The sequence below is a fragment of the Brevibacterium aurantiacum genome (assembly GCF_003932995.1).
Lineage (GTDB): Bacteria > Actinomycetota > Actinomycetes > Actinomycetales > Brevibacteriaceae > Brevibacterium > Brevibacterium aurantiacum.
The window spans coordinates 2,535,934-2,766,619 of the sequence record NZ_CP025333.1 but is presented as its reverse complement, the minus strand read 5'-3'; the positions used below and the strand labels follow the sequence as shown (position 1 = coordinate 2,766,619).

General features: G+C 62.2%; 204 protein-coding genes, 1 tRNA gene and 6 pseudogenes (2 of these 211 running past the window's edge). 163 read left to right on the top strand and 48 right to left on the bottom strand.

Annotated features, from left to right (window positions below):
* The 3 genes in view from CXR25_RS12745 to CXR25_RS12735 are tightly spaced (at most 56 nt apart) and all read left to right on the top strand, a layout consistent with a single transcriptional unit that may run on beyond the window.
* A protein-coding gene (locus CXR25_RS12745) for an NAD(P)H-dependent glycerol-3-phosphate dehydrogenase (protein WP_009882477.1) crosses the window boundary here: on the top strand, positions 1 to 352 show its end. The gene continues 662 nt to the left of window position 1, outside the view; 352 of the gene's 1,014 nt are visible here — the last part of the coding sequence; its start codon lies beyond the left edge, outside the window; it ends in the stop codon at positions 350 to 352.
* Between the two features lie 50 nt (positions 353 to 402).
* Positions 403 to 936, top strand: a complete 534-nt coding sequence (locus CXR25_RS12740) for a YbhB/YbcL family Raf kinase inhibitor-like protein (protein WP_009882479.1) — start codon at positions 403 to 405, stop codon at positions 934 to 936.
* 56 nt (positions 937 to 992) lie between these two features.
* Entirely contained in the window at positions 993 to 2,108 is a 1,116-nt protein-coding gene (locus CXR25_RS12735; RefSeq protein ID WP_069600470.1) for a D-alanine--D-alanine ligase family protein, read from the top strand.
* A 7-nt stretch (positions 2,109 to 2,115) separates the two neighbouring features.
* On the opposite strand, the gene CXR25_RS12730 is transcribed toward CXR25_RS12735, so the two are convergent.
* Positions 2,116 to 2,634, bottom strand: a complete 519-nt coding sequence (locus CXR25_RS12730) for a DUF3515 domain-containing protein (RefSeq protein WP_081448534.1) — start codon at positions 2,632 to 2,634, stop codon at positions 2,116 to 2,118.
* 32 nt (positions 2,635 to 2,666) lie between these two features.
* Between CXR25_RS12730 and CXR25_RS12725 the strand changes: the two genes are divergently transcribed.
* From CXR25_RS12725 to CXR25_RS12705, 5 genes are all read left to right on the top strand, one after another.
* On the top strand, positions 2,667 to 3,755 hold the full coding sequence (locus tag CXR25_RS12725; RefSeq protein WP_009882482.1) for a thiamine-phosphate kinase: 1,089 nt from the start codon (positions 2,667 to 2,669) through the stop codon (positions 3,753 to 3,755).
* A 1-nt stretch (position 3,756) separates the two neighbouring features.
* Positions 3,757 to 5,439 carry a DAK2 domain-containing protein gene (locus tag CXR25_RS12720; RefSeq protein ID WP_069600469.1) on the top strand — a complete coding sequence of 561 codons (1,683 nt, stop codon included), beginning with the start codon at positions 3,757 to 3,759 and terminating at the stop codon, positions 5,437 to 5,439.
* The gene (locus CXR25_RS12715) at positions 5,436 to 7,583 is read left to right on the top strand and encodes an ATP-dependent DNA helicase RecG (RefSeq protein ID WP_069600468.1); all 2,148 of its coding nucleotides are present in this window, start codon (positions 5,436 to 5,438) and stop codon (positions 7,581 to 7,583) included. The genes CXR25_RS12720 and CXR25_RS12715 overlap by 4 nt, the downstream gene beginning before the upstream one ends.
* Positions 7,584 to 7,671: 88 nt before the next feature.
* Positions 7,672 to 8,448 (top strand): RsmD family RNA methyltransferase, encoded by a 777-nt coding sequence (locus CXR25_RS12710; protein WP_114384588.1) that lies wholly within the window; start codon positions 7,672 to 7,674, stop codon positions 8,446 to 8,448.
* Positions 8,445 to 8,693, top strand: coding sequence for a hypothetical protein (locus tag CXR25_RS12705; RefSeq protein WP_125178238.1), 249 nt, complete (start codon positions 8,445 to 8,447; stop codon positions 8,691 to 8,693). Before CXR25_RS12710 ends, CXR25_RS12705 begins: the two co-directional genes overlap by 4 nt.
* A 147-nt stretch (positions 8,694 to 8,840) precedes the next feature.
* On the opposite strand, the gene ehuA is transcribed toward CXR25_RS12705, so the two are convergent.
* The 4 genes from ehuA to ehuB are packed head-to-tail and all read right to left on the bottom strand — an operon-like array spanning position 8,841 to position 11,980.
* Entirely contained in the window at positions 8,841 to 9,629 is a 789-nt protein-coding gene (gene ehuA / locus CXR25_RS12700; RefSeq protein ID WP_114384586.1) for an ectoine/hydroxyectoine ABC transporter ATP-binding protein EhuA, read from the bottom strand.
* Positions 9,616 to 10,275 carry an ectoine/hydroxyectoine ABC transporter permease subunit EhuD gene (gene ehuD / locus CXR25_RS12695; protein ID WP_114384585.1) on the bottom strand — a complete coding sequence of 220 codons (660 nt, stop codon included), beginning with the start codon at positions 10,273 to 10,275 and terminating at the stop codon, positions 9,616 to 9,618. Before ehuD ends, ehuA begins: the two co-directional genes overlap by 14 nt.
* Entirely contained in the window at positions 10,272 to 11,075 is an 804-nt protein-coding gene (ehuC, locus tag CXR25_RS12690; protein ID WP_114384584.1) for an ectoine/hydroxyectoine ABC transporter permease subunit EhuC, read from the bottom strand. Before ehuC ends, ehuD begins: the two co-directional genes overlap by 4 nt.
* A gap of 23 nt (positions 11,076 to 11,098) precedes the next feature.
* The gene (ehuB, locus tag CXR25_RS12685) at positions 11,099 to 11,980 is read right to left on the bottom strand and encodes an ectoine/hydroxyectoine ABC transporter substrate-binding protein EhuB (RefSeq protein ID WP_125240607.1); all 882 of its coding nucleotides are present in this window, start codon (positions 11,978 to 11,980) and stop codon (positions 11,099 to 11,101) included.
* Between the two features lie 115 nt (positions 11,981 to 12,095).
* Here ehuB and CXR25_RS12680 point away from each other — a divergent pair, with 115 nt between their 5' ends.
* The 7 genes from CXR25_RS12680 (at position 12,096) to mutM (ending at position 17,021) form a co-directional block, all read left to right on the top strand.
* Positions 12,096 to 12,857 carry a GntR family transcriptional regulator gene (locus CXR25_RS12680; RefSeq protein WP_125178236.1) on the top strand — a complete coding sequence of 254 codons (762 nt, stop codon included), beginning with the start codon at positions 12,096 to 12,098 and terminating at the stop codon, positions 12,855 to 12,857.
* Entirely contained in the window at positions 12,854 to 13,342 is a 489-nt protein-coding gene (gene coaD, locus CXR25_RS12675; protein WP_096177867.1) for a pantetheine-phosphate adenylyltransferase, read from the top strand. The genes CXR25_RS12680 and coaD overlap by 4 nt, the downstream gene beginning before the upstream one ends.
* A gap of 3 nt (positions 13,343 to 13,345) precedes the next feature.
* Positions 13,346 to 14,533: an MFS transporter gene (locus CXR25_RS12670; protein WP_009885117.1), complete on the top strand. Its 1,188-nt coding sequence runs from the start codon at positions 13,346 to 13,348 to the stop codon at positions 14,531 to 14,533.
* A gap of 121 nt (positions 14,534 to 14,654) precedes the next feature.
* Positions 14,655 to 15,173: a YceD family protein gene (locus CXR25_RS12665; RefSeq protein ID WP_009885116.1), complete on the top strand. Its 519-nt coding sequence runs from the start codon at positions 14,655 to 14,657 to the stop codon at positions 15,171 to 15,173.
* Positions 15,174 to 15,175: 2 nt separating this feature from the next.
* Positions 15,176 to 15,379 (top strand): 50S ribosomal protein L32, encoded by a 204-nt coding sequence (gene rpmF, locus CXR25_RS12660; protein WP_009885115.1) that lies wholly within the window; start codon positions 15,176 to 15,178, stop codon positions 15,377 to 15,379.
* Positions 15,380 to 15,382: 3 nt separating this feature from the next.
* Entirely contained in the window at positions 15,383 to 16,087 is a 705-nt protein-coding gene (rnc, locus tag CXR25_RS12655; protein WP_009885114.1) for a ribonuclease III, read from the top strand.
* Between the two features lie 10 nt (positions 16,088 to 16,097).
* Positions 16,098 to 17,021, top strand: a complete 924-nt coding sequence (gene mutM / locus CXR25_RS12650) for a bifunctional DNA-formamidopyrimidine glycosylase/DNA-(apurinic or apyrimidinic site) lyase (protein ID WP_009885113.1) — start codon at positions 16,098 to 16,100, stop codon at positions 17,019 to 17,021.
* Here the strand turns inward: mutM and CXR25_RS12645 are convergent.
* The 6 genes from CXR25_RS12645 to CXR25_RS12615 all read right to left on the bottom strand — a co-directional run bounded on the left by CXR25_RS12645 (position 17,012) and on the right by CXR25_RS12615 (position 20,519).
* Positions 17,012 to 17,557 (bottom strand): hypothetical protein, encoded by a 546-nt coding sequence (locus CXR25_RS12645; RefSeq protein WP_009885112.1) that lies wholly within the window; start codon positions 17,555 to 17,557, stop codon positions 17,012 to 17,014. The genes mutM and CXR25_RS12645 overlap by 10 nt on opposite strands.
* A gap of 97 nt (positions 17,558 to 17,654) precedes the next feature.
* A complete protein-coding gene (locus CXR25_RS12640) occupies positions 17,655 to 17,975 on the bottom strand; it encodes a hypothetical protein (protein ID WP_125178234.1) in 321 nt (106 codons plus the stop codon).
* 30 nt (positions 17,976 to 18,005) lie between these two features.
* Complete coding sequence (locus tag CXR25_RS12635) at positions 18,006 to 18,290, bottom strand: hypothetical protein (RefSeq protein ID WP_125178233.1); 285 nt, start codon at positions 18,288 to 18,290, stop codon at positions 18,006 to 18,008.
* A 102-nt stretch (positions 18,291 to 18,392) separates the two neighbouring features.
* Complete coding sequence (locus tag CXR25_RS12630) at positions 18,393 to 19,913, bottom strand: BCCT family transporter (protein WP_338027642.1); 1,521 nt, start codon at positions 19,911 to 19,913, stop codon at positions 18,393 to 18,395.
* 51 nt (positions 19,914 to 19,964) lie between these two features.
* Complete coding sequence (locus CXR25_RS19220; protein ID WP_009885109.1) at positions 19,965 to 20,183, bottom strand: choline/carnitine/betaine transporter; 219 nt, start codon at positions 20,181 to 20,183, stop codon at positions 19,965 to 19,967.
* 263 nt (positions 20,184 to 20,446) lie between these two features.
* Positions 20,447 to 20,519, bottom strand: a tRNA-Asn gene (locus tag CXR25_RS12615).
* Between the two features lie 86 nt (positions 20,520 to 20,605).
* On the opposite strand from CXR25_RS12615, the gene smc reads away from it, so the two are divergent.
* The 18 genes from smc to CXR25_RS12525 all read left to right on the top strand — a co-directional run bounded on the left by smc (position 20,606) and on the right by CXR25_RS12525 (position 39,222).
* Positions 20,606 to 24,205 (top strand): chromosome segregation protein SMC, encoded by a 3,600-nt coding sequence (smc, locus tag CXR25_RS12610; RefSeq protein ID WP_101556932.1) that lies wholly within the window; start codon positions 20,606 to 20,608, stop codon positions 24,203 to 24,205.
* Positions 24,206 to 24,404: 199 nt separating this feature from the next.
* On the top strand, positions 24,405 to 24,806 hold the full coding sequence (locus tag CXR25_RS12605) for a hypothetical protein (RefSeq protein ID WP_009885107.1): 402 nt from the start codon (positions 24,405 to 24,407) through the stop codon (positions 24,804 to 24,806).
* Positions 24,807 to 24,986: 180 nt separating this feature from the next.
* The gene (gene ftsY, locus CXR25_RS12600; RefSeq protein WP_009885106.1) at positions 24,987 to 26,129 is read left to right on the top strand and encodes a signal recognition particle-docking protein FtsY; all 1,143 of its coding nucleotides are present in this window, start codon (positions 24,987 to 24,989) and stop codon (positions 26,127 to 26,129) included.
* A 212-nt stretch (positions 26,130 to 26,341) separates the two neighbouring features.
* Positions 26,342 to 27,562 carry an ammonium transporter gene (locus tag CXR25_RS12595; RefSeq protein ID WP_009885105.1) on the top strand — a complete coding sequence of 407 codons (1,221 nt, stop codon included), beginning with the start codon at positions 26,342 to 26,344 and terminating at the stop codon, positions 27,560 to 27,562.
* 256 nt (positions 27,563 to 27,818) lie between these two features.
* On the top strand, positions 27,819 to 29,426 hold the full coding sequence (ffh, locus tag CXR25_RS12590; RefSeq protein WP_101583214.1) for a signal recognition particle protein: 1,608 nt from the start codon (positions 27,819 to 27,821) through the stop codon (positions 29,424 to 29,426).
* Between the two features lie 160 nt (positions 29,427 to 29,586).
* A complete protein-coding gene (gene rpsP / locus CXR25_RS12585; RefSeq protein WP_009885103.1) occupies positions 29,587 to 30,024 on the top strand; it encodes a 30S ribosomal protein S16 in 438 nt (145 codons plus the stop codon).
* A 1-nt stretch (position 30,025) separates the two neighbouring features.
* Complete coding sequence (locus CXR25_RS12580) at positions 30,026 to 30,256, top strand: RNA-binding protein (RefSeq protein WP_009885102.1); 231 nt, start codon at positions 30,026 to 30,028, stop codon at positions 30,254 to 30,256.
* Between the two features lie 234 nt (positions 30,257 to 30,490).
* A complete protein-coding gene (gene rimM, locus CXR25_RS12575; protein WP_069600462.1) occupies positions 30,491 to 30,991 on the top strand; it encodes a ribosome maturation factor RimM in 501 nt (166 codons plus the stop codon).
* An 8-nt stretch (positions 30,992 to 30,999) separates the two neighbouring features.
* On the top strand, positions 31,000 to 31,782 hold the full coding sequence (gene trmD, locus CXR25_RS12570; protein ID WP_009885098.1) for a tRNA (guanosine(37)-N1)-methyltransferase TrmD: 783 nt from the start codon (positions 31,000 to 31,002) through the stop codon (positions 31,780 to 31,782).
* A 175-nt stretch (positions 31,783 to 31,957) separates the two neighbouring features.
* The gene (gene rplS, locus CXR25_RS12565; RefSeq protein WP_009885097.1) at positions 31,958 to 32,299 is read left to right on the top strand and encodes a 50S ribosomal protein L19; all 342 of its coding nucleotides are present in this window, start codon (positions 31,958 to 31,960) and stop codon (positions 32,297 to 32,299) included.
* A 33-nt stretch (positions 32,300 to 32,332) separates the two neighbouring features.
* Positions 32,333 to 32,956 (top strand): signal peptidase I, encoded by a 624-nt coding sequence (lepB, locus tag CXR25_RS12560; RefSeq protein WP_009885096.1) that lies wholly within the window; start codon positions 32,333 to 32,335, stop codon positions 32,954 to 32,956.
* 177 nt (positions 32,957 to 33,133) lie between these two features.
* A complete protein-coding gene (gene lepB, locus CXR25_RS12555; RefSeq protein ID WP_009885095.1) occupies positions 33,134 to 33,838 on the top strand; it encodes a signal peptidase I in 705 nt (234 codons plus the stop codon).
* Complete coding sequence (locus CXR25_RS12550; protein ID WP_096161771.1) at positions 33,838 to 34,569, top strand: ribonuclease HII; 732 nt, start codon at positions 33,838 to 33,840, stop codon at positions 34,567 to 34,569. The genes lepB (CXR25_RS12555) and CXR25_RS12550 overlap by 1 nt, the downstream gene beginning before the upstream one ends.
* Positions 34,566 to 34,883 carry a DUF2469 domain-containing protein gene (locus CXR25_RS12545; protein WP_009885093.1) on the top strand — a complete coding sequence of 106 codons (318 nt, stop codon included), beginning with the start codon at positions 34,566 to 34,568 and terminating at the stop codon, positions 34,881 to 34,883. Before CXR25_RS12550 ends, CXR25_RS12545 begins: the two co-directional genes overlap by 4 nt.
* 170 nt (positions 34,884 to 35,053) lie before the next feature.
* Positions 35,054 to 35,452 (top strand): YraN family protein, encoded by a 399-nt coding sequence (locus tag CXR25_RS12540; protein WP_096161772.1) that lies wholly within the window; start codon positions 35,054 to 35,056, stop codon positions 35,450 to 35,452.
* Positions 35,449 to 36,999, top strand: coding sequence for a YifB family Mg chelatase-like AAA ATPase (locus CXR25_RS12535; RefSeq protein ID WP_096161773.1), 1,551 nt, complete (start codon positions 35,449 to 35,451; stop codon positions 36,997 to 36,999). The genes CXR25_RS12540 and CXR25_RS12535 overlap by 4 nt, the downstream gene beginning before the upstream one ends.
* Entirely contained in the window at positions 36,996 to 38,210 is a 1,215-nt protein-coding gene (gene dprA / locus CXR25_RS12530) for a DNA-processing protein DprA (protein ID WP_096161774.1), read from the top strand. Before CXR25_RS12535 ends, dprA begins: the two co-directional genes overlap by 4 nt.
* 52 nt (positions 38,211 to 38,262) lie before the next feature.
* Positions 38,263 to 39,222: a tyrosine recombinase XerC gene (locus CXR25_RS12525; protein WP_096167197.1), complete on the top strand. Its 960-nt coding sequence runs from the start codon at positions 38,263 to 38,265 to the stop codon at positions 39,220 to 39,222.
* Positions 39,223 to 39,255: 33 nt separating this feature from the next.
* Here CXR25_RS12525 and CXR25_RS12520 read toward each other — a convergent pair whose 3' ends face one another.
* Complete coding sequence (locus CXR25_RS12520) at positions 39,256 to 40,335, bottom strand: D-alanyl-D-alanine carboxypeptidase family protein (protein ID WP_096145848.1); 1,080 nt, start codon at positions 40,333 to 40,335, stop codon at positions 39,256 to 39,258.
* A 562-nt stretch (positions 40,336 to 40,897) separates the two neighbouring features.
* Between CXR25_RS12520 and rpsB the strand changes: the two genes are divergently transcribed.
* From rpsB to CXR25_RS12475, 9 genes are all read left to right on the top strand, one after another.
* Positions 40,898 to 41,878 (top strand): 30S ribosomal protein S2, encoded by a 981-nt coding sequence (gene rpsB, locus CXR25_RS12515; RefSeq protein WP_009885086.1) that lies wholly within the window; start codon positions 40,898 to 40,900, stop codon positions 41,876 to 41,878.
* 33 nt (positions 41,879 to 41,911) lie between these two features.
* On the top strand, positions 41,912 to 42,739 hold the full coding sequence (gene tsf, locus CXR25_RS12510; protein WP_009885085.1) for a translation elongation factor Ts: 828 nt from the start codon (positions 41,912 to 41,914) through the stop codon (positions 42,737 to 42,739).
* Positions 42,740 to 42,913: 174 nt separating this feature from the next.
* Positions 42,914 to 43,666: a UMP kinase gene (pyrH, locus tag CXR25_RS12505; protein WP_009885084.1), complete on the top strand. Its 753-nt coding sequence runs from the start codon at positions 42,914 to 42,916 to the stop codon at positions 43,664 to 43,666.
* A gap of 150 nt (positions 43,667 to 43,816) precedes the next feature.
* Positions 43,817 to 44,374, top strand: a complete 558-nt coding sequence (frr, locus tag CXR25_RS12500; RefSeq protein WP_009883025.1) for a ribosome recycling factor — start codon at positions 43,817 to 43,819, stop codon at positions 44,372 to 44,374.
* On the top strand, positions 44,374 to 45,396 hold the full coding sequence (locus CXR25_RS12495) for a phosphatidate cytidylyltransferase (protein WP_009883024.1): 1,023 nt from the start codon (positions 44,374 to 44,376) through the stop codon (positions 45,394 to 45,396). Before frr ends, CXR25_RS12495 begins: the two co-directional genes overlap by 1 nt.
* Before the next feature lie 143 nt (positions 45,397 to 45,539).
* On the top strand, positions 45,540 to 46,772 hold the full coding sequence (gene rlmN, locus CXR25_RS12490; protein WP_009883023.1) for a 23S rRNA (adenine(2503)-C(2))-methyltransferase RlmN: 1,233 nt from the start codon (positions 45,540 to 45,542) through the stop codon (positions 46,770 to 46,772).
* A gap of 82 nt (positions 46,773 to 46,854) precedes the next feature.
* Complete coding sequence (locus CXR25_RS12485) at positions 46,855 to 47,415, top strand: DivIVA domain-containing protein (protein ID WP_029416982.1); 561 nt, start codon at positions 46,855 to 46,857, stop codon at positions 47,413 to 47,415.
* Positions 47,408 to 48,136, top strand: a complete 729-nt coding sequence (locus tag CXR25_RS12480) for a hypothetical protein (RefSeq protein ID WP_069600454.1) — start codon at positions 47,408 to 47,410, stop codon at positions 48,134 to 48,136. Before CXR25_RS12485 ends, CXR25_RS12480 begins: the two co-directional genes overlap by 8 nt.
* Positions 48,137 to 48,164: 28 nt before the next feature.
* Entirely contained in the window at positions 48,165 to 48,968 is an 804-nt protein-coding gene (locus CXR25_RS12475) for a N5-glutamine methyltransferase family protein (RefSeq protein WP_114319852.1), read from the top strand.
* A gap of 201 nt (positions 48,969 to 49,169) precedes the next feature.
* On the opposite strand, the gene CXR25_RS12470 is transcribed toward CXR25_RS12475, so the two are convergent.
* Positions 49,170 to 50,369, bottom strand: a complete 1,200-nt coding sequence (locus CXR25_RS12470) for an acyl-CoA dehydrogenase family protein (protein WP_096162808.1) — start codon at positions 50,367 to 50,369, stop codon at positions 49,170 to 49,172.
* A 99-nt stretch (positions 50,370 to 50,468) separates the two neighbouring features.
* On the opposite strand from CXR25_RS12470, the pseudogene dxr reads away from it, so the two are divergent.
* A pseudogene (gene dxr, locus CXR25_RS12465) lies at positions 50,469 to 51,721 on the top strand (1-deoxy-D-xylulose-5-phosphate reductoisomerase).
* 1 nt (position 51,722) lies between these two features.
* Entirely contained in the window at positions 51,723 to 53,189 is a 1,467-nt protein-coding gene (locus CXR25_RS12460; protein ID WP_125240606.1) for a M50 family metallopeptidase, read from the top strand.
* Between the two features lie 66 nt (positions 53,190 to 53,255).
* Here the strand turns inward: CXR25_RS12460 and CXR25_RS12455 are convergent, their stop codons facing one another.
* The gene (locus CXR25_RS12455; protein ID WP_164513969.1) at positions 53,256 to 54,656 is read right to left on the bottom strand and encodes a serine hydrolase domain-containing protein; all 1,401 of its coding nucleotides are present in this window, start codon (positions 54,654 to 54,656) and stop codon (positions 53,256 to 53,258) included.
* 201 nt (positions 54,657 to 54,857) lie between these two features.
* On the opposite strand from CXR25_RS12455, the gene ispG reads away from it, so the two are divergent.
* Together ispG and CXR25_RS12445 are read left to right on the top strand one after the other, a co-directional pair.
* Complete coding sequence (ispG, locus tag CXR25_RS12450) at positions 54,858 to 56,006, top strand: flavodoxin-dependent (E)-4-hydroxy-3-methylbut-2-enyl-diphosphate synthase (protein WP_009883009.1); 1,149 nt, start codon at positions 54,858 to 54,860, stop codon at positions 56,004 to 56,006.
* Positions 56,007 to 56,066: 60 nt separating this feature from the next.
* Complete coding sequence (locus tag CXR25_RS12445) at positions 56,067 to 56,945, top strand: GNAT family N-acetyltransferase (RefSeq protein ID WP_069600449.1); 879 nt, start codon at positions 56,067 to 56,069, stop codon at positions 56,943 to 56,945.
* A gap of 225 nt (positions 56,946 to 57,170) precedes the next feature.
* Here CXR25_RS12445 and CXR25_RS12440 read toward each other — a convergent pair whose 3' ends face one another.
* Both CXR25_RS12440 and CXR25_RS12435 read right to left on the bottom strand, forming a co-directional pair.
* Complete coding sequence (locus CXR25_RS12440; RefSeq protein WP_069600448.1) at positions 57,171 to 57,587, bottom strand: RNA-binding S4 domain-containing protein; 417 nt, start codon at positions 57,585 to 57,587, stop codon at positions 57,171 to 57,173.
* An 18-nt stretch (positions 57,588 to 57,605) separates the two neighbouring features.
* Positions 57,606 to 58,358, bottom strand: coding sequence for an NUDIX hydrolase (locus CXR25_RS12435; protein WP_125240605.1), 753 nt, complete (start codon positions 58,356 to 58,358; stop codon positions 57,606 to 57,608).
* 255 nt (positions 58,359 to 58,613) lie between these two features.
* Between CXR25_RS12435 and CXR25_RS12430 the strand changes: the two genes are divergently transcribed.
* On the top strand, positions 58,614 to 60,461 hold the full coding sequence (locus CXR25_RS12430) for a proline--tRNA ligase (RefSeq protein ID WP_009883003.1): 1,848 nt from the start codon (positions 58,614 to 58,616) through the stop codon (positions 60,459 to 60,461).
* A 13-nt stretch (positions 60,462 to 60,474) separates the two neighbouring features.
* Positions 60,475 to 61,281: a TSUP family transporter gene (locus CXR25_RS12425; protein ID WP_009883002.1), complete on the top strand. Its 807-nt coding sequence runs from the start codon at positions 60,475 to 60,477 to the stop codon at positions 61,279 to 61,281.
* A gap of 49 nt (positions 61,282 to 61,330) precedes the next feature.
* Here the strand turns inward: CXR25_RS12425 and CXR25_RS12420 are convergent, their stop codons facing one another.
* Positions 61,331 to 62,350: an aminoglycoside phosphotransferase family protein gene (locus tag CXR25_RS12420; protein WP_125240604.1), complete on the bottom strand. Its 1,020-nt coding sequence runs from the start codon at positions 62,348 to 62,350 to the stop codon at positions 61,331 to 61,333.
* Entirely contained in the window at positions 62,347 to 63,324 is a 978-nt protein-coding gene (locus CXR25_RS12415) for a hypothetical protein (protein WP_125240603.1), read from the bottom strand. The genes CXR25_RS12420 and CXR25_RS12415 overlap by 4 nt, the downstream gene beginning before the upstream one ends.
* A 131-nt stretch (positions 63,325 to 63,455) precedes the next feature.
* Between CXR25_RS12415 and CXR25_RS12410 the strand changes: the two genes are divergently transcribed.
* The 20 genes from CXR25_RS12410 (at position 63,456) to CXR25_RS12315 (ending at position 84,123) form a co-directional block, all read left to right on the top strand.
* A complete protein-coding gene (locus CXR25_RS12410; protein WP_009882999.1) occupies positions 63,456 to 63,920 on the top strand; it encodes a ribosome maturation factor RimP in 465 nt (154 codons plus the stop codon).
* A gap of 83 nt (positions 63,921 to 64,003) precedes the next feature.
* A complete protein-coding gene (gene nusA, locus CXR25_RS12405; protein WP_125240602.1) occupies positions 64,004 to 64,966 on the top strand; it encodes a transcription termination factor NusA in 963 nt (320 codons plus the stop codon).
* A gap of 71 nt (positions 64,967 to 65,037) precedes the next feature.
* Positions 65,038 to 65,313 (top strand): YlxR family protein, encoded by a 276-nt coding sequence (locus tag CXR25_RS12400; RefSeq protein ID WP_009882997.1) that lies wholly within the window; start codon positions 65,038 to 65,040, stop codon positions 65,311 to 65,313.
* Between the two features lie 132 nt (positions 65,314 to 65,445).
* On the top strand, positions 65,446 to 68,457 hold the full coding sequence (gene infB / locus CXR25_RS12395; protein ID WP_125240601.1) for a translation initiation factor IF-2: 3,012 nt from the start codon (positions 65,446 to 65,448) through the stop codon (positions 68,455 to 68,457).
* Between the two features lie 303 nt (positions 68,458 to 68,760).
* Entirely contained in the window at positions 68,761 to 69,189 is a 429-nt protein-coding gene (rbfA, locus tag CXR25_RS12390) for a 30S ribosome-binding factor RbfA (protein WP_069600440.1), read from the top strand.
* A gap of 165 nt (positions 69,190 to 69,354) precedes the next feature.
* On the top strand, positions 69,355 to 70,272 hold the full coding sequence (locus CXR25_RS12385) for a VldE C-terminal domain-containing protein (RefSeq protein WP_069600439.1): 918 nt from the start codon (positions 69,355 to 69,357) through the stop codon (positions 70,270 to 70,272).
* A 13-nt stretch (positions 70,273 to 70,285) separates the two neighbouring features.
* Positions 70,286 to 71,203, top strand: coding sequence for a tRNA pseudouridine(55) synthase TruB (gene truB / locus CXR25_RS12380; protein ID WP_096167188.1), 918 nt, complete (start codon positions 70,286 to 70,288; stop codon positions 71,201 to 71,203).
* Between the two features lie 97 nt (positions 71,204 to 71,300).
* A complete protein-coding gene (locus CXR25_RS12375) occupies positions 71,301 to 71,951 on the top strand; it encodes a hypothetical protein (protein WP_096167186.1) in 651 nt (216 codons plus the stop codon).
* The gene (locus CXR25_RS12370) at positions 71,941 to 72,312 is read left to right on the top strand and encodes a hypothetical protein (RefSeq protein ID WP_096160595.1); all 372 of its coding nucleotides are present in this window, start codon (positions 71,941 to 71,943) and stop codon (positions 72,310 to 72,312) included. The genes CXR25_RS12375 and CXR25_RS12370 overlap by 11 nt, the downstream gene beginning before the upstream one ends.
* A gap of 73 nt (positions 72,313 to 72,385) precedes the next feature.
* Positions 72,386 to 73,324, top strand: a complete 939-nt coding sequence (locus CXR25_RS12365; RefSeq protein ID WP_069600435.1) for a bifunctional riboflavin kinase/FAD synthetase — start codon at positions 72,386 to 72,388, stop codon at positions 73,322 to 73,324.
* 93 nt (positions 73,325 to 73,417) lie between these two features.
* The gene (gene rpsO, locus CXR25_RS12360; RefSeq protein ID WP_009882989.1) at positions 73,418 to 73,687 is read left to right on the top strand and encodes a 30S ribosomal protein S15; all 270 of its coding nucleotides are present in this window, start codon (positions 73,418 to 73,420) and stop codon (positions 73,685 to 73,687) included.
* A 418-nt stretch (positions 73,688 to 74,105) separates the two neighbouring features.
* On the top strand, positions 74,106 to 76,325 hold the full coding sequence (locus CXR25_RS12355) for a polyribonucleotide nucleotidyltransferase (RefSeq protein WP_069600434.1): 2,220 nt from the start codon (positions 74,106 to 74,108) through the stop codon (positions 76,323 to 76,325).
* Between the two features lie 68 nt (positions 76,326 to 76,393).
* Positions 76,394 to 77,665 (top strand): M16 family metallopeptidase, encoded by a 1,272-nt coding sequence (locus CXR25_RS12350; protein ID WP_125240600.1) that lies wholly within the window; start codon positions 76,394 to 76,396, stop codon positions 77,663 to 77,665.
* An 82-nt stretch (positions 77,666 to 77,747) separates the two neighbouring features.
* Positions 77,748 to 78,365: a TetR/AcrR family transcriptional regulator gene (locus tag CXR25_RS12345; protein WP_096162794.1), complete on the top strand. Its 618-nt coding sequence runs from the start codon at positions 77,748 to 77,750 to the stop codon at positions 78,363 to 78,365.
* A gap of 107 nt (positions 78,366 to 78,472) precedes the next feature.
* Entirely contained in the window at positions 78,473 to 79,651 is a 1,179-nt protein-coding gene (locus CXR25_RS12340) for a glutamate dehydrogenase (protein ID WP_125240599.1), read from the top strand.
* Between the two features lie 70 nt (positions 79,652 to 79,721).
* On the top strand, positions 79,722 to 81,380 hold the full coding sequence (locus CXR25_RS12335; RefSeq protein WP_125240598.1) for a thiamine pyrophosphate-binding protein: 1,659 nt from the start codon (positions 79,722 to 79,724) through the stop codon (positions 81,378 to 81,380).
* Positions 81,381 to 81,537: 157 nt separating this feature from the next.
* Complete coding sequence (locus CXR25_RS12330) at positions 81,538 to 82,164, top strand: superoxide dismutase (protein WP_069600429.1); 627 nt, start codon at positions 81,538 to 81,540, stop codon at positions 82,162 to 82,164.
* Between the two features lie 124 nt (positions 82,165 to 82,288).
* Positions 82,289 to 82,834 (top strand): GNAT family N-acetyltransferase, encoded by a 546-nt coding sequence (locus CXR25_RS12325; RefSeq protein WP_096167174.1) that lies wholly within the window; start codon positions 82,289 to 82,291, stop codon positions 82,832 to 82,834.
* A gap of 81 nt (positions 82,835 to 82,915) precedes the next feature.
* Positions 82,916 to 83,665, top strand: a complete 750-nt coding sequence (gene dapB / locus CXR25_RS12320) for a 4-hydroxy-tetrahydrodipicolinate reductase (RefSeq protein WP_096157237.1) — start codon at positions 82,916 to 82,918, stop codon at positions 83,663 to 83,665.
* Positions 83,665 to 84,123, top strand: coding sequence for a tetratricopeptide repeat protein (locus CXR25_RS12315; protein WP_069600426.1), 459 nt, complete (start codon positions 83,665 to 83,667; stop codon positions 84,121 to 84,123). The genes dapB and CXR25_RS12315 overlap by 1 nt, the downstream gene beginning before the upstream one ends.
* Before the next feature lie 106 nt (positions 84,124 to 84,229).
* Here the strand turns inward: CXR25_RS12315 and CXR25_RS12310 are convergent, their stop codons facing one another.
* From CXR25_RS12310 to CXR25_RS12300, 3 genes are all read right to left on the bottom strand, one after another.
* Positions 84,230 to 84,646, bottom strand: a complete 417-nt coding sequence (locus tag CXR25_RS12310) for a VOC family protein (RefSeq protein WP_083248770.1) — start codon at positions 84,644 to 84,646, stop codon at positions 84,230 to 84,232.
* 10 nt (positions 84,647 to 84,656) lie between these two features.
* Positions 84,657 to 85,109, bottom strand: a complete 453-nt coding sequence (locus CXR25_RS12305; protein WP_069600425.1) for a bleomycin resistance protein — start codon at positions 85,107 to 85,109, stop codon at positions 84,657 to 84,659.
* Positions 85,110 to 85,197: 88 nt separating this feature from the next.
* Positions 85,198 to 86,505, bottom strand: coding sequence for a heparan-alpha-glucosaminide N-acetyltransferase domain-containing protein (locus tag CXR25_RS12300; RefSeq protein ID WP_125240597.1), 1,308 nt, complete (start codon positions 86,503 to 86,505; stop codon positions 85,198 to 85,200).
* Between the two features lie 48 nt (positions 86,506 to 86,553).
* Between CXR25_RS12300 and ypfJ the strand changes: the two genes are divergently transcribed.
* Together ypfJ and CXR25_RS12290 are read left to right on the top strand one after the other, a co-directional pair.
* On the top strand, positions 86,554 to 87,432 hold the full coding sequence (ypfJ, locus tag CXR25_RS12295; protein WP_096177836.1) for a KPN_02809 family neutral zinc metallopeptidase: 879 nt from the start codon (positions 86,554 to 86,556) through the stop codon (positions 87,430 to 87,432).
* A gap of 147 nt (positions 87,433 to 87,579) precedes the next feature.
* Positions 87,580 to 87,963, top strand: coding sequence for a cupin domain-containing protein (locus CXR25_RS12290; RefSeq protein ID WP_125240596.1), 384 nt, complete (start codon positions 87,580 to 87,582; stop codon positions 87,961 to 87,963).
* Between the two features lie 8 nt (positions 87,964 to 87,971).
* On the opposite strand, the gene CXR25_RS12285 is transcribed toward CXR25_RS12290, so the two are convergent.
* Positions 87,972 to 88,544: a hypothetical protein gene (locus CXR25_RS12285; RefSeq protein ID WP_125240595.1), complete on the bottom strand. Its 573-nt coding sequence runs from the start codon at positions 88,542 to 88,544 to the stop codon at positions 87,972 to 87,974.
* 207 nt (positions 88,545 to 88,751) lie between these two features.
* Here CXR25_RS12285 and CXR25_RS12280 point away from each other — a divergent pair, with 207 nt between their 5' ends.
* The 4 genes from CXR25_RS12280 (at position 88,752) to CXR25_RS12265 (ending at position 94,217) form a co-directional block, all read left to right on the top strand.
* The gene (locus tag CXR25_RS12280; RefSeq protein ID WP_125240594.1) at positions 88,752 to 90,719 is read left to right on the top strand and encodes an NADH:flavin oxidoreductase; all 1,968 of its coding nucleotides are present in this window, start codon (positions 88,752 to 88,754) and stop codon (positions 90,717 to 90,719) included.
* Between the two features lie 22 nt (positions 90,720 to 90,741).
* Positions 90,742 to 91,446: a TetR/AcrR family transcriptional regulator gene (locus CXR25_RS12275; protein ID WP_069600419.1), complete on the top strand. Its 705-nt coding sequence runs from the start codon at positions 90,742 to 90,744 to the stop codon at positions 91,444 to 91,446.
* 166 nt (positions 91,447 to 91,612) lie between these two features.
* Positions 91,613 to 92,536 (top strand): 4-hydroxy-tetrahydrodipicolinate synthase, encoded by a 924-nt coding sequence (gene dapA / locus CXR25_RS12270; protein ID WP_069600418.1) that lies wholly within the window; start codon positions 91,613 to 91,615, stop codon positions 92,534 to 92,536.
* Positions 92,537 to 92,570: 34 nt separating this feature from the next.
* Entirely contained in the window at positions 92,571 to 94,217 is a 1,647-nt protein-coding gene (locus CXR25_RS12265) for a ribonuclease J (RefSeq protein ID WP_009882967.1), read from the top strand.
* 100 nt (positions 94,218 to 94,317) lie between these two features.
* Here CXR25_RS12265 and CXR25_RS12260 read toward each other — a convergent pair whose 3' ends face one another.
* A complete protein-coding gene (locus CXR25_RS12260) occupies positions 94,318 to 96,267 on the bottom strand; it encodes an L-lactate permease (RefSeq protein WP_096162778.1) in 1,950 nt (649 codons plus the stop codon).
* Positions 96,268 to 96,465: 198 nt separating this feature from the next.
* Between CXR25_RS12260 and aceB the strand changes: the two genes are divergently transcribed.
* From aceB to CXR25_RS12240, 4 genes are all read left to right on the top strand, one after another.
* On the top strand, positions 96,466 to 98,070 hold the full coding sequence (gene aceB, locus CXR25_RS12255) for a malate synthase A (RefSeq protein WP_009882965.1): 1,605 nt from the start codon (positions 96,466 to 96,468) through the stop codon (positions 98,068 to 98,070).
* 136 nt (positions 98,071 to 98,206) lie between these two features.
* On the top strand, positions 98,207 to 99,667 hold the full coding sequence (locus CXR25_RS12250) for an FAD-linked oxidase C-terminal domain-containing protein (RefSeq protein ID WP_069601384.1): 1,461 nt from the start codon (positions 98,207 to 98,209) through the stop codon (positions 99,665 to 99,667).
* Positions 99,664 to 100,815, top strand: a complete 1,152-nt coding sequence (locus CXR25_RS12245) for an FAD-binding oxidoreductase (protein ID WP_125178218.1) — start codon at positions 99,664 to 99,666, stop codon at positions 100,813 to 100,815. Before CXR25_RS12250 ends, CXR25_RS12245 begins: the two co-directional genes overlap by 4 nt.
* Positions 100,815 to 102,287, top strand: coding sequence for a heterodisulfide reductase-related iron-sulfur binding cluster (locus tag CXR25_RS12240; protein ID WP_181871772.1), 1,473 nt, complete (start codon positions 100,815 to 100,817; stop codon positions 102,285 to 102,287). Before CXR25_RS12245 ends, CXR25_RS12240 begins: the two co-directional genes overlap by 1 nt.
* 17 nt (positions 102,288 to 102,304) lie before the next feature.
* On the opposite strand, the gene CXR25_RS12235 is transcribed toward CXR25_RS12240, so the two are convergent.
* Positions 102,305 to 102,766 (bottom strand): universal stress protein, encoded by a 462-nt coding sequence (locus tag CXR25_RS12235; protein ID WP_069600415.1) that lies wholly within the window; start codon positions 102,764 to 102,766, stop codon positions 102,305 to 102,307.
* Positions 102,767 to 102,779: 13 nt separating this feature from the next.
* Positions 102,780 to 104,270 (bottom strand): CitMHS family transporter, encoded by a 1,491-nt coding sequence (locus CXR25_RS12230; RefSeq protein WP_009882958.1) that lies wholly within the window; start codon positions 104,268 to 104,270, stop codon positions 102,780 to 102,782.
* Between the two features lie 142 nt (positions 104,271 to 104,412).
* Here CXR25_RS12230 and CXR25_RS12225 point away from each other — a divergent pair, with 142 nt between their 5' ends.
* The 3 genes from CXR25_RS12225 to CXR25_RS12215 all read left to right on the top strand — a co-directional run bounded on the left by CXR25_RS12225 (position 104,413) and on the right by CXR25_RS12215 (position 108,341).
* Positions 104,413 to 106,176, top strand: a complete 1,764-nt coding sequence (locus CXR25_RS12225) for a sensor histidine kinase (RefSeq protein WP_236850437.1) — start codon at positions 104,413 to 104,415, stop codon at positions 106,174 to 106,176.
* Positions 106,173 to 106,832 carry a response regulator gene (locus CXR25_RS12220; RefSeq protein ID WP_069600413.1) on the top strand — a complete coding sequence of 220 codons (660 nt, stop codon included), beginning with the start codon at positions 106,173 to 106,175 and terminating at the stop codon, positions 106,830 to 106,832. Before CXR25_RS12225 ends, CXR25_RS12220 begins: the two co-directional genes overlap by 4 nt.
* Before the next feature lie 789 nt (positions 106,833 to 107,621).
* Positions 107,622 to 108,341 carry a hypothetical protein gene (locus tag CXR25_RS12215; RefSeq protein WP_125178217.1) on the top strand — a complete coding sequence of 240 codons (720 nt, stop codon included), beginning with the start codon at positions 107,622 to 107,624 and terminating at the stop codon, positions 108,339 to 108,341.
* Between the two features lie 428 nt (positions 108,342 to 108,769).
* On the opposite strand, the pseudogene CXR25_RS12210 reads toward CXR25_RS12215, so the two are convergent.
* Positions 108,770 to 109,423: pseudogene (locus tag CXR25_RS12210) on the bottom strand (transposase); the annotation flags it as partial.
* A gap of 197 nt (positions 109,424 to 109,620) precedes the next feature.
* Between CXR25_RS12210 and CXR25_RS12205 the strand changes: the two are divergent.
* Complete coding sequence (locus tag CXR25_RS12205; protein ID WP_420836564.1) at positions 109,621 to 110,091, top strand: IS1634 family transposase; 471 nt, start codon at positions 109,621 to 109,623, stop codon at positions 110,089 to 110,091.
* Between the two features lie 105 nt (positions 110,092 to 110,196).
* Positions 110,197 to 110,499, top strand: coding sequence for a hypothetical protein (locus tag CXR25_RS12200; RefSeq protein WP_069600409.1), 303 nt, complete (start codon positions 110,197 to 110,199; stop codon positions 110,497 to 110,499).
* A 3-nt stretch (positions 110,500 to 110,502) separates the two neighbouring features.
* On the opposite strand, the gene CXR25_RS12195 is transcribed toward CXR25_RS12200, so the two are convergent.
* Positions 110,503 to 111,813, bottom strand: a complete 1,311-nt coding sequence (locus CXR25_RS12195; RefSeq protein ID WP_069600408.1) for an MFS transporter — start codon at positions 111,811 to 111,813, stop codon at positions 110,503 to 110,505.
* Between the two features lie 156 nt (positions 111,814 to 111,969).
* On the opposite strand from CXR25_RS12195, the gene CXR25_RS12190 reads away from it, so the two are divergent.
* The 12 genes from CXR25_RS12190 to dapF all read left to right on the top strand — a co-directional run bounded on the left by CXR25_RS12190 (position 111,970) and on the right by dapF (position 124,126).
* On the top strand, positions 111,970 to 112,521 hold the full coding sequence (locus CXR25_RS12190) for an ArsR/SmtB family transcription factor (RefSeq protein ID WP_069600407.1): 552 nt from the start codon (positions 111,970 to 111,972) through the stop codon (positions 112,519 to 112,521).
* A gap of 321 nt (positions 112,522 to 112,842) precedes the next feature.
* Positions 112,843 to 115,620, top strand: a complete 2,778-nt coding sequence (locus tag CXR25_RS12185) for a DNA translocase FtsK (RefSeq protein ID WP_069600406.1) — start codon at positions 112,843 to 112,845, stop codon at positions 115,618 to 115,620.
* 144 nt (positions 115,621 to 115,764) lie between these two features.
* Entirely contained in the window at positions 115,765 to 116,469 is a 705-nt protein-coding gene (pgsA, locus tag CXR25_RS12180) for a CDP-diacylglycerol--glycerol-3-phosphate 3-phosphatidyltransferase (RefSeq protein WP_069600405.1), read from the top strand.
* Positions 116,470 to 116,473: 4 nt separating this feature from the next.
* A complete protein-coding gene (locus tag CXR25_RS12175; protein WP_247642493.1) occupies positions 116,474 to 116,998 on the top strand; it encodes a CinA family protein in 525 nt (174 codons plus the stop codon).
* Positions 116,999 to 117,194: 196 nt separating this feature from the next.
* Positions 117,195 to 117,524: a helix-turn-helix domain-containing protein gene (locus CXR25_RS12170; protein WP_029417702.1), complete on the top strand. Its 330-nt coding sequence runs from the start codon at positions 117,195 to 117,197 to the stop codon at positions 117,522 to 117,524.
* Complete coding sequence (locus CXR25_RS12165; protein WP_009885078.1) at positions 117,524 to 117,751, top strand: DUF3046 domain-containing protein; 228 nt, start codon at positions 117,524 to 117,526, stop codon at positions 117,749 to 117,751. The genes CXR25_RS12170 and CXR25_RS12165 overlap by 1 nt, the downstream gene beginning before the upstream one ends.
* A gap of 306 nt (positions 117,752 to 118,057) precedes the next feature.
* Positions 118,058 to 119,170: a recombinase RecA gene (gene recA / locus CXR25_RS12160; protein ID WP_125240593.1), complete on the top strand. Its 1,113-nt coding sequence runs from the start codon at positions 118,058 to 118,060 to the stop codon at positions 119,168 to 119,170.
* Positions 119,151 to 119,921: a regulatory protein RecX gene (locus CXR25_RS12155; RefSeq protein WP_096145823.1), complete on the top strand. Its 771-nt coding sequence runs from the start codon at positions 119,151 to 119,153 to the stop codon at positions 119,919 to 119,921. The genes recA and CXR25_RS12155 overlap by 20 nt, the downstream gene beginning before the upstream one ends.
* A gap of 42 nt (positions 119,922 to 119,963) precedes the next feature.
* Positions 119,964 to 121,460, top strand: a complete 1,497-nt coding sequence (gene miaB / locus CXR25_RS12150) for a tRNA (N6-isopentenyl adenosine(37)-C2)-methylthiotransferase MiaB (RefSeq protein ID WP_069600401.1) — start codon at positions 119,964 to 119,966, stop codon at positions 121,458 to 121,460.
* Position 121,461: 1 nt separating this feature from the next.
* Entirely contained in the window at positions 121,462 to 122,151 is a 690-nt protein-coding gene (locus CXR25_RS12145; protein ID WP_069600400.1) for a hypothetical protein, read from the top strand.
* A gap of 12 nt (positions 122,152 to 122,163) precedes the next feature.
* Positions 122,164 to 123,090 carry a tRNA (adenosine(37)-N6)-dimethylallyltransferase MiaA gene (gene miaA, locus CXR25_RS12140; RefSeq protein ID WP_069600399.1) on the top strand — a complete coding sequence of 309 codons (927 nt, stop codon included), beginning with the start codon at positions 122,164 to 122,166 and terminating at the stop codon, positions 123,088 to 123,090.
* A 46-nt stretch (positions 123,091 to 123,136) separates the two neighbouring features.
* Positions 123,137 to 124,126, top strand: coding sequence for a diaminopimelate epimerase (dapF, locus tag CXR25_RS12135; protein WP_009885072.1), 990 nt, complete (start codon positions 123,137 to 123,139; stop codon positions 124,124 to 124,126).
* A gap of 49 nt (positions 124,127 to 124,175) precedes the next feature.
* Here dapF and CXR25_RS12130 read toward each other — a convergent pair whose 3' ends face one another.
* A complete protein-coding gene (locus CXR25_RS12130; protein WP_009885071.1) occupies positions 124,176 to 124,790 on the bottom strand; it encodes a class I SAM-dependent methyltransferase in 615 nt (204 codons plus the stop codon).
* 111 nt (positions 124,791 to 124,901) lie between these two features.
* Between CXR25_RS12130 and hflX the strand changes: the two genes are divergently transcribed.
* Both hflX and CXR25_RS12120 read left to right on the top strand, forming a co-directional pair.
* The gene (gene hflX / locus CXR25_RS12125) at positions 124,902 to 126,377 is read left to right on the top strand and encodes a GTPase HflX (protein ID WP_009885070.1); all 1,476 of its coding nucleotides are present in this window, start codon (positions 124,902 to 124,904) and stop codon (positions 126,375 to 126,377) included.
* A complete protein-coding gene (locus tag CXR25_RS12120; protein ID WP_096145819.1) occupies positions 126,374 to 128,341 on the top strand; it encodes an ATP-dependent DNA helicase in 1,968 nt (655 codons plus the stop codon). The genes hflX and CXR25_RS12120 overlap by 4 nt, the downstream gene beginning before the upstream one ends.
* 90 nt (positions 128,342 to 128,431) lie before the next feature.
* Here the strand turns inward: CXR25_RS12120 and lexA are convergent, their stop codons facing one another.
* Positions 128,432 to 129,187, bottom strand: coding sequence for a transcriptional repressor LexA (gene lexA, locus CXR25_RS12115; RefSeq protein WP_009885068.1), 756 nt, complete (start codon positions 129,185 to 129,187; stop codon positions 128,432 to 128,434).
* A gap of 234 nt (positions 129,188 to 129,421) precedes the next feature.
* Between lexA and CXR25_RS12110 the strand changes: the two genes are divergently transcribed.
* From CXR25_RS12110 to CXR25_RS12070, 9 genes are all read left to right on the top strand, one after another.
* Positions 129,422 to 129,754 (top strand): LysM peptidoglycan-binding domain-containing protein, encoded by a 333-nt coding sequence (locus tag CXR25_RS12110; RefSeq protein ID WP_009885067.1) that lies wholly within the window; start codon positions 129,422 to 129,424, stop codon positions 129,752 to 129,754.
* 9 nt (positions 129,755 to 129,763) lie between these two features.
* Positions 129,764 to 130,897, top strand: coding sequence for a histidinol-phosphate transaminase (locus CXR25_RS12105; protein WP_069600398.1), 1,134 nt, complete (start codon positions 129,764 to 129,766; stop codon positions 130,895 to 130,897).
* Positions 130,898 to 130,998: 101 nt separating this feature from the next.
* Positions 130,999 to 131,595 carry an imidazoleglycerol-phosphate dehydratase HisB gene (hisB, locus tag CXR25_RS12100; RefSeq protein WP_009885065.1) on the top strand — a complete coding sequence of 199 codons (597 nt, stop codon included), beginning with the start codon at positions 130,999 to 131,001 and terminating at the stop codon, positions 131,593 to 131,595.
* Positions 131,592 to 132,194: a hypothetical protein gene (locus tag CXR25_RS12095; protein WP_069600397.1), complete on the top strand. Its 603-nt coding sequence runs from the start codon at positions 131,592 to 131,594 to the stop codon at positions 132,192 to 132,194. Before hisB ends, CXR25_RS12095 begins: the two co-directional genes overlap by 4 nt.
* Positions 132,191 to 132,820 carry an imidazole glycerol phosphate synthase subunit HisH gene (gene hisH / locus CXR25_RS12090; protein WP_114384560.1) on the top strand — a complete coding sequence of 210 codons (630 nt, stop codon included), beginning with the start codon at positions 132,191 to 132,193 and terminating at the stop codon, positions 132,818 to 132,820. The genes CXR25_RS12095 and hisH overlap by 4 nt, the downstream gene beginning before the upstream one ends.
* A gap of 76 nt (positions 132,821 to 132,896) precedes the next feature.
* Entirely contained in the window at positions 132,897 to 133,634 is a 738-nt protein-coding gene (priA, locus tag CXR25_RS12085; RefSeq protein WP_009885062.1) for a bifunctional 1-(5-phosphoribosyl)-5-((5-phosphoribosylamino)methylideneamino)imidazole-4-carboxamide isomerase/phosphoribosylanthranilate isomerase PriA, read from the top strand.
* 4 nt (positions 133,635 to 133,638) lie between these two features.
* Complete coding sequence (locus tag CXR25_RS12080; RefSeq protein WP_114384559.1) at positions 133,639 to 134,403, top strand: SseB family protein; 765 nt, start codon at positions 133,639 to 133,641, stop codon at positions 134,401 to 134,403.
* A gap of 96 nt (positions 134,404 to 134,499) precedes the next feature.
* On the top strand, positions 134,500 to 135,846 hold the full coding sequence (locus CXR25_RS12075; RefSeq protein WP_009885060.1) for a M20 family metallopeptidase: 1,347 nt from the start codon (positions 134,500 to 134,502) through the stop codon (positions 135,844 to 135,846).
* Between the two features lie 47 nt (positions 135,847 to 135,893).
* Positions 135,894 to 137,531: an AbgT family transporter gene (locus CXR25_RS12070; protein WP_009885059.1), complete on the top strand. Its 1,638-nt coding sequence runs from the start codon at positions 135,894 to 135,896 to the stop codon at positions 137,529 to 137,531.
* A 64-nt stretch (positions 137,532 to 137,595) separates the two neighbouring features.
* Here CXR25_RS12070 and CXR25_RS12065 read toward each other — a convergent pair whose 3' ends face one another.
* A complete protein-coding gene (locus tag CXR25_RS12065) occupies positions 137,596 to 138,555 on the bottom strand; it encodes an NmrA family NAD(P)-binding protein (protein WP_164513817.1) in 960 nt (319 codons plus the stop codon).
* A 158-nt stretch (positions 138,556 to 138,713) separates the two neighbouring features.
* Between CXR25_RS12065 and CXR25_RS12060 the strand changes: the two genes are divergently transcribed.
* Entirely contained in the window at positions 138,714 to 139,367 is a 654-nt protein-coding gene (locus CXR25_RS12060; protein WP_009885057.1) for a TetR/AcrR family transcriptional regulator, read from the top strand.
* A gap of 49 nt (positions 139,368 to 139,416) precedes the next feature.
* On the opposite strand, the gene CXR25_RS12055 is transcribed toward CXR25_RS12060, so the two are convergent.
* Both CXR25_RS12055 and CXR25_RS12050 read right to left on the bottom strand, forming a co-directional pair.
* On the bottom strand, positions 139,417 to 142,815 hold the full coding sequence (locus tag CXR25_RS12055) for a DEAD/DEAH box helicase (RefSeq protein ID WP_164513967.1): 3,399 nt from the start codon (positions 142,813 to 142,815) through the stop codon (positions 139,417 to 139,419).
* Between the two features lie 148 nt (positions 142,816 to 142,963).
* On the bottom strand, positions 142,964 to 143,335 hold the full coding sequence (locus CXR25_RS12050) for a DUF1844 domain-containing protein (protein WP_009885055.1): 372 nt from the start codon (positions 143,333 to 143,335) through the stop codon (positions 142,964 to 142,966).
* 271 nt (positions 143,336 to 143,606) lie between these two features.
* On the opposite strand from CXR25_RS12050, the gene infC reads away from it, so the two are divergent.
* The 7 genes from infC to CXR25_RS12015 all read left to right on the top strand — a co-directional run bounded on the left by infC (position 143,607) and on the right by CXR25_RS12015 (position 148,554).
* Entirely contained in the window at positions 143,607 to 144,287 is a 681-nt protein-coding gene (gene infC, locus CXR25_RS12045) for a translation initiation factor IF-3 (RefSeq protein WP_081448649.1), read from the top strand.
* Between the two features lie 98 nt (positions 144,288 to 144,385).
* On the top strand, positions 144,386 to 144,592 hold the full coding sequence (gene rpmI / locus CXR25_RS12040; protein ID WP_009885053.1) for a 50S ribosomal protein L35: 207 nt from the start codon (positions 144,386 to 144,388) through the stop codon (positions 144,590 to 144,592).
* Between the two features lie 102 nt (positions 144,593 to 144,694).
* Complete coding sequence (gene rplT, locus CXR25_RS12035) at positions 144,695 to 145,084, top strand: 50S ribosomal protein L20 (protein WP_009885052.1); 390 nt, start codon at positions 144,695 to 144,697, stop codon at positions 145,082 to 145,084.
* A 123-nt stretch (positions 145,085 to 145,207) separates the two neighbouring features.
* Positions 145,208 to 146,098, top strand: a complete 891-nt coding sequence (locus CXR25_RS12030) for a TrmH family RNA methyltransferase (protein WP_125240591.1) — start codon at positions 145,208 to 145,210, stop codon at positions 146,096 to 146,098.
* Between the two features lie 395 nt (positions 146,099 to 146,493).
* The gene (locus CXR25_RS12025) at positions 146,494 to 147,276 is read left to right on the top strand and encodes a hypothetical protein (RefSeq protein ID WP_125240590.1); all 783 of its coding nucleotides are present in this window, start codon (positions 146,494 to 146,496) and stop codon (positions 147,274 to 147,276) included.
* A 214-nt stretch (positions 147,277 to 147,490) separates the two neighbouring features.
* Positions 147,491 to 148,150 (top strand): pentapeptide repeat-containing protein, encoded by a 660-nt coding sequence (locus CXR25_RS12020; RefSeq protein WP_069601382.1) that lies wholly within the window; start codon positions 147,491 to 147,493, stop codon positions 148,148 to 148,150.
* A gap of 56 nt (positions 148,151 to 148,206) precedes the next feature.
* Positions 148,207 to 148,554 carry an SdpI family protein gene (locus CXR25_RS12015; RefSeq protein ID WP_114319830.1) on the top strand — a complete coding sequence of 116 codons (348 nt, stop codon included), beginning with the start codon at positions 148,207 to 148,209 and terminating at the stop codon, positions 148,552 to 148,554.
* 33 nt (positions 148,555 to 148,587) lie between these two features.
* Here CXR25_RS12015 and CXR25_RS12010 read toward each other — a convergent pair whose 3' ends face one another.
* A complete protein-coding gene (locus CXR25_RS12010; RefSeq protein ID WP_125240589.1) occupies positions 148,588 to 150,243 on the bottom strand; it encodes an acetolactate synthase large subunit in 1,656 nt (551 codons plus the stop codon).
* 229 nt (positions 150,244 to 150,472) lie between these two features.
* Between CXR25_RS12010 and pheS the strand changes: the two genes are divergently transcribed.
* From pheS to CXR25_RS11980, 6 genes are all read left to right on the top strand, one after another.
* The gene (gene pheS / locus CXR25_RS12005; protein WP_125240588.1) at positions 150,473 to 151,516 is read left to right on the top strand and encodes a phenylalanine--tRNA ligase subunit alpha; all 1,044 of its coding nucleotides are present in this window, start codon (positions 150,473 to 150,475) and stop codon (positions 151,514 to 151,516) included.
* 1 nt (position 151,517) lies between these two features.
* Complete coding sequence (gene pheT / locus CXR25_RS12000) at positions 151,518 to 154,097, top strand: phenylalanine--tRNA ligase subunit beta (RefSeq protein ID WP_125240587.1); 2,580 nt, start codon at positions 151,518 to 151,520, stop codon at positions 154,095 to 154,097.
* Between the two features lie 178 nt (positions 154,098 to 154,275).
* The gene (locus CXR25_RS11995) at positions 154,276 to 155,157 is read left to right on the top strand and encodes an SDR family oxidoreductase (RefSeq protein ID WP_009884148.1); all 882 of its coding nucleotides are present in this window, start codon (positions 154,276 to 154,278) and stop codon (positions 155,155 to 155,157) included.
* 1 nt (position 155,158) lies between these two features.
* Positions 155,159 to 157,663 (top strand): aminodeoxychorismate synthase component I, encoded by a 2,505-nt coding sequence (gene pabB / locus CXR25_RS11990; RefSeq protein WP_164513889.1) that lies wholly within the window; start codon positions 155,159 to 155,161, stop codon positions 157,661 to 157,663.
* A complete protein-coding gene (locus CXR25_RS11985; RefSeq protein WP_125178210.1) occupies positions 157,660 to 158,514 on the top strand; it encodes an aminotransferase class IV in 855 nt (284 codons plus the stop codon). The genes pabB and CXR25_RS11985 overlap by 4 nt, the downstream gene beginning before the upstream one ends.
* Positions 158,515 to 158,575: 61 nt before the next feature.
* Positions 158,576 to 159,403 carry a hypothetical protein gene (locus CXR25_RS11980; RefSeq protein ID WP_125240586.1) on the top strand — a complete coding sequence of 276 codons (828 nt, stop codon included), beginning with the start codon at positions 158,576 to 158,578 and terminating at the stop codon, positions 159,401 to 159,403.
* On the opposite strand, the gene CXR25_RS11975 is transcribed toward CXR25_RS11980, so the two are convergent.
* Entirely contained in the window at positions 159,400 to 159,768 is a 369-nt protein-coding gene (locus CXR25_RS11975) for a hypothetical protein (protein WP_114320271.1), read from the bottom strand. The genes CXR25_RS11980 and CXR25_RS11975 overlap by 4 nt on opposite strands.
* Positions 159,769 to 159,850: 82 nt before the next feature.
* Between CXR25_RS11975 and CXR25_RS18660 the strand changes: the two genes are divergently transcribed.
* The 12 genes and pseudogenes from CXR25_RS18660 to CXR25_RS11925 all read left to right on the top strand — a co-directional run bounded on the left by CXR25_RS18660 (position 159,851) and on the right by CXR25_RS11925 (position 167,119).
* Positions 159,851 to 160,093 (top strand): hypothetical protein, encoded by a 243-nt coding sequence (locus tag CXR25_RS18660; protein WP_164513966.1) that lies wholly within the window; start codon positions 159,851 to 159,853, stop codon positions 160,091 to 160,093.
* Between the two features lie 66 nt (positions 160,094 to 160,159).
* A complete protein-coding gene (locus tag CXR25_RS19040; RefSeq protein WP_241212333.1) occupies positions 160,160 to 160,372 on the top strand; it encodes a Rossmann-fold NAD(P)-binding domain-containing protein in 213 nt (70 codons plus the stop codon).
* A gap of 106 nt (positions 160,373 to 160,478) precedes the next feature.
* Positions 160,479 to 160,544 (top strand): annotated as a pseudogene (locus CXR25_RS19035) (hypothetical protein); the annotation flags it as partial.
* A gap of 287 nt (positions 160,545 to 160,831) precedes the next feature.
* Positions 160,832 to 161,083, top strand: a complete 252-nt coding sequence (locus CXR25_RS19030) for a hypothetical protein (protein WP_240516326.1) — start codon at positions 160,832 to 160,834, stop codon at positions 161,081 to 161,083.
* Positions 161,050 to 161,313: a hypothetical protein gene (locus CXR25_RS11960; RefSeq protein WP_096157215.1), complete on the top strand. Its 264-nt coding sequence runs from the start codon at positions 161,050 to 161,052 to the stop codon at positions 161,311 to 161,313. Before CXR25_RS19030 ends, CXR25_RS11960 begins: the two co-directional genes overlap by 34 nt.
* A 366-nt stretch (positions 161,314 to 161,679) precedes the next feature.
* Complete coding sequence (locus CXR25_RS19395) at positions 161,680 to 161,820, top strand: plantazolicin family TOMM peptide (protein ID WP_081448609.1); 141 nt, start codon at positions 161,680 to 161,682, stop codon at positions 161,818 to 161,820.
* Between the two features lie 105 nt (positions 161,821 to 161,925).
* A complete protein-coding gene (locus CXR25_RS11950; protein ID WP_009884138.1) occupies positions 161,926 to 162,492 on the top strand; it encodes a hypothetical protein in 567 nt (188 codons plus the stop codon).
* An 83-nt stretch (positions 162,493 to 162,575) separates the two neighbouring features.
* Positions 162,576 to 163,190 carry a class I SAM-dependent methyltransferase gene (locus tag CXR25_RS11945; RefSeq protein WP_009884137.1) on the top strand — a complete coding sequence of 205 codons (615 nt, stop codon included), beginning with the start codon at positions 162,576 to 162,578 and terminating at the stop codon, positions 163,188 to 163,190.
* 80 nt (positions 163,191 to 163,270) lie between these two features.
* A complete protein-coding gene (locus tag CXR25_RS11940) occupies positions 163,271 to 163,903 on the top strand; it encodes a hypothetical protein (protein ID WP_206430632.1) in 633 nt (210 codons plus the stop codon).
* Positions 163,900 to 164,877, top strand: coding sequence for a TOMM precursor leader peptide-binding protein (locus tag CXR25_RS11935; protein WP_009884135.1), 978 nt, complete (start codon positions 163,900 to 163,902; stop codon positions 164,875 to 164,877). Before CXR25_RS11940 ends, CXR25_RS11935 begins: the two co-directional genes overlap by 4 nt.
* Position 164,878: 1 nt before the next feature.
* Entirely contained in the window at positions 164,879 to 166,273 is a 1,395-nt protein-coding gene (locus tag CXR25_RS11930) for a YcaO-like family protein (RefSeq protein ID WP_009884134.1), read from the top strand.
* Positions 166,274 to 166,285: 12 nt separating this feature from the next.
* Positions 166,286 to 167,119: a SagB/ThcOx family dehydrogenase gene (locus CXR25_RS11925; protein WP_009884133.1), complete on the top strand. Its 834-nt coding sequence runs from the start codon at positions 166,286 to 166,288 to the stop codon at positions 167,117 to 167,119.
* A gap of 1,148 nt (positions 167,120 to 168,267) precedes the next feature.
* Here the strand turns inward: CXR25_RS11925 and CXR25_RS11915 are convergent.
* A complete protein-coding gene (locus CXR25_RS11915; protein WP_009884130.1) occupies positions 168,268 to 168,960 on the bottom strand; it encodes an aspartate/glutamate racemase family protein in 693 nt (230 codons plus the stop codon).
* Between the two features lie 104 nt (positions 168,961 to 169,064).
* Between CXR25_RS11915 and CXR25_RS11910 the strand changes: the two genes are divergently transcribed.
* From CXR25_RS11910 to CXR25_RS19025, 9 genes and pseudogenes are all read left to right on the top strand, one after another.
* Entirely contained in the window at positions 169,065 to 170,051 is a 987-nt protein-coding gene (locus tag CXR25_RS11910) for a LysR family transcriptional regulator (RefSeq protein ID WP_009884129.1), read from the top strand.
* Positions 170,051 to 170,587: a TRAP transporter small permease gene (locus tag CXR25_RS11905; protein ID WP_009884128.1), complete on the top strand. Its 537-nt coding sequence runs from the start codon at positions 170,051 to 170,053 to the stop codon at positions 170,585 to 170,587. The genes CXR25_RS11910 and CXR25_RS11905 overlap by 1 nt, the downstream gene beginning before the upstream one ends.
* A gap of 9 nt (positions 170,588 to 170,596) precedes the next feature.
* Complete coding sequence (locus CXR25_RS11900; protein WP_125240585.1) at positions 170,597 to 172,192, top strand: TRAP transporter large permease; 1,596 nt, start codon at positions 170,597 to 170,599, stop codon at positions 172,190 to 172,192.
* A 139-nt stretch (positions 172,193 to 172,331) separates the two neighbouring features.
* Complete coding sequence (dctP, locus tag CXR25_RS11895) at positions 172,332 to 173,612, top strand: TRAP transporter substrate-binding protein DctP (protein WP_009884126.1); 1,281 nt, start codon at positions 172,332 to 172,334, stop codon at positions 173,610 to 173,612.
* A gap of 117 nt (positions 173,613 to 173,729) precedes the next feature.
* Positions 173,730 to 173,978, top strand: coding sequence for a hypothetical protein (locus CXR25_RS11890; protein ID WP_009884125.1), 249 nt, complete (start codon positions 173,730 to 173,732; stop codon positions 173,976 to 173,978).
* Between the two features lie 68 nt (positions 173,979 to 174,046).
* A pseudogene (locus tag CXR25_RS11885) lies at positions 174,047 to 174,286 on the top strand (ISL3 family transposase); the annotation flags it as partial.
* Between the two features lie 192 nt (positions 174,287 to 174,478).
* Complete coding sequence (locus CXR25_RS11880) at positions 174,479 to 175,642, top strand: PD-(D/E)XK nuclease family protein (RefSeq protein WP_035279153.1); 1,164 nt, start codon at positions 174,479 to 174,481, stop codon at positions 175,640 to 175,642.
* A 334-nt stretch (positions 175,643 to 175,976) separates the two neighbouring features.
* The gene (locus CXR25_RS11875) at positions 175,977 to 177,992 is read left to right on the top strand and encodes an ABC1 kinase family protein (RefSeq protein ID WP_125240583.1); all 2,016 of its coding nucleotides are present in this window, start codon (positions 175,977 to 175,979) and stop codon (positions 177,990 to 177,992) included.
* A gap of 64 nt (positions 177,993 to 178,056) precedes the next feature.
* Positions 178,057 to 178,539 (top strand): XRE family transcriptional regulator, encoded by a 483-nt coding sequence (locus CXR25_RS19025; RefSeq protein ID WP_307722868.1) that lies wholly within the window; start codon positions 178,057 to 178,059, stop codon positions 178,537 to 178,539.
* Positions 178,540 to 178,647: 108 nt separating this feature from the next.
* Here CXR25_RS19025 and CXR25_RS11865 read toward each other — a convergent pair whose 3' ends face one another.
* The 3 genes from CXR25_RS11865 to CXR25_RS11855 form a co-directional block, all read right to left on the bottom strand.
* Positions 178,648 to 179,385, bottom strand: coding sequence for an RES family NAD+ phosphorylase (locus CXR25_RS11865; protein ID WP_009884120.1), 738 nt, complete (start codon positions 179,383 to 179,385; stop codon positions 178,648 to 178,650).
* Entirely contained in the window at positions 179,382 to 180,026 is a 645-nt protein-coding gene (locus CXR25_RS11860) for a hypothetical protein (protein WP_009884119.1), read from the bottom strand. Before CXR25_RS11860 ends, CXR25_RS11865 begins: the two co-directional genes overlap by 4 nt.
* 100 nt (positions 180,027 to 180,126) lie before the next feature.
* Positions 180,127 to 181,365, bottom strand: a complete 1,239-nt coding sequence (locus CXR25_RS11855; protein WP_035279151.1) for an MFS transporter — start codon at positions 181,363 to 181,365, stop codon at positions 180,127 to 180,129.
* Between the two features lie 185 nt (positions 181,366 to 181,550).
* Between CXR25_RS11855 and CXR25_RS11850 the strand changes: the two genes are divergently transcribed.
* Both CXR25_RS11850 and CXR25_RS11845 read left to right on the top strand, forming a co-directional pair.
* Positions 181,551 to 184,676: a DEAD/DEAH box helicase gene (locus CXR25_RS11850; RefSeq protein ID WP_009884117.1), complete on the top strand. Its 3,126-nt coding sequence runs from the start codon at positions 181,551 to 181,553 to the stop codon at positions 184,674 to 184,676.
* The gene (locus tag CXR25_RS11845) at positions 184,669 to 185,466 is read left to right on the top strand and encodes an SWIM zinc finger family protein (RefSeq protein WP_009884116.1); all 798 of its coding nucleotides are present in this window, start codon (positions 184,669 to 184,671) and stop codon (positions 185,464 to 185,466) included. Before CXR25_RS11850 ends, CXR25_RS11845 begins: the two co-directional genes overlap by 8 nt.
* Positions 185,467 to 185,525: 59 nt before the next feature.
* Here CXR25_RS11845 and CXR25_RS11840 read toward each other — a convergent pair whose 3' ends face one another.
* Positions 185,526 to 185,744: a hypothetical protein gene (locus CXR25_RS11840; protein ID WP_009884115.1), complete on the bottom strand. Its 219-nt coding sequence runs from the start codon at positions 185,742 to 185,744 to the stop codon at positions 185,526 to 185,528.
* A gap of 83 nt (positions 185,745 to 185,827) precedes the next feature.
* Between CXR25_RS11840 and CXR25_RS11835 the strand changes: the two genes are divergently transcribed.
* The 5 genes from CXR25_RS11835 (at position 185,828) to CXR25_RS11815 (ending at position 192,315) form a co-directional block, all read left to right on the top strand.
* Positions 185,828 to 186,766 carry a patatin-like phospholipase family protein gene (locus CXR25_RS11835; RefSeq protein ID WP_009884114.1) on the top strand — a complete coding sequence of 313 codons (939 nt, stop codon included), beginning with the start codon at positions 185,828 to 185,830 and terminating at the stop codon, positions 186,764 to 186,766.
* A 109-nt stretch (positions 186,767 to 186,875) separates the two neighbouring features.
* Positions 186,876 to 188,939: a PQQ-binding-like beta-propeller repeat protein gene (locus CXR25_RS11830; RefSeq protein ID WP_125240582.1), complete on the top strand. Its 2,064-nt coding sequence runs from the start codon at positions 186,876 to 186,878 to the stop codon at positions 188,937 to 188,939.
* Between the two features lie 87 nt (positions 188,940 to 189,026).
* Entirely contained in the window at positions 189,027 to 189,386 is a 360-nt protein-coding gene (locus CXR25_RS11825) for a TA system antitoxin ParD family protein (protein ID WP_029417373.1), read from the top strand.
* Complete coding sequence (locus CXR25_RS11820) at positions 189,386 to 189,961, top strand: ATPase (RefSeq protein ID WP_009884111.1); 576 nt, start codon at positions 189,386 to 189,388, stop codon at positions 189,959 to 189,961. Before CXR25_RS11825 ends, CXR25_RS11820 begins: the two co-directional genes overlap by 1 nt.
* Positions 189,958 to 192,315 carry a 2OG-Fe(II) oxygenase gene (locus CXR25_RS11815; RefSeq protein ID WP_101584556.1) on the top strand — a complete coding sequence of 786 codons (2,358 nt, stop codon included), beginning with the start codon at positions 189,958 to 189,960 and terminating at the stop codon, positions 192,313 to 192,315. Before CXR25_RS11820 ends, CXR25_RS11815 begins: the two co-directional genes overlap by 4 nt.
* Positions 192,316 to 192,756: 441 nt before the next feature.
* Here CXR25_RS11815 and CXR25_RS11810 read toward each other — a convergent pair whose 3' ends face one another.
* On the bottom strand, positions 192,757 to 195,465 hold the full coding sequence (locus CXR25_RS11810; protein WP_096177815.1) for a sigma-70 family RNA polymerase sigma factor: 2,709 nt from the start codon (positions 195,463 to 195,465) through the stop codon (positions 192,757 to 192,759).
* A 275-nt stretch (positions 195,466 to 195,740) separates the two neighbouring features.
* Between CXR25_RS11810 and CXR25_RS11805 the strand changes: the two genes are divergently transcribed.
* Genes CXR25_RS11805 through CXR25_RS19390 form a run of 3 tightly spaced genes read left to right on the top strand, consistent with a single transcriptional unit; the run spans position 195,741 to position 196,554 of the window.
* The gene (locus tag CXR25_RS11805) at positions 195,741 to 196,223 is read left to right on the top strand and encodes an XRE family transcriptional regulator (RefSeq protein WP_096177814.1); all 483 of its coding nucleotides are present in this window, start codon (positions 195,741 to 195,743) and stop codon (positions 196,221 to 196,223) included.
* The gene (locus CXR25_RS18820) at positions 196,220 to 196,411 is read left to right on the top strand and encodes a HepT-like ribonuclease domain-containing protein (protein WP_205677262.1); all 192 of its coding nucleotides are present in this window, start codon (positions 196,220 to 196,222) and stop codon (positions 196,409 to 196,411) included. The genes CXR25_RS11805 and CXR25_RS18820 overlap by 4 nt, the downstream gene beginning before the upstream one ends.
* Positions 196,412 to 196,470: 59 nt before the next feature.
* A complete protein-coding gene (locus CXR25_RS19390; RefSeq protein ID WP_371860678.1) occupies positions 196,471 to 196,554 on the top strand; it encodes a hypothetical protein in 84 nt (27 codons plus the stop codon).
* 264 nt (positions 196,555 to 196,818) lie between these two features.
* Here CXR25_RS19390 and CXR25_RS11790 read toward each other — a convergent pair whose 3' ends face one another.
* From CXR25_RS11790 to CXR25_RS11775, 4 genes are all read right to left on the bottom strand, one after another.
* On the bottom strand, positions 196,819 to 200,031 hold the full coding sequence (locus CXR25_RS11790) for a helicase-related protein (RefSeq protein WP_125240581.1): 3,213 nt from the start codon (positions 200,029 to 200,031) through the stop codon (positions 196,819 to 196,821).
* Positions 200,028 to 201,866, bottom strand: coding sequence for a phospholipase D family protein (locus CXR25_RS11785; RefSeq protein WP_096177812.1), 1,839 nt, complete (start codon positions 201,864 to 201,866; stop codon positions 200,028 to 200,030). The genes CXR25_RS11790 and CXR25_RS11785 overlap by 4 nt, the downstream gene beginning before the upstream one ends.
* A complete protein-coding gene (locus tag CXR25_RS11780; protein WP_241212332.1) occupies positions 201,866 to 203,173 on the bottom strand; it encodes a DUF6361 family protein in 1,308 nt (435 codons plus the stop codon). The genes CXR25_RS11785 and CXR25_RS11780 overlap by 1 nt, the downstream gene beginning before the upstream one ends.
* Before the next feature lie 446 nt (positions 203,174 to 203,619).
* A complete protein-coding gene (locus CXR25_RS11775; RefSeq protein ID WP_096177810.1) occupies positions 203,620 to 204,303 on the bottom strand; it encodes a hypothetical protein in 684 nt (227 codons plus the stop codon).
* Between the two features lie 179 nt (positions 204,304 to 204,482).
* Here CXR25_RS11775 and CXR25_RS11770 point away from each other — a divergent pair, with 179 nt between their 5' ends.
* The gene (locus CXR25_RS11770; protein ID WP_125240580.1) at positions 204,483 to 207,368 is read left to right on the top strand and encodes a PD-(D/E)XK nuclease family protein; all 2,886 of its coding nucleotides are present in this window, start codon (positions 204,483 to 204,485) and stop codon (positions 207,366 to 207,368) included.
* Entirely contained in the window at positions 207,365 to 210,772 is a 3,408-nt protein-coding gene (locus CXR25_RS11765; protein WP_125240579.1) for a UvrD-helicase domain-containing protein, read from the top strand. The genes CXR25_RS11770 and CXR25_RS11765 overlap by 4 nt, the downstream gene beginning before the upstream one ends.
* 49 nt (positions 210,773 to 210,821) lie before the next feature.
* On the opposite strand, the pseudogene CXR25_RS11760 reads toward CXR25_RS11765, so the two are convergent.
* Positions 210,822 to 211,731: pseudogene (locus tag CXR25_RS11760) on the bottom strand (IS5 family transposase).
* Between the two features lie 620 nt (positions 211,732 to 212,351).
* On the opposite strand from CXR25_RS11760, the gene CXR25_RS11755 reads away from it, so the two are divergent.
* Positions 212,352 to 213,707, top strand: coding sequence for an MBL fold metallo-hydrolase (locus CXR25_RS11755; protein WP_114320092.1), 1,356 nt, complete (start codon positions 212,352 to 212,354; stop codon positions 213,705 to 213,707).
* Positions 213,708 to 214,463: 756 nt separating this feature from the next.
* Here CXR25_RS11755 and CXR25_RS11750 read toward each other — a convergent pair.
* Together CXR25_RS11750 and CXR25_RS11745 are read right to left on the bottom strand one after the other, a co-directional pair.
* Positions 214,464 to 215,693: an MFS transporter gene (locus CXR25_RS11750; protein ID WP_125240578.1), complete on the bottom strand. Its 1,230-nt coding sequence runs from the start codon at positions 215,691 to 215,693 to the stop codon at positions 214,464 to 214,466.
* A gap of 137 nt (positions 215,694 to 215,830) precedes the next feature.
* On the bottom strand, positions 215,831 to 216,607 hold the full coding sequence (locus tag CXR25_RS11745; protein WP_125240577.1) for an IclR family transcriptional regulator: 777 nt from the start codon (positions 216,605 to 216,607) through the stop codon (positions 215,831 to 215,833).
* 76 nt (positions 216,608 to 216,683) lie between these two features.
* Here CXR25_RS11745 and CXR25_RS11740 point away from each other — a divergent pair, with 76 nt between their 5' ends.
* From CXR25_RS11740 to CXR25_RS11720, 5 genes are read left to right on the top strand one after another with little or no spacing between them, the layout of a single operon-like run.
* Complete coding sequence (locus CXR25_RS11740; RefSeq protein WP_164513964.1) at positions 216,684 to 217,664, top strand: 2-dehydro-3-deoxygalactonokinase; 981 nt, start codon at positions 216,684 to 216,686, stop codon at positions 217,662 to 217,664.
* Positions 217,657 to 218,271 carry a 2-dehydro-3-deoxy-6-phosphogalactonate aldolase gene (locus CXR25_RS11735; protein ID WP_125240575.1) on the top strand — a complete coding sequence of 205 codons (615 nt, stop codon included), beginning with the start codon at positions 217,657 to 217,659 and terminating at the stop codon, positions 218,269 to 218,271. The genes CXR25_RS11740 and CXR25_RS11735 overlap by 8 nt, the downstream gene beginning before the upstream one ends.
* On the top strand, positions 218,253 to 219,467 hold the full coding sequence (gene dgoD / locus CXR25_RS11730; protein ID WP_276330385.1) for a galactonate dehydratase: 1,215 nt from the start codon (positions 218,253 to 218,255) through the stop codon (positions 219,465 to 219,467). The genes CXR25_RS11735 and dgoD overlap by 19 nt, the downstream gene beginning before the upstream one ends.
* 36 nt (positions 219,468 to 219,503) lie before the next feature.
* Complete coding sequence (locus CXR25_RS11725) at positions 219,504 to 220,838, top strand: MFS transporter (protein ID WP_125240573.1); 1,335 nt, start codon at positions 219,504 to 219,506, stop codon at positions 220,836 to 220,838.
* Positions 220,835 to 222,139 (top strand): MFS transporter, encoded by a 1,305-nt coding sequence (locus CXR25_RS11720; protein ID WP_125240572.1) that lies wholly within the window; start codon positions 220,835 to 220,837, stop codon positions 222,137 to 222,139. Before CXR25_RS11725 ends, CXR25_RS11720 begins: the two co-directional genes overlap by 4 nt.
* A 3-nt stretch (positions 222,140 to 222,142) precedes the next feature.
* Here the strand turns inward: CXR25_RS11720 and CXR25_RS19385 are convergent.
* Positions 222,143 to 222,835: pseudogene (locus CXR25_RS19385) on the bottom strand (DUF6994 family protein).
* 735 nt (positions 222,836 to 223,570) lie between these two features.
* Here CXR25_RS19385 and CXR25_RS11705 point away from each other — a divergent pair.
* The 4 genes in view from CXR25_RS11705 to pglX are tightly spaced (at most 12 nt apart) and all read left to right on the top strand, a layout consistent with a single transcriptional unit that may run on beyond the window.
* Entirely contained in the window at positions 223,571 to 224,191 is a 621-nt protein-coding gene (locus CXR25_RS11705) for a DUF1819 family protein (RefSeq protein ID WP_125240570.1), read from the top strand.
* Positions 224,188 to 224,787, top strand: coding sequence for a DUF1788 domain-containing protein (locus CXR25_RS11700; protein WP_125240569.1), 600 nt, complete (start codon positions 224,188 to 224,190; stop codon positions 224,785 to 224,787). The genes CXR25_RS11705 and CXR25_RS11700 overlap by 4 nt, the downstream gene beginning before the upstream one ends.
* Before the next feature lie 5 nt (positions 224,788 to 224,792).
* Positions 224,793 to 228,305, top strand: a complete 3,513-nt coding sequence (gene brxC, locus CXR25_RS11695; RefSeq protein WP_125240568.1) for a BREX system P-loop protein BrxC — start codon at positions 224,793 to 224,795, stop codon at positions 228,303 to 228,305.
* Between the two features lie 12 nt (positions 228,306 to 228,317).
* Positions 228,318 to 230,686, top strand: partial view of a BREX-1 system adenine-specific DNA-methyltransferase PglX gene (gene pglX, locus CXR25_RS11690; RefSeq protein ID WP_125240567.1) — the 5' portion only. It continues 1,159 nt past the right edge of the window; the window shows 2,369 of its 3,528 coding nt (coding positions 1–2,369); it begins with the start codon at positions 228,318 to 228,320; its stop codon lies beyond the right edge, outside the window.

The following is a 230,686-nucleotide window of genomic DNA, read 5'->3' as shown; positions in this document are numbered from 1 at the left end:
GGCCGAGACCTCACGTCTGGCCGCTGCCATGGGTGCGCAGCCACACACCCTGTCGGGCCTGGCCGGACTCGGCGACCTCGTCGCCACCTGTGCCTCCCCACTGTCGCGGAACCGAACATTCGGGCGCCACCTCGGTGAGGGGATGAGCCTGGAGGATGTCATCGCTCACACCTCGCAGACCGCAGAGGGAGTGAAATCGGCGCCCGCCATCCTCGCCCTGGGACGCAAGTACTCCGTCGATCTGCCGATCACGGAAGCCGTGTGCGCGGTCCTCGGAGGACGGCTGCGGGTTGACGAACTCGCCGGTTTGCTGTTGTCTCGGAAGCGTAAGCACGAGGGACCACCAGCCTGAGCACCTCGGGCTGTCCAGTACCGAATCATCTCGTACGACTAGGAGCAGACATGAGCGTCAACTCACCGTTCTACAACCTTTCCGATGTCCCCAGCTTCACCCTCACCAGCACGGATATCGAAGCCGGGGGCGAACTGACCGGACCACAGCTCTCGGGTGCGATGGGCGTCGACGGCGGTCAGGACGTCTCGCCGCAGCTGTCATGGTCGGGCTTCCCCGAAGAGACCAAGGCCTTCGCCGTGACCTGCTACGACCCGGACGCACCCACCGGCTCCGGTTTCTGGCACTGGGTCGTGACCGATCTCGACGCCTCGACGACCAGCCTGCCCGCCAACGCCGGCGACCCCTCGGCGGACCTGCTTCCGGCCGGAACGGTGACGCTGCGCAACGATGCGGGCGAACCTCGCTTCGTCGGTGCCGCACCACCCCAGGGCCACGGACCGCACCGCTACTTCTTCATCGTCACTGCTCTGGCGGAGCCTCTGGGTCTTGACGAATCTGCATCACCGGCCTTCGCCGGATTCAACATGTTCTTCAAGGGCATCGCCCGTGCATCCCTGGAATGCACGTTCGAGCTCAAGTGAGCTAGAGTTTTCCAGTCCGTACAAACGGTCACGCGCGCTAACGACCAAGGATTTCTATGCCTGAATCTGATCACCGGCCACTCGTCGCAGTCCTCTTCGGCGGACGATCGAGCGAACATGCCGTCAGCTGCGTCACTGCTGCCGGGGTCATCCGGGCCATCGACGACGACGCCTATCGTGTACTGCCGATCGGCATCACGAAGGCCGGCGTCTGGCGCATCGTCGAAGACTGGTCGACGATGGCCTTCGACCCGGACAATATGCCCGAGGTTGTCGACAACGGAACCGAGATCATTCCGCCGATCTCAGCTCAGGGTTCGCCCCTGCTGCAGCGGGACGCCGAGGGAAACTACAGCGAACTCGGATCGGTTGACGTCTACTTCCCGCTCCTGCACGGGCAGTACGGGGAGGATGGGACCCTGCAGGGACTGTTCGAACTCAGCGACACGGCCTTCGTCGGCTCCGGGGTCTTCGCCTCGGCGGCGAGCATGGACAAGCACTACACGAAATCCCTGATGGCCCATGCCGGGATTCCGACCTGTCCCTGGGAGCTCGTGACCGAAACCATGTGGGAGGCCGACCAGGCCGAGGCCCAGGACCGGATCACCGGTCTGGGGTTGCCTGTGTTCGTCAAGCCTGCCCGTGCCGGGTCCTCTATGGGTGTCAGCCGCGTCGAATCCGCCGAAGGGCTGGATCAGGCGCTGCGTTCGGCCTTCGAGCATGACTCGAAGGTCATCGTCGAGCCGCAGGTCGTCGGCCGGGAGATCGAATGCGCGGTGCTCGGCTCTGTCCACGACCGTGAGGTTCGGGTCTCGTTCCCCGGGGAGATCGAGGTTTCCGGCGAACACTCGTTCTATGACTTCGAAGCCAAATACCTCAACCTTGCCGATGCCCAGCTGACCTGCCCGGCTCGTGTCGATGAGACGACGACGGCGCGGATCCAGGAGCTCTCGGCCCAGGTGTTCCGTCTCTTCGACTGCACCGGGCTCTCCCGTGTCGACACCTTCGTCACGGATGCCGGTGAGGTCCTCATCAACGAGATCAACACCCTCCCGGGATTCACCCCCACCTCGGCGTACCCATTCATGTGGTCGAAGTCGGGGATCGAGTACCCGGCGCTCATCTCAGAGCTCATCACCATCGCCCTGGTTGATCACGCCCGCACCCACTGAGGGCTGCTCAGCCTTCGAGGTCTTGGGCTCCCACGCACTTGGCCTCGGGTTTGACGGCCGTCAGGGCCGGTGAGATGGCCGCGAGCACATTGTTGCCCGATTCGGCCTTGCGGTTGACGAGGACTTCGACGGCCGGGGTGCGTCCGTAGCTGGTGAACACCCAGGTGTCGTCTTCATCGGAGGCCTTCGAGATCCAGTCGACGCTGCTCACACTCACACACTGATCCGTGGTCGGTCCGGGTGGGGTGACTCCGCAGCGGATGACCGCGATGTTTGGATCTCCCCAGGCCTTCGTGCCCTGGGAAGAGGTTGTGCGTGATTTCTGGCCGGCGATCTCATCGGGCAGGCGCAGCATGATGTCGGCGCATTTGGGGTTCTGTGCGTCCTGCGCAGGCTCGACGACGACGGTTCGCTCGCATCCGGCCAGGCTCACACCGGCCAACACTGTGGCAACGGCTGCGAGGGCGAAAGTGCGCGTCTTCCGAGGCGACGTTCGAGGCGACGGGCGGAGGCGACGAGATCTCATACAACTACCGTATCTCCCGATAACCTGGAGTCATGACCCGACTGTCCGAACTTGGCGAATCACACGTGCTCGAACGTATCCTCTCTCACAATCGCAGCGGTTCGCAGGTGATCATCGGACCCGGGGACGATGCCGCCGTGACTGCGGTGGACGGCAACCTGGTGTCGACGGCCGACATGCTCGTGGAGAACGAGGATTTCACCCGCACCTGGCTCGATTGGTCTCGACTGGGCACCAAGGCCGCCGCACAGAACCTCTCCGACGTGTGCGTCATGGGCGCGAAACCGCACGGGCTGCTCGTGTCGCTGGCCGTGCCGAATTCGACGGAGATCGAGGACCTCGAGGCTCTCTTCGCCGGCATCGTCGCCGAGGCGGCCCGTGCCGGTGAAGCACTTGGCTGCGAGATCCCGATCATCGGCGGAGACCTCTCCTCCTCAGGTCTCATCGTCGTCGCGATCACTGCCTTGGGCACCGTCGGTGGTTCTGGTACTGGTACTGCTGCTTCGTCTGCAGGAACCCACGGATCAGGCGCAGCGATCACCCGTGCTGGGGCGCAGCCTGGGGACTCGATCTACCTGGCCGGGACCATCGGTCGCGCGGCCGCCGGACTGGATCTCCTCTTCGCCGGTGTCGACCCAAACGCAGACGTCGGCCAGGATGATCCTCAGCCGGGGACGAGCCTCACCGAACTCATCAACACTCAACTGGCCCCGCAGCCGGACTACGCGGCCGTCCTTGAGATGAGGGCAGCCTCGGCGATGATCGATGTCTCCGATGGTCTGAGCACGGACCTGGGACGGGTGGCGGCAGCCTCGGGAGTCCACGCCTGCATCGACCGAACTGCACTCCAGGAGCTCATCGACCCGCTGCTGCCAGCAGCTCGGCACCTGGTGGCCAGGAGCTCCGGCACTCAAGCGGCCGGAAGTACCGACAAGGCCGAGGAATTGGCGCTGCACTGGGTGCTCAACGGAGGAGAGGACCACGGCTTCGTCGCGTCGTCGGCGCAGTTCGACACGCCTCCGGTAGGCTGGCGGAGAATCGGAGAGATGAGAGACGGCAGCGGGGTCACTCTCGACGGCGCACCGGTGCCGACGAGCGGCTTCAGCCATTTCGGGAAGTGACATGAGCGGACCCAATCAAGCCATCGGCCTCAATGGGCGTCTGGCCGCCAGGTGGGCTCGGCGAGCCGTTGATCGACTGCGCAAGGAACGCGTCGAAATCGACGAACTCAACGTCTTCCCCGTCCCCGACGGTGACACCGGCACGAATATGTACCACACGCTGCGCGCCGCGTATCTGGCCGTCGAAGAGCTGACCGGGCCCGTCACGCTGCCCCAGGTCGTCGCTGCACTAGCCGAGGGCGCAGGACGCGGCGCCCGCGGAAACTCCGGACTCATCCTCGCTGTCGCACTCCAAGGCGTCGCCGATGCCCTGGACGGGGTGACAGTGGCGACGCCCGAGGCCATGGCTCAAGCCCTCGAACTCGCCTCCGCCAGGGCCCGGCAGTCCGTGGCCCGGCCCGTCGACGGGACCATGCTCACCGTGCTTGATGCCATGGCCACTGAGGCAGCTGAGAAGGCCGAAGACGGGGCGAACCTCATCGAACTCATCTCCGCTGTGCGGCTGCGCTCCCGATCGGCACTGCGCGAGACCACCGGGCAGCTGCCCGTGCTCCGCGAAGCCGAGGTCGTCGACGCCGGATCGACGGGGATCGTGGAACTCTTCGACCTCCTCTACGCCACTGTCACCGGCAGGACGCCGCAGGATTCGATGCTCGGCGAAGTCACCAGGTCTCCACGGATCGTCCATCAGGCCAGTGCCGATGAACTCGAGATCGTTGCCATCCTGGCTTCTTCCCCGGCATCGACCGATTCCGAAGAGACGACATCCACCCTCGCCGAGGCGCTCGATGAGTTGGGTGGAACCTCGATCGTCATCAACGGACCCAAGGTTCACGTCCACGTCGCCGACGAGGCCACTGCCGTGACCGTTCTCGACCACCTCGCCGGCTTCGGCATCGTCCGTCTGGACATGGAAGACCTGCGTCTGCACGAGGAAGAGGGTGAAACCCATCTGGTGGCCATCGTCTCCGGCACCGGACTCCTCATGCACTGCGCGCTCAACGGGGCAAGCGCCCTGTCACCCGATTCCGGTGATGTGCGGGCCATGACCAGGGACATCATTGCTGAGGAGGAACGTGAGGTCATCGTCGTCCCCAGTTCGACGACCGTCCTGAAAGCACTGGGACAGGTCTCCGGTGCGCAGGTGGTGCGCTCCCGCAATGTTGCCACTCTGCTCTCAGCACTCGCGGTCTATGATCCCTTCGCCCCGTCCGGGGAGATCTTTGCGGATATGACGGAGGCTGCTGCCGGCACCCGCGTGGGCACCATCGTCTCCGCCGAACAGCTTGCCCTCAACCCGCCCACTGGTGCTCTGCCGGTCATCGATGACGCCCCTGGTGCGAGTTCGAGCCCAGACTCTACGCCGGACTCTGGCACTGCGTCTGACTCTGCAACGGTGGGGGTGCGCAGGATTCCGCTCTCCCATCCCTCCCAGTTCTATCGGGTGTTCATCGACGGGAAGGTGAAGACTCAGAGCACGGAACTCACGACCCTGGTCGAGAAGCTCGCTGATCGTCTCCTGGGTGCCGGGGGAGAGCTCCTCACCGTCGTCCACGGTCCCGGCTGCGCCTCTGACGTCCTCTCGCACCTGCGGGACTGGATCCGGAAGTCGCATGCCCAGGTGCGGTTCCAGGACATCGATTCGAGGGACCGGGCCACGCTGCTCATCATGGGAGTCGAATGAGCGCCCGCCTTGAGGACTACTTCACCGCACGTGACCGCGGTGCGCTGAAGAAGCGGGGGATCACCTCGGTGGCGGATCTCTTCCGCTTCTTCCCACGCAGATTCCTCGTACCCGGCGAGAAGACGCCCCTGGGCGGGCTCCCGCTGGGCGAAACCGCGATCCTGCAGGCTGAGGTCATCTCGGTGGACACCAGGCGCATGCAGAAGCGTCGCGGCACCATCACCGATGTGATCGTCCACGATGGGCAGCAGTCGATGAAGATCGCCTTCTTCAACCAGCGCTGGCTGGACAGCCAGCTGGTGCCCGGACTCACCGTCGTCTTCGCCGGGAAGGTCGAGGAGTATCGCGGGCAGCTGACCCTGAACTCACCGACCTGGCTCAACCGTGACGAACACGATGAGAAATGGACGCCGGAGGACCTCAATTCCCCGTTCCCCGTGTACTCACGAGTCAAGGGCATCGCGCAGACGCGACTGTGGAAGGCCATCAAGGTCCTCCTCGATGTCGCCGGCCCGGACGAGTTTGAGGACCCGCTGCCGACTGCCATGCGAGAGAACCTCGACCTGCCGGACCTGCGCACCGCCCTCAATGACATGCATCGGCCCAGGTCAGCGGCGGCAACAGAGAAAGCCAAGCAGCGGTGGAAATGGGAAGAGGCGCTCGCCCTGCAGGCGGAGTTCGTCTCCCGCAAGGCCGACTACGAAAAGCTCGAGGCCACCCCGCTGCTCAACGTCGGAGCCAGAAGTGAGCGGTTCGACAACAGCCTTCCCTTCTACCTCACCGCCTCTCAGCTGCGGGTCGGTGAGGAGATCGAAGCGGACATGGGCCGGAAGACTGCGATGCATCGGCTGCTCCACGGCGACGTCGGCTCCGGCAAGACCGTCGTGGCGCTGCGGGCGATGCTCACGGCCGTCGATTCGGGAGCCCAGGCCGCGATGCTTGCCCCCACTGAGGTCCTTGCCACTCAGCATTTCCGCTCCATTGAGACCCTCCTCGGCGATCAGATGGCTTTGAGTCCTCTGCTTTCGAGTGATGATCAGGTGCGGGTGGCGCTGCTGACGGGGTCGATGCCGGCCCGGGAACGCAAACAGCTGGCACTCGACCTCGCCACCGGCCAGATCGACATCGTCGTGGGCACGCATGCCCTGATGTCGGATACGACGATGTTCGACACCTTGGGCCTCATCGTCGTCGATGAGCAGCATCGGTTCGGTGTCGAGCAGCGGGAGGCGCTGCGGGCGAAGGCAGGGCTCAAGGTTCCGCACACCCTCGTGATGTCCGCGACTCCGATTCCACGCACCGTGGCGATGACGGTCTTCGCCGACCTCGATGTCTCCACCCTCGATGAGATGCCTGCCGGTACCAAGGACATCACCACTCACGCTGTCTCCCTGGGCGACCATCCCAACTGGTTGGGCCGAGTCCTTCAGCTCATCGACGAGGCGGCCGAGAACGGGCGAGGTACCTTCGTGGTCTTCCCGCGCATCGAGCCCTCCGACATCGAAGACCCTGAGACGGGTGATGTGATCGGCGCCCGAAAGGGAATTGAGGACCTGAAGGACTTTCTGCAGAACTCCGATGAGCTCCGCTCACGTTCGACTGCGCTTCTTCACGGTCGGATGTCTCCGGCGGAGAAGGACCGGACGATGGCGGCATTCGTCTCCGGCGAGACCGACATCCTGGTCTCCACCACCGTCGTCGAGGTGGGCGTCGACGTCCCTCGGGCCACCATGATGGTCATCTTCGAGGCGGAGCGCTTCGGCGTCGCTCAGCTCCATCAGCTGCGCGGACGCGTCGGACGCGATGGCAGTGCGGCCATGTGCTTCCTGCTCACCGACGTGCCTGAAGTCGATGAGAGCTTCGAGCGACTCAGCGAGGTCGCGGGCACCCTCGACGGCTTTGCTCTTGCCGAATACGACCTCGGCACCAGGGGAGAAGGCGATGTGCTCGGGTCCTCACAGTGGGGAGGGTCGTCATTGAAGCACCTGTCCATTCTCCGGGATGCACCGATCGTCGAAGAGGCGAGAACCATCGCGGAGAAGATCATCTCCGTCGACCCCGACCTGAGTGCACTGCCTGCTCTGCGGGCCTTCATCAACAGGGTTCTGCCCGCAGAGTCGGCTCACTTCATCGAGGCGAGCTGATGTCGCGTTGCTGTGAGCTGATGTCGCGCTACTGTGAGAAGACAAGCCTTCGTGTGCTGTCGAACCACTCTCATGAGGAGGAGCCGCAATGAGAATCATCGCTGGTGCGTACAAAGGTTCCAAGCTCGTCGCACCGGGCGGGTCCAACACCCGCCCGACCTCGGATCGAGTCAAGGAATCACTCTTCTCCATGCTCGACGGCTACGGGGTGCTGCAGGCCGCGAACGTTCTCGATCTCTTCGCCGGGTCCGGTGGACTGGGCTTCGAAGCCATGTCGCGGGGTGCCGCCGAAGTCGATTTCGTCGATTCGGCCGGTGCCTCTGCCCGTGCGGTCGAGGCGAATGCCGCGAAGCTCGGAATCGATCACTCGACTCGGATCCATTCCTCGGATGTCGTGTCTTTCCTCAGCTCCCAGCGTGTCCCGAAGCAGCAGATGTCGGGGCAGCAGGCTTCGGGGCAGCAGGCTGTGGTGCAGCGAGGGCCCGAGGTGAAGCTGCAGCCTGAGGGCCACAGTGGGGGAGCGGAGCACGGTGACGGGCTCGATGAGGTTCTGGACGGCGAGGTGCTGGAGGCACGAAGCGACCTGGACGATGGTGATGGTCGCATCTTCGACCTGGTGTTCATGGATCCGCCGTATCCGCTGGGAGAGGACGCTGTGACTCAGATTCTGGGCAGGCTCTCCGGGCTCCTCGACATGGAATCCATCGTCGTAGTCGAGCGGGCATCACGTGCACCCGAACCGACGATGCCAGCGGCCCTTGAGATCTTTCGTTCGAAGACCTTCGGCGAGACCGCTTTGTACTTCGTCCAGCTCAAGGGCACGTCTGAAGAGTCGGACACAGCGGCAGTGGACGAGTCGGCGTGAGCGATCGCCGTCCCTGGTACCGCACACCCTGGGTGTTCGCCGCGTGCGGAGTGGCTCTGCTGCTCTTCTGGTTCGCACTCAAATGGCTGAGGAGTCTGTCGGATGCGGATGCTGCAGAACCAGTGGGCCGATCTGAAATCTTCCGGGCCGGGCCCACTGACATCCTGTTCTGGGTTGCCGTGGTGCTCATCGGTATTACCGTGATCATGAGAATCTGGCGGCTCGTGCGCCGCATCCGCCGCTGAAGCACGCGAGAAGAGCTGAGACCTGCTGGTTGAAGTCTCGCCGCAGGTGCTGCCACCGAACGAGTCCCGCCGCAGGTGCTGCCGCCGGATGAGAGACAGCGAGGCCCACCGGAGTGCGACTCCGGTGGGCCTCTGCTGAACGTGGGGCTACTGCACGCTTGAGAGGAACGTACGTGTCCGCTCATGCTGTGGGTTGTTAAAGAGCTGGTCTGGTGGACCCTCTTCAAGCACCTGACCGCCGTCGAACATCATCACTCGGTGTGAGACTTCGCGGGCGAACTGCATCTCGTGGGTGACCAGAAGCATCGTGATGTCGGTTGTCTCCGCGATATCGCGGAGGACGCCGAGCACGTCTCCGACAAGCTCGGGATCGAGTGCGGAGGTCACCTCGTCGAGGAGGAGGATCTCCGGGCTCATCGCCAATGCTCGAGCGATGGCCACGCGCTGCTGCTGTCCGCCGGAGAGGCGGGAGGGATGCTCATCGGCTTTCTCGCCGAGTCCGACCTTCTCCAACAGAGACTTCGCCTCTTTGACAGCTTCGGCCTTGCTCTGGCCGAGCACATGGACGGGAGCCTCGATGATGTTCTCGAGCACCGTCATATTGGGGAAGAGATTGAACTGCTGGAAGACCATGCCGATCCGCGTCGTCATGGCGCGCGTCGTCTTCGACGGCAGTTCGACGCGTTTCCCGTTCTTCTCAGTATGGGTAAGCGGCTTGCCGTCGACGAAGATGTAGCCGCCGGTCAGCTCCTCCAAGGTCATGACCAGACGCAGGATCGTCGTCTTGCCGGAGCCGCTGGGCCCGATGAGGGTCACACGCTCGCCGGGGGCGACGGAGAAGTTGAGGTCCTTGAGGACGGTGGTCGGGCCGAAGGACTTCTCCACGTCTTTGAACTCGATGGCCGGGCTTGATGTGGTGTTCTCAGTAGGTGGCAAGGCGCTTGTCCAATCGTTGGATGAGCAGGGATGTCGGGTAGCTGGCGGCCAGGAAGATGAACCCGGCCAGAGTGAAAGCTTCCGTGTAGGCGAACGTGGAACCGCCGAAGTCCTTCGCCGAGCTGACGAGTTCGACCACCGAGATCGCGAATAGGAACGGGGTGTCCTTGAACATCGCCACGGCATAGTTGCCCAATGACGGGATCGTGGCGCGCAGCGCCTGCGGGAGCACGACAGCGGTGAATGTGCGCACCGGCGGTAGGGACAATGCCGTGGCGGCCTCGTGCTGTCCCGGAGGCACCGAATCGATGCCCGCACGGTAGCTTTCTGACATGTACGTCGAATAGTGGATGCCGATGACGATGCAGCCGATGACAAGCGCCGGAATGCTCTTCAAGCCGGGGAGGTCCGAGAACGCAAAGTAGACGAACATCAGCTGCACGATCAGCGGCGTGTTGCGGACGAAGGCGACGAGCAGTCTGACCAGCCAGTTGATCCAGCGGGGCAGTGTGCGGATCGCCACGGCGATGAGGAGGCCCAGAATCGCGGCGATGATGGTGCCGACGACGGTGGCGATGAGGGTGTTGACGAATCCGCGGAGGAGGATCGGCAGCGCTTCGGCGGCGAATTCCCAGTTCCAGATCACAGGGGACCTCCGTATCCGACGTTCCCGGCGTTCGGGCCGGCTATGTTCGAGTTACCGGCGCTAGCGCCGGTGTCGCGCTTGGCTGCTGTACGAGCATCGCGACGAGCATCTCGTCGATCGCTTCGGGAGTTCGGGCGTCTGCGTCCGAGGCGTTTGGTGGCTTGGCGTTCGAGGAGGTTCATGCCTTCCTGGATCAGCCAGGCGATGACGAAGTAGATGAGGAGACCGACGGTGAAAGCGAAGATGGTGTCGCCCGTTGACTGACGCAGTTGTTGGATCTTGTCCGTAAGGTCGCTGAGCGTGATGAAGAAGACCACGGCCGTGCCTTTGAGCAGCTGGATGAGCAGCGTCGCCAGTGACGGAATCATCAGGGCCCAGGCCTGGGGGAAGATGACGCGGACCATTCGTCTGGTGGGGGAGAGGCTGAGTGCGATGGCACCCTCCCACTGGCCTTGGTTGACTGTTTTGATCGATGACCGGACAACCTCGGCGGAGTAGGCCCCATAGTTGAGGGCCAGGGCACCGATACCGCACATCATGGGATCAAGATCGACGCCAAGGAGTGGTAAGACGTAGAAGAGCCAGAAGATCTGGACGAGCAGTGAAGTGCCACGGAAGAACTCGACGATGATTCTGGCAGGGATGCGCACCCAGGCGTGGGGGGAGGTCATCGCGAGGCCGAGGATGAGCGCGATGATGATGGTGCCGATCGAGCCGGCGATGGTGAGGATGAGCGTTGTCTGAATTCCCTCCCACAGCTGTGGGAGGAAATTCAGCAACGTCGTGAAATTATCAGTCATGATCGGAAGTGCCTATGGCTCGATCAGGACTTGGCTGTGGGCAGCTCGCCCTTGCACAGCTGGTCGGTCGTGATCTCACCGTCAGGACGCTCTTCCTTCGTGAAGCCGAAGTCACCGACGACATCGAGGTACTTGCTCTCATCGGAGACGATTTCGTCGAGCTTTTCGTTCCACTTGTCGCGGAGCTCGGTGTCATCGGTGCGGAAGACCGTGGCACCGGCACCGATCTGCGGGACTCCCTTGATCTCCTGGACGAAGGATTCGCCGACCTCGACGTCTGCGTCCTCGTTGTTCTTCTCCATCCAGTTGAGCGAGATGGCGGTCAGTGCGAAGACGTCTGCGCGGCCTGTGGTCACGGCGTCCATGCCGTCCTGCGGAGTGCCGACTTTCTGCGATTTCATGCCGAGAGACTTGGCATAGTCTGACTCCACGGCACCAGTCATGGTCGCGAGCTTGAGGTCCTTCTTCTTCACGTCATCGATGGTCTTCAGGCCGTCCTGCTTGCCCTTCTTGGTCATCAGAGCAGTGGTGTACATGAACTCGGGATCGCCGAAAGAGGCTTGCTTGCACCGCTTGGGGAGGATGGACATTCCGGCGGAGATCGCCCCGAAGCGGTCGGCGTTCAGTCCAGGGATCAGCGAACCGAATTCGGTGTTGACGCCCTCGACGTCTTTGACACCGAGTTCCTTGAAGACTGCTTTTGCCATGGCGACCGACGCTCCTTGGAGCTCGCCGTCCTTTTCGAAGCTGTACGGAGCTTCACCGGCGAAGCCGACGGTGATCTTTCCGTCGTCGACGGCCTTCTGGAGGGTGCTCTTGTCGGAATCGCTGCCACTGCAAGCCCCCAGGGTGAGTGTCAGAGCGAGGATCGAGGTCGCGGCGGCTAGCCCCTTGATGGCTTTCATAGCTGTCCCTTTCTTAGTGCGTTGACACATCTTCTTGACATGCGTCTCAAGAACACTATTCAATACTTTTGTTGTCCGGATGTCACACTGTCAGACAACGTTATATGATCGTGATATGCCTTCACCCCCGACCTCGGAGCTCCCTGTCCTGCGCAAGGTCATCCGCTCCTCGACGATCGACCTCATCGCCGACCAGATCAGAAACGCCATCTACAGCGGCTCGTTGGCGCCGGGGCAGTCCATCAACGAAGTCCGCACGGCCGAGCTCCTCGTCGTCTCCCGACCATCACTGCGGGAGGCTCTGCAGCGCCTCGTCAGCGAAGGAGTGATGACGCATGCGCCCGGCCGCGGAGTCTGGGTCAAGCGGATGAGCACCGATGACATCGACGACGTCTATGCGGTCCGCGAGGCCATCGAAGCCCAGGCTGTGAAGATCGTGATCCGATCGGGCAAGCCGATCGCCCGCATCCACCAGGCGCTGGCCAGGCTGGAGGAGGCGATCACGGAGAACACGGCGCGCACCATCGGCGATGCCGACCTCGACTTCCACCACTCGATCATCGCTTGCTCCGGGTCCGTCAGACTCAGTGACCTGATGAAGGTCTCCATGGTCCACACTCGTCTGCTCTCGCTCTCCGATCCGCGCGGTTACGAGGTCAGGTGTGACCTCATCGAGACGCACCGGGAGCTCGCCGAGGCGATCGCAGCCGGTGACGAGCAGCTGTCGCTGGCGATCGTGGGCAGAGTCATGAGCTGCGCCGCATCCCGTCTGCACAATCCGCTGACGGAACCCGAGGCTGTCACCGTCAGGGCCGAGGACCTCGACGAGCCTGTCGACGACCAGTGGTCGCAGCTGAGAGATACGATGAAGCCATGAAGGTTGTCTGCCCCGGTTCCTATGACCCGATCACCATGGGTCATCTCGATGTCATCGCCCGCAGTGCCCGACTCTTCGACGAGGTGGTCGTGGCCGTCGTGCACAATCCGAAGAAGTCCGGACGCTTCGACCCGAAGGTTCGCGCCGATCTCATCCGCCGCTCACTCGACGAGGACGAGCGGACCCGAGGCGCGAAGAACGTCACCATCGACACCGTCGCCGGGGGCCTCCTCGTCGACTACTGCACCTCCATCGGCGCACCTGCCGTGGTCAAAGGGCTGCGCTCGGGCACGGACTTCGCCTACGAGCTGCCGATGGCGCTGATGAACAAGCATCTGAGCGAGCTCGAGACGATCTTCGTTCCGGGGAATCCCGAGTACGAACACGTCTCGTCCTCACTCATCAAGGAAGTCCACTCCGGCGGGGGAGACATCACGGGTCTGGTGCCGGATGCGGTGCTGTCGGCGCTGAACGCCAGCCGCTGAGGCATGCCGATTCCCTCTTCCTCCTCCAGGGCATGGTTCCTCGGCCTCATCTTCCACACCGTGATCGCGCACGCGACCTACAACGGTGTGCGCGTCCTCATCTCCTATCGAACTCTGGAGCTGGGCGGCAGCGGTGTCGTTCTCGGTCTCATGACCGCCTGCTACTCACTTGTCCCGCTGCTCACTGCGCTCTTCGTCGGCAGACTCGTCGATCGCGGCTATGCCACAGCTGTGCTGTGGACGGGGACGATCCTCTCGATCGTGCCCGTCGGTCTCGCCGCGCTGGCGCCCAACCTCGGCGTTCTGCTCATCGCCACGATGAGCCTGGGCCTGGGTCAGCTGCTGACGACCGTGGCCTCCCAAGCGCTGATCCCGCAGAGCTTCCCGGCCTCGGCCCTGACGTCGAAGTTCGGCTTTCTCACGCTCGGCGTCTCGATCGGTCAGACGATCGGTCTGCCTGTGGCCGGCATGATCGCGGATTCGACCGACGGGTCACCGCACATCGTCGGTGCCCTGTGGTTCATGACCGGGGTCTCCGCGCTGACACTGGTCGCAGCGGTCATCGTCATGCTCCGCGGGCGCACACCGCACGTCTCCCGCGCCGATGCGGCCAAGGACGCCCGCACGCCCTGGTCTCTGCTCTCGATCCGGGGAATGAAGCCCGCGATCCTCGCCTCGATGACCACGCTGGCGGCCGTGGACCTGATGACGGCCTATCTGCCGCTCATCGGTCAGCAGAACGGATTGTCGGTGACGACGGTGACCTGGCTGCTGACCCTGCGCACGCTCGCCTCGGTCATCTCGCGGCTCATCATCGGGGTGCTGACCCGCAGATGGCACAATCTCTCGCTCCTGTGGACCGCCTCGGCGCTGGCAGGGGTCTGCATCATCCTCATCCCCGTCTTCACTCAGCCTTGGGCGCTGGCGATCCTGCTGCTCATCTCCGGGTTCTGCTTCGGGCTCACGCAGCCGCTGACGATGACCTGGGTCTCGACCCTGTCGGACCCGGCCAACCGTGCCGCGGTCCTCTCTATCCGGCTCGCCGGCAACCGACTCAGCCAAGTCGCAATCCCCTCGGCGGCGTCCCTGCTCACCCTCATCGCGGGCTCGGGCATCGTCTTTACGATCTCCGGTGCGCTGCTCTTGGCCGCCGGTGGGGTGACGCTGCGCAATCACCGCGAGAAATGGTGACCAGGAACACCTGTGCAACTTCGCAGGCTCGATTGGTAATGACCGGCGATGATGACTAGAATGGTGAGTCGCGTGTGAACGCAGGAGTAAGCATCCTCAATCACGTAAAGGAGGAGTGAGCATGAAGAAGCAGTCTGAGTTCGTCTACGATCTCAGGTCGATGGGATTGCTCGGTCATCCTGGTGAATGGGAACGGGTGAACACCACCCTGTCTGCTCCGGCGGATCTCAAGATCGAAGTGATCGGGGTCGCAGAAGGTTCACCACTGGCACTCGAGCTGATGTTCGAAAGCGTGTCAGAGGGAATCTACGTGTCGGGCTCAGTCTCGGCCACGGCCCGCGGCGAAGATGTAAGGACTCTCGACGAAATCGAGTTGCCTATAGATGTCGACATCCAAGAGATGTACGTCTATGAGCAGGCCGAGGGCGACGAGGATTCCTATGTCATCGACCGCGATCAGCTCGACCTCGAGCCCGCGATTCGAGACGCTGTCGTAATGGCTCTTCCGTTCAGTCCGTCAAAGGACGAAAGCGAAGAGTTCAGCTTCACCGTGGGGGAAGACCTCGAGGTGGACGAGAGCGAAGCGGATTCGCCGTTCGCATCATTGAAGAGTTTGTTGGATGAGAAGAAAGAGAGCTAGACGTGGCTGTTCCAAAGCGTAAATTGTCGCGCAGCAACACCCGCCACCGTCGTTCGCAGTGGAAGGCACAGGCTCCTAGCCTGGTCAAGACTGTGGAGAACGGTCGCGTTGTGTACTCGCGCCCTCACCAGGCCAAAGTTGTCGAAGACGCAGCCGGCACCCCGCTGTTCCTTGAATACAAGGGACGCAAGGTCGCTGACGTCTGACCTGTGGACACTGACACCACAGCAGAACTGCAGAAGAGTCTCGGGATCGATATTGATCCCGAGACTTTTCGTCTCGCTTTAACTCACCGCTCCTTCGCTTTCGAAGCCGGCGGCATTCCCACGAACGAGCGCCTCGAATTCCTCGGCGACTCCGTCCTGGGCCTCGTGGCCACCGAGTCGCTGTACTACGACAACCCGGATCTGGCCGAAGGCTCACTGGCCAAGATGCGCTCCGCCGTGGTCAATACCCGAGCCTTGGCGTCGATCGCGCGCAGGCACGGCATCGGCCCCCACATACTTCTGGGCAAGGGCGAAGAGCTCACCGGCGGACGCGACAAGGACTCGATCCTCGCCGACACCGTCGAAGCCCTCATCGGCGCGACCTTTGTCGCCCGGGGACGTGAAGAGGCCTTCGCATTCGTCCACCGACTCATCGATTCGATGCTCTCCGACGCTGTGAATCTTGGTGCCGGAATGGACTACAAGACGACCCTGCAGGAAGCAGCGGCCGACCTTGACCTGGGTGCTGTGAGCTACGAGATCGTGTCCTCGGGACCCGACCACGCCATGGTCTTCACCGCCACCGCCCTTCTGGGTGCCAACGGCTGGGGCACCGGCGACGGATCCTCGAAGAAGAACGCCGAAGCGGCAGCAGCGGAAGTCGCCGTCAAGGCCATCCGCACCATCTACCCGGACTACACGCGCTGAGGCATTCCTGATGCCTGAGCTTCCCGAGGTCGAGAGCGTCCGTGTGGGCGTCCATGAATGGACTGCCGGCACCACCATCACCGGCGCCGAGGTGATCGACCCCCGAATCCTGGGAACGACATCCCAGCGTCGCATCGATGCTTCCGCCGTCGACGGGTTCATCGCCGCTGTCACCGGTCGCCGGATCATCGCTGCCGAACGTCGCGGCAAGTTCATGTGGCTGACATTGGGGGAGGACCTCGGGGCCGGCCCGGCCGCCGAGCCGGCTGCCCCCGAACTCAGCCTGCTCGTCCACCTCGGCATGAGCGGACAGCTGCGCGTCCACGATGCCGCTGACGAGATCCACCGACATACCCGGGCAATCCTTCGCCTTGAGCGGGGGAGTGAGAGCCTTCAGCTGCGCTTCATCGATCAGCGGATCTTCGGCCATCTCGGCGTACAGCCACTGGTGCATGCCTATGGTCGGCTCGTGCCCGCCTCGGCGAATCACATTGCAGCCGATCCTCTGGAACCGGCCTTCGAACCCGGACTCGCTCTCGAGCAGCTTGCTCGTAAGCGGACGGTGGTCAAATCAGCGCTGCTCGACCAGTCCCTGGTCAGCGGCATCGGCAACATCTATGCCGACGAAGCACTGTTCCGCGCCGGAATCCACCCCCTGGCGATTCCCGCTCGCACGCGCAAGTCCCGTCTGGCCGCCGTTCTCGACTCCGCGACACGAGTCATGAGCGATGCCCTGGCTGTGGGTGGGACGAGCTTCGACGCGCTCTACGTCAATGTCAACGGCGAATCCGGCTACTTCGACCGTGCCTTGCTCGTCTACGGACGCGGCGGCCAGGAATGTGTGCGCTGCGGGACCGAGATCGAGAAGATGACGATCGGTGGACGTGGCAGCCACTTCTGCCCGAACTGCCAGAAGCCGCCCCGCTACCGCTGAGGCGAGCCGGACTGCCCCTGAGACCAGCCGGGCTGCTGTCGCCCATGCTGCTGCCGGGAACCTCGTGACATCCGATTGAGGTGTGCGATGTGCCCATCGATCAGGGCCTGCTGCGCGCGCCCGTGGTCTTGGTGACTGAGATAGGTCGTCGGCCAGGAAGGAGATTTCCAGAGGGCTGTGACCTCGACGAAACTGCCGTCTCTGAGGTGCGCGACCGCGGCCAGACGTGGGGGTGAACCTGGCGGGGGTCGCACAATCCGGTGCACATCGTGCCAGGCGATGCTTCGAGCTCGACCGATGAATCCGCACCAGATGAAGCGATCGGGAGTGATCTCCAATCGTGCCCTAGACCCCATCCAGAAGTTGACTGCAGCACCGATGAACAGGAGGACAGGACCGAAGAGGAATATGATCATCCAGTCCTCCACGAATACGGAAAGAATGATCACCGTCGCGATGGCCAGAATCCCCATGCCGGTCAGCATCCACCCGACGACGAGTGACACCACGCCGTGGGTTCGGATGATCGTATTCATTCGTCGTCGCTTCCTTCCCGCTGATCCGTCAGGCGCACGGCGCTATCTTCTCACGTCAGCGGCGCGGCAGGATGGGCGCCTGAGCCCATACCGTCCCTCAGCGCTGGTACCCAGTCGAGAACGTGGACCAGACATGGTGGAAGAGTCGAACGACCTCGTCCTCACTGAGGCCCTGGACTCCGGGCAGGAGAAGGAACGGCTGGTCGAAGCTCAGGTACGGGCGGGGACCGACTCGCAGCTGCCAATCACCGGGCTGCATGCGTACCCGGGCCTGAGCGCGCTGCGTCAGCGGCATGACGGTGCATCGGCCCCCGATGTCGTTTTTGACCGGCACATAACGGCGTTCGGGGGCGCGAAGATCTCTCCAAGGTATGTGGCCGATGCCGCGCAGGGAGATTCCGACAGCATCAAGGCGCACGGGAAGTTTCTCGGAGGCGATGCGCTCACGCTAGAGCAGACCCACGCCGACGAGAATCACTCCGACAAACAGACCCAGCACGCCAAGCAACGCGCCGACGATGATGCTGAGAGACCAGAATCCGACATCGCGGACAATGGCACCGATGATAATCAGCACCACTCCAGCGCCGGCTGCTGCGAACGAGATTCCGATGGCAATGCTTCTCTTCCGTCGCCAACGAGACAGCGCTTCGGACGGTCGACCGGGCAACGTCACGCTGCCCTGGAATTCCAAGCGTTGCAGAATGCTGCTCAGCCCGGTCATCGAATCCATACACACAGAATATAGCGGTGGCCAGCCGGGAACGAGAACGAGGGCCGGGTTCCGCTCCGTTCGGAGCAGTACCCGGCCCTCGGACCGTTGGTGACCGGAAGGTCAGCTCTGGCTTGTGCCTGTATCGTCGTCGGAGTCGTTCTCGATGTCCTCGGCCGGCAGCTCAGAGGTCTCGAGTCCGAAGACCGAACCGTCGTACTCGTTGACGGCCGTGGCGACCGACTGCTCGAGGACGTGGTTGGCCAGCTGTCCCTGAATGATCAGCGGATCTCGGGAAAGGTCCTTCCAGACGGCCACACACAACAGCAGCATGACGATGACGAACGGCAATGCCGCCACGATCGTGATGTTCTTCAGACCCTCGAGAGCCTCGGCCGGGTCGGAACCTCCAGCCAGGAGCATCACCGCTGCCACAGCACCGGTAGCCACACCCCAGAAGAGGACGAGGCCCTTGCCGGGCTCTTCGCGGCCGTTGGCCGACAGCGTGCCCATGACGATCGACGCGGAGTCGGCACCCGTGACGAAGAAGATCGCGATGAGGATGACCGTGACGACCATCAAGATGATGGCAATGGCGTTGGGCAGCGGCAGAGCGCCGAGGAGATCGAACAGGATCGTATCCATGTTGATGTCCGGTTCCCCGTCGACGATCTTCGCCAAGGCCTTGACGGTGCCTTCGCCGCGCTCAGCACGTTCCTGGATGCCGATGGCGCCGCCACCGAAGATCGCGAACCAGATTGTCGAGACAACCGAAGGAACGATGAGAACGCCGAGGACGAACTGACGCACGGTGCGACCGCGGGAGATGCGGGCGATGAAGAGGCCGACGAAGGGTGACCATGAGACCCACCAGGCCCAGTAGAAGACGGTCCACGAGGACAGCCAGGTGTTGACGTCCTGGCCGTTGGCTGCGGTCCGCGACGCCATCTGCGGCAGATCCTGGATGAACGAACCGAGAGAGGAGGGAATGACGTTGAGGATGAACAGAGTCGGTCCGCCGATGAACACGATGAGGGCGATGATGATCGCCAGGACCATGTTGATGTTCGACAGCCACTGAATGCCCTTTGCGACACCGGATACGGCCGAAGCGACGAAGGCTGCGGTGAGGATCGCAATGATGATGACGAGGATCGGCGAGGAGACATCGGACATGATGCCAGCCGATTCGATGCCTCCGCCGATCTGGATCGCACCGAGACCCAGTGAACAGGCCGAGCCGAAGAGCGTGGCGAGGATCGCGAGGATGTTGATGACCTTGCCGCCGGCGCCGTTGACCGCACGTTCACCGAAGAGTGGGGTGAACATCGACGAGAACAGCTGGGAGCGTCCCAGACGGAAGGAGCCGTAGGCGACGCCGAGTCCGACGATCGCGTACATCGCCCAGGGGTAGAGGGTCCAGTGGAAGAGCGTGGTACCCATCGAGGTGCCCATGGCCTCCGCAGTCGAACCATCGACCGTGTTCGGCGGGGGAGACATGTAGAAGAAGAGAGGCTCGCCGACCGCGGAGAACACCAGACCGATGCCCATACCGGTCGCGAACATCATCGAGATCCACGATGAGGTCTTGAACTGCGGCTTCTCATCGTCTCGGCCCAGCGGAATCCGCCCGAACTTGGACAGGGCGACGATGATGACGAAGATCGTGAAGACGGTGGCGGCGATGACGAAGAGTCAGCCGAAGTTGTCCATCACGCCGGTCAGCAGAGTTCCTGCCACAGCACCGAGGCTGTCCGGAGAGAGGAAGCCCCAGACGACGAAGCCGACTGCGAGGACGCCTGCCGTGAAGAAGACCACTTTGTCGACGCCCTTGCGGATGAGCGGCTTCTGCTTCGTGGTCGGATTCTTCAGGTGCCGTATCAGCTCCTGAGTCTTTGTCGTTTCACTGCTCATAGGGATGCTTGCCGATCAGCGTGGCCGCAGTAAGTCCGCGGCCGGTCCCGGTCGGCGCTCCTTCCTGTTCATGGACGGCGTTGATTGTCACCGGGCCGATTGGGGCGCTGAGTCCAAATTAGTCCGATTTTTCAGTTTCCTATCGGTTCACACCAAAGATCATTTCAGCTGAGATGCGAGACGGGGTCAGACTTCGCCATGGTGCCGACGATTCTGCCCGGACATGGTCAAGGCCCCGTCGCGGACGACGGGGCCTCGATCAGCTCCCCCGGCTGGGCTCGAACCAGCGACCCTTCGATTAACAGTCGAATGCTCTGCCAACTGAGCTACGGAGGAAAGACGCCGATTTCGGCGCACGAGGAAATACTCTATCAAAAGATTCGAGAATTGTTGGAACTCCTTCGGGATATGCTGGGTGGACAATGCATCTCAAAAGCCTGACCCTGCGAGGATTCAAGTCCTTTGCCTCGGCGACGACTCTCCGATTCGAGCCGGGCATCACCTGTGTTGTCGGCCCCAACGGATCCGGCAAGTCCAATGTCGTCGACGCCCTGTCCTGGGTGATGGGCGAGCAGGGAGCGAAGAATCTGCGCGGCGGCAAGATGGACGACGTCATCTTCGCCGGCACCTCCAAACGCCAGGCATTGGGCCGCGCCGAGGTGACCCTGACCATCGACAACACCGACGGAGCCATCCCCGTCGACTACACCGAGGTCACGATCTCACGCACCCTCTTCCGCACAGGGGGAAGCGAATACGCCGTCAACGGGACACCGGCACGACTCCTTGATATCCAGGAGCTGCTCAACGACTCGGGCCTGGGCAAGGAGATGCACGTCATCGTCGGCCAGGGTCGTCTCGATGCGATCCTCCACGCGGATCCGATCGAGCGCCGCAGCTTCATCGAAGAGGCCGCCGGCGTCCTCAAGCACCGGCGGCGCAAGGACAAGGCTGTGCGCAAACTCACGGGTCTGCAGACGAACCTCGATCGCCTCTCTGACCTGCGAACCGAACTCAACCGCCAGCTGGGGCCATTGGGCCGGCAGGCGGAGGCCGCACAGAAGGCCGCCACGGTCCAAGCCACACTGCGCGACTCCACAGCACGACTGCTCGCCGATGACACGGTGCGCCTGCAGTCCTCTTTGGCCTCGACCGCCAGCGCCGGCGGCGAGGACGGAGGCGATCGCATCAGCGACCTCGAACATCGCCGCTCCCGCACCGAAGAGCGGCTGCAGGAGATCGAATCACGCCTGGGGACGCTCGATTCCGAACTCGAATACCTGCGCACCGCAGAGTCGCGCACCCAGACCCAGATCGTGCGGGCCAAAGGGATCGCCCAGCGCGCCGAGGACAAACGCGCACACCTGCTCTCCGAGGTCGCGAGCCTGGGCCGCCGCGAATCGAAATCACCGGAAGAGCTGAGATCCCAAGCCGAGCATCACCGGGAAGAGCTCGGCACCGCGGAGACTGCAGTGGAGGAATCCGCAGCAGCACTGGACCGCAGCCAGATGCGCAAGGAAGAACTCGCTCTGGCGCTGAAGAAGGCCGATGACGAGGTCAAAGCGGCACAACTGGCCATCACCGAGGCGATCAAGAACCGGTCGGCACTGCAGTCGAAGAGCTCCCAGGCGCGTGAGCGCATCAGCGACCTCACAGCCCGAATCGAAGCTAACCGGACGGAGATCGACACCGCATCGGCCCGCATCGCCGAACGCCGCGAGGAACTGGCCACAGCCGAAGCCGCCGTCGAAGGGGTCGAAGCCGGGGAATCCGAACTCGACACGGAATACGAGTCTGCCAACGAAGCTGCGACGTCGTTGGAGACTGAACTCGAGGGTCTGCGCGCACAGAAGGCGAAGACGGCCTCCGAGCTGGCCTCGGCGCAGGCCAGGGCCGAAGCCCTGTCACTGGGCACCGCGCTGGAAGCCGACCTCGAAGACATCCTCAACGCCGATCTGCCGGGTGTCGGTTCGGCGGTGACCGAACGACTGAGCGTGGCCACCGGGTTCGAGATGGCCGTGGCCGCTGCTCTGTCGAACACGGTCTCCGGTGTGCTCGTCGACTCCGGCCAGGTGGCGCTGACAGTGCTCGACCACCTCGGCGAGGACACGAACGTCCATCTCACGATTCCCGCCGGTGCGGGGTCACGCGGGGGAGCGGCGGGCAAGTCCAGCGCAGGCAAGGGGGCGAACCCGACAGCCGAGACGATGGCCAAGTCGCGGGCACTGCCCACGCTCACCGGCTCTGCCGACGGTAAGTCGACAGTGCGGTGGCTCACCGAGGTCGTCAGCAGCGATGTCCCCGAGCTCACCCAGCTCCTCAACGCTGCGCTGGAGACGGTCGTGTGCGTCGACGATGCCGGCAGTGCGCTGTCCGTCATCGACTCCCATCCCGAACTCACCGCCGTGACCATCCACGGGGAGATCGTGACCGCGACGCGGGTCAGTCGGGCACGCACCGCCTCGGGGACGCGGTTGGCCTCGCAGACCGCGCTCGAGGAGACCCAAGCCTCCATCTCCGAACTGCAGACAGCTCACAGCGGAGTCGAGACCGACATCGATCGGGTCGCCGCGAAGCTCACCGAAGCGAAGACAGTGGCCGCCGCGGCGCTTGAGAAGCTGCATTCCTCGGATGCGGCGATCATGGCCGCAGGCGAAGAAGTCTCACGAATCACGAGCGACATCACCACAGCCCAAACCCGCCTGCAACGGGCCAAGGACAACGAGGTGGAGCTTGCGACACGGTTGGAGACGGCCGAACGTGATGCCCGCACGGCCGAATCCGCCCTCGCCGGGGCAGGGGACGTCGAAGAGGTCGTCGACACCACGGACCGCGACGAACTGAGCCGACAGGTCTCCCAATCCTCCGAAGACGTCATCGAGACCCGCATCAGCCACAAGGCAGCCACGGACCGGGCACGATTCCTCTCCGACAGGGTCGACTCCCTGCTGCGACAGGCAGCAGCCGAAGAAAGCGCACGCGAACAGACGCAGCGGACGATCGCCCGCAAGAAGCGGTCCGCGGCCTCGGCGGTGCTCATCGTCGAGACCGCACAGAACGCGACGGCACTCGCGGAGACGACAGTGACCGAACTGGCCTCCCAGATCCAGGTCCTCGTCGAAGAGCGCGGGCAGATGCGGGAGGAGAAGGGCCACCTCGGCGAGGAATTGGGCACCACGCGCACCGAGCTGCAGCGGCTCAAAGATGCCGCGGCGGAAGCCGAACTCGCGAAGGAGCGGTTCCGACTCAAACTCGAGGAGATCGAGAACCGGGCAGGGGAGGAGACGGGACTGAGCCTGGAGCGGCTGGTCGAACTCTACGGTCCCCATACTCCGGTTCCTGCGTTCGGTGAGGACGAAGAGGAACGGCCCTATGTGCGGGCCGAGGTGGAGAAGAGACACAAGCAGGCGACTGCCGCACTCAAACGCATCGGTACGGTCAACCCGCTGGCGCTCGAGGAGTACGAGGCGCTCAAGGAACGGCACCAGTTCCTCGAGAAGCAGATCACCGACATCGAAACCTCGAGGAAGGACCTGATGAAGCTCGTCGACGAGGTCGACCGGCACGTCGAACGGGTCTTCGCCGAAGCCTATGCGGACACCGCGCGGGAGTTCGAGGACATCTTCTCCCGACTGTTCCCCGGCGGTGAGGGTTCACTGAGCCTGACCGACCCCGATGACATGCTCACGACCGGCGTCGATGTCCACGCCCGGCCGGCGGGCAAGAAGGTCAAACGGCTGTCGCTGCTCTCCGGCGGGGAGCGGTCACTGGTCGCTGTGGCCATGCTGGTGGCGATCTTCAAGGCCAGGCCCAGCCCGTTCTACGTCATGGACGAGGTCGAGGCGGCCCTTGACGATCTCAATCTGTCCCGCCTGCTCACCGTGTTCGAGGAGCTGCAGGATTCCTCCCAGCTCATCGTGATCACCCACCAGAAGCGCACGATGGAGATCGCCGACGCACTCTACGGGGTGACGATGCATGGGGACGGTGTGTCGAAGGTCATCTCGCAGCGGATCCCATGATCGGCGGACCTTCGTCAGACGCCGATTTGGCAGGGATGTCCAGGGGAGTCCCAGGAAATTCTCCAACAGGCTCACGGCCCCTGAGCACAAATGTCGTGTGTTTGGACGATAGACTTGAGCACAGGGAAGCATTATCGAAAAGCTTGAGGAGCGGGACGTCCATGGCCGAGTCGGCTGAATCACGAGGTGACTCGAGAGCATGAATGCAGTACTCGTCGTCATCGTCGGACTCGCCGTATCGTTCGCACTCGCCCTCATCGTCGTGCTCCTTGTCGCACTGCCGGGGCTGAGGGCCGAAGGTCGCCTGAAGTACTCCTCCGATGTGCAGCGGTTTCGACTGCCGGGACAATGGACCGGTTACGACGACGAGGTCCACGAATTCTTCGGACATGATGACGGCACCTCCCATCTCGCGACTCGGGAACAGGCCGCCGTCACCGCGATCCGGGACCATTCCTACGTGCTCAGGCCGCAGCCGCGCCGGCACGCAGCGCCGTCTCTGCTGACCGTGAGACCGCGCACCCGCCATTGGAAGATCCCGGAATCCGGGACCGGATGGAGAACCACAGCCGGTCTGCTCTTCGGCAGCCGAGGTTCCTGACCGGACAACACGACATCATCACACGCGCCCCGAGACAACGGGGCGCTGGGTGCGGGCCACCGGAACGCGACAACGGTCTCGGGCTGATGCGCGCAACGGAACCAGGACTGCACCCTTGACCGGCGGTCGCCACGTGAGAACGTGGGGCCTGCAAAGGTACTCAAAGGAGGACGTACGTCAATGGATCAGCCGATCGTATTGCTCATCGTCGCAGCCATCGTCTTCATGCTGGTCGTCGGGCTGGGCTTCACCCTGCGCGTCAACGCCAAGCGGAAGGGGCTGCGCGACCGGCGCAGCATCGACGCCGATGTCACCGGCGAACTCAAGATCGACGACATCTCCGAGGCGGTCGCCAAGGAGAAGGAGGCGACTCGCGGCTCCGAGGTTCCCACCGAACCAGCGAACCGACTCGTTCGCCTCCGCGAACGCCTGGCGAAGTCCAACTCCGGCCTGGGCCGCGGACTGCTCAGTCTGCTCTCGCGTGACAACCTCGACGAATCGACGTGGGAGGAAATCGAAGACACGCTCATCCTCGCCGACGTCGGAGTCGATCCGACCACCGAACTCGTCGACCGGCTGCGCGAACGCGTCAAGGTCCTCGGCACCCGCGAACCCGAAGAGGTCAGAGGGCTGCTGCGCGAGGAGCTCATCAAGCTGGTCGACCCCACCATGGACCGCGAGCTCGCGGTCTCAGGCACCGGCGACGACCCAGCAGTGATGCTCGTGGTCGGCGTCAACGGCGCCGGCAAGACCACAACCGTGGGCAAGATCGCCCGCGTGCTCGTCGCCGAAGACCAGACCGTGCTCCTGGGCGCAGCCGATACGTTCCGCGCCGCGGCTGCAGAGCAGCTGTCGACCTGGGGCGGACGCGTCGGAGTCGAAACCGTCCGCGGTGAGGAGGGCGCAGACCCCGCCTCCGTGGCCTACTCCGCCGTCGAACGCGGCAAGTCGGAGAACACCGACGTCGTGCTCATCGACACGGCCGGACGCCTGCAGAACAAGATCGGCCTGATGGACGAACTCGGCAAGGTCAAACGTGTCGCGACTCGTCCCCTGGGTGAGGGGCACGAAATCGACGAGGTGCTCCTCGTCCTCGATGCCACGACCGGTCAGAACGGAATGCAGCAGGCGAAGGTCTTCGCCGAGGCGGTCAACATCACCGGCATCGTGCTTACGAAGCTCGACGGCACGGCCAAGGGCGGAATCGTCGTGGCCGTTCAGCGTGAGCTCGGAGTTCCCGTCAAGCTCATCGGCCTCGGTGAGGGCGCCGATGATCTGGCACCATTCACCGCTGAGGGCTTCGTCGACGCACTCCTCGACTGACTCCGCTTCGTCGCAGAGACTCCGTCGTCGCGGTGACTCAATCGGCACTGCGCAGGCTCCATCATCTCCGCAGGCGAATGCGGCAATATCCCCCTGTGAGAGCGTCCGTGTAACATGTTGGAAACATGATCGACTCTCAGGTGTGACATCCGTCATGGACACTGTCACTGTTCGGTTCTAATCGGAGCCGACAGAGACACGAAAGAGACGACATGGAACTCGACGCAGTGAATGTATGGATGATGGTCGCGGCCGGTCTGGTCCTGCTCATGACCCCCGGTGTGGCCTTCTTCTACGGCGGAATGACCCGAATCACCTCGAGCATCAACATGATGATGATGGTGTTCTCGGCAATGGCGATGGGCGGGCTCGTCTGGGTCCTCTTCGGATATGGGTTGAGCTCCGGTGACTCGGTGCTGGGGATCTTCGGCAATCCGCTGTCCCAGATCGGCCTCGCCGACGCAGTCGCCAACGAACCCGAAGCCCTCATCTCCATCGGCTATGGCTCCACTTTCGCAATGATCGCGATCGCACTCATCGCCGGTGCCGTGGCTGATCGGGCGAAGTTCTCCACCTGGTTGGTCTTCGCCGGGCTGTGGGTCACCCTCGTGTACTGCCCTCTGGCCTTCATGGTCTGGGGTGACGGACTGCTCAGCGAATCGGGTGCGATCGGCAGCGCCTTCGGGCCCGCGATCGACTTCGCCGGTGGCACGGTCGTGCACATCAATGCCGGGATCTCGGCCCTCGTGCTCGTCGTCGTCATGGGGCGCCGGGCTCGCTATTCGACACCACACAAGCCCCACAACATTCCGATCACCGTTCTCGGCGCGGCACTGCTGTGGTTCGGCTGGTTCGGGTTCAACGGGGGAGCCGCCTCGACGATCGAACAGGCCGGGCTGATCTGGGTCAACACCCTCGCCGCCCCAGCTGCCGGAATGATCACCTGGATCGCGATCGAGAGAATTCGGGCGACTCGCCCCAGCAGCATCGGCAGCGTCTCCGGCGCGATCGCCGGCCTCGTGGCCATCACCCCAGCCTGTGCAAATGTCGAACCGTACGCGGCAGTCATCATCGGAATCGCCGCAGGAGCTGGAGCTGTGCTCGCTGTGGAGGCCAAGAACCGCCTCCGCTACGACGATGCTCTTGACGTCGTCGGCGTCCACCTCGTCGCCGGTGTCATCGGCACCGTGATGATCGGCCTCTTCGCGGTTCCGAGTCCAGATTCGGCCGCGGGTCTCTTCCACGGTGGAGGGCTGGGGCTTCTCGTGTCCCAGATCGTGGCCACACTCGTCGCCCTGATCTACGCCGGAGTCGTAACCTTGGTCATCGCTCTCGTCCTCCGCAAGACCATGGGGCTGCGCATCGATCCCAGAGACGAACTGGCGGGCATCGATGCCTTCGAACACGCGGAGCAGGCCTACTCGTTCCGCTGAGCCCCGAAATCTCCCGCCAGGGGGTCGGTCGGTCTCGCCGGCCGCCTCGGTGAGGGGGAGTGCGTGAGCGTACTCACCGATCGCCTCGGTGGGGTGGAAGCAGCCACCCCACCGAGGCGATCAGTCATCTCAGCGCAGTCGACAGGTTCTGGGGTGAGGCGGTTGTGGGCGCTTTCCCAGCATTCTCGGTTTCAGTCGGACACTACTGAGTTGTTAGGCTAGGGAGTCGACCAATTATCGTGAAGAAGGCTTGTACGTGTTCAATTCTCTCTCCGACAGGCTCACCGCGACGTTCAAGAACTTGCGCGGCAAGGGCCGGCTGTCCGAAGCCGATGTGGATGGCACCATCCGCGAGATCCGCCGCGCCCTGCTGGACGCCGACGTCGCCCTGCCGGTCGTTCGTGCATTCACCGGACGCATCCGCGAGCGGGCCCTGTCCGAAGAGGTCTCGGGTGCACTGAACCCGGGCCAACAGGTCGTCAAGGTCGTCAACGATGAGCTGGTCGGCATCCTCGGCGGGGAGACCCGTCGCCTCAACTATGCGAAACGACCACCCACGGTCATCATGCTCGCCGGTCTTCAGGGTGCGGGTAAGACCACCTTGGCCGGCAAGCTCGCCTATTGGCTGAAGTCCGAAGGCCACCGTCCGATGCTCGTCGCAGCCGACCTGCAGCGTCCCAACGCGGTCAATCAGCTCGAGATCGTCGGTGAACGTGCGGGCGCCTTCGTCTATGCACCAGAACCCGGCAACGGCGTCGGCAACCCGGTGCAGGTGGCCACGGATTCGCTCGAGGTCGCCAAGGCCAAGCTCCACGACGTCGTCATCGTCGACACCGCCGGTCGACTCGGCATCGACGAAGAGCTCATGCAGCAGGCTGCGGACATCCGTTCCGCGGTCAACCCAGATGAGGTCCTCTTCGTCATCGACGCGATGATCGGTCAGGATGCGGTGAAGACTGCTGAGGCCTTCCTCGAAGGAGTCGACTTCACCGGTGTCGTGCTCTCGAAGCTCGATGGTGACTCACGTGGCGGTGCCGCGCTGTCCGTCGCCGAGGTGACCGGGAAGCCGATCATGTTCGCATCGACTGGTGAGTCGATGAAGGAGTTCGGGCAGTTCCATCCTGACCGGATGGCTGACCGGATCCTCGATATGGGCGACATCATGACCCTCATCGAGCAGGCCGAGAAGAACTTCGATGAGAAGGAGACCGCAAAGCTCCAGAAGAAGGTCGAGGCCGGTGAGGACTTCGATCTCAATGACTTCCTGACTCAGATGTCGGGCCTGAAGAAGATGGGCTCGATGAAGAAGATGCTGGGCATGATGCCCGGTATGAGCCAGTACAAAGACCAGCTGGAGAACTTCGACGAGCGCGAAGTCGACCGGGTCGAGGCCATCGTCCGGTCGATGACTCCGGCAGAGCGCACCAACCCGAAGATCCTCAACGGCTCGCGCCGTGCACGCATCGCCAAGGGTGCCGGCACCACGGTGACCGCAGTCAACCAGCTCATGGAGCGGTTCACTCAGGCGCAGAAGATGATGCGCGGAATGACCCGTGGCGGAGGTATGCCGGGCGGAGGCGGTATGCCGGGCATGGGCGGTATGCCCGGCATGGGCTCAATGCCCGGTGGCGGAGCCAACCGCAAGAAGAAGGCCGTGGGCAAGAAGAAGGGCCGCAAGGGCGGTCAGTCGGGCAACCCGGCCAAGCGGGCACAGCAGGCTCAGGCCCTTGAAGATAAGAAGGCCGGTAAGACGAAGGATCCGGTCGGTTCGGCCTTCGGGGGAGTCGATCTCGACGGTGACGAAGAGTTCGATATGAAGAACCTGCCCAAGGGCTTCGGCGGAATGTTCCCAGGTGGAAAGTAATAGGGCTTTCTGGCACAATTGACTCTTGTACTTTTGCTACCGGTGCGGGCCCTCTCTTCCGCCCCGGAGTGATAGTCCAGGTCACAGATTCCGGCAGATCAACCCCACGATTCTTCTGGGACCTCTGTGCAACTTAAAGACAAAAGGAGACACCACTAAAGTGGCAGTCAAAATTCGTTTGACCCGCATGGGCAAGATCCGTGCACCGTTCTACCGCGTCGTTGTCGCTGATTCGCGTACACGTCGTGATGGTAAGGCCATCGAGCAGATCGGCATCTACCACCCGACACGCAACCCTTCGGTCATTGAGATCGATTCGGAGCGTGCACAGCACTGGCTCTCCGTCGGCGCTCAGCCGACCGATCAGGTTCGCACCCTGCTCAAGCTCACCGGTGACTGGCAGAAGCACACCGGCGTCGGCGAAGCAGTGAACACTGTGAAGCCGCAGCCGGAGAAGGAAGCCTACGTGGCTCCCACCGCTGGCTCCGTCATCAAGGAAGCTATCACCCCTAAGGGTTCGGACAAGGCCGCGGAAGCACCTGCTGAGTCTGCTGAAGAAGCTGCACCTGCTGCTTCCGAAGAGAGCGCTGAAGCCTGACATGTTGGCTGATTCGCTCGAACACCTGGTCCGCGGCATCGTCGATCATCCAGACGATGTTGCAGTTCGATCCCGCTCGTCACAGCGCGGGACCACGCTTGAGGTCCGGGTTCACCCCGAAGACCTCGGTCGTGTCATCGGTCGCGCGGGGAGAACCGCAAAGGCTCTGCGCACCGTGATCAACTCTCTTGCCGGCCGTGAGTCGGTGCGAGTGGACCTCATCGAGGCGTAACACCTTCATCAGGAAAGGGGACACGGCGAATCATCGCCGTGTCCCCTTTCCTGTATTCACTGGCGTGCTGGCGTATTCGCCGGCTTGCAGGTGAGCGTTGCTGTGGCCACTGCCGCGAGCGACGGATCAGCGGACTAAACTGTGTGACTGAAGTGAATGCGCGCCCGCATCTGGAGGGGCACCTGCGTCTTCACGAACACGAACTTGAGCACTTCCACGAACACGAGGAGCAGCATGGACACGGTGATCGCCCGGTTGGGCAAGCCGCACGGCATCAAAGGTGAGTTCACCGTCGAGGTGCGCACGGACCGACCCGACGAACGACTCGTTCCCGGACAGACTTATTCCACTGATCCCGACATCGGTGAGCTGACGCTGAGGACCGCGAGGTGGCACCGGGACCGTCTGCTGCTGACCTTCGACGAGGTCCCCGATCGCAACCGGGCAGAGGAGATCCGCAATACCCTGATCCTCAGCGACCAGGAGGACGACGAGGTCGAAGACGATGCTTGGTATCTTGAGGACCTTATCGGACTCCGGGTCTTCGACGGTGAGACGCAGGTCGGAGAGATCGTCGATGTGACCAACGGCACCGCCCAGGACCTGCTACATATGAAGCACGTCGATGGACATCAGGCACTCATTCCCTTCGTCACGGAGATCGTGCCCGAGGTTGATGTTGAGGCCGGGTGGGTCAAGGTCACACCTCCGGCCGGTCTCTTCGACGCTTCGTGAGTACCGGCATGAAGATCGACGTCGTCTCCATCTTCCCGGAGTATCTCGCCGGGCTTCAGCTCTCACTCATCGGCAAGGCCGTCGACCAGGGGCTGCTCGATTTGACAGTGCATGACCTGCGCGACTTCACGTTCGACCGGCACAACACCGTCGATGACTCACCCTATGGTGGGGGTGCGGGCATGGTGATGAAGGCCGAGCCTTGGGCGCTGGCCCTCGAGAACATCCTCGACGAGCCGAAGGCTGCGGGGGCGGGCACGCCGCAGAAGCCGATCCTCATTGTCCCCAGCCCTGCCGGCCCGGTCTTCAATCAGCGCATCGCCGAGGAGCTGTCCGAGGCCGAACACCTCGTGTTCGCGTGCGGACGCTACGAGGGCATCGACCAGCGGGTCATCGACTGGTCGGCCGAGCATTTCGATCTGCGCCCCATGAGCATCGGAGACTATGTGCTCAACGGGGGAGAGGTCGCCTCGATGGTGATGATCGAAGCCGTCAGCCGTCTCGTTCCTGGAGTCATCGGCAACCCGGAATCGCTGACTGAGGAAAGCCACGAGGACGGACTCCTCGAGTACCCCATCTACACGAAGCCCGCCAGCTGGAGGGGTCGGGACGTACCGGACATCCTGCTCAGTGGAAATCACGGTGCGATCGCACGCTGGAGAAGAGACCGCAGACTCGAACTCACGGCCGAGGTCAGGCCCGATCTGCTCGCCGAACTCCAGGATCTGGACAAGCACGACCGTGCCGTTGTGGAACGGTTTGAGTCCGGAGACGAATCCATGACAGAATAGATCGTCGCGTTTGTTGGCATTCACCTGCTTCAGGGGGATGGATGCCCACAGCGATTCTGCGGTGTTGATATCGCAGAATTCCGGGGAGCAATCCCGACAGACGATCCAATCACCGGTACAACCGGTCCGATATGCGTGTTCTCGACCTGAAGCAGGGGACACATGGAGAAACACAATGCAGAAGCTTGATGTTGTTGACGCAGCCTCATTGAAGACTGACGTTCCTGATTTCCGCCCGGGCGATACGCTCAACGTTCACGTCCGCGTGGTCGAAGGATCGCGTTCGCGTATCCAGGTGTTCAAGGGAATCGTCATCCGTCGCCAGGGCGACGGAGTCCGCGAGACCTTCACCGCTCGTAAGATCAGCTTCGGCGTCGGTGTCGAGCGTACCTTCCCGGTGCACTCGCCGATCGTCGAGAAGCTCGAAGTTCTCGCCCGCGGTGACGTTCGTCGTGCCAAGCTGTACTACCTGCGCGAACTGCGCGGCAAGGCTGCTCGCATCCGCGAAAAGGCCTGATTATTGCCTGGCACTGTGGGCAATGATCGCGCTGTGCCGAAGCAACAAGAAAACGCGACCTTCGGGTCGCGTTTTCTGTATTCTGGCCGCTTCTGGAAGCTCATCGCCGTCATCGCGATCCTCATCATCGTCATCGGCGGATCCGTTCGCGGGTTCATCGTCCAACGGTTCACGATTCCCAGTGCATCGATGGAGCCGACCCTGGATGTCGGCGACGATATCAGCGTCTGGCGCCCCGACGCTCTGAGCTCTGACATCGAACGCGGCGACATCGTCGTCTTCGACGGACGAGGCTCCTTCGTCGACGATGCCCTTCCGACCCCCATCCAGAAGGTGGGGTCATGGGTGGGGCTGGGAAGCAAAGACGTCTACTACGTCAAACGCGTCATCGCCGTCGGCGGCGACACACTCCAATGCTGTGATGCCCATGGTCGACTGCTCTTCAACGACGAACCACTGAAAGAGGACTACGCCCCTCTGCCAGCTTCGAAGACGGAGTTCTCGATCGAGGTCCCCGCCGACACCATGTGGGTGATGGGCGACAACCGGAACGACTCGGCAGACTCCCGAGCGCTGTTGGGCAGACCCGGAGGCGGTTTCATTCCCCTTGATCGGGTCATCGGCCCCGTCATCGGACACGGCTCCTCGGTCGACTGAGAAGGCGATCTCACCCGGCTGCCCGAACTCGTCTCTGACCCATCTTCCGACAGGACCCAGTCTGAAAACTGAACGGTTCTCAGAGATGATCGCAGCCTGACAGGTGACGCGACGAGGTGCTGGTACGCTCATTTCAGTCCCTCTGCGGAACCTGTGGTCCGATGCGAAAGCGAACGAATGTCAACCGAATCAGAAGCTTCCCCACCTTCAGCCTCGAAGAAACTCCTCCGGGGCCTGCTCGAGACCGCAGCGATCATCCTCGTCGCCATCCTCATCTCCACCGCACTCAAGACCTGGGTCGTCCGCTCGTTCTACATTCCGTCGGGATCGATGATGGAAACTCTGCAGATCGACGACAGGGTCCTTGTCGATCAGTTGGCACCCCGCTTCGGACCGGCCAGCCGCGGTGACATCATCGTCTTCGATGATCCCGACCATTGGCTGAGCCCCCAGGAAGTCTCGGAATATGAGCCCAACCCGATCCTCGAATTCGTCGGATTGGCTCCGGCAGACGGGGGTCAGCAGCTGATCAAACGGGTGATCGGCGTCGGCGGCGACACCGTCGAATGCTGCGACGCGCAGGGACGCATCCTCGTCAACGGCGAACCCATCGATGAGACCTACCTGGAAGATGACACCGCCCCCTCGGAGGTGGAGTTCAAGGTCACCGTCCCCGACGGCCACTACTGGGTCATGGGCGACAACCGCAGCAACTCCGCCGATTCCAGGTACCACGTCGACACACAGCCCTATGTGCCCGAAGACAATGTGGTGGGCACCGTCTTCCTCATCAACTGGCCCTTCAAGCACTTCAGCTGGATGTCGACGCCGAAGGCGGTCTTCGCCGATGTCCCCGACTCTGAAGGAATCACCGGCAACTGATGGCGCAGACAGGATTGTACGACCTCAGCTATGAGAGCGCACTGTTGGCAGAAGGCTATGAATTCGTCATCGGCGTCGACGAGGTCGGTCGGGGAGCATTGGCAGGACCGGTCAGCGTCGGGGTCGCCCTCTTCGACCTCAGAGAGGTAACCGCCGCCGAGGTGCCCGCTGGCATCCATGATTCCAAGCAGCTTAGTGCGCTGTCCCGTCAAACCGCGACTGATCGCGTCAATGGCTGGGCCAGGGCTACCTCCGTGGGTTCGACGACTCCGAATGAACTCGACGAACTCGGGATGACCATGGCCTTGAACCTGGCCGGTCGGAGGGCCCTGTCTGAGATGCTGCTGGAGTGTGTCGGATCGACCGACTTTCCGCCGTCGACGATGATCCTCCTCGACGGCAAGCATGACTGGCTTTCGGCGCCACTCACGCTCGATTGTCTGGGGATATTCGGCGACGCCGCCGACCTGCAGCTGCCTCAGGTGCGAACCGTGATCAAGGGCGACGGAAGTGTTCCGGTGATTGCCGCAGCAAGTATTGTGGCAAAAGTGCAGCGAGACGAGGAGATGATCGCACTCGCGAAGGCAAACCCCCAGTATGGTTGGGAGTCGAATGTGGGGTACGGAACCATGAAGCACCGTCGGGGCATCGCCGACTTCGGTCCCAGCATTCACCACCGGAGAAGCTTCCGCCTGCAAACGGCACACGATGCGAAGGAGGGATCGTCATGAGCACTGATGATCTGGACGATTACGAAGCTCAACTGGAGCTGCAGCTCTACAAGGAGTACCGCGACGTCGTAGGACTCTTCGCCTACGTTGTGGAGACGGAACGACGCTTCTATCTGGCCAACCACGTTGACCTCAAGGCCCACAACGACGCCGGAGACGTCTATTTCGAGTTGACGCTGCGCGACGCTTGGGTGTGGGACAGCTACCGATCAGCACGCTTCATCAAAACCGTGCACGTGCTGACCTTCAAAGACGTTAATATCGAAGAGATCTCCAAGAACGATCTGGAACCGCCGACGTCGATCAGAGGCTGAACGCAGCCGGTGCCTGTGAGCTCCTGACGCGTTCAGGGTGACTCGTACACCGTTCCGTTGTGGACGGGGCCTCGACTTGTGTGTGCTCGGCCTGTGGACGACACATCGTCGTCCACAGGCCGATCTTCTGCCCTTGCCGCGTCTGTATCCCCGATGGTGGTCTGAGCCCCATGGGACCGACAACTGGCAGACGCAGCGCAACGACATCGGGACTGCGCCAGCGCGCGCTGGGGCAGACAGGAGAATGCCTGGCCGCAGATTTCCTGCAACGGCAGGGAATGGTCATCATCGAACGCAACTTCCGGTGCCCACGCGGAGAGATAGACATCATCGCCAAAGACGGCGACACCATCGTCTTCGTCGAGGTGAAGACCCGCAGAACCCTCGCACAGGGATCACCTCTCGAAGCGGTGACGGCAGCGAAGCTGCGGAAGATCAGAACACTGTCGGGAATCTGGTTGAGCCAGCAGAAGGACTTCTTCGCATCCATCCGCATCGATGCCCTCGGCATCGTGATGGACCCTGAACCCGACTACTCCCATCTCCGCAACGTGCAGGTCGACTCGTGAGCGAGGAGACGAAGCTCAACGTGATCGGACGGGCCTCCGCCGTCGCACTCTGGGGGCTGGCGGGCAAGATCGTGTCCATCGAAGCATGCGTCAGCGCCGGCCTGCCGGGCATCGACATCGTGGGCCTGCCTGATGCCTCCGTGAGCGAGTCCAGGAAGCGACTTCGGGCCGCACTGGCTTATCTGGGAATCCCTGTTGCTTCGCAGCATCTGACGATCAACCTCACCCCGGGCACCGTGCCGAAGATCGGCACAGGATTCGACCTCGGAATCGCAGTGGCCGTGCTCAAGGCTCAAGGCATCATCACCGCAACGGACACCGAATCGATCATCCATTGCGGTGAGCTCGGCCTCGACGGGCGCATTCGTCCCGTCACTGGGGTCCTGCCGAGTCTGCACAGCGGTCTCCAAGCCGGCTTCGAGCGATTCGTCGTTCCGGTCGGTAACAGTCGGGAGTCAGCCCTGCTCGGGGGAGGCGGAGTCAAGGCCGTCGCCTCACTGGCAGAACTCATCAACATCTACGGTGGAAGCCTTGCGGTCCCGGAGCTGCCACCGGTCGTCGAGGCTGAGACCATCAGCCCGGAAGCCTCCGAACGTCACGACCTTGTCGAAGTCCAAGGCCAGGCCGAAGCTCGATTCGGTCTCGAAGTCGCCGCCGCCGGTGGACACAATCTGCTGATGCGAGGCACCCCAGGAGCCGGAAAGACGCTGCTGGCACAGTGCCTGCCGGGGATACTTCCACCATTGGATGACGAGCAGGCCATCGAAGCGGCGGCGGTGCGCTCGCTGCGGGGAGAGCTCAACGGCGGCGAAGGACTCGACCGCACGCCCCCGTTCGAAGCGCCCCACCACCGCAGCACCGCCTCGGCGCTGATCGGTGGGCGCCGACCGGGATCGATAGGAATACTCAGCAGAGCTCACCGGGGCGTCCTCTTCATGGATGAGGCCCCCGAATTCTCACGGGACGTCCTCGAAGCGCTGCGGCAGCCGATGGAATCTCGACAGGTCCACATCCACCGGGCGTGGGGCTCGATGGTGCTTCCCGCATCGTTCCAACTGGTCATGGCGGCCAACCCCTGCCCGTGCGGGGTAGGAATGCGCGGAGCCGAATCCACGTGCCGGTGCACACCGATGGATAAACGCCGCTACCGCAACAGGCTCTCCGGGCCTTTGCTGGACCGAGTCGACCTGCAGCTCGAACTGTTCCCGGTCTCCCCAGCAGACATCCGCCTCGGCGGGGGACAGGAGGACAGCGCAACTGTGGCAGCGCGGGTCCATCTCGCCCGGCAACGACAGGCGGAGAGATACGTCGACTGCGAGTGGACGCTGAACTCAAATGCTCCCGGAGTCTGGCTGCGTGAACACTTTGCGCTGAGCCCGAACAGTCTGCGCGACCTGGACCGTGCTCTCGACACCGGAAGGATCACCATGCGCGGATATGACCGAGTGCTCAGGGTCGCAACCACTCTGGCCGACCTCGAGGGAGCCGGTGCGCCGACACCCGACAAGATCACGGCGGCGCTGGCATTGAGGACGCAGGAATCATGAACGACGACGCCAACGGGGAGATCAGGGCAGCCGTGGCCGCGCTGCTGAGAATCGGCGAACCCGGCGACGGTCTGCTCACCGGGCTCGTCGCTGAAATCGGACCGATCGCAGTCCTCGAACTGATTCGGGCGGTGGCTGTGGGAACGTCATCTGCGGCCGAAGCTGCTGCGAGTCTCTCAACGATCGTGATCGAAGTTCCAGGCAGCGGGCAGCTTCCAGAGGCCTTCGACCGGTGGGCCGTGCGCGGCGAGGACGCCCAGGGGCATCGTGATCTTGAAGCCGTGCACAGGCTGGGAGGGCGACTCGTCATCCCCAGCGATGACGAATGGCCGACCGCCCTCACCGACCTGGGGCCGGCGGCACCACTGGGACTGTGGGTCCGAGGCGCGGCACGTTTGAACACAGCGCTGCGGTCGGCCGTCGCCATCGTCGGAGCACGTGCGTCGAGCAACTACGGCACCAAGTGTGCCTCAGATCTTGCCTGGGACCTGGCCGCACGGGGACTGACCATCGTCTCCGGCGGGGCCTTCGGAATCGATGCGGCCGCCCACCGGGCAGCCATCGCCCGAGAGGGCACCACGATCGCCTTCATGGCCGGGGGAGTCGATCGCTTCTATCCGGTGGCCAATACCGAACTGTTCCAGCAGGTGCTCGAAGCCGGCGCGATCGTCTCGGAGACCGCTCCCGGAATGACCCCGATGCGGCACAGGTTCCTCCTCCGCAACCGCCTGATCGCCGCCTCATCGCAAGTCACGGTCATCGTCGAAGCCGGCTGGCGCAGCGGAGCCCTCAACACCGCCCGGCACGCATTGGAACTCTCCCGCGAGGTCGCAGCATTCCCCGGATCCGTGTACTCGGCATCCTCGACGGGAACCCACAGACTCATCCGCGCGCATGAAGCGGAGCTGGTGACCAGCTGCACAGACGTCATCGAACTCATCGGCGGAGAGGAACCGACATTGTTCGACGACGGAAGACTCACGGGCGAACACCCCAGCACAGCGGCCTCCGACCCGATCGATGATCTCGCCGAACGGGAGAAGATCTGCGTCAACGTGCTCTCGGTGACCAAGGCTCTCGACGTCTCAACCGTGGCTTCACGGGCCGGACTGACAGTGTCGAACACTCTCTCCGCGCTCGCCGTCCTCGAACTGGCAGGCCTGAGCGCCCGCCGGGAATCCGGTTGGGTCAAGCTGCGGCCAGCACAATGAGACGCCGATGAAGGTCCGCCGCTGAACACGTCCGATCGCGTAACCTGGGGCTGTGACCCTTCCGACGACCATCGCCGAGGTGGTGTCCGGCTATGCCGACCACCTGAGATCGCGTGACGTCTCAGCACACACCTCGAGAGCCTACGTCGCCGATGTCAGCGACTTCTTCGACCACACGGCCCACGCGCCGGGCGCTGGCGGTAAGTCCCGGGCTGCTGAACTTCAAGTCAGCGACATCGATCTCAACGATCTGCGGTCGTGGCTCATCACGCTCGATGATGCTGGAGCCGCGAAGTCGACGGTGGCTCGGAAGATCGCAGCAGTGAAGTCATTCTTCGCCTACTGCGTGAACCAGCATGGGCTGTCGAACAATCCAGCGGCACGACTGCGAACTCCCAAGAAGGACTCACGTCTGCCCACAGTGCTCAAACCGCAGCAGGCCGCCGATCTCGTATCCCGGCAACGGACTGTTCATACTGAGGCCGACAACAGCGACCCCATCGAGGCCGCCAAATGGGTCAGAGACGCAGCCATCTTGGAGATGCTCTATGCCACAGCGGTGCGAGTTTCTGAACTGACCGGGCTGAACCGCGGCGACGTCGATCACCAGCGCTCGATGATCACCGTGTTGGGCAAGGGCAACAAGGAACGCCGCGTTCCCTACGGGAAACCAGCCCAGACGGCACTGCAGAAGTGGCTGAGTCTGCGGGACGCGTTCGCCTCCGAGAGCAGCGGTGACGCGCTCTTCCTCGGCGTCAGAGGTGGCCGCATCGGAGCCAGGCAGGTGAGGGAACTCGTCCACCGCTACGGTGCCGCTGACCCCAGCGCACCTGATATCGGCCCACACGGACTCCGACACTCGGCCGCTACACACATGCTCGACGGGGGAGCGGACCTGCGGCAGATCCAAGAACTTCTGGGGCACTCGACGATGAGCAGCACCCAGATCTACACCCACGTCTCGATGCAGCGACTACAGGAGACCTACCGACAGGCACACCCCCGGGCCTGATCGCAGCGGGCCGTGCGCGGTCCTGGGGTGTCGTCATTGACGGAACTCCCAATGCCACGGCTCCGGCAGAGAACCGGACTGGCGGGCCCAGCCCGGATGGATCCACCCGAACTTGGGTGCATTCGCACGCATCCACTGATGCTGGGCACTGCCGAAGGAATTGATTCCGCCGCCCAAGTCAACGGCCAGCGCCCATCCGTGATTTGAGGTCCCCGGGGTTGCAGCCATCCGTCCCTTTCGCTTCTTGAGGATGACCTGGGTGTCGTAGTCGCGGTAAGCATCCGTGACGGAGATCGGAGTCGAGAATCTGGCTTCGTAGGCGTGGGACATGCGATCGAATGCCTTCTGCGCATCACAGCGCAGCATCTGCCCCGGCGCCGAGTCCAGCGTGCACATGGCAGCCGCAGGAATTCGGCCATTGCGATGCCCACCCCAGGCTCCTGCACCCGAGGTCGTGGAATCCCCGGTTGGCTCCTTCGCAGGTTTGCGAGACAGAGGCAACAGGATCGACTCCTCCTGCCCGAAGAAGCCTGCCGGGTCGATGTAGACCTTGTCGCCCTGAGCCGCCCAGACCCCGATGTGCAGGCACGATTCATCACAGTGCGAACCTTCACCGACGGTCCCGATCTCCTCGCCGGCTGCGAACCTCTCACCCTTCTTCAGTTCCGACTTCGCTGGTTGGAAGGAGACCACATGCCCGGAGTCCGTCACAATGCTCACGGTCGCAGTGCCGGCCACAGTGCCGCGGAAACGGATGGTGCCCGCGGCGGGCGCACGCACCGGTTCATCGCTGACCGTCAGCACATCGATGCCGCGGTGTCCCTTCAGCCAGGCTTCGGTCGGCGGATCGAAGGCCTCGATGATCTCCATCGCAGGCACGGGGGACATCCACGTCGGCTCTGCCTCGGACACCGAGGTGGCAGCCACTGCCGAGGTGGCGGCCGCCGCCGACGAGATGTGCGCTGGTGCCGCGAACGGCAGGCCCACCTCGGCGACGGTGAAGGTCAGGGCCAGCAGACTCCCGGCAAGCAGGAGTCGCAGACGACGAGTTGCCGGCACAGGCCGAAGCCAGGACGGGAGGGCGGTGTGAGACGAGTCGGTGAAGAGATCCATGAGCCCATGGAAGCGGGATCACTTGCCGAAGTCAGGCCCAAGCTCGGCCCCTGTGGACAGGTCGCGAGTGTGCACAGGCGAAACGAACACGAGTCATCGGGCAATCCACAGGAGAGCGCGCATGAGTGACGGGCCGCCGCGTCTGATGAGGCGGCCGAGAACGATCTGGGCGAACAAGACCGGCTGCAGAATCGGGGCTCACACTTCCGCAGATCCGGCTGTGTCCACATACCAACGCGCACGAGTCAATGGGCATCGTCTTCGAAAAGGACAGCGAATGTGCGTTGCATGTGATGCAGACCATCCGGCAGGTGCCCGATCGATTGGAAATGCCTTGGGCAACGGGGATAGACTGGCCTCAGCAGAAGCGTGTCTTCTGACTACGCGTATTCGATTTCTTCTCCATCCCATGGTGCAAATTGTCCGTCAGGGCGAATTTGTGGGGCGGATGAACCGAATACCAGGAATCAACCGAAAAGGTCACTGTTGCCGACAGCTCAATGCTGCCGGAGAACACTGACGTAAAAGCACCTACGGGTGCAAGAGAAAGGAGGGCGTCGGCATGGCCGTCGTCACCATCCGCCAGCTGCTCGACAGCGGCGTTCACTTTGGACACCAGACCCGTCGTTGGAACCCGAAGATGAAGCGTTTCATCTTCACCGAGCGCAACGGCATCTACATCATCGACCTGCAGAAGTCGCTGGGCTACATCGACACTGCCTTCGAGTTCGTCAAGGAAACCGTGACCCACGGTGGCTCGATCCTCTTCGTCGGCACCAAGAAGCAGGCACAGGAATCGATCGCCGAACAGGCTAAGCGCGTGGGCCAGCCCTACGTCAACCAGCGTTGGCTCGGTGGCATGCTCACCAACTTCCAGACCATCTCGCTGCGTCTGCGCCGCCTGAAGGAACTCGAAGAGATCGACTTCGACGACGTTGCAGGTTCTTCGCACACCAAGAAGGAACTGCTCATTCTCCGTCGTGAGAAGGACAAGCTCGAGAAGACCCTCGGCGGTATCCGCGACATGCAGCGCACCCCTTCGGCTGTCTGGATCGTTGACACCAAGAAGGAACACCTCGCAGTCGACGAAGCTCGCAAGCTGGGCATCCCGGTCATCGCGATCCTCGACACCAACTGCGATCCTGACGACGTCAACTACCCGATCCCGGGCAACGACGACGCCATCCGCTCGGTGTCCCTGCTGACCCGCGTGATCGCCGATGCAGTGGCAGAGGGCCTCATCGCCCGTCACTCCTCCGACGATGACAGCGGCGAGAAGAACGTCTCCGCCGTCGAACCTATGCCTGAGTGGGAACGCGAACTGCTCGAGGGCAACGCTCCTGCCTCTGAGGAAGCCGCCGCTCCGGCCGCTGACGCTGCTGAGAAGCCAGCCGCTGAAGAAGCTGCTGCTCCTGCTGCCGACGCTGCTGCTGAGAAGCCAGCTGCCGAGGAAGCCGCTGCACCAGCTGCTGAAGCAACGGAAGAGACCGCTGCTCCGGCTGCGGACGCCGCTGCAGACTCCACCGAGTCGACCGAGTCCTGATTTTCCATAACTCCACCACCCTGAGGAGAAAGAATGGCAAACTACACTGCCGCTGATATCAAGGCACTGCGCGAGAAGACCGGCGCCGGAATGATGGATGTCAAGAAGGCTCTTGACGAAGCAGACGGCGATCAGGCGAAAGCTATCGAGGTCCTCCGTGTGAAGGGCCTCAAGGGCGCGACCAAGCGTGAAGGTCGCTCCACGTCTGACGGTCTCGTGGCCACACAGGTCGACGGCGGCGTCGGAACGATGATCGAGCTCAACTCGGAGACCGACTTCGTTGCGAAGTCCGATCCCTTCGTCGCACTCGCTGACGAAGTTCTGGCTCTGGCCGTGTCCAGCAACGCCGATTCGGCCGAAGCTGTCCTCGAGTCCACGAAGGACGGCAAGCCCGTCTCGGAATTCATCACCGAAAGCGGTGCGACTCTGGGCGAGAAGGTCGCCCTGCGTCGCGTCGGACGTCTCGAAGGCGCAAGCGTCGAGTCCTACCTGCACCGGACCAACAAGGATCTGCCTCCTCAGGTGGGCGTCCTGCTGGCCTACGAAGGTGACGACTCCTCGGTTGCCCACGATGTCGCCGTGCACATCGCTGCGATGAGCCCGAAGTACTTCTCCCGCGAAGATGTCCCTGCGGACCTCGTGGAGAACGAACGTCGCATCGCTGAAGACACCGCGAAGAACGAAGGCAAGCCGGAGAAGGCTCTGCCCAAGATCATCGAAGGCCGCGTCAACGGCTTCTTCAAGGAGAACTGCCTGCTGGACCAGGGATTCGCCAAGGATCCCAAGCAGTCCGTGAGCAAGGTTCTTGAGGCTGCCGGCGTCAAGGCCACCGGATTCCTGCGCTTCCGCGTCGGAGCCTGAAACATCATTGACCGTTGAGCGAGTCGGTTTCCGACCCGCACAGCAGTCGTCTCGCTTGAGAGTGAACTCATAAGCGGCGGACGGGGTCGGACCAATCGGTCCGGCCCCGTTTTCGCTAAACTGACACCGACGACTCATCCGGGCTCCAACCTGCCCAGACGGAAGAAGGACTAAATGACATCCACCCCGGTTCACGAATCCAGCTACGCCAGCAGACCAGTCCGCACCCACCGCCGCCGCGTTCTCCTCAAACTCTCCGGCGAGGTGTTCGGCGGAGGCAAGATCGGAGTCGATCCCGACGTCGTCGCCGCAGTCGCCAGGGAAGTGGCACCCACCGTCGACGAGGTGGAAGTCAGCATCGTCGTCGGCGGCGGTAACTTCTTCCGTGGAGCAGAGCTGTCCCAGCGGGGCATGGACCGTACCCGCGCCGATTACATGGGCATGCTGGGAACAGTGATGAACTGCCTGGCTCTGCAGGACTTCCTCGAGCAGACCGGAGTCGACACTCGAGTGCAGACCGCGATCCCCATGTCCCAGGTCGCCGAGTCCTACATCCCACGCCGGGCCATGCGTCACATGGAGAAGAACCGGGTCGTCATCTTCGGCGCAGGAGCCGGACTGCCCTACTTCTCCACCGACACCGTCGCCGCACAGCGTGCGCTGGAGATCCACGCCGATGAAGTCCTCATCGCCAAAAACGGAGTCGACGGCGTCTACACCGCGGACCCGAACATCGATCCCACAGCAGAGAAGATCCGTGAGATCACCTACCAGGAGGCGCTGCAGAAGGGCCTCAAGGTCGTCGACGCCACCGCCTTCTCCCTGTGCATGGACAACAAGCTTCCGATGCACGTCTTCGGCATGGAAGGCGAAGGCAACCTGCGCAAGGCGATCGTCGGAGACAAGATCGGCACCGTGGTCAACTAGTTTCACCGCGCACCGCCCAGGAACATCAACACCTCGAAACACCCCCTCATATGAAGTCCAGGACCGTTCCTGGACCAATAGAGTGGGGCATTCGTGAGCTATGACCCATAGAATGAACCCAAAGCACCCTACCGACGAAAAGAGTGAGTCGTGATTGAAGAGACACTGGCTGAGGCCAGAGAGAAGATGGACAAGGCCGTGGAATTCACGCAGGAGGACTTCTCGTCCATCCGCACCGGCCGCGCCAATCCCGCCCTGTTCGCTTCCATTGAGATCGATTACTACGGTGCACCGACCCCTCTGCAGCAGCTGGCCTCATTCCAGACCCCAGAGGCCCGCACGATTCTCGTGACTCCCTACGACCGTGGGGCACTCGGTGACATCGAGACGGCACTGCGCAATTCGGACATCGGGGCCAACCCCGCCAACGACGGCAACGTCATCCGCGTTGTGCTCCCGGAACTCACCGAGGAACGCCGCAAGGAATACGTGAAGATCGTCAAGGGCAAGGCCGAAGACGGCAAGGTCTCGATCCGCAACATCCGTCGCCATGCCAAGGAGACCCTGGAACGCATCAAGAAGGACGGCGACGCCGGCGAAGACGAAGTCGCACGCGGAATCTCCGAACTCGACGACCTGACGAAGAGCAAGGTCGACAACGTCGACAAGCTGCTGAATCAGAAGGAAGCTGAGCTCCTCGAGGTCTGATGGTTTCCTTGACCGGGTCAGACAGTCCTGCATCCGATCCGGCTTCCTTCGGGGGGCCGGATCCGGTTCCGCATGCATCAGGCTCTGAGACCCCTTTCCCCAGGCGCCGAGACCTGCGCAACTCGGATAAGGACTATTCGCCGGACGATCCGGCGACGAATCCGGCAGCGAAGACCGGGCAAGACGTTCCTCAGGTGGCGGAGAAGGACTACGGCAAGGCCGGACGAAATCTGCCGGCGGCGATCGGCATCGGGCTGCTCATCGGCGGCGTCGTCTTGGCCTCGCTCGTCTTCTTCCCGATTTCCTTCCTCTTCATCATCCTCGTCGCCATCGTCGCTGCGATGTGGGAACTGGCCAACGCGCTGTCTCGTTCGGGATCGCTGGTCTCGCGTATTCCGACCATGGTCTCCGCAGCCTGCATGGTGCTGGCGACTTTCGTCGGCGGACGCGAAGCACTGTGGGTGACCTTCGCTGCCAGCGCCGGCGCAGTCATGCTCTTCACAATGGTCGAACGCCGCAAGAACGCGGTCAAAGACGTCTCGCTGTCCCTGTTCGCGCTCACCTATGTCGGTCTCATGGCCTGCTTCGTCGTCTACCTGCTCACGCAGCCCGACGGCAATCTCTACGTCATCCTGTTCCTTGCCAGCGTGGTCGCCTCGGACACCGGGGGCTACGTCTTCGGGGTGCTGTGGGGCAAACACCCGATCGCCCCGAGGATCTCGCCGAAGAAATCCTGGGAAGGCTACTTCGGCTCGGTGGTCTTCGCCGCTGCGGTCGCGACCATCCTCGCTCTCACACTCTTCGACGCGCCCTTCTGGACCGGACTGGTCTTCGGCGTCGTCATTCCAGCCTTCGCCACCCTCGGCGACTTCAGCGAATCGATGATCAAACGAGATCTCGAGCTCAAGGACATGGGCACTCTTCTGCCTGGCCACGGGGGAGTCATGGACCGACTCGATTCGATCCTGCCGACGGCTCCGGTGGCTCTGGTGATGTTCTCCGTTCTGCCCGGATACCTCTGATCCGACGCCTGCCGGGCCGTGGCGGCTCACACACTCCAATAAAATTGCTCTCATGAGACAATGGACGTGTGAGTTCTCAAGCAGGTAACAGGCAGACACGGCCCGTCGTCGAACACGCAGACGGCACGACATCGAAGACACCGATGGCAGACGGCCGTCCGCTGCTCAATTTCAAATCTCCACGAGCCAGCCAGCCGAAGCAGCATCTGGCCGATATGACGATGGACGAACGCATCGACGCGGTCAAAGAGATGGGACTGCCGGCCTTCCGCGCCAAGCAGATCTCGACACACTACTTCTCGCACTATCAGACCGACGTGGAGTCCATGACGGACCTGCCCAAGGATCTGCGTGCCGACCTGCAGGAACGATTCTTCCCCCACCTCCTGACCGAGGTCCGCCGCCTGCGCACAGCCAACGGCGACACCATCAAATTCCTGTGGCGCCTCTACGACGGTGCGCTCGTCGAGTCAGTCCTCATGCGCTACCGCAACCGTGTCACCCTGTGCGTGTCCAGCCAGTGCGGCTGCGGCATGAACTGTCCCTTCTGCGCCACCGGCCAGCAGGGCCTGACACGCAACATGTCCGCGGCAGAGATCGTCGAACAGGTCATCCGAGCCAATCAGGTCATCGCTGCCGGTGAACTCGCACCCGCACCCACATCAGACATGCCAGCCGAAGGTGAGACGGCACTCGGTGCCGAAGCCGATGACGAGCAGGGGGAGACCTCTGAGGCCACGGTCGACGAATCGGGCACGAGCACCTCGGCGACGGGACCCGAACGCGTCTCCAACATCGTGTTCATGGGAATGGGCGAGCCCCTGGCCAACTACAAGCGGGTGATGAACGCGGTGCGCCGGTTCGTCGAACCTGCTCCCCAGGGACTGGGCATGTCGGCCCGCCGAATCACCATCTCCACGGTCGGTCTGGTCCCCGGCATCAACAAGCTCGCGGCCGAGGACATCCCCGTCACCTTCGCGCTCAGCCTCCACGCACCCGATGATGAGCTGCGCGACGAGATGATCCCCGTCAACACCCGGTGGAAGGCCGATGAGGCCATCGACGCCGCATACAACTACTACCAGGTGACGGGACGTCGGGTGAGCATCGAATACGCGCTCATCAAGGACATGAACGATCACCCCTGGCGTGCAGAGCTGCTGGCGAAGAAGCTCAACGCTCGCGGCCGCGGTTGGGTGCACGTCAATCCGATTCCGCTCAACCCGACTCCGGGCTCGGTGTGGACCGCGTCCGAGCCGGAGGTGGCCGACGAATTCGTGCGCAGACTCATCGACCAGGGAATCCCGACGACCATCCGCGATACCCGCGGATCGGACATCGACGGAGCCTGCGGACAGCTCGCTGCCGCCGACTGAGAAGTCGCGAACACGCATTTTCCGCGTCCGCCATTTATCATGGTGGAAATGACCAATACGGCGATTCGCTTCTGGAGGCAACATGGCGGACACGACTTTCCCCCGAATGTCCGGATGGAAGAACGGCTACGACCCCAAACAGGTCGACAGCTTCTTCAAACGTGCGCGTGAATCCTTCGAACGTCCCACCCCGCAGCCCGGTGACCTCGACTCCCGTGCGGTGCGCACCGTCGGCTTCGACCTGGTGCGCAAGGGATACCACGTCGCCGTCGTCGATGCCGCACTCGACCGACTCGAAGACGCCTTCGCCAAACAGGCACGTGATCGCCTCATCGCACAGTCGGGTCAAGACGCATGGGTGTCCGAGCTGACACGTGTGGCCGCGTCCCTGCGGGGACGTCTGGTGCGCGAACCCGGCGAACACTTCGACAACCCGGCACCCGGAGTCATCGGCTACGACATTGATCAGGTCGATGACATGTGCGAGAAGGTCAACGCCTACTTCACCCAGGGTGTGGCCATGAGCGTCGACCAGGTGCGTCGCGTCCTGTTCAAGACGGCCAAGGGCGATAAGGCCTACGACGAGGACCAGGTGGATGCCTTCATCGACCGTGTCGTCGAAGTGATGGCCTCCGTTGACTGATTTCCATTACTTCGAAGCACCCACGGACACCTCGGCTGGAACTCTCAACCCGGTCTTCGAGCTGCTCGACTTCCCGATCGCCATGGGCGGGGCCGATGACATCGTCCTGACCGGGCCAGTCCCGGACCAACCGATGGTCGATGGCAGGGTGGTCACCGACCCACGTCTGGTCAAGGCACTGTCGAAGCCCGTGGAACTCGATCGCGCCGAGGTGCTCGACCGGAGTGCGAAACTCGCCGGAGTCCTCCGTGCCATGGGCATCAACGGCACAGAGAACGAACGCGTCATCATCGCCGAGGATGTTCCACCGGTCTCTCGGGCGCTCAGCATCCTCGGTGCCCTGCGCATCGGAGTCGGCGTCGACGTCCGCTCGGCGGCCGCGAACACCGCGTCGTCCGCGACGTCCTCGTCGGTCGAGGCCTCCTCGGCTCAGTCTGGAGATGACGAGCTCACCACCGTGTTCGTCCACACCATCGACGCGGCCCCGATTGAGTCGGGACGGGCATCGGTCAAGGCCATCCGCTCCCAGTTCGAAGGCGTGGGAATCACCGTGTCGGGGGAGACCGCCAACATCGATCAGGCGATGAGGGACTCACGCGTCGAACCCGCCGCGGTCGTCGCACTCTTACCGGACCGGGCACTCATCGTCACCGACGAGACTTCGCTCGACGCACGATCGAGCCTGGACTGGCTGTCGCAGGAGCTCCTTCCTGAGGCCTGACGCCTCCGGTCCGAACACGACAGAGCAGATGAGCCACACCACGGTCACCGCCCATCTGCGCGAAGCAGGGTGCGTCTTCGCCGAAGACGAAGCCCGAATCCTGCTGGAAGCCGCCCAAGAGACCGCATCGTCAGACTTCGCTGACCGCCACGCCGTTCTCGGCAGGCTCCTGGCTCGCCGTGTTGCCGGTGAGCCGCTGGAACAGATCGTGGGATGGGTCGACTTCGCAGGTCAGCACATCGCGGTCGCACCCGGCGTGTTCGTACCGCGGCAGAGATCGACGCTATTGGCGCAGCAGTCGATACTGGCTGTGCAGGCCGCAGGCGAATCGGCGCGCTTCCTCGAAGCCTTCTGCGGTGTGGGTGCCGTGGCCGCCACCGTCTCCCGCGCCGTGCACGGAACTCAGATCCACCTCGGCGACTATGATGAGACTGCCCTCAACTGTGCGAGATTAAACGTCGGCGCTCAGGCGACGCCGCATCTGCTCGACTGCCTGGTGGGGCTGCCACAGTCTCTGAGCGGCAGGTTCGATGTGATCTCCGCGGTTCCGCCCTACGTACCGGATTCCGCGGCACAGTACCTACCCCACGAAGCGGCCGAGTACGAGCCGGCGACGGCGCTCTTCGGCGGGGCCGACGGGCTGGACCTGGTCCGGCGCCTCATCACCGAATCACACGATTGGCTGGCACCCGGTGGAGTGCTGCTCATCGAACTCGGCAGCCAGCAGCAGCAACCGGCCACCGACTTCGCCGAGGCCCTGGGGTTCATCGGCACGCGCACACTCGGCGAGGACGAGCAGACCGTGGTGCTCGAACTGCGGCTGCGCGACTGAGAACGCTCGGTTCTCTGTGCCGGCCGGTGGATGGCAACCATGCGGCCGGCGAACGGCGTCAACGCCGTCCGGTGAATGACAGCAACCGCTGACAAGATGTGCAGCGGTGCTGCATGTGGGCACGGCGTACATACTTCTTGCCAGCGGTTGCTGGGCGGTGCTCAGGCGCTAGGTTGCTAGGCGGTGCTCAGGCCCTGCGAATCAGTTCGCGAAGGCGTTGATTCCGGTGAGGCTGCGGCCCAAGGTGAGCTGGTGGACCTCGTGGGTGCCTTCGTAGGTGAGCACGGTCTCGAGGTTCACCGCGTGGCGCAGCGGTGGGTATTCGCTGGTGATGCCGGAACCGCCGAAGAGTGCGCGCAGGTCACGGCACACGTTCATCGCGGTATCGACGTTGACCATCTTGCCCAGGCTGATCTGTTCCGGGCGCACACCCTTCTCCGAGTCCTTGAGCTTGCCCAGGTGAGCGGCGAGCAGTGTGATCTGCGAATACTGGCCGAAGGCCTTCGCAAGCTTCTGCTGGCTGATCTGGAACGAAGAAAGCGGACGGTCGAACTGAATGCGCGTATTGGTGTACTCGAGTGCCGATAGGAGAGCGTCGCGTGCGGCGCCGGTGACGCCGAAGACGATTCCGTAACGGGCCTCGGACAGGCACGACAGGGGGCCCTTGAGGCCCTTGGCCTTGGGCAGCATGGCATCTTCGGGAAGGCGCACGTTGTCGAGAACGATTTCGCCGGTGATCGAGGCCCGCAGTGAGATCTTGCGGTGGATCTCCGGAGTCTGGACGCCCTCGGTGTCACTGGGGACGACGAATCCGCGGACGACCGGCTTGCCCTTGGCATCGGTCTCTTCGGTCTTGGCCCACACGACCATGACATCGGAGACCGGGGAGTTCGTGATCCACATCTTCGCGCCGTTGAGGATCCAGTCGGATCCGTCCTTCTTCGCGGTCGTCTTCATTCCCGAGGGGTCGGAGCCGACATCGGGTTCGGTCAGACCGAAGCAGCCGATGGCCTTGCCGGCGGCCATCTTCGGCAGCCATTCTTCCTTCTGCGCTTCCGAGCCGAAGTGGTGGATGGCGAACATGGCCAGGGATCCCTGGACCGAGACGAGCGAGCGCAGACCAGAGTCCACGGCTTCGAGCTCACGGCAGGCCAGACCATACTGGGTGGCGGTGGATCCGCCGCAGCCGTAGCCGTCGAGGTGCATGCCCAGGAGCCCGAGTTCGCCTAGGCCCTCGGCGAGTTCCCGAGCGGGGATCGTGGCGTCGAGGAAGTAGTCGCCGATCTTCTCGCGGACGTTCTCATCCAGCCATTTCTTCACGATCGACGCGAACTCGAGGTCATCTTCCTCGAAGACCGAATCCAAGCCGAGAATGTCGTCGGGGCTCATCGCTGCAGTCATTAAATCCTCTTTCGCCATTGATTCGCATTGCATATCTCACGTCGCCGATGACGCCGATGTCGAGTCATTTCTCAGAGAACTTTGGCATTATCGGTAGGCGTGAGCAAACGTAGAATCATTGTAGTCGGCTCGACCGGTTCGGTCGGCACCCAGGCCCTCGACGTCCTGGCGGAGAACGCAGAAGGTTTCGAGGTCATCGGCCTCGCCGCCGGAACCCAGCTCGATGCGCTGGTCGCCCAGGCCCTCGAATTCTCTGTCCCCGTCATCGGCCTCACCAGCCCACCAGAGGGTGGCCCGGACGAGATCCGCCAGCGACTGGAGCAGGCCGCCGGCCAACGGGGAGTAAGCGATCCTGTCCGTGAGATCCACGTGGGCCCCGACGCCGCCGAGGTGGTCGCCGGTGCCGCCGCCGACATGGTCCTCAACGCTGTTACCGGTGCTGCCGGGCTCGGTGCGACCCTGGCGGCCCTGGAACGCGGCACAGATGTGGCGCTGGCCAACAAGGAGTCCCTCATCATCGGCGGCTCGATCGTCCTCGATGCCGCCGCCCGCAACAACGCGGCTCTCATCCCCGTCGACAGTGAGCACTCCGCCATCGCCCAGGCCCTGCGCTCAGGAACCCACGGTGAGGTGAGCAAGCTCGTCATCACCGCCTCCGGGGGCCCTTCCGCGGGATGACCCGCGATGCCCTGCGTAGTGTCACCCCAGCCCAAGCGCTGAAGCATCCCACCTGGTCGATGGGCTCGATGATCACCATCAACTCGGCGACCCTGGTCAACAAGGGGCTCGAAGTCATCGAAGCGCATCTGCTCTTCGACATCGACTTCGACCACATCGAGGTCGTCGTCCACCCGCAGTCGCAGATCCACTCGATGGTCGAATTCAGCGACGCTTCGACGATCGCGCAGATCTCCCCACCGGACATGCGGCTGCCCATCGCCTATGCACTCGGCACACAGACCGATGGCCAGACCCAGCGCCTGTCCTCCGGCGCGGTGGCCAACAACTGGGGTCAGCCCATGCACTGGTCCTTCGAACCCGTCAACCACCTCGCGTTCCCGGCACTCGGTTTGGCCGTTGAAGCAGGACGGAAGAGGAAGAGCTTCCCCGCGGTGTTCAACGCCGCCAACGAGGTCCTCGTCGAAGCTTTCGTGGGCGGGCAGATCCCCTTCACCGGTATCGACAAGGGCATCGAACGGGCGCTGCGAGCTCACGAGCCTGCAGCCGAGCACACCGTCGAAACCGTGCTCGCCGCCGATGCGTGGGCCCGGGAGTTCGCCCGCCAGGACCTGAAGGCACAGACCGAGGCGACACCATCATCTGCACCCGGTACGACCGCCGGCGGCTCCTGATATGACAGTCGTCCTCTACATCGTCGGGATCGTCCTGTTCCTCATCGGGATCTCGATCTCGATCGGACTCCACGAACTCGGCCACTTGGTACCGGCGAAGAAGTTCGGGGTCAAGGTCACCCACTACATGGTCGGCTTCGGTCCGACGGTGTTCTCCTTCCGCCGTGGGGAGACCGAATACGGGATCAAGGCTCTGCCTCTGGGTGGTTTCATCGCCATGCCGGGAATGTACCCGCCGCTGGAAGCCACGACTCGTCGGGCCGGCAGGACTGCAGCCGAGACCGAGCGCAACGATGTCGGCACGATCGGGGACGAGCAAGGACCTTCCGACCTCGCGACGGAGGCTCCCCGCCGGCCGCGCAAGCAGCGGCGGGGGCGGCTGTTTGAGAACACGATGGCCGATGCCCGGGACTTCTCGAACCAGGAGATCGAACCGGGGGAGGAGCACCGGACCTTCTACGCCCTGAACGTGCCCAAACGGCTCGTCGTGATGTTCGCGGGCCCCCTGGTCAACCTCGTGCTCGGGATCATCATCATGGCGATCTCGCTCATCGGCATCGGCGTCATGACCCCGACGACCTCGGTCCAGACCGTCGTCGAATGCGCGGTGCCCGCCTCGGAGGCGGCGCAGCGCCCTGCGTCTGAGAAGGAGACCTGCCAGGACGATGATCCGCTGACGCCGGCCTGGGAAGCCGGCATCAAACCTGGTGATGACATCACCTCGGTGGCCGGTGTCTCCACCGACAGCTGGGACGAACTCTCCAACGTGATCAAGGATCATGCCGGCGAACGCGTCGACGTTGAGTTCAACCGCGATGGCCAGAAGCAGACGGTGACAGTGCCGATCATCGCCCATGAGATCGCCGTCGTCGATGACCGCGGTGAGGCGCAGATGAACGCCGACGGTACACCGCAGACGGTGACCGAGGGCTTCTTCGGTGTCGGTCCCGTCCAGGAACGTCAGCCGCTGCCGCTCAACGAGTTCCCCGGCGCGGTCTGGGAGCAGGTCAGCGGCGTCTTCCACGCGATCGTGACCCTGCCGGTCAAGCTCATCGACATCGCCGAGGTGGCCACCGGCTCGAAGGAACGCGACGCCGAAGGCCTGGTCGGGATGGTCGGAGTCGGGCGCATCGCCGGTGAGATCGTGTCGACCGATCAGTTCCAGATCGTCGAGAAGGCACAGCTGGGGCTGGGCATGCTGGGCTCGCTCAACATCTTCCTGTTCGCCTTCAACATGATCCCGCTGCTGCCGCTGGACGGCGGACACATCGCGGTCGGTCTCTACGAAGGCGCACGCCGCCAGATCAACAAGTTCCGCGGACGCGGCAAGATCGGCCCCTTCGACACGGCCCGGCTGCTGCCGCTGACCTACGTCGTCATCGGGCTGATGCTGTGCATGACGGCGCTGCTCGTCTACGTCGACCTCGTCAAACCGGTCACGCTCGACGCGATCTTCAACTCCGGGTAGGCACGCCCTGCGCTGCTCGGGTGGCCCAAGTTGGCTGGCTGCCGTGGTGCTTGGTCGCCCCCGTGCTCAGCTGTTGAGCGTGATCGTCTGCACCTCGCCGAGGTGGTCCAGGCTCACCGTGATCGACGGTGCCTGGGCTGCTGGCTCTGCCGCAGCAGAGACAGTCACCGTGCCCTTCAAAGGAGTCAGCATGGTGAGTGCCTCAGTGGTGAAGGCCCGGCTGAGCTGGTGGTCCTCCTTCCACGCGCTGAAGCGTTCGCGGCGTTCGGCACGGGGCTCATCGAGGTCCATGTTGATGGTGAAGAGCTCATCGGCGATCGTGTCGTCGAAGTCGATGACCAGGTTCGCTGCGGCCAGCACCGTCTCTGACTGTTTGGCTGCGACCGGATGGTGAGGGGCCGGCACCGCCGTGGTGGTGCGTGTCAGCTGCAGGTCGGGCGTGCCTGCGGCGGCGGCCCAACCGGCATCGATGGCGTCTCTCACGGTGCGTTCGGCCGGGAAGTAGGTCGTATTGCCGAAGACGACGATGCTCAGCCCCAGGTCCGGGAACCACCGCATGTGTGAGCCGTACCCGGGGTAGCCTCCGGAATGGCAGGCGACCCGACCGAACCGAGAATCCAGGCGCGGCTGCAGACCGAAGCCGTAGTTGACGGATTCGGTGTGATGCTCGCTGTGCTGGATCTCGATGAGACGGTGGGACTGCTGGTTGTCCGTGAGAATCCGCGGCAGTGCCCCCGGTTCGTAGGAATCGATGTCTTCCAAGGCGTCCAGGTGGGCGCTCATCCAGGTTCCGATGTCGTTGACCGTGGAGATGACTCCGCCGATGGGGGAGAAGACCCCGGGGCCGGTGAGTTCGGCCGGGTGGTTGTGACCGTTGTAGTCGATGCGGATGCCCGGCATCAGGTCCGGGAAGTCGGCGATGTCGAAGCCGGTGCGGGTCAGTCCCAGGGGTGCGAGTACCTCGGCGGTGACGACGTCGATGAACGATTTCCCGGCCACCGCCTCGGCGACGAGACCGAGCAGGGCATACCCGAGGTTGGAGTACTCGTATCCGGAGTCTGCCGGTGCGATGGGGATGGCTCCGCGCTTGAGGTAGTCGATGAGTTCGGCACCCGTCATCGCCTCCACCCGATCGGCCCAGGGATCGTCCTTCGTGAACCCGGTGCCCATCGTCAGCGCCTGCCGGCAGGTGCGGTCGGCGATCGATGTGCCGCTGAGTTCGGGGAGGAGCTGACCCAAGGGCATGTCGATATCCAGCCCTTGGGCCCTGAGCCGTCCGATCGCTGCGGCCGTGAACGACTTCGTCATCGAGGCGATCCGGTAGGGAACATCGCCGTTGGCCACGGTTCCGGCCTCACCTTGGGGAAAGACGCCCCAGGCCAGGGTTCCGCCCTGCTCGGCCAGAGTCGTCGCCGCAGATTCGAGTCGGCCGATGATGGCCTGCGTATCGGGGTGGGTGAATGGCACGAAATCTCCTCGGCTCACGGGCATCTTCTTGGATCGGATTCTTGGATCGGACGGCAAGTTTCCTTCACGATACCTGCGAAATGATGCTGTCGTGAGCGATCACACCGTGATCGGAGAGCCCGGATACGGTTTGAAGTCCTACAATATGAATGACTCGAACGATCAGTCTGGTCCCCAGTCGTCAATGAAGGGAATGTCTTCGTGACATCGGTCAACCTCGGAATGCCTGCCCCACCACCTCCTGTGCTCTCGCCGCGACGCAAAACGCGACAGATCCAGGTCGGAAAGGTCGGCGTCGGTTCCGATTTCCCTGTCAGCGTCCAATCGATGACGACGACACAGACCACTGACATCAACGGGACTCTGCAGCAGATCGCCGAACTCACCGCCGCAGGCTGTGACATCGTGCGAGTGGCCTGCCCTTCGCCCGATGATGCTGCAGCACTGCCGGTGATCGCACAGAAGTCGCAGATCCCGGTCATCGCCGACATCCACTTCCAGCCGAAGTACGTCTACGCCGCGATCGACGCCGGCTGCGGCGCGGTTCGCGTCAACCCCGGCAACATTCGCAAATTCGACGATCAGGTCAAGCAGATCGCGAAGGCGGCAAATGACGCCGGGACCTCGATCAGGATCGGTGTCAACGCCGGATCCCTGGACAAGCGCATCATGGAGAAGTACGGCAAGGCCACCCCAGAAGCGCTCGTCGAGTCCGCTGTGTGGGAGGCTTCACTGTTCGAAGAACACGATTTCCACGACTTCAAGATCTCCGTCAAGCACAACGACCCCGTGGTCATGGTCCGCGCCTACGAGCTGCTCGCCGAACGCGGTGACTGGCCTCTGCACCTGGGTGTCACCGAGGCTGGGCCTGCCTTCCAGGGCACGATCAAGTCCGCCACCGCCTTCGGTTCGCTGCTGTCGCAGGGCATCGGTGACACTATTCGTGTGTCCCTCTCGGCACCCCCAGTCGAAGAGATCAAGGTCGGCAACCAGATTCTTGAGAGCCTCAACCTCAAGCCACGCAAGCTCGAGATCGTCTCCTGCCCGTCCTGCGGACGCGCCCAGGTCGACGTCTACACCCTGGCGGACAAGGTCACGGCCGGTCTCGAAGGCATGGAGGTTCCTCTGCGCGTCGCCGTCATGGGCTGCGTCGTCAACGGTCCCGGTGAAGCCCGTGAGGCCGACCTCGGTGTGGCCAGCGGCAACGGCAAGGGCCAGATCTTCGTCAAGGGCGAGGTCATCAAGACCGTGCCCGAGGCCATGATCGTCGAGACTCTCATCGAAGAGGCCAACCGCATCGCAGCTGAGTCCGACGCCCCGTCCGGATCGCCTGACGTCGTCGTCGGCTGAAACCCGACCCATCTCGAAAGGCTCCCCGGTGTGTGAGGATCAGAACAAGGAGGCTCTCTGGTGCTGAGAGTCGCTCGTCTGGGACATCAGCACACCGGGTGGCTGAAGAGCCTGCTGGCACGCAACCCGTGCGAGAACGTCTACCTCATCGCGCTGATCGAAATCACCGGCACAGCCCAGATGAACTCCCCTGCCGGTACCGTGCTGGGTGTCTTCGACGGTGACCGCCCGGTTGCCGCCTACTGGGTGGGAGGCAACATCATTCCCGTCGCTGCGACCCCGGCAACGAACCAGGCTCTTGCAGAGAAGCTCAACGCCGATGGGCGCTACTCCTGCTCCCTCATCGGTTCCCGGGAGATCATCCTCGATCTGCATAACCGCCTGAACTGGGGACGCCCCCGCGGCATCCGTGACCGGCAGCCGCTGTTGGCGATCAGCTCAGACCCCTTGATCGAACCCGACGAGGCGGTGCGACTGGTCACGGTGGAACAGCTGCCCGCGGTGTTCTCAGCCAGTGTCGACATGTTCACCAACGAGGTGGGCTTCTCTCCGATCGAAGGCGGCCAGTCAAGCTACCTGGCTCGCGTCCGCAACATCATCAGGGGTAAGAACTGCTTTGCCCGCATCTCGGACACACTGCCCCAAGGTGGCCCGGTGCGACGCTGGCCTGCGACGGATCAGCCCGAGCAGGTGCTGTTCAAAGCAGACATCGGCATCCGGGCACCGCACATCGTTCAGGTTCAGGGCGTCTGGGTCCATCCTGATGTGCGCCAACAAGGTCTGGGGGCTGCCGGAATGGCTGCCGTTGTGGCACAGACTCGGGCGGCCGGGCACACCACGGTCAGCCTCTACGCCAACGACTACAACGAGGTGGCTCTGCGCATGTACACGCGAGTCGGCTTCGAACAGGTCGGCACCTTCGCCACCGTTATGTACTGACCGCGAAGCGGCATCGTCGTCGGGAGCAATCTGGCAGCGACCCGCTCGACTCGTGTCACGCTCGCGCTCCAACCTTCTCGTCGAGAACCGAGCTCATCGTCGAGAGCCGAGGTCAGCGCCGGGAGGAGAACTCAGGGAGTCTGCTTTCGAGCGTTGGCTGTGCTTTCGACGGCCAGCAGTCAGCCGCAAGTCGACCGCAAGAGCTCGAACACTCGACTGGCTTAGTCAGTGGTCACGGCGATCGCGATTCTGGGGCTTGGCCATGTCTCCCAGGAATTTCTCCATCTCCCGCCGGTCCTTCTTCGTCGGCCGGCCCATGCCCTTGTCTCTGCGGGGGACGAATCCGCGCAGAGCAGGATCGGGCGGTGGGGTGAGATCCTCGTAGCACTGCACGGCGATCGAAGCCTGGGGACGAGTGGGAATGAACCCGGTGATCTTCCAGATGAACTCGGTGCCTGCCTTGCGCACGCGGACCTCCTGGCCGATGGAGACCTTCTGCGCCGCCTTGACCCGCTGGCCCTCGACCTGGACGTGTCCGCCCCGACAGGCCTGGGTCGCCAGGTTCCGGGTCTTGAACATCCGGGTCGTCCACAGCCAGACATCCACGCGCACGTGTTTGCCGGGGGAGCGGTCAATCTCCATAGTCAGCCTCCATGATCGTCAGCGTGAAGCCCCGTCCGAGCCTGCACTCGGCGCCGCGCCGCCTGCAGCCGGGGCCACGGTGTCGACATCGCTGCGCAGAGCGATCTCGCTGCGGCGGGTGAATGTCTGGGCAGGGCGGCCGCGACCTTGGGACACCGCATGCCCGGTGGGCGCGAGAAGGGGCAGCATGGTGCGGCGAAAGGTATCCGCCTGCAGGTTCTCTCCCGAGACCATCTCATGCAGCTCACGCAGCTGCCGCAGCGAGAACTCCTCCGGCAGCAGGCCGAACGGATCGGGGGTGCGCTCATGCAGGGCACGCAGGCGGTGCACCGCAACCCGCACGATCTCCTGATGCTCGGCGCTGAGCTCACGCACCGAATGCACGGGCGCCAGTTTTCGCCGCCGGGCATCCTGCGGATCCGGTTCGGTCTCGGGTGTGCTGGCATCGCCGAAGCCCACATCCCTCGTCGAGAGCACATCGAGGTGGGCCACCGAGATCACCCAGCCACGATCATCACGATCGGGCTGGTCGAAGACATGGAGCTGAACCGGGGCACGATCGACAAGCCTCGCCTTCTCGCGCAGGCACCGCGCGACCGCCTCGGCGAGGCGTTCCTGGGGTCGCAGAATCGATCCCGGCAGCTGCCAGGCGCCGGCGCCGGAATGGGTGAGGAGCACGTGCAGGCCACGTCGGGGAACGGGGCAGAGGACCGCGGTGTCGACCGCGACCGAGGGCCGCGGGAACTGCGTCAGTTGAGTGGAATCAGGCATGCTCTTCGTATCGGTCAGAAATTCGGTCGGTCAGCGATTAGGCCCGATTCGCTCAGGCCCTGGTGGACGTCTGTGCCCACCAGTCTAATTCGCTTCCACCACCTGACGAATCCGCGCTCACAGACAGAACCTCCACCACCCCTCACTGGCCGTGTCCGTGTGAGCCGCAGAACGGTTTGGTCTCACAATTGCCGTGCAGATACTCGCGTGCGATAGTGTTCGATCTGAGTCTTGACAAGTTGAGGAGTATCACCCATGGCCCTGCGCATGTCGTCCCTGTTTGTGCGAACCCAGAAGGAAGACCCGGTCGGTGCCGAGGTCGCCAGCCACAAGCTTCTGCACCGTGCGGGATACATCCGCCGATCGGCACCGGGGATCTACACATGGCTGCCTCTGGGACTTCAGGTCCTGGGCAAGATCGAAGCCATCGTGCGCGAGGAGATGGCCCGAGCTGGGTCACAGGAAGTCCACTTCCCCGGTCTGCTGCCCGCCGACCCGTACCGGAAGTCCGGACGCTGGGAAGCCTTCGGTCCTGACCTCTTCCACCTCAAGGACCGCAAGGACAACGACTACATCCTGGCCCCGACCCACGAAGAGGTCTTCACCCTCCTGGTCAAGGACCTGTACTCCTCCTATAAGGACCTGCCGCTGTCCATCTACCAGGTCCAGACCAAGTACCGTGACGAGGCTCGCCCCCGCGCCGGCCTGCTGCGCGGACGCGAATTCATCATGAAGGACGCCTACTCCTTCGACATCGACGACGCCGGGCTCGACGCCTCCTACGAAGCGATGCGCGTGGCCTACCTGCGTGCCTTCGCCCGCCTCGGCGTGCCCTGCCTGCCGGTCAAGGCCACCCCGGGTGCCATGGGCGGCTCCGGCACCGAGGAGTTCATCTACCCCTCCGAGGTCGGCGAAGACACCTTCGTGCGCTCACCCGGCGGATACGCCGCCAACGTCGAGGCAGTGACCTCGATCGTGCCGGAGACGATCCCGTTCGAGAACTCACCCGCGGCCCACGTCGAGGACACCCCCGACACGCCCACGATCGAGACCCTCGTCGACGCCGCCAACGCGAACCACCCCCGCGAAGACCGCGCCTGGACCGCAGCGGACACGCTCAAGAACGTCGTCTGCGCCGTCACCCACCCCGACGGCACCCGCGAGATCATCGTCATCGGCCTGCCCGGCGACCGTGAGGTCGACCTCGACCGCGCCGCCGGCACCGGAATGCTCGGCAACGGCGAGGTTGATCTCGAGGCCGCCACCAGCGAGGACCTCGCCGCCCACCCGGAGCTCGTCAAGGGCTACATCGGACCGGGCAACGACCTCGACAATCAGATCCTCGGCCTCGAAGGCACCTCGAAGATCCGCTACCTCCTCGATCCTCGCGTCGTCGACGGCACCCGCTGGATCACCGGCGCCAACGAGCCCGGCCGCCACGTCTTCGACCTCGTCGCCGGTCGTGACTTCACCGCTGACGGCACCATCGAAGCCGCCGAGGTGGTCCTCGGTGACCCCGCACCCGACGGTTCCGGTCCGCTGGAGCTGGCCCGCGGTGTCGAGATCGGTCAGATCTTCAAACTCGGCCGCAAGTACGCCGAGGCCCTCGATCTCAAGGTCCTTGACCAGAACGGCAAGGCCACGACCGTGACCATGGGCTCCTACGGCCTCGGCGTCACCCGCGTCATGGCCTGCATCGCGGAGGAATACCACAGCGAGGGCGGCCTCCTCTGGCCCCAGCACCTGGCCCCGGCCGACGTGCACATCATCGCCGCCGGCAAGGGCGAGGAGATCGCGGAGGCGGCGGAGAAGCTGACAGCCGAGCTCGAGTCCGAAGGCGTCAGCGTCCTCCTCGACGATCGTCTCAAGGTCTCACCCGGCTTCAAGTTCGCCGACGCTGAACTCATCGGCATCCCGACCGTGATCGTCGTCGGTCGCGGCCTGGCCGATGGAGTCGTCGAAGTCCGCAATCGTCTCGCCGATGAGAAGCAGGAAGTGCCCGTCGCCGAGGTGGTCGCTGGCACCGTGGCTACGATCCGTGCCGCCTACGCCACTGCCGATGCTGCGGCGGACGCAGCGATTGCCGAAACATCTGCTCGGTGAACCGACGTAGGTGATGGAGGCTCTCACCGCAGGCATCGATGTCACCCTCGGCATGCTTCTGTGGCTGTTGGCCGCGGGCGTGCTGGCCGGGTGGATCGATGCCGTCGTCGGCGGCGGTGGTCTGATCCAGCTCCCGGCTCTGCTCCTGGTTCCGGGCATGACGCCGGTCCAGGCCGTGGCCACGAACAAGGTGGGCTCGATTGCGGGCACGACCGCCTCGGCGGTGACCTATCTGCGCAAGATCACGCCCGACCGTTCGGCGACGATCCCTGCTGCGGCAACGGCGTTCCTCGGTGCCGTCTTCGGTGCCAAACTCGCGACCCTGGTTCCCGGTGAACTCTTCACCCCGATCATTCTGGCCGCGCTCATCGGGGTCGGACTCTTCACGGTCCTCAACCCCAGCCTCGGCGCCGATGCGAGCCTGCGATTCGGGGAATCCTCGAAACGTCACCATGGTCTGTCATGGCTGATCGGCCTCGTCGTCGGCATCTATGACGGAGTGCTCGGACCCGGCACCGGTTCCTTCCTCGTCATCGCGTTCGTCACGGTCATCGGATTCTCATTCCTCCAAGCCTCGGCCACGGCGAAGGTCATCAACTGGGCGACGAACTTCGGAGCCCTCGTCTTCTTCATCCCCGATGGGCAGGTCGTGTGGGCGCTGGGCCTCGTTGTGGCAGTGGGCAATGTCGCCGGTGGAATCTTCGGTGCCCGGACGGCCTTGAAGAAGGGGTCCGGTTTCGTTCGAGTCGTCTTCGTCGTCGTGGTCTCGGCGATGATCATCAAACTCGGCTACGACGTGATCTCCGGCCTCGTCCACTAGCCTCTGCCATCCCTGCTGCCCGTACTGCTAGCTGACGGCGGCGAGGCGTTCAGCCGATGGGTTTGAGCGCGTGGGCGTTGACGCCGGCGACATCGGCACCCGACAGGGCACGGGCGACCCACAGCGAGCGGGCGGCGTCGGCCAGGGCCGCGTTCGAACCGCTGCGGGCCGACTTCAAGTACCAGAACATGTTGGTGATCTCCCGGGCGACTGCGGCACCCATCCCGTACTGCGGGTCCATGCCCGCGCACAGGGCGAGGTCGGTGGCGAAGCCGCGCAGCCATGCGGCCTGGGCCTGGGGATGCTGGGACGGGATCTCGACGAGACGGTTCCACAGCACCGGTGCCAAGGTGTAGGCGGTCGGTCCCGACAGCGGCTGCGGGTCGATGGCCTTCCACGTGGAGATCCCGGCGGCATCGGGATTGCCGGCGAGGATGTTGTAGTAGTGCAGATCGGCGTGGATGAGCCAGTTCTCCTCAGACGCAGCCAGGGTGTGCATCCAATTGCGGGCGAACGAGAGCAGCAAAGAATCACCGAGACCAGCCTCGGACCAGCCACTGAGCAGCCCGGCGTCGGCGTCGAAGGTGTTCAGCCATCCCGCAGCCACATCCTGGACCCGCAGGAAATCCGAATCCGCTGGAATCTCCAGCGATCGCTGCAGAGCACCCCATACCGGAGGCACATCAGCCAAAGGCAGCACGGAGAGATTGTCCTTCGTGCGCAGCCGCTCCTGCAACGTCACCCGGAAGCTGTGATCGTCCCGGATCACCCGGACGGCACCGTGCCCGTTCCACATCTTCAGCGCCCGCAGGGCCTGTGCATGTGCGGCCGTATGCGCCGAGGTGGGGGCCGCGAACCGCAGCACACCCTGGTAGTGCTCCTGGGTGAGGACTGGGATCACGAGACTCTCGCAGCCGGCCCAGGGCGAGCCCGGGACATCGTCGAAGGTCAGCTGCCACCGGTCGGCGAGCTCACTGGCCATGAAGTCCAGGGCCGCGACCCAGGAGGTGGTGCGGAACTCGCCGATGATGTCTCGAGTGGCGTTGAACAGGACTGGTGGGACCTTCACTTCTGTGCCTCCGCCTCTCCGGAGTCCCCGGAATAGGTGTACCGAAGCACCTGTGGACTGGCGAACACCGTGCGCGTGCGGGCGGATTCCCAGAGGCGCAGAGCCGCTCGCGTGTCGGTCTGCAGCCACGGCAGGAGGGCTGCAGCGATTCCGTCCTCAAGCGCCAGCGCCAGCTCTTTGGCAGTCTCCGGGTCTGTGGGGGTGGGGTCGAGCTTCCATGACGGAGCGCCCGGATCCGCGTTGTTCTCACCGAGGCGCTCAAGCATTTCGCCGGCCAAGGAACCCAGCGACTCCAGGCGGGCCACGGCACGTTTACGTTCGGTCGACTTGGAATCGAAGTTCACGGCCAGTCGCTCATACCCGTAGGAGGCAGCTCTGGCTTGGCTGAGGATCGCATTCCACATCGGGGGAGCAGTGGAATCATCAGCCGTCGGTCCCTGCTCGTCGGGGGATTCGGTGGCCTCTGCCGTTCCCGGCTCTGCCGAGGAATCTGCGGGACTGGAACTGCGTGATTCTCGGACCAGGGCATCTGAGCTGCGGATGATTTCGGCGTCCTTCGTCCCGGCGGTCAGGGCAAGGCCGGTCGCCACGTCGACCAGGACGGGAATGAGGCCTGAGCCCAAGGTCGGCAGGTCGGTGAATACGGCAGTGGTGACCACCTCGGCGGCGGCGATGTAGGTGCGCGGCTCCTCGGTCGGTGGGGGCTCGGTGGCCATCTCCGAGGGAGGGGACCAGACGGGGCCGATGGCGTCCCGGAATTTCTGCAAGGCCTCACCGGCGGTCTCCGGGTCCTTGTCTCCCGGAGTTGTGGCGGCGAGGATTCTGGCGATGCGGTTGCGCAGCTGGTTCGGCTCATCGAGGGTCGGCACGTCCGGGGGAGCATCGAGTCTCACACCGCATCCCGACAGCAGGCTCAGACTCGCCCCGCTCACACCGTAGAGGAGAAGAGCACGGCGGCTGACGGGAAAACGCATAGGCCAATCCTAGCGGATGCTTAACCCAACCCGGGGGAGTCGCTTAGGGTGGGGCTAAGGCAATCAGCAGGGCAGAGACAACAGTTCCGCACGGGGTTCGCTCCGCTGACGGAACAGGGACTGGAGGATACATGGACGAGGACGTGGCGCAGATCGAGGAGCTTCTGCGAGAGCCGCTGCAGGCCTCCGGGTTCTACCTGGAATCGGTGAAGGCAGTGGCAGCGGGCCAGCGACGGGCACTGACGGTCGTCGTCGACCTCGACGAGTCCAGCACGGAACCGATGTCGATGGACAAGATCGCCGAATCGAGCCGTCTCGTCGGTGACACCCTCGACGAGGTCGAGGTCTTCCGTGACAAGCCCTATCAGCTTGAGGTCACCAGCCCGGGTGCGACGCGGAAGCTGGAGGCGCCTCGACACTTCAAGCGCGTGCTCGGCCGTCGACTCGAAATCAGCACGAAGAAGGACACCTTCAAGCTCGATCTCGACGATGTGGGCGATCACTCAATCTCGGGCATCGATCCCGCCAGTCGTGAGAAGCGCACGGTCAAGCTCGGCGACATCGTCAAGGCGCAGGTCGAACTCAAATTTCGGTGAGCGTAATCTGAGATAGAATGTCACGCCTGCATAAATGAAGACCGACAATTCAATGCTCGAGGGAGCCGGAGAGGATATAGGCCATGGATATCGACCTCAGTGTTCTGCGCATTATCGAGCGAGAGCGGGAGATTCCGCTCGATACTCTGATCGAACTCATCGAACAAGCGCTCTTCCTTGCCTATCAGAAGACCGAGGGCGCGTGGCCTGATTCCCGCGCCGAACTGGACAAGACCACGGGCGAGGTTCGCATCCTCGCGGTCGAGTTCGACAACGATGACAATCCGATCGGCGAGTTCGACGATACTCCCACCGGCTTCGGGCGCATCGCTGCGCAGACGGCACGCCAGGTCATCCACCAGCGCCTGCGCGACGTCGAAGACGAATCGGTGCTCGGAAACTTCAAGGGCCGCGAGGGCGAGATCGTCTCCGGCACCATTCAGCAGGGCAGGGACCCGCAGATGGTCCAGGTCGACCTCGGTGATGTCGAGGCAGTCCTGCCACCGCATGAGCAGGTTCCCGGTGAGTCCTACCGGCACGGAACTCGCCTGCGTGTCTACATCGCCGACGTGCACAAGGGACCGAAGGGAACATCGGTCACCGTCTCGCGCACTCACCCGAACCTCGTACGTCGGCTGTTCGCGCACGAAGCGCCCGAGATCGCCGACGGCACCGTCGAGATCGTCTCCCTGGCACGTGAGGCCGGGCATAGAACCAAACTGGCCGTGCGCGCCACGAAGCCCGGAGTCAACGCGAAGGGCTCATGCATCGGCGAACTCGGATCCCGAGTGCGGGCCGTGATGAACGAACTGGGTCAGGAGAAGATCGACATCGTCGACTACAGCGACGACCCGGCCAAGTTCATCGGCCACGCGCTTTCACCAGCCAAGGCGAGCAAGGTCGACATCCTTGATCCCGACCTGCAGGAGTCTCGTGCCATCGTGCCCCGGGACCAGCTCTCGCTGGCCATCGGCAAAGAAGGGCAGAATGCCCGTCTGGCTGCCAAACTCACCGGCTGGAAGATCGACATCGTCCCTGGCGAATAGACATCGGGCGTGATCTGAACCACTCGGGGTGTGGCACGGGTGGGGACGGAAGTGCTGTAGAATTATGTACTGTGATTGTAGGCGCGGCACCTCGAAGGACGTGCATCGCCTGCAGGCAAAAGGCCGACCGGGGCGAACTCACGCGATTCGTGATTCGACCTGATCAGCATCCGGCCATCGTCCATGACGTGTCAGCGACACTGCCGGGACGAGGAGCCTGGGTGCACCCGGACGCCACATGCCTGAAGAAGGCATTGACGGCCGCATCCTTCGCTCGAGCCTTTCGAACGAAGGTCACCGCCTCGGACCTGCCGAGGATGGATACCGAACCCAAGAAGAGCGGGTAGCCCGAATGGATGACAAGTTGTGAGTGTCGTGCGATGACACCGCTATCGGAATTCGAGAGAGCAGTGAAATGAGAACTGCTCTTCATTGATGAGGTTCTTTCCTGACCGGGAAAGAACCCGGACAGGAGAACTGTGGCAAAGCCCCGTGTCCATGAGCTGGCGAAAGAGCTCGGCACTACAAGTAAGAACGTCCTCGAGAAACTCCAGGACCTGGGCGAATTCGTTCGCTCCGCTTCCTCGACCCTCGAAGCACCCGTCGTGCGGAAGGTGAAGGAAGCATTCGCCGATTCCGCTCCGGCCAAGTCCAGCGGAGACAAGGCCTCCAGTGCCTCCGCCGAGACGAAGCCGGCAGCCAAGCCGGGCGCAAAGCCCGCAGCGAAGCCCGGCGCTCCCAAGCCCGGTGCGAAGACTGCCGCCAAGCCAGGCGCTCAGCCCGGCGCCAAGGCAGCCTCGACACCAAGCGAAGCAGCCGAAAGCACCCCTGCAGCGGCAAAGCCCGCAGCCAAGCCCACCGGTGCGAAGCCGGGCGCGAAGCCTGCAGCGGCTCCGGCTGCTGAATCGAAGCCGGCTGCAGAGACCAAGGCTGATGACACCGCGGCAGCAGCTCCGGCAGCAGCCGAAGCGTCCGAGCAGGCCAAGCCTGCACCGCGTGCGAACGCACCGAAGCCAGGCGCTGCTCCGAAGCCGGGTGCCGCTCCCAAACCAGGCTCGGCTCCCAAGCCGGGCTCTGCCCCGAAGCCAGGCGGCCGTTCGCCGGCTCGTCCCGGCAACAACCCCTTCGCTCCAGCCCAGGGCATGCCCAAACCGGCAGGCCGCGGCGGACCGAAGTCCGGCAATCGCCCCGGCGGCCAAGGTGGCCAGGGCGGTCAAGGCGGTCCAGGAGCACGTCCGGGCAACAACCCGTTCGCCAACTCGCAGGGAATGCCGAAGCCAGGTCAGAAGCCACCTCGCGCATCCGGTGAGGAAGGCGCAGCAGGCCCACGTCCGGCACCACGCCCGGGCGCACCTCGCCCCAACCCATCGATGATGAAGAACTCGGCTCTCAACAAGCCGGCCCCAGGTCGCGGTCGCGGAGGAGGACGCGGCAACGCGCCCGCCGGCGGTGGCGCACCCGGTGCACCAGGTGCAGCCCCAGGCGGCGCACCTGCAGGTCGTCGCGGACCCGGCGGCGGTCCAGGTGGTCGTGGTTCAGGTCGCGGTCGCGGCAGCACACAGGGTGCATTCGGCCGTGGCGGCGGTCCCCGTCAGAAGGGGCGCAAGTCGAAGCGGGCCAAGCGCGCCGAGTTCGAACAGATGCAGACACCGTCCGTCGGTGGCGTCTCTGTTCCACGCGGCGACGGCACGACTCCGCTGCGCCTGCGCCGCGGATCCTCGTTGGCCGACTTCGCTGAGAAGATCAACACCGATCCGACAAACCTCGTCACGGTGCTCTTCCACCTCGGCGAGATGGCGACCATCACCCAGTCTCTCGACGAGGGCACCTTCGAGGTTCTCGGCGAGGAGCTCGGCTACAAGATCGAGATCGTCTCACCCGAGGACGAAGACCGTGAGCTGCTCGAGACCTTCGACATCGACCTTGACGCGGAAGCCGCGGACGAGGACGACGAGGATCTCGCAGCACGTCCACCGGTCGTCACCGTCATGGGCCACGTCGACCACGGTAAGACCAAGCTTCTCGACGCCATTCGCTCAGCGAACGTGGCGGCCCGCGAAGCCGGCGGAATCACCCAGCACATCGGTGCCTACCAGGCCGAGGTCGAGCACGAAGGCGCCGATCGCAAGATCACCTTCCTCGATACTCCGGGTCACGAGGCGTTCACCGCCATGCGTGCCCGTGGTGCGAAGTCGACGGACCTCGCGATCCTCGTGGTCGCAGCCGACGACGGTGTGATGCCGCAGACCGTGGAAGCACTCAACCACGCTCAGGCAGCGAACATTCCGATCGTGGTCGCAGTCAACAAGATCGATAAGGAGGGTGCCAACCCTTCGAAAGTCATGCAGCAGCTGACCGAGTACAACCTGGTGGCCGAGGAGTACGGCGGCGAGACCATGTTCGTGCCGATCTCTGCGCTCAAGCGCGAAGGCATCGACCAGCTGCTCGAATCCGTGCTGCTGACCACCGACGCCGCACTGGACCTGAGGGCCAACCCGGACAAGTCGGCTCGCGGCATCGCGATCGAAGCCAAGCTCGACAAGGGCCGCGGCGCGGTTGCAACCGTGCTCGTCGACTCCGGCACCCTGCGTCAGGGCGATGCCATCGTGTGTGGCACTGCCTACGGCCGTGTCCGTGCGATGTTCGATGAGAACGGCAACCTCGTCGAGGAGGCGGGACCATCCCGTCCCGTGCAGGTGCTGGGTCTGTCGTCCGTGCCGCGTGCCGGCGATACGTTCATCTCCACAGAGGATGACCGCACAGCACGTCAGATCGCTGAGAAGCGTGACGCCATCGAGCGCAACGCGGCTCAGGCTCGCGGTCGCAAGCGCATCAGCCTCGAGGACTTCACCAAGGCACTCGCCGAGGGCAAGGTCGACATGCTCAACCTCATCCTCAAGGGCGACGTCTCGGGTGCTGTCGAAGCGCTGGAGGACTCGCTGCTCAAGATCGATGTGGGCGACGACGTCGACCTGCGCATCATCCACCGCGGTGTGGGTGCGATCACGGAGAACGACATCAACCTGGCCACGGTCGACAACGCGATCGTCCTGGGCTTCAACGTCCGTCCGGAAGCGAAGGCACGCGACCTGGCCGAGCGCGAAGGTGTCGATGTCCGTTACTACTCGGTCATCTACCAGGCGATCGACGACATCGAGAGCTCGCTCAAGGGCATGCTCAAGCCGGAATACGAAGAGGTCCAGACAGGCACCGCGGAGATCCGCGAAGTCTTCCGCTCCTCCAAGTTCGGCAACATTGCCGGCTCCATCGTTCGCGATGGTCACATCACCAGGAACGCGACCGCTCGCGTCACCCGTGATGGAGTGGTCATCGGGGACAAGGTCAAGATCGAGTCCCTGCGCCGCTTCAAGGACGATGCCACCGAGGTCCGCGAAGGATACGAGTGCGGTATCGGCCTGGGCAGCTTCAACGATCTGCGTGTCGGTGACATCATCGAGACCGTCGAGATGCGTGAGAAGCCGCGCGACTGATCAGCACATCGCAGTCCACACCGGGTTCTGAACGGGTTGTGTGCGAGCGGGTGGCAAGAGTCCACTCGCCCGCACACCGCCCGGGCAGGACCCGGTCTGCGATTGTCGGGGCGGTTCGCAGACCCGCACCACCGCAGTCGACGTCATCGCAGTCGACAGCATCACAGTTCCCGGCGATGAGGTTGCCGGCAATGAGAGAATGTGCCGGGGGAGTTCGCCCAGCGGCGCCGATACACAGTCACGCCAAGTGATACAGCTACAGCACCACCCTCAGACACAGTTCAGATGAAGAAGGAAGACACCATGGCAGATGCAACTCGGGCGCGAAAGATCGCCGACCAGATCAAGGTCATCGTCGCCAGCACGATCGAACGCAGACTCAAGGACCCACGTCTCGGTTTCGTTACGGTCACCGATGTGCGCGTGACCGGAGACCTGCAGCACGCCTCGATCTTCTACACGGTCTTCGGTGACGGACAGGACCTCGAAGCCACAGGCAAGGCGTTGGAGTCTGCGAAGGGCTTCATCCGTTCAGAGGTCGGCAAGGGCCTGACGATTCGTCTGACCCCCAGCCTCGAATTCATCGCCGACGCGGTGCCCGAGGCTGCTGCTCATCTCGATGGACTGCTGGCCAAGGCCGCAGCCGATGATGCAAGGATTGCAGACCTGGCCAAGGGCGCGAAGCCTGCCGGCGATGAGGATCCCTACAAGAAGACCGACGACGAGGCCTGAGTCGGCGACAACACTCCGCCGCAGACGTAGGGCAGACGCAGACCCAATCGCGATCTCAGTCACTTCGGAGAAAAAACTTCACGTAACAGTTTTGTTATCTTTCAGTTCTGGTTTAGACTTTTTCTGGTAACGAAACGATTACGACTCTGTTAAGGGAATTTCGCATTGGGTAAGCACTCTTCGCCAAAGCCTGGCTTTGCCAAGCAGCTGGTCCGGGATCTGACTCCCGCCAGCAAGCGCTCAGCCGGTCGGCACTCCTCGGACGCGCCGTCAACTGCCACCTCGGTGTTGGCCACCGTTCGCCAGCGTCCCGTCGTTGCCGCGATCGCGGTTCCGGCCGCAGCCACCGCAGCCGTCGTCGGCTCCACCGTCGTCATGAGCCCGCCAGAGGCCGGCAATGTCACGACCGAGGCCGCTGACACCTCCGCGCAGGAGCCGCAGTCGAGCCCCTCTGCCGTCAGCCAGGACGAGATCGACGCTCAGCGCGAGAAGGCCGGCGAAGAGTACCTCAAGGACGTCAAGGACGATCCCAAGTACAAGAACAAGACCTCGAAGACGACTCTCGACGTCAAGAGCCCCAAGCCCAAGCCATCTCCGACGACGGAGAAGGCTGAGACGAGCTCCGGTGCTGCGTCGACATCCGACGATAAGTCAGATGAGAAGTCCGATGACAAGTCGTCGGACTCGGATGAGAAGTCATCCGCTGGCGGAGACGCACCAGAGGGCATCTCGAACGAGCCCTGCTCGGTCTCTTCCTCGATCGAGTCCGGACTGCAGCCCAACGCGGTCAACGGCTACCGTGCCGTGTGCGCGAAGTTCCCCGAGGTCAAGACCTACGGCGGCGTTCGCCCAGGCTCAGGCACCTCGGACCACTACACCGGCGGAGCCGTCGACATCATGATCACCGGCGCCACCGGCGACCGCATCGCGGACTACCTGATCAAGAACTCCGGAGCACTCAACGTCAAGTACGTGATCTGGGAACAGCGCATCTGGAACCCGGGCAGCGGCTGGTCGAGCATGGAAGACCGTGGATCACCCACGGACAACCACTTCGACCACGTGCACGTGTCGTTCAACTGATCACCACTGACGCGTGAGCGATACTTCCCCACAGGGCGTCCTTGTCTGTGACAAGCCCCAAGGCCTGACCTCCCACGGCGTCGTCTCACGGATTCGGCGCTGGTACGGCACCCGCAAGGTCGGGCATGCCGGAACCCTCGATCCGATGGCTACCGGCGTCCTCGTTCTCGGCCTCGGTCGCGGGACCAAACTTCTGGGCTACATCACGGGTGTGTCCAAGACCTACCTGGCCACTATCCGCCTCGGCTCGGCGACGCCGACCGATGACGCGGACTCGGAGCCGGATCTCTTCGCCGAAGCCTCGGCGCTGTCTGCCGTCACCGATACCCGAATCGCCCAGGGCGTCTCTGCGCTGACCGGTCCCATCGACCAGGTTCCCAGCGCCGTCTCCGCGATCAAGGTCAACGGGCAGCGCTCCTACGCCCGAGTCCGCGCAGGTGAAGAAGTCGAGCTCAAGGCACGCAGGGTCGAGATCTCACGGTTCTCCATCCTCGGCACCCGCTACTCCGTCTCGGAGGGCCACATCGATGTCGACGTCGAAGTCGATTGTTCGTCGGGAACCTATGTTCGTGCCCTGGCGCGCGATCTCGGCGGCAACCTCGGCGTCTATGGTCATCTCACCGCCCTGCGGCGCACCCGTGTGGGCGCTTTCGGCATCGACGATGCCGTCACGATCCCCGAGGATCTCGACACCGCAGCGCCCGCACTGACATCGCTCGCCGAGGTGGCCCGGACCCTGCTTCCGTCCGTGCACGTCGACGCCGGTGAGGCAAAGGCACTCATGCAGGGCAAGACCGTGACCACCGACCGAAGCCCGCAGGAGAGCGGTGAAGTCGTCGTGATCTGCGACGAAGAGCTCGTCTCGATCGCCGAGGTGAGGGCCGGGGGAGTGCTGAAGTCCCAGACGGCTTTCGCCATCGACCTCGCCTAGATTCGCCTATTACGCGTAGATACAACTAATACACTTGTATTCAATGATTACAAGCGAAACACTTGTTTTCTTCCCCGGGGTTTGGTGTACTTGAGTCATGTACGTCATGACCATCGATCAGCGAGGATCTCGTGAGCGCACCGATGGTGTGCCCGAGGTGCTCGAACTCCTGAGCCGGGTTGAGACCCGACTGGGCTTCGAGCGCACGATCGGCGATGAGGTCCAAGGCGTTCTCGACTCACCCGAGCAGGTGACACTCGCCGTACGCCTGCTGGCCGCACAGGCCGAGTGGCACATCGGCATCGGAATCGGCTCGGTCGAGAATCCACTTCCCACATCAACTGCCGAGGGCAGGGGAGAGGCCTTCTACGCTGCCAGGCGTGCAGTCGAAGCAGCGAAGAACGCTCCTGCCAATCTGGTCGTCGACCCGAGCGCAAACCATGCGAGTCTGGCCGAAAGCGCCCTGCGACTGCTGATCTGGACGTTTGAGAACATTCGACCCCAATCCCGTCGCTACATCGACCGTCGACTCGACCATCCCGACGCCACCCAGAACGACATCGCCGCACACTTCGACGTCTCCCAGCAGGCGGTCTCGCGAGTGCTCTCCCCAGGCGGGGTCGAGCTCATCGAAGGCGCCTGCGCCCTGTCGACCTTCCACCTCAACCAGGTGGAGGCGGGCCTGGGCAGCCATGATCTAGGCGACGGCGCGAAGGACGACTCCCAGGCAGGTGACCATGTGGTTTGACGTACTCATCGCGGTCCTCGCGGCAATCGTTGCGGCAGGCGGCGGCTATCCGCTCGTGCCGCTGTTTCTGCGGATGACGCACGACGGGCTCGGCTCGAAGCCGAGTCGCACCGGCAGTGAAGACATCGAGGTCCTGCGCGGGGGCATGTGGATCGGCATCGTCGAACGTGCCCTCATCGCCGGGGCCATCGTCCTGGGCAGACCCGAGCTGATGGCCGTCGTCGTCGCGGTCAAGGGACTCGGCCGCTTCGCCGAGATCAAATCCTCGTCCGCTGCGGGTGAGCGATTCATCATCGGAACCTTCGTCTCCATCGCAATCGCCTCCCTCATCGGCGTGATCGGCTGGGCCGTCATCTCCTGAGGCGTACGTGGGTTAGCAAGTGAGAACATCTCTGAGATAACCTGATCCGGTGCACGGAAGGAGCAAACGTCGAGTGGAGCTTTATCACGGACTGAATGAGGTCGGGGCCGGCGATGTCGGCACCGTCGTGACCCTGGGCAACTTCGACGGGGTCCACCGCGGCCACCAAACCGTTCTCCAAGCGGTGGCGGCGCTGGCGGCCGATCGTTCACTGCGCTCCGTGGCGATGACCTTCGACCCGCATCCGCGCACGGTCCACGGCACGGGCGAGCCCACGCTCATGATCACGAGCACCGAACAGAAGGCCGACTTCATCGCCGACACCGGCATCGACGCCCTGTTCGTCCAGCACTACGATCTCGACTTCGCCTCCCAGAGTGCCGAGGAGTTCGTGCGCACCTACTTCGTTGAGGCACTGGCCTGCGAGATCGTCGTCGTCGGCGATGATGTGCGCTTCGGCAAGGACAACGAGGGCACCATCGAAACCCTGCGCCACCTCGGCGAGAAATTCGGATTTCGGACGGAGACGATCGAAGAGGTCGGACGCGGGGGACGATATTCCTCCTCGCGTATCCGTGAGCAGATCGTCGCCGGTGATGTCGCCGAGGCTGCTGATCAGCTGGGTCGATACCACCGGGTTGAGGGAACCGTCGTCCACGGCGACGCTCGAGGCCGCGACCTCGGATTCCCCACGGCGAACCTGTCCGAGGACGCCGAAGGCCTCATTCCCGCCGATGGCGTCTACGCCGGATGGGCGACCTTCTCAGACGATGCGCAGCCGTACCCCGCAGCCATCTCCATTGGAACCAACCCCACCTTCGAAGGCAGCGTTCGTCGGGTCGAAGCACACGTGCTCGACAAGGAATTCGGCGATTTCGACGTCTACGGCAGGCACATGACTCTCGAATTCGTCTCGCGCATCCGTGGGCAGGTCACGTTCACCGGCATGGACGAACTCGTTGTGAAGATGCACGAGGATATTGCCGATGTGCGCGAGGTGCTCCACACCTGATAAACTGAACGTTGCCGTTTTCACCGGCCGCGGTTCGATAGTGCTGAGACTGACAGGTCTCGGCGCCGCGCAACGATCTTAAAGGAGAAGTCCATGGCTCTCAGTACTGCTGAAAAGCAAGAAGTCATCAAGGAATATGCAACTCACGAGGGCGACACCGGTTCTCCCGAGGTCCAGGTTGCGCTGCTGACCCGCCGGATCACCGAGCTTACCGAGCACTTCAAGGATCACAAGCACGACCACCACTCGCGTCGTGGCCTGCTGCTCCTCGTCGGTCAGCGTCGTCGTATGCTCAAGTACTTGCAGCGCGTCGAGATCGAGCGTTACCGCTCGCTCATCAAGCGCCTGGGTCTGCGTCGCTGAGACCAGCGCCCTGACATTGAGTGCGGCTCAGACGAACTGACACCGGTTCGATTAAGCCTCCTCAGACGAAACGAAGCGTCCTGCATCATGCAGGGCGCTTCTTCGTCTTCTCAGACAGGTCGATTCTCCGTCTCTTCGAACAGGTCGATTCTAAGCGGCAGGCCCGGGTGGCATGCGTCTCGATGGCTCAATGAGGCAACTGCGGTAGACTTCGAAGCGGACAATCATGCCATGGACGTTTCGGTCCTCGGTAGTGGCCTCCGGAAGAACGGGCAGACATACGCCGGTTCCGTGGGCCCCGATCGATGACCGGCTTGGATCCATGGGATGTCCAAGTCAATATCCACCGGATTGGCGCGGGCTTTCCGCCTTCGGACTTCGAAGGTGTCCGCGTACCGGTTACTTACAAGGAGAATACGTGGGACTCAACCCTGAATCCGCCGTAGCGCACATTGACAATGGCAGCTACGGTTCACACACCATCCGCTTCGAAACAGGCCGCCTCGCACAGCAGGCCGCCGGTTCCGCCGTCGCCTACCTCGATGACGAAACCATGCTCTTCTCGGCCACCTCGGCCGGCAAGCACCCCCGTGAGGGCTTCGACTTCTTCCCCCTGACCGTCGACGTCGAAGAGCGCATGTACGCCGCGGGCCGCATCCCCGGTTCGTTCTTCCGCCGCGAGGGACGCCCCTCGACCGACGCAGTGCTGACCTGCCGCCTCATCGACCGTCCTCTGCGTCCCTCCTTCGTGAAGGGACTGCGCAACGAGGTCCAGGTCGTCGTCACAGTGATGTCGATCCACCCCGACCACATCTACGACGCGCTGGCCATCAACGCGGCCTCGATGTCGACTCAGCTCTCCGGACTGCCCTTCTCCGGCCCCATCGGCGGCGTGCGCATCGCACTCATCGACGGCCAGTGGGTTGCCTTCCCGAACCATTCGCAGCTCGACGATGCCGTCTTCAACATGGTCGTCGCCGGCCGTGTCGTCGGTGACGACGTTGCGATCATGATGGTCGAGGCAGAAGCCACGGACAACGCCATGGATCGCATCAAGACCGGCGCCCCCGCACCGACCGAAGAGGTCGTGGCCGAGGGACTCGAAGCAGCGAAGCCCTTCATCAGCGAACTCTGCCGTGCCCAGCAGGAGCTGGCCGACAGCGCCGCCAAGCCGACCGTCGAATTCCCTGTCTTCAAGGACTACCAGGACGACGTCTACGAAGCAGTGCGTGAACTCGCCGAAGCCAAGCAGACCGAGAACTTCCAGATCGCTGACAAGCAGGAGCGCGAAGCAGCAGGCGAAGTTCTGCTGACTGAGCTCTTCGAGAAGCTGGGCGAACGCTTCGCCGGCCGCGAGAAGGAGATCGGTGGGGCCCTCAACGCCCTGACCAAGCAAGTTGTGCGCAAGCGCATCCTCACCGAGCAGATCCGCATCGACGGTCGTGGACTCAAGGACATCCGTCCGCTGACCGCAGAGACCAACGTGATCCCACGTGCCCACGGCTCGGCCATCTTCGAGCGCGGAGAGACCCAGATCCTGGGTGTCACCACGCTGAACATGCTCAAGCTCGAACAGCACATCGATTCGCTGTCGCCAGTGACCACGAAGCGCTACATGCACCACTACAACTTCCCGCCCTACTCGGTCGGAGAGACCGGTCGCGTGGGCAGCCCGAAGCGCCGCGAGATCGGACACGGTGCACTGGCTGAACGTGCACTCGTGCCGGTTCTGCCCAAGCGCGAGGACTTCCCCTACGCCATCCGTGAGGTTTCAGAGGCTCTCGGATCCAACGGTTCGACCTCGATGGGTTCGGTCTGCGCTTCGACACTGGCCATGCTCTCGGCCGGTGTGCCGCTGCAGGCTCCCGTCGCAGGCATCGCCATGGGACTCGTCTCCGATGTCATCTCCACCGACTCCGGTGACCAGACCGCATACGCGGCACTGACGGACATCCTCGGCGCCGAAGATGCCTTCGGCGACATGGACTTCAAGGTTGCCGGTACGCGTGACTTCATCACCGCGATCCAGCTCGACACCAAGCTCGACGGCCTGCCGGCCTCGGTGCTCGGTGCCGCACTCAAGCAGGCCTACGAAGCACGCATGGTCATCCTCGACGTCATCGCCGAGGCCATCGACGCTCCGGCAGAGATGGCTCCGACTGCTCCGCGCATCATCTCGGTGAACATCCCCGTCGACAAGATCGGCGAGGTCATCGGACCCAAGGGCAAGATGATCAACCAGATGCAGGAAGACACCGGCGCTGACATCAGCATCGAAGACGACGGAACCGTGCTCATCGGCGCCACCGACGGTGAGTCCGCCGAGGCTGCCCGTTCGATGATCAACGCCATCGCCAACCCGCAGGTGCCTGAGGTCGGCGAACGCTACCTCGGCACCGTCGTGAAGACGATGAGCTTCGGCGCATTCGTCTCCCTGACACCGGGCAAGGACGGACTGCTGCACATCTCCGAGCTGCGCAAGCTCAACGATGGCAAGCGCGTCGAGGACGTCGAAGACGTCGTCGGAGTCGGCCAGAAGGTCCAGGTCGAGATCACGAAGATCGACGACCGCGGCAAGCTGTCACTCTCGCCCGTGAGCGACGATGACGAAGAGACAGAAGAGGAATCAGACAACTGATACTCAAGGATTCTCACACCGGGGAGGGCAGCCGAATCGATCGGTCTGTCCTCCCCGGTGGTTTAACGGTGACCACTGAACACATGCCCGGGCTGGCGTCGGAGACGATCGGCATCTGGGTCGCGGCAGGTTCGCGCGATGAATCGACCGAGACCGCAGGATCGACCCATTTCCTCGAGCACATGCTCTTCAAGGGAACGGCGACGAAGGACGCGAAGACGATCGCAGCGGCCTTCGACCGGACCGGGGGAGACTCCAACGCCATCACGGCCAAGGAACTCACCTGCTACTACTCCCGGTGCCTCGTCACAGACTTAGCCGACATCACCTCTCTGCTCGTCGACATGGTCTCCAACTCGAACCTGGACGCCGAGGAGTTCGAACGTGAACGCGGCGTCATCATCGAAGAGCTGGCGATGTCCGCCGACGATCCCGGTGACGTCCTCTTCGATGACTTCGACGAACTCATCTTCGGCGACCACCCGCTGGCACGACCCGTGGGTGCGACCAAGGACCAGATCCGGGTGCTCGGCCATCACACGCTGCTCGAGCACCATTCGACGACCTATGTTCCTCCACGGCTGGTCATCGCCGCAGCAGGCGGTGCCACCCACGACGAGGTTCTGCGGATGGTCGAGGATGCCTTGGCCGAGGCCTGTGTCGGCTCAGCGGCCGGCGCGCACACATGGGACAGCGTCGCACCCTCCGGGTCGTCGGCGGTGAACGCGTCGGGCGCGACCGGTCGCGGGGCACGTGAGGTGCCGACGTTCCACTCGGGACGCTCACACACGGCCAAAGATACCGAGCAGCTGGGAATCCTGCTCGGCTGTGAAGGTCTGGAGGAAGGACACCCGGATCGCTTCGTCTATTCGGTGCTGCTGACGATGCTCGGCGGTGGCATGTCCTCACGCCTCTTCCAGAGTGTGCGTGAAGAACGCGGCCTCGCCTATGCCGTCAACTGTGTGGCCAGCCAGTTCACCGATTTCGGCACGTTCGGCATCTACGCCGGCTGCACACCGGAGAACGGACAGGCCGTGATCGATCTGGCCCTGGCCGAATGGGATCGACTGGCACAGGAGACACCGAGCCGCTCGGAGCTCGACGCGATCGTCTCCCAGCTCTCGGGATCAATGGTACTCGGGCTCGAATCCTCGGCCGCGCGGATGAACCGCCTGGCCAGATCCGAGATCTTTGGAATCGCACTCGAGGCTCCGCTCGACCTCATCGAACGAGTCCGCTCGGTCACGGCCGAACAGGTGACGACGATGGCCGGTGACCTGCTGAGCCGACCGAAGTCGCTGTCGCTTGTGGGACCTCAGACGGACGTCGTCCTGCGCTGAGCCTCACGGCGCTGGAACTAGAATGGCTGTACAGCAAGAGACTTGTTGTACAGCCATTTCTGTCTGTGTGAAGGTGAGGGTCATGTCGCGGAAGAGCGCATCGGTGCGTCGGGAGGAGATCCTGGCGGCGACCGTGGAGGAGATCGAGAGCACCGGTCTGCGCACCCTCCGAGTCGCCGACGTGGCCGCGCGGCTGGGCCTGAGTCCGAGCCTGGTCATCTACCATTTCGTGACGAAGGAAGCGCTCGTCGCCGCGGCCTTCGCACATGCGGGGGAGAACGACCTCTACCGCGCCCACCGACTCGCCGCCGGGCGGAAGCCGGCCCGGGACAGGCTCAGTGACGTGGTCCGGTGGTACATGCCGTCCGGGTCTACGCGGAGCTGGAAGATCTGGATCGACGGGTGGTCCGCCGGACTCTTCGACGACGAGGTGAGATCGACGTTCGCCGCACTCGACCGCGAATGGAAGACGATCCTGTCAGAGCTCATCGTCGCCGGCCTCGCAGCAGGGGAGTTCCGGTGCGCCCACGCAGCAGACCTCGCCGACGGGTCTTCGGCTCACGTGGCCGAGGGCAGCGCCACACGGATCCTGGCCTATCTCGACGGGCTCGCGGTCCAACTCATCATCAACCCCGAAACGGTGTCTCCTGCGACCTTGTCGGACTGGGTCGACGCATTCGTCTCGCGCGAACTGGACTGAGCCCAGAACTCGTCATCGCACCTTTCTTGACGGCGCTGTGCCGGGGCGGTCAGACTGGTGTCCTGAACCTTACTGAACAGCGATTCAGTTAAATCCTTGGGAGCGACATGTTCATGGACATCACCTGGCAGGATCCGATCACCGGAACACACGGATTCGTCGTCATCGACACCCTTGTGAGGGGAACCGCCTCGGGCGGCCTGCGGATGCGAAAGGGGTGCACCCTCGAAGAGGTCCGTGGCCTGGCCCAGGGGATGACGCGCAAGGAAGCCATCCACCTGCGCGAGGGACGGCACTACGTTCCAGTCGGCGGTGCCAAGGGCGGCATCGACTTCGACCCGCGTGCTCCCGGAGCCAAGGACGTCCTCGAACGTTTCCTCGTTGACATGAACCCGATCATGCGTGCCTACTGGGCCCTCGGCGAGGACCTGGGGGTCCGCCAGAACGATATCGATGACATCCTCGCCTCCCATGAGCTCGGAAGCGGGCTGAGCGCTGTGGAGAAGCTGCTGGACGATCCGAAGGAGGCCGAAGCCCGGGCAGCCACGGCCTTCTCCACGATCGTCGGCGGTGTGGGGCAGGACGAACTCGTCGGCGGACTCGGGGTGGCCACCTCGGTGATCGCCGCACTCGAGGCCGAAGGACGGGACCCGGCAGCTGCGAGCGCAGTGATCCAGGGATTCGGATCCATGGGCGGAGCCAGCGCCCGATTCCTCGCCGAGGCGGGGGTGACCATCGTGGGCATCGCCGATGCCGACGGATTCGTGTCCAACCCGGCCGGCCTCGACGTCGAAGCCCTCCTGGCCACGCGTGACCCCTTCGGCGGCATCGACCGAGCCGCACTGCGGCCCGAGGACCGCGACGGCGATCGCGGAGGCTGGCTGGGCGCCGATTGTGATGTGCTGGTGCCCGCCGCAGTCAGTTACGCCATCACCAGTGAGAACTGTGCGGCCATTGCTGCTTCGCTCATCGTTGAGGCTGCGAACATGCCGGTGCTCCCTGAGGCCGAGGAACAGCTGCGAGCTCGCGGGGTCACCGTCGTTCCCGACTTCCTCGCGAATTCCGCAACGAATGCCTGGTGGTGGTGGGTGACCTTCGGCGACGTCGATGGCAGCTGGGAGGACAGCCGGACCATGGTCACCCAGACCCTGCGCGAACTCACGACTCAGGTGCTCAGTGATGCCGGGCGTCAGGGCATCACACCCCGTCAGGCGGCACAGTCGCTCGTGGACGCCAATCTTGAAGTGCTCCAGGCCGACCCCAGGTCGGAACGCTGGAACCAGTGAGCGGCAGCGACCGCAACGGCAGCGACAATGATGGCAGCGACAATGACGGCGACGGCGTGAAGGAGTCACGATGACAGAGGAACAGGCAGAGATCACCGGCGGGGCGCACTTGGCTCGTGCGCTGAGGGCCGAGGGCATCACGCGTGTCTTCGGGATCCCCGGGACCCACAACCTTGAGATCTTCGCGCAGCTGGCGGCCGAGGGAATCGACATCGTCTCGCCGCGGCATGAGCAGGGCGCCGGATATATGGCAGACGGTGCTGCCCGCGTCACCGGAGCGGTGCAGGTCGTCGTGACGACGACGGGACCGGCGGTCTTCAACGCGCTGACCGCCCTGCTGCAGTCCTTCACCGACTCGGTTCCAGTCCTGCTCATCAGCCCCGGCATGCCGCTGACCCACCCGGGACGCGGCAACGGGCTCCTCCACGAGGTGCGCAACCAGAGCCAAGCCATCGAAGCCGTCCTCGGCGACAGCCACCGGGTGACCAGCCCCGGGGAGGTGTCGCTGGCGGTCGGACAGGCCCTCTCGCGCATGCGCACCGGACGCACTCGCCCCGCGTCCATCGAAATCCCACTCGACCTCATCGAGGCCACTGGACCCGGGTGGACCCACCCGGCGGTGACCCGCCCCCATCCCAGCCCCGAACCCTCCGCGATCAGGTCCGCCGCCGAGGTGCTGGCCGGTGCCCAGCGTCCCCTCCTCATCGTCGGGGCCGGGGCCCGCAGTGCCGGAGCCGAGATCGAAGAGCTCTCCCGGGTGCTCGGGGCCGGGGTCATCCTGTCCTCGAACGCGAAGGGCACGATCGACGATGAGTTCGAGAACAACCTCGGCGCCATCGGAGTCCTCGAAGCGCTGCCGGAGGTGCTCAGCGCCGCCGACGCGGTGGTGGCCATCGGCACCGAACTGGCTCCCAGCGATTTCTGGCCCGAACCGCTGCCACTGCCGCACACCGTCGTACGCATCGACCTCGACGAGGTGCAGATGCTGCGCAACGCACGCGTCACCCACCCGATTCCAGCCGATGCCACCGACGCGACGATCGCGTTGACACACCAGCTGCACCAGACCAGGTCGAGCGGCCACTCACGGGCAGCAGTCGAATGGCTGCGCGGCTGGCAGGACACGATCACGGCCGCAGCCAAAGAAGAAGGCGCTCCATGGGCACAGCTGTGCGGTGGACTCAACGACTACACCGCCTCGGCGACATCACCCGTCATCGTCGCCGCGGATTCCACGATGTGCTGCTACTACGGAGTCCAGACCGGATGGATGGCACGCCGAGGTGACCGCTTCCTCTACCCGGCAGGCGCGGGAACCCTCGGGTACGGCCTGCCCGCCGGGATCGGTGCGAAACTCGCCCTGCCCTCAGCCAGGGTTGTGGCGATCGAAGGCGATGGAGGGGCGATGTTCACGATCGCCGAACTCGCAGCGGCAGTGCAGGCGCGAGTATCACTGTCACTGATCATCGTCGACAACGGCGGGTACGGGGAGATCCGCAACGAGATGGCCGACCGCGGCGACACTCCCGCAGGTGTGGCACTCCTGGGCCCTGACTTTCCGGCCCTGGCTCAATCGATGGGGGCTCGCGGTCTCCACATCGAGACCCAGGAGCAGCTTGTGACGGCTCTGAAACAGGCCGAAGACTTCGCGGGACCCACGCTGATCCACATCACCGAAGATTCCCGCGCGGCCACGGACATGCTCGGTGCCTCCGAGATCATGCGGTGAGGACTCATTTCCGTGGTGAAACGATATTTTCCGAGGTCACATGGCGTCATCTGGAATAGACCCCGCATTGGCCGTGTTGTTCGAGATGAGACCCTGCTATAGGGTCGAAATGAAGCCGCCGACTTGGCGGACATCAATTCTCTTCAGGAGGAATTTCATGGCTGAGCAGTACGTCCTTCCGGAACTGCCCTACGACTACTCCGCACTTGAGCCGCACATCTCGGCTCGCATCATGGAGCTGCACCACGACAAGCACCACGCAACCTACGTCAAGGGTGCCAACACCGCTGTTGAACAGCTGGCAGAAGCCCGCGAAAGCGGAAACCTCGCCAACGTGCCGAAGCTGACCCGCGACCTCGCGTTCAACCTCGGCGGACACGTCAACCACTCGATCTTCTGGAACAACATGTCTCCAGACGGTGGCGACAAGCCCGTCGGCGAACTCGCAGCAGCGATCGACGACCAGTTCGGCTCCTTCGACAAGTTCCGTGAGCACTTCACCACGGCAGCCACCACGATCCAGGGCTCCGGCTGGGCCGTGCTCGTCTACGATCAGCTCGGTGGAAACCTCTTCATCGAACAGCTCAAGGACCAGCAGTCGGACATCCAGCTCGGCGGAACCCCGGTTCTCCAGCTCGATATGTGGGAGCACGCCTTCTACCTCGACTACCAGAACGTCAAGCCTGACTACGTCAAGGCTTGGTGGAACATCGTGAACTGGGCAGATGCAGGTGCACGCTTCGACCGCGCCGTGTCTCAGACCAAGGGCCTCCTGCTCGGCTGATAGCCGTACAGACCCCACAACGGCGGCTCCGACCCATTGCGGCGGGGCCGCCGTTGTCATGTCCGGGTGGCTCAGTTGAGCCAGCTGAGAGCTCAGTTGGCTCGGGCCTCGCTACGCTGGGCGCATGGACGAATTCCTCAGACGTTGGCGCCGTGATGATGCTGCTGCCCTCGCAGAGATCTACGCCCGGGCCGATGCGGATCTTCTTAGCAACATTCCCGATGATCCGTCGCTGACTGGCGCCCAGGAATGGCTTGAAGGAACCCGCACAGCAGAAGCAGGCGGGTCCACGGTTGCCCTCGCCATTGTGGCCGGTGACCACACGCCGGTCGGCAATGTCATGGCGACAGCCATCGATGGGAAACATTCGACCGCCTGGATCTCCTATTGGCTGGCCCCGGACGCTCGCGGTCAGGGCCTCGCCGCAGCCGGCCTGCGCAGCCTCGTCGATCATCTGCATGATGAGCTGGGCATCTATCGCCTCGAGTTGGGCTACCGCGTGAACAATCCGGCATCGGCTGCGGTGGCCGAGAGCGCCGGATTCATCGTCGAAGGCCGACAGCGCGAACGGCTGCTCTACGACGGGGCCCGCTATGACACAGAGGAATCTGCTCGACTGGCCGGGGATCCACGACCTCAGGGCCACCGATTGCCTTTGGTGACGTTCTGAATCACATCACCTGATGACGGTGGCAGCAGTGAGAGTCGTTAGACTGGCCTGCGGAGATCGTCGAGCAAGGAGTCAGAACTTATGAATGCGATTCGAGTAGCCGTCATCGGAGCACAGGGCCGAATGGGCGCCCAAGCTGTCGACGCCATCACCGAAGCCGAGGGCCTCGAACTCGTCGCGGCTCTGGGCAGCAGCGACTCCTTGGAGACTCTGCTTGAAAAGAACGTCGACGTTGCGGTCGAGCTCACTGTCCCGAAGTCGACCGAAGACAATGTGCGCTTCCTCGTCGAGCATGACATCGACACCGTCGTCGGTACCACCGGCTGGGACAACGAGCGTCTCGCCCGCCTCGAGACCCTGCTCAGCGAGCACGCAGACACCGCCGTCCTCATTGCCCCGAACTTCTCGATCGGCGCTGTCCTGGCGATGCGGTTCGCGGAACTGGCCGCACCGTACTTCGACTCCGCCGAGGTGGTAGAGATCCACCATACTCGTAAGCTTGACGCTCCCTCAGGCACCGCTAACCACACGGCCCAGCGCATCGCCGCCGCCCGCAATGCGGCCGGCCTGCCGCAGGTCCCCGACTCGACCGAGAGCGATCCTCACGGGGCCCGAGGCGCCGTCATCGACGGCATCCACGTACACGCTATCCGCCAGCAGGGCATGAATGCGCATGAGGAGATCCACTTCGGCTCCGACGGCGAAGCCCTGACGATCCGCACGGACTCTCACTCCACCTCGGCGTTCATGCCGGGAATCCTCACCGCTGTGCGCTCGATCTCCGAGTACACCGGTCTGGTGCACGGCCTCGAGAATATGCTCGACCTCTGATGTCCAAAGGCAAAATCGGGGCGATCGTCGTCTCAGTGGTGCTCGTCTTCTACTTCGTCCTCATGGGACATCGAGCATGGATACTGGTCCGCGAACCCGACCTCGTGCCCCGCCTGATGGGCATCGCCCTCTTCGTCCTGCCACTCATCGGGGCCTGGACCCTGGTCGTCGAACTCATGTTCGGTGCACGGACGGAGAAGCTGGCACGCATTCTGAAGTCCGAGGGCGGACTGCCCGTCGATGACCTGCCGCGCACACCGGGCGGGAAGATCATCCGCGAGTCCGCCGACGAAGCCTTCGGTCAGTACCAGGCCGAAGCCGAAGCCGCGCCCGACGACTGGCGCTCATGGTTCCGTCTCTCCTGCGCCTACGATGCGTGCGGAGACCGCAAGCGCGCCCGATCAACGATGCGTAAAGCGGTCAATATGTATCGGGCGGGCGTGAAGCAGAATTCTTAGCGGGGCCTGAGCTGTGAGCTTCAACAATGAACGCCGAAGTTCTGCCAGTGCAATGTGGACAACGTGCGCCCTGGCGGCCGACGTCTCACGTCCTTTGTATCGGCGACTAGGAAAGAAACTCCCTTGTGTGAGGGACTTGTTCTGCAACGACTTCGGCTTTGAAGCCAGCTGTGTTTTCTAGCCACCCAGCGTAGTGATCCTGGCCGCCAGCATGGGGGTAGCGATCATGGTAGAGAGGTCTCCAACCGTGTACTGGCGCGTCGGACATGATCGAATCGACGCTGGTGGGACTGCCTGCTTTGAACGCGAGATGATTCACGCCGGGACGTCTCCGATCATGGGCCGTTGCAGTCGTGTTCGGTGATGTCGTCAATGTCAGGTACGCACTTCCGATTGCCCACGATTGTCCCTCTTCCCATGAGTTCTCCAGAATGAATCCGAGTCGGTTCAATAGCCATCCCCACTCGTTGACAGCCTCTTCGAGATTGGTGATCCAGACTTCGACGTGATGAAAACCAGTCATTCGGCAAGTCTCACACACTGTCTCGCACCTGCTGAGGAGTCCGCCGCCCGAGTGGCTCCTGGAACCGAACGAGGTACCCGTCTGGGTCGGTGACGAGGAGCTGGCGCACTCCGGCTTCCTCGAAGTCGCCGATGCGGTACCACTTTGTTTCGGGTGGCATAAATAGGGGGTAGGAAGCTCGGTTAAGAGCTTTCTCGATGGGTCCCATGCTTGGCACCGCAATCTGGAAGTTGATGCCTCTTCCGAACGGACGCTCTAAAGGGCCTGTGACCCAGTTGCGGCCTATGCCTTTTTGCTCAAGCATGATGTGCGCAGATCCACGTGTGATGTAAGCAAAGCCCTCTTCGGGCCTTTCGTAGGCGATTTCGAATCCACATAGTCCGCACCAAAAATCGATGCTCCGACTGACGTTGCTGACCAGAAGTTCGGGCACGAGCGATGGGTCGAATTCCTCAGAGGTCATGATCCTATGGTCGCAGAGGCCAAATCATCAATCTGTGTACCGCGCCGCCACTTTACGATGCATAATTACTGTCAATTATCCCTGCAGCTCACACGTCAGAGTCCGGCCTCGAGCTTGAATTCGGCACTGACTCTGACTTCTGATCCGGCCCGCTAACTGAAACGGGCCCCTGAACCGGCGACGCAGACCGGATAACCGCTGCGACTCCCGCCTCCAGAGGGCCATGTGACCCGATCGCCAGCTTCCACATCAGGGCGAACCCGATGAACACGAGAGCATGGAGACCGAACTCGACAGCCTGCGGCGTCATCGCCTCACCGCCGAGCATCGGGTTGGCTTCGACCCACGGGCGAGTGATCTCGAGCAGGATGACGTGAGCGGAGTACACGCTCAAGGGCATCGACCCGGGTGCCGTCAGTGGCGCCAACACCCAAGTTCTGCGTTCCAACAGCAACGCCAAGGACTGGCAAAAGACGATGGTCAGCAGTGCGGTCCCGGCCGTGGCGAGCAGGTCGAAGGGTGTGCCCGAATGCGGGCCTGCGATCGCCAACCACCACCACGAGGTCGTCGGCGTCACCCCATAGCTTCCGGTGAACAGCGCCGCATTGAGATCGGTTCCGTACAGCTCCGAAACTCGCACCAACTCGTCACCACCGCCGGCGATGTTGAGGAGCAGCCAGGAGACTCCCTTGCCGACGAGGAACAGCCCGAAGCCGGTAGCGAAGAGGGACATGAGGTGGCTGCGGATGTCGATCTTGGCAACAGCCATCCCCAACAGGATGTAGGACAGCCACTGCAGAATCGGGTAGTAGCCGGTGAGCACCAGGTCTTGGAGCATCGTCAGCGGGGTCGCGAAGTCGAACCATGACATCGACGAATACTGCGGCTCCAGCCCGAACTGACTGCGGATGAGCATCGAGAGCACGGGGCTGAGCACCATCCAGCCCAGGGCGATGATGAACAAAGTCCTCGCGCGCAGGCGCAGGAACAGCATCGCGATTGCAAACATGACCCCGTAGTTGACGAGGATGACAGCCAACATCGACGACACCGACCCCAGACACAAGCCGATGACGATGATCGCTCCCGCACGGATGAGCACACTGGGCACGGCATCGCGCAGACGTCCGGACGCTGCCATTCGTGATCGGGTCGAGAGCACCAGCGAACAACCGGCCAGGACCGCGAACAGTGCCGAGGCCCGGCCCGCGAACACAGCGGCCCAGGTTGGGAAGCCCTCGGGATCGGACAGGGCAAAGATGTGCGTGACCATCATCGCGAAAAGGGCGATTCCGCGTGCGGCATCGAGACCGATGAGTCGGCCGGCGGGGCTCAGGCGATCACGGACCGTTTCAATCCCAGCAGTCGCCGAGGTGGGGGAGCGGTGAGAGCTCATGCATCGATTCTCACATGAGAGGTGACAAGCCGTTGTATCTTTATGGCTATGACCTTCAATCCGAATGCTGACATCTCGGGCAATAAGACCAGCCGACGAGGACGCAACACCGCCATCGTCGGCGGTGGCGGCGTCGGAGTCATCGGACTCCTTGTCTTCCTCATCGGGCCGCTGCTCGGCGTCGACGTCACCGGGTTGATGGGAGGTGTGATCGACAGTGAGCAGTCGTCACAGTCCTCGGGTGTCGAAGAGATGGCCCAATGTGACACGGGCGAAGATGCGAACAAGTCCATCGACTGCCGGATGGCCGGGGCGCAGGTCGTCCTCGACGATTACTGGTCCCAGCACGTCGACGGCTACGAGCCTCCGCTGCTGACCATCGTCGACGGTCAGACCTCAACTCAGTGCGGCACCGCGTCGAATGCGGTGGGTCCCTTCTACTGCCCGCCCGAGCAGGGCGTCTACATCGACCCGAGCTTCTTCGAGATCATGCGTCAGCAGTTCGGTGCCTCTGCCGACGAGCTCGCCCAGCTCTACATCGTCGGTCACGAGTGGGGTCATCACATCCAGAACATCACGGGCACGATGAGCGATCACCCGAACAACGGCACCGGAGCCGAGAGCAACGGCGTGCGCATCGAACTACAGGCCGACTGCTACGCCGGGGCATGGCTCGGCGACGTCACCTCCCTGACCGACGACAACGGCACCCCTTACCTGCAGACACCGAACCAGGAACAGATCGACGATGCCCTCAACGCCGCCTTCGTCGTCGGCGATGACCACATCCAGAAGCAGTCCTCGGGCTCCGTCAACCCCGAGTCCTTCACCCACGGCTCAAGCGAGCAGCGCCAGAAATGGTTCACCAGCGGATACGAGAACGGTCTCGGCAGCTGCGACACCTTCGGCGAGGCCTACTCCGGTTAGTCATACCGTGACCTCGGACCTTGACCCTGTTCGATCGCAGTTCAGTCGACGAGAGTGCGGCTCGGAAGACATGCCGGCCATTGAACAAGGAAATACGATGGCCGAATCCCGCCGCTATCGGAACAGACCGATAACTACCATCGAAATATGACCACTTCAGCTCCCGGCGCACTGGCATTCGACCCGAATAGAATTCCTTGGGAAATTACTCACGATGACGGTACGAAGTCTGCAACCCTTGTCGGTACGCGAAGCGCGGGGGAGATGTTTTCCTACGCGTTCTTCATTCCCGCCGGTATCTACGACGCGCCTCACTCACACATAGCTGCCGCGCACCTGCACGTAGCATCGGGCGAGCTTCGACTTGGCTATGGGCCATCGTTCGATCTCAATGATGCCGATTCGTACCCGGCAGGGTCGTTCCTCTATGTGCCTGCGGGCGATGTGCACTTCGACGGTGCCGATGAGGATACCGTGCTCATTGGTACCGCTACCGGTCCATGGAGCACCGAGTACCTGGCGGCCGTCTAAGGCGCAGGTCAGGTGTTTCGTCGTAGCTGCTGCCACTCGAGGAAGTGGTCGATCGCAATGCGGGTGTCGGGATGGGGAAGGAGCTGTCCGAAGTGGTCCCGGAGCGAGGGCAGCGACAGCCGTTCGACGAGGATCTTGCGGCCTGAGTGCAGAACGATATAGCAGCGGCGGTCGTTCCAGCCGGGTTCGGGTGGAGAGATCACCGCGACCTGTGACCAGGCGATGCTCACGCGTTTGAACCACGACTGGCCGAGAACCAGCCCTCCTTCATGGATCGTGGCACTCAATCGCCGTGTCATCAGGAATCGCAGGGTCACTGCAAGGAGCGCTAAGACACCGCAGGCAACGCACAATCCGCCGATGCCCCAATAGAGCGCGGCTTCACCGAAACCGCGCGTGCCTCCAGCGGAGTCCCTGAGGAACCATATGCCGACGAAGGCGATGCCGAAGATGATGAGGACGAGGCCGCAGACGAGGCCGACGACGAGGAGGGCGATGAGGGCGCCGGGCCAGTCGGATCGGCGGAGGCGTCCGAGATCCACTCTCACTGGTCCCAGCTGTTCTTCTCCGATGGTGTCCATTGCGTCTCCACATCTGTGTGCAGGCCTGTGCTCGTCGCCGAAATCCTAGGGCGTCCTGGGACAGATCCTATTTGGACAACCGTCTGCGGAACAACCACCGTGCGGCCGAGAGCGTGTGCCGTCGGATGCTCGAAGCACTATTCCGAAGTTAGTCATACCGTGATATGAATAAAGGGTCAGCTGTACCCGCATGCATCAAGGATGATCATGTCTTCACTGTTCCCGCACCTCTTCGAACCCATCACCCTGGGCACCCGAACCATCCGCAATCGCATCGTGTCCTCGGACCACGACACTGTCCTCGATGACCACGGGGCGATCGGCGATGATCTCGTCGCCTACCACGAGGCGCGAGCCCAAGGCGGGTGCGGGCTCATCGTCCTCCAAGTCTCCGGTGTCCACGAGACCGCCCGGTATACGAACCATGTGCTCATGGCCACTGACGATTCCTCGATCCCCGGATACCGGGCCGTCGCCGAGGCGGTCCACCGTCACGGTGCCACGATCTTCGCCCAGCTCTTCCACCCCGGTCGCGAGGTCATGGACGGCGAGCGTGGAATGGCCCCGCGGGCTGTGGCTCCCAGTGACACACCACAGGAGAGGTTCAAGGTCGTCCCCGAGGCCCTGAGCACCGAGGTGATCAAGGAGATCATTGCCGGATACGCCAGCGCCGCCAAGCGCATCACCGACGCCGGAATCGACGGCGTCGAGATCGTGGCCAGCCACGGCTACCTGCCCATTCAGTTCTTCAACCCGCGAGTCAATACCCGCACCGACGAATACGGGGGCAGTCCGGCCAGCCGTCGTCGGTTCCTCGCCGAGGTGGTCGCCGGGGTGCGCGCAGCGGTCGGGCCCGATGTGGTGGTGGGCCTGCGGATCTCGGGGGAGGAGAAGACCGAGGACGGTCTCGTCGCCACCGAGATCCTCGACCTCATCGAACACCTCGACTCCCTTGAATGCCTCGACTACTTCTCGATTACCGCCGGAGACTCGTCGACCCTGCAGGGTGCGGTGCACATCGTGCCCTCGATGCAGATCGACCCGGCCTACGCAGCAAGCCTGTCCGAGCAGGTCAAGAAGATCACCGACAAACCGGTCATGGTCGCCGGGCGGATCAATCAGCCCCACGAGGCGGAAAAAGCCATCGCCGAGGGCCGCACCGACATGGCGATCATGACCCGGGCGATGATCTGCGACCCGGAGATCGCGAACAAGTCCGGCCGCGATGCCGTGGACGAGATCCGAGCCTGCATCGGCTGCAACCAGGCCTGCATCGGACACTTCCAGATGGGCGTGCCCATCTCCTGCATCCAATACCCCGAATCCGGCAGGGAGCTGACGTTCCTGCCCAGACCCAGAGTGAGAACCCGACGCCGGGTCCTCGTCATCGGCGGCGGACCAGCCGGACTCAAGGCGGCAGCGGTGGCAGCCGAAGCCGGAGATGACGTCGTCCTCTGCGAACGCGAGCCCCACCTCGGCGGGGCCGTGCTGTTGGCCCAGGAGCTGCCCTATCGGTCCGAATTCGGGGGAGCGGCGACGAACCTGAGCGCCGAGGCGAAACGAGCCGGCGTCGACATCCGCACGTCGACCACGGTGACCCAGCAGATCCTCGACGAGGTGGCCCCCGAGCACGTGATCGTCGCGACCGGTGCCAAACAGCGCATGCCGCACATTGAAATTGACGACGGGGCATTCGTCATCGGGGCCCGGGACTATCTGAACACCCAGCCGATTCTGCCCACAGGCCGCGTGCTCGTCACCGATTGGAAGGGCGACTGGATCGGCCTGGGCATCGCACTGCGTCTGGCCGAAGCCCGCGTGCCGGTGACCCTGGCGACCGCGGCAAACTTCGCGGGCGCCGCGATCCAGCAGTACACACGCACACTGCTCATGTCTCAGGCTCTGCGGGCCGGAGTCGACTTCGTCAACGACGCACGCCTCGTCGGCGTCGACGCTGAGACCGGGTACCTGCAGTCCACGCTGTGCGAGATCGTCCACGAGGTCGACGGCGTGGCCGCCACGATCGTCTCCGGCGCCCCGCAGTCCGTGATCCCCGATCTCGACTTCGGGTCCGCGAGCGTTCACACCATAGGCGATGCCCTGGCCCCGCGGACAGTGGAAGAAGCAGTGTTCGAAGGACTCGAGGCTGCGAACAGCCTGGCCATGGTCTCGTGAGCTGCGAGCAGGTGGAAGTCCCATGACCCCGCGTCCCCAATACGGCGCCGCCGAGGTTGCGATCCGACGCAGCGCCATCCTCGAATCCGCCATCGACCAGATCGGGCACCGCGGTGTGGAGGCAGTGCGGATGAAGGACATCGCCGAGGTGGCCGGAGTCTCCGTGGGCACAGTGCAGTACTACTTCGGTTCCCGTGACGAGCTGCTCGTCCAAGCATTCTCGGCCCACAGCAGCTCCGTCGTCTCCGCCATCGCGGCTCTGTCCCACGTGCCGGGAACTGCGGGGGAGAAGCTGCAGGCGAGTCTGCACGCCGTGCCGCGAATCGCCGATCTGCGTCGGCGATCCCAGGTGTGGATTGAACTCGTCGCAGGCTCCGGCCGCAACGACTATCTCCGAGCCCCGGTCGATGCCGTCTTCACAGAATGGGGCGCCCACTTCCGGGAACTCATCACCGCCGGCATCGACGACGGAAGTTTCCGGCCGCAGGCGGACGTCGATCTCATCGTCGACACCCTCGTCGCAGTCATCGACGGCTTCGATCTTGCCGTGGCCGCCGGACGCAGCGCTGCCACACCTGTTCGGATCGCCGCCTCCCTCGAACTCATCGCCAGGGCGCTGTTGGGTATCGACGGCGGTGACGGCAGCAGCGACGGCAGTGACAGTAGCGGCAGCAGCGACAGCCCCAACGGCGACAGCGTCGCAAAGCGCCGAACCCGAGTGGTGTGATCTGTCTCTCGTTGCCGCAACGCCCGGCAACGCCCCGGGCGAACGCCTTCCACGCCGCCGATGAGCGGCTTGCGGGCGCGCGCTGGCGCCGGTGAAGAGACAATGCACTCGTGGCGCGCGCACAGCCACTGCCGCAGTCGTGGACTGTGCGCGGTATCCTTTTCGTATGGCGATTCTCGGTGACAGCGCAGCAGCCGCTGCGATTGATGCGTTCGGTACTGTCGGTACGGCGATGGTGACGCCGTTCAAGGACGACGGAACCATCGATTATCCTGCCGTGGAGAAGGTGGCGAACCACCTCGTCGACCTCGGCAACGACATGCTCGTCGTGTCCGGAACCACCGGCGAATCACCGACGACGACCGACGATGAGAAGATCGAGCTGCTCAAGGTCGTCCGCGGAGTCATCGGAGACCGCGCGAAGATCATTGCGGGCACCGGCAACAACGTCACCGCACACACCATCGATCTGTCCAAGCGTTCGGCTGCGGCCGGTGCCGACGGCATCCTCATCGTCACCCCCTACTACTCGAAGCCGACGCAGCCGGCGATCGCCGCTCACATGCGCGCGGCCGCCGACTCGACCGATCTTCCCGTCATGCTCTATGACATCCCGGGCCGCTCCGGTGTGCCCATCAGAACGGAGACCCTCCTCGGGTTGGCCGATCACCCCAACATCCTCGCGGTCAAGGACGCCAAGGGCGACCTCTTCGCCTCGGCGCAGGTGATGAACCGCAGCTCCCTCGTCTACTACTCGGGCGAGGACGCACTCAACCTTCCGCTGCTGGCTCTCGGTGCACTCGGCGTGGTCTCCGTTGCCGGCCACGTCTGCACACCGAGGTTCGCCGAGATGGTCGCCGCCGTGGCGAACAACGACCTCACCACCGCTCGCGCGATTGCCCATGAAACAGCAGACATGGTCGACGCGCTCATGAATCACATGCCGGGAGTCATCTCGGCCAAGGCCGCATTGCAGGCCCAAGGAATACTCGACAACCGCGGAACGCGAATGCCGCTGCTCCCAGCAGACGAAGAGCAGATGGCGCTCGTGACCGCCCAATTGACCAGGAGTGGTTACCTCAGTGAATAATGCATTGACCCAAGAATTGAAGCTTCCGCCGAAGATGGACGCAGAAGCCGTCCGCATTGTCGCGCTCGGCGGCCTCGGCGAAGTCGGACGCAATATGACCGTGTTCGAGTACCACGGCAAGCTGCTCATCGTTGACTGCGGCGTCCTCTTCCCCGAAGAGGATCAGCCCGGCGTCGACCTCATTCTTCCCGACTTCGCCTACCTCGATGATCGTCTCGACGACATCGTCGGCCTCGTGCTGACCCACGGCCACGAAGACCACATCGGTGCCGTTCCCTACCTGCTGCGCCGGCGGGCCGACATCCCGATCCTCGGCTCGAAGCTGACGATCGCGCTCATCGAGGCCAAGCTCAAGGAACACCGGATCAAGCCGATCACCCGTGTGGTCAAGGAAGACGACGTCGATCAGCTCGGTCCCTTCGACCTCGAGTTCGTCGCCGTCAACCACTCGATCCCCGACGCCCTCGCGGTCTTCATCCGCACCGGCGCCGGAAATATCCTCCACACCGGCGACTTCAAGATGGACCAGCTCCCTCTCGACGGCCGGATCACTGACCTGCGCGCCTTCGCCCGCCTCGGCGAAGAAGGCGTGGACCTGTTCATGACGGACTCGACGAACGCCGAGGTCCCCGGGTTCACCGCCCTGGAGAAGGACATCGGACCGGTTCTCGAGAACCTCTTCGGTCACGCCGAGCGTCGCATCATCGTCGCCTCGTTCTCCTCGCACATCCACCGCGTCCAGCAGGTGCTCAACGCCGCAGACGCGCACGGCCGCAAGGTTGCCCTCGTCGGTCGCTCGATGGTGCGCAACATGAAGATCGCCGAAGACCTCGGCTACCTCGAGGTTCCGCGCGGTGCCCTCATCGACATCAAAGAGGTCGACAAACTCCCCGATGACCAGGTCGTGCTCATGTGCACCGGTTCGCAGGGTGAGCCGATGGCCGCGCTCTCACGCATGGCCAACCGCAGCCACCGCGTCGAGGTGGGCGACGGCGACACCGTCATCCTCGCCTCCTCGCTCATCCCCGGCAACGAGAACTCAGTGTTCAAGGTCATCAATGGGCTGATGAAGCTGGGCGCCAACGTCATCTCGAAGGCAGACGCCAAGATCCACGTCTCCGGACACGCTTCCGGCGGCGAGCTGCTCTACTGCTACAACATCGTCAAGCCGCGCGGCGTCATGCCCGTCCACGGTGAATGGCGACACATGCTGGCCAACGCCAGGCACGCCGAGGCGACCGGAGTGAACCCGGACAACATCGTCCTGGCCGATGACGGTTGGGTCGTCGACCTCAAGGACGGCCACGCCGAGGTTGTGGGTGCAGTGGACTGCAACTTCGTCTTCGTCGACGGCTCCTCGGTCGGTGAGATCACCGAGGCGGACCTCAAGGACCGTCTCGTGCTCTCCGGCGAAGGCTTCGTCACGATCTTCATGGCCATCAACAGCCAGACCAAGTCCCTCATCGCCGGGCCCGAGATCCATGCCCGCGGTGTGGCCGAATCCGATTCGGTCTTCGACTCGATCATGCCGAAGGTCACCAAGGCCGTCGAAGACGCCCTCAAGGACGGAACGACGGACCAGTACCAGCTGCAGCAGGTCGTACGCCGCACGGTGGGACGCTGGGCGTCCTCGAAGCTGCGTCGCAAGCCGATGATCGTCCCCATGGTCGTCATCGTCTGAGTTCGTTCGACCACGCACATACAGTTCGCCCGCGGTAACCCTCACAGGAGGGTCCACCGCGGGCGAAGTGCATCTCAGGGCCCGGCCGGAGGTCGTCGCCTCAGTCCTCGACTGCCTTCTCCTTGGGTCGTGGCGTCTCGGCCACGAGTTCCTTGCCAGGTGACTTCCGGGCGAGGACGACGGCAACGATGAGTCCCACAAGGACTGCACCGAAGACGATCGTTCCCGAATTGAACCCGAGTCCGTTGATGCCGATGAAGGCCAGAGCACCGGCGGTCAGGGAGTAGACGAGCATCGGAATGGAGGTGCGCCTGATGAGCTCTCCTTCACGCCCGACCAGACCGACCGTCGCCGAGGCGGCGACGACATTGTGGACGGCGACCATGTTTCCGGCCGCTCCGCCCACGGCCTGCGCGGCGACGACCGTTTCGGGACTGGCAGCCCCGATCGCCGATCCGGTGGAGAACTGGAACTGCGAGAACATGATGTTCGAGACCGTGTTCGAACCGGCGACGAAGGCGCCCAGGGCACCGACGAACGGAGCCAACAGCGGCCAGCCGCTGCCGACGGTACTCGCGGCCGCCTCGGCGAGGGTCACCGGCATCGAGTCCAAACCGGAGGCGTTGTAGTCGCTGCCGGAGTTGATGAACACGCGCACCAAGGGCAGTGAACACAGCAGCGCCACGGCGGCGCCGGCGATCTGCGAACCTGCGATCTTCCACGAGCCGGCGATCTGAGAGCCGGTCATCCGGTGGATGAGATAGGTGCAGAGGCAGGCGATGACGAAGATGAAGCCCGGGGACCACAGGAGGTCCATATCCGAACTGATCGCGGTGCCGAAGATCTCCTTGACCTTGATGACGGCAGGCCCGGTGAGGAATTCCTTGACCGGGGGCACGTTGCGAGTGAAGAGCAGGAGCGCGACGACGATGAGGTAGGGCGACCACGCGCGGATCATCGACATCTTCTTCGTCAGCTCCGCTGCCTCATCGGCCGGGTCCACGGTGCCCATCCAGTGTTTGGGCCACATCTCACGCGGGGCGAAGTCCCAGGTCTTCTTCGGCATGAGGAATCCGGCTTTGCTGGCCGAGACCACGATCGCCAAACCGACGAGGCCGCCGATGAGCGAGGGGAATTCAGGCCCGAGCAGGTTGGCCACGAGGAGGTAGGGCACGATCATGGCCAGGGCCGAGAAGATAGCGAACGGCGCGATCGCCAGACCGTCGGCGAAGCGCCTGTTGCGGCCGAAGAATCCGGTCATCAGGCAGGACAGCAGAAGCGGGATGAGGATTCCGCAGATGCCGTGCATGAGGGCGACCTGGGCGGCAGTGTGGGCGATGAATTCGGATTGGCTGAGACCGAGTTCGGACGCTCTTGCCGCGACATCGGCAGACATGCTGCCGTCTTCCTTCGACAGCCCGGTGCCGATTCCGACGATCATGGGTGTTCCCACAGCACCGAAGCTCACCGGTGTGGACTGGATGATGAGACCGGCGAGGACCGCTGCGATGGCGGGGAAGCCGAGGGCGAGCAGCAGCGGTGCAACCACTGCGGCGGGTGTGCCGAAGCCGGCTGCGCCTTCGATGAAGGAACCGAAGAGCCAGGCGATGATGATGACCTGGACACGTCGATCCGGAGAGATCGAGACGAAGCCGGCGCGAATCGTCTGGATTGCTCCCGATCGTGTGACGGTGGCCAGGAGCAGGAGGGCGCCGAAGACGATCCACAGCAGCCCGATCGCGGTGAGCAGGCCTTGGACCACCGAAGCGCTGATCGTCACCCAGTCGATCTGCCACGCGAAGTTCGCGACGAGTGCGGCAGCGACCAGGCCGATCGGCATGGCATATTTCGCGGGCCAGCGAAACCCGATGAGCAGGATTCCAGCCAGGAGGATGGGGGCGAGCGCAAGAAGCGCCGCGACAGCGAGGTTGTCCATCGTGAATCCGATCCGCGGCATCGTTGCCGCTTGGTCGAGGAGTCCGCCCATCTCTGATCGGTTGATCAGCAGACGATGTGGTGCCGACTCCGCAAACGAAGTACCTGGCTTCATCGTGCCTGGTGGATTGTTGTACCGTCAAGGGAATCCTGCGTCTCACCTCGAGGGAAGCGTTTGACGAGATGTGCATCACCTCCTATTCTTTTCGTTGTGTGAACAATAAATTTCACGATGTGAAAGTTTCGCAGGCTAAACCCCGTTGCCAGCGATCAGCGATGCACTAGTGAAAGTGCCGAATAAGGAGAACCACCGATGACTGCTCAAATCGAGAATCTGGATATTCCAGAAGGCATGGAGATCACCGGCGAACTGCCGGACGGGGCAGAGAAGGTGCTCACCCCGAAGGCCCTCGAACTCATCGTCGAGCTGAACCGGAAGTTCAATGGGGTCCGCCTCGAACGACTGGAGGCTCGCAAGGAGCGCCAGGCGCAGATTGCCGCCGGCGCTGATCTGGACTTCCTCCCGGAGACCGCTGAGATCCGCAATGATCCCAGCTGGCAGGTCGCACCGCCGGCCCCGGGTCTCGAAGACCGTCGCGTCGAGGTCACCGGCCCCACCTACAAGAAGATGACGATCAACGCCCTGAACTCCGGCGCCAAGGTGTGGCTGGCCGATCAGGAAGACGCAAACACCCCGCAGTGGGATTCGGTCATCGGCGGCCAGGTCAACCTGCTCGACTCCCTGACCCGCGAGATCGACTTCACCTCACCAGAGGGCAAGTCCTACACGCTGGCTCCCGACGAGGAACTGCCGACCATCGTCGTGCGTCCTCGCGGCTGGCACATGCCGGAGAAGCACATCCTCGTCGACGGTGAAGAGGCCTCGGGCTCCCTCGTGGACTTCGCCCTCTACTTCTCCACCGCCGGGCAGATCCAGATCGAGAAGGGCAAGGGTCCCTACTTCTACCTGCCGAAGATGGAATCCCACCTCGAAGCGCGACTGTGGAACCAGGTCTTCGACCATGCCGAGGACGCCTTCGGCCTGGCACGCGGGACCATCCGCGCCACCGTGCTCATCGAAACCTACCCGGCCGCCTTCGAGATGGAGGAGATTCTCTACGAACTGCGTGAGCACTCCTCAGGTCTCAACGCCGGCCGCTGGGACTACATCTTCTCCGTGATCAAGAACTTCCGGTCCCGCGGCTCTGACTACCTGCTGCCCGACCGTTCGGATGTCACGATGACGGTGCCGTTCATGCGCGCCTACACCGAACTCCTCGTGCGCACCTGCCACAAGCGCGGTGCCCACGCGATCGGCGGCATGTCCGCCTTCGTTCCCTCCAAGGACAAGGACGAGAACGAGGCCGCCTTCAACAAGGTCCGCGAGGACAAGTCCCGTGAGGCCAGCAAGGGCTTCGACGGCTCCTGGGTCGCCCACCCCGGCATGGTCGCCCTCTGCAAGGAGGTCTTCACCGAGACACTGGGTGAGAACCCCAACCAGATCGAGAACAAGCGCGAAGACGTCTCCGTCGCCGCCGCCGATCTCCTCGACGTGAAGTCGACACCCGGCTCCATCACCGAGGCCGGCCTGCGCACCAACGTCAACGTCGGCATCCAGTACCTGCGCGCCTGGCTCGAAGGCAACGGTGCGGTCGCCATCCACGGACTCATGGAGGACGCGGCCACTGCCGAGATCTCCCGCTCCCAGGTATGGCAGTGGATGGACGCCGGAGTCGAACTCGACACCGGAGTCACCGTCACCGGCGACCTCGTCCGCCAGATCGTGTCCGAAGAGGTCGCGAAGCTGCCCGGTGAGGAAGCGGACTGGAAGGACGCCACCGACACGTTCCTGTCAGTGGCCGTCGCCGACGAATACGTCGACTTCCTGACCCTGCCGGCATACGCCCGTATGCCCTGAGTTTCGGTCCCCTGAGTCTCCACGGTTCAGGAGTCTCACCAGGTAAGAACGCCGTCGAAAATGTGCCCCGCAGCACATTTTCGGCGGCGTTCTTCGCTAAGCTCGACATCATCGACGCAAGGAAGCGGGAGTGGACATGAGCAGAATCGAATCGGTCCTCACACGGATCGAACCGCATTTGCCACCAGGGGCGATCGTCACCGACGAGAACGAACGCAAGACCTACGAATGCGATGGCCTGGCGGTGCACAGGACCGTCCCAGCCCTGGTCATCCGCGTCACCTCCACCGCCGAGGTGGCCCTGACCGTGGGTGCCTGCCATGAGTTCGATGTCCCCTTCGTCGCCCGCGGTTCGGGCACCGGTCTCTCCGGTGGAGCCCAACCCCATGCGGAGGGCGTGCTCATCGTCATGTCGACGATGCGAGACATCCTCGACATCGATCCTCTCGCCCAGCGTGCCATCGTGCAGCCCGGAGTCATCAACCTCAATCTCTCCAATGAGGCCAACCCGGGCGGCTACTACTTCGCCCCGGACCCCTCAAGCCAGAGCGTGTGCTCGATCGGCGGCAATGTCGCCGAGAACTCCGGCGGCGCCCACTGCCTCAAATACGGGTTCACCACCAACCACGTCACCGGCGTCACCCTCGTCACCGCCCGCGGCGACATCGTCGAGATCGGGGGAGACGCCCCCGAATACCCCGGCTACGACCTCCTCGGCGTGCTCTGCGGATCCGAGGGGACACTGGGCATCGTCACTGAGGTGACCGTGCGACTGACCCGCCTGCCCGAGGCAGTGGAGACGTTGCTCATCGGATTCGAGTCCACCGATGCCGCCGGTGAGGCAGTCAGCGACATCATTTCCGCGGGAATCATGCCCGCGGCCATCGAGATGATGGATGCCCTGACCATCGAGGCCGCCGAGAAGGCCGTGGCCTGCAACTATCCCGAGGGTGCCGGTGCCGTCCTCGTCGTCGAACTCGACGGTCCCGCCATCGACGTCGACCTCGAGCGTGAGACGGTCATCGCCCGGGCGAAGGACCATGGGGCCGGAGAGATCAGGGTCGCCGTGGACAATGTCGAACGCGGCCTGATCTGGAAGGGCCGCAAGTCCGCCTTCGCAGCCGTTGGCCGGATCAGCCCCGACTACATCGTCCAAGACGGGGTCATCCCACGGTCCCGGCTCGGGCCTGTGCTCGCCTCGATCTCCACGATCGCGGAGGAATGCGGGGTCCGCGTGGCCAACGTCTTCCATGCCGGCGACGGCAACCTGCATCCGCTCGTGCTCTTCGACGGTAGCGTGGAAGGCCAGACCGAACTGGCCGAGACCGCCTCGGGGCGCATCCTCGACCTGTGCCTGAGTGAAGGCGGGTCGATCACCGGTGAACACGGGGTCGGTTCCGACAAGGCCAAATTCATGCCGCGCATGTTCACCAACGACGACCTCGATACCATGCAGATCCTGCGCTGTGCCTTCGACCCGAACCATCTGTCCAACCCGGGCAAGGTCTTCCCGACTCCACGGCTGTGCGGGGAACCACCTCGGCGAACATCGGGGGAGCACCCACTGCAGGCAGCAGGAAAGGCGGAGCTGTTTTGACCGAAGAACTTCCCCGGATGGCCCGGCCCGAGAGCGTTGAGGAACTGTCAGAGCTCGTGGGCCGCGCCCATCGCGAATCTCGCACCATCGCCGTCTACGGCGGCGGGACCGCGCTCGATGACCACCCTCCGGGTCACACCCCGGGTCTCCTCATCGACATGGGAGGCCTCAACCAGGTCATCGAACACTCACCCGGGGACCTCATCCTCGTCGCCGGGGCCGGAGCCACGATCGCCGAACTCAATGCCGTCGCCGAGACCGGGGACCAAGAGCTCCTGCCGGACTTTCCCGCCGATCGCACCGATTCAGGCTCGACGTTGGGCGGTGCCATCGCCACCCGGGCCGTGGGACCGCGCCGCATCGGACGGCTGCCGCTGCGTGAAGTCGTCCTCGGCGTCACTGTCGTCCTCGCCGACGGAACCATCGCGAAGGCCGGTGGCAAGGTCGTCAAGAACGTCGCCGGCTACGACCTCGCCAAACTCATGACTGGTTCCTGGGGCACCCTGGGCATCATCGCCAGTGCCGCGCTCCGGCTCTACCCGAAGCCCCAGACCCAGGGATACGTCGAGATCCCCGGCGCCGAGGCGGCACTCGAAGTCATCGGCTCCCAGGTGGCTCCGGCCGCTGTGGAGATCGACCGGTCCCCGGGCGGACAAGCGTCGACCGTGGTCATGGTCGAAGGACTCGAAGAATCCGTCGCTTCGCGCACCGAGAGCATCGTCAGCGCCTACCCGGGCGCTCAGCGGTGCGTCGAGCCGAGCTGGTGGGCACGGCGGGCCCAGGCTCCGGTGACCATCCGGGCTTCGGTGTCTCCTGCACTGGTTCCCCAGCTGGTCGGAGAGATCGCCCGCCTCGAGGACACCATCGGCTACCCGATTCAGCTGCGCGGGTCCGCCATGGGTGTCTTCGATCTGGGCATCGGCGACCTCGACTCGGACCCCACGATCGCGACCCGAGTGGTTCTCGAACACCTGCGCTCCTGGGGTCAGAAGCAGCTGAGCGCGACCGTGCTCTGTGCCCCCGCCTCGGTGTGGGGCGACGTCGATGCGTGGGGCGAGATCCCCGGAGTCGGACTCATGCGCACCATCAAGGACCAGTTCGATCCGGACGGTCTGCTCTCACCCGGACGTGGAATAGGAGGACTGTGATGTCATGCGATTGCGGTGGCGCAGGAGGCTGCCAGGGCGGCGGAGCGCCCAAGGAGACGAGCGGACCGACACCGCTGGAAGCCACGATGGCGACCGCGGGCCAGGCCACGATGGAGATGGCCCCGCCGACCATGGACCATTCGGCCTTCGACGTCTTCAACCCACCGGACCCGGGGCTGATCGCCGACTGCGTCCACTGCGGCTTCTGCCTTCCCGCCTGCCCGACCTACCAGCTGTGGGGCAATGAGGAAGACTCACCGCGCGGGCGCATCTACCTGATGGAGAAGGGCCTGGAAGAGGGTCCGATGACCGCCTCGATGGTCGAGCACTTCGACGCCTGCCTGGGCTGCATGGCCTGCGTCAGCGCTTGCCCGTCCGGAGTCCAGTACGACAAACTCATCGAAGCCACCCGCGGTCAGGTCGAACGCAACGGAAAAGAGCACCGCAGCCGCGCCGAGGTGGCCCTGCGGGAGGCCATCTTCCAGCTGTTCCCGTACCCGGACCGTCTCAAGACCCTGCTGGCACCGCTCAAGCTCTACCAGCGGACGGGACTCTCGAATGTCATCCGCAAGTCCAAGGTCCTCGAGAAGCTCTCACCGACCCTGGCCACGATGGAGGCCATCGCACCGCCGGTGACGAAGAAGGTCACCATTCCCGCCACGAACCCGCCACGCTCTGCCGAAGGAGAGGCGTTGCCGGTCAGAGCCCGGGTGGGGATGCTGCTCGGCTGTGTGCAGCGGACCTTCTACCCGCAGGTGAATGCCGCCACTGTGCGCGTGCTCAACATGGAGGGCTGTGAGGTCGTCGTGCCGCAGTCACAGGGCTGCTGCGGGGCGCTGTCGGTCCATGCCGGACGCAGTGAGGAAGGTGAGGACTTCGCGCGCAGGATCGTGGACACATTCACCTCGGCGGAGGTGGACTATCTCGTCGTCAACTCCGCCGGCTGCGGGTCGACGATGAAGGAATACGCCGACATCCTCGCCGATGACCCCGCCTATGCCCAGCGCGCGAAGGAGCTGTCGGACAAGGTCAGGGACGTCACCGAGATCCTCGTCGAACTCGGTCCCAGTGCACCACGACATCCGGTGGCCGATGGGGGATTGCGCGTGGCGTACCACGACGCCTGCCACCTCTCCCATGCCCAAGGAGTGCGCAATCCACCACGTGAGCTCCTGGGCCAGATCCCCGGGATCGAGCTGGCTGCGATCAAGGATGCTGACACCTGCTGCGGATCGGCAGGCATCTACAACCTGGTGCGCCCGGAGACGGCTCGCGAGCTGGGGGACAAGAAGGCCACGAACATCGCCGCCACCAATGCCGCACTGGTTGTCACCGGCAATCCGGGGTGTCTGCTGCAGGTCACGGACGCTCTGCGCAGGCAGGGCGAGGCGACGCTGCCGACGGCGCACACGATCGAACTCCTCGACGCCTCACTCACCGGGGCAGGTGCCGGGGAACTGCTGGCACGCTGAGGCCCTCGGGCTACGCGCTACTTGACGATGAGCACCGGGCACTCGGCCTCGAGGATGACCCTCTGGGTGCTCGAGCCCAGCAGCAGCTTGACCACGGGCGAGCGGCGCTTGGAGGGCATGACGATGAGCTTGGCCTGCCACTCCTCGGCGAGGTCGATGATCTGGGAGGCCACATCGGAATCGGCGCGTTGGATCTCGAACTCGAGGTCCGCCTCGGCGAGCCGATCGGCCAGCTCCTTCGTCTGAGACAGGGCACCGGCCGAGGGCGCGGTCGTCGTATCCGATTCGAAGTGGACGACGCGCACAGCCGCGTTCTCTCGCTGGGCGGCGGCGATCGCCTGTTCGAGGAGCGCCGTCGACGATTCCGAACGGTAGGCCAGAATGATCGTATTCTGCGCATCGTCGATGCCGTCCGAGGCCGCCACCCGCAGCGAGGGCACCGGGAACCTGTGCTGGGGAGCTGAGTAGAAATCAGTCATATCGGTTGTGTTCCTATCCGATTGCGATGACGCCGATGAGGACGCCGACGGCCAGCATCACCAGGGAGACGATGAGGGCTCGCCACAGGACCTTCTTGTGATGGTCTCCGAGCTCGACTCCCGAAAGCGAGACGAGGAGCAGGATCGCGGGCACCAGCGGTGACTGCATGTGCACCGGCTGACCGGTGATCGAGGCGCGAGCCATATCGGCCGCGGAGATGCCGAAGTGGCTGGCGGTCTCGGCGAGCACGGGCAGGATGCCGAAGTAGAAGGCGTCGTTGCTCATGAAGAACGTCATCGGGATCGAGAGCAGCCCGGTGATCACGGCCATGTAGGGGCCCATGGACGAGGGGATGACGGCGACGAGCCACTCGGCCATGGCGTCGACCATTCCGGTCCCGCTCATGATGCCGGTGAGCACGCCGGCGGCCATGACCATGGCGACCACGGCGATGATCGCCGAGGCGTGTGAGGCCAGTTCTTCCTGCTGTGCCTTGATGTTGGGGAAGTTGACCATGAGTGCGATGACCATGGCGATCATGAACAGGTAGGGCAGGGGCAGCAGGTCGGCGATGAGCATGACCATCACGGCCACGGTCAGGATCAGGTTGAACCAGAAGAGCTTGGGACGCAGCGTCGCCCGGTTGGGGTCGAGCGCGGTGTCGGTCAGCGCAGAACCGGAACCAGAATTGTTACCGGAGCCGGCATCTAAACTATCGCTGTCGCCGTCGGCCAACGTCGCCGAGGTGGTGCCACCGTTGGCGGCACCCGATCCCGAGCCTGAGCTTGAGTTGGATCCTGAGCTTGAGCGGGCGACGGCACCGACGAGATCGGAGCGCTTCGATCCGGAAGTCCCCGAGCGGGCCTCATCGACCCAGGCCACACCGTTCTTGGCGAGACGGCGCCGTTCGGAGATGCCGAGGAAGTAGGCGAAGACGAAGCACACCAGCAGACCCGCTGCCAGAGCCGGGACCATGGGAGCGAAGATGTCGTTGGCATCGATCTGCAGGGCAGAGGAGGCGCGTGCCGTCGGACCGCCCCAGGGGACGATATTGAGCGTGCCGTTGATCAGGCCGGCGACACAGGTCAGCACCACCGGTGACATCTCCAGGCGCTGATAGATCGGCAGCATTGCGGCGGTGACGACGATGAACGTCGTCGACCCGTCGCCGTCGAGGGAGACCGCTCCGGTCAGCAGGGCTGTGCCCATGACGACCTTGACGGGATCGTGGCCGGCAACCTTGAGGATGAACCCGACGAGTTTGTCGAAGAGTCCCACGTCGATCATGATGCCGAAGTAGATGATGGCGAAGAGCAGCAGCGCAGCTGTCGAGGACATGTCTGCGATGGCGTCCATGACCATTTCGCCGATTCCCAGACCGGCGCCGGTGAACAGTCCGAACACGGTCGGGACGATGATCAGCGCCAGGATCGGTGAGAGTCGCTTCGTCATGATCAGCGTCATGAAGACGATGATCATCGCGAAACCAAGAATTACGAGCACGAACTTCTCCTATGAAGGCGGATGTGATGCCCGATACACCCTAGGGCGGTCACCGCGGCGGCGCGCGTTTGTGTGCACTGAACACGTTCTGCCTGTTTGGCACCTTTTGCGCATTTCGCTCATGCGTGGTTAGTGTGGGTTGGTGCCACGTCCCACTCGATCCTTTTCCCGCAGAGTCCTGCTCAGTCAGCTCGCGGTCATCGTGGTGACCTTGGCGCTGGTGACAGGCGTCTTCGCGTGGATGGGCGGCCGTTCGGTCACCGAGGTCACCGAGACCAAGGCGCTGGCGACGGCACGGACGCTGGCGATCGATCCCGAGGTCAGGAAGGGCTCCACCGAAGCCTCGGCACAGCCTGCGGGGGAAGCCGATGAAGCGATCACCACTCCGCTGCTCGAGATCACCGATGACCTGCGGGCGTCCTCGGGCATCGTCTTCGCCGTCATCACCGACGACCGCGGCATCCGACTGACCCACCCGGACCGGGACAACATCGGCAAGCGTGTCTCCACCTCCCCGGATGAAGCGCTGGCAGGTCGGGAGTCCGTGACGCATGAGCGCGGCACCCTGGGGGAGACCGTGCGGGCGAAGGTCCCGATCTATTCCACCGCCGATGACACGACCGTCGTCGGTGAAGTCTCCGTGGGCATTCATGCCTCGGTCCTCGATGCCGACCTGCGCCGCGAATTCCTCGTCCTCGGCTCGGTCGCCGTCCTCGCCCTGGCCATCGGCGTCATTGCGTCCCTGGCTCTGGGTCGCAGGCTGCGTCGCGAGACCTTGGGAGTCGGTCCCGAGGAGCTGGCAGAGATGGCACGTGACCAGGGTGCGGTCCTGCGTGGTCTCGATGATGGGGTGTTGGCATTCAGCTCGGCTGGGGTCCCGACCCTGAGCAACTCCACTGCCGAACAGCTGCTCGGCATCGCCCATGTCGAGGCGGGTACGGATGCCGATCGAGATTCCGATGCGCCCTCCCGTGCGGAGGTGCCGGAGGTGATCCGGAACATGATGCTCGAGGCACCCGATCACGGTGCACTGCGGCGGCGAGTCACCGTCGGCGACCGGATCCTGTTGGCCACAGCGGTCCGTGTCAGTCGTGATGGAGTCTCGGTCGGCGGGGTCGTCACCCTGCGCGATGAGACCCAGGTGCTGACCATGGCACGACAGCTCGAATCGGTGACCTCGATGGCCCGGGCCCTGCGCACACAGCGCCACGAATTCGCCAACCGTCTCCATACCGTCCTCGGCCTCGTCGACACCGGCGCCACCGACGAGGCACGGACCTACCTCGCCACGATCCTGCGCACCGGACCGATCACCACGCCCGTCGAAGGCATCGAGGTGATCACCGATCCTTACCTGCGTGCCCTGCTCGAAGCAAAAGGAACGACCGCCGCCGAGGTAGGTGTGAGCCTCGCAGTCACCCCCGATTCCCTGGTGCTGGGCCGGGTGAATGAACCCGAAGACGTCACGCTCATCCTCGGCAATCTCATCGACAATGCGGTCCGGGCGGTGGTGACGACGGCCAGCGGCAGCGGTGCTGAGAGTGCCGAGGAGGCTGAGGCTGTTGACCGGGCCGCTGAGATGTTCGGCAGGGTCGAGGTGACGCTGCTCGGGTCGGGTCCGGAACTGCATGCCGTCGTCACCGACACAGGTGGGGGAGTCGACGACGCGGATGCAGAATCCATCTTCGACGAGGGGACCAGCAGCGCCGAGGGCCTCGATCCAGACCATGGGCACGGCATCGGTCTGGCCCTGTGCCGACGAACCGCACGCCGACACTGCGGCAGAGTGTGGCTGCTGGCAGGTCACGACCCGGAACTGGGTGGTGCCGGTTTCGCCATGCACCTGCCCGATGTACTCAGCGACGACACGAACGACGAGCTTCACACAGACGACGAGGAGAGATGATGATCAACGTTCTGGTACTCGACGACGACTTCTATGTGGGGCAGATCCACTGCCGCTACGTCAACGAGGTCGCGGGATTCAATGCTCTGGAGCCCGTGAGAGATCTGCGCACCACACGCACGATCCTCGCCGAAGAGGACGTGGACCTGCTGCTGGCCGATTACGTTCTGCCCGAAGGCAACGGAGTCGAACTCATCCGGGAGACCGACGTCGATGCCATCGTGCTCTCGGCCGTGGCAGATTCCGAGGTGGTGCATTCGGCGCTGCGGGCGGGAGCAATGACCTACATTCTCAAACCCTTCGCCGCCGAAGAGCTGCAGGACTTCCTCAGACGCTATGCCCGCTACCGCCGTTACTGGGAGCGGGAGAAGGTGAGCCAGCCGGAGCTCGAACGTCAATTGCGTGGCCTGCATGACGTCTCCTCACCGGGGAGTGCACCGGCCAAAGGCTCGGGTTCGTCGACGACCGGACGGATCCTCGAAGCACTCGAGGGCGCTGATCAGCCGCTGACCGCCATGGAGGTCTCCGATGTCGTCGGCACCTCCCGCGCCACAGCGCAACGCCATTTGGCGAAGCTAGCCGAGTCACGTGCCGTCACCGTCTCACTCCAATACGGAAGCACCGGCAGACCCGAACACCTCTATGGAGTGGGGTGAGCCTTCAAGTGAGTCGTAGCTCCTAACGAGCAGTGATCGGTAGAGATCTGATCAACGCCTTGATAAACACTCTTCAGCACCGCGGAGTCGTGTTTGGAGCAAAGACTGTGTCCAATCGCTGTCCAGCCGGACATCGATCGGTCCTGGGGTTGGCCGGTCTGTTTTTCCTGGAGTGATTAATTCCGGGTCGAAGCCGTCTCTGACTGCAGTCATCCGACCGAGGTTGTATCTGCTGACTTCGTCCGGGCCTGCTGCGTGGAAGATTCCGTTCTCTCCGCCATCGGCGATTTCAAGCACCGGCTCCGCAAGGTCGGGTAAGTGCACAGAGAAATTCGAAAGTCTCGCAGACATCACCTAAGTAGGACTTAATGAGAACTGACCAACTGTTCGGTTCCGGTCAGCACTGCTGCGGTGACCGCCTTTCGACGCGGCAATACATTCGTGTGCACAGATACAGAAGGCCAGGAGTTGGCGCTTGTGGGGTGTAAACGAGACCAGAAACGTGACACCGGCGGTCAGTTGCCAACATGACTTGAAGTTTAAAATTAAATATGTATCAACTTCATACATGCAACTGGTCGCCCTAGTGGAGGTGAAATATTTGGATCTTCAGCCATGTGATTGGCACTCCTTCTGGTAGGGTTTAAGCATGCTTATTAACAACGATGTTTGTTTATTAGGTTCGAATGGTGTAGTGCGGGAGTAAGTGGCGTTTGGTTGTGAAAATATTTGGATTAATACACTCTATTCCAATGCTAGCCATTTACTTTCGCAAAATATAATTAAGCAATGTCAACGAAGGGTTTGTCCATGAAAGCACTGAATTCAGTCAAATACGCGTCGCTCGTTGGGTTGCTCGCGGCCTCGCTGGTAGGTGTCGGCACTGCGGCGTCGGCTACAGAGGGCGGTCCACCCAGCGCTACTCAGGAGGGGGCCTATGTCAAGACGGCTGAGTCGGCAGAGAAGCGCCTACCGTCTGGCCCGGCTTCCCTTGCGGCCGGGTTTTCAGATAAACAAAAACAAAGAGTCGGTGAGATATTGGCCGACCCCGAGTTCGGGGTTTCAGGTTCAGCTAAGAGTATCCAGAACAGGTATCCTGAGGTTGAGGTGGAAGACACGGTCGTCGATGACACGGGCACGCCAAGCGTTGACTCAGGGCAACGGGCCGCTCATGATATTTCCGCCACCTCTGCAAAGAACGGAAACAAGACTAAATCGCTAAAGACGAACTGGAAAATTCTCGGCGTCTCTTATGCGGAGATAAAGACCACCATGTCTTTCAATGTGAAAGACTGGAGAATTAAGAAAATTAACAGTTGCTATGGAACAATAGTGAACTATATTCCCCTGCGCCAAACGGATAAGCACAATACTTCGCAAATAAAGAGCGGGAAAGCTACTTGTATCACCAATGTCACTCTGGCACGTCCAGCTCAGAAGACTGTTTCCGGCAAGCACGGTTTCACTGCTAACGCTGATGGTAAAATGACCAAGACATGGGTCGGTTAATTGACCGCAGGAACTGGTGAAAGGGTTGTATGCTAGCACTTAATTTTCCTGAAATTTGTCTGCTGACACTTTGGAGCATCGGGGTCATCGCCGCGATCGGTGGGCGGAGGGCCGACGGATACAGCCCGCGGTATTTTGTGATCATTGCGGTTGCGTTGTTCGTTCCAGTAATTGGTTCGGTGATTTCATTGGTTAATCTTGCGATGGTCCGCAATGATCTGAATCAATTGTCAAAAGGACGTGTGTCGGAAGGTCGTTGACTCTACGTTGAGCGCGAGTTGAGTCATCCCTGGTCAAGCCTGAATTGGTGGCCAGGGATGACGCCACCCTTTCGTCTCCTAGGATTCACCTAAACGGGGCACCCGCTGATGGTTTCGGAAGCCGGGCTCGTCGTGGCGTGTGTCACTGGATGATGTTGTTTCGGGGGCTCATGGTAAATGACCGTGTAGAACCGGCTTGAAGCCATCGGACTCAAGAAAGCACCTTGCGATGTAATGAGTGAGATTGCGGAACCCCGGTGCCGATCTCCAAAGATGTCCGAGCCTGCCGTTGACGGCCTCCGTTGGCTCGTTGGACGTTCCGCGCCCGCTGAAGAACTCCAGCATGTCAGTTTCGCATCGATTCGGCGTTCGTCCCCACCGCTTCAGTTCGGGCAGCCCGGCACATAGACCCGACGCGAAGGTATCGATGACAGCTGGCAAGCGCCACTTAAGCCACTTATCATTCCTGCGGTCCTCACTCTGGTAGGCGGTGATGATGTCTTGGTAGACACTCCAGGTGACTTCGACTTCAGTGAAATTTGTGTCGGCGAAGAGTCTCGCTACTCTCCGGTGCTGAGTGGTCGTGAGTAGAGTGGTGCCCGTATGCAGCATTCGCCTCGCCCGATGCAGAGGGTCCATGGCTTGACCGCAATGCCCCGGTGTTTCTTGATGGATACGGCGACGAGTCTCATTGAATGCATCGCTAGCGAGCTTGACGGCATGGAACCGATCCCTGACTTCGACGGCATCGGGTAGTTCCTCGGCAGCAGCGGTCTTGAAAACTGCCAACTCGTCCATCGCAATGTCTTCAATGCGATCACGTCAGTTCTAGGGTCGTGCGTTCAACCACTGCTCGCGGCCAGGAACGACTCGACCCAGACCGAACGAAAACTAGGTCGGAACCCGTCTGGGACGCGCAGTCGGTTCCGGATGCATGGCGGGCTATGCGGCAGTACCGGCGTAAGAGAGCGATGCGTGATGAACAGACTCTGAATCTGTAGCGCAACCGTGCCTTTGTCATCCTCGGGGGAGACTCGCAACCGAAGTCAGCGAGGTTCGTCGAAACCAAGGGAGCGGAGAAAGTCTTCGATGAGAAGGCCTATGACCGAGCGATGAAGCTGTCTGGGTACAAAGGACACGTCACCAATATTCCAAGAACCATCGTGCCAGTACGGGCGATCATCGGCAACTATCGTGACCTCTGGCACGTCGAGCTGTCGTTTCGGATGTCGAAGACAGAACTTGATGCCAGGCCGATGTTACACAGGACCGGGGACGCGATCGAGGCAAACCTGAGGGTGGTGTTCACTGCGTTAGGCGCCGCACGGTTCATGCAGGATTCGACTGGATTGTTGTTGAAGAAGATCATCACGACGTTGCGTCCGTTGCGGGAGTTCGTTGGTGTCATTGGTGATCAGGAGATCACGTTTGCTGGAGAAATCCGGCGGCCGGCAAAAGACATCCTAGACGCGCTACAGGCCGCCCGATGAAGTCGACTCCGCCAGGTTCACTAGACCTGTGCAACCAGGTGATTCACCGCGGCCGACCCCGGTCCCGGCCGTAGCCCAATTCCTTCCGCCCAGGAAAGCTTGAGGATGAAATGCAGAATTACGATCAAGGCTCGTTGGGTCGACAGCTGGTTCCTGAAACTGTTGTCGAAACTAGCGGCGGTGGTTGGTCATACAGAGCAACCGCTGAACTGGTCCAAACCCACTGATATCGAGATCGAGCAGGATGCGCCGGTCAGGATCGGAGTCGGTGTCCGTTACATCGGAAGGGGAAAGCTGCTGGGTGTCCCTGTGACGGAACTGCCGGCACACAGCACCTCCGAGCTCAATTCAGGTGTCATCACATTCCGGAACGGAATCTGGAACCACGAGCCCTTCAAGCTGGTATGAGGCTCAATCAGATTCCACTTCAGCATCACCGGCGGCATCACCGGCGGCGCCAAGCAGGTCTAGCTCGCGCGGCAGAGTCCGCATCCGCAGGAGCGGAGACGCGAGCACAGGAATCGAAGCGGCAAGCGAACAGGCCGCGAGGATCCACATCGTGGTGGGCACACCGAGCCTGTCGCCGAGGAACCCGGCGAGTAATGAACCTAGTGGCATCGGTCCCCAGACGAGGAATCGGATCGATGCGTTCATGCGTCCCAGCAGCGGCTTCGGGCACAGGCGCTGACGAAAGCTGACTTGGGCGATGTTGTAGACGACGACCGCCCAGCCGGTGACAAGACTGGCCACGAGCATCGTCGGGAAGGCGGGCAGAACCGTGGCCAGGGGCATTCCGAAGAAGCTCAATCCACCCAGTAGTGCGGACACCGAGATGCTCGTGCCCTCACCGAGTCGTGTCTGCACCCAGGCGGCACTGAGAGCACCGAGGATTCCCCCGATCGCGCTCGCCGACATGATGATGCCCAGCTGAACCTGGCTCAGTTCCAACGTCGTCAGCACGAACAGCACCAGGAGGGCGAAGATGCCCGAGGCTGCGAAGTTCGTCAGACCCGTGCATGCCGTGATCCGGCGCAGCAGCTGGTGCCCGAGGACGAAACCCAAGCCCTCACGGATCTCGGAGATGAAGCCGGTGCGGGTCGCGGGCTCCGGCGGCGTTTCGCGATGACGGATACTGCTGACGAAAAGACTCGACAGTCCCATGCAGACACTGGTCAGGCCTACTGTCAGTGGGGCGCCAATGGCTGTGACGAGGCCCGAGGCCAGGGTCGGTCCCACGACTCCTGCCGTCTGCTGGCTGGCTTGCAGCTTGCCATTGCCGTCCCCAATGGATCCGCCCTCGACGAGCTCGGGCAGATACGACTGATTCGCGATATCGAAGAAGACGGTGACGATCCCGACTCCTGCCGCCACAAGGTAGAGCTGGATCATGCTCAGAGCGCCGAACGCCCAAGCCAGCGGGATGCTCAGCAGAATGGCGGCACGCACGATGTCGCCGGAGACGATGACGATCTTCTTCGGTAATCGATCGATCCAGGCACCGGCCGGCAGGCTGATGAGGAGGAAGGCTGCCGATTCCAGTGTCGCGAGAAGCCCCATCTGGAAGGCGTCGGCGTCCAAGAGGCTGACGGCGATGAGGGGGAGTGCGAAGAAGACGAGCTGAGACCCGAACACGGAGACGGTGTCACCCGCCCACAGCTTCATGAAGTCGCGGTGGCTCCACAGAGGTGAGCGTTTCGGTGATGTGGGGTCGGCTGTAACCATAGCTCGTCCTTGAGTCGGGGTGGCGGTGGTCTGATGCGGAGGTAGATCGGGAGTGATTGAGATGTCTCAATCGCAGTCTGGCAGGAGTGATTGAGCTAAGTCAATCACTGAGCCTTGATCAATTGACTTCTCTCGATCACTCGTTAGCGTTGAGATATGAATGCTGAGCGCGCCGAAAACACAGCGCGGACTGTCGCGCGAGCCGTCGAACGTCGTGACGCCACAGATGCCGAAGCGAAAGCCTTGGCATCGAGTCTGCGCATTCGCATTCTGCGGCTGTGCCTCGATGAGGCGCTGAGTAATCGCGAGATCGCCGAGGCGACCGACCTCAACCCGGCGACATCGCTGCACCATGTGCGGATGCTCGCCGACACGGGTTTCCTCGAGGCGCAGGAGGCCAGGCGAGGTCGCCGAGGTGCGCGGGAGATTCCGTACCTTGCGACGGGCAAGAGCTGGTATATCGATGTCGGCGACGTGACGAACCCAATGATCGAGGCCTTCACCGCCGAATTCACGGCAGCTCCCTACGAGGAGCGCACGATGGGGCGAATGGCGGCGATGCTCACTGAGGATGAGGTGGAGGAATTCCGCGGCCGTATTAATGCCCTCTTCGAAGAGTTTCGTGGCCGACGCAAGAAACCGGACGCCAAACAGTGGGGGCTGTTCATTGCCATGCACCCGAGCAGCAATGCACCAGAGCAGCTATGAGCGATAGCGATCACGACTCGCTGCGCCTCTATTGAGAGTTCGTCTTCGTTGCACGCAGGGGCTGACATGGAATTTCACCCCTTCAGCCCCGTGTAGGAGGCGGTTTGGTGCCCTTGTATGGCGCGCCGAACCCTGCGGATTTACTGGGCAGGAGCGCATAATCGCCCTAAGATGAGAAGCATGGCGACCAGAACGACTTCCCCCGCTTCTGGTAAAGGAAAAGGCACAGCGCGCAAAACTGCTGGTCGGACCGGGCAAGCGGGGACACAGGAAGACCCCGGGACAAACGTTGTCACCGGTGCGTGGAGGGGAGTGGCCCACATGGCCGGAAACCGTGCGCGAAAGATCCTCAGCGACGAACCCAGCGACCAGTCACCGACGAAGAGAGACGGCACAGCCTTCTTCCTCATCGGCCTCTCGATCATCATCGCCGCCTTCGAATGGTGGAACATTCCCGGTGCGATCAGTGATGTCGTCCGCAATGTCGTCGAAGGCACCTTCGGCAGAGTGGCACTCGCCCTGCCGGTGATCTTCACCTGCTACGCGATCAGGCTCTTCCTCCGTGGCGAAGACAATAAGGGCAACAACCGGATCCTCATCGGCATCATCCTGCTGCTGCTCTCCGCATCCGGGCTGGCCCATATTGCAGCCGGCAACCCGACATTCACGAACTCCAGGGAAGCCATGGCCAACGGCGGCGGCGCGCTCGGATTCGTCATCTCATCGCCACTCGTGACCGCGACCACTGTCTTCGTGGCAGTGCCCCTGCTGGTGCTGCTCGGACTCTTCTCCGTGCTGGTCATCACCGCGACACCCGTGCGTTCGATCCCCAAACGCCTGATGGATCTCTACCTGCGTCTGACCGGGGGAGCGCGGCCCGAATCCCAGAAGCAGGATGGGCAGGACTCGACCGACCTAGTCGCCGACAATGCGCGTACCTCCACTCTCAAACCCGTCATGGGCGCCAAGCGTCGCTCGCGGAAGAAGAAGACCGACCTCCCCGAGGGCGAGCATCCCGATGATGACACGGCGACCAAGGCCTACGACAAGGCCTACATCCACGAAAACGATGTCAGCGATGAAGAAGCTGACACCACCGTCATCGAACGTCCGCAGTTCAAGCCCGGCGAACGTCGGCCCACGAAGGCCGAGCGTGAAACAGCCGCGCTGAAGAAGACCATCGGCATGGACGACGACGCTGCCACCGTGGCGAAGAAGACCAACTCGGGAGCCGCCTCGGCGCCGGTGCCGTTGACGAACAACCCGGCACCCCCACCCACGGAACAGCTGCCCGAACGCGTCGAGCAGCTCACCCTGGCCGGCGACGTCACCTACACCCTGCCGGCATCGGACAACCTCCTGCCCGGACCTCCTGCGAAGGAGCGGTCCGAGGCCAACGACCGCGTCGTCGAAGCACTGCGAGACGTTCTCGAGCAGTTCAAGATCGACGCGGCGGTCACCGGATTCTCCCGCGGCCCCACGGTCACCCGCTACGAGGTCGAACTCGGCGCGGGCACCAAGGTCGAGAAGGTCACGGCGCTGTCGAAGAACATCGCCTACGCGGTGGCCAGCGCCGATGTCCGTATCCTCTCGCCGATTCCCGGCAAGAAGGCGATCGGCATCGAGATCCCCAACTCCGACCGTGAGAACGTCGCCCTCGGCGATGTGCTGCGCTCGAAGGCCGCCCGCAAGACCGAGAACTCACTGGTCATGGGCGTGGGCAAGGACGTCGAAGGCGGCTTCGTCGTCGCCGACCTGTCGAAGATGCCTCACCTGCTTGTCGCCGGTGCCACCGGTGCCGGTAAGTCGAGCTTCGTGAACTCCATGATCACCTCGATCATGATGCGTGCGACCCCCGACGAGGTGCGCATGATCCTCGTCGACCCCAAGCGCGTGGAGCTCACGATCTACGAGGGCATCCCACACCTCATCACCCCGATCATCACGAACCCCAAGAAGGCCGCCGAGGCGCTCGAATGGGTCGTGCGCGAAATGGACGCTCGCTACGACGACCTCGCGAACTTCGGGTTCAAACACATCAACGAATTCAACAAGGCCGTCCGAGAGGGCCGCGTCGAAGTTCCCGCAGGATCGGAACGGGTGCTCCAGCCCTACCCTTACCTGCTGGTCGTCGTCGATGAGCTCGCCGACCTGATGATGGTCGCCCCGCGCGACGTCGAAGCCTCGATCCAGCGCATCACGCAGCTGGCACGTGCGGCCGGCATCCACCTGGTCCTGGCCACCCAGCGACCCAGCGTGGACGTCGTCACCGGCCTGATCAAGGCCAACGTGCCTTCACGTCTGGCATTCGCCACCTCATCCCTGGCCGACTCCCGAGTTGTGCTCGACCAGCCGGGTGCGGAGAAGCTCATCGGACAGGGCGACGCACTGTTCCTGCCCATGGGTGCTGCGAAGCCGATGCGTGTCCAGGGTGCGTGGGTCAACGAGTCGGAGATCGAAAAGGTCGTCGACCACGTCAAGGGCCAGCTCAAGCCGAACTACCGTGAAGATGTCGCGGTCGAGGCACCGAAGAAGGTCATCGACGAGGAGATCGGCGACGACCTCGAGCTTCTGCTCCAAGCCGCCGAGCAGGTCGTGACCACCCAGTTCGGTTCGACGTCGATGCTGCAGCGCAAACTGCGCGTCGGCTTCGCCAAGGCCGGTCGCCTCATGGACCTCATGGAATCTCGCGGCATCGTCGGACCCTCCGAAGGTTCGAAAGCCCGCGACGTGCTGGTGCGTCCCGAAGATCTGCCCGGCACCCTGGCGATCATCAAGGGTGAGACACCTCCGGATGAGGAACCGAGCTCCGCGGCAAGCGATGATGGTGGCTACGACGACGGTTCCGGCTACGGCGGGAACAGCCGGTCACAGGGCGGCACACAGTCGGCGGCCGGGGACTTCGATGAGGAGTTCGACGATTACGGCGACTCGGGTGCGAGCACCTCGGCGAGGTCATCAGGTTCCGGCGCCAATGACCGTTATGCGACGGGCGTGGGACATGCCGCAGACCTGCACGTCGGCGATGTCGATCCCGAGACGGGACTCGAAGTCGTCGAAACCAGCGGCGAAGACGCCTGGTCACTGACGGGTCGCTGACCGCAGCTGCACCTCGTGTCCTCTGAATAGGGCCCCATGCCCAACCGGTGAGGTGCGAATAGAACAGAACACGGCGTGGAGCCGACCGCTGAAACGAGCGGTCGGCTCCACGCGTTTCACATGTCCCTCAGATAGGGTTGTCACGTGAATGATCGACCAGAGAACAGCGCCCCGGAACAGACACCGGCAGAGCCCAGCCCGTGGAATGTTCCCAACGCACTGACCGTCCTCCGGATCCTGCTCGTCCCCGTCTTCCTCGTCCTCCTGCTGGCCGACGGCGGCCAGGACATGACTATGCGGTGGTGGGCACTGGCTGTCTTCCTGCTGGCGATGGCAACGGACAAGATCGACGGTGATCTGGCACGCAAATACAACCTCATCACGAACTTCGGCAAGATCGCGGACCCGATCGCCGACAAATCCCTGATGGCAGCGGCCCTCATCGGCCTGGCGATGATCACGGAGATCCCCTGGTGGGTTCCCGTCATCATCCTCATCCGGGAGCTGGGCATCACCGTGCTGCGCTTCTTCATGATTCGCATCGCCGTCATGCCCGCGTCCAGAGGCGGCAAGATCAAGACGGTGCTGCAGACTGTGGCCATCGGACTTTTCCTGCTCCTGCGCCCCCTTGCACAGATCGTTCCCGAAGGCGTGACCTTCGCCGTGCTGATCCTGGCCTGGCTGACCATGGTCGCTGCCATCATCGTCACCGTCGTGACCGGAATCGACTACTGCGTCCAGGCTGCGAAACTCGCCAAAGACTCGCACGCAGCTAACGGATCTGCCGACGAACGTCCTGCCGATGGCCCTCCTTCCGGGGACGGACACACCGGCCCAGACCCCAGGTGAGATCGTGAACGAGACCGAGCTTTTCTCCCGCAGCCAGCACCTCATCACCACCTGCACGCAGGTGGGACTCTCGGTCGCGGCAGCAGAATCGCTGACCGGTGGTCGCTTCGTAGCGACACTCGTCGACGTCCCCGGAGCCTCCGCAGTCGTCCGCGGCGGGCTCATCACTTATGCCACCGACCTCAAATCCCGTCTGGCGGGAGTCGACGCCGACCAGCTCGAAGAGACCGGGCCCATCGATGAAGTCGTCGCGGCCCAGATGGCAGCCGGCGCGGCCAGAGAATGCGTCGCCGACATCGGCGTCTCCTGCACGGGAGTGGCAGGACCAGACCCGCAGGATGAGAAACCGGTCGGTCTCGTCTACACCGCCATCGCCTTCGCTGGGAAGGCACAGGTCAGCGAACACCATTTCGAGGGAGACCGAGAGGCGATCCGCAGCCAGACCGTGGCCGCCATGATGTCCGACCTCGACGACTTCGTCACCCGTTTGGCGTTCGGACCCGAAGCAGATGACACCGTCGAGGCCTGAACATGCATGCCTGGAATAAGTTTCACCTCGTTGAAGTTAACCAAGTAATGGCAATTGAAAGAACATGCACCGGTACCTTCGAATGGACTGGCAAAACCATCAGGTCACGCACCCAGGTTGGCGCTCGGCATCGACCGGGTTGTAAAGTTGAGTACACCGTTAGGACAGTTCGCGGAGACAAAGGGAGGGACGCGTTATGTTACTGAGAGTAGAAATCGGTGACGCGTTGCGTTCCGTTCGCCGCCGCCAGGGGAGAACCCTGCGCGATGTCTCCATGGGAGCCAGCGTCTCGCTTGGCTACCTCAGCGAGATCGAGCGCGGTCAGAAGGAAGCCTCCTCGGAGCTCCTCTCCGCAATCTGTGAAGCCCTCGACCTGCCTTTGTCGGCTCTGCTGTCTTCGGTCTCGGATCGCTTCGCACTCGAAGAAGGTGTTGAGATTCCCGACACCATCCCGCAGGAGCTCTCCGATAAGATCCTCGGTCGTCCCGGTGGTTACACCGTGCCTCGACTGGCAGCCAAGCCCTAATGCGTCACACCCTCTACTGGGTCCTCATGAACGAGGAGTTCGGCGAGGCGCGAGCCGCATCACTGCACACGGATCTCGCGCTGAGCAGCTTGGGTTCCCGAACCGCTGAAGAAGCATTCAAAGCCGGGATTGAACCCCGCGACATCTGGATCGCCGTCTGCGACGCTTACGGCGTGCCGGAATCACGGCGTCTGGGCAAAGAGAAGCCACGCTCCCGTCCTTTCTGAGCGGTGCTGATTTCTCCGTCTTAGCTGTATCTGCTCGATAGTGCTTCGCTCCTCAATGCGCATTGCCGCTGTCGAGCGCAGCATGGGGTTCTCACGCACTAGCCGCACAATGACACCGCGCAAAGTAGTGCGACACGCGCCGACATATAGAACACTTGTTCCCATGTCGGTTATGCTGGTAATGAATCACGGGACCTGTGACCATGAGTGGCTGATTATCCACGGGGGACTTCGTTCCTCTGTTGTTATGTCAGTGCCACCTTCTAGCCTTGGTCTCAACGGAAAACGACACTTTTAGGAGAGACCATGGCTCGTACACCGAAGAACCTGCAGATCCCGACCGGCGGCGACAAGTCGAAGGCACTCGACGCCGCACTGGGTCAGATTGACCGCAACTACGGCAAGGGTGCGATCATGCGCCTGGGCGAGGGAGTCCGGGAACCGATCGCCTGCATCCCCACCGGTTCCATCGCACTCGACATCGCTCTGGGCATCGGCGGACTGCCCCGCGGTCGTGTCGTTGAGATCTACGGCCCGGAATCCTCGGGTAAGACCACAGTGGCGCTCCACGCTGTTGCCAACGCACAGAAGACGGGCGGCATCGCAGCATTCATCGATGCCGAGCACGCGCTTGACCCGGAATATGCGAAGAAGCTCGGCGTAGACACCGACCAGCTCCTCGTGTCTCAGCCGGACACCGGTGAGCAGGCGCTCGAAATCGCCGACATGCTCATTCGCTCCGGAGCGCTCGACGTCATCGTCATCGACTCCGTCGCAGCCCTCGTGCCGAAGGCCGAAATCGAAGGCGAGATGGGCGACAGCCACGTCGGCCTCCAGGCACGACTGATGTCACAGGCACTGCGTAAGATCGCGGGCGCCCTGTCCCAGTCGAAGACCACCGCCATCTTCATCAACCAGCTGCGTGAGAAGGTCGGCGTCTTCTTCGGCTCCCCGGAGACCACCTCCGGCGGTAAGGCTCTGAAGTTCTACGCCTCGGTGCGCATCGACGTGCGACGCATCGAGACCTTGAAGGAGGGCCAGGCCGCGGTCGGCAACCGCACCCGTGCCAAGATCGTCAAGAACAAGATCGCCCCGCCGTTCAAGCAGGCCGAGTTCGACATCATCTACGGCCAGGGCATCTCCCGCGAGGGAAGCCTCATCGACATGGGCGTCGACAACGGCATCATCCGCAAGTCCGGATCATGGTTCACCTATGACGGTGACCAGCTGGGCCAGGGCAAGGAGAACGTGCGCAACTTCCTGCGCGACAACCCGGGTCTGGCCGAGGAGATCGAGCTCAAGATCAAACACAAGATGGGTCTGATCAAGGTCGACGAACCCGAAGCAGACGCAGATGCCAATCAGGCAGATGGCGCCGCAGCAGAGAGCTCGAAATCGGATGACGTCGAAGTCTCCTGACCCACACGGTCGCGGCAGTGATCTCGCCGAGTCGGACCCACATGGGAGCGACTCGGTGAGATCAGGGGCGGCCTCGTCGAAGCTGGAGACACTTCGCGAAGCCATCTCCGAGATCGACCAACGCCATGCCGAAGGCGAAAACGGATTCTTCGCCGATGACACCTCGGATGCACCGACTGCGGCGACCGGTGCAGCCTCTGGATCCGTGCAGACATCAGAGTCTGAGGAGATTTCCTCCTTCGCGAACGCACTGTCATTCGACGACGATGATGGCGACGGTCCCGAGGACTTCGACGCCGCCTACAAAAAGGCGAAGAAGACGGCCATGAACATGCTGGCCATGCGCGACCACGCCAGCGGAGAGTTGCGCGACAAACTCCTCAAACGTGACTTCCTGCCGGCAGCGGTCGATGAACTCATCGCCAAGCTCCAGAAGTCGCGTCTCCTTAATGATGAAGAGTTCGCGCACCGTTACGTACGCGCTCACCGAGAGCGGCGAAAGCTCTCCCGCTCGGCCCTCAAACGTGAACTCAACAAAAAGGGACTGCCCGCCGAAATCGTCTCCGACGCCGTTGAAGACGTCGACGGGGAAGACGACCTCGCCCGCCAAGTCGCGGAGAAGAAGGCCGCCTCTACTCGCGGACTCGACCATGACGTTCGTGAACGTCGCATCCTGGGCATGCTCGCACGACGCGGCTTCGCATCCTCGGTCTGTCTCAAGGTGACACGCGAAGTCCTTGCCGAGGACTGAACATCGTCGACGGCGAGAGACAACAGCTAGAATAGTTGCGCCATGACTGAACTGATTGATGCACCCACCTCCACCGAGAGTTCACCGCGCAGCTACGAGGTGAAGACCTACGGCTGCCAGATGAATGTCCACGACTCCGAACGACTCTCCGGACTTCTCGATGACGCCGGCTATGTTCCCGCAGACACCGATGACCAAGCCGATGTCATCGTCTTCAACACCTGTGCTGTGCGAGAGAACGCGGACAACCGTCTCTACGGAAACCTCGGTCAGCTGGCCCACGTCAAGGAACGCAACCCGGACTTCCAGATCGCCGTCGGCGGCTGTATGGCTCAGAAGGATCGCGACACGATCGTCAAGAAGGCCCCATGGGTCGACGTGGTCTTCGGCACCCACAATATGGGCTCACTGCCTGCACTGCTCGAACGAGCACGACACAACCAGGAAGCCCAGGTCGAGATCCTCGAGAGCCTCGACGTCTTCCCTTCCACTCTGCCCAGTCGCCGTGAGTCTCAGCATTCCGGGTGGGTGTCCATCTCGGTCGGATGCAACAACTCCTGCACTTTCTGCATCGTTCCCAGCCTGCGCGGCAAAGAGAAGGACCGCAGGCCCGGTGACATCCTGGCCGAAGTCGAAGCACTCGTGGCTGACGGCGTCGTCGAAGTCACGCTCCTGGGTCAGAACGTGAACTCCTACGGCTCGGAATTTAGGGACAAAGGCGCCTTCGCGAAACTGCTTCGCGCAGTCGGAAAGGTCGAAGGCATCGAACGTGTGCGCTTCACCAGCCCGCACCCTGCCTCGTTCTCCGATGACGTCATCGACGCCATGGCCGAGACCCCTGCCGTCATGCCGCAGCTGCACATGCCGCTGCAGTCAGGCTCGGACTCGATCCTCAAATCCATGCGCCGCTCCTACCGCACCAGCCGATTCATGCGCATCCTCGATTCTGTGCGCGAGGAGATCCCGAACGCAGCGATCACCACCGACATCATCGTCGGCTTCCCAGGCGAGACCGAGGAGGACTTCCTGGGGACCATGGACATCGTCCGGCGTGCGCGTTTCTCGCAGGCCTTCACTTTCCAGTACTCCATCCGCCCCGGGACCCCCGCCGCAACGATGGACGATCAGGTGCCCAAGCACATTGTGCAGGAGCGCTTCGAACGTCTGACTGCTCTCCAGGACGAGATCTCCTGGGAAGAGAACACCGCACAGATCGGTCGCGAGGTCGAAGTCCTCGTCACGACCCGACCCCATGATGACTCCCCACGGCTCACCGGCCGTTCGGCGGACAATCGACTCGTTCACGTCGGCATCCCCGACGGCGAGCAGATGCCGCGTCCAGGCGACTTCGTCACCGCAACCGTGACGGACGCCAAACCGTTCTTCCTCTTGGCCGACTCCGGTTACTCGGTGCGACCCTCACGTGCCGGAGACGCCTACGACCGTGCCCAGGCGGACAGCTGCGGGACTCCCACATCGGGCCAGACGAGTGGTGCTTCCACCAACCTGGGCATGCCGACCATCCGCACCCGCAGCTGAGATGGCCGTATTTGCAGTGATCCCGGCCGCCCCGATCCTGGTGGCAGGCGTTGACCTGGCAGAGACCTCCCACGCTGCGCAGATGCGAGCCGCAATCGAGTCCTGCCTGCTGACCAGATCGGAGTGGACGCTTCCGGTTCGCCAATTGCCTCCCTTAGCAGGTCTTGGTGGATTGGGTATCGATCGTGGAATCGACACGCGAACGAACGAGCTGCTCGACGGCGAGGACTGGGTTCAGGCAGTGTCGGAACTCAGCCGTGCCGACCGTGCAGTCTGTGAGTCCGCGCATCCTGCCATCGCTGTGGCGCTCCTCCATGCACACTCGGCCGGAGTGCGAATCGGAGCAATGGTCGGCAGCGAATCACCGTCCAGCAGCAGGGCACCGGCGAGCAATGAGAACCTGTTGGTCCCCTTCGACCTTTCCGCCGCTGCATCTGAGGAGGCCCCGTTGGCACCCGTGCAAGGGGCAGCACAGGCCGACGAACGAATCGTTTCCGCGCTCAATGCCGGTGATCCCCAAACCGTCGTCACCGCCGTCGCGGCAGCCGCTGACGTGCACGCTGACCTCGAACTCCTCGAGGCAGCCGCAGCCCACATGCTGGCCCACATGTCATCCGACTACTCCTTCACCACTGTCTTCGACGAATGCCTGCACGAGGTTCGATCACTGTGCGGGACCGGGACGTATTGAGATGAGCCACCGTTGAGCACGACGACAGAGCCGATCATCACCATTGCAGGGGCTACCGCCACCGGAAAATCAGATCTCGCCCTCAACCTGGCCGAGCACCTCGGCGGGGAGATCATCAATACGGACTCCATGCAGTTCTACCGGGGCATGGACATCGGCACCGCTAAGCTTCCTGTCGACCAACGGCGAGGGATCACCCACCACCTCATCGACATCCTCGATGTCCGAGAAGAAGCCAACGTGCAGACGTTTCAACGGCAGGCGCGTGAGGCCATCGTCGACATCCGCATGCGAGGGAAACGACCGATCCTCGTCGGCGGCTCGGGACTGTACGTGCGCGCCGCGACCGACCTGATGGAATTCCCCGGCACTGATCCAGATGTGCGGGCACGCATCGAATCCGAGGTCGAGGCCGATCGTTGGGGCAGGCACCGGCATCTGCAGGAAATAGATCCGGCCGCCGCTGCGAAGATCACTCCCAACGACTCGCGGCGCATCGTGCGCGCCCTCGAGGTCATCGAACTCACCGGACGCCCCTTCAGCGCTCAGCTGCCTGACTACCAGGCCATCGAACCGACCATCCACCTGGGCCTGAGCGTCGAACGCAAGATCCTGCACGAGCGGATCGCGTCCCGTGTGGAGGCGATGTGGGAACACGGCTGGGTCGACGAGGTCCGCAGCCTCCTCGAACGTGGCCTGGCCGAAGGCAGAACCGCCTCACGAGCGATCGGATACGCCCAGATCCAGCAGTACCTGGCAGGAAAGCTCGACAGAGACGACGCCCAGGAACAGACGACCATCAGAACCCGACAGTTCGCACGCCGGCAGGACACCTGGTTCCGCAGAGACCCGCGCATCGTCTGGATCGACGCCACAGAGGGCGACCATGAGGCCAATGCGGCCAGCGCCCTCGAAGCTGTGGCCACGACGACGAGCTGAATGCCGACTGTGCCGATAGCTGGCCTGTCACCGATAGAATAAGACCATGAGCTCCTCCCAGTCACCATTCGCGGACATCGCAGGCACGACCTTCATCAAGGGCCACGGCACACAGAACGACTTCGTCCTCCTGGCCGACGATGACAGTGCACTGGAGATGCATCCCGAAACGATCGCGCAGCTCGCCGATCGCCGCTCGGGACTGGGCAGCGACGGTGTCATCCGCATCGTGCGTTCAGCGAGCAGCGGGATCCCCGGTGCACAGGAACAGGCCGAGGCCGGCGCCGAATGGTTCATGGACTACTACAACCACGACGGCAGCCTCTCCGAGATGTGCGGCAATGGAGTGCGAGTCTTCGCACACGTGCTCGCCACGACAGGACGCGTTGCGGCCGATTCGAGAGAGATCCTCGTCGGTACCCGTGATGGCATCAAGACTGTGCGCACGGTCCTCAACCCGGCACTGGGCAAGCAGACCGGCGACGCGACAGCCTCGGTAGAGCAGACGCTGCCCGGATCAGCAGCCGACTCCTGGTACATGATCGACATGGGCGAATGGTCACTCGACGACAGCGAAGACGTCATCGTTTCGACCTCGGGCATCGAAGTGCCCCGCCCAGGCATGCGCGTCGAAACAGGCAACCCGCACACAGTGGTCGCCTTGGCGGAGTCCGCCGAGCTCGAGAGCGCTGAACTGCGTGATGCTCCCGTTCTTGACCCGGTTCCGCCGCAGGGATCGAACGTCGAATACATCGTGATGGAACCGGCCCGCAGCGATGTGGCCGGGGGAGAGGGCGCCCTGCGCATGCGGGTGTTCGAACGTGGTGTCGGTGAGACCCGATCCTGCGGGACAGGCGCCTGTGCCGCAGCCATCGCCGCCCATCATTGGGCAGGACCGAACTCACCCCTGCAGTGGCGAGTGGACGTCCCCGGAGGCCAGCTGCGTATCGGCATCACACCCAACGAGGACGGGACACGCGGCAGCGTCACCCTGTCAGGACCGGCAGTGCTGGTCGCCGACGGCACGATCAGCTGACTGGCGGCCGGCACAGACCGACAGCCAAAACGCGCAGACTGACGATGCGTCAGTCTCGGTCGATCGTGAGGACGCGGTAGCCCTTCGACGATCCGGTGCGTACGACGCTGAAGCCGGTTCCGAGGGTTGCGATGAGCCACTTCTGCAGCGAATCCGCGCCGAGGTTCTTCGAGACGACCAGATCTGCGCGCCCGCCCGGGGCCAGGCGAGGCAGCCAGGTGCTCAAAAGCTCATGCAGAGCTTCCTTGCCGACCCTGATCGGCGGATTCGACCGGATGGCACTGAACTGCAGCTCGGCTGGAATCTCATCAGCGGTGACGGGACGAATGGTCTTGAGTCCGTGACGCTGCGCATTCTTGGCAGTCGTTTCAAGGGACCGGGAGTTGACGTCGAGTGCCCACACCCGCACATCCACCTCGGCGTCCTTGGCGCTCAGGGCCGCGTCCAAGGCGATCGGCCCCCAACCGCACCCCAGATCGAGGATGTCTCCGGGTTCGGGCACCGGCAGATGTCGCAGCAGGACCGCGGTCCCCAGATCCAAACGCGTGGGGGAGAAGGTCCCCGAGACGGTCTCGACCGTGACTTCACGGCCAGCGAGATCGAGGGTGAGCTCGCGTGTTTTGGCCTCGCTGCTGGGCGATTCGGTGAAATAGTGCTCTGACACCGTTACAGTCTAGACGGCTGTGGGAGAATTGATGGACACCTCTCTCAACTGAGGGGAGACTCTCCGCGCGACACCATGTGGCGCCGAGGGTAGAAACGAACAAAGGAATGAATGACGTCCACTGAAAAAGAGCGTCGGGACGCGATGCTCGATCGCGTTCTCGCACGAGGTGCCCAAGCTCTGGACACCAACGAATCACACGTCGACGACGCCTCGCAGTTCGATCTGGCTGAAAGAGCGGCCCTCAAACGAGTCGCTGGCCTGTCCACCGAACTCGAAGACATCACCGAAGTCGAATACCGCCAGGTTCGCCTGGAGAAGGTCGTCCTCGCAGGACTGTGGAACACGACGCAGGCCGATGCTGAGAACTCGATCCGGGAGCTCGCTGCTCTGGCAGAGACCGCCGGCTCGGAGGTCCTCGACGCGATCATCCAACGACGTGAGACCCCGGACCCCGGCACGTACCTCGGCAAGGGCAAAGCCGCCGAACTGGCCGAGATCGTCGCCTCCGTGGGTGCTGACACCGTGATCATCGACTCCGAACTCGCACCCAGCCAACGTCGCGGACTCGAAGACGTCATCAAGGTCAAGGTCGTCGACCGAGTGGCTCTCATCCTCGACATCTTCGCTCAGCATGCGAAGTCCCGCGAGGGCAAGGCCCAGGTCGAACTGGCCCAGCTCGAATACCTTCTGCCGCGTCTGCGCGGTTGGGGCGAGTCACTGTCTCGCCAGGCCGGTGGCCGAGTCGCCGGCGGTGCCGGAATCGGTTCCCGCGGTCCCGGTGAGACGAAGATCGAACTCGATCGACGTCGAATCAGGGCCAGAATGTCGAAGCTGCGCCGTCAGATCACCGCGATGGCACCGTCGAGGGACACGAAGCGCAAGAACCGCGCCCGCAATCACATCCCCTCGGTGGCGATCGTCGGCTATACCAACGCCGGCAAGTCATCACTGCTCAACCAGCTCACCGACGCCGAGGTGATGGTGCAGAATGCGCTGTTCGCGACCTTGGATCCGACTGTCAGACAGTCCCGGACCGCCGACGGCATCACCTTCACCTACACGGACACCGTCGGATTCGTCCGGAACCTTCCCCACCAATTGGTCGAAGCATTCCGCTCGACATTAGAAGAAGCCTCGGACTCGGATCTGCTCCTGCACATCGTCGATGCCTCGCACCCGGATCCGCATGGTCAGATCCATGCCGTGCGCGAGGTACTCAAAGACGTCGAGACAGGAGACATTCCCGAACTCCTCGTCTTCAACAAGGCCGACATCGCTGATGAAGCGGTGATCACCGGACTCCACGCAGAGTACCCGGAGGCACGTTTCGTCTCTGCTGTGACCAAGGAAGGCGTCGGAGAGCTCGTCGAGACGATTGAGTCGATGCTGCCCTCGCCGAACATCGAGGTCACCGTGCTCATTCCCTATGAGCGAGGAGACCTTGTGTCGAAGATCTATGCCCTCGGCATGGTCGAACACGAAGAACACGGTGCCGGCGGAACCTCTATGCAGGCGAAGGTTCCGGCAGAACTGGCCGCGGAACTCGCAGACTTCCGACGTCCGGACCTGGTCATCGGCGAGTGAGCACCGTCGAAGAACTGCTCGAGTCCGCCGTAGGGGCCATCGGCGGCTCGACCCGAGAAGGTCAGACAGAGATGGCCCAAGCAGTCTCCTCGTCGGTGGACAAGGGCATCCATCTGCTGGTCCAGGCCGGCACCGGTACCGGTAAGTCCTTGGCCTACCTGGTTCCGGCGGCCGAGTACTCCAGTCGGACGGGCAACCGCGTCATCGTGTCCACGGCGACCTTGGCTCTGCAGACGCAGATCATCCACCGAGATCTGCCGCGCCTGTTCAAGGCCGTGAAGAAGACTCTCGATCCGCTGCCACGGGCTGCTCTGCTCAAGGGCAGGCGCAACTATGTCTGCAAGCACAAGCTCGGCGGCGGATACCCCGATGAGGGCGAAGGCATGCTCTTCGACCTCGGTGCGGACGCGGAGGCCGGTCGTAAGGCCAGCGACCGGTCCGGCCTCGGTGAGGAGATCCAGCGAATTCGGACGTGGGAGAAGACCACAGAGTCCGGCGACCGCGATGATCTCCTGCCAGGCGTCAGCGACCGCGCCTGGTCAGAGGTCTCGGTCAACTCCTTCGACTGCCTCGGCTCGAACTGCCCCCTGTACACCGAATGCTTCGCTGAACTGGCCCGCAACAACGCGGCCGAAGCAGACATCGTCGTGACCAACCACGCACTCCTGGCCATCGACGCCTTCGGTGACAACACCGTTCTGCCCGAACACGATGTCATCATCATCGACGAGGCCCACGAACTCAAGGACCGGGTCACGAACGCACTGTCGGGGCAGATCAACACCAGCATGCTCTCCGCCGCCACTAGCTCCGTGCGCAAGCACACCATCGTCCAGGACGGCGTCGTCGCGCTGCTGGACTCCGCGGCCGCAGCGCTCGAACGCGCCCAGAGCGGTGTCAGCGAAGGTCTGATCCTCAACATGAGCGAGGCACTGTCCCTCGCGCTGGCTCAGATCCGTGACTCCGCACGACAGATCATCAACGACATCGGCGGCAAGACCGAAGACTCCGACGCCGGTCGGCAGATGGCCAAGGCCCGCTGCCAGGAGATCTTCGAACTGGCCGAACGGTTCTGCGATCCCGGCAAGAACGACGTCGTGTGGCTCTCGCGCAGCACCTTCCGCGAGCGTGAGACCACGAACCTCGTCGTCGCCCCGCTCAGCGTGGCCGGCACCATGCGCTCGGGGATCTTCGAGGACTCGACGGTGGTGGCCACCTCGGCGACCCTGTCCCTGGGTGGAAACTTCGACGCCGTCGCAGCGTCCCTGGGACTCTTCGGCCCCGACGCACCCAAGTGGGACAGCCTCGACGTCGGATCACCCTTCGACTACGGCAAACAGAGCATCCTCTACGTCGCCGCCCACCTCCCGCGTCCTGGCCGCAGCGGTCTGAGTGAACAGGCACTGGATGAACTTGAGGAACTGGTCACCGCCTCCAAGGGCGGGGCACTGGGACTGTTCTCCTCCCGGGCGGCCGCAAATGCCGCAGCCGAACACCTGCGGGCGAAACTCGACATTCCGATCCTCCTCCAAGGCGATGACGGACTGCCCTCACTCGTCTCCCAATTCACCGCAGATGACCAGGCCTGCCTCTTCGGCACCATGTCACTGTGGCAGGGAGTCGACGTTCCAGGTCGGACCAACCGCCTGGTCATCATCGACCGGCTTCCGTTCCCCAGGCCCGATGACCCACTGATGCAGGCAAGATCGAAAGACGCCGACAACCGCGGAGTCAACGGCTTCATGGCCGTCAGCGCCACCCATGCCGCACTGCGCCTGGCACAGGGAGCGGGTCGCCTGATCCGCTCAACCAAGGACAGGGGAGTCGTGGCCGTGCTCGACTCGCGCCTGCGCTCGGCTCGCTACGGCGGATACCTGGTGAATTCGATGCCGTCGATGTGGCCGACGACGGATTCCGCGCTCGTGAAGTCCAGCCTGGGACGTCTGGCAGCCACCGACGACTGATTTGAGCCCGAGACGCACTGTGCCCCCGACCGTCATCGGTCGGGGGCACAGTCATCGGAACCTCAGTGGTCGAAGACCTGGGGAGAAAAGTCAGAGGCGACGGATCACTGACACGACGAGACCCATGATCTGGGCATAGGTGCCGTCGATCGGTTCATAGTCCTTGTTCTGGGGGAGCAGCCACTGGTGGCCGGCCTTGCGCTTGAGGGTCTTCACAGTCGCCTCACCATCGAGCAGGGCGGCGACGATCTGACCGTTGTCAGCGGTGTGCTGCTTGCGCACGACCACCCAGTCGTCGTGACAGATCGCGGCTTCGATCATCGAGTCACCGACGACCTTGAGCAGGAACATGTCGCCCGAGCCCACGACCTGTGTCGGCAGGGAGAAGACATCGTCGACCTCCTGCTCAGCCAAGATGGGCCCACCGGCGGCGATGCGGCCGACGACGGGGACCTGGACGGTGTTGTTGGCCAGCTCTTCGTACTTGGCCCGCTCTGCCTCTTCTTCCTCGAAGGGATTGACCACTTCGATGGCGCGCGGGCGCTTCGGGTCTCGACGGACATAGCCGAGGCGTTCGAGCTGGGATAGCTGGTGAGCCACGCTGGAAAGCGAGGCCAGCCCGGCAGCCTTGCCGATCTCGCGCATGCTCGGCGGGTAGCCGTTGGTCACGACTGCGCGTTCGATGGTCTCGAGGACCAGACGCTGTCGTGGGGTCAGACGAAAATCGCCCTCGCCGGTGGAGCCTTCCGGAATCGAGACGTCCTCGTCATCGCTGCGGGCGGCTGCGATTTCGCTGGCGACGTCCTCGTTGCGGGGACGGCCCCTCCCTCGTTTGTTCTGAACCATTGCTCGTTCCCCTTCGTTCTATTCCCGCCAGCCTCACCGCTTGATCCTCACGTCGAGAATTCTCGTGTCAGTGCCGCCTGAGATGGTTCTTTCAGATCAATCAACAACGCTGGTTCTCTCTCATTGTCGCATAAATGTTCGAGTTGGACTGGACATATGTTCGATTGGCATGTTGAATAGAACAGACGTTCTACCTATTACGGGTGGAATCGTACGAAGGAAAGAGGTTAAGCGATGTCTGCACTGAACCAGGAACTGCGTTTCACCACTCGTGGACGCCAGGCCATGCGCCTGCTTCGGACCATGGTGTGCGCTCTCGTCATCGTCGGCGGAGCATTCTTCGTCGCCACACAGTCGTTCTCGGCAGCCGCCGGAGCAGAGACTGAGGACATCGGCATCGACGCCGAGGCAGTCGTCGTCGGTGAAGGGGAGTCACTGTGGGCAGTGGCCGTGGATCTCGGGATCGACCGCGACACCCGCGATGTCGTCGCTGACATCGTCGACATCAACCACCTGTCCTCGCCTGTGGTGCACCCGGGGCAGACCTTGGATGTGCCCAAACGCTAGACTGATGCGGTGGGAAATAACGAGTCATTGCCAGTGCGTTCGGACCTAGTCGGCCTCAAGCCCTACGGCGCTCCGCATCTGGATGTGCCAGTGCAGCTGAACGTCAACGAGAACGCCTATCCGATCCCCGATGTGGTCGTCGAGAGTATGCGCGCAGCCGTCGACGGACACTTCGCCGGACTCAACCGCTATCCCGACCGTGAGTTCGAGGACCTGCGCGAGCATCTCGTCACCTATCTGCAGGGCGTCAATGACCGCGCCGGACAGTCCGTCGAGCTCAGCTCCGACATGATCTGGGCGGCAAACGGGTCGAACGAGGTCCTCTCCCATATCGTGCAGGCCTTCGGCGGACCCGGGCGCACTGTCCTCGGATTCACCCCCAGCTACTCCATGCACCCCCTGATCACCACTGGCACCGGTGCCACCTGGCAGGCCTCGGCGCGCAACGACGACTTCACGCTTGATGCGGAAACCGTCGCCGCCGAGGTGGCCGCATTGAACCCGGACATCGTCTTCCTGTGCACCCCCAACAACCCGACAGGCACCTCGATCGACCTCGACGTCATCGAAGCCGCCTACGACAACTGCTCAGGCATTGTCATCGTCGATGAGGCCTACGCCGAATTCTCCCGACCTGCACGCGCCTCTGCCATGACGCTGCTGGACGGCCGTCCCCGGTTGGTCGTGTCACGGACGATGAGTAAGGCCTTCGCCTGCGCCGGACTGCGTCTCGGTTACGCCATTGCGTCACCGGACCTCATCGATGTTCTGCGCCTCGTGCGACTGCCCTACCACCTCTCGGAAATCACGCAGGTGCTTGCGTCCACCGCTTTGGAGCACGCCGACCTCCTCCTGGAGAACGTGGACAGGCTCATCGACTCCCGCGACCGAATCTCGCAACACCTGGATGCGGCGGGGTTCACCGTCTACCCCAGCGATTCGAACTTCGTTCTCTTCGGCAGCATCGCCTCACCTCATGATCTGTGGCAGAAGCTGCTCGATCGCGGAATTCTCATCCGCGACATCGGCATCGACCATCACGCACGGGTCAATGCCGGCACGGATGAGGAAACCACCGCGTTCCTCACCGCAGTCGACGAGATATTGGCCGAGGACCCGGCCATCGTGCTGTCCGCCAACTGAGTCGACATCGCTGAGATGCGCACACCCCGACATACCGCTTCGCTTGAGTCAGAGGACAATGGTCTTCAGACGGCACTTACCCTTCCTACGAAAGGCCATCCATGAGGCAGGCACAACGCTCCCGTACGACCTCGGAATCCTCGGTCAACGTTTCCATCAACCTCGACGGAACCGGTCAGTCCGACATTTCGACGAGTGTTCCCTTCTTCGACCACATGCTCACGGCGCTGTCGAAGCACTCACTCATCGACATGGAGATCAAGGCCGACGGCGATACACACATCGACGTCCACCACACGGTTGAGGACACCTCCATCGTCCTGGGCCAGGCACTGCTCGAAGCTCTGGGCGACAAGTCCGGCATTCGCCGCTACGGTCTGGCCGCCGTGCCGTTGGATGAGGCTCTGGCTCGCTGCGTCGTCGATGTGGCCGGCCGACCTTACTTCGTGCACGAAGGTGAGCCCGAAGGCCAGCAGTACCACCTCATCGGCGGTCACTTCACCGGGTCGATGACCTCACACTCGCTTGAGTCGATCGCCTTCCACGCCGGCCTCACCGTGCACCTCGACCTGCTGCGCGGCCGGGATCCGCACCACATCGCCGAAGCAGAGTTCAAGGCCTTCGCCCGTGCTCTGCGTGAGGCAGTCGAACCCGATGAGCGCAACAACTCGGTACCCAGCACCAAGGGAGTCTTGTGAGCACCACCGTCGTCGTGACCCCGTTCGGCGTAGCCGAGCAGCTGGCCGCTGCCTGCGTGCTGTCGAACATCAAGGGAACCATCGTTCCCATCGGAGACTTCACCGGAATCGTCCTGGCCGACACCGATGTGCAGGCGGGCAACGAGGCGGCCGCAGCGATCTCCAAACTCTCGGGCAAACACGAGGTTCTCCTCCTTGCCCGCAGCGAAGAGCAGATCGATGCCGGTCATTTCCGCCACGGTGCCCGCGAATCGGATGTGCCGGCAGGGCTGGCGCTGAAGAACCTTCCAGACGTCCTCGAGCAGCTCCTGCTCGAAATCAAGTCGGCCGACGAGGTGGAGGGCAACATCCCCACCTCCTCCATGACGAAGCTGCAGGCCAGCGCCGCCACAATGTCTCCTGGCCGGGCCGCCGTGGCCCGAACCGCACTGCTGTGGATCGTCGTGGCAGTACTCGCCGGACTCATCACCGCCTTCGGCATCACCATCGGACTCTCCGGCAACACCATGGCCTGGGTCGTCGCCGTCTTCGGCGCGATCGTCCTCGGCTTCTCCCTGTGGAGGATCTACAGCGTCCTGACCAAGGGAGCAAAGCAATGAGCACGGTCGCTGTCCTCGACTACGGGGCAGGAAACGTCCGCTCAGCCGTTCGCGCGGTGGAAGCAGCCGGCGCCGAGGTCGTTCTCACAGCTGACCGGTCCGCCATCGATGCCGCCGACGGTCTGCTCGTCCCCGGCGTCGGTGCCTATTCGGCCGTGATGGCCGGATTGACGCGAATCGGCGGAGACGAACTGATCCGCTCCTGGCACGAAAGTCAGCGACCTCTGCTCGGCATCTGCGTCGGGCTGCAGGTCTTCTTCGCCAGCGGAGAAGAACACGGCGTGAAGACCGAAGGCATCGGACTCTGGCCCGGCGCCGTCACCGCGCTCGAGGCTCCGGTCGTTCCCCATATGGGATGGTCGCAGGTCAGTGCACCGACGTCGTCACAGATGTTCGACGGTGTGGCCGACGAGCGTTTCTACTTCGTCCACTCCTATGCGGCGACCGAAACCCCACCAGGCACGGTGGTGACCACAGCAACCCATGGCAGCAGCTTCATCGCAGCAGTCGAGGACGGCACCACCTGGGCGGCTCAGTTCCACCCCGAGAAGTCAGCCGACGCAGGTGCGCGACTGCTGCGCAACTGGATCGGGACCTTCTCAGGAGCGGGCGCGGCTCGCCACTAGGATTGTTCGAACCCTCCAGGTTCAATTGCTCCAACTCGTTCACAACAGCCTCGACAGTCTCTTGAGAAAGGTCACAATGACTCAAACCCCCAACAAGCTCGTCCTCCTTCCCGCCGTTGACGTCGCCGATGGCAAAGCCGTCCGCCTCGTCCAGGGCGAAGCCGGCACGGAGACCGACTACGGTTCACCCATCGACGCAGCCCAGGACTTCGAAAACCGGGGAGCGGAGTGGATCCACCTCGTCGACCTCGACGCCGCATTCGGTCGCGGATCGAACTCAGATCTGCTCAACCAGGTCGTCAAGGCCGTCGGCATCAAGGTCGAACTCTCCGGAGGCATCCGCGACACCGAGAGCCTCGAACGAGCACTCGACACGGGAGCTGAGCGGGTGAACATCGGCACCGCCGCCTTGGAGAACCCGGAATGGACCGCTGATATGATCTCTCGCTTCGGCGATCAGGTCGCCATCGGCCTCGACGTTCGCGGCACCACTCTCGCAGCCCGCGGCTGGACCAAGGACGGGGGAGACCTCTACGAGGTCCTCTCGACACTCGAGAAGGCAGGCTGCGCCCGCTATGTCGTCACCGACGTCCGCAAGGACGGCACGCTGCAGGGACCCAATGTGGAGCTGCTGAAGTCGATGGCGGAGAAGACCGACAAGCCGATCGTGGCATCGGGCGGAGTCTCGAGCCTCGACGATCTGCGCAACCTGCGCGAGCTGGTTCCCTATGGCGTGGACTCGGCGATCGTAGGCAAGGCCCTCTACGCCGGAAAGTTCACCTTGGAAGAAGCCCTCGAAGTCGCTGGAGGCTGAAGAAGTGGCATCGGATACGGGCGATCGCTCGGACTCGGCCGGACAATCATGGTCCGGCCGTGATCTGCGGCCGAACCCGTTCTCAGGCGACTCCGGGCTCGCCGATGCCGGTCTGATCGAAGCACTGAACCGGGTGCGCCAGGAGCCGTTGAACCCGACGCTGCACAGCAAGGTGCTCTCCGCACTGTCGGGGGCCAGGCTGTACGCACCGATCGTTCCGATGGCAGTCGACCAGGAGGTCGGCGAGAACGGACTGATGGTCGACAACTCCTCGGAGATGGCCATGGTTCGGCTGCAGGCCGAAGACGGCCGCGAGTGCACACCCGGTTTCTGCTCGATTCCACCGTTGACTGCGTGGCATCCCGACGCTCGGCCCGTGCCGATCGAATCGGAGCGGCTCGTCCTCGGGGCGATTGAAGCCGATTCGCAGCTCGTTGTCCTCGACCCCGGGGCCGAGACCTCGTTCCTGCTGCGTCGTACCGCAATGTTCGCATTTGCCCAGGGACAGCCCTGGACTCCGTCCTGGGCCGACGCCGAGGTGGGCCAGGCGTTGGTCGCCATCGCCGAGGATTTTCCTTGGCTGGCGCAGATCAGTCTGAGTCCCGGCAGTGCCCGAGTCCATGTCGAGGGGCCCGAGGTCGGCATCCGACTTGGAGTACGCTCTCAAGTCTCCGCCGAGGAGATGAAGCGATTCCAACTAGCTCTGGCCGCCGATGAGACGATCGTGGAGAAGGTGGACTCATTGGCTCTGCAGATCGCCGAGTCGTAGACTCCCGAACCGCAGCGCACCCAATACTTCGGGTCGAGTCCCGAATACAGGGAAAAGGCATGTGCACTTGCCCGAAGTCTCCTATGCTTGATCTCCATGAGTGAGATTCGCGACCTGAGCCAACCGACCGTCCCGAACGCGAGCTATCTCGACCAGATCGCCGCCGAGACTCAAACACGCAGCGAGCGAGCAGGCGAGTGGAGCTCCGAGTTCAGCGGGGCTCCCGAGTCAAGCACGGCAGGCCTCGCCGCAGCTCTCGCAGCAGCAAGATCTGATCTCGACAGGCTGCTGCATACCATCCACAAATTGGCAGAGACCGCGTTCGTCGAATACGAGTCTGTCAGTGCGATCGCCTCGCTGCTGCGCTCACGAGGCGTCGAGGTCGAGACCGGACTTTTCGGTGTCGAGACGAGTCTGCGCGCGACCACGGGAAATGGTGACGGACGCACGATCGCGATCCTCGCCGAATACGACGCACTGCCGGAGATCGGTCATGCCTGCGGGCACAACCTCATCGCCGCCTCCGGAGTCGGAGCATTCCTCGCCCTGCATGCCCTCTGGGAACGGGACCCCAGCGCTGTTCCCGGCAGCGTGGTGCTGCTCGGTACGCCTGCGGAAGAGGGCCACTCGGGCAAAGAGGTCATGGCCCGCGGCGGCGCATTCGAGGGGATCGACGCAGCCATTATGGTTCACGGCTACGGGTACGACTGCGCGGAACAGGTGTGGTTGGGCAGGCGTCTGCTGACCGTCAACTACTCAGGGATCGCCGCCCACGCCTCGGCGCAGCCGTTCATGGGCCGCAACGCACTCGACGCCGCGAACCTCTTCTACCAGGGTCTTGGCCTTATTCGCCAGCAGATGCCGCCGATCTCCCGATTGCACGCCGTCATCGCTGACGGCGGGACCCGGCCCTCGATCATCACGGAAGCCGCCACAGTGCAGTGCTATGTGCGGTCGAAGTTCCCCGAAACGCTCAAGGAGCTGTCCGACAGGGTCGAGGACGCGGCCAAGGGCGCGGCCCTTATGACCGGCACCGGAGTAGAAGTCGACTGGGACGAGCATCCGCCTTCGCTTCCGGTGCGTACGAACTCCGCTCTCACACAGCGCTGGGCCGTGCATGAGGAGACGCAGGGGCGAACACCGCTGCCCGGTGGGGTGCTCGATGAGTCGATTGCAGCGTCGACCGACTTCGGCAATGTCTCCTATCGGATACCGGGCATCCACCCACTCATCAAAACCGCCGACGCCGAGGTGGCGCTGCATACCCGCGAGTTCGCGGCAGCCTCGATCACGCCCGCCGCCGAAGCTGCCGCCCATGATGCCGGCTACGGGCTGGCGTGTACTGCTTTGGACTTCCTCGTCGACGATGACCTGGCCTCCGAGGTGGTTGCAGAATTCGAACGCGACGGAGGAGCAGTAGACGTGGAGAACTACTTCAACTAGTCCGGGGAGTCCGCTCGGATCGCGACCATCGAAGAGAAGGAAGACACATGTCAACGACGACATCAGCGAAAATCGGTATCGGCCAGCGTCTGCTGGACGGGATTGAACGGATAGGCAACAAACTGCCCGAGCCGTTCACCCTCTTTCTCGGACTGTTCCTCATCACAGGAGCAATCTCAACCGGCATGGCTATAGCAGACGTGTCGGTCTCAATTCCCGGCAGCGACGAGACCGTGGCGATCAAGGGACTGTTCACCGGCGAAGGGCTGTCGTGGCTGACGACGACGATGGGCGACAACTACATCGGATTCCCGCCCTTGGCCACCGTACTGCCGATCCTCCTGGCCGTGGGCGTGGCCGAGAAGTCGGGCATGCTCGCCGCGGCTGTGCGAATCGCCTTCGGCAAGAGCCCGCGCTGGCTGCTGCCCTATGCCGTCGGCTTCGTCGGCGTGGTCGGGTCGATCATGGCCGATTCCGCCTTCATCATCATCCCGCCGCTGGCTGCGCTCGTGTTCAAGGCCGCCGGACGACACCCGATGGCCGGCCTCATCGGCGGATTTGCCGCCACCGGCGCCGGGTATTCGACCTCGATCGTGCCGACCAGCCTCGATGCGCTCTTCGCCGGAATCACCACCTCGGTGATGGAGACGTTGCCAGACACTGACTATACGGCCGTCAACCCGGTGTCGAACTACTTCTTCAACATCGTCGCCTCGATCGTGCTGGCGGTTATCGCCGGATTCATCATCGACAAGCTCATCGAACCGAACATGGTTCGCAAAGGCGTTCCGCGCGAATACGCCGATGCCAAGGGTTCGGGCCTGGCCAAGGAATACCAGGCGAAGGACAACCCCTACGGCGAGAACTCCGTGTCTGCCGAAGAGGTCGAGGAATCGCAGAAGGAGGTCAAAGCCGAACTCGAACCCGAGGAGAAGCGGGGCCTGGTGTGGTCCCTGGCTTCGGCACTGCTGCTGACTGCGGTACTGCTCTTCGCAGTGCTCATTCCCGACTCACCCTGGCGCAATGAGGACGGCGGGTTCCTGCCGAAGTCCCCGTTGCTGTCCTCAATTGTCTTCATCGTCTTCGCCTACTTCATGCTCATGGGCGTGGTCTACGGTTTCGTCGTGCGCACCGTGCGGTCGATGAACGATCTCGTGCGTATGATGAGCCAGTCGATCGTCGACATGATGTCCTTCCTCATTCTCGCCTTCATCCTCGGTCAGTTCATCGCGCTGTTCAATTGGACGGGGATCGGTTCCTGGATCGCCGTGGCCGGTGCCTCCGGCCTCGAAGCGATAGGCCTCACCGGCTTCGCAGCGGTCATCGGGTTCATGCTCCTGGCCAGTGTGCTCAACCTCTTCATCGTCTCCGGGTCCTCGATGTGGACGCTCATGGCCGCGGTGTTCGTTCCGCTGTTCGCGCTGCTCGGCTACGAACCGGCCTTCATCCAGGCCGGATTCCGAGTCGGCGACTCGGCGACCCAGGTCATCACCCCACTCAACCCCTACATGATCGTGCTTCTGGGTCTCGTGCGCCGGTATGAGCCCAATGCCGGACTGGGTACCATCATCTCCAGGATGTTCCCGTTCGTCATACCCTTTTGGCTGGCGTGGGCTGCGCTCCTGGCGATCTGGTTCTTCTTCGACCTGCCGCTGGGCCCCGGCAACGGCATCTTCCTCAAATAGGCCGGCAGCGAGGACCTGTTCGTCCGAGCTCGGCGCACGCGACGTCTTCCACGCCGAGGCAGCATCACAGCATCTGTGTGACGCCTTCACGCCAATCTGTGGTGCCCAGATCCTTCGCAAACTCTCCGGTCTCGATCACGCAGGGGGAGTACCAGATCGGGGCGAGCTGGTTGAGTTCGTACATCGACCTCTCGAAGACTCCGGCGACGCGAGTCGTCCAGCGGGGGAGGGACAGTGGCCTCCGCGGTCTCGTTCCCAGATGCTCGTGAGTGAACTCCGCGATCTCGCCGAGTGTCGGATTCGAAGACGGAGCGATCAGCCGGCGATGCGTCCCCGCGGGGACGTCTTCGAGCAGCTGTGCCGCGCGGATCATCGCGGCAGCGAGGTCTTCGATCACGGTGATGCCGTGGGCGACATCGGAGCGTGCGGGCACAATGGCCCGATGCCATTTGGCGATCGGAGTGGTAATGCACATCTTCACCACTGAGGACCACGGCTGTGCGCTTCGGCCGAGCAGGTCTCCTGCAATGATGCTCGCCGAGGTGGCCGGGTGTTCCAGCCTCGCCTCCATGAGCTGCTGCCTGATCCGTCCCTTCTCCTCGACCGGGGCAAACGGAGAGGACTCCGTCACCGCGCTGTGGAGGCCAGCGAAGGCGTAGACCGATTCGGGGAAGATGACCGGCATGCCCAGTTCCGCGGCGACATCCATGATCGTCTTCTCCATCTGCGGCAGTACCTGTCCCCACACTCGGCTGTCATAGGGAGCATGAACGCAGGCGAAGATGACTTCGCTGCCAGCGGCGGCCTCGCGCAACTGCTCTGAGTCGGTTGCGTCCGCGCGGATACGGTCGATCCTGGCGTGGTCGGTGTAGGGCGAGTCTGCCGATCCTGAGCCGGCGGCGACAACTGGGACAGCGGCTGGAGCCGAACGGGTTGCAACTGCAACGTGTGCCCCTGCTGCTGTGAGCTGGGAGGCGATTTCGTTGCCGATCTGTCCGTAGCCGATGACGAGTGCAGATTTCATGATGATCATCCTTCGTGATGTCGTGATGTCGTGCGCACCTTTGAGTGCACGGCTTGTGAGAGCACTGCTCTCTGAAATCAGATTAGGCCGATCCGCAATGCAATTCAAGAGCAGTGCTCACTATTGTTATCTTCGCTCTCTCGTTTTAGGGTTGAGGCATGACGAACTCGACTCCGCGCCAGCGGGCCCGGCTGGAAACCGAAGCCCAGATCACCCGGATCGGGAACCGTATGCTCGACGACGATGGGCTCGAGGGAGTCTCACTTCGCGCCATTGCTCGAGAACTCGGAATCGTCTCAAGCGCCATCTACCGATACGTGAAGAACCGCGATGAGCTGCTGACAATACTCATCCGTGACGCGTTCACTGCGATCGCCGACGAGGTCGATGAGGCACTGACACGCGACGAGTCCGTTCTCACGGTCGGTGTGACGATGCTTGCCTGGTCGCGCCGGCATCCCAATCGGTGGGCGCTCATCTACGGCACACCCATCCCGGACTATCAGGCCCCAAGGGATGAGACCGTAGTGCCCGGGACCAGGATCATGGTGACGCTGACGAATCTGTTGGAAAAGTCCTCGGCAGTCCAGACTTCCTCTGAGCTTCCGCCATCTCACGCCTTGGACCCACTGCGTGAAGGGTTGCGGGAACTGGGGTTGGAGCCTGATGATCAGGTGATCGTGCGCTCTGTGACCGTCTGGGCGGCGCTGGTCGGCCTCATCAATGCACTGCGCTTCGGGCAGTTCGGCCCTGGAGTCGAACTCGTCGAGGATGAGCTTATGCGCGGAGTCGTATCGTCTCTCGGGCACTGAGCCAGCAAACGGCACCGAGCTGGCGTGAGCGGCCGCTACGAGGAGCCCTTCACCCGTCAAGAAGTCCGCGGATGTCCTCACTCGTGATTGTCGAGGAGAAGCCCTCGCCCTCATTGACCAGGGAGTCGAAGAGCTGTGCCTTCCTCTCCTGCAGCGCTAGAACCTTCTCCTCGATGGTCTTCTCAGACACCATCCGATAGACCATGACGTTCTTCGTCTGCCCGATGCGGTGCGCACGATCAACCGCCTGAGCTTCCACCGCCGGATTCCACCAGGGATCAAGCAGGAAAACATAGTCGGCCTCTGTCAACGTCAGCCCGAATCCGCCGGCTTTGAGGCTGATCAGGAAGACCGGTGCCTCCCCAGCTCTGAAATCATCGATGACCGCACCTCGGTTCCGGGTGGAGCCGTCTAAGTAGCAGTAGTTGATGTTGCGATGATCGAGCTGTTCGCCGACCCGTGACAGGAACGAGGTGAATTGGCTGAAGATGATGGTGCGGTGCCCCTCGGCGATGATGTCGTCGAGGTGGGAGAAGAGTGCGCTGAGTTTGCTCGATCCGATCGCTTCGTACTTCTCATCGATGAGATAGGGGTCGATGGCCAACATCCGCAGCAGTGTCAGTGACCGGAAGATGGCGAAGCGGTTGCGATCCATGTCGTTGATGAGGCCGAGGAGCTTCTTCCTCTCCTTCTGCAGGACCGTGTTGTAGAGATCCCGGTGCTTGGAGCTGAGTTCGACGCTGAGGATCTGTTCCTGCTTCGGCGGGAGGTCGGCTGCCACCAGTTCCTTGTTCCGCCGTTTCATGAACGGTCTGATCCGCCGCCGCAGCAGCGCCATGCCCTCCGGACTCTCTCCCGATTCGATGGGTAAGACGATCTCGCGACGGAACTTCTCGATGCCCGGCAGCAGTCCCGGTGAGGTGATCGAGTACAGCGACCACAGGTCGGTCAGCGAGTTCTCCATCGGAGTGCCTGTGATGGCCAGGCGGAATCGCGCCTGGATTCCCTTCGCCGCAGTGTGGACCTTGGCCGTCCGGTTCTTGACGAACTGCGCCTCGTCGAGGACGAAGGTGTCCCACACGATCGATCGGAAGGCCTGAGCGTCGAGGCGCAGAATCGCATAGGAGGTGATGACGAGGTCGGCATCCTCGATCTCCAAGGCCAAGGCAGTCTTCCGCTTCTTCTCTGTGGCCGAGATAGTGGTGACTCGCAGACCAGGTGCGAACTTCTCGGCCTCCGCACGCCACGTCGACATCACCGATGTGGGTGCGACGACGAGAATGGGGGAGGCATTCGCCGTCGTGTTCTTGATATGAGTGAACAGGCTAAGTGCCTGCAGAGTTTTACCCAAACCCATATCGTCGGCGAGGATGCCGCCGAGTCCGCTGGACCACAGTGCGGCCAGCCAACTGAACCCCTCCTGTTGGTAGGGCCGCAGTGTGGCCTCGATTCCCTCCGGCACGTCGAGAGACGGAATCTCGCCGAGGTGGCTGAGCGCTTCGACCGAACGTCGCCAAGAGGCCGCCGCTGTGGAGTCGTCGACGAGTTCGTCGAACTCGGCCCACAGATCCATGTGATAGCGCGAGAGGCGAGGTGAGTCCGGCTGCCAATCCGCAATGACATCCGATTCAGCGAGCATGCGACGAAACTTGTCGAAGAAGGGCCCGTCGAGGGAGAAGTACGCGCCATCGGGCAGGACTATCATCTCTGCCCCCTGTGCGAGGGCGACGAACAGGTCGGCGAAGCGAACCTTCTGTCCGGCAATCATGATGTGGAAGCGAATGTCGAACCAGTCGCTGTCTTCGGCCTCGTCGGTCGACATCGACACCAACGGTGCTTCGGTGACTTCCCGATAGTCCGGGCGATCGCCGACCTCATGGACCTCGAGATGGTCGATGTCGCTCAGGGTGGGCAGGAGCTTGTCGACGAAGACAGCCGTCTGCAGACCGTCGAGGTCCACGGTGCCTGCATGACCCAACGCACTGGGGAGGGTCAGTGGGACTGGGATTGCCGCAACCGTGGAGCTGAGATTCGCGAGCACGGTGTCTTCGTGTTCAATGCTGCGGTCGCGGTCTGGTGCTGAACCTCGGCGGATCGGGAACGTATGAGTCGGGTGATGGTAGTGCCACTCCCACGTCAGATGTGCACCATGATCTCCGTAGGTGACGGTGAGCGCGAGGTCGGGAGGGACGAGCACGGGCAGGGTCACCGAATCGTCAGAGGAGATGACGGTGGTGGCATAGGCGAGCTTGGGATAGAAGCCTGTGAAGAAGTCATCCATCTGGTCCTTCGAGATGGTGACCGGTTCCCAACGACGCAGCATCTCAACGACCGCATGGTCGGTGGTCTTCTCTGCCGGTGCCAGGACGAGGGCGAGTCCTGCCGCGGTCGAGATTCCGTAGAAGCCATGATCGTCGATCGGCCCGCTGAGCCCTTGGTCGAACGGTTCTTCGTCAACGGTGATCAGGGAGCGAACCTCGAGCCCCTGTGGCGTCGCGACCACATCGCATTCCGTGGTGGCCTCGTCAGCCAGGCGGACCGTGAGCTCGCGGCGGGTGCCGACAAGTTCGATGCCCAAAGTCCTCGCCTGATCGAAGAGATGCCACAGCAAGGGTGAGGCGAACCAGTCAAGGACCACAGTGTCCTCATTGGTCACAAGGCGATTCGAATTGATGGCAGAGAGCCCGTACAGCTGAGCGAACCATGCCGCCTGACCGCGCGCATAGGCGCGGGTGGTGGAGTTGTTGGCGATGTTGGACCAGGACACGTTGCCCTTGATCCAGTTGCGGCGTGCCCCCTCCATCAGAGGACGCAGAGTGACGACGAGGTCGGTGTAACCGGTCAGCTTCGTGCGCGTGATCGGGTGCACTTCGAAGTTCCCGAAGCGAGTGCGCCGCAGTTCGGAGATCTCGAAGCCGAGCGCAAGCCGCGTCGGTGCAGTCCCAGCCAGGGTGCCGCCGGGGCCAGAGGCCCACACCGATGCATCGACGCGGTCGGAGGAGAAACCGGAGAGGATCGACTTCCAATCCGACTCCGCACGCCGAGGTGACGACGTCCCACTGCGGGAAGCTGTTCTGCTGCGGGCAGTCTGCCAGCTGGGAGGGTCGGGGGAACTGCGTTGGTCCGGGTCGTGCAGTGCCGTCGAACCGAATGGAGCCACCTGCCGAACCGATGCCGCCATGAGCGCAGCCACCACATGTTTGCAGTCTCCGCCCACGGGGCATGTGCACTGCGAGGAGAGCACGGTGAATGATTTCGCCGTGGGACTGTGTCGCTTCAGCCGCACGATGCTGGTGTAATCCTGTGCCGCGCTGCCTGCGACGTCTGCCCGCAGAGTATTGTCCTCGGGGTCCCAACGTGCCTGCCCGACCATGCCCTTGTTGGCGTAGCTGCGTCCGCGCTCGTAGAACGTGGTGCCGAAGTAGTCCTGCAACTCCTTGGCACTCACGTACGGCAATTCTACGGGAGACATAGGACGATGGTCTCACCCGGCACTGACATGACAGAAGCGGCCCCCGACCAGTGGTCGGGAGCCGCAGCGGATATCTTGGGGCCATGGCGCACGACGAAAGAGTCGGCACGCACGGTGGGGTGTCTCAGCGAACAGGGCCTGTGTACTTCTCGCCGGGACCCTGTCCTGGCTCATCCTGAATCGCCGAGGCTTCGCGGAAGGCCAGCTGGAGGCTGCGCAGGCCGTCGCGCAGAGGGCGAGCATGGTGGTCGCCGATGACGGTGGCGGCGCCGGTGACCAGGCCGGCCAGCGCAGTGATGAGCTTGCGTGCCTCGTCCAGGTCCTGCAGCTCTGCTGCGGGAGCCTCGGGGGAGTCTTCGGCCAGTCCGCATTTGACGGCGGCAGCGGACATCAAGTGCACGGCTGCTGATGTGATGACCTCGATGGCTGGTACTTCGGCGATGTCACGCGTGACATCGGCAACCGCCTCGGCGGGTACAGAATTTTCAGAACTCATGGGACTAGCTTGACATATGAACGACGCGTCGATTGCACGTTCGGCCTCGATGTGCGAAGAGTCATGAAGCGTAGTACACTAAGTCGTGGTGCGAAGCGGAGTCTGACTCCCACCTTGATCGTGTAGAGCGATCGGGTCCAATGATCTGATGATCGACAGCCCAGGTGCAAGCCTGAGGCAGAAGATTTCAGATCGAGGTGTATTCACTTGAAGTGCTGCGGTTTCAATACCGTGCTCTGATGTGTGTGCAGGCTCCCTTGGCATGTGGTCAATGGGAGCCTTTTCTATTGCCACGACATCATTTGAGCTAAAAAGGAGTGAACACATCAGCGAGACGCGCATCAATGACCGGATTCGGGTTCCCGAGGTCCGGTTGGTCGGACCCAACGGTGAACAGGTCGGTATCGTTGCCATTCGCAAGGCACTCGACCTCGCTCGCGAGGCAGATCTCGACTTGGTCGAGGTTGCACCGCAGGCGAAGCCTCCCGTCGCCAAACTCATGGACTACGGGAAATTCAAATACGAATCTGCTCAGAAGGCCAGAGAAGCCCGCAAGAACCAGGCGAACACTGCGCTGAAAGAGATCCGCTTCCGTCTCAAGATCGATGAACACGACTACGAGACGAAGAAGGGGCATGTGACCCGCTTCCTGTCCGGTGGCGACAAGGTCAAAGTCATGATCATGTTCCGCGGTCGTGAACAGTCTCGCCCCGAAATGGGCATCAAGCTGCTCAACCGCCTGGCCGAAGATGTGTCGGAACTGGGCACCGTCGAATCCTCACCACGGGTCGACGGACGCAACATGGTGATGGTCATTGCCCCACATAAGTCAAAGTCCGACGCCAAGGCCGAGGCCCGCAAGGCATCATCTGATGCCAAGGGCAACGTCGCCGAGGTGAAGTCCCGACGCGATCGCGTCGCTGCAGAGAAACAAGCAGCGCCCGACGCGTGAGAAGTAAGTACCGATTCGCTGGAGCCTGAACGGTTTCAGCGTGTGAAGTAGTTGCCGGTGGTCGCCACCGACAACGAAATGCAAAGGAGAACGGCTCGATGCCGAAGCAGAAGACGAACAGCAGCGCCAAGAAGCGCATGCGTGTGACGGGTACTGGCAAGATCATGCGTGAAGGCGTGAACAACCAGCACAAGTTCGAGGGCAAGTCCTCGGCCCGTAAGCGTCGCGTTGCGGAGGACCAGGTCCTCACCGGCGGAGATCGCGCCAAAGCCCGCAAGCTTCTGGGCAAGCTCAAGGGCAGGTGAGACCCCCTCGGGTCTCCAATCCCGGGCAGCCACGCACGTGGTTCCCATAGCTTGAACCAGACTCCGGCACCGCCGGCAGAACCAATTTTGAAGGAGTAACACGTGGCACGTGTTAAGAGAGCGGTCAACGCTCACAAGAAGCGCCGGGTCATCCTTGACCGGGCAAGCGGCTACCGTGGACAGCGCTCGCGCCTGTACCGCAAGGCCAAAGAACAGGTCATCCACTCGCTGGTCTACAGCTACCGTGACCGTCGCGCCCGCAAGGGTGACTTCCGTCGCCTGTGGATCCAGCGCATCAACGCCGGTGCTCGCGCCAACGGCATGACGTACAACCGTTTCATCCAGGGCCTCAAGGCCGCTGGCGTCGAGGTTGACCGCCGTATGCTCGCCGAGCTCGCCGTCAACGATTCAGCCACCTTCGCGCACCTGATCAAGGTTGCCAAGGAAGCTCTTCCGGCTGACGTCAACGCAGCGAAGACCGCCGCAGCCTGAGCTGCCGGTCCTCATACTCTCAACGGCCCCGAACTTACTTGGTTCGGGGCCGTTGATTTTGTCCCAGAACTTCCAGCACTTCCAGCACTTCCAGCACTTCCAGAACGCGGGTCGACAAACTCCATGAAGCTTCCAGACGTCATCTCCTCCACACAGTCGAAACGGATCAAGAACGCCGTCAAGCTACTCAAGCGCCACGGCCGCAAGACCTCGGGGCAGTTCCTCGTCGAAGGGCCGCAGGCCGTGCGAGAAGCGCTGGATCGTCATGTCTCGCAGGACCTTGACGGGCACAATCCTGGTGTTCCGGAGTGGATGGGCTCGACCATCGATCCCAAGGGTGCTGTCGTCGACCTCTTCATCACCGAGGAGGCGGCCGAGGTTCACCCCGAATTCGTCGAGACGGTCAAGGCCGCACAGATCGACTGGAACATCGTGACCCCCGAGGTGCTCGCCGAACTGGCGACGACCGTGAACTCACAAGGTGTCGTCGCCGTGTGTGAACACCTCGATGTGGCCCTTGACTCGGTGATCGACAAAGAAGCTCAGCTCATCGTGGTGCTCTCGCAGGTCCGTGATCCCGGCAACGCCGGCACGATCATCCGCCTGGCCGATGCCGCCGGTGCTGATGCCGTGGTGCTCACCAACTCGAGTGTCGACATCTACAATGACAAGACCGTGCGTTCGACCGCCGGTTCTCTGTTCCACATCCCTGTAGTCACCGGTGTGGGGCTGTCCGAGGTGACCGAACTCGCCCGTGCCCGTGGACTTCAGGTCCTCGCCGCAGATGCCAACGATGATGCCCATGACATCCACCATCCCTGGGATAGCGGACTCGACCTGACCGCCCGCACCACCTGGGTCTTCGGCAACGAAGCCTGGGGGATGGGCGAGAAGGACCTGGAACTCTGCGACGCCTCGGCCGCCGTGCCCATCTACGGTAAGGCCGAGAGCCTCAACCTGGCCACAGCTGCCGGTGTGTGCATCTACGAGAGCGCACGTAACCAGCGGATGTGAGGCAACTGCGTCTCGTTCAACGCTGAGTCAGGTTTTCCCCGTTGCCTCGGAGTGAAAACCTCCTTCAGCGTTGAACGACAGTTTCGAATGGTGGGCAGAGCGTCATCGATCCGCCTGTGATGGCGAGTGGTCTGTTGTCCACAGGCGCGTCGTGTCATCTTGCGGTAAGTGTCGTCATCGCAGATGCTGATGGCATGTTCGTCTGTCTGAGCACTGCAGAACTCACGGCTGCTGGTTGGTCTTCACACCAGATCGACAACGCCCTGGCCTGCTGTCTCCGACGGGTGCGGTCCGGCCGATACCTCGTGAAACGACAGTGCCAGACGCCGATTCACGAGCACATCGCACTGATCGCTGGTTCCGATCGCACGCATCTCCCGGTGGAGACCGCGGGAATGAGGAAACGTGATGAGGACCTGCGCATTCTCGTCAGATCGTACGTGGGCGACCTTCCGCCAGGGGCAACACTTTCGCACAGAAGCGCTCTCATCGTGCATGGGCTGCCTATCCCTTACTTCGACCGCGATGAGTCCATAGTCGCCGAGGTGGTTCATCCGACTCATGGAGTCCGCCGGAACACCCTCCTGATGAGGCGCCGGGACTACGGATCAGCCGAGGTATGCGAGATCGACGGAGCACGCGCGACCACGTTGCTGCGCACCTTGGCCGATATTGCTCGCGACTATCCGCTTGCGTTCGCGGTCGCCGTTATCGACGCCGCTATCCACACTTCCCTGGTGACCTTGCCGCTGGTTAGGGAGTACTGCGAAGCGCACCCGGTGCGGACGCGTCAACGCCGGGTCGATCGGGTGTTGGGGCTCGCTGACGGTCGCCGCGAGTCGATCGCCGAATCCATCTGTGCTGTGCGATTCGTCGAGTTCTCCATTCCAGGGTTCGAACCACAGGTGACCATTCGCGATGAGAACGGGAACTTCGTCGCGCGAACCGATTTCGCAAATAGGCGAGCGAAAACTGTCGCAGAGTTCGACGGCGCTGGAAAGTACCATCTGCCGGGCCGAGACCCGCGACGAGAACTAGAGCTCGAACGTCAACGTGAGTACAAGCTGCGAAACCTCGGATATTCCGTATTTCGCCTCCGCTGGCAAGACCTCTTCTCCGCTGATGTGTTCCTCAGAATCAGAGCACGCGTCGCGAGCACCGCAGGAACCACAGGCTGACTAGCACAAGCATCCACACTGCGCGGCCGCTCGTTCAACGCGGAGCCAGCTCTTCCCGCCGAGGCAACAGGGAAAGCCTGGCTCAACGTTGAACGACGGCGAAACATGCGAAACAGCGCGAAGACGGCTCGGTAGTATGCAGCTGGAAGTAGGCACTAGGAAGGCGGGTGTGCCCGACGGCATGTGTGTCACCGGAACCCGATACGGTGAGCCTATGACGACTGAAGCTCCTCGCGAACCCAAGATCAAGCTGACGAACCTGACGCCTGGCTACCTCGGTGATATCGGTCCGGAAGAGTTTCTAGAGGGCATGGAGTTCACGGATCTTGACCTCGCCGAGGTGGATTCCACCCAGGCCACGTACCTGGACTGCTCGCTGTCCCGCATGAACTTCGGGGCAGCCGAGGACCCAGCGGATCTCACCGGTGCACGTTTCTCGGGCTCGAAGATCGAAGACTCCCGCGCCGATACATGGACGATGCCACGGGGAAGTTTCATCCATACCGTGATCTCTGGAACACGGATCGGTGCTGGAGTCTTCCATGACAGCGTGTGGGAGAAGACGACCTTCAACAACTGCCGAATCTCCTACCTCAATCTACGCGGAGCCAAACTCACCGACGTCGAATTTCGCGACTGCGTCATCGACGAGATTGACCTCGACCGAGCCAAGGTCAACCGAGTGTCATTCCCCGGCTCCACGGTCGGAGTGCTCCAGTGCGAACAGGCGACGCTGGGCAATGTGGACCTCCGGGGCCTGCAGCCGCACAAGATCTCCGGAGTCCACTCATTGCGCGGAGCCACCATCGACGAAACACAACTGATGCTCTTCGCCGATCTCTTCGCTCACGAACTCGGCATCAGAGTCGAATGACCGCCGACGCGGCTGGTCCAACGGATCCGTAAGGAGAGCAGGAGGGAGCAGCACCGATGTTCTACCCGCCGATGATGGGCTACCTGATCGTGACGGCGGTCAGCGTCTTGATGATCGTCGCACAGCGCAGACAGGCGATCGGCAGGAACTCTGTGATCGGGATCCGGACGAGGTACACGCGCGCATCCGATGCGTCGTGGAAGGCAGGGCAGCGCGCGGGCAGGCCCTATCTCATTGCCATGGCCGCCATCAGCATCTGCCATGCAGTAGCGCTGTTCGTCGCCGAGATATCGGATGCCACAACAACTGGCCACATCCTGTCCGTAGTCGGATGGGTGCTCGTAGTCATCTGCGCCGTCTTGGTAGGCAGAGCGGCAAACAGCGCCGCAAGGTCAGTTGGATAGTGCGGCAGGTTCAGCCGGACTCTGAAGTCAGCCCTACTGATTGTCCAGCGCCTGAGTCGCTCGCTCACCCAACTCATCGATGAGAACTCGCTCGTTCTCCGAATAGTCGATGGGCACGACGACGAGGTGGACTCCACCGGCGGCGAAGGCCGACTCGAGGACCTCGTTCATCTCGCTGACATTCTCGAGCCGATGCCCGGTTGCCCCGTAGGACTCGGCATAGGCGACGAACTCCGGATTGCCGAACGTGAGGCCGTAGTCGGGCATGCCGTCCACGGCCTGCTTCCACCGAATCATGCCATAGGAGCTGTCTTCGAGGACGAGCACCACGAGGTCAAGGCCGAGGCGAACAGCGGTCTCCATCTCCTGGCTGTTCATCATGAACCCACCGTCACCGACGACTGCCATGACGCGGCGGTCCGGGTAGGTCAGTTTGGCGGCCATGGCCGAGGGGAGACCGGCACCCATGGTGGCCAACGCATTGTCGAGGAGGAGAGTGTTGGCCCGGGTGGTGCGGTAGTTGCGGGCGAACCAGATCTTGTACATGCCGTTGTCCAACGCCACGATCCCGTCGACGGGCATGACCGTGCGCACCTCGGCGACGATGCGCTGCGGAATGAAGCGGTCATCGGTCGAACGCTCTTCGATCTTCTCCAGAATCCCGGCCCGCATCGGCAGCAGTGCTCCGGCATTGGGCACATGACCGACGAGTTCGACAGCGAGCCGATCGAGGCTGGGGCCCAGGTCACCGATGGTTTCGACCTGCGGGAAGTAGACCTGCTCGACGACGGCTGCCCGGTAGCCGACGTGGACGACGGTCGGCCCGTTCTCGTCCATCGTGAACGGCGGCTTCTCGGTCGTATCGTGGCCGATGGTGACGATGACATCGGCCTTCTCGATCGCATCATGGACATAGTCGCGGCTGGTCAGGGCCGCGGTGCCCATGTACAGGCCGGACGAACCGGACACGGATCCCTTGCCCATCTGAGTGGTGAAATAGGGGATGCGCACCCGGGAGACGAAACGTGAGAGCGCCTCGCTGCAGTCCGAGCGTGAGGCATCGGCGCCGAGCATGAGCAGCGGCCGCTTGGCATTCCGGATCACCTGGGCCGCGGCATCGACGGCGTCATCGCTGGCAGTCGCCCGACCATTCGTGTGCGGTTGGATCAGGTCTGCATGCTCGACAGGCATGGCGGCAATGTCCTCGGGAAGTTCCAGGTGGACCGGGCCCGGCCGTTCGAACCGGGCGACGCGGAAGGCCTCTCTGACCATGGTGGGGACCATGTTCGCCGAGGTGATCTGTCGGCTGTCCTTCGTCAGCGGCTTCATCGTCGCCACAGTATTCACGATCTGGAAGCGCGCCTGCTCGGCCGTGCGGATCCCCTTCTGTCCGGTGATCATGATCACCGGCATCCCGCCGAGGTGGGCGTAGGCCGCACCGGTCGCTAGGTTAAGTGCGCCGGGACCGAGCGTGGTCAGACACACTCCTGGCTTGCCTGTCAGTCGCCCATAGGTTGCGGCCATGAAGGCGGCAGCCTGTTCGTGGCGGGTGAGGACGAATTCGATCGATGACTGGCGCAGAGAATCGATGAAGTCGATGTTCTCCTCACCGGGGATGCCGAAGATGCGTTCGACTCCCTCGTTCTCCAGGGCCTTGACCATGACATCGGAAGCTCGCTGAGTCGTCATGTTTCGACACTACATCTTTTGGAGTGGGGCCTCGATGACTCAGCTCACAGATGTGGGCACGGACCGGGATCCGGTGGAGCCGCCTCGGCGAGGGTGGGAGCCACAGGGGTGCCAGGACACGATCCGGACGAGTGGTCGAGCACGGAATCACAGGCGATAGACTTGAGCGCAGCAGACAAACGGCATTGAAGTACGCAGAAGATGCAGATTACGCAGATGAAGGACATTGATGACTGACCAGCTCGACCCATTGGACGAGTCGGCCGTGAATGCGGCCGTTGACGCGGCTCTGAGCGCATTCGCGGACGCACGCACCCTCGACGATCTCAAGGCCGCGAAGATCGAGTTCACGGGCGACAAGGCCCCGCTGGCGCTGGCCAACCGGGCCATCGGCGGACTCGACAAGGCCGATAAGGCCGCCGCCGGCAAGATCGTCGGTAAGTCCCGAGGACAGGTCAAGAAGGCTCTTGACGCCCGTCAGGCCGAGCTCGAAGCCGAACGCGATGCCGCGGTCCTCATCGAAGAGTCCATCGACGTCACCCTGCCCACCGACCGGAACCGCCTCGGCGCCCGTCATCCGCTGTCCCTCATCCAGGAACAGGCGTCGGACTACTTCATCGGCCTCGGCTGGGAAGTCGCCGAAGGCCCGGAGATCGAATCCGAATGGCTCAACTTCGACTCGCTCAACTTCGGGCCCGACCATCCTGCCCGCCAGATGCAGGACACGTTCTTCGTCGATCCGGCCGATGCCGGTCTCGTCCTGCGCACCCACACCTCGCCGGTGCAGTCGCGTTCGCTGCTGCAGCGCGGCGTCCCGCTCTACATCGTGTGCCCGGGCAAGACCTTCCGCACCGATGAGCTCGACGCCACCCACACCCCTGTCTTCCACCAGATCGAAGGCATCGCCATCGACAAGGGCCTGACCATGGCCAACCTGCAGGGCACCCTCGACGGATTCGCCCGCGAGATGTTCGGCCCGGAGTCGAAGACCCGCCTGCGCCCCAGCTTCTTCCCGTTCACCGAACCGAGCGCGGAAATGGACTTCTGGTTCCCCAACAAGGTCGGCGGGCCCGGCTGGATCGAATGGGGCGGCTGCGGCATGGTCCACCCCAATGTGCTCAAGGCCGCGGGCATCGACCCCGAGGTCTACCAGGGCTTCGCCTTCGGTATGGGCATCGAGCGCACCCTGATGCTGCGCGAAGGAATCAACGATATGCATGACATGGTCGAGGGCGATGTGCGCTTCTCGGCACGTTTCGGAATGAAGGCTTGATATGCGCGTCCCACTGAACTGGCTGGCCGACTACGTCGATCTCCCGGCCGATACGGATCCCCATGCCCTGGCCGCGGAATTCGCCGCGATCGGACTCGAGGAAGAGGACTTCTTCGGCCCCGAGATCACCGGGCCCCTCGTCGTCGGACGCGTCCTCGAACTTGTCAAGGAAGAGCACTCGAACGGCAAGACCGTCAACTGGTGCCGTGTCGACGTCGGCCCCGCACACAACGAAGATGCCGATGATCCGAAGGACCCGCAGCCCGGCGAGGAACGTCCCAGCCGCGGCATCATCTGCGGTGCCCACAACTTCGTCGTCGGCGACCTCATCGTCGCCTGCCTGCCCGGAGCCGTCCTGCCCGGTGATTTCCAGATCGCTGCGCGCAAGACCTACGGCCACAAGTCCGATGGCATGATCTGCTCGGCCAAGGAACTTGGCCTGGGTGAGGACCACGACGGCATCATCGTGCTGAAGAACCTCGGGCTCAGTGGCGAGCCCGGTGACGATGCGATCGCCCTCCTCGGACTCGACCAGGTCACCCTTGACGTCAACGTCACCCCTGACCGCGGCTACCAACTGTCGATGCGCGGCATCGCCCGCGAGTACGCGCAGATGAAGGGCCAGACCTTCACGGACATCGGATCCGCCGAGGTGGCCCCTACCAACGCTGCCACCGACGATGGTTTCCCGGTAACGATCGAGGACTCCAACCCCATCAACGAGGTGGCCGGCTGTGACCAGTTCACCGCCGTTCAGGTCACCGGACTTGATCCTCAGGCAAAGACCCCGTTCTGGATGCAACGTCGACTGCAACAGGCGGGCATGCGCCCGATCAGCCTGACCGTGGACGTGACGAACTACGTCATGCTCGAACTCGGCCAGCCGCTGCACGCCTACGACACCTCGCTGCTCGGCGACGAGATCGTGGTCCGCCGCGCCAACGCGGGGGAGAAGTTCACGACTCTCGACGATGTCGAGCGCGCGCTCGACTCCGAAGACCTGCTCATCACCGACCGCGGTGCAGATGGCCAGGGTGGGAAGATTATCGGCCTGGCCGGCGTCATGGGCGGCGCCGATGTCGAAGTCAACGATCAGACGACCGACGTCGTCATCGAGGCCGCTCACTTCGACCCGATCTCCATTGCTCGCACCTCCCGTCGCTACAAGCTGTCCTCGGAGGCCTCGCGTCGTTTCGAACGCGGCGTCGACCCGAAGCTCGGACCCGTGGCCGCACGTCGCTGCGCGGACCTGCTCGTCGAACTCGGCGGCGGAACGCTCAGCCCGGCGACCACGCAGGTCGGGCAAGCTCCCGAGCCGACTGTCATCGAACTCCCGGTCGAGCGCGTCGCCTCGCTCGTCGGAGTCCAGTACACAACCGCCGAGGTGACCGGACTGCTTGAAGGCATCGGCGCGACCATCGATGTCATCGGCAAGGACCGTCTGGCCGTGACCGTGCCCAGTTGGCGCACGGACATCACCGACGCTGTCGACCTCATCGAGGAAGTCGCCCGTACCGGCGGCTATGACCGCATCCCATCCATCCAGCCTGCCGCCAGGGCAGGCAAGGGACTGACGGTGGCGCAGAAAGCGCGGCGTCGGATCTCGAACCTGTTGGCCGCCGACGGGTTCACCGAGGTGCTGTCGTACCCGTTCACGAACGACAAGCGGGACGATCAGCTGCGGCTCGAGGCCGATGATGTGCGTCGGAAGCACGTGCGCCTGGCCAACCCGATGTCCGAAGACCTGCCGCTCATGCGCACCAACCTGCTCTCGACGCTGGTCGACCTCGTGGTTCGTAACCAGGGTCGCGGAGCGAAGGACGTTGCGCTGTTCGAGACAGGACTGGTGTCCACCTCGGCAGGTCTTCCTGAGGGTCCCGGGCCGCGTCACCTGCCCGGATATCACCCCACCGAGGCGGAACTCGATAAGATCTACGCCTCGGTGCCTCATCAGCCCTACCACTACGCGGGCATCATCTCCGGAAACGCCGAGATGCCCGGAGTCTGGGGCAAGGGCCGCAAGGCCGAGGCCACCGACGTCATCGACACCGTGCGCCGGATCGTTGCGGTCAATGGCCTCGAGGTCACCGTCGAAGCCGACCAGATCGCCCCGTGGCATCCGGGCCGTGCGGCGAAGTTTGTCCTCGCCGACGGTCAGGTGCTCGGTCATGCAGGTGAGCTGCACCCGAAGGTGTGCGAGAACCTTGGCCTGCCGGCACGGACGGTCGGATTCGAGATCGATCTTGACGCATTGCTGGCTCAGGAGGATCTGCGTGCCTGGGACGGTGCGCTGTCGACCTATCCGGTGTCGCGTCAGGATGTGGCGCTCATCGTCGATGCGGAACTGCCAACGCAGACTTTGGCCGCGACGTTGCGCGAAGGTGCGGGGGAGGAGCTCGAACTGCTCGAGACTTTTGACCTTTACACCGGGGACCAGCTGCCCGAGGGCAAGAAGTCGCTGGCGTTCCGCCTGACCTTCCGCGCCCCAGATCGCACGCTCAAGGCCGATGAGGCCTCGGCGATGCGTGAGGCGGCAACGAAGTTGGCCGCCGAACGTCACGGCGCCGAAGTCCGCAGCTGAGAACAGTGCGTAACAGTGCCCGGTCGACCGCTAGAGTGGTTCGACCGGGCTCTGTCGTATCTGCTCAGCGCATCGCGGCAGAGCGCACAAGAATGACCGAACACGCGGCCGTGAGCACTTGTCGTTCACATCACGACACCTGACTACCCGCACCAGATCACTACCGAGGAGTTCTGACATGTCCGAGAAGCTGCCTTACGGAACGAACCTGCCCACCGGCGACACCGCATCTGAAGCGACTGCGGTCCCGTCCGAGACGATCGCGCTCATCACCGGCGGCGCCCGCGGAATCGGACGCCACCTGTCGGAGGCGTTCGCGAAAGCCGGGTATGACGTGATCGTCACGGCCACCTCGGCGGAGAAGGCGGAAGCTGCGGCTGAAGAGATCGCTGAGGCGACCGGGGGAGCGGTGACCGGTGTCGGTCTGCGCACTGATGACATCACGGTGGTGAACCAGCTGCGTGACTCTGTCGCTAAACTCGAGAAATCGACGGGGAAGCGTCTGCAGGTGCTCATCAATAATGCCGGGCGCATCGAGTCGACCGAGGGGCCACTGTGGGATGCCGATCCGGAGAGCCTCAAGGGCGTCGTCGACGCGAACGTCACCGGGGTTGCGCTCATGATTAACGTCTTTGCACCCGTATTGATGGCGGGCGCCCAGGCGACCGGCCGTCCCAGCCGCATCATCGACCTCAACTCGGGATCGGGGGCGAAGGGCACGCCGGCGTATGCAGTGTACTCGGCGTCGAAGGCGTCACTGTTCCGTATTGCTGATTCGGTCGTTCACTTCGGCCACGACAAGGGTTTGCGAATCTTCGAGATGGCCCCCGGCGTCGTCGAGACGACCATGACGAAGTCGATGCCTGTCCACGATTTCCGTCAGGGCGACGACTGGACCTCACCCGAGAAGGTCACGGATCTCGCCGTGGCTCTGGCGTCGGGAACGCTGGATGCGTTCACCGGGCGGTATGTTCGCGCCGGTGCGGATTCAGAAGAGTCGTTGCTCGCCGAGGCGGATGGCGGACTGTCGGATGCGAACCGTCGGATGGTGCTTGGCTGAGATGGTTCCGGACGGGCCGTCGGGAGCGACGCGGCCGCTGCGGACTCTGCTCATCGACAATGCCGATTCGTTCACGCTCAATCTCTTTCATCTCCTCGCCGAAGTGAACGGGTGTGCTCCGACGCTCGTGCCCAATGACTGGGCCGAGTTCGAGATCAGCGTGCTCGAGGAGTTCGACAATGTCGTTATCTCGCCTGGGCCAGGAACACCGGAGAGGCCGGCCGATTTCGGAATCTGCGCCGAAGTCATCAAGCACTCGCCGATTCCTGTCCTTGGCGTATGTCTTGGTCACCAAGGGATCGCGCATGTGCACGGGGGAGTTGTGGCACATGCGCCGGAACCTCGGCACGGCCGGGTCTCCGCAATTCGCCATACGGGGACTGGACTGTTCGCCCGCATCCCGTTGCCGTTCTCCGCGGTGCGCTATCACTCGCTTGCGGTGACTGAACTGCCTTCTTGCCTGGAGGCGACCGCATGGTCTGAAGACGGGGTTGTCCAGGCACTGCGGCATCGGAGCAAACCGCAGTGGGGAGTTCAGTTCCACCCGGAATCGATCGCCTCGGACGAGGCTCGGACACTGCTGCAGAACTTCGCTGAGCTGACACTCGAATGGCACGGTTCGACACGGAGTGAGCCGAAAGACGGCGACCACGCCAGCCGGGAAGCTAAGAAGTCCGCGGAGTTTGGCCGGGACGGCCTTGACGCTCTTCGGCCCGACGTCCCCGCAGGGACGCGCACAGCCTTATCGCAGGCTCGGGCAAGCACCGACTTCCCTGGCCCACGGCGCCGATACGTCCTCGACACCGACGAACTGACGCAGTCGATCCCCGACGACCGTCTTTTCACCGAACTCTTCGGCAGCGAGCCCGAGGCCGTGTGGCTCGACGGGAATCTGCCCATCAACTCCTCCTCACGGTTCTCGATCATGGGCGCGCCGACAGGACCACTGAGCAAAATCGCGACCGCATCAGTGCCGGACGGAACAGTCACGGTCCAAAAGAGCGGAGCGGTCCGCTCTGGCATCGGATCCCGCCAAAAACCGGACGAACAGGCCGTCGTCATCGAAACCTCTGGCCTCTTCGACTGGCTCGAAGCCGAGCTCGCCAGCACGGAGGTCGAACTCTCCGGAACCAGGGCCGCGTTCACTACGATCAGCGAGGGCAGCCCTGATCTGCCGTTCGAGTTCCGGCTTGGATGGGTCGGCTACCTCGGCTACGAACTCAAAGCTGAGGTCGGCTCTCCGAACCGGCACGAATCTGACCCGCCTGACGCTGTCATGATGTTCCTCGACCGTGCTCTCGTCATCGACCATCACACCGACCGCATTTACCTCCTGGCGCTGCGTGGACCCGGCGACCCCGATGCCTTCGATGCGACAAAACAATGGTTTGACCAGACCCGAGCACGGATCGCATCGATCCCCACCGACGAACCCAGCGATGCCGATCAACGGAGAGCCGCCTCGGCGAAGGAAGACAGCACAACCCAAACTGAACGACATAACCCAACTCTGTCGGCTCGCCACAGTCAGCACGAATACCTCGACCTCATCGATCAGGTGCAGCAGAAGATTACCGACGGCGAGACGTACGAGGTGTGCCTGACGAACATTCTCGAAGGCACCGCCAACCCGCACGAAACTCCGCTGGATATGTATCTGCGGCTGCGCGAAGACAATCCGACGCCGTTCGGGGCGTTCATCCGCACGCGTGAAGCGGCGATTCTCAGCACGTCGCCGGAGCGGTTTCTGCGTATCGGTGCCGACGGTCGGGTCGAGTCGAAGCCGATCAAGGGCACTCGCCCCAGGGGAGCGAACCCGGACGAGGACGAAGCGATCAAGGCGGAGCTGGCCGCCTCGGTGAAGGATCGATCGGAGAATCTCATGATCGTCGATCTCGTGCGGCACGATCTCGGGCGCACGGCCGAGCTGGGATCCGTGCAGGTGGACACGCTGTTCGGGATCGAGTCGTATGCCACGGTGCATCAGATGGTCTCGACGGTGAGCTCGCGGTTGGCCGAGGCCGCCAGCCCGGTGGCGTGTGTACGGGCGGCGTTCCCGCCGGGGTCGATGACCGGGGCGCCCAAGTTGCGGACGATGGCGCTCATCGATGAGCTCGAGGCCGGAGCGCGTGGAGTGTACAGCGGCGCGGTCGGGTACTTTTCGTTGGATGGTGCCGTTGATCTCAGCGTCCTCATCCGCACGCTCGTGGTCCGTGACGAGGCGCTGCGGTATGGGGTCGGTGGAGCGATCGTCGCGCTGTCCGATTCCGACGAGGAGTATGCCGAGACCGAGGTGAAGGCAGCGCCGATATTGAGGTTGCTCGGCGGGGCTGAGTTCCCCGGGCGGGACGAAGCTCATGGTGAGGATCCGGTATCCGGTGGGTTGGTTGGCGCGGATGTGTCTGAGCGAACTGACACCGTCAACCTCCACACCACGATCCCCGCCGAGATGGCCCGACCGGCCGATTCCTTCGCGGCCGAGCACTCGGATGGAGTTGAACAATGAATGTGTGGCTGTGGAATCAGCGGGATCGCCGATTCGAAGAGCCGACGGAGGACATCAGCTCCTGGACGCTGGTGGCGGCTGACTCATGGTTCGTGGAGGACAGTCGGATGCGAGCGTTCGATCGCCACCAGGCCCGGTTCGCTCGCGCGGCTACCGAGGTGACAGTCGGTGAAGCGGTTACCGGTGACTTCTGGGCAGCGGTGCTAGAGAAGATACCGGCAACGGGGGAGTGGTTCCCTCGCGTCGACGTGCTCGAGGCTCCGTCTGGGTCTGAGCGGGAGTTGGCATTCCGTTTGCGGCCGGCTCCGAAGCGGACACGGGAACTGCGGGTACTCGTCCCGCCGTTTTCTGATCCTCGCGCCACTCCGGACTGCAAAGGCCCGGACATCGCGCTGCTTGAGGGTGTGAGGGCGGATGCCCGTGAACAGTATGGCTGTGACGAGGTGCTTCTCCTCAGCGCCGACGGGCATGTCATCGAAGGTGCGACGACGAGCTTGCTGTGGTGGGACGTCGACACATTGTGCGCACCGGATCCGGAGTTGGGCGCGCTATCTGGAGTGACCTCGGCGGTGATTCTCGAGGAGGCTCGCGCTCGGTCGATTCCAGTCGAATTTCGTCGGGTGCGGCCCGAGGAGCTCTTCGGGCACGAGGTGTGGCTGGTCAATGCGCTGCACGGTATTCGGCAAGTGAAAGAGTTCGTCGACAAGCGTGACGTTCACGACAGAGTGGTTCTCGGTGAAGAGGCTCCGCTAGTTCAAACGGCGCCTGACGACGGAAACGGTGAGAAAGCGGAGCGACTTCGACTTTGGCGTGAGTGGCTGGAAGCAGTTAGTGTTCCTCCCGGCATGTGAATACTGACAAGTCTGTCTGTGGTTAAGTCTGACAGACTTGTTTGCTTCTTAAGGGAGTTCTGTGACCGAAAGTTCACGGGTTGTCGCAACCACCAGCTACTCCGGTAGCGCGTTCGAACGTGAGTATTCGGTCACGGCGAAACATACTCCTTGGAAGACGACAGTCACGGCGGTCTCTATCGACGATGTCGAGTATCCGATCGGCAGACGGACCACATCAGACGGTGAGGATGCACCCGAAGTGGAGATCCGTGCTTCCGGGTGGTTGATGGCCCGGCTCAAAGTGCGTCGGCGCAGTGCCGACGGATCGATGGAGGCTCAAGAAGAGGTCTATGTGACCAGTGCCGTCGCCGGAAGTGCCGGTGAGGTCGAGGTGCGGAAGGACCTCGATGTTGTGCCGTTGCTGCCCGAGGACGGGAGTCGTTCAGAAGCGCGGGAGCGTCGACGGGCGGCACATCCGGAGAGATACGCCCTGGTCTCAGGGCTGACGATGCTGATCCGCTTGTTGCTTCCGCTGTTAGGCCTGGGCACCTTGTTCGCTTGGCTGTTCGACCCGATCATGCGGTGGATGACAGAAATCGTGTTGCCGTTGTTCGAGCCGTTTACTCAATGGCTGCAAGCAGTTTTCGCCCCGGTGGGCCAGTTCCTCGAGTGGCTGTTCAATCTGCTGTTCGGGTGGATCCCGGACATATCCCTGGGAGTCCCAGACTGGGTGACGACCACGTTGCGCATTGGGATGCTTGTCCTGCTCGCCTATTTCGCCAGTCGCAGCAACCTCAAGCGCCGCCAGAAGAAACTCGAAGAATCGCAGGCGGACAGCACCGGCGAGACAGCACCCGAGAGCGAAGGCGAACAGCGCCAGGATGATCGCCAGCGACAGCAGTCCTAAATCATTCTTTCCACTGCCTTGAGGGTCGCCGCTACGACGAGTAGGCAGATCCCCAGTGACAGGAGTCCGATCCACCACCATTTCAAGTTGCTGAATCTTCCGAGCAGAGTAGTCGCAATCGCACCCACGCTGAACCATGCGATGGTGGCCGGGACTCCGAAGAGCAGTGCCATGAACTGAATGTTGTCCTGCGGAGTGAGAACGCAGCCGAACCCTAACCCCGCGCATTGGCCGTCCGGAAGCGAATCAGGAGCCAGCAACCACTCATTGAAGAGTCCAATCGCCGCCAGGAGCCACGCTCCGACAATGACCAAGAACGCCTTCCAAGTATCGCTGCCGAGATTCGGGTGCCGTGGATTCGTCATGCATCGACTGTAGAGGGATGACAACCGACTTCGTTGCTCTCTGCCTCCGATGTTTACGGAGGGTTCACGTACTCACGCCTTTGTGAGTGCAGTCTCCTCCGCCATCATCCACTCCACGATCGCCGCCACACGTGAATCGACCGAGTCGATGGCCGGCAGGGGAGCGGTCTCCGGTGGGACCACGAGACCGATCTCCGTACATGAGTGCGTGACTGCCTCGACGCCGCACCAGCTTTACCACAACGCAGGCACCTTGTCCGGCGATGCGGAGATGCCCGGAGGCTGGGACAATAGCAGCAAGGCCGAAGCCTCGGGCGCTGTCTGACACCTTCCGCCAGATCGCTGAGACCAACAGACTCGATTTCACCGTCGAGACCGATCAGATCGCCACATGCGAACCGGAGTCGGGCTGCGCACCGATGACATCGCCGTGGTGAAAGCGCTGCGGGAGTCCGTGGCTGCGGTGGAGGCGGAGACGGGCAGGTGCCCGCAGGTGCTCATCAACAATGCTGGGCGGATCGAGTCGACGGAGGTGGCATTGTGGGACGCTGACCCTGAGAGCATCAAGGGTGTCGTCGAAGCGAATGTGGTCGGGGTTGCGTAGTTAATCAACGTGTTCGCTCCGGTGCTGATGGCAGGCAGGCGCCGAGGGCTGCCGTCCTAGCCGGATCATCGAACTCACCTTGGGTCAGGGCACGCCGGCGCAGGCAGTGTATTCGGCGTCGAAGGCGGCATTGTTCCGAATCGCCTATTCGATTGTTCGTTTTGGTCACGACAAGGGACTGAGGATCTTCGAGGTGGCTCCCGGTGTCGTCGAGACAGCGATGACGAAGTCGATGCCCGTCCACGTTTTCCGGCAAGGCGATGACTGGACCTCACCTGAGCCGGTTACAGGTCTTGCGTTGTCGTTGGGGCCCGCCCGCACCCTCGACAATGCCCCGGATGGCAATGAAGCGATCGAGCAGGTGTGGGAGCAGACGCCGGCGGTGACCTGCCACAACGAATTGGATCCCGGTACGTTCAATGCCACCGACGCCAGCGTCTGCTGCGCAAGCGTCTGGAAGTGCATGGCACCCAGCATCTGCCGCCGGTGCCCGGCACCGATAATCAGCCGAACGAGTTCTGCGACAGGTTTGTCCACTACCGTCCCGAAATGGCTCGGGGAGCCTATCTGGACGAGTACGACAGCCACGCCGAAGCTGTCGAGGCCGCAGATCGGACGTTCACCCCTGAGAGCATCTCACCGTCGGCTCAGGTCGAGGGCAAAGCGGCACTGGGCGATTGGATCTCGCACACTCTGGTGATGTCGCGGTGACCGGCGACGGCGAGGGATCGCGCACGACCGGCATGTGCTCTGTCGGGCAGGGTCTCGGTTCGTCCGGCCTCGGCGGTGTCGGCTTCGAGCAGCGCGGCACCGTTGGAATCGAAACAGAACTGGCAGCTGGTCGGCTTGATGGGGCGCAGTTGCGCTACTCGGACGGTCGCACCATGTGGCCGGAGACCGATTTCCGAGTCGGGGACGATGGCTCATTTGTGTGGGAGTAATGAAGCGGATTCAGCGATGAGGTTCGAGGTGCTGGCCCTTAGCGAAAATCACCGCCGAACCTGAGAGTTTACTCAACAACCAATTTCGTTGAAGGATAAATCTAATTCTCCTCAAATTGCGGATTCCATTGCGGAATTTGCGGCCTTTCGGGCAATTTGCCTTCCTAGATGCTATTGATGATCGACCTGACCCGAACGCCTGAATCGAACACAATCTTAACCACGAATGAATGACCTCGACGCGTCTTGTGGTTTTTCAATATTCAACAATTGCAATCCACTTTGAAGCCTGACAGTTTGTTTCACGTGCGAAGCGCACACTGGTGCGGAAGTTCCGTACTGGAATCAAGGAAGAAGGAGAAGCAAATGTCCACGCTAATTAGCAAGTTGCCTCCAGCGGTTTCGACTGACTCTTCGAAGATTGTGTCTGAGGTTCAGGCGTTCGAGCCCACGGCCGCACGCTGCTCCTGCACGACCCTCCCGTGCTGCTGCTGCTCGGGCGGATGATTCCGTAAGAAGTTGCTGGGCATCCGGCGCTGATTCAGGTCGGGTGCCCAGCAGTTTCACACGGCCAACTAGCCTCGAAAATCTACGCACCTGGAGGCGTGAAGCGTGCTTCTCATTGCCATTGCGACTGCCGAAATTCTGTTCTGGGTACTACTGGTGGCCGGCCTGCTGGTGCGATATGCGCTCAAGGCGCCACGCATCGGAGCGGGATTGCTCCTAGCCACTCCGGTTGTCGACTTAGCCCTATTGATTCTCACCTATATCGACCTCAGTACGGGACGATCATCGAACTTCCTACATGGTCTTTCTGCCATCTACATTGGCTACTCAATCGCGTTGGGGCCGACGATCATCAAATCTCTCGATAAGAAGATCGCCAAGCGGTTCGGTCGGCCCGTTAATGCAGATGCTGACGAGTCCGCGCACCAGACTGCCTTGTCTACCTGGCGGCGCACCTGTCTCGCATCACTGATTAGCCTCATCCTTCTCGGTCTCGGCATAATCGTTGCTGGCATTCAAGGGTCGTTTTGGCTGATCTATTGGGCGATTGTTGCGGTGTTCATTCCTGCAATGTGGTGGTTCATCGGGCCGCGACGAGCGAAGAAGGCCGAGGCCCGGAGACGAGCGGGTGATCCCTCCTTCCGCGCCGGGAACCCTGCGGTGGCGGACTAGTTGTGGGTAATACATCTGATCTGAGGCCGGAGGTTGACTCTTCTCGAGAACGCGCCCGCTGTTGGTATCAACAGCCTGACCTTGTGCCGATTGCCCGAGCGCACGACGCGAAAGTCGAACCGCTCTATTCCGCCTTTGTCGCCGACAAGATCGCAGACCTCGGCCTCGACACTCCTGACATCATCGACATCGGCTGCGGAGAGGGCATCCTCGCAACGCTTATCGACGATTTCAACAGCTATATTGGGATTGATCCAGACGGCTCCGACTTGCATACCAATACAGTCAAGAGCCCCGACAACGTGCAGTTCGTTCGAGCAAGCGTCGAGGGTATCCCCTCAACTGTGCATTGTGCAGACATCATCGTTTCATCTCTCAATGTTGCACTCTGGGACGACCCGGCTCGCCGTTGCGCTGAACTGCGCGGACGACTCCGCCCAAGCGGGCATCTGCTCATCGTCGACCTCATGCGCGTCGGCCCTCGCCTCATGCGTTCAGCCGATGAAAAGTTGAGCCAGTTCCTCATTGACCAGCACAACGTTTCACTTACGCGCGAAGATGTCGACGCCATTTGCCGAACTTCGCTTCCGGGCGCTGACGTATCAATATTCGAAGACAAAAGCGATGCGATCGTTCCGTCAGACGGCGCCACCTCGAACTACGGCAACCTGTTCCTTATCCACTACCGGAAGGCATAAACGTGACAGTCACCTACATCGGGTCTCGACAACACATCGCTGAGCTCGTCGGCGATTTCGGCGGAGCCAAATCCGTCGCAGTGGTCGACGCAGTGACGCTCAACCGGGAAGAGTTGAGGGAACAGTTAGGCGCTGCAGCAAGCTCAGATGCTCGATTGCTGATCCGCCCAGAGCGAGTCGCCGAAAGTATCTCTGAAAGGGCCGCGGACTACATTTCGTGGCAGGACGACATTGAATCCACGTTGTCGGAGTTCGGTGGAGCCCAGGTACTCAATCTCCCCCGATCCGCCGAAGACTGGGACGATGACATAGACCAGACTATTGAGTACAGGGCCTTCTGCCTCGTTGAACCGGCCAAACAGATCAGCCTCATCAGCCGGCGTCAGCGCAACGAACTGGTGCAAGCTGCGCTCCAGTCCACTTCTTCAGGAAGTCCTGTTCGTTCAAGCGGGGTGCCTTCGACCGTCCCTGCGAAATCGGTCATCGAAGCCCTGAAATCTGAACTCGGCCAGCACACCGCCTCGGAGGGCGTGAAACCCGTTGATCTCTATGACGTCATGGTTGCTTCGGGAATGGCCCCCGACCTGAGCGAACGCGTGATCGCCGCTCAGCAACTCGTCGTGTCGAAAGAGCCAGGCGACGAATCCAATTGCGCGGAAGCCATCGAAGACCTCCGAACCTATGTCAACGCCAAAAAAGAAATGAGGCAATGATAGTGACTGAATCTCAGATCTATCAGGTCAATCCAGACCTTCGGGTCTCCCGCAACAGCGATCGCGTCGTTATCGAAGCCGCGGCGAACACCTACAGTCTGTCCGATGACGCTCTTTGGCCCTTCATCTCAGAAGTGATGTCAACAAACGAAGAGTTGACCGCTCCGAATTCGAGTGACGACCTTGCAGAAAGTGACATCGACAGGCTCCAATCAGCGTTTGAGATCCTTGCTGAGTCCGAAATTCTCGTGTCGTCCGAGCGCACCCGTTGGCCGGACACAATCGTGTCGCTGGCGAATCGCAGTGGTGGTCTCGTCACTTTCGAAGACATCGCCGAGCGGCTGAAGACGGCCTCTGTGACCATCGTCGACAGAAGCGGTTCGTCTGTTGTGGAACACCTGAAATCGCTATTAAAACTGTACCCGATTGCGGAACCCCAGGTCGTTGCTGAGCTGCCGACCGACGCATTGGCAGACTTAATGCTCGTCGTTGCTTCCGACGAGCATGATCCGATCCTCGATGCCGCAAACTCAATGGCGCTTGATTCCGAGATTCGGGTTTGGGCACCGGTCACACCTGCTCGCGGCGGTCGATTCCGGGTCGGCCCCTGGTTCTACCCGAACCAGTCTGCCTGCTACAAGTGCCTGCGCCTGCGCGCCGGCAGTACCATCCGCGAACCTGTACTTGCTGATATCGAGAGGAACGGTCAGTCCGCCCCTTCTCGACAAGACCGCTTCGACAGTCAGCCTGCAATGACTTCCATGATGGTGTCGATATTGGCGGACGCCATGCTGACCCATCTCGCGCTCGACGGAGCTCAAGGGCAGGCACCTGTCGGCGGTTTCGTCGATGTGACGTACGGGCTAGAGGGCTTTGAAATGTCGAACCACCGCGTATTGCGAGTCCCGCGCTGTCCAGAGTGCTCTCCAACGTCTGGAACGGGATACCCGCAGATCTGGTATCACGAGGAGTGAAATGACTACCCATACCGAGACACGACGCACTTCACTGACCGAACTACCGTCGGGCAACCGCTGGGCCACGCTGAAAGATGGGCTGCAGCGGGCACGCTTACTGGTATCGGATCGCGTCGGAATAGTCAGCCGAGTCTTTGAAAAGGTTCACGATATTGACGATTCGTACTGCTACGCCATCGGTTCCGAGACTGCTGACGGCGAGCACCTGATCGGTTCGTCGAACAATAAATTCAACGGTGGTGGCGCCATCTCGGAGGTCGGCACATACCTTGCTGCAGTTGGTGAGTGTGTCGAGCGATATAGCGGAGCGTGGGTTCCCTGGGACAGACTGCGAAAGGCCAGCTACGCGACTTTGAGTCAGGAAAAGACGCCCGGTGTCCATCCTGATCTGTGGACGCCATTTCATCCGCGTCAGTTCGACGACCCGAATTTCGACTACAGTCCGTTCACCGGTGACGTGGAGATGCATTGGTCGCCAATGGAAGACCTCGCCTCTGGGAAAGAAGTGTGGGTGCCTTCTCAGATGCTGTATCTGTATCCGACTGATCCACATCACGAACGATCTGCAGTGGGATATGCGACCAGCAACGGCCTGGCATTCCATTCGACCCCGGCAGAGGCGATCCTCGGCGGACTCTACGAATTGATCGAACGTGACGCATTCATGATTACGTGGCATTCGAAGCTCTCAATGCCTCTTATCGACATCGACTCCCACTCTGAGCTGTCGAAGTTCATGGGTCGTTACGTTGCGCCATCAGGGGTAGACGTTCATTTGGTCGACCTATCACAAATATCCAACATCCCGTCCGTGCTGGCAGTGGCAATCAACCGCCACACAGAGCATGCTCCCGTCGCGTTGGGCGCGGCGGCCGGCCCCAGTCTGCTTGCTGCCGCTAAAGACGCCGCAATCGAGTGCTTACAGACGCGAAATTGGGTTAAGGCTGAGCAGCGGGACGGAAACGCACTCGATCCGGACACACACGACCTTGCAGATGAGATTCGCTCCTTCGACGACCACATCAGGTTCTATGCGAATTCCAAAGCCCTCGACCGAGTGAACTTCCTCATTTCGTCAGAAGAGCGAACTGATGTCTCAACTGGCCCGGACTTCGCTGGCGACACGCCGAACGAAGAGATTCGTCGCCTCGTTTCAGCACTGAACGCACAAGGTATTGACGCGTTCGCTGCAGATCTGACCAGCCCCGATGTGATGGAAGCACGTGGGGCAGTGTTCAAGGTATTTAGCCCGCAGATGCAGATGCTCGATGTCGGATTCCACCGGCGCTTCCTCGGGTGTGAACGCCTGCGCACACGCGCACGTGAACTCGGGTTCCGATCTGCCGATATGAGTTACGAAGACTTCAATCCACTTCCCCACCCGTTTCCCTGAGGAAGGACTCCCTTGACATCAGCAGCCGAAGCAAGCCACAGCGCTAATCTCCGAGAGATCGTCTACAACACGGGCGTGCCGGAAGCTTTCGACCCCAGCGAAGACTACTTCGAAGCATCGAAGCTCACCAGGGATGGGTTGGCCTGGGAAACTCCCGGAATTCCTCCCCTTTTGCAGTCTCCGGAACTGCAGAAGATGAGCCAGCGTGCCTCGAGGCGTTACAGCTCTAGACCTTTCACAGATCTCGGTGAGGCCGAAGAGCTTCCAAATAGATTGGACTCTCTCCTTCGCACCCGACGCTCTTGTCCGCAGTTCGGTGGTGGAAAACTGTCGTTGACCTCGATTCATCAGATTCTCCATCACTCGTACGGCGCCTATCCTTTCGACCATGGGCATCAGTCACGCAGAAACGTCCCGTCTGGTGGCGCACTCTACCCACTCGATCTGTATCTTGTGTCCCGCAATGTCGATTCGCTGAAAGCTGGTTCGCTTCACCATTTCGACCCGTACCGCCACGGAATCGCGCATATACGTGACGGCGTAGATCTAGACGCCTTGGGAGAAGCACTTCTGCTGCCTGAGGTTGCTCAGGATGCGTCGGCGTTCATCATCATCAGCGCGACGTTCTGGCGTAGCCGGTTCAAATACGCCCAACGAGCACTTCGCTTCTGCCTCATGGAATCCGGACATGTGGCTCAGAACCTCGTCACGGTGGCGACGAGCATCGACGTCCAATCCCGAGTGTTCGGCGGGTTCATGGACAACGAGATCAACGAAATCCTTCCCGACCACAACGGGGTTGACGACGCCGCCCTATACGTTGTGCTTTTAGGCGCTGAGAATTGAGCTCACTGTCAAAACTCTTACATGTGGGTTGGACTCTCAAGGGGCCGGATCTGTTGAGTCACGCGCGAATGCGCCAACCGAGCGTGTTCCGACCTTCTGCAAGCTGGTATCACGACTACCCAACTGCAATCATCGCGTGCCTGTCACTATCAGAAGATCCTGCGCGGGAACGACGCTCTAAACTCGCTGACCGGCACTGCCTTATCGGGCTAGGAGCCGGTATGGCATGGCACATCCTCAGCGTCTTCGCTCTGGCCCGCAGGGTTCCCCGCTATCGGCTCCCGCCGCATTCTCGATCAGAGGTACGTGATCTCATTGCCGTTGCCGCTGCCGAAGAGGTGATCTGGCGGAAAGACGGAGACCTTTGGGAAACGCTTCTTATCAGCGTCGGATTCGGATGCACACATCTGAAAATAGGGTCGGTTGCAGGAAGTGTCCACATGGGAGTGTTCTGTCTTGTCTCCAGATGGCTCGAGTCACGTTATGGGCTGACAGCATCGGTATTGTTTCACAGCGCCTATAATCTTGCCCACGCCTGCGACCTCGGCAGGAAAACTCAGTGATCGCATGATCAGTCCCAGCTCACTGAGCAGACCGAAGCGCGGCTGCGTTCTGAGCTCATAAAGCCACATACATTGAGGACATGCGCGTATTTCCGAAGTTCAATCGCAACTTCAATCGCATCCCCAAAGGTGGCGAGTTCGCCGAGTATGAGCGCGGTGAGCTTGCATGAGGCCCGGTGCTCGGCGATGCAGAGGTCATATTATCGGACGTCAGTGAGGCCTCTGGCGCCAGCGGACGGCCATGATCAAGTGCTAGCAGGCCAGCATCCGGTCGACGGGGGTGCCCCTATGTTTTAAATCAAGGGTTAGCGACCAGATCTTGCAAGAACATTTGCTCAGGGTCGAATGGCCGGGGCGATCGGTCCGGGAACCATCTCCCGGACTTATCAGGAACCTCACTACGATTCGGTTCAGGCAGCAGTCGCCACCACGGATGCGTGAAAGTAGGCACCATCTCGCATAATGACAGCTGATGAGGTTGACAATGAATGTGTATGAATTGCCTTCACCTTATCTGAAGATTGAGGATGGAGTATCTCCTGATTGGCAGTGAGCGGCTTGTTGGGAGGACACTGAAGGTGGACTTCACTCCGCTATCATCCACTCCACAATCGCGGCGACGTGTGCGTCGACGGAGTCGATGGCCGGCAGGGGAGCGGTTTCCGGGGGAACCAGCAGGCCAATCTCCGTGCATGAGAGTGCGACTGCGTCAGCCCCGCGAGCCTTGAGGTCGTTCATGATCTCCGCATACCGTGCCCGCGATTCATCCGTGAAGACTCCCTGCGTGAGCTCGTCGAAGATGATCTGGTCGACCTCAATGCACGTGTCCTCATCGGGAACCAGCGTGCGAATGCCTTGCGACTCGAGCCTTCCCGTGTAGAAGTCATCGAGCATCGTCCACTTTGTGCCCAGCACTGCCAGCGTCGAATAGCCCTGACTCTTCGCCACTGTCGCGATCGAATCGACGATATGGATGAGCGGCACGTCGACGGCAGCCTCAATGGCTGGAGCGCACTTATGCATGAGGTTCGTCGCGATCGCGACCGCCTCGGCGCCGCCATCGACGAGGCGCTGCGCCGTCGCGACGAGCGACTCATTCGTGCCTGCCCAATCCTCGGCGATCTGCATTTCCCGGATATCGGCGAAGTCCGTCGAATCAAGGAGGATCCGCGCCGAATGATGACCGCCGAGCTGACCAGCCACCGCCTCATTGATCTTCGTGTAGTACTCGATGCTCGAATGCCAACTCATTCCACCCAGCAGACCGATCCTGCGCATCTTCCACTCCTCGTCATTACGAAACCAGCTACACCATCCAGTCTGACTCCATCGATACACGCTCGGTAGACCCAGTTCCCACTGCTCTGACATAAGCTGGACTTATGTCTTCCGTGTTCGAACACGCTCTCACTCTCGGCGAACCCAAACGGCTCCTTATTTTCGGCGCCATCGCCGAAGCCGGCAGCATCGGCGCAGCCGCCCGCACCCTCGGCTGGTCCCAGCCAGCCCTGTCCCAACACATGACCGCCCTCGAAAAGGACCTCGGCGTCACCCTCTTCGACCGCACCCCTCGCGGCATCCGTCTGACCACCGCCGGCCAGCTCGCCCGCATCCGCTCAGGCGAAGTAGCTGCCTCGGTGACGGGACTGCGCAGCGATCTCGCCAAAGCCTTCGGCCTCGGTGGACGCAACGTCCGGCTGGCCGGATTCCCCAGCTTCGTCATCGGCCCCCTGGCTGCAGCCCTCGGTCGACTCGAAGCGAACGCCGGCAGTGGAACAGACTCGCCACTGCACCACTCCTACGAAGTGTCCGAGGCCGAACCACCCGAAGCGCTGCGCCTGCTCGACGATGGCGCCATCGACATCGCGTTCCTCTTCCACCACGAAGACGAAACACCACCCGAACTGCCCGGACACACCACCGTCGACCTCGGGGCCGACCACCTCGACCTCCTCGTCCCCGAACGCTGGAACCGAGCCGGCCAGATCCAACACCTCACCGACGTCGCCGACCTGCCCTGGATCATGGGCTGTGTGCGCTGCCGGTCCACCGCCGAACGCCTCTGCCGGCACGCCGGCTTCGAACCCCGCACCCGCCACATCACCGACAACCCCGGCGCCATCCAATCGCTCGTCTCCAATGGACTCGGTGTCGCCCTCCTGCCCCGCAGCGCCCGCCGCTACTCGAAGGTCGGCGGCATCGACCCCATCGCCCTTCAAGAAGCCGGCGCCCGCCGGGTGACCGCGATGATGCCCGACAGCCTGGCCGCCGCTTCCGAGATCGACGACCTCCTCGACGCACTCCGCGCAGTCGAAGTCACACCGAACTCCGGCGCCGAACCCGCGCCAGAGAGCTACAGTGACTCGTGATGTTCACTTTCAACAGAGTCCTCGACCGGTGGCTGACGGTCACCACGGCCGCCGCCGTCATCGTCATGATGCTCCACATCGTCACCCACGCACTCGCGCGGTCCCTCTTCGACGCCCCGATCTACGGCACCAACGAGATCGTCGAATACTGGTACCTACCGATCGTGGCTCTGCTCGGCATCCCCGCCGCCCAGCTGCAGAAGGAACACATCACCGTGACCATGGCCATCGAACGGGCCAGGCCCGCCACCGCCGCGGTATTCACGATCTTCGCGTGCATCCTCGGCGCGCTCGTCTCGCTCGCGTTCGCCTGGTTCGGTCTCACCAGGGCACTGGAGTACATGGCGATCGGGCAGACCGCCGACGTCTCCGACGTCATCACCTGGCCGGTGTACTTCCTCGTGCCCATCGTGTTCGTTCTCCTGGCCGTGCTCTACGTCCTCGACGCTGCCGTCATCGCCCGCACCGGGCAGCCCGACCCAGACCTGGTCACCGACGAACCCGCCGAACACGGCCTCGAGACCCGGACCTACTGAGGCGGCCGAATGAACGCGAACACCGACACCACCGGCCCGACCCCACGCCCGGACGATCCAAACGCAGCCGCCCCGAGCACCGCCGCCCCCACCACGCGCACCCTGTTCCCGAAGGACTCCCGCCGTCGCCAAGGCCCCGGTGCCCTCGCCCTGACCATCGGGTTCGGGCTCGTCGCCGTCTGCCTGGTCGGCCTCTTCGCCAGTCCTTCTGCGGCCATCGGGGGAGCCTGGTGCATCGGGATGATGCTCGTCCTCCTCTTCCTCTCCGTGCCCGTGGCCATCGCCTTGTCCGTGCCCTCGATCATCGGCGTCTACGCCGTGTCCGGGATCCCGGCGACGATGAACATCCTGGCGACCGCCCCGTTCAGCGCGGTCTCTGACTGGTCGATGAGCGTGCTGCCGATGTTCATCTTCATGGGCATGCTGCTCACCCAATCGGGACTGTCCGGCAAGGTCTACCGGGTCGCCGACCACTGGTTCTCCTGGCTACCCGGCGGCATCGGCATCGGCACCACCTTCGCCGGTGCCGGACTGTCGGCAGTCACCGGTTCGACCATCGGCATGACCTACGCGCTCGGACGCGCAGGCATTCCCGAAATGCTCAAGGCCGGGTACGACAAACGCATGGCCGTGGGCACGATCATGGTCGCCGGCATGACCGGCAACCTCATCCCGCCCTCGATCCTCATGGTCATCTACGCCGGCATCGCCTCCGTGCCCGTCGGCCCCGCCCTCATGGCCGGTGCCCTGCCCGGAATCGTGCTCGCCGTCTGCTTTGCTGCCTTCATCTTCGCCGTCGGCGTCTTCGTCCCGAGACTCGTCGGCCGCGGCCAAGCAGCAACCGATACCACCAACCCCACAACCCCAGAACGCCCCACGACAACCTGGCGCGACCGGTTCACCTCCCTTGCGAGCGTGTGGGGTTTCGCGATCATCCTCATCGTCCTCTTCGGCGGCATGTTCTCCGGCATCTTCACCCCCACCGAGGCCGGAGCCGCGGCCGCACTGTGCTCCGTTCTGCTGTGCCTGTGGGAGAAGCGGGGCGACCATCCCTGGCGAAAGATCGCGGACTCGGCCATGGCCACGGTGTCGGCCACCTCGGCGATCTTCTTCATCATGATCGGCGCGACGATGCTCACCAGCCTGCTCGCGATCACGGGGCTTGCCCCCATCCTCACCGGATTCATCACCGACCTCGGGCTCTCGCGGGTGGGCTTCCTGCTCGTGCTCATCGTCCTCTACATCATCATGGGCATGTTCTTCGACACCATGTCGATGATGCTGCTGACCATCCCGATCCTGCTGCCGACGCTCGAGACCATGGGGGTCAGCCCGCTCTGGTTCGGTGTCTTCGTCGTTCTGCTTGGCGAATTCGGCATGATCACCCCGCCGGTCGGCATCATTCCCTACATCATCCACAGCATCGTCAAGGACACGGCCGTCAACCTCGGGCTCACCATCACGCTGCGCGACATCTTCATCTCCCTGCTGTGGTTCCTCCCCGTCGCCGTGGTCTTCCTCGTCCTCCTGGTCGCCGTACCGGGCATGACCGAATGGCTGCCGGATCTCATCGAGCGCACCAGCGGTGGCATGGCCAGTAGCTGACCCTCGCCGAGGTGGCCCTGCAGTTCCGTCGCACACGCCGGTGCGGGGATTTCGGGCGGTGTGAGCGGAGTCATAACGAGGTGGACTCATTCAGCTCTATGATCTAAGGAAACTCTCAGTCATTGTTCAAAGGAGTCCCATGAATCGCATTCGGTCGGCGTCAGTCCGCCCTCTCACCGCCATCGCGACGCTCGCGTCGCTGGCGCTCTTGGCCGGATGCGCCGGATCTGTCGGCGGGAGCGATTCAGACTCGGATGCCTCCGCAGGGGAGGGCTTCACCTACGACGCATCGCAGGATGAGATCGATGAGGCTCTGGCCGATCTTGATCCGGTGACTCTGAAGTTCCAGCCTTCGGCGATGTCGGAGAAGTCGATCCTCGCGCCGAACGGGCTCGATGTGAAGAAGGCGATCGAGGAGCGCTCGGGCGGGAAGATCACCGTCGACATCGTCTGGGGTCAGGCCATCGCCAGCTACGCCGACGTCGATGATGCCCTGGCTGACGGGCGAGTCGATCTCGCCTTCACACTGCCGTCCTACACTCCGGCCGAATACCCCGCCTTCGACGCGCTCGGCACCGCCATGTCGACTCTGCCGTCCTCACCGGTCGCCAGTGATCTGGCCGCGAATGCCGCCGGTGTCCAGGCGGCGTGGGAGACGCCCGAGGTGATCGCCGAGTTCGAGGACAAGAACCTCGTTCCGCTCATCCCGATGCTCGCTGCCGGTGGGTATTCGACGATGTGTTCGAAGCCGATGGCGTCTCTCGATGATTGGAAGGGCAAGCAGCTGCGTGTCGGTTCGGCCGCCGCCGGTAAGCAGGTCACCGATCTTGGGGCCACTCCGGTGTCGCTGTCATTCCCGGAGACCTATGAGGCGCTGCAGCGGGGAACCGTGGACTGCGATCTCGGGCAGCTCGCCCCGAATGTCGAGGCTGGCACGTTCGAGGTCGCCCCGAATATCGGAGTCGCCTCCGATGCGGGAATCGCGCGTTCGGCCGGTGCGATCACGGCCGGGAAGAAGTACTCGGAACTGCCACTTGCCTACCAGCAGGTCGTCTTCGATTCGATGTCCACGACCTTCAGCACCATGATGGAGGTCGTCATCGGTGCCAAGGCGATGGCTGTTGAGCAGGCGAAGGACAACGACGGTTCGGTCGAACCCTTTGACGATGACGTACAGAAGCAGATGGCGAAGTATGCCAAGACCCTGTCGGAGAAGACCGCGAAGACGGCTGGAGTTCCAGATGCCCCATCGACGCTGAATACTGCGGCCAACGATTGGCAGAAGAGCGTTTCCGAACTCGGCCTTGACGACAAGGGCGACTTCGCCGACCTCGACGAGTGGTACCCGAAGGACGTTTCCTACGACAAGCTCGGCGACGAGCTCTTCGACAACGTTATGGCTGAGCACCGGCCGAAGTGAGTAGGGGACTGATGCGGGGCTTGATGGCATGAACCGCAGCTGAGGGAGGCTGATCCCACAAGAATCAAGGACGTTGTCTGTCCTCGGTATCGCTCTTATCGTCAATGCCTTTCCCTTGTGCTCATCACCAACGCCGAGGGCATCGGTTGCCTCAGTGACATCATCGATTTCCTGACTGCAACAAGTTGGGTGCCTCACCGCAGGATCAAAAGTTTCGACGTTGCGAACGAGCTCGGCGGTTTGCGGCGGAATAGCTGGCAGGAACACGAGGTCGTGTCCGTCAACTTCGTCTACGAACTCGCGTGGCGGTTGCAGTGCGGTGATGGTCACGTCCGGCTCTTCGTCAACGAGGGTGTAAGTGGGTGAAACTGAAATAGGGCGTGCCGCTACACAAGCAGAGGTCGAGGCCTTCCGATGATAGAGGTTCTCACCCAATCCTCACGAAATACCTCGACGTCGCCAGGCCTATATTCTCGACCCCTGACCTCACGATATTCTGCCGACTCGACTCCCTCGATCTGTTCTGTATCGGCCAACACATCACCGCGACCAACGCAGTCCTGGAGCGCCGACCAAACTCTCCTGATGACTGGTGCCGGCAGTGTGGTGGCTACTGTGAGGTTCGGTACTCTGTTCTGCGTGGTCTGGCACACGAGCCGTTGGGCCACCGACCGGGACTGATACAGAGGTTGGCAGCCTCCGTTCCTACGAGCGCCGCTGTTTATCATTGGACTTCCATGCAGGCGGGTTACCTTGATAATGAAATCTCATGCCTAGCGACTTTGTCGATAATGTCCAGAAGTCAACGGCCCACACTGGCATCACCTGTGGCTTAGCATTGGGCTATGGCCCGACTCTCAACGGACATGAACGATTTTGTCACGATGCTCCTACCTGGACTCTCTCGGAGTTTGGGCGAGCAGTTCAATATCTTTCGAGTGATGCACCATGGCACCCACGAAAAGCAGCTTTCGAATATTTTCGCCTGGCTGTTGGCCACCGATGCCACTCATAAGCTCGGAGATGCATTCCAGCGCGCTTTCCTCGCGAGAGTCAATGGCCAGTTACGGGACGACGCGCAGTTGCCGCCCAGTGGCTACCGCGTAATCCAGGAAGTCAACACTCCAGGGGGTGAGGACATCGCTGGCGAAACTGGCATGGATATCGCCGACATCGTTCTCTCGAGGTCTGATGCGGCGGTCGTCATTGAGAATTACGGTACCTCGGATGGACACGGCCATGACTACCAGCGGTATCTCGCCCACGGGGCCACCGACGGCAGGGCAACAGCCGTTGTTCTGCTCTGCCATCGCCACGAAGCCCACCTGCAACGAGACGGCTGGGAACAAGCCAGCATCGTGACCTATGCTGATGTTCTTTCCGACCTTCAGGCCCACGTTGAACGCGATGGGTCGTGGTGTCGGCAACATCCAGACCAGCTCTTCTTCATCCGACAGATGGTTCAATACTTCGTGAAAGGCCCAGCGGCAGTGGACGTCGACGATCAAGTTTCCTTCATCAAAGCCATGTGCGAGACCGGCGAGTCTGCACGGTATGGGTATCGGCCACGGGACCGGGTAACGCAAGAGTTTGCAGAGCTAGTGGCCGAGCATGCCCGGCGACAATTCGAAGACAGCCGCACCACGCTGGCCACAGTGAAAGATGGGTTGCGGCGCTTCGCGCGGTCCGTCCTTGTGGAGCAAGTGAATGGGGCGGTCAATAAAGGGCGAATTGAGAAGGTCGTGACCAAGCTCGTCGGACAGTGGGAATGGTGCGTTGAACTGCAACGTGCTGATGCACAGCCAGCGATCTATCTTGAGTTCGGGCCCACCGCCGCCGTAAAGAACGAGCGAGTGGCAGACCCAATTCACGACCCTGACTATTCTCGGGTGTTCGTCTCGCTTCGAGACGAAGAGCGGGGCGGCACTAGTCGAATGGTGCAGACCGAGGTGAGACTTGCCGAGGTTATCGGTGGCCTTTCGCGAGAGGATGGTCGACTACGGGATGCCGTGCTGTCCTTAGAGGTATAAGGGGGTCGGACTGGCCTCTGCGTGCCCTTGTCGTTGCACATGACATTGTGTCCGTGATCGCTGCGAAGGTGCCAGTGGCATGGCATGCGCCGGATTCGACGATTAGCTAACCTCCCCAGCCAGTACATCTAGAGTCGAGCTGTCGCAGCGTTGGAGCGCCGACTGACCGGCTTTGAAATAGGACTCGGGGCCAGTTCCTTGGCTCCCCGATGCACTGCAAACTCTCAATCTCTCGCTCGCCTGATCAACTAGGCTGGTGACGGCGCACAACTGAGTCGGCACGCCGGCCACAGTCAGAGCGCGCATCTGATCGAACGACAGAAGGGCTTGACGGGTGACGATCCTCTATTCAATCGGTTTGGGCCTCATCAACGCGCTCATCGTCGGGTTCCTCGTGCGGCGCATGATGTTCACCGGCACGGGGGCCGCCCGCAACATCATCGTCTCCCTGGCCATTGGTCTCTCCATCTGGCCGATCACCCTGCAGGCCTACCGGCTGCTGGGGGTCGCTGAAGGAGGCAATTATCCGACGCTGGACATGAGCTTCCCGGCGATCATGATCTTCCTCCTCCTCTTCGCATGGTTCATCGTCATCCAGATGTTCGTCCTACTCGCCATCGAACTCGTCATGCCGACCGGGTCTCTAACGTCGTTGCTGCGCTCAGCGCCGAAGATCCCCACGTGGTACCGCCGGTTCAGCCGCCTAGCACAGATCCAGAAGATCCTCATCCAGTTCGGTCTCTCCCGCTACCTCAAACCGCGAATCCCCACTTTGCGGGTCTCCCTGCGAGAGATCGCATCGACGACCCGAGATGCGCTCGCCGCGGCCGGTGTCACCTTCATCAAGCTCGGACAGTTCATCGCCACCCGCGGCGACATGATTCCCCACGAATTCGTCGAAGAGTTCTCGACCCTGCAGGCCGGTGTTCCACCCGTGCCGTTCGCCGAGGTGAAGGAGCAGCTTGAGACCCAGTGGGGCAGGCCCGTCGCCGAGGTGTTTGCAGAGTTCGACGAAGTTCCCTTCGCCGCCGCTTCGGTTGCGCAGGTCCATCGCGCCGTGACCTGGGACGGCCGTGTCGTCGCCGTGAAGGTGCAACGACCGAAGATACGCAAGCAGGTGCGGGCCGACTGCGATATCGTCCTGACCTTGGCCGAACGACTCGAACGCTCCACCGACTGGGCAAGCAAGGTCGGCATTGGGAAGTTGGCCCGAAGCTTCGTCGACTCCCTCCAAGGTGAGCTCGACTATCGCGGCGAACTGGGCCATATCGAAGCTCTACGCAAGGCCGACGAGACCGGCCGTTCGACCTCGGGGACGGACTCGAAGGTGACCATTCCGCGGGTATACAAGGAGTATTCCGGCGAGTTCGTCATCGTCATGGATCTCATCGAGGGCGTTCCCCTCTCACACGCCACCGAGGTTGTCGACGGCCTTTCGGAGTTGGCCAGGAACGAGATCGCCCAGGACCTCTTCCTCATGGTCGTTCGCCAAGTGTTGGGCAAAGGCATCTTCCACGCCGACCTGCACCCGGGCAACATTGTCATCTCACCCGCTGGCAGAGCTGGTCTCGTCGACTTCGGTGCCGTGGGCCGGATCGATAAACGTGATCGACGGGCCATCGCGTTGCTGCTCATGGCCTTCGATTCGCAGAACTCGCAGGCGGCGACGGCCGCAATCCTCGATCTCCTCGGCACTCCCAGCGACGTCAATCTGCGGGAGCTGCAGCGCGAGATCGGGCAGATCCTGCTCAAGTACGGGGATGGGATGCCCGGATCGACCTCGGCGGCGCTGTTCGGTGAGCTCATCGACTTCGTCGTAGATTTCGGGTTCCCGATGCCGGTGTCGGTGGCAACAGCTTTCCGCGCCATCAGCACTCTGGAAGGCTCGATCACGAGGCTCAACCCCGAGCTCAATCTGCTGGCCCTGGTGACGGAGAATGGGCGCGGCCTTCTGCGCGAAGTCGGGGGACTGGGCGTCGACCGGCACGAGGCAGCCCTCTACGCGGCCGCAGTGGGTCCACAGATCGCGGAGCTGCCTGGTCAGCTCTCACGGATTGCCGGCCATCTGCAGGACGGCACTCTTGATGTCGGGACGAGTGGATTGAACATTTCGACGATCAAGAACCTGCTCAAGTCCACGGTCGAGCAGTTCATCCAGGTGATCGTATCCACGGCACTCATCCTCGGCGGCGTGATCCTCATGGCCGCGAACTTCGGTCCGCAGCTGGCACCGGAGCTCAAGCTGTTCACGTATTTCGGGGCGTGGGTGCTGCTGGTCGGCAGTGTTATCGCTGCTTTGGTGCTGGCACCGGCGCTGAGGCAACGGATGGCCTGGGACAGGTTGGGGTAAGGGCACGAATGCCGCGGCCACCCTAAATCGTTCAAATACAGCGGATGCGCGATAATATGAGCATATAAGCACTACAGGCGCCATTCTCCGTCAAGCGCGGAAGGACGCAGTGCTGACTCAAAGTGTGCTTTCTCGGCGCGCCGGTTTCTCTCAAAGTTTCATCAGTGCTTACGAGCGTGGCAATCGAGAACCGTCGGTGGCAGCGCTGAATCTTCTTCTCAATATGGCAGGGTACAGCCTTGCCGCTATACCGGAACCGGAGACACTTCGCCTTGTTCGCTCTCACTCTCGCGAGCTGATTAAAGCGCTTGCACGACTTAGCGCCACGAACATGTCCGTGTTCGGCAGTGTTGCTCGCGGAGACGACCGACCGGACAGCGACATCGATCTGCTTGTAGATCTGGATGATTCTGTCGGTCTCTTCAAGCTCATGCGGATGAGGAGCCGAGCCGAGGAGATCCTCGGCTGCGCAGTCGACATGATTCCTCGCGAGGGGCTGAAGAAGGAAGCTGCTGTGACTGCGTCTCGAGATGAGGTCTCATTATGAGCCGCGATCCTCAAGACGGCATGCTCTGCGACGCGATAGGAGTCCGTCCGATCGAAATTGGAAAGGCCGTCAAAGACCTGCCGTCCCAGCTTCTCGACACTGCGCGCCTCAGGTGAGCTCGTCAACGAGAGTCACGCCCAGTGAGTCCGCCAGCCGATCGACAAGCAACCACCCAGACCCTTCTAGGAGTGCCCCCATGGACGAGAAGTTGGGCACGAGCTGCCAGTCTCCGCGGTCAGTCGGCACTCGATCGGCGAAGAGCACAAGCACTTCCGCTGCTGGGAGCTGATTGATCTCCGTTTGCCGGGAGTGCCAGAGAATACCGGCAATGTTCTGCCCTGAGGTGTGGATGCGTTTGGCCACTCGCCGCGTACAGGGGTAGTGCTCCCGCGGGCTCGAGGCGAGGCCAGCCCGGCCGATTCCCATGGCTTTCAGGCTCCGGTCCCGCAAATCCACGACGGAGAGATCAGTTGGAAGTTTGACTTGAGCGTGTGCCATGCCGAGGAGGGTGGAGACGTTCACTTCTCTCGGGGGCAGGATCGGGACGTCATGGAAACTGGTTTCGAGCAGGGCCGCCTCGAGTGTGTCGGCGAGGTACATGCTGGGGACGCGTGCCTGGGTCCCCGCTTCGTTGAATGGTGAGAACCGAGAGTTCCCTTTGCCCGGGTTGGGTGTGGCGTATCCGTCCACAGTATTGAACACCCTGAACCACTCGCTATCGGCTTTCAACACCGTCAATGGCAATGCGCCGGCCGCGACAGCATCACAGAGTTCGTCAACAGCGACGGGGCACTTCGCGGGATCGGGGCACCTGAGACGCTCTGGCGGCAGAATGATCGGGCTCATGCGGTCCGATCTTTCGCATCCCTCAAATCCTCTGCATAGAGCTCGGCAGCATTCACTGCCCGCTTCGGGCTCGTCTCCGCAACCTTTGCTGGGATCTCATCACTGAGCAGACCAGTGGGTGCGGTGAGCCAAGACCATAGTCCCCAGCTGCCTATGCCGACTTTGAGCAGCGGTGCAATCAGGGCGGTGACGTTGTCATTGAGCGTCCCGCGATGGGTCAGCTGGACTTTTGGGATGAACGTCTTGCCCTCCACGTCGATGGTGAACATGTGGAGTTGCTCCCGTTGCCGTGCCACCCAGGTGCGAACGGTGCTCTGCGAAGATCCGCGCAAGGTTGCCAGGGATTCGTAAGTCTCCACGCCCTCCTCTTCAAGCAACCGAGCCCGGAATGCCACGCTGCGCTGCGCTTGCCTCTGGGTGGCTTCGGGAATGAGCTGAATGGTCCTTGTCAGGTACGAATGGGCCAAACGTTTGGACAGGGAGGAGCGCTCATCGAGTTGTTCCTGGACGATGGTCCGGTACAGCTCGAGGGCATTTTCAACTTCGGCTGGGCTCAGTCCCTCCACGTTGATCTGCGACCATTCGAGGTTCTGGGCCTGCAGTTGACGGTTCTGCGGAGCCCCATATGCGTGTGCGGTCATGGTGTGCCTCCAAACTGTATTCCAAGTGTAGCAGTCTGAATAGTGCAGAGTTAAGAGATTCGACTGCTACATTCAACCCCGGCAGGCGACACTTCTTGCATCAGTCCCCAGATTCGCGCGGTGCACTTGTTGGTCGAATGCCCAAATCCAGCTCTCCTCGAAGCATGATCACCGCAACGAAGCAGCACGCGAGGAAAAGCACTCCTCCCGCAGCAATCGGAATCCTCAGGTCGAAATCGGCCAGAATGCCACCGAGCGCGGATCCGACGGCCAGGCCAGAGAGTCCGAGCACTCGCGTGGCCCCACCGACTCGTCCGAGGAGGTCGTCTGGAACGAGTCGCTGCCGCAACGACAGCGAACAGATGTTCCAAACGACGGCGTGCAGGATATAGAGCGCCAACAGCAAGCCCGCGACGATTGGATTCTGAGTGAGCGCAAGGCCGCCGAGGGCAACTGCTCCCAGGATGAGGCTGGCAACAATCGTCCATCTGGACCCAAGACGCGCGCGGAGGCGCGATGCAAGCATTGAACCGAGGAGACCTCCGAGGGCGGAGAACGCGAGCAGCAGGCCGTAACCGGTGCCGTTCAGCCCGAGACGTTCCCGGGCGAAGAGAACGAGGATCGAGAACGGCAACATGTAGCCGATGCTTGCGAGTGCTCCGATGACGGCCAGGCCGCCGACGACATGGTGGCGTCGCAACCAGGCAATGCCATCGACAGCCTCAGCAAAGACTGACCGTCGGGAGGAATGTGCGTCAGCGGACAGTGTCGACGGACTCCGGGTCGGCAGAGCAAGAGCGATGACTCCCGCAAGCGCCCAGAGCCCGCCCATTGCAAAGGCGGGGACTGAGGCCGCAAGTGCGAACAGGAATCCACCCAGGGGAGGGCCAGCGAATTCATCGGCGATCAACTGCGTCGCTGCAATACGTCCGTTCGCAGATTCCAGTCGTTGGGTCCCGACAAGCGACGGCAGGATCGCTATTGCAGCGCTGTCTGCAACGCTTTCTAAAGCCGCGACTACGGCCATAGCCGAGTACAGCACGATGAGGGAGGAGACCCCGAACTGGATGGTCAGCGCGAATCCGGCCAGCGCACCTCCTCGCAGAATGTTGGCCGCGACGATCAATGTTCGTCGATCAAACCGGTCGACCCAGACGCCGATCGGCAAAGCAGCCACGAGTCGGATCACGGCATAGAGAGTGGCCAATCCGGCTACAAGGCGAGGATCATCCGTCATCGAGGCTGCAAGCAGCGGCATTGAGACGAACGCGAGGCCGTCGGCGAGGTTCGATAGCGCGCTCGTGCTCCAGAGAGCGTTGAAGCCACGACCGATTGCCATGTCCATCAGCCTAGCGGGATCGCTCTCGACGCCGACCATCTCGAACTGTTGAGGTGACGCGAGCCGACAAGTGGCAGCATCGATCGTAACCTGCCCCTCACCGGCACTGACAAAGTCCATGATGAGAGCTCGGCAGACTGTATCGTAGATGCGTCGACCGGTGAGCCAGGTGTGAAGGAGTCAGAGTGTACGTTCTGCATGCTTGTGCACTGCCCGATGCCCAGTACGGAATCGACATCGGCATGTGGGCCGAGGACTCCGCCCTCCCGGTCTCGAGCCCCAGCGCAGCAGTGCGCCAAGTCCGCGACCACCCCTTCGCCGTCCCCACCGACTCACTCGCCGACATTCTCGGGCGCTCAGAGGGGGCTCGCAGAACGCCCCAGACTCTCCTGCTTCCATCCCTGCAGCGCTCGCCCTTGGATCCACCCGAGATGGTGCGCATCCAGCCTCGGCGCCGGTCCTCTTCGGCTCCGTCTCTGCTGCCGTGGTCTGTGCCCGTGATGCGGATTCCCGCTTCCGAACTGTCCTCTGTTCTCGACTCGATCCTGGGGGATCAGTCGGAGGTCGACGTGCGACCGGCCGCCTCCGTTCATTATGTTGCTGAACTTCGCCGACATGGCGAGATGCTCGTGGATCGTTCCCGCGTGCTCCCCACCTGTGTCATCGTCGGCCGAGACGACGAAGACGACAATGACACCACCACCACCGAGGTGCAGGCCCGGTGGCGGGTGTTCGCCACCGGTGCCGACGCCGTGACGAACCACGGTCTGGTCCAGACCATGCCGCCGTCCTTTCGCGCCGCCGCACCGGAGACACCGCAGGCCGAGTTGACCCTGGGACTCTTGGACGGCGTCGTCGACGCCCTCGTGCGCCGGCGCCTGCCCGCAAACCTACTGGCACCTCGGCGGGGCCGTCGTCCCTCCACTCTGCCCGCCGCCGAGACGTGGTTCGAGTCACTGACCGGTGATGATGCACGTGTCGACATCGCCCCCGCCGCGGCGGAAGAACTCATCCGTGAACTCGACCCGTGGGTACGCGAAGGAGCGGAGTCACCTGGTCCGGCACAGTTGGTCCTGCGCCTGCGTGATCCTGAACCTGAAGGAGGCGCCCTCACCGAATCGGACGCTGCCGAAGTTCGCTGGCACCTCGACTTCCTCCTGCGCTCACGCAGCGACCAGAGCCTCGTCATCGACGCCTTTCGAGTCTGGGATGACGATGGGAGTCTGGCGAGGTGGCTCGACAAACCCCGCGAGGTGCTGCTGGCCGAACTCGCTCGCGCTCAACGGGTATACCCGGATCTCGAGGCGGGGCTGCGCAGGGCCGAACCGACGGAACTTGAGCTCTCCACCTCGGCGGCCTTCGACTTCCTCAATACTGCAGCGACCGGACTCGCCGAGGCGGGGGTCGAGGTGCAGCTGCCGTCCTGGTGGGGCACGACGCCCAAGGTCGGTCTCAAGCTCCATGCCACACCGACAGACGGCGACCCACAGGAAGCGAAGATCGGCAGGGACGGGCTGGCCAGCTTCGACTGGGCGCTCGCCGTCGGGGACCACGGCCTCAGCGATGACGAGATCGCGGCCCTCATCTTTGCCAAGGCACCCTTGGTGCAGATGCGGGGACAGTGGATTGTCGTCGACCAAGAGCGAATCAGACGTGGACTCGACTTCCTCAAGAACCATGAGGAGGGCCAGATGCCAATCTCCGAGGTGATGACGCTCGCCCTCGGCGATCCTGAGGAACTCGAGACGCCCTTGGAGATCACCTCCGTCGAGGCAGACGGGTGGTTGGGTGACCTGCTCGACGGCACTGCGGCCCAGACCATCGAGACAGTCGACCCACCTGAGGACTTCCGGGCCACACTGCGCCCGTATCAGGCTCGGGGATTGAGCTGGCTGGACTTCCTCGGACGTCTGGGAATCGGCGCCGTCCTCGCCGATGACATGGGTCTCGGCAAGACCGTGCAGCTGCTCGCCCTGGAGGCTACCGCCCGCGCACGCGCCAGCGCCGTTGCTGACCCTGATTCTGCGACCAGTGCCCCGACTCTGTTGCTGTGCCCGATGTCGCTGATCGGCAATTGGGAGGCCGAGGTTGCCAGGTTCGCCCCCAGCTTGCGCATCCTCGTCTACTACGGGTCGGCCCGTCCCCGCGGGGACGCATTTGATGCGGCTCTCGCCGAGTCGGACCTCGTCATCACCACCTACGCCACCGCATCCCGTGACATCGCCGAACTCGAACGCATCGGCTGGGTACGCGTCGTCCTCGACGAAGCACAAGTGATCAAGAACCGCCTCTCCCAGACCACCAAGGCCATCCGGCGTCTGAACGGGGGACAGAAGATCGCGCTGACCGGCACCCCGGTGGAGAACCGGTTGAGCGAACTGTGGTCGATCATGGACTTCGTCAACCCGGGAATGCTTGGCACCCCGGAGAAGTTCCGCGAACGATTCGTCCGTCCGATCGAGGTGAGGGCCGACGAGGAGCGAGCGCACCGCCTGCGTCGGATCACTCGGCCCTATATCTTGCGACGGACGAAGACTGATCCGCGGATCATCGACGATCTGCCGGAGAAGATCGAGATCAAACAGCACTACCGCCTCACGGTCGAACAAGCCTCGCTGTACCAATCCGTCGTCGCCGAGATGATGGGGCGCATCGAGGAATCGAGCGGTATCGAGAGACGTGGACTGGTGCTGGCGGCAATGACGAAACTCAAACAGGTCTGCAACCATCCTGCCCATCTCCTCCACGACGGTTCGGCGATCGGACAGAGGTCGGGCAAACTCGAGAGGTTCGAAGAGATCATGTCCGAGACCCTGGCGGAGGGGGATCGGGTGCTGTGCTTCACCCAGTTCACCGACTTCGGGGAGATGCTCGTGCCTCACCTTGCGGCCAAGTTCGACACCGATGTCGCCTATCTCGCCGGAAGCACCTCGAAGCAGCGTCGCACCCAAATCGTCAAAGACTTCCAGGAACCGGACGGTCCGAAGATCTTTGTGCTCTCCCTCAAAGCCGGAGGCACCGGGCTCAATCTCACCGCTGCCAACCAAGTCGTCCACCTCGACCGCTGGTGGAACCCGGCTGTGGAGAACCAAGCCACGGACCGAGCGTTCCGAATCGGGCAGAAACGCCGGGTGCAAGTGCGCAAGTTCATCGGCATCGGTACCTTGGAGGAGAGGATCGACGCAATTCTCGAGGAGAAGAAGGAGTTGGCCGATATGGTTGTCGGTGAGGGAGAGTCATGGTTGACCGAGATGTCGACGGACAGTCTGCACGACCTTCTCACCTTGTCGAAGGATGCCGTCGGTGAGTAAGTCATTCGGGTCCCGGTTCTATCCGCCTTCGAAGCCGCGCACGGTCGACGGCGGCATCCGTGCGAAATCGAAACGCGGTTCGATGGCCCAGGCCTGGTGGTCGACACGGTTCATCACCGTCCTCGAAGGCATGGGAATGGGCACTCGGCTGACCCGTGGCCGTAACTATGCCCGTCGAGGTCAGGTTCTCGATATCGACCTCGATGCCGGTCTGGTGAATGCGACTGTGCAGGGCTCGCGGGCTCGTCCCTACCGCGTGCGCATCGGACTGCGCGCCTACGGCAAGGCCGAATGGGCGAGCATCGAGGAGAGGATGAACGAGGACGCCTGGTTCGTCGCTCAACTGCTGTCAGGGCAGATGCCCGCCGACATCGAGAAGCTCTTCGACGATGTGGGCCTGACCTTGTTCCCGATCAAGGGCGAGCTCACTCTCGACTGCTCCTGTCCGGACTCTGCGGTGCCGTGCAAGCATGTCGCGGCCGTGGTCTATCTGCTCGCCGAACAGTTCGATGAGGACCCGTTTCGGATCCTCGCCTGGCGAGGACGCGAACGCGAGGACCTTCTCGAGCACCTGCACACCGGGTCGACGGCGGAGAACTCCGCCCCGGTGCCCTTGACCGAGCTCCTCGACGCGTTCTACTTCCAACCTGCTCAGATCGTCCCGCCACGACCGCTCGGGACGGCGGTCTCCGTACTCGAACAGGTGCCGCCAATCGACGTCACGGTGCGCAAGCAGCCCCTCGCCGAGGTGCTCCGTCCCGCCTATGAGGCGCTGGCCGAGGACGGCTGATCAGTGAGGTTGTCCAGAATTCCGCTCACTCCAGCAGCTTGTCACGGTCCAGCACCGTGTCACGGTCTTCGATGATGTCGGCTCGAGCCCACGAAGTCAGCAGTTCCGGTCGCCGGCTCATGAGCGAGCCCGCGGCGGAAGGCTGCCGGGTTGGAACTCGCCGTTCTGTTGAGGGTTCGCAGCACCACTGTGGTCATCTCCTGATCCTGGAAGTGGGCATCGGCGAGGCCGAGGTCGATGTGGTCGACCGGGATCTCGGGGTCAGTGCTGACTGACATCGATGCTCTTGTCTTGGCGGTGACTCCGCCGTCTTTGGGTGCCGGTCAATTACCATCGGGTAGCCTTCTTTAGGATGACGATTATGAAAGGTGCAAGTCAGGTGACGACAGCGGCGGACACGACTCGGATCGGCGATACAGCTCTGATCTTCGAGGGCGGTGGCATGCGGGCGTCGCTGACGAGCGGGATGGTCGTCACGCTGCTCGAAGCTGGCTTGGATTTCGACTGGGTCGCGGGTATCAGCGCCGGGGCCTCAAATGCGGTGAACTACTTGTCCGGTGACGCGCGACGCGCTCGTCGGTCATTCGTCGAGTTCGCCGCCGATGAACAGTTCGGCGGCCTGCGCTATTTCGCTCGTGGGCAGGGCATGTTCAACGCGGAGTACATCTACCAGCAGGCGGGCGGCCCCGACGAGGCGCTGCCGTTCGACTGGGAGTCATTTCAATCGAGTCCTGCAGACATGAGGATTGTCGCGTTCGATGCGGTATCCGGTGATGATGTTGTCTGGTCGCGGAAAGACACTCCTGAGATCGAGGATCTGATGGTCCGTGTACGCGCCTCCTCGACGATGCCTGGGCTGATGCCGCCGGTCCACTTAGACGGGCATGTGTACGTCGACGGGGCGATGGGCGAGGACGGCGGAATCGCTCTGAGTCAGGCACAGATAGAGGGCTTCGAAAAGTTCGTCATCGTGCTCACGCAGGAGCGCTCGTATCGAAAGGCGCCGCAGCGCTTCTCCGCAGTCTACCGGAGCATCTTCCGTCGGTATCCCGCATTGGCGGAGGCGCTGTTGACCCGGTGGGCACGGTACAACGAGACGCGCGAACGGATCTTCGCTCTCGAAGCGGAGGGAAAGGCACACGTCTTCGCTCCTGAGCGGATGCCGGTCGACAATGGCACCCGTGACCTTTCACGCCTCGCCGCTGCTCATCGCATGGGACTGTCCCAGGCCCGCCGCGAGCTGCCCGCGATCCGTGAGTTCGTAGGTGCGTCAGGCAGCCCAGTGCCATCGAGTCGATGAGGACGTGTGCTCCTCCCAATCGTTGACCACAATTGCGATCTGACAACATTTCGGTGATCCACTACAGTTCGTGTAGTCGCGTCAGGGCTTCCTGCTAGATTCACTGAGTATGAGCGACCACCCGAATTCCTATGAATCACAGCCGCCCTCGTCCGAGCAGGGCGCGACGAAGAAATCGAAATCCAAACCCGTCCTGCTCGGCATTGCCGCAGTTGCGGTCGTGGCACTCATCGCTGGAGGCTCCTTCGCCTTCTTCTCCGGGTACAACCCCTTCGGCGATCCGGAACCCGACTACGCTCAGACTCCCAGCCAATCCGATGTCATGGACTTCAGCGGTCTGAGTGCGGACATGCGCCTCAACGGCGCCCCGCTGACTGCCTCTGCCGAAGCCGGTGAGACCTCCCCAGAGATCCTGCGGTTCATCGGGTCAACCACCTCGATTCTTACCCAAGTGGGTGACGATGAAAAGCCCGCCTGGACGGTGTCGATCCCGCACCAGGACATCGACACCGGCGAGACCGCGCCGCTGGACGAGGCGCTCGGCCCGGACGCTTCCGACGACACCTCCGACGACGAGGAGAAACTGGCCGGCACTCCCACCGCATGCCGCGTCTCCGGCGAGGCTGTCCAGTGCGGGGACCGAGCGGTCGCACTCAGCGACGGGTCGATGGCGACAGCTGAGAGCAAGGCCGATGTCGACCCCCATCCCGCATCATCGAGGGTTCCTCTCGACATCGAAGATGAAGGAGCAGTGACCGGGCCGGACGATCAGACCTATGACGGTCTGAATCTCGGACCTGAGGCCCATGTCTCGATGATCGCCGGTCCCCAGGCGGGGGAGACCGGACCGTGGGTGGTCTCCGATGGTCATACTCTTGCCGCCGTCGATTCCGACAGCGTCCTGTGGACGCAGGACCTCGATCCCTCCGCCGCCGAGGTGACCGGACTCGGTGACAAACGCGTCACCCCGTCGTGGACAGCCGTCGATGGTGTTCTCATCATCGGAACCTCGGGCGGGGTCAAAGGCCTCGATGTCTCGACCGGTGACCAGCTGTGGGCAGTGTCCGCACCGACCGACGGATTCGCCGTCACCGGCAGTCAGCTGCGCATCCAGCATGAGGGCGCAGTGAGCTCGTTCGATTTCACGGATTCCTCGGACGACGAATCCGTTACGGCGGACAAGGGATTCGATGAGAGCATCTCGGCGCTGCCGGCACCGAAGCTTCCGTCGGAGGACGACATCCGGAACGCGAAGCTGGAGGTCCCTCCTGCCTGTGCAGACTTAACTATGGCCGAGGGAGCGAAGCAGGCATTCGCAGACGGCAAAACCGCAGAAGGAGACTACGGGTCATCGATCGCCATCAATGACGTGACAACGTCGGTGGCCACACCGAAGCCGATGGTGGCTATCGACTTCGTCTGCTATCCGGGTGGGAACTGGGTGACGGATTCGGTCGGTGTCTATGACCAGAAGTTGAACCTCGTCACCTCGATCGAACCGTGGAGCGAGGACTCGGACTTCCAACAGCTTGCCGACTTCAACCGCAGCATCGTCTCCGCGATCGACCTCACCGGCCCCTATATGACAGCGACGGTGAGCAATATAGCCGTCTACGGCGACGAGGAATACAACGCCGCAGAGCGCACAGGCGAAGCGGAACTCCGCTTCGCATGGTCGAAGGGCGGATACGACCCTCAAGATGCGTTGTTCACCGCCGATGGAGAAACTGTCCGGGTGCCGGAGGTCGAAGCAGTTCAGAAGTTCGTCGATGCGGCCGCGAAAGGCGACGATGGCACTGCCGGTGCGATGGCCACTGATGAGGTCATGCGAGACCTGGATATTGTCATCGGGGATGCGTCTGCGAACCCACCGCTGACCTACCGCAACGTGGCTCTCCAGGACGGGACCGAAGTCGATACCTGCGAACTCATCGGAGTCGTGGACGAGGAATACGGGGACTACACCATGAGCAATGGTGTTGGCCTGATGGAAGGAATCGGCGGTTTCGGCGCCGATTCCATCAAAGCCGGCGACGTCATCTGCGGACTGAAAGGGCCAGGCGAGACAATCGACCCGGACGAAGAAGGCAGTTGGTACGCAGCGCACCTGTTGCTGAAGGGCAACGAGGCAGGAGCGGTCAAGGTGTATTCGGTGTCTTCATACACCGGATGAAGTCTGCACATTCGACAATGATCGACCTGCCCTGGAAACGTCGTCCGCCCCTGGAAAACAAGTGTAGCGTCGTACTACAATGGATTCATGAACAGGAGCAGCCAACCGACGAGATTGCCGGCAGACGTCTACGAGTCCGCTGTCGCGGCGGCTAAGGCCGCCTCGAGGACGGTGCCTCAGCAGATTGCGCATTGGGCTCGCATCGGGCGTGAAATGGAATCGTCGCCCACGGTCAACCATCGTCAGATTACGCAGGTCTTGGCCGGAACGAGCTCCTATGACTCGCTCGCCGAAAGAGAACAGGCCATCGTGCGCGAGGCGTGGGAAGAACGCACTCGCACACTGCGAAAGGGGCTGGATTACGCAGCCGGCTTCGACTCAGCCGGTGAGGAGTATTCGGAGCTGGACGAGGACGGCAACCTGGTCGTGCATCGTCCAACGACCTGATGCCGGTTCTGCATCTGCTCGCGGGGCCGAACGGCGCTGGGAAATCAAGCTACGTCCATGACGTCCTGGCACCTGTGACGCATCTGCCGTTCATCAACGCCGACGTCATCGCAGCGCAGAGATGGCCGGACACTCAGCTGGAACATGCCTATGAAGCAGCACGGATCGCAGAGAGGCTAAGGCGGGAATTCATCGCCGAGAAGCGATCATTCATTTCAGAGACCGTGTTCTCGCACCCCAGTAAGGTCCAGCTGGTCACTGATGCTGCCGATGCCGGATTCCTCGTCACACTGCACATCGTCATGGTTCCCGTCGACCTCACGGTTCAGCGAGTGCGCGAGCGTGTGCGTCGCGGGGGGCACGCAGTGCCGGAGCACAAGATCCGGGAGAGATATGAGCGTTTGTGGCAACATGTCGCGGAGACGATCGGAACGGTTGATTCGGCGAACCTGTACGACAACAGCAGCGCTCGCCGACCGTTCCACCTGTGCGCCAGCTTTGAACTCGGAGCACTGGTGGGCTCGCCGGACTGGCCGACCTGGGTCCCTGACCCGCTGAAGAGACTGGGAGAATGATGCCCTCGCAACCGATCGCCGACCGACTCAAGACCCACTTGAGCCGCGTCGGTGCGGACATCGTCCATGCGGCATCGACACGTGTGCCGCCCGATGGCCTCAACATCCTCATTGATCGTGCGCCGTTGTCCTTCCCCATCGGCGAAGACGACATCGCAGCGCTGATCTCGATCGCCGAACCCGCGCACTTCGGCAGTGGCGAGGACACCGTCTTCGACCCCACAGTCCGCGACACCTGGGTGATCGATCCGGCGCACGTCCACCTCGGCGACCCAACCGGCGCCGCGGGGACAGACAACTGGACGGGAGCGCTTAACGAGTCTCTCGGCTGCCTCAGTGCCGCGCTGGGAATTCCTGCCGATGCGACGGTCCGCGCCGAACTCCACTCGATGCTCGTCTATGGGGAGGGGCAGTTCTTCCTGCCGCATCAGGACTCGGAGAAGGACGACTCGATGCTGGCCACACTCGTGGTAGGACTGCCGACCACCCACACCGGTGGCGAACTCGTCGTCGACGACCACGGTGCTGACCGGATCTTCACCGGCGACCCGAACGACATCACACTCGCAGCGTTCTACGCTGACCGACGGCACGAAGTGAAGCCGGTGACGTCAGGTCATCGGGTGACACTGACCTTCAACCTCCTCGTCGACCACCCAGCGGCCGAAGACACGACGGACGACGACCACACGATGACAACCACAGCTGCCGACGACGCCGGCACCGGCGATCCCGTCGACAGCGAACTGAGGGCTCTGATCACCGAATACTTCACCACACCGGTCAAGCCGCGATGGGGTGGCGGGAATGCGACACCTCCCCAGCGGATGGTGTTCCTCCTCGACCACGAATACAGCCGACACGGTCTGAGCCGAACCACGCTCAAGGGCGGCGACCGCCTGCGAGCCGCATGCCTGCTCAGCGCCGCCCGATCTGCCGGCTGCGAAGCGATGCTCGGTCTGAGCGAGATCCACGAAACGCGCGAGGCTGCGATCGACGACCGCGGCGGTTACTACGGCAACCGGTGTGGTCGTTATTGGGACGACGAGAATGAACCCGACATCGAGACTTTCGACACCGATGGCGAACTGCTCGACGGCGTTATCACCTTGAACTGGTGGATGGTTCCCGACAAGGGGATCGGCGAGTCGATCGAATCGCGAGTGGGGGAGGAGGAGACGCTGGCGGTCACCTCCACCCGGCAGCTCACTGCTCATGCGGCCGAATACGAAGGCTATATGGGCAACTACGGCAACACCGTCGACCATTGGTACCGGCGGGCCGCGATCATCCTGTGGCCGATGGAATCGTCGTTCGTTGTTCGTGCCGAGGCCGGTTCTGGATGGGCGCTGCGAACCTTGGCCGATCGGCTGACTCAGGGGCAGATCGCCGAGGCGGCCGCCGATGCGCGGTCGCTCGAGCCGTTCTGGTCGGGAGCCGGTCCCGAGTCGCTCGACCTGGCATTGGAAGTGGCGTTGGGCGTCGAGGACAGAACAGCCGCGACCGTCGTACTCACCCCGTACGGAATTGCGGGTCTGGGTGCAGAGCAAGCGGAGGCGCTGGGCGCGCTGACAGAGAGGTACGGAACGACCTGGCTTCGTGACCTACTGGGTTCGTGGGCATCCTCCGGGCCGCGCTTCACATCGCCCGGAGTCCGTGCCCTGACCGAATGGGTGAACACCTCCATGGCGTCGACGATCGCTGTGTTGCGAACAGGCGAGTCCCCATCGGGTGCGACCGTCGCTGAGGTGTTGATCTCTCATGCGGCAGCCTTCATTCCCCAGCAGGTCGCTTCGGCGGCAAGGCAGATGCCGCCGGCTCAGGCGTGGAGATCATTGGCGGATCTCGGCGGTTTCGTCGCCGAGGTGGTGTCGGCGGCGACGAGGGACCACGCCGCAGCGATCGTCGATGGCCTCGACGGCCTGGGCGGCGATCTGATTCCCTTCTACGTGTCCGTTCTGCAATCGGCGGCGGACCCGGCCGACGAGAACTTCGCCCCCATCGTCGCCGAATGCCGGCGTCGTCTCGAGGCTGAAATTGCGAAGCCTGAACGCGCCGCCGATGACTGGTCGATTCCCTTCTCCGGCTGCGGGTGCGCCGACTGCGATCACTTGGCCGGATTCCTGGCATCGTCGGAGCAGCAATCGCTGACCTGGCCGTTGGCGAAGCCGCGCCGACAACACATTCACAGTGCCATCGATGCGCAGGGTCTGCCGGTGACACATACGACGGAACGGACAGGAAGCCCGCACAAGCTCAAATTGCATAAGACGGACTTGCTCATGAAGGAAGATGCCGCACGGCGGAAGTACTGCGCAGAACAGTTGGCCTGGGTACGGGGACTGAACCGGTGACACCGGCAACGACGACGCAGCGCACTCTGCTGTTTCGCTCGCTGCGTGGCCCGCTATGACGGCTCTTCAGTTTGTGCGACAGCTATCGATGGTCAGCCTTATGCGGACTGCTGGAATCGTCCAAGAGGCTTGGCGTGTATGTCTGGAGAACCTCATCTGCGCGGATCCCACGATGGTTCTTCACGTTTTTGGAGGTGAAGTCCCTGGTGGGAATGCCACCACTCTATGGGACTCACCCATCTGCAATTCGGTTACCGGGCCAGTGAGAACGGTACAAAGGTGTTAATACTATCGGAAACTCGGCCTGACCGTCTGATTCGTTGCAGGTCAGAGCGCGTACTTTTCGCCTGAGCAGGAACGCAGTGGACCATAGAGCAGCAAATGATTGCGGGCGGCTGGCACCGCTGCCCCTCGGAGACGAGCCTTCAGCCTTTCTCCGCCCTATTTGTCACACTCAGTCGGCTGTGGGTCATCTCCTGCGGTCTGAAGCGTCGAATCGCTGGTCAGAGTTGCCGCCATCGATTTCTTCGGCATAGGCAAGTGGGTTTCAGCGAAGAATGAGTGTGCCTCGAACTGTTCCTTGAGCTTCTCAATTGACTTCTTCTCCAATTGACGGATGCGCTCACGTGTCACCGCGAACCGATTGCCAATGGCATCTAGGGTTTGAGGTGGCTCGCCATTCCACCCGAATCGACGACGAATGATCTCAGCTTCACGAGCAGGCAGACTGTCGACTACGGAGTTGACAGTCTCCAGCAGTTCCACATCGACGATCTTTGTCTCAGGGTCGTCAGTGAATACGTCTGGATCGGCAATGCGGTCGTCGAACGACATCAGGCTCTCGGCATAGTGTCCGTCCCATTGGAGATCGAGGTAACCCTCCAGGGAGGCCGGCTGCATCCGGAGTGCCTGCTCGACTTTCGAATGATCATGGTCGCAAGCGGCACGGGACTCATCATCCCTCATGCAATTCCAGAATTCTGAGACCTTCTCGAAGAGATGGATTGGGAGGCGAATTGTATTGGCAGCGTCCCCGATCCCGCGGTCAATTCCTTGACGAATCCACCAAGTAGCGTAGGTGGAGAACTTGTTACCCTTGGTGTAGTCGAATTTCTGGACCGCTCGGACAAGACCTAGGTTGCCTTCTTGGATGAGATCAAGGAACGCAAGTTTGCTGCGGTTGTATTTTTTGGCAATCGACACGACCAACCTCAGATTGGACGTCACCATCTCGTCATACGCGGCGGCTCCGTCGGCTTCAACCCACTCGAGTGACCTGCGTTCACGCCGGGTCTGATACTGCCCAAGGCTGAGCACGTGTGTCGCATACATGCCGGCTTCGATGCGTTTTGCGACTGCGACTTCTTCGGCGGCACTGAGCAGCGGGTATTGGCCGATCTGCTTGAGGTAGACACCGACGAGGTCATCAGTATCTGTGACACTGCGCAGAAGTTCCTGAGGTTCGTCGTCCGCTTCCTTGACGAGGACGATCTTCTTCGATGTGGGCTGCTCATCTCCGCCGCTCTGATCGGGGAGGTCTTCGGCGAGCAGAGGTGGTGGAACGAAATGCTCGACCGTCGTACCGACGGGCAGGGTCGGCTCTGACGCAGAGCTGCTACCGGGAGCTTCCGGCGGCGCAATTGGTGCTTCAGGCACCGGCCCCCTCAGGAATTTCCGCAGCTCGCGTATCTGCGTTTCGGTGAAATCAGCAATCCGTCGGGCGGAAGGGACAACTGGTCCGAACTGTTGATCGCGATTTTGAGTCTCGTCTTCAATCGTGTTGATCGCATACAGAACGACAAATCGTCCGTGTCGTCCGTCGTTCTTGCGTCGGATAATACGCCCGAGACGCTGAATGGTCTGGCGAGGCTGCTTGCTGCCGGAGAGCACAACTGCGAGATCCGAATCGGGGACATCGATGCCCTCGTCAAGGATGCGAGGAGCACACAGAACCTTCGCGAAACCATTGGCGAACTGCTGCATGGCTCCGCGACGTTCGTGCGGCTTCGACGCCGACGACACAGCCTTGGTCTCAATTCCCGCTCGCTGAAGCAGAAGCGCAGCTTGACTCGATGAATCGACTGTCTGCGAGAAGATGAGACTTCCCTTGGACTCGGCTATCACAGGCGCGATTCCCTCGAGGATCTTCATCTTGTTCTTCGCGTTGGTGAGCACCTGTTGTCGCTTCACGACCGCGTCCAGATACTTCCGGGCCATGAACACAATCGGAGAAGGATCATTCTTCTTCTTGGCGAAAGTTTGGATGGCGACCATAAATTGATCGAACGAAGCCTCCTGAAGATTCAGCTTGTTCTTCAAGGACATGCCGAGTTTGCTGATCGCTGAGCTGGCGACCTGATATTCGCCGCGCTCCGAGTCGGTCAAGCCGATCCCGACAAACGCAATGTCGAATTCGGCGATCACGCCGTCGCGCAGGGCACGCTCATACCACATCTGAAAGACGACGCCACCGAAATAGGGATCGAGAACGGCTGTATTCGCTTTGTCCGGCCTCTGATAGGTCGCGGTCAGACCGAGACGGTAGCGGAAGTCGGATCGCAGAGCCTTCGAAAAGGACTTCGCCGCGTACCGGTGGCACTCGTCTGCAATGAGCAGACCATCCGAATGCTCTTTCAGCAGCTCCGCCCGAGTCGCCGAATTGATGATGGCCACGAGAATGTCGCAAGCGCCGAGGGAATCTCGCCGCCCGTTCCCGAGCGTACCGACATCTGCCTGGGGCAGGGTCTCCATTAGGCGGCGTTGCCATTGTGACTGCAATTCCGCGGTCGGGACCAGAACAAGCACTTTGATGCCCTGGCGGAATGCCTCAAAGGCCGCGGTGATGCCGATCATCGTCTTGCCGGCCCCGGTCACGGCTTCGACGACACCTCGGCATTCTGACTGATGCCATGTGTCGAGGGCTTCCGCCTGCCAGGTCCACAGATGGGGGTTGACTTCGCTGCTGGGCCGGGACGACACGATTCTGACGAAGTGTTCCTCGGTCCGAGGTGCTCGTACGACTGCATCGACTGGTCCCGCCACTGAAGCTCCTATTCGATCAGCGGCCACGGCGGCGCTCGGGTCATCGGAAATGCGCGCAGGGCTGATCAACGTACGGACAGGGACCGGGTGAACAGAACGAGAAGTCATCGTTGTCTCCTTTGTGAAGTGCTTGAAACAACAGTAGACGTAGGTACTGACATAGGGTTTCCGGCTGCGACGTCTCGGCACGTGTAGGCGCCCATTTGCTCCAATTCGGCTGCTAATCGCAGCAGCCGGATCCGTTTCCGCTTGCTTCTGAGGAAGTCTCGAACAATTCGACTAGGCCCTGCTCACTCACGCGGATAGACAGTGCCGGCAGGTCGTCGGGGTGGGCTGTCTGCTGAGCTCGACAGTCGTTATTGCGAATACGCTATAGTGTTGCTATGTCGAGAGCCAGTGCGATGATCCGTCGGGCCCGGGAATACGCGGGTCTGACCCAATCTGTGCTGGCGGAAAGATCAGGGGTCGCGCAAAGCGTCATCAGCTCGTACGAAAAAGGGCGACGTGAGCCATCAGTCTCAGCATTGGACGTCCTGCTGACGGCGGCGGGATTCCGTCTCGTGGTTGAATCCGAACCGGATTCACTGCACGAGGTTCGAACCCACTCCGCTGAGCTCATCGCGAAGCTCGCCGAACTTGGAGGCCACAATATCTCCGTGTTCGGCAGCGTTGCTCGTGGCGATGATCGACCCGACAGCGACGTGGATCTGCTCGTTGACATCGACGATTCAGTCGGCCTATCCAAGTTGATGAAGATGCGATCTGTCGCGGAGCGCATCCTGGGGAGAGAAGTCGACCTCATTCCCCGGAACGGGCTCAAAGCTTCGGTTTCAGCGACGGCGCTGCTCGACGAGGTTCCGCTGTGACAAGTGACCCGAATCTGCGGCTGCTCGACATGCTTTCCGCATGTGAGGCCATCACAAGCTATCTGCAACGTGCTGGTTCTGACGATGACATGCTGTTTGACGCGATGAGAGTTCGGCTGATCGAAATCGGTGAAGCAGCGAAAGATGTGCCTCAGTCTGTGTTCGCCAGCGAGCCTTCGATTCCGTGATCTGAAATCATCCGGATCGCGATTCGCTCGCGCATCGATACTTCGACACATCAAGGACGATCGTCTGGGTGACAGCCCGAGACGACATCCCCGAATTGGAAGCAACAGTCCGCAGGATCGTCGCTAGCCACGGTCGGTCCTGAAGTCGGTGCCGGACAGCTAGAGCATTCGGAGAGTGAACTGGCTGGATATGGCGTCGATCGCTCACGCGGTGGGCTGACGACGAAGATGCACCGTGCCGTCGACGGAAATGGCCGCCCTCTGGCAGCTGTCGTGATCAGGGCGATTTGGACCTGGCAATGGCGATGAACGAGACATGCCGTAGGCGAATCACATGGCCAGACGCAAACGTGACGAACTTGATCGACTGAATGCAACAACCTAAAGATGTGGCGAACTGAGAGTCATCATTCTGGGCGGTCCGAACTCGGTGGTGACAGGTCGATTCTCAAGTTGGACGCATGAGGGCCCAGGAACCGGATGAGCTCCTCTTGGCGGGGTTGTCCTAGGACGAACCGGTATGCGCCGACAGTCCGCACGAGGGAGCGGTAGTGACGGCTTTCTCGGCTCAGAGGCATCGCCGGCACATACCGCTCGATTTTCGCTGCACCGTTCTTCACCCAATAGGGGTCGAGGAGGGAATCGCCCTCAGGTCTCCAAGCCTCGGCAGCCTGAAACATTCGTTCCCACGGGTCCCCGGCCGGTTCTCCGACCGCGTGCTCCGAGTATTCGTCGGCAACGTTCTTCCGAACCGCATGGCCCTTATACCTATGGACGCGACCTTCCCGTTGTTCAAGATCCACAGGGTTAGACGGAAGGTTCCAATGAACGACAGCGTGACTGTACGTATGGAAGTCGAGGCCCTCCTGGCCGACAGAAGTGCTTGCGAGGACAAAAGGCCAGAACGGAGAGTTGAAGCTCTCTCTCACTGTGGCTTCACGTTCCGACGCACCTTCGTTTGATTGAACGCGGCCGAAGCGTGCCGCGATATGCGAATTCACCTGTCGCGTTTCGACGGTCGCACGTCCATGCTGGACACGGATGTCGTGGACGCCGTTCGGCGCGGTCCGAATGGACGCGGCAAGTTGAATCTGGTTCGCCAGTCTGTGTGCTTGCTCGGTGGTGGAGACGCCTGTCAGTTCTGCGCTTAGCGTGTGACTGTATTCGTCCAGAACAGCCTGAAGGTTACCGTCGAAACAATACCGAAGGACCTGCCTCCAATATGAATCAGCGTCATTGCTCGAGTCATTTGTGGCGCCACGAACGACAGCCATCAAGGTCGGTCGATTGAAGAGGTTGCGCAAGCCAAGTGCTGCGTGCAGAGCGTGCTGCCGCACCTCTGCGTTGTACAGCGCATCGGTGTCCTCGGATATGCGTGTCATTGCACGCAGCGCGCAGATTCCGGGAGCCGCGGCAGCGACCACTGTGAGCACGGTGGCCAGGTCCTCTGGCGGCGGGCCCATCTCCTCCAACAGCGGGTCGAGAGCCCATCGTGCATGATCAGACAGTCGGCCTCCACCGTCGCCCTCTGACCACGCATCATGGGGAATCTGTGCGGCCCACCCCTCACGGAGTGCAGCAGCGCGATCAAGAAGAAAGGGCGCGACACCGTACCAGCGACGGCGAAGTCCTTCTGCTCCCTTTTGAGGATGAATATCAGCGTCATTCAGCATCGCTGTTATCCGGGTTTCCACGTGTTGTCCGTAAGCTTCCAGATCCAACGGCAGTCCCTGCCCAATTTCTTGCGCCACTGCAAGTGGGTCGCCTACTCGGGCAAGGGCGGGCGAAGGGTAGAGCACACTAAGGTTAGGCAGATTTCGAGGAAGATCTCGCTCCGTATCCCACCCGAACCTCAGAGGCGGGGATGCTGTTCGGTCATCGTACGCTCGTCCCTTCTGTGACTCAGAAGGTGATGAAGCAACGGCGAGTCTCTCCATCTCGTAACTTACAAGCGACGCGATTGTCTTTGGAACTACATTCCATGCGGAGAAGATCAGCTTCTTGGTGAAGCGCTGGGCTTCAGCGCCCGAATACGCCCCACCTGGTTCGAAGTACGGCAGTGAAGGGCTGATCCATGCCAGCTTCCATGCTCCACTGGATGTGAGATCAGTGATCAGCGCACGCAGTTTCGGATTGGCGGGTTCGACTCGTTTGTAGTGGCGGATCGATGTCCATGGCAGTAGCGAATCCCTATGACTTCGAAGAGTGTTGAGCAGTTCTTCGTCTTCAGCTTCCAGCTTGCTGAGGAACTTCTCCTGTGTTTTGTATCCCGTCGTGTCCATCATGTTGTGCGTATAAGGGCCCGATCTCCAATATTCAAACGCTCCACCCGTTCCTATTGCACGAGAGATGTCGTCGAGGGCCCGCCATCCTTTGACATCTGAAGGAGTGAGAACGAGGTCGCCGAACACTTTTTCTTCAAGCATCCCGTCCGTGTCGGCAGTGGCGGCAAGGCGCTCTGTTCTGGACATGACTGAACGCAGAGCCTGTTCCGCATCACTTCGAGCACGTTCTGCTCGTTCCACCCCATCGTCACTGTTTAGCAGGATACCCTTCCTCATCAGGCTCAAGGACCGAGCGATCTCCTGCGCTTTCTCCCGTCCGGCCAAGAAGGAAACGGTGTCAATGAAGTCCCGGTAGTGATCGTCGCCATCAGCTTCATCGGGCAGTGTGTACATCTTGTACGGGGTCGCCGAAAGGACCAGGGTCTTGGCTCCTTCGCCGTTGATCACACGCTGTGCCAGCTTCTGGGCCTGAGGAAGGACAACAGAATCGTCGTCCGCGAACAGGTCTTTGAAGCGTTGGAACTCGTCCATAATCACCAGATCAGGCTGAAGTCGCTCAAGAGCCGCACTCGCCATGGCAACGCGCATGCGAGCGATGAACGGATACCGAGAACGACGCAGCTCTTCCGTCCGATGCGGAGTGCGCGCCCATCTCGATTGATGATCGAACAGCTCCTCAAGGAAAGACTGCCCTTCAGATCCTTGCTCATCTTCGAGGTGCGTGCGAAACGAAGCGAGAATGTCAGCTGGCACCGGTTCTTGCCTCTGTGCCCACGAGAGCTCGTCGTCGAAATTTTCGACAGCTGCCCTTCCCGCGAGGTATGACGACCATGATCTCCGTGAGAACTCCCTTTCAGGAAACGCGCCGGTGAGCATTTGGTGAAGGAGGACTCGCTCGGGCACTGTTCCGGCGCCAGTTCCGAAGTTCAGTGATGTTCCCGGTGTGAATGCGATGACCTGCACCCGCTGTTCACGGGCGCTCCCCATAGTTCGCGGAAGCATGGTGAGCCGGTCGGCATTCGTCTGCACGTCGCCGTCAGTGAGCTGAGCCAGTCGCACAAGATTTTGGCGTGCGATTTGCTGATTCGAGCAGATGTAGACGATCGTGATCGGTTTGCCAGTGCGTTCTGAGTCTTCCCAGAGATGGTCGATAGCGCGCGCGGCGACACCTTTCGCGACCATCGTCTTTCCAAGGCCGACCTCGTCCGCGACAAGGAATCTGTTTACTGCATCGTCGTCACTCCACAGGCGCGCATATACGTGTTCAACCGTTGCGCGTTGGAACGGTTTCAGTCCCGCGAGGATTGATTCGACGTCAGGACGCTCTTCACTCATGACAAGCCTTCCGGGGAAACTGCCTCGAGTACGACGTCCCACATTGTGAGGAAGTCAGACGGAATCCGTTCCTCTGCGTCTGGCATGCTTCGCAGTTCATCGATCTGGTTCGCGATCTTTGCGAGTTCGCGGGGCTGCCGAGTCGCATGCATGAGCGGTTCGAACAGCACGACGGCCGGGAGCCCGCCATCGGGCGGTGAGTTCCAGTCCAGAATCATCGACGTGGAAGAATCGGCCTCACCCCGCACTTCTGATGCCACGGTGTGTGTGGTGGGGTCGAGCCCCAACAGCAGCGCGAGATATCTCAATACGCTGGCGGGGTTAGAGAGGATCGCTGCTAATGCAGCCTTACGCCGGTCGACGGCATCACCTGTCAACTCACAGGTAATCACGCACCGACGGGTGACAGTTCCTGAACTGTACGCAGCAGTCGTCTCGACTGCAAGGAACGCTGTGATGCTGACCGGGGCGACGACCCATGGACGATCGGTTCGCAAATCTCGTATATCCGTATCGACGGTATAGAGCCACACCTGAGTCGTCTCGGAGAGATCGTCGGCCGGTGGTTCCAACACCAGTTCGGCAGACACCGATTCCTCGTCGACGATCGATAAGTGCAGTACAGGCTTGCTGCGGGCGAGTTGCCGGTGGAAGTTCTCTATCCGGTAGCGTACGCCGCGCTCAGCGTCAGTTTCGGGTTCCCAACGTTCAGGTGTGTATGGCTCGATGATGGAGGACAGTCCCACCTCTCCGTCGCCAGCGCTCAATACTTCGTCGACTCCGGTCATACTCGTGGGACCGTGTAGAACAACGTTGAACTCCACATTCCGCGTCCAGGCAGATTGAGTGAAGTTCGCACTCCCGGTCACTGTCAAGGATTCGCCATCATGCCGGTCAATGATTGCAGTCTTCGCGTGAAGCCCGGTCTCAAAACCCCGTGTCGGAGCTCGTCGCTCGTCATCTGTATCGGGTTCCGCCTCGTCGTCGGGGTGATCAGCTGCTGCGTGCAAGACGAAAGTGTCCCAGGATGCCAAACCTTTCCGTCCTAGTTCGTTCATGGAATCCGCTCGAGAGATCAACATTGCGTCGGGGGCAGCGGCACGCGCGACTTCCAGCTGCGTGGCGGCAAGGAACGGGCTGATGATGAGGGTCCGCGCCGCAGACTGAGGGAAGGACCATGATGCTTCGCCCACGCCCATCGGGACAAGTTCTCCCAGGGTAAATGGTGGCGGCGCAGTCAGCCGAACAGTGGATAGCGATGTCGCAAGGTCTTCAACCTCGTTTCTGCGCTTGCGAGAGATGGGTCTGGTGCTCAAGTCTGGAAGGGCTCTGATGAATTCTGCAGCTGGGATCGCGTTGATCTCACCATCCGAAGCCTCTTCCAGAACCAGGACTGTGTCCCATGAGGAGTCCTGTGTAAGGTTTCGACTTGTCACAATGACCCGATGATGGACCTCGTTGTCATCGTTCGCGAACCGGACGGCCCACATTTTGGGGTGGAAACTCCCTTCCTGGTCTGGAGGTTCGACTTCTAGGACGCTGTCCTCAAGAAATGCAAAGATCCTGCTGTGGGATTTCGGAATGTGAATTCCACCGGCTTGGACGAACACCGTCGTGCGGTCAACGTGGCGTTGTACCGCGTCCAGAGTCGCGATCGGATTGTTCGCTGCCGCGGTTCCGACGTCATCAGCACTTGCCATGGCGAACGACATCGGTGCGACGAGGATCGACTCCAGGGTCAATGAATAGGTCGTAGTCACTGCATAGTCGATCTCGAATCCAGGCGGTGGACGCAATGCGTCGGTCAGGAGCACCTGGTCGTCGGGGTTGAGCATCAGTCGGTGGTCCTCACGTCATAGAGATCCTGCAGATGCCGGGCCACGTAGTTCCATCGGAAGTTATTGCGGCCTGTTCCAGCCGCTCCCGACCACGCATCAAGTGCTCGCCGATTGCCAGGCGCGAGGCGGGCTCGTGCCCCTTTCTTCTCGCGCTCACGGGAAATGATCCGCTGGATGACCTCAGCTGATTCGATGAGTTGGTCTGCGTTGGCCGCAGCGTTGACCGACGCGATCCATTCGCGCACGAACACTGTGGTGGAACGGGACAGCGCCCGACCGGTCGCACTCACCATCAGCCATATCTGGTTCTGATCTTCAGCAGTGGGAGTGCCTTCCCGCTGCGTCTCGTCGAACCATTCGTGGATCCGGTCGATGTAGTGCTCTTCGTAGGTCATTTCATCGTCGATGTGGCGGCCTGTCCGGCGGGCAAGGATGAGATTGTAGACGAGGCTGGCCCCGTGGACGGCGATAGCGTACTTATTCGCCCGAGTTACAAGGCCCTGCAGAGCCTGCGGAAGGTCGGCCACGATCTCAGGGGACGCGAAAGTCGCGGGCGCACTCTCGAAGTCAACCCATGAAGCCGGCTGGTTCTCGACCAGGTGTGCCAGGAGAGAACCCGGGGCATAATGAGTAATCGCCTCCCGCAGGAACTGCTCATCCTCCGGTCGCAAAGCGAATTCAGCAGCATTCAGTAAGTCGGTTGGCGCTGCGGGGAGCCTTTCGTGCAACCCCGTCGGGGTGAGTTCAAGTGCCACTTCGGGATCGTCCGCGCGAGGAAGCACGCGCTTCTGCTCTCGCCGCAGCACGCAGCGTTCGAAATACTCCCGCACGGTGAAACCGCGCTCGAAGACGCCCCAGGTCGAGAGCAGTCCCCAGTAGACAGTCGAGGCCGTGCGTTTAAGGTCCGCACCGGCCATGCGCCCAATCACTCCCGCGGACTCCCCTCCGTTGAGAAGCGACTGTGTCAGTTGGAACTCACTGCGTGTGAAGGCACCGGACATTTCCGAGACTGTCGCGTTGCGATCGCTCGCGAGCTGCAACGTCCATGGGACAAAAAGTGCGTATCGAATGCGAGTGTGCAATGTCGACGTTCCAGGGAAGAGCGTGTCAGAGAACGCATCACGAATCCCGCCAAGCCCCAGGTCATCGATCGTCGTCGAATCACGAAACTGGTCCACGACTTCCATCATGCGACGGCGTTGCTCCGCATCCGTCGCTACCCATCCGAACACTGAAGTCATAGACACATCCTTCTTTATGGCACGGCTCAGGCGCGAATTGCCGTGCCGCCGATCAGCCTTCATCAGCCTTTCCCTTCATCCACAGAATCACATCGCGCGCGAAGCGTGGAGAGCTCTTGGTAATCTGCAACATCCTGAACCGCCTGTGCCCGTTCTTCTGTTGGAGGCCAGAGAGAACTGCCCATAGGCGGACAGCAGAAATGCCCGTTCCAGATCATGAGCATCGCCCCAGTGGTGGTCACGATTTCTGCCTATTCGCCCATGTAGAACCTTCGTCAAGTGGGGCAGCCCCGAACCACTCAGGGATGATGACAATGTCGAATCGAACAACATCCACCCCGAAAGGGTTCGGGGCTGCGCATCACGTCTGACTGAGAAAATATGGAATTTGAGAGCGTCATCGAGATCCGCTGAGTTCTCGGCTCTGATGCTCAAAGCGAACATTGCGAACGGGTGCCGAGCGTGCCCGGCTCTATTAGTCCAGTGCTCGTGCCGAGGGGCGAAGATCCTCAGTCAACCAGTTCGCGTCCTGACGCTGCCCTCCACGCAATGTGGTCAAGAGCGCGAGGATCGACGTTCATTGTCTTCGCCGTTTCGGTGATGAGTTCGACCGCCCGTGGGCCGTCCAGATCCGCTTCTTCACCGAGTGCGTCAGCGAGGAATCGGAGAATCATACGGTCGGGTTTGACGGAAGGCATTCCTGCCAGGATGAGCAGATAGTTATAGGTCACGCCGGAACTCTGACTCGGCAATCGCTTCCACCCGCGAAGAACCTCGTTGTCGAGAGGTTTGTCCTTCACGTGGGCGACCAGATCAGGAACAGTGTCGATTCCGAGCTCCTCCATGAGAGCGACAGCCTGTTCGATAATCTCGGCCTTCAACGGAGCTCCTGGCCGGGTGTGAGCAGGCTTGAGGTTGTTGGCAATCGACGTCGCCCACTCGCGTGCTCCTCCAGCGTTTTGGATCGAGCGAGCGAGTTCTTGCGCTCCGTCCTGCGCACCACCTGACGCTTTGTAGCGTTCGATCACATTGACCACCGACGAGTAGTGAGAGCCCGTGGAGTAGATCGAATCGATGATGCACAACGCCAGGCTGTTCGGATAGCCCTCCGGAGTTGTCCATAGATTCGAATCACCGAGGTGGGTCTCGCAGTACTCGACCAGGGTTTTGATCTCGGTTTCGGTGACAGTCATGTTTCAATCCGTTCACTGGGGAAACTGGTTGTCGCTAACACTACATCTGACCTCTGACACTAGGCTGCCGGCGCCGAATCAGCGTGTGTGCTGCGCCTATCTACTCGCGCGACAACTCCGTTTGGCGAAACCCCGCCGCCCTACTACTGTCGTCATCAGGTGGTCAGGGAGGAGCAAGGATGCACATCAAGTTCGGGTGGGCCCTCGACCGAGCCCCGTGGCAGTCTCACCGCGACACTCGTAGCTCCCACACCACCAACACGAATCCCACCGGCACGACGGTCGTCACAGGTCCGCTCGGCCTTCTCGGCATCCTGCAGACCCGGCTGGGGACTACGCGTCCGAGCGTCAACCGTCCGATCCGCATTGCCCAGTACCGATCGCTCATGTCCGAGGCCGATCACCTTTGGTATCAACGTTCCTTCGCCGACGATCCGTGGAATACCGCCCACCATCTCCTACGACTTCGCGATGATGCCGTCGAGGCAGGCTGGCAGCCTGCCACAGACGAGGAGACCTACACCGAACACCCACGACTCGACGCTCTGGCTGCGGTGGAACAGTTGGTGCGCCTCGGGCCAGCCCATGACCCGAGCGCGAATCTCACACCCGGCAGGGCTGACGACCTGTGCGAAGTTCTCACCTTCCTCCGCCAACATGGCTCGAGCTGGCCGCTGGGCATCGACACGATCGAGTTGCAGGACCGAGCGACTGATCTTCCGAACACGTGGCAGACCATCCTCGAGGTCCTGGATGCCGCAGGCGTCACCATCACCGAGGCGACCGTGAAATCCGGAGTACCCGAGCTGACCATCGTCCGCGGACCAGATGAATGGTCGACCGCCGAGGCCGCCGCGCGCTGGCTGTCCAACACCACTGACCGCGCCAAACTCTGCATCATCGCCGGAGACTCCACCAACATCCTCGACCACGAGCTCTCCCGCCGAGGCACCCCGACACTCGGCATTCCCCGCACCTCGGCAATGAGCCCGGCCGGTCAGGTCCTGCCGGTCTTCCTCAGCGCCATCCTGCCACCAACAGACATCCGGCACGTGGCGGAGTTCCTCGACCTCTCCTTCGGTACCCCTGACGCGGAATCACCAGCGAAGGCTCTCATTCCCCGCTCAGTATCCTCCGCGCTCCTGACCGCGCTGACGAAGGAACCAGGAATCTCCGGCGACCCAGACTCCGCCTGGATGACAGCCCTGCGCGACCTCCAGGACCGCGCCGACACGGCACCTGAGACCAGAGCAAAGGCAGCAGAAACCGCACACACCATCGACAGACTCATCCGCCTGACACCACCGGTCATCGACAACGACCTCGTCCTTCTCACAACACTCCACCCAGCGTTGAATTGGCTGGCAGATCGTCTGCGCGCACTCTCACACAACCCCGACGACGCGACGCCAGACAGCACCAGGACCAAAGCCTTCATCGCCGAAGCGGCCGGTCACGTCGACTCTTTCCGTGAAGCGCTGGACCACCTGCCTGCAGAGGAACTTCGTGTCCGTGAGCTCTTCGACATCGCCGATGTCTGCGCCCCCACAGCACCACACATTACTGCAGAGGCGATCGCGGCGAAGTGGACAGTGGTCTCCGATCCGGCGGAAGTTCCAGAAGATTGCGACACGATCCTCTGGTGGTCCTCTCACCGCAACGAGGGCGATGGAAATGAAGTGTGGGACCCCGAGGAGGCCAACGCTCTATCCCTCGCCGGCGCTCAGATCTCGACCGCGACCGAGAGGGAGCGCCTGCACCAAGCCGCTGCGCTGCGTGGCATTCGCACGGCCGCCACGGTGATCTGCTTCTGCCCCGATCGCATTCGCGGCCAGGAGACGTCACTCCATCCCTCCCTCTCCCGTTTGGCCGAAGACATCGCCGTCACCTATCCCGGACGATTCACCACAACAGGCGTTGATGCAGTTCTCGATGACGCCTCAATCACCCGTCCGGTTTCCACACTGCACGAAACCGGAACCTGGAGACTGGGTGAGGTCTCTGCACCCCTCGACGAGGTGGCTGCACAGACCATCACCCCGCCGAGCACCGTTTCTCGTTCCCTGGACGGCGACTTCACCCACCTCCTTCCCGAAAGGCTGTCGTTCACCCAGATCGAACAGCTGCTGAGTGACCCATTGGGTTGGACGCTGGAGCGAGCCCTCGGTATCAAACGCGGTTTCTCTTTCGACGTTCCGACCGGCAATCGCATGATCGGCACGTTCGTCCACGCAATCGTCGAGGAACTCGTCGGCAGGGGAGCGCCGACGGATGGAGCAGTCCCGTCACCCCAGGTGATTGCAGAAACCTTCGACCGGTTCGTCCCGCGGTTCGCCTCCGAGCTGCTCCTTCCGGGGCAGAAGGCTCGGCTCGGGACGATCCGCTCCAAAGTGCTTGCCTCGCTGGCATCCCTGTTCACCACTGTGCAGGAATGCGGTATCACCCTCACCCGCGCCGAGGCGGCCTTCACTCACGCTTGGGAGCTCACTGTCAGTGGCGGGCCTTGGACCGTGGCGTTGGGTGGAATGCGCGACTTGGAAGGGGCAATCGACGCTGGCCGCCCCGTGATCATCGATCTCAAATGGGCGAATTCGGGCAAGCGCTACCGCACCATGGTTGATGACGGCGAAGCCGTGCAGCTGAGCGTCTACTCCCACACGGCCGAAGGCAGTGGCGACGGAAATCCGCTGACCGCCTACTTCCTGCTCAAGCAGGGTCGTTTCGTCTCCACCGACTCCGCTCTTGACCCGGACTTCACCGGCGGATCAGGCGAGACGGATGATAGCGGGGCCAACCTCGGCGGGGATCCGACTGGTCTGTGGCCGCGTATCGAGGCGTCCGTCGAAGACGCCCTGACGAAGATCGCCACCGGACGCTTCGAATCGTTGAGTGCCGATGCCTACGCCGACTTCGGCATCAGACCGGGGGAGAAGAACACGGAGCTGAACAAAGCGATCAAGTCGATCAAAGACGAGATCACCGAAGAGGGCCGACTCTTCATCGACAAACCGCAGACATTCAGTGCCTTCAACCTCATCTACGGCATCGCTGGAGACCCCTCATGAGCGTCCACGTCATCACCGCTTCGGCCGGTTCGGGAAAAACCTATAAACTCACCGAGGTTCTCTCTGCGCGGTTGACGGACAAACCAGCCGATGGCAGTGCCCCATTGCGGGCCAGCGAAGTCATCGCAACCACCTTCACGGTTCGTGCCGCAACGGATCTGGTTGAGAAGACACAGAAGCGACTCCTCGACGACTCGAACACCACCGCGGCTGAGGAGATCGGCACGGCACTCATCGGGACGATCAACTCGGTCTCCGGCAGGCTCGTCACCGACTACGCGATCGATGCCGGGTATTCTCCCGAGCTGCGTGTACTCGATGAGACCGAGCAGGCTATGGTCTTCACCGCGGCCGTCGATGACGTCATCGCCGGCGCCGATTCGGCCCACCGGGATCTTCTTCTCCGCACCGGGCACAATGGCAGCCCAGGTGAGGCCAGCCAGTGGGGTCACGGACCCGTCGTGTGGTCCGATCTCGTCAAGTCCGTGGCCGAAGCCGCGCGGGCGAACCACCTCGGCGAGGCGGAGCTGCGTGAATCGGCGGAAGCCTCGGCAGGACTCTTCCTCTCGGCGCTGCCTAAGAGACGAACCGATGGTCGCCAAACCTGGCGAGACTGCCTGGCCAGCGATATCGACGAACTCCGTGCGGCGCTGCGCATCGCCCAAGGCGAAGAGTCTGACCCGATAGTGGAGCCACGGGTGACGGTGGCCAAGGGAAGCATCGGCAACGTCGAAGGCAGCATCATCACCCTTGACCGATTCCTCCGCGACCTCGACGCCCACGCCGAGGCTGACGATCCCTTCGCTCGGATTCCCTGGTCGACATGGGCCAAAGTCGCCGAGATGAAATACCCGCAGGCTCCGGGAGGAAAGACCCTTGGCAAGGTGCCCAAGCAGGTCCTCGAAACTTCGAGTGCGTCACTCGTCTCCGGTGAGCTGTTGGCCAACGAAGCCTTCCACGCAGATGTCGAGGCACTCATTCGCCTTGTCATCGACACTGCGATCGCTTCACTGAGCGCATATGAGGAGCACAAGAATCGTATGGGCGTCATGGACTTCGTCGACCAGGAGGTCCGTGCCCTCGACCTGTTGCGGACGAACGATCGGGTTCGGCGTTCCGTCGCCTCCCGGTTCCGGCTGCTGGCGGTCGACGAGTTCCAGGACTCCTCGCCGATCCAGCTGGCGATCTTCATGGAACTGGCCGAACTCGTCGACGAAGTCGTCTGGGTCGGAGATCGCAAACAGGCGATCTATGGGTTCCGTGGAGCGGACCCGGAGCTGATGAACGACGTCTTCTCCGCCCTCATCGACGGAGAGACCGAGCTTGGGACGGCAACGACGGAGAACCTCGACGCCTCATGGCGATCGACCGATCCGTCACTGGAACTGTCGAACGCGATCTTCAGTTCCGTCTTCGCCGAACAGCCCGAGGGTGAAGTCGTCCTCAACATTCCGCCCCAGCGCCAGGCCCACCGAGCAATCGGCGGACGTGAACTCTGGGTGCCGAATACGGACAAGGGCGGGGCCACACGCTCGAACAGCAGAATGGTGCAGGCTATCGCCGAGGGTGTCGCCTACTTCCTCTCCCGCTCACCACAATTGCCAGGCCGTGACGTCGGCGTCGGTGACATCGCTGTCCTCGTGCGCACGAACACTCAGGTCGGCAGAGTCGTCAACGAACTCCACATGCGAGGAATCCCCGCCGTCGGTTCGACCATCGATCTGCTCGCGACTAGGGAAGGCCAGCTCGTTGCCGCCGGCCTGGCCGCCGTCGTCGATCCTGAGGACGGTGTTGCGCTCGCCGAACTCGTCACGCTGCTGGAAGATCACGAAAGCCACGACACGTGGTTCGACGATGCCGTGCACATCGCCGACAAGCAGCAGCGCCGGGCTCAACCGTCGACCTGGTGGGCCGATCTCGCGCCCGCCGCACTGGCAGAGTTGGCGACTCATGCTTCTCGGTACACATCGGTCGAGCTGTTGCTCGCCGTCGTCGACGCCCTTGACCTGCCACAGCGGATCAAGGCGTGGTCGACCCCGGAGACGAGGCTTGCCACCCTCGACGCTCTTAGCCAGATCGCTGCGGAATACGAGGACGCCTCTCACCAAACACGGATGCCGGTGACACCGGCGGGCCTGCTCGAACACCTCGATGAGGCTGCACGCGCATACGAGCAGACAACAGCTCATGATGCCGTGCTCGTGACGACGATGCACCAGTCGAAGGGCCTGCAGTGGCCGGTCGTCATCGTGGGAGTCTCTGCTGCCAAGGACTACGGCCACCGCGAGGTCACTGTGGAAAAGGCCCCGGTCTTTGACGCCAGGCATCCCCTCGCGAACCGATCCCTGCGGCTGTTGCCGAGGATCCTCAGCAGTTACGGGCCGTTGAAGGAACGGCTGGGACAGACCGGAACGGTACGTCGCAGTACCGAATCTGAACGCAATGAGGCAGCACGCCTGCTCTACGTCGCCCTGACCCGAGCGGAATGTCACAGCATCATGGCCTTCGGTGATCCCACCGGTCAGAACAATGTGCTTAGCACAGCCGTCGATGAGGAGTTGTTGACCTGGGATCTGCCGGAAATCGGCGATGATTCAACTCCTGCCGTCGATGAAGCAGGGGAGCTGCGGATCTCGAACCGTCGTGTGAGAGAAAGCGGAAGCGCGTCGGCCCAGACTGGTTTGCCGATCCGAATCTGTGCGTATCCGCTATCTTCCGAGGCTCCACAAGAGACGGTGCCACCACCGCAGTCCTTCTACTCTCATACCGATGTCCCAGTGCGCCGGCTCGCACAGGAGGTTATCGGTCCTCCTTCCCACTTCACTGCCAGCAGCGTCGGTTCCGAGGGTATCGACGCCGAGGTGAGTTTCCTCGCGAATCTGGGGGAGCCGCTCGTCGACAAGGGCGGGAAAGACTGGGATCGCATCGGCGATGCGGTGCATGCCTATCTTGGGCTGCCGTTGGCATCCTTGTCAGAGGCGACAGTGAGCGAGGCCGCTGAACGAATCCTCGACCGGTGGAATGCCGGCACAGTGCTCTCGGCAGACGTGCTGGCCGAGATCGGCCGCCGCTGGACCGCGTGGATCGAGGCAACGTTCCCCGGCGCCGAGGTGCTCACGGAGCAGCCGATCGCCTGGCGTAACGAGAATGACCAGGCCATGGAAGGATGGATTGACGTTCTGCTGAAGCTTCCGAACGGCGATCACATCCTCGTCGACCATAAGACCTATCCCGGCACCGACCCGATCGGCCATATCCGCGAGAACTACCTCGGGCAGTTGGCGACATATTCGTATTCGCTGGAAAGAGCGACTAACCGCCGGGCGCCTCGGCTAATCGTTCACCTACCGTTGGTGGGAACGATCGCGGAGGTGAAGGTAACTGGGCTGTCGTCTTGGATTTGAATCGAGTCAGAATAGTCTGGAGAACATGATGCGCTAGGGCACGTCTCCTTTATCGACGGAGCCACGTCAGGATTGCGCTGATCACGACTGCCGCCCGGTAGATGATGGCGATCTTGTCGTATCTCGTCGCTAATCCACGCCATTGTTTGACGTAAGAAAACGAGCGCTCCGCAACGTTGCGGTTCCGATAGGCGCTGGCGTCGAATGCTGGCGGTCGTCCACCGTTGCTGCCGTGTTTCTTACGAGACGCGATCTGATCCTTCTTCTTCGGGATCACCGCCCGAATGCCACGCGACCGCAAGTATTCGCGATTGGCATTGGGCCCATAAGCCCGATCGCCAAAACGGCGGCAGGACAGGTACGCGGGCGGCCGCCGCCGGCCCGCGGTACTCGAATGTCAGCCAGGACTTGCGGCAGGATGACTCCGTCATGGCGCTGTCCACCGGTGACCACCACTGCCAGGGGGCAGCCGCAGCTGTCGACAGCGTGGTGAATCTTCGTTGTCAGACCAACACGTGAGCGTCCGATGCCGTATCCGGCCGGTTCACACTCCGAATCGGGCAGATTCTTGTAATTTGACGTAGTCCCCTGTGTCTTGATCGGGGCGTGTCGTGTTAGTTGCGTGCTGGTGGGCGCGGTTGATAGTGCCGTCGACGGAGAGGTTCCAATCGAGGTCACCGGCAGCATCGGCATCAGAGCGCCCGGGCCAGCACACGGTCCCAAGTGCTGTCAGCGGCGTAGCGGCGGTGACGTTTCCACGCCGTCTGTCAGGGGCCGAAGTGTTCACGGGGCAGGTCACGCCAGGCGATTCCAGCCCGGTAGCGGTAGACGATTCTTTCGACGATTCGACGGTTGTTCTCAAACGGTCGGGCTCTCTTGCCCTTGTTCGAGGGCAACAGCGGTTCGATCCTCGCCCACTGCTCATCAGTGAAAACTCGGTGTCGTTGCTTTGCAGTCACGTCTCCACCGTGACAGTCCTGGAATGGTCAATAAAGGAGACACGCCCTAGCTGCGATCGTCGACCTGTACCCAAGGCGATTCCGAAGCATAGGGGGCGAGGAACGAACCGAGCATGCCTCCGAGGGCGGAGAAGTAGAGCCGTGTATCGCGGATTCGCCGGCACTATCGGCATCCTCACAATCTGTCCGCCAGCGGTGAGCCGAAAGGGCAGGCATCACGCATCCAAATTTCAATGTCTCCTGCGATCTCTACGTCGATCATGTTCTTCAACAGCCCACTCACCTAGGGTCAGATGCCGTAGTGAATGACGCTAGGGTGTCGCTCTGGATTGGTGCGACCAATTCTCGCGATGATACGAACGTAGCGCACCACGTGCTCTTCGGCCACGCTGCCAATTGCACCTAACAACATTTGCACAATCGGAGGAAGAGATCACGAGAGACAGCAGGCAAAGCTGCCTCTACCACAGTTATAAAGTGAGAGAACTAGGAGCGACCAGCAGAACTTGCGCAGATATCAAGCAAGCTAGGACGTCTTACACGACTGCGGACAAATTCCATCTGTCTCAGAGTAGGCTGATCAATAGGTCAGAGATCGCAACCGATAGCCGAGGAAGGCGATGATGCCTCAGATGCCTGCACCGCGAACCTGGAGTGGAAGCTTCGAAAACCACCTAGTGCAATGGCCCGTTGGCCACGGAGGGTTCTTCACCCAGGACATCGAGTTCACTGCGTATCCACTCAGCAACCTGAATTCAAAAGTACATGCGGGATCACTCAATATCATTTACGATTGCGGATCCTGGACGAGAAAGAAGCCTCGAAAAGAGATAGTCCAGGCGATCGACGATTATGTCAGCGGTTTTACTGGCGCAGATATCGACCTTCTTGTCATTTCACATTTCGATCAAGATCACATCAATGGACTTACCCACCTTGCCAGCGCCCTTCGGCAAAGGGGCATCCAAGTCAAACGAGTGTGGGCGCCGCTCCTGACACCGCTGGAGCGGTTGGAGCTTATCGTAATTGTCGAGAATGACGAAGGACAACCTTCGGATGCAGATCGTCGCATGATTCTTGACCCCGAGGACGAGATCTCGGAGCTCTTTCCTGACGCAGAGACTCAACTTCTCGAACCGAACACAGGAGAAGCTCCGCCTACACCACCAGCCCCAATCGCTGTGGACGACGGTGAAGGTGGCAACCAGTCTGTCGCCAAAGTCGATGGACCAAGAAAACAGTCGATTTTTGTTCAGTCCAACACCATAAATAGTCCGGAGATACTCTGGGAAGTGTGCCCGTTCGTTACAGCCTCAACATTGAACTCCTCGGTACAAGTCGAAACTGCCGTGCGCGCTGTTCTTCATAAGAGCCCGCGAGATTGTACGATCTATGACCTCAAGAAAATTGCCAGTGACACTGTGCTTTTGGACGACTTTCGCAAGGCCGTACTAATCGAGCACAAAAAGAACGGCCTCCCTTCGTCCCGCGGTCTCGGTGGAGGAACAGGTCATAACCTCTCCAGCGTGTGTGTATACTCTGGCCCGGTTGCGCCGTACTCATGGAATCGCAATCGGGGGTGGGGGTTGAAGAACCCACTGGCCCCACTTCAGACTCCTTGGCCTCCGCCCATTGCACCCTCCTGGCTGGGAACAGGTGACGCGGTCTTCGCCCGGTCGTTTCAAGTAGACGAGATGAAGGCTGTGCTGGGTGCCGGAAGGATTGATCGCGTAGGGGTGATGTCTGCTCCGCATCACGGATCAACGGGTGATTGCTGCGCTGCCTTGTGGAATGGCTTTGCAAACCTTGAAATCGTCACCCTTGAAGGAGACCACAAGATGGGAACGGCGAAAGGTCGACGTGGTCATCCTCATGCACAAGTCCTCGCAGATCTCACCTCGAATAATCTTCCCTACCGCGTGGTGACGCGAGATCCTGTGGACAAATTCGAGCTAACGGATAAACGTCACCGTTGATCAAATCAGGCACAGCGGCTCGAGGCGAAGTGCAGGTGGCGCGAAAGAGGCCACTGCAGACCTGATCCACTTCTGCCTTGCTCAGGTCTCTCGCGATGGTCGGGTTGTCTAGCCCTGGTTTCCATAAAGGCTCTCGACTATCTATTGAGTAGCGGATGCACTCACACCGCGTGCTACCAAATGCGTAGCTCGAGTAATGATTCGATTGCTCAATTCTTCACTCCCCGCGTCAGAAAACGTCTGTGTTGCAGAGGACACTATCGCTCGGCCAAGATTGCAAAGCGTCCGGTAAAGGGCAAATGTCGTCGCCGTGTCGGGCTCGCTCACCGATGATTAGTCTCCAGGTTGAAATCCGCAAGGCCGGCACACTAGCAATCGCCATGTCGTATTCAGGTTTTCTAGGACATGTTTCCTTTATTTACGGAGCTAGGTCAGGACGGCGCTGAAGACGACTGCAGCACGATGGACAATCGCGAACTTGTCGTAGCGAGTCGCTATTTCCTTCCGCTGCTACCTACAAGCGAACGGCCGTTCGAGGACGTTCCGGTTCTTGTACCCGTTGGAGTCGAACGCCGGTGGACGCCCACCACGTTGCCCCGCTACTTGCGAGCCATGACTTGGGCCTTCTTCTTTGGATGACCCCAGTGACCCCGCGGGAACGCAGGTCATCAGGAATGTCTCTGAATCCATAGGCTCGGTCGGAAGGTGTCGAGTCCGAACGAGTGTACGCACGGCCAGCATCGATTAACTCAGCAATCAGAATCGTGGTGAGGTTGGAAGTCGATCATCGGGGACCAACTCACCGCGAAGCGTGACCATGGCAGCGAAGCAGCAGCCAAGGAACAGCACACCGCCTAGGGCCACTGGCAGTGCCAGATCGACTGTGCCCAGGACTCCTCCGAGTGCGGACCCGATAGCTAAGCCCAGCAGTCCAAGAACTCGGGCTGCAGCGCTGACACGTCCGAGCAAGTTGTCCGGGACGAGTCTTTGCCGCAGCGAGAGCGAACAGATGTTCCAGACGACTGCATGCAGAATATACAGTGCCAAAAGGACACCGGCGATGATCGGGTTTGTTGTGAAGGCAAGACCGCCGAGAGTCACCGCTCCGAGTGCGAGACTGGCTGCGATCGTCGACCTGTACCCAAAGCGATTTCGAAGCCGAGGGGCGAGGAACGAACCGAGCAGTCCTCCGAGGGCGGAGAAGGCGAGCAATAGTCCGTAGCCGCTGCCGTTCAGGCCAAGATTGTCCTGAGCAAATAGCACAAGGATCGAGAATGGCAACATGTAGCCGACGCTCGCGAGTGCTCCGATGAGCGCCAGGCTGCCGACGACTCGGTGGTGTTTGAGCCAGACGATGCCCTCGCATGCCTCAGCCAAGACCGATTGTCGAGAAGCGATTACGACGTCAGTCGAGTCTTCTTTACGGCGGATCGGCAGAGCGAGAGCGACGACTCCGGCGAGGGCCCAAAGCCCGCCCATTGCGAAGACGGGTATTGACGCCGCTAGTGCGAATAGCATTCCTCCCAGGGGCGGACCGGCGAACTCATCGGCGATCAGCTGTGCCGCAGAAATCCGCGCATTCGCAGAATCCAAGCGGTCCTTCTTGACGAGCGAAGGGAGAACGGCGACGGCCGCATTGTCGGCCAGACTCTCGAATGTCGCGACAATGGCCATCGTTGAGTAAAGAAGCACCAGTGAAGAGAGCCCGAACTGGATGGTCAGCGCAAGGCCTACTAATGCGATGCCGCGCAGAATATTCGCCGCGACGAGCAGCGTGCGCCTATCGAATCGGTCGACCCAGACACCTATCGGCAGAGTAACTAAGAGCCGCACAAGCGCATATAGAGTAGCCATACCGGCGACGAGGCGGGGGTCATCGGTCATTGACGCAGCCAGCAGTGGCATTGATACAAAGGCAAGACCATCGGCCAAATTTGACAGCGCGTTCGCACTCCAGAGCACGAAGAAACCTCGACCGAGTGACATTCAAACAGCCTATCTGCTGTCAAAACCTCAGGTGAGAACCTCGCTCAGCAATCAGCCGCGCATTCGGGTCTGATTCAGAAAACACTCACGCACCACCGGCCGGATCAGAAATCGTTGGCGCTGAGCCAGCTCTGCTCCTACCCCTGCCGATACCCCAGCTTCACCGAGATCTCCCGAGCCGCAGACTTCATCACCGGCACCAGCGCCTGCATCCGTTCCTTCGGCATATAGGGTCGCGTGGCCGACAGTGAGATGCCGGCGACAATGTCCCCGCTGCCGTCCCGGATAGGAGCCGCCACACACCGGATCCCCGGTTCGTTCTCCTCGAGGTCGAGAGATGCCCCATCGCGTGTGTACCCGTGCATTCGTTCGACGAATGCCTCCACCGCCGAGGCGTCTGCCCCCGGATTCTCGGCTGTGAACATTCGTTCCCACCGGTCTTCTTGCCCCAGCAGCAGCGCCTTCCCGACACCGGTACGCGTCATCGGCATGCGGTGACCGATCCGAGAGCGCATCTCAGCACCGCGCGTCCCGGGGATCTTATGGAGATAGAGCACCGACTCGCCATCCTCGACGGAGAGATGAATCGTGTCCTGTGTCCGGGCCGCGAGAGCCTCGAGACTCTCCCGAGCGACGACAGGCAATGGATCCTGATTGAGCGCGGTGAAGCCGAACTCGATGAGAGTGGGTCCGAGACGAAACTCTCCCGGTGAACCATGCCTCAGATAGCCCATGTGCACCAGCAGCTGAATCATCCTGTGCGTACTTGATCGACCGATTCCAGTGGCGTCGACGACGGACTTCAACGTGGTTGATCCATGAGCGACTGCGCTGACGATCTGCAGTCCTCTGGCCAATGTCTGAGTGCCCTGGGGAATCGCATCGCTGACAACGGTTCCAGAATCTTCGATCATCGCCCCAGTATGTCACCTATCCCACATATAGGGACACTGGTGGCGCATGGTGGAACGCCTGCCCATAGTGGCTCTTATGGCAAAACTGGCACCAACCGAGGCCCCGCAGATGATCGGCCTCGACTGGGGGACGAGCTCACTGCGAGCCTTCCTCATCGGCAGTGACGGAGGCGTCCTCGCTGAACGCAACGGATCAGACGGGATCATGGCCGTCGGTGCGGACACCGGCGACCTCCAGGGTGACTTCTCCCGGCTCGCTCACGCTGCCATCGGCGACTGGCTCAGCGATCACAGCCGCCTCCCTCTCCTCGCCTGCGGAATGATCGGTTCGACCCAAGGTGTCGCCGAGGCGGGATACCTCGACCTGCCCACCGACCTGAGCGCTGTGGGTAGGCACCTGACGTCGGTCGAGCTGACCATCGGCGAACTCCACATCGTCCCCGGACTGCAGAAGACATCGACCGAAGCGACCGCCCCCGATGTCATCCGCGGAGAGGAGACCCAACTGCTCGGTCTGCTCGACGCAGAGCAGGACGAAGCGACCACGGTGATCCTTCCCGGAACGCACACCAAGTGGGTCAGCTGCCAGGGACAGCACGTGACGGACTTCTCCACCTCGATGAGCGGAGAGATGTTCGGTCTGCTGTCCACATCGTCGATCCTCAGCCGTCTGGCCGAGCCCACCGATGACTTCCACCCCGACGTCTTCGACTGGGGACTGCAGGTCGGAGGCGACGATCCCGCAGCGCTCACCTCGTCGATCTTCTCCGCGCGTACCTGGGCCCTCGATGGACGATTGCGCGCCGAGGAGGTCAACGATTACCTCTCGGGAATGCTCCTCGGCGCCGAGGTGGCCGGCCAGCTCACGACAACAGTCGACCCCGCCGTCCCCGTCATCGTCTGTGGAAGCGCGGACCTGACGATGCGATACTCACGTGCCCTCCGCCGACAGGGGAGGCAAACGGTAAACGCGGATCCACGCGCCGCTGCCATCGGACTCTTCCATATCGCGGAACAATCCGGCCTCGTGCCGACCAAGGAGATCACCAATGACTGACACAGTTCCCACCGGCCTCATCGCCATCCTCCGCGGGGTCCGCCCTGACGAAGTCCTCGATATCGCCGAGGGTATCGTCGCTGCAGGGTTGTCCGCCATCGAGGTTCCGCTCAACTCGCCCGACCCCTTGACCTCGATAGCGGCGTTGGTCGAGAGGTTCGGCGACGAGGTGGAGATCGGAGCCGGCACGGTTCTCACCGCCGATCAGGTTCGCCAGTGTGAGCAGGCCGGTGCCCGGATCATCGTCGCCCCCGACACTGACGCTGAGGTCATCTCGACGGCGCTCGAGCTGGGGCTCACCCCGTACCCGGGAGCCGCGACGCCGACCGAGGCTTTCGCTGCCATCAAGGCAGGCGCTACCAAGGTCAAGCTCTTCCCCTCCTCGGCGGTCGGGATCAGCGGGATGAAGGCGTGGAGCGAGGTCCTTCCCTCCGGCACCGAGCTCTTCCCCGTCGGGGGAGTGGGAGCCGACAACGCTGCCGAATGGCGCAACGCCGGTGCTGCCGGCCTGGGCCTCGGTTCCTCGCTCTATCGCCGAGGCGACCGCCCCGACGACGTGCGCATCCGTGCCGAGGCGATCGCCTCGGCGTGGGCACAGGCCCACTGACCCAACGACGACAAGCAGATGACCACACCAGACGAAAGGCCAGACCAATGAAGATCACGTCGATGACGACGTACATCGTGCCGCCGAGGTGGCTGTTCCTCAAGATCGAGACGGATGAAGGGATCGTCGGCTGGGGCGAGCCGATCATCGAAGGCAAGGCCGCCACGGTTGCCGCCGCCGTCGATGAACTCTCCGACCTGCTCATCGGCAAGGACCCCGCGAACATCGAGGACCTGTGGACGATCATGTACCGCGGAGGCTTCTACCGCGGTGGCCCGATCCTCATGAGCGCGATCTCCGGCATTGACCAGGCGCTCTGGGACATCAAGGGCAAGGCACTCGGACAGCCGGTGCACCAGCTGCTCGGCGGGAAGGTCCGGGACCGGATCCGCACCTACTCGTGGATCGGCGGAGACCGTCCCGGCGACACAGCTGCGTCAGCACTGGAGACGAAGAACCGCGGCTTCACTGCTGTGAAGATGAACGCGACCGAGGAGCTGCAGTTCATTGACTCCTATGCAAAGGTCGACCAGGTCATCGAGAACGTGCAGGCGGTACGGGAAGCCACCGGCGACGATTTCGGCATCGGCATCGACTTCCATGGACGCGTGCACAAGCCCATGGCCAAGATCCTCATCAAAGAGCTCGAACCCTATCGACTACTCTTCATCGAAGAACCTGTGCTCTCCGAACACTTCGGCTCGCTGCGTGACGTTATGGCGAACACTCCGACACCGATTGCTCTGGGGGAGCGGCTGTTCTCCCGCTGGGACTTCCGCGAGGTGATCGACTCCGGTGCCGTCGACATCATCCAGCCCGATGTCTCCCATGCTGGCGGTATCACCGAGACTCGCAAGATCGCGATGATGGCCGAGGCCTACGATGTCGCACTCGCACTGCATTGCCCTCTGGGCCCGATCGCGCTCGCTTCCTGCCTGCAGGTCGATGCCGGCAGCTACAACGCTTTCATCCAGGAACAGAGCCTGGGCATCCACTACAACACGAGCAACGACCTGCTCGACTACGTCACCGACCCCACGGTGTTCAACTACGACGACGGCATGATCGACATTCCCTCCGGGCCCGGGCTGGGTATCGAGGTCAACGAGGAGTACGTCATCGAACGCGCGGCCGAGGGCCACCGGTGGCGCAATCCCATCTGGCGTCACACCGACGGTTCCTTCGCTGAATGGTGACCAGGCGGATTCGGTAAGAGAGAAGGACGTTCAAGGATGAACTCACAGACTGCAGTGAAAAGGCACCGTCGTGCTGCCTCGCCGGGGAGAGCCCGGTGGTGGATCCTCGGTTGGCTGCTGGCAGCCATGATGATCAACTACATGGATCGATCGTCGCTGTCGATCGCCGCCCCGCATATGATCGACGAACTGGGGCTGACCGCTGCCGACATCGGCTTGCTGGGTACCGCGTTCTCTCTGACGTACGCGTTCTTCCAGCTGCCCGGCGGATGGCTGACCGATCGCCTCGGTGCAAAGCCGGTCTACGTCATTGCACTGGGCTTCTGGTCGATCGCGACCTCACTCATGGCAGTCGGCCACCACATGTGGCACTTCATGATCTCGCGCGTCCTGCTCGGCGTCTTTGAAGCACCCGTCTCACCCACCTCGGCGAAGATCGTCTCCGAATGGTTCCCGCCGAGGGAACGTGGAGCGGCAGTCGGAGTCTACGACTCGGGAAGCAAATGGGGCCCGGCGGTGGCACCACCGATTCTCACCTTCCTCATCCTCGGGTTCGGGTGGCGTGCCATGTTCGTCATCCTCGGTGTGCTCGGCATCATCGTGGCAATCGGTTTTTGGGTCTTCTATCGTTCCCCAGAACACGACCGCAGGGTCTCAGCAGCTGAACTCGAGCACATCCGAGCGAGAGAGGAAGACAACAACGCTCCAACGGGCCACATCCCGTGGCTACACCTCTTCACCAAGCGACAGACCTGGGCAATGGTGCTGGGCTTCGTCGCTGTGGTGTGGACCCTCAACATCTTCGTGACGTTCCTCCCGCTGATGCTGGGCGACATCTATTCCGTCGCTGACGAGGCGCTTGGGTGGTACACGGCGATCCCGTTCGCTGTCGGCGGCATCGGCGGAATCCTCGGCGGTTGGTTCACCACGAAGTACTCGAGGATGCGGGCCCATCTGGCGCCTCTTGCCTGCAAGCGGCGGATTGCTGCAGTCTATGGTGGGGCGCTCGCCATCTGTTCGATTCTCGTCGGAGTCACCACCGGCCACTTCGCTGTGCAACTGGCGGCGATGAGCATGGCGCTGTTCTTCTGCGGAGCACTGAGTGCCGTGGGCTGGTCGATTCCCGCTGATGTCGTGACCGGAAGTCGTGTCGCATCGTTAGGGTCCATCCAGAACTTCGGCGGCTACTTCGCCGGCTCACTCTCGCCCTGGCTCACCGGGGTGCTGGTGACGACAACGGGGTCCTACCTCATTCCATTCGTCCTCGGCGCCGTTGTCGCGGTGATTGCGGGGATCGCCTATCTGCTCCTGCTGCGTGCCCCGATTCGGGTAGACAGCGCCGCTACAGAGATCGGAGACACCAGCTCATGACGAAAATCGCTGAGCACACGGCCACGCGGCCGACACGGATGCGCTACATCATCGCGGTCCTGCTCTTCATCACCGTCGTCATCAACTACATGGACCGGGCCAACCTGTCCATCGCGATGCCGGCGTTGTCCCAGGAGTTCGATCTCACCACGGGCCAGCAGGGGCTTCTGCTCTCGGCATTCGGGTGGACGTACGCCGCGATGCAGCTGCCCGGCGGGTGGCTCGTTGACCGGGTGAGGCCGCGAGTGCTCTATGCTTCCTGCCTCGTGCTGTGGTCCCTGGCCACGCTGTTCATGGGTATGTCCGGCGGGTTCGTCGCGCTCATCATCCTCCGGCTCTTGGTCGGCGGGTTCGAAGCACCGGCATACCCGATCAACAACAAGGTGGCCACCGCGTGGTTCCCGGAGCGTGAGCGCGGACGGGTCATCGCCTTCTACACCTCGGGGCAGTTCATCGGCCTCGCGCTGCTCACCCCCGTGCTGTCCTGGCTGCAGACGGTGCTCACGTGGCACTGGGTGTTCATCCTCACTGGTGTTGTCGGCATCATCTGGGCTTCGACCTGGTGGTTCGTCTACCGCGAGCCGCGTGACAAGTCGGGAGTCAACCAGGCCGAGGTCGACCTCATCGCCTCCGGTGGGGGACTGGTCGATGTTGAATCTGGCGCAACGAAGGAGACCAAGCCGAAGCTGAATTGGTCCGACGTCAAGGTCGTGTTGACCCGGCGGAAGCTGTGGGGCATCTACCTCGGCCAGTTCTGCTTGACCTCGACCCTGTGGTTCTTCCTCACCTGGTTCCCGACATACCTCGTTGATTACCGCGGGATGGACTACATCGAGTCGGGCTTCATGGCCTCCCTGCCGTTCATCGCTGCCCTGGTCGGTGTGCTGCTCTCTGGGTGGGTCTCGGACCTCATGGTCAAGAAAGGGCTGACACTGGGCACTGCCCGCAAGCTGCCGATCATCATAGGCCTGGCGCTGACAGTGTTCATGCTCGGCGCGAACTATACGGATTCGACTGCGTTGGTGATCGTGTTCATGTCGATCGCATTCTTCGGCAACGGCTTCGCCTCGATCACCTGGTCGCTGGTGTCCGCGTTGGCGCCGGAACGGCTGCTCGGTCTGACTGGAGGCATGTTCAACTTCATCGGCAACCTGTCCTCTATTGCCACACCGATCGTCATCGGCTTCCTCGTCACCGACATCGACTTCGCTCCGGCGTTCGTCTACATGGCTGCGATCACCATCGTGGGTGTGTTGTCGTATGTGTTCCTGGTGGGACGGGTTGAGCGGGTGGAGGGATAGGTACTACTCCAGGCTCCGGGCGATCCGACGGTTGCGGGCTTCAATGAACTCATTGTTCGCCTGCAAGTAGTCGATGAAGTCGCCCGGAGTCTTCGAGACGGCGGGGGTTAAGAAATCATCGAAATGATGAATAAATCTGATCTGCGACGTGTTGCTGTTCCAGAGATCGTCGAGAAGGAGAAACTCGGCGTACTCAGGGAAGCTCTAGAACAGTGCAAAATAGTCGGCGTACCTCTCCAGTGTGGCCGACAATGGGCTCGCTTCATCGCGGTAGAGACGTCGGATGCATTCGAGAGTGAGGTCGAAGCGGTCGGCGATTCGTGGGTGAATTCCCCGCGCTCCGTTGTTTGCGGAAGCTCTATCAACGCGATTGCTGGGAAAGATGATTGCTCTGCTGATCGTGTAGCCGAGATCAGGCTGCACTGATTCGGGTGGAATCTTCTTAGCGATTTTGGCGGCGCGGCCCTTCAGCCTTGTAGCGATCGCATCACTGGACCGAGCGAATCGCCCAAGACTCGATTCGTGTAGAAGATAGATGTCCTCACTCACAGTGAGGGTGAAATGGTGGCCGGACGGCAACCGTTTGTTCCAGAGAATTCGGTGATTTTCGCGGAGGACCGGGCTATATGAGTCAGGATCTATTCCCACTGAGGCGTCCCCGCGAAAATCGGCCCCGACGTCAATCTGCGAAGTCATATTCCTGTTCATACTTTGACCGCTTCTCTCTACCTGCCCGTTAGTCTCGTCTGTTTCGCAGTTCCAAGATAGTTGCTCAGTCTTCGCGCGCGACTTTCTTGTACCGTTTGGCATGATTGACTTCTGTTGAGGTGGGTCCATCAGCAGATGGTGTACCCCAGTCGTACCCATCAGACTGATCGCTTATGGAAATTGAAATCCGTCGTCATCGACAACTTGAGTATCCATGCCCTGGCTGTGTAGAAGTCTCTGACGACTACAGATTGCCCAGTATTGCCCAGTCCATCCTGCTCTAGAGAGGCGTACCGGGGGAGACTATTGTGGACAAGCTGGCCCGTGTGCCGAAACGTTGTCGTGCCCGGGCATGCGATGTGGTACCCGATCGACGAATCACACGACCAAATCGCTCGGCCGGTGGCTCACAGCTCGACTTAAATTGGCCACGTCCGGATAAACGTGATCAAACGGTAAGAAATCCGTTAGTATCGACCTAGCTGGTTCACCGAGGCCATCAAAAATACCGTCTACACCTGGACCATAGAGAATGCTATGCCAGCCCACGAAATCGGCTAGCGATGGAACTTCCGAGCCAGCGAATTTGACGAGTGGGTGCGTGCCAGCGGTGCGGCGTCTGATTCGTCGTCTCCTGGTGACAGTTGACCAATAACAACCGATAGTGTGGGGTGGCCCCTCCCCTCTGCTGAGACTTTGCCCAAATTCCGAAAGGAGGTCTAGATGAACGGTCTCTCCGCGCAGCCCGACCGTTACGCGCTGTCCTTCACCAGCGGTGCCCTCCTGACCCGGGAAGCAGTGATCGCCGTGCCTCTTTACCGGGCAGCTCGTGACTGGGACATCGTCCGAGAGCGACTTCGCGCAGAGAACCTGCTCCAGGCGCGAACCAATTCGTCGGGGTTCCGGCTGGCGCGCGAGGTTGCGCAGCGCCTGGCTGCGCTTACTGACGACGAGTTGGAGTTGCTGGGTGATACGAGCCCGAGCGAGCGCGGTCACCTGATGTGGGTGGCGGCATGTCGCCGCTACGCCTTCATCGGTGACTTCGCCGAGGAGGTCGTGCGTGAGCGGTTCCTCCTATTTACGCCAACGCTGTGGTACGGCGACTTCGATAGCTTCGTCCGTGGGAAGACGCTCTGGCACCCGGAACTCACCGGTGTGAAGAACTCCACATTGCAGAAGCTCCGATCGACGGTGTTCCGAATGCTAAGGGAAGCGGGTCTGCTTGCCAATGGCGAGATCCTCCACGCCTCCCTTTCCGCGCAAGTCCGCGAGGCACTTGACGCCCAGACACCAAGCGACGTTCGGTTCCTCCCGACTCGAGACAGCAAGGATAGTACGCTGTGACGCCGAGCGAACTCACTCGCCATGAGGAGCACCTGTTCGCGGTACTCAGCGGCGAACGCTTCCTCAAGATGGAAGGCTTGTCGAACGAGGTCCCGTTCTTCATTTATCCCTACGAACCTGAGCACGCCCTCGATGTGGAGAAGTCGAAGAAGCGGGTCAAGAATCGGCTGGCCAGCACTGGCATCGAGGTACGCGAGATCAACCTCTACGACCTGTCGGTCGACGTTCTCAAGGAGCGCGGCGACTGGGACGAGGTGCTCGAAGTGGAGTCCGACCTCGACAAGGGGGAGTTCACCGAGATGTTGCAGTCGATGCTCAACCCCCAGCAGCATCTCGCACCAGCAATCCGCGAACGACTCGCTGATGGAGGGTTCGACATTGTCTTCCTCACCGGAATCGGTGAGGTCTTCCCCTACATCCGCTCCCACAACGTACTGAACAACCTGCAAAGCGTCGTGGTGGGCAAACCGATGCTCATGTTCTTCCCCGGCCGCTACGAGCAGTCCGACACCCTCGGCTCGTCACTGGTGCTGTTCGGCAGGTTGAAGGACGACCAGTACTACCGAGCCAAGAACATTCTGGAACAGGAACCGTGACCGCCATGCATCTCACTGAGATTTTCGCTAAGGACGTCCAGCGGCCCATTGAGGGCGTCATCAAGGCTGATGACGTTGCGCACCTGGGCACTGAGGTGGACGAGTACGTCCTGACAAATGAAGCAGCCAAGGGACTGGAGCTTCTGCTTGAGGCGTACACGAACTACACCAACGCAAACGGCGTCTGGATTTCAGGCTTCTTCGGCTCCGGTAAGTCACACCTGCTGAAGATGCTCGCACACCTCCTCGGCGACGTGGAGGGTGACAACTTCCCGCGCGAGCGGGTCTCGGAGAGCTTCCGCGCCAAGGCCGCAGACGCCTTTCTGCCGCCCCTTCTCGACAAGGCTGACCGCATCCCGGCGAAGAGCCTGCTGTTCAACATCGATCAGAAGGCCACCCTGATCAGCAAGGATCAGACCGACGCGCTGCTGCGCGTATTCGTGAAGGTCTTCGACGAGTCTCGCGGATACTACGGAGACCAAGGCCATATCGCTCGGTTCGAGCGCCAGCTCGACGACGAGGGTCAACTTGATTCGTTCAAGAGCGCTTTCCTGGCCGTGTCAGGCCGGGACTGGGTCGAGCGTCGGCCGAGCTTCGGCCTTCCGACCGTTCGCAAGCAGGTCAACGAGGCGTACGCCCAGATCACTGGCCTCGACGCATTGACCGCCCCGGACATCCTGAAGATCTACCAGGACACGTATTCGGTCTCGATTGAAGACTTCGTCGACGAGGTCCGCGCCTGGCTCGACAAGCAGCCAGCAGGCTACCGGCTGAACTTCTTCGTGGACGAGGTCGGCCAGTTCATCGGCTCGAACACACATCTGATGCTGAACCTTCAAACGATCGCGGAGTCCCTAAACACGAAGTGTGCTGGCCGGGCGTGGGTCTTCGTGACCTCGCAGGAAGACATGGACAAGGTCGTCGGCGACCGCACCAAGCAGCAGGGCAACGATTTCTCGAAGATTCAGGCCCGGTTCACGACCCGAGTGAAGCTCACATCCGCAGACGTCGAGGAGGTCATCCGCAAGCGGCTGCTGGAGAAGAACGACAAGGGCACAGAAGTGCTCGAAGCCGTCTACGCGCAGGAGTCAGCAAACTTTAAGACCCTGTTCGACTTCGTCGACGGTGCGAAGACCTACCGCAACTTCACCGACGAGACCCATTTCGTCGGCACCTACCCGTTCGTGAGCTACCAGTTCCCTCTCTTCCAAGCCGCCATCGAGGGCATCTCCGACCACAACGTCTTTGAAGGCCGCAACAGCTCCGTCGGTGAGCGCTCCATGCTCGGCGTCGTCCAACAAGTCGCCAAGGACATCGGCGACGTCGAGATCGGCACACTGGCCACCTTCGACGCCATGTTCGCAGGCATCCGCGCGTCGCTGAAGTCCGCAGCGCAGCGATCGATCGACCGCGCCGAGCGTGACCTGCCCGACAACAGCTCACCGGTGACCAAGCTCGCCGTGCGCCTGCTCAAGGCCCTGTTCCTGGTGAAGTACGTCGAGAGCTTCCAGGCCACTCCGCGCAACCTGACTGTGCTGGTCTACAACCGGTTCGGGCTCGACCTGCCGGCCTTGTCCAAGCAGGTCCAGGACGCACTCACGCTGTTGGAGACACAGACATACGTGCAGCGCAACGGCAACGCCTACGAGTACCTGACCAACGAAGAGCAGGTAATCGAAGAAGAGATCAAGAACGTAGAGATCGATTCCTCCGAGGTCTCCACCCGCCTGAACAAGATTCTCTCCGGCGATGTCGTCAAGACCTCCAAGCTCCGCTACGCAAAGAACGGGCAAGATTTCCCGTTCGGATACAAGCTCGACGACCAGGCGTTCGGTCAACAACCTGAGCTCTCTCTGCACTTCATCACTCCCGAGTACCCCTACGGGCCGGAGGAGATTCGCATGCACTCGGCGGGTAAGGACGAGCTGCGCGTGGTCCTCGCTCCGGACGACCGCGTGCTGGCCGACCTGCGGTTGCTGATCAAGACCGAGAAGTACACGAAGCGCAAGCAGACCAGTTCCCTATCGCCCGTTGAGGACCAGATTCTGCGCGTCAAGGCCACCCAGAACGCGAAGCGAGAGAAGGAGCTGGTGGAGCGAATCCGCCGCGCCGTCGGCAGTGCCGATCTCGTCATCAACGCCGCAGACCTCACCTCCGGGTCGCAAGATGCAGTCACGCGAATCACGGAGGGGTTCCAAGACCTCATCGCGCGCACCTACACCCAGCTCAACCTGCTCGGTGGGCGCACCTACGCTGAGCAGCAGGTCGCTGGTTTCGCGAACCCCGACCAGGCCGCGATGATTGATGACTCCGCGATCCACGCCCTCGCGGCACCGGCGGACGAGGTGTTGTCGTACCTGCTGCAACGCGACCGGCTCGGTGAGCAGGTCACCGTCAAGAAGATCGTCGATCACTTCCAGGCCAAGCCCTACGGCTGGGACCTCGTCTCGATCGAGTGCGTCACAGCATGGCTCGTGGGCACCTCGAAGATCACACTCACGGTCGACTCGAACATCCTCAAGCGCACCGAAGTCGCCGCGGCCCTGCGCAACACCCAGAAGCATTCCCACGCCGTCGTCGCCCCTCAGAAGACCTTCGACCAGCGAAAGGTCGCAACGCTACGCTCCTTCTGCACGGACTTCTTCGACGAGCCCGCCGCGCCCAAAGACCCGCTCGAACTGGCGCGGCACGCAAGCGAGCGTCTGCGTGCCAAGAGCGAAGAACTCAAGGCGCGAGTCAGCGGCTCCAAGTACCCCTTCGTGACTCAGCTCGAAGTTCCGATCGCACTGCTGGATTCCGTCGTTGGCAAGCCTGATGACTGGTACCTGACCGACTTCGCCGCTTCCGACCAGCTGCTCGACGCGAAGACCGACATCATCGACCCCATCCAAGCCTTCCTCGGCGGTAACCAGCGCAAGATTTACGACGAAGCAAGCGCACTGCTCTCCACCAACGCCAGCAACCTCAACTACCTGCCCTCCGGCAGCAGCCAAGAGGTGTCGCAACTCCTGGACGATCCACAAGCCTTCCGCGGCAACCGGATGACCAAGTTGAAAGCCGCCGCAGTCGAGCTTGAAGCGCATATTGACGGGGCACTCATGGCGAATCGCGATCGCGCACTCCAGGAGATCGACTCTCGTTGGGCACCCCTCCAGACCAGCGCCATCTACTTCGAAGCGACGGAAGACGCTCAACGCAACGCGATCCAGAAGGTCGACGCGATCCTCGACAGGATCGGCCGTGAGCGCCAGATAGCCGTCGTCCGTGAGATCGCCAACACGTTTGAGGAACACACCTACCCGGCACTCCTCGACCAACTCGCGGAGAGCCCTCGCCTTCGCGAAGACGATGAGGTCGCCCCGCCCGTACCCCCGAAGCAGACCGTTTCGGTCAAGAGCATCAGCGCCACCGGGATCCACGGCGTCCTGGAGACCGAAGACGACGTAGACCGCTACCTCGATGCGCTCCGCAAGGCACTGGTTCAGGCGCTCAACGACGACAAGCGCATCGCGCTGTAGGAGACACCAAACATGGAAACCGCACCACTGAAGAGCTTCGCTACCTGGGCCAGGCGCGAACTCATCACCCAGGTCAGCGCCCGGCTGACCGCCGTGCTCGCCCCATCCTCGCCGGAGCGGGTCGAGAGCCAGCGCGCGGTTGCCATGCTTGAACGCGACATCGCAGCCGCCGGAGGCGGAGCCAAGGGCAAGGACGCTATCGCCGACAAGGTCGCATACACCTGGTTCAACCGCATCATCGCGCTCCGTTTCATGGACGCCAACGGCTACACCGGCATCGGGATCGTCTCACCTGCGCGCGGCCAGCAGGTCGGCCAGCCCGAGATACTCGCCGACGCCAAGCGCGGCAGCATCGACCCTGCCGTTATCACCAACAAGCGAACCGTCGACACGATCACCGGGCTCCTCGACGGAACCCGCCCTAGCGCAGACGCCCAGGGAGAGGCCTACACACTCCTGCTCGCTGAGTACTGCCGTTACTGGAACCGCTCGATGCCGTTCATGTTCGAGCGCGAAGGCGACTACACCGAACTCCTCATCCCAGCAAACCTCCTCGCAGCAGACTCGATCTTCACGCGTGCAGCCGCCGCTCTCACCGAAGAGGTCTGCCGCGAAGTCGAAGTGATCGGATGGCTGTACCAGTTCTATATTTCCGAGCGGAAGGACGAGGTCTTCGCCGGGTTCAAGAAAGGCAAGAAGGCAGGCGCGGCCGAGATTCCAGCCGCCACCCAGCTATTCACCCCGCACTGGATCGTCCGCTACCTGGTCGAAAACTCCGTTGGTCGGCTCTGGATGCTCAACCACCCCGAGTCGCGACTTATTGACCAGATGGACTACTACAACGCGCCGGTCGACGAAGAAGCCGACTTCCTCAAGGTCACCCGCCCCGAAGAGCTGACAGTCATCGACCCGGCTTGCGGTTCTGGACACATGCTCACCTATGCGTTCGACCTGCTTTACGCGATCTACGAAGAGGAAGGCTACGCGCCCTCTGAGATTCCTGAGCTGATCCTCACCCACAACCTGTACGGCACTGAAATTGACGTGCGCGCCGGCTCTCTGGCGGCGTTCGCACTCGCAATGAAAGCTCGTGCCAAGCAGCGCGCCTTCTTGAACAAACGTGCCACCCCGAACATTTGTGTCATCGAGCCCATCTCGTTCGGCCCGGATGAGTTGGACCTTCTTGTCACTGTGGACGGCGACTCTCGTGCTGAGGAGATGTACTGGGTGCAGTTCGAGAACGCGGACACGCTCGGCTCGCTTATTGAATCCGACCCCGACCTAACGCTTCGTCTCGCGCGACACCTCAGCACTCTCGACGACCAGGGTGACTTGCTGCGCGCCGATGCACTCGCCGGAGCCCAGCGAGTCATCGAGCAGGCTCAGTATCTGAGCCGAAAGTACCACGTGGTGGTCGCCAACCCCCCATACATGGGCTCGTCCAACATGGCTGGCGCCCTGGAGGAGTTCATTCAACGGCATATGGCCGACGCAAAGGCTGATCTCTTCGCTGCGTTTATAGAGAGAGCGACGACTCTCGCGGCACACGGCGGAACAGTCTCAATGATCGCGAAGCAGAACTGGCTTTTCCGCCCAGCCTTCTCTGCGCTACGAAGCAAGGTTCTCGCCGCCCATCAACTTGAGCAAGTCCTCCACTTTGGCGCGGGGGCTTTCGATAGCTTGAGCGGAGAAGTAGCCTCAACTGCCGTGTTCGTCCTGAGGCTTCATGAGTCGGGACGGGAATGCTGGTTCGCGCGCCTCGTAGATGGGGAGAATGAGGCGGCGAAGGAGTTGGCGCTGCGCGAAGCCATCACAGCGTCGCGTTCTGTCTTCGTTCGTAGGTTGAGTGACTTTCTCGCTATCCCTGGCGCCCCAGTTTGCTATTGGATGTCAGATACTGGACTCAGTGCGCTGGCTTCCGGCCCATACCTGGGAGACGTACTGAACCCCAGAGAAGGAATGGCGACCGGGAACAACGCGAGATATCTTCGCTACTGGTGGGAGGTTTCAGCGTCCGCCACGAATCGAACGGCGGAGAGCAGAGAATCTGGTCGTTTGAGTGGGAAGCGCTGGTTCCCTTACAACAAGGGCGGCGGTCCGCGACGTTGGTACGGTCATGATGAGTTCGTCGTTGACTGGTATAACGATGGGGCGGAACTTCAGACGACCTTACATCCTAGTGGATCGCGGGTATGGGCGCATAACTTCAACCTTGAGTTTATCTTCAAGGAAGCCGTTTCATGGTCTTCAATCACGAGTCGCGGTTTGGCTCTGCGCTACTACCCGCCTGGCTTTCTGTTCGACGCTACGGGCTTGTGCGCTTATCCGCGTTCCGGGCGGGAGGCGATGTTCGCCGCGTTGGCTCTTGTCAACTCCAAGTA

Coding starts and splice junctions, on each gene's coding strand:
- CXR25_RS12740 (WP_009882479.1), top strand. CDS start 403: ATGAGCGTCAACTCACCGTTCTACAACCTTTCCGATGTCCCCAGCTTC.
- CXR25_RS12735 (WP_069600470.1), top strand. CDS start 993: ATGCCTGAATCTGATCACCGGCCACTCGTCGCAGTCCTCTTCGGCGGA.
- CXR25_RS12730 (WP_081448534.1), bottom strand. CDS start 2,634: ATGAGATCTCGTCGCCTCCGCCCGTCGCCTCGAACGTCGCCTCGGAAG.
- CXR25_RS12725 (WP_009882482.1), top strand. CDS start 2,667: ATGACCCGACTGTCCGAACTTGGCGAATCACACGTGCTCGAACGTATC.
- CXR25_RS12720 (WP_069600469.1), top strand. CDS start 3,757: ATGAGCGGACCCAATCAAGCCATCGGCCTCAATGGGCGTCTGGCCGCC.
- CXR25_RS12715 (WP_069600468.1), top strand. CDS start 5,436: ATGAGCGCCCGCCTTGAGGACTACTTCACCGCACGTGACCGCGGTGCG.
- CXR25_RS12710 (WP_114384588.1), top strand. CDS start 7,672: ATGAGAATCATCGCTGGTGCGTACAAAGGTTCCAAGCTCGTCGCACCG.
- ehuC (WP_114384584.1), bottom strand. CDS start 11,075: ATGACTGATAATTTCACGACGTTGCTGAATTTCCTCCCACAGCTGTGG.
- ehuB (WP_125240607.1), bottom strand. CDS start 11,980: ATGAAAGCCATCAAGGGGCTAGCCGCCGCGACCTCGATCCTCGCTCTG.
- CXR25_RS12680 (WP_125178236.1), top strand. CDS start 12,096: ATGCCTTCACCCCCGACCTCGGAGCTCCCTGTCCTGCGCAAGGTCATC.
- coaD (WP_096177867.1), top strand. CDS start 12,854: ATGAAGGTTGTCTGCCCCGGTTCCTATGACCCGATCACCATGGGTCAT.
- CXR25_RS12670 (WP_009885117.1), top strand. CDS start 13,346: ATGCCGATTCCCTCTTCCTCCTCCAGGGCATGGTTCCTCGGCCTCATC.
- CXR25_RS12665 (WP_009885116.1), top strand. CDS start 14,655: ATGAAGAAGCAGTCTGAGTTCGTCTACGATCTCAGGTCGATGGGATTG.
- mutM (WP_009885113.1), top strand. CDS start 16,098: ATGCCTGAGCTTCCCGAGGTCGAGAGCGTCCGTGTGGGCGTCCATGAA.
- CXR25_RS12645 (WP_009885112.1), bottom strand. CDS start 17,557: ATGAATACGATCATCCGAACCCACGGCGTGGTGTCACTCGTCGTCGGG.
- CXR25_RS12635 (WP_125178233.1), bottom strand. CDS start 18,290: ATGGATTCGATGACCGGGCTGAGCAGCATTCTGCAACGCTTGGAATTC.
- CXR25_RS19220 (WP_009885109.1), bottom strand. CDS start 20,183: ATGAGCAGTGAAACGACAAAGACTCAGGAGCTGATACGGCACCTGAAG.
- smc (WP_101556932.1), top strand. CDS start 20,606: ATGCATCTCAAAAGCCTGACCCTGCGAGGATTCAAGTCCTTTGCCTCG.
- CXR25_RS12605 (WP_009885107.1), top strand. CDS start 24,405: ATGAATGCAGTACTCGTCGTCATCGTCGGACTCGCCGTATCGTTCGCA.
- ftsY (WP_009885106.1), top strand. CDS start 24,987: ATGGATCAGCCGATCGTATTGCTCATCGTCGCAGCCATCGTCTTCATG.
- CXR25_RS12595 (WP_009885105.1), top strand. CDS start 26,342: ATGGAACTCGACGCAGTGAATGTATGGATGATGGTCGCGGCCGGTCTG.
- CXR25_RS12580 (WP_009885102.1), top strand. CDS start 30,026: ATGTTGGCTGATTCGCTCGAACACCTGGTCCGCGGCATCGTCGATCAT.
- rimM (WP_069600462.1), top strand. CDS start 30,491: ATGGACACGGTGATCGCCCGGTTGGGCAAGCCGCACGGCATCAAAGGT.
- trmD (WP_009885098.1), top strand. CDS start 31,000: ATGAAGATCGACGTCGTCTCCATCTTCCCGGAGTATCTCGCCGGGCTT.
- rplS (WP_009885097.1), top strand. CDS start 31,958: ATGCAGAAGCTTGATGTTGTTGACGCAGCCTCATTGAAGACTGACGTT.
- lepB (WP_009885095.1), top strand. CDS start 33,134: ATGTCAACCGAATCAGAAGCTTCCCCACCTTCAGCCTCGAAGAAACTC.
- CXR25_RS12550 (WP_096161771.1), top strand. CDS start 33,838: ATGGCGCAGACAGGATTGTACGACCTCAGCTATGAGAGCGCACTGTTG.
- CXR25_RS12545 (WP_009885093.1), top strand. CDS start 34,566: ATGAGCACTGATGATCTGGACGATTACGAAGCTCAACTGGAGCTGCAG.
- CXR25_RS12540 (WP_096161772.1), top strand. CDS start 35,054: ATGGGACCGACAACTGGCAGACGCAGCGCAACGACATCGGGACTGCGC.
- dprA (WP_096161774.1), top strand. CDS start 36,996: ATGAACGACGACGCCAACGGGGAGATCAGGGCAGCCGTGGCCGCGCTG.
- CXR25_RS12520 (WP_096145848.1), bottom strand. CDS start 40,335: ATGGATCTCTTCACCGACTCGTCTCACACCGCCCTCCCGTCCTGGCTT.
- rpsB (WP_009885086.1), top strand. CDS start 40,898: ATGGCCGTCGTCACCATCCGCCAGCTGCTCGACAGCGGCGTTCACTTT.
- tsf (WP_009885085.1), top strand. CDS start 41,912: ATGGCAAACTACACTGCCGCTGATATCAAGGCACTGCGCGAGAAGACC.
- pyrH (WP_009885084.1), top strand. CDS start 42,914: ATGACATCCACCCCGGTTCACGAATCCAGCTACGCCAGCAGACCAGTC.
- CXR25_RS12495 (WP_009883024.1), top strand. CDS start 44,374: ATGGTTTCCTTGACCGGGTCAGACAGTCCTGCATCCGATCCGGCTTCC.
- rlmN (WP_009883023.1), top strand. CDS start 45,540: ATGGCAGACGGCCGTCCGCTGCTCAATTTCAAATCTCCACGAGCCAGC.
- CXR25_RS12485 (WP_029416982.1), top strand. CDS start 46,855: ATGGCGGACACGACTTTCCCCCGAATGTCCGGATGGAAGAACGGCTAC.
- CXR25_RS12475 (WP_114319852.1), top strand. CDS start 48,165: ATGAGCCACACCACGGTCACCGCCCATCTGCGCGAAGCAGGGTGCGTC.
- CXR25_RS12470 (WP_096162808.1), bottom strand. CDS start 50,369: ATGACTGCAGCGATGAGCCCCGACGACATTCTCGGCTTGGATTCGGTC.
- CXR25_RS12460 (WP_125240606.1), top strand. CDS start 51,723: ATGACAGTCGTCCTCTACATCGTCGGGATCGTCCTGTTCCTCATCGGG.
- CXR25_RS12440 (WP_069600448.1), bottom strand. CDS start 57,587: ATGGAGATTGACCGCTCCCCCGGCAAACACGTGCGCGTGGATGTCTGG.
- CXR25_RS12435 (WP_125240605.1), bottom strand. CDS start 58,358: ATGCCTGATTCCACTCAACTGACGCAGTTCCCGCGGCCCTCGGTCGCG.
- CXR25_RS12430 (WP_009883003.1), top strand. CDS start 58,614: ATGGCCCTGCGCATGTCGTCCCTGTTTGTGCGAACCCAGAAGGAAGAC.
- CXR25_RS12425 (WP_009883002.1), top strand. CDS start 60,475: ATGGAGGCTCTCACCGCAGGCATCGATGTCACCCTCGGCATGCTTCTG.
- CXR25_RS12415 (WP_125240603.1), bottom strand. CDS start 63,324: ATGCGTTTTCCCGTCAGCCGCCGTGCTCTTCTCCTCTACGGTGTGAGC.
- CXR25_RS12410 (WP_009882999.1), top strand. CDS start 63,456: ATGGACGAGGACGTGGCGCAGATCGAGGAGCTTCTGCGAGAGCCGCTG.
- nusA (WP_125240602.1), top strand. CDS start 64,004: ATGGATATCGACCTCAGTGTTCTGCGCATTATCGAGCGAGAGCGGGAG.
- rbfA (WP_069600440.1), top strand. CDS start 68,761: ATGGCAGATGCAACTCGGGCGCGAAAGATCGCCGACCAGATCAAGGTC.
- CXR25_RS12375 (WP_096167186.1), top strand. CDS start 71,301: ATGTACGTCATGACCATCGATCAGCGAGGATCTCGTGAGCGCACCGAT.
- CXR25_RS12370 (WP_096160595.1), top strand. CDS start 71,941: ATGTGGTTTGACGTACTCATCGCGGTCCTCGCGGCAATCGTTGCGGCA.
- rpsO (WP_009882989.1), top strand. CDS start 73,418: ATGGCTCTCAGTACTGCTGAAAAGCAAGAAGTCATCAAGGAATATGCA.
- CXR25_RS12345 (WP_096162794.1), top strand. CDS start 77,748: ATGTCGCGGAAGAGCGCATCGGTGCGTCGGGAGGAGATCCTGGCGGCG.
- CXR25_RS12340 (WP_125240599.1), top strand. CDS start 78,473: ATGTTCATGGACATCACCTGGCAGGATCCGATCACCGGAACACACGGA.
- CXR25_RS12335 (WP_125240598.1), top strand. CDS start 79,722: ATGACAGAGGAACAGGCAGAGATCACCGGCGGGGCGCACTTGGCTCGT.
- CXR25_RS12330 (WP_069600429.1), top strand. CDS start 81,538: ATGGCTGAGCAGTACGTCCTTCCGGAACTGCCCTACGACTACTCCGCA.
- CXR25_RS12325 (WP_096167174.1), top strand. CDS start 82,289: ATGGACGAATTCCTCAGACGTTGGCGCCGTGATGATGCTGCTGCCCTC.
- dapB (WP_096157237.1), top strand. CDS start 82,916: ATGAATGCGATTCGAGTAGCCGTCATCGGAGCACAGGGCCGAATGGGC.
- CXR25_RS12315 (WP_069600426.1), top strand. CDS start 83,665: ATGTCCAAAGGCAAAATCGGGGCGATCGTCGTCTCAGTGGTGCTCGTC.
- CXR25_RS12310 (WP_083248770.1), bottom strand. CDS start 84,646: ATGACTGGTTTTCATCACGTCGAAGTCTGGATCACCAATCTCGAAGAG.
- CXR25_RS12305 (WP_069600425.1), bottom strand. CDS start 85,109: ATGACCTCTGAGGAATTCGACCCATCGCTCGTGCCCGAACTTCTGGTC.
- CXR25_RS12300 (WP_125240597.1), bottom strand. CDS start 86,505: ATGAGCTCTCACCGCTCCCCCACCTCGGCGACTGCTGGGATTGAAACG.
- ypfJ (WP_096177836.1), top strand. CDS start 86,554: ATGACCTTCAATCCGAATGCTGACATCTCGGGCAATAAGACCAGCCGA.
- CXR25_RS12290 (WP_125240596.1), top strand. CDS start 87,580: ATGACCACTTCAGCTCCCGGCGCACTGGCATTCGACCCGAATAGAATT.
- CXR25_RS12285 (WP_125240595.1), bottom strand. CDS start 88,544: ATGGACACCATCGGAGAAGAACAGCTGGGACCAGTGAGAGTGGATCTC.
- CXR25_RS12280 (WP_125240594.1), top strand. CDS start 88,752: ATGTCTTCACTGTTCCCGCACCTCTTCGAACCCATCACCCTGGGCACC.
- CXR25_RS12275 (WP_069600419.1), top strand. CDS start 90,742: ATGACCCCGCGTCCCCAATACGGCGCCGCCGAGGTTGCGATCCGACGC.
- dapA (WP_069600418.1), top strand. CDS start 91,613: ATGGCGATTCTCGGTGACAGCGCAGCAGCCGCTGCGATTGATGCGTTC.
- CXR25_RS12265 (WP_009882967.1), top strand. CDS start 92,571: ATGGACGCAGAAGCCGTCCGCATTGTCGCGCTCGGCGGCCTCGGCGAA.
- CXR25_RS12260 (WP_096162778.1), bottom strand. CDS start 96,267: ATGAAGCCAGGTACTTCGTTTGCGGAGTCGGCACCACATCGTCTGCTG.
- aceB (WP_009882965.1), top strand. CDS start 96,466: ATGACTGCTCAAATCGAGAATCTGGATATTCCAGAAGGCATGGAGATC.
- CXR25_RS12250 (WP_069601384.1), top strand. CDS start 98,207: ATGAGCAGAATCGAATCGGTCCTCACACGGATCGAACCGCATTTGCCA.
- CXR25_RS12240 (WP_181871772.1), top strand. CDS start 100,815: ATGTCATGCGATTGCGGTGGCGCAGGAGGCTGCCAGGGCGGCGGAGCG.
- CXR25_RS12235 (WP_069600415.1), bottom strand. CDS start 102,766: ATGACTGATTTCTACTCAGCTCCCCAGCACAGGTTCCCGGTGCCCTCG.
- CXR25_RS12220 (WP_069600413.1), top strand. CDS start 106,173: ATGATGATCAACGTTCTGGTACTCGACGACGACTTCTATGTGGGGCAG.
- CXR25_RS12215 (WP_125178217.1), top strand. CDS start 107,622: ATGTCAACGAAGGGTTTGTCCATGAAAGCACTGAATTCAGTCAAATAC.
- CXR25_RS12200 (WP_069600409.1), top strand. CDS start 110,197: ATGAAATGCAGAATTACGATCAAGGCTCGTTGGGTCGACAGCTGGTTC.
- CXR25_RS12195 (WP_069600408.1), bottom strand. CDS start 111,813: ATGGTTACAGCCGACCCCACATCACCGAAACGCTCACCTCTGTGGAGC.
- CXR25_RS12190 (WP_069600407.1), top strand. CDS start 111,970: ATGAATGCTGAGCGCGCCGAAAACACAGCGCGGACTGTCGCGCGAGCC.
- CXR25_RS12185 (WP_069600406.1), top strand. CDS start 112,843: ATGGCCGGAAACCGTGCGCGAAAGATCCTCAGCGACGAACCCAGCGAC.
- CXR25_RS12170 (WP_029417702.1), top strand. CDS start 117,195: ATGTTACTGAGAGTAGAAATCGGTGACGCGTTGCGTTCCGTTCGCCGC.
- CXR25_RS12165 (WP_009885078.1), top strand. CDS start 117,524: ATGCGTCACACCCTCTACTGGGTCCTCATGAACGAGGAGTTCGGCGAG.
- recA (WP_125240593.1), top strand. CDS start 118,058: ATGGCTCGTACACCGAAGAACCTGCAGATCCCGACCGGCGGCGACAAG.
- CXR25_RS12155 (WP_096145823.1), top strand. CDS start 119,151: ATGACGTCGAAGTCTCCTGACCCACACGGTCGCGGCAGTGATCTCGCC.
- miaB (WP_069600401.1), top strand. CDS start 119,964: ATGACTGAACTGATTGATGCACCCACCTCCACCGAGAGTTCACCGCGC.
- CXR25_RS12145 (WP_069600400.1), top strand. CDS start 121,462: ATGGCCGTATTTGCAGTGATCCCGGCCGCCCCGATCCTGGTGGCAGGC.
- dapF (WP_009885072.1), top strand. CDS start 123,137: ATGAGCTCCTCCCAGTCACCATTCGCGGACATCGCAGGCACGACCTTC.
- hflX (WP_009885070.1), top strand. CDS start 124,902: ATGACGTCCACTGAAAAAGAGCGTCGGGACGCGATGCTCGATCGCGTT.
- lexA (WP_009885068.1), bottom strand. CDS start 129,187: ATGGTTCAGAACAAACGAGGGAGGGGCCGTCCCCGCAACGAGGACGTC.
- CXR25_RS12110 (WP_009885067.1), top strand. CDS start 129,422: ATGTCTGCACTGAACCAGGAACTGCGTTTCACCACTCGTGGACGCCAG.
- hisB (WP_009885065.1), top strand. CDS start 130,999: ATGAGGCAGGCACAACGCTCCCGTACGACCTCGGAATCCTCGGTCAAC.
- hisH (WP_114384560.1), top strand. CDS start 132,191: ATGAGCACGGTCGCTGTCCTCGACTACGGGGCAGGAAACGTCCGCTCA.
- priA (WP_009885062.1), top strand. CDS start 132,897: ATGACTCAAACCCCCAACAAGCTCGTCCTCCTTCCCGCCGTTGACGTC.
- CXR25_RS12075 (WP_009885060.1), top strand. CDS start 134,500: ATGAGTGAGATTCGCGACCTGAGCCAACCGACCGTCCCGAACGCGAGC.
- CXR25_RS12070 (WP_009885059.1), top strand. CDS start 135,894: ATGTCAACGACGACATCAGCGAAAATCGGTATCGGCCAGCGTCTGCTG.
- CXR25_RS12065 (WP_164513817.1), bottom strand. CDS start 138,555: ATGAAATCTGCACTCGTCATCGGCTACGGACAGATCGGCAACGAAATC.
- CXR25_RS12060 (WP_009885057.1), top strand. CDS start 138,714: ATGACGAACTCGACTCCGCGCCAGCGGGCCCGGCTGGAAACCGAAGCC.
- CXR25_RS12050 (WP_009885055.1), bottom strand. CDS start 143,335: ATGAGTTCTGAAAATTCTGTACCCGCCGAGGCGGTTGCCGATGTCACG.
- infC (WP_081448649.1), top strand. CDS start 143,607: ATGGGAGCCTTTTCTATTGCCACGACATCATTTGAGCTAAAAAGGAGT.
- rpmI (WP_009885053.1), top strand. CDS start 144,386: ATGCCGAAGCAGAAGACGAACAGCAGCGCCAAGAAGCGCATGCGTGTG.
- CXR25_RS12030 (WP_125240591.1), top strand. CDS start 145,208: ATGAAGCTTCCAGACGTCATCTCCTCCACACAGTCGAAACGGATCAAG.
- CXR25_RS12025 (WP_125240590.1), top strand. CDS start 146,494: ATGAGGAAACGTGATGAGGACCTGCGCATTCTCGTCAGATCGTACGTG.
- CXR25_RS12020 (WP_069601382.1), top strand. CDS start 147,491: ATGACGACTGAAGCTCCTCGCGAACCCAAGATCAAGCTGACGAACCTG.
- CXR25_RS12015 (WP_114319830.1), top strand. CDS start 148,207: ATGTTCTACCCGCCGATGATGGGCTACCTGATCGTGACGGCGGTCAGC.
- CXR25_RS12010 (WP_125240589.1), bottom strand. CDS start 150,243: ATGACGACTCAGCGAGCTTCCGATGTCATGGTCAAGGCCCTGGAGAAC.
- pheS (WP_125240588.1), top strand. CDS start 150,473: ATGACTGACCAGCTCGACCCATTGGACGAGTCGGCCGTGAATGCGGCC.
- pheT (WP_125240587.1), top strand. CDS start 151,518: ATGCGCGTCCCACTGAACTGGCTGGCCGACTACGTCGATCTCCCGGCC.
- CXR25_RS11995 (WP_009884148.1), top strand. CDS start 154,276: ATGTCCGAGAAGCTGCCTTACGGAACGAACCTGCCCACCGGCGACACC.
- pabB (WP_164513889.1), top strand. CDS start 155,159: ATGGTTCCGGACGGGCCGTCGGGAGCGACGCGGCCGCTGCGGACTCTG.
- CXR25_RS11985 (WP_125178210.1), top strand. CDS start 157,660: ATGAATGTGTGGCTGTGGAATCAGCGGGATCGCCGATTCGAAGAGCCG.
- CXR25_RS11975 (WP_114320271.1), bottom strand. CDS start 159,768: ATGACGAATCCACGGCACCCGAATCTCGGCAGCGATACTTGGAAGGCG.
- CXR25_RS19040 (WP_241212333.1), top strand. CDS start 160,160: ATGCGAACCGGAGTCGGGCTGCGCACCGATGACATCGCCGTGGTGAAA.
- CXR25_RS19395 (WP_081448609.1), top strand. CDS start 161,680: ATGTCCACGCTAATTAGCAAGTTGCCTCCAGCGGTTTCGACTGACTCT.
- CXR25_RS11935 (WP_009884135.1), top strand. CDS start 163,900: ATGATAGTGACTGAATCTCAGATCTATCAGGTCAATCCAGACCTTCGG.
- CXR25_RS11930 (WP_009884134.1), top strand. CDS start 164,879: ATGACTACCCATACCGAGACACGACGCACTTCACTGACCGAACTACCG.
- CXR25_RS11915 (WP_009884130.1), bottom strand. CDS start 168,960: ATGCGCAGGATCGGTCTGCTGGGTGGAATGAGTTGGCATTCGAGCATC.
- CXR25_RS11910 (WP_009884129.1), top strand. CDS start 169,065: ATGTCTTCCGTGTTCGAACACGCTCTCACTCTCGGCGAACCCAAACGG.
- CXR25_RS11905 (WP_009884128.1), top strand. CDS start 170,051: ATGTTCACTTTCAACAGAGTCCTCGACCGGTGGCTGACGGTCACCACG.
- CXR25_RS11900 (WP_125240585.1), top strand. CDS start 170,597: ATGAACGCGAACACCGACACCACCGGCCCGACCCCACGCCCGGACGAT.
- dctP (WP_009884126.1), top strand. CDS start 172,332: ATGAATCGCATTCGGTCGGCGTCAGTCCGCCCTCTCACCGCCATCGCG.
- CXR25_RS11880 (WP_035279153.1), top strand. CDS start 174,479: ATGAACGATTTTGTCACGATGCTCCTACCTGGACTCTCTCGGAGTTTG.
- CXR25_RS11865 (WP_009884120.1), bottom strand. CDS start 179,385: ATGAGCCCGATCATTCTGCCGCCAGAGCGTCTCAGGTGCCCCGATCCC.
- CXR25_RS11860 (WP_009884119.1), bottom strand. CDS start 180,026: ATGACCGCACACGCATATGGGGCTCCGCAGAACCGTCAACTGCAGGCC.
- CXR25_RS11855 (WP_035279151.1), bottom strand. CDS start 181,365: ATGGCAATCGGTCGTGGCTTCAACGCTCTCTGGAGCACGAGCGCGCTA.
- CXR25_RS11840 (WP_009884115.1), bottom strand. CDS start 185,744: ATGTCAGTCAGCACTGACCCCGAGATCCCGGTCGACCACATCGACCTC.
- CXR25_RS11835 (WP_009884114.1), top strand. CDS start 185,828: ATGAAAGGTGCAAGTCAGGTGACGACAGCGGCGGACACGACTCGGATC.
- CXR25_RS11830 (WP_125240582.1), top strand. CDS start 186,876: ATGAGCGACCACCCGAATTCCTATGAATCACAGCCGCCCTCGTCCGAG.
- CXR25_RS11825 (WP_029417373.1), top strand. CDS start 189,027: ATGAACAGGAGCAGCCAACCGACGAGATTGCCGGCAGACGTCTACGAG.
- CXR25_RS11820 (WP_009884111.1), top strand. CDS start 189,386: ATGCCGGTTCTGCATCTGCTCGCGGGGCCGAACGGCGCTGGGAAATCA.
- CXR25_RS11815 (WP_101584556.1), top strand. CDS start 189,958: ATGATGCCCTCGCAACCGATCGCCGACCGACTCAAGACCCACTTGAGC.
- CXR25_RS11810 (WP_096177815.1), bottom strand. CDS start 195,465: ATGACTTCTCGTTCTGTTCACCCGGTCCCTGTCCGTACGTTGATCAGC.
- CXR25_RS11805 (WP_096177814.1), top strand. CDS start 195,741: ATGTCGAGAGCCAGTGCGATGATCCGTCGGGCCCGGGAATACGCGGGT.
- CXR25_RS11790 (WP_125240581.1), bottom strand. CDS start 200,031: ATGAGTGAAGAGCGTCCTGACGTCGAATCAATCCTCGCGGGACTGAAA.
- CXR25_RS11785 (WP_096177812.1), bottom strand. CDS start 201,866: ATGCTCAACCCCGACGACCAGGTGCTCCTGACCGACGCATTGCGTCCA.
- CXR25_RS11780 (WP_241212332.1), bottom strand. CDS start 203,173: ATGAAGGCTGATCGGCGGCACGGCAATTCGCGCCTGAGCCGTGCCATA.
- CXR25_RS11775 (WP_096177810.1), bottom strand. CDS start 204,303: ATGACTGTCACCGAAACCGAGATCAAAACCCTGGTCGAGTACTGCGAG.
- CXR25_RS11770 (WP_125240580.1), top strand. CDS start 204,483: ATGCACATCAAGTTCGGGTGGGCCCTCGACCGAGCCCCGTGGCAGTCT.
- CXR25_RS11765 (WP_125240579.1), top strand. CDS start 207,365: ATGAGCGTCCACGTCATCACCGCTTCGGCCGGTTCGGGAAAAACCTAT.
- CXR25_RS11755 (WP_114320092.1), top strand. CDS start 212,352: ATGATGCCTCAGATGCCTGCACCGCGAACCTGGAGTGGAAGCTTCGAA.
- CXR25_RS11750 (WP_125240578.1), bottom strand. CDS start 215,693: ATGTCACTCGGTCGAGGTTTCTTCGTGCTCTGGAGTGCGAACGCGCTG.
- CXR25_RS11745 (WP_125240577.1), bottom strand. CDS start 216,607: ATGATCGAAGATTCTGGAACCGTTGTCAGCGATGCGATTCCCCAGGGC.
- CXR25_RS11740 (WP_164513964.1), top strand. CDS start 216,684: ATGGCAAAACTGGCACCAACCGAGGCCCCGCAGATGATCGGCCTCGAC.
- CXR25_RS11735 (WP_125240575.1), top strand. CDS start 217,657: ATGACTGACACAGTTCCCACCGGCCTCATCGCCATCCTCCGCGGGGTC.
- CXR25_RS11725 (WP_125240573.1), top strand. CDS start 219,504: ATGAACTCACAGACTGCAGTGAAAAGGCACCGTCGTGCTGCCTCGCCG.
- CXR25_RS11720 (WP_125240572.1), top strand. CDS start 220,835: ATGACGAAAATCGCTGAGCACACGGCCACGCGGCCGACACGGATGCGC.
- CXR25_RS11705 (WP_125240570.1), top strand. CDS start 223,571: ATGAACGGTCTCTCCGCGCAGCCCGACCGTTACGCGCTGTCCTTCACC.
- brxC (WP_125240568.1), top strand. CDS start 224,793: ATGCATCTCACTGAGATTTTCGCTAAGGACGTCCAGCGGCCCATTGAG.